The sequence below is a fragment of the Streptomyces odontomachi genome, assembly GCF_024435355.1.
GTDB classification, from domain to species: Bacteria; Actinomycetota; Actinomycetes; order Streptomycetales; family Streptomycetaceae; genus Streptomyces; species Streptomyces odontomachi.
Map to the genome: position 1 here is coordinate 168,652 of NZ_JAMJWG010000002.1, position 229,122 is coordinate 397,773.

Genomic DNA, 229,122 nt, shown 5'->3' on the forward strand with positions numbered 1-229,122 from the left:
TCCTCATCCCGGTGGGGACCGCGATCTGGCTCAGCTTCTTCGGTGCCGACGAGCCCGGCCTCGGCTTCGGCCCGGAGCGCACCGTCTTCATCGGGCTGCGCTCCTACGCGGCAGTGCTGACCGACCCCACCTTCCTGAGCGGGCTCGGCAGCGTCGCCCTGTACTGCGTGCTGTACATCCCGCTGCTGGTGCTGTGCTCGCTGGCGCTGGCGCTGCTGCTGGACTCGGGCGTGATACGGCTGCGCGCGTGGGCGCAGCTCGGGCTCTTCCTGCCGCACGCGGTGCCCGGGATCATCGCCGCCATCATCTGGCTGTACCTGTACACGCCGGGGCTCAGCCCGGTGATCGACCTGCTGGCCGAGGGCGGCATCACGGTGGACTTCCTGGGCTTCCACGCCGTGGTGCCCTCGATCGTGAACATCGCCCTGTGGAGCAACCTCGGCTACAACATGGTGGTGTTCTACGCGGCGCTCCAGGCGGTGCCCCGTGAGGTGGTGGAGGCCTCGGTGGTCGACGGCGCAGGCCCGATGCGCTGCGCGGTGCAGATCAAGACACCGCTGATCCGGTCGTCCATCGTGATGGTGGCGATGTTCACGCTGATCTTCGCGTTGCAGCTGTTCACGGAGCCCATGCTGCTCAACCAGTCCACCCCTTCGGTCAGCGCCCGGTTCTCGCCGAGCATGTACATCTTCGACGCCGCGTTCACCCGGAACACCTACTCCATGGCGGCGGCCGCCTCCGTGGTCCTGCTGCTGTTCACGATCGTGCTGTCCTACGCCGTCACCCGCTGGACCAGCCGTGTCGACGCCCGTAAGGAGGCGGCCTGATGACCGCGACCCTGACCGCCCCGACGGCCGGTCCGTCCGGAACGCGCACCCGGGTGCTGGGCCGTGCCACCGCCAATGCGGTGGTGGGGTTGTCCGTGCTCTACACCCTGCTGCCGGTGTTGTGGCTGGTGCTGGCCACCACCAAGGACCGCGACGCGCTGTTCCGCAGCAGCCTGCTGTCCGGCGACTTCTCGCTGGTCGGCAACATCAAGGATGTCTTCGCCATGGACGACGGCATCTACGGGCGCTGGTACCTCAACAGCCTGCTGTACGCGGTGCTGGGCGCCGCGATCGGCGCGCTGGTGAGCGTGGCCTGCGGCTACGCGTTCGACAAGTACCGCTTCCGGCATAAGGAGAAGCTGTTCGGCCTGGTGCTGGCCGCGGTGATGGTGCCGCAGACCGTGCTGGCGCTGCCGCTGTACCTGATGGCGTCCGAGACCGGCCTGGTCAACACCTTCTGGGCGGTCTTCATCCCGGTGCTGTTCAACCCCTTCGGGGTCTACCTCGGGCGCATCTTCAGCCAGGGCTACGTGCCCGACGAGGTGCTGGAGGCGGCCCGGGTGGACGGTGCGGGCGAGCTGGCCACGTATGCGCGGGTGTCGCTGCGGATGCTGGCGCCGGGCCTGGTGACGGTCTTCCTCTTCCAGCTCACCGCCATCTGGAACAACTTCTTCCTGCCCATGGTGATGCTGTCCGACCAGCACCTGTACCCGGTCAGCCTGGGGCTGTTCAGCTGGAACAGCCAGGCCACCGTCACGCCCGACTACTACCCGGTGGTGATCGCCGGCTCGCTGCTCGCGGTACTGCCGCTGATCCTCGCCTTCGCCCTGTTGCAGCGCTTCTGGAAATCCGGCCTGACCGCGGGGGCGGTGAAGTAGAAAGGATCTCGTCGACGAGGCCGGGGCCCGTCGACGCCGACAAGGCCGGTCCGTCCCCACGAGTACGGTCGAGGCCGTACGTAAGGAGCAGTATGCCCCCCGCACCACCCCGTGATCGTCCGCTGCCGCGCGCCGCGCTGGCCATGAGCCGGGCCGCGGCGGCGGCCGTTCTCCCCCCGCCTCGCCTGGACGCGCTCCGTGCGGTGTGCGACCTGGTCGACGGGCCCGACGGACCGGTGCTCGACGACTTCGGCACCGCCGGGGCCCGCCGGGTACTCGCGGAGGTGGACCTGCTCGTCACCGGCTGGGAGTGCCCGCCGCTGGACGCGACCGTGCTGGACGCGGCGCCCCGGCTGCGCGCCGTCGTGCACACCGCGGGCACCGTGCGCGGCCACATCACCGAGGCCTGCTGGGAGCGCGGCATCGAGGTGTCGTCCGCGGCGGCCGCCAACGCGCTTCCGGTGGCGGAGTACACGGTCGCGATGATCCTGCTGGAGGGCAAGCGGGTGCTCCAGCGGGCGCAGGCCTACCGCACCACCAGGCGCCGCGACGACCCGCTGAAGGTACCGGGCGAGGTGGGCAACTACGGCCGTACCGTCGGCATCCTGTCGGCATCCCTGATCGGCCGTCGCGTCATCGAGCTGCTGCGCCCGTACGACCTGCACCTGCTGCTGCACGACCCGTACGTCGACGCGGCGCAGGCCGCCGCGCTGGGGGTGCGGCAGGTGGGCCTGGCCGAGCTGTTCGCGCAGAGCGACGTCGTCAGCGTCCACACCCCGCTGCTGCCCGCCACGCGCGGCCTGGTGAGCCGCGAGCTGCTCACCGCCATGCGCCCCGGCACGGTCCTCATCAACACCGCCCGCGGCGCGATCATCGACCAACCGGCGCTGGTCGACGTGCTCCGGCAGGACCGGATCCGTGCCGTGCTCGACGTCACGGATCCGGACCTGCTGCCCCTCGACGACCCGCTGTGGACCTGCGACAACGCGCTCATCACCCCCCATCTGGCGGGCTCGCAGGGCAACGAGTGGCAGCGCCTGGCCGACCTGGCGATCGGCGAGATCGAGCGCTGGACAGCGGGCGACGGCTTCGCCCATCCGATACGACGCGAAAGGCTGGCATTCCTGGCATGAGCTCACCCCTGGAACTCCCCGGCGACGACCGTGCACTGAGCCCGTACACGGGATACACCCGGGTGCACTGGGAGGCCGCGGCCGACAGCCTGTTGCGCGCCGCATGGCGCTGGGCGACACCGGGCAGCGCCCTGCTCGACCTGCCGGGCCGCCCTTCGCGGTCGGGGGTGCGCTCGGACGGCCTGGAAGGGTATGCAAGGACGTTCCTGGCCGCCGGGTTCCGGGTGGCGGGCGCCGGCGGCAAGGACCCGTACGGCTGGCTGGATCGGTATGCGGCCGGCCTCGACGCGGGCACCAGGACGCCCGGCCGGGACGACACCGAGTCCTGGCCGCTGATCCGCGACCACTGGGTGGCCGGCCAGCCCATGGTGGAGTCCGCTTCGGTCGCCCTGGGGCTTCGGCTGACCAGGCCCTGGCTATGGGACCGGCTCGAGCCCGCGGTGCAGGACCGGGCCGAGGAGTGGCTGCGCGGCGCGCTGCGCCACACCCCCGCACCGAACAACTGGTACCTGTTCCCCTACACGGTGGCCGGATTCCTGGAGTCGGTCGGCCGCGGCGACCGGCAGACCGCACGGGCCCGCGAACGCGCCCTGGAGCTGCTGGACTCCTGGTACCTCGGCGACGGCTGGTACACCGACGGCGAGGGACGGGCCTTCGACCACTACAACGGGTGGGCACTGCACCTGTACCCGATGCTCGACGCCCATCTCGGCGGCGATGACGAGCTGTCGGCGCGCTACGGGCCGCGGCTCGCCGCACACCTGGAGAACTTCGGGCTGTTCTTCGGCGGCGACGGTGCACCGATGCACTTCGGCCGGTCGCTGACGTACCGTTTCGCAGCCGGCGCTGCGGTGGCGCTCGGCGCCGTCACCGGACACAGCCCGCTGACGCCCGGCACGTCGCGACGCGTCATCAGCGGTGCGCTGCGCTACTTCCTGGACCGCGGGGCGAGCGGTCGGGACGGTCTGCTGAGCCTGGGCTGGCACGGCCCATACGAGCCGACCACGCAGGTGTACTCGGGTCCGTCCTCGCCGTACTGGGCGTCGAAGGCGTTCGTCGCGCTGCTGGCGCCCACCGACCACGCGCTGTGGAACGCGACGGAGGAGGCAGCGCCCAGCGAGGGCCCGGACCGGGTGGTGGCGCTGCCGGGTCCCGGCCTGCTGGTGCACAGCACCCAGGAGGACGGCATCGTACGGCTGCACAACCACGGCAGCGACCATGTGCGCCCGCACGAGGGCGAGGCGGGCATCTCCGACGACCCGCACTACGCCCGGCAGGCCTACTCGACCCGCACTGGACCCACTTCCGCCCAGAACCTCGCCGACAACCACGTGTCCGTGGACGTCGACGGGGTGTTCAGCACCCGGCGCCGGATCCGCCCGTTGGGCGCCGGGCAGGGCGACGGCTGGGGCTGGGCCGCCTCGTCGCACCGTCCGGTGTTCCCGAAGGGGGCGCCGTTGGTGCCGGGGCTGCGCGTGGAGAGCGTGACGGTGGTGCGCGGCCGGTACGAGCTGCGGGTGCACCGGGTGGTCGGCGCCCCCGACGGGGCGCGGCTGTGGCACACCGGCTGGGCCACCGGACCCGAGGAGCAGGTGACGTCCGCACTGCGTCCGCTGCACGGCTGGGACGCGGTGGACGAGGTACGGGCGCCCCAGGGCACCGCCTTCACCCGATGGGCCGTCATGCCCCGGTTGACCGCGCAGGACGCGGCCGGCACCCACGTCTACGCCTCGCTCGCCACGCTGACCGGACAGAGTGATCCGGCGCCGCTGGAGGAGGCGGTGTCGGAGGTGACGGCGACCGCGACCGGCTGCGAGGTGTGCTGGGCCGAGGACGGCAGCCGCACCCGGATCACGTTCGATCCGCTCGCGGTGGAACACGGGGAGGCATAGGCGAGGCACGGGCGAGCGGGCGGGGCGCCGGGCCGCTCGCGCCGGGCCCGGTGGCGGTGGGTCGCGCTGGGCCCGGTGGCGGTGGGTCGCGCCGGGCCCGGCGCGTACCGCGCTGAAGAGGGCAGACGCGTGGGACGCACGGGCAGGACGGCGCACGCCGCTCCTGTTCGAGCGTGTGCCGCACCCGTTCCGCCGGCCGGCGGGTCCGCCGTCGCCCTGGCCGCAACCCGCCCTGGCCACCTTGCCGTTACGACGCCACTCCCGTCACTGTGGTGCACCGGGGGACACCGTCGTCCCCCGATCCCCTGTCACCGACCCCCACAGAGGTGCCCCGATGACCCCTACGAGCCGACGACGTTTCCTGGGAGCGCTTGCCGCGGGAGCAGCCGCCGCGACCGCTCCCGCCTCCGCTCTCGCCGTCTCCCCCCGCGGCTCCGTCACTGACACCGCCCCCGACGCCACCCGCACGCTGTACCTCGGCGGCTACGGCTCGGGCGTCACCATCGCCGGCTACGACCCGGCAAGCGGCCAGATCACCGCGGGCAGCACCGTCCCCGGTGTCGTCAACCCGTCGTTCCTGGCGCTGCACCCCTCCGGGAACACCCTTTACACCGTCAACGAGCAGCAGGACGGCGCCGTGACGGCCGTCTCGCTCTCCTCAGGCACGCCCCAGGTGCTGGGCACCCAGAGCACCGGCGGCGCCGGCCCCTGCCATCTGTCCGTGCACCCGAGCGGGAAGTGGCTGCTGAGCGCCAACTACAACTCGGGCAGCGTCGCCGTGCACCCGATCGCGTCCGACGGCTCGCTCGGCGGATGCACCGATCTGGTCACGCACAGCAGCCCGCCGCCCGGACCGCAGGGCGGGCCGCACGCCCACCAGATCCTGACCAGCCCGGACGGTGCCCATGTGCTCGCCGTCGACCTGGGCACCGACGCCGTGTACAGCTACGTGCTCGACACGGCGGCGGGCCGGCTCACCCAGGTGTCGTACGCCTCCTTCCCGGCGGGCATGGGCCCCCGGCACCTGGCGTTCCACCCGAGCGGCACCTTCGCGTACGTCGCCTGCGAGCTGGGCAACGCGGTCGTCGTCTGCACGTACGACCCGGCCACCGGCACGCTGACACCGGGTCAGCCGCAGTCGAGCGGCGCCGACGACGACTCCAACGCCCCCGGCGAGATCGTGACCACCGCGGACGGCGCCTTCGTGTTCCTGTCCAACCGCGGGGCGAACACGGTCACCCGGTACGCCGTCGAGGCGCAGGGGACGCAGCTGCGGCTGCTGGACACCGTGCCGACGGGGGGTTCGTGGCCGCGGCACCTCGCGCTCTCCCCCGACGACGGGCTGCTCTTCGTCTCCAACCAGTACGCCGGTACGGTCACCGTGTTCCACGTCGACACGGCGACGGGCGCGCTGACCAGTGCCGGTGAACCGTTCCCGCAGCCGTCCGTGGCGTGCGCCCTGCCGCTCTGATGAACCGCTCGCGCGCCGGGTGGTCGGGGTCGGGTGAGCCGCCCGGCGCGCGCAGCGCAGGGAAACGGGTTTCCGGGCCCGGCTGAACGGGGCCCGCGCGCCGCGGAGGGACCCGTTCCGGGATCCGGAAAGGCGGCTTGCGGGTGCCTGCGGAAGGAGCTTCGGAGAGCGCTCTCCCCCTCGTGTACAGTGCGTTCATGAGCAGGAAGGCACAGGGCGTGGCGGCGGGGCCGCCCACGCTGGAGGACGTGGCGCGGGTGGCCGGGGTGTCCCGCGCCACCGTGTCCCGCGTCGTCAACGGCATCCGCAACGTCGACCCGGCGATCCAGGAGGCGGTCCGCGCGGCCGTGGCCCAGACGGGCTACACGCCCAACCGTGCGGCCCGCTCCCTGGTGACCCGGCGCGCCGAGACCATCGCACTGGTGGTGTCGGGGGCGGGCGACGACTCCGTCGAGGAGCAGGCGGCGTTCGCCTCGCGGGTGTTCTCCGATCCGTTCTTCGGCCGGGTGACCGGCGGTGTCATCGGATACCTACGGCCGCGTTCGATGCATCCGGTGCTGATGTTCGCCGAGACCGCCGAAGCACGCGATCAGGTGGTGGCCTACCTGCGCCAGGGCAGCGCCGACGGGGCGCTGGTGGTGTCCACGCACGCCGGGGACCCCCTGCCGGGCATGCTGGCCGCTGCCGCGCTGCCCGCGGTGCTGTTCGCCCGCCCGGTCGACCAGGTGCCGATCAGCTATGTGGACCTGGCCCACCGGGACGGCGCCCGGCTGGCCGCCGAGCATCTGCTGGCCCGCGGCTGCCGGCGCCTCGCCACCATCAGCGGACCGCTGGACGTGCCGGCCGGCCAGGACCGGCTGACCGGCTTCCGGGACGCGCTGGCCCGGCACGGCCACGGCTACGTACCCGTGGCGGAGGGCGGCTTCACCCGGGACAGCGGCGAGGAGGCGATGACCCGGCTGCTCGCCGAGCACCCCGGCCTGGACGGCGTGTTCGCCGCGAACGACCTGATGGCCCAGGGTGCCTGCCGGGTGCTGCGCGCGCACGGTCGGCGCATCCCCGAGGACGTCGCGGTCGTGGGCTTCGACGACAGCAGCGTGGCGGCGGTCTGCGACCCGCCGCTGACCACGGTGCGCCAGCCCGTGGAGGACATGGCGGCGGAGATGGCCCGGCTGCTCCAGGAGCGCATCGAGGGCCGCGGCGGCGATACCACCGGCGGCGACACCGGCGGTATCGGCAGCGCTGACCAGACCGACGGCACGGCCGGCACCGGGGACGACGCCGAGATCCGGGCGGTGATCTTCGAGCCCGAGCTGGTGGTGCGTGCCTCGGCGTGAGCGGGGCGCGCACGACGGTGCGCAGGGAGCGGCGTCCCGGCCCGCCTCGCTCGGGATCGCCACGGGCACGGCCCTGCCGCGTTCGGCCGGCGCAGGACTGCGCGCCTCGGGTCCTGCCACCCGGTGGCCCGTCGGACGGGCCTGACCGTCCCCGCACTCAGCGCGGCACCCGATTGCCGATCACCCCTTCCCAGTCGGGTGTCCCCTCGCCCTCGCCCGTCTCACGCGCCGGCTCCGCACGCCGGCCGCCGCGGGCGAAGAAGTCGGCGAGCGGAAGCGTGGCGGCACCGACCGTGACCGCGTCGGGTCCGAGCCTGCCCAGTTCGATGGTGACCCGGGCGGCGGGGTGCTTCAGGGAGTAGTCACGGGCGTAGGTGCGCACCTTCGGCAGCAGGTACGGACCGAGTTGGAGGCCCGCCCAGCCGCCGATGAGGACCCGCTCGGGTCCGAAGAGGTTGATCAGGTCGGAGATGCCGGCGCCCAGGTACTCGGCGGTCTCGTCCAGTACGGCGACGGCGACCGGGTCGGGCCGTGCGCCGTCCTGGGGTTGCGCGGCGGCCAGCAGCGCCGTCACGCCCGCCTCCTCGCTCGCGCCCTCCGGGAGCCGCCCACCGGCCTCCTGCCAGCGCTCCAGCAACGCTTCCGAACCCGCGTACGCCTCCAGGCAGCCCAGGGCGCCGCAGCGGCAGCGGCGGCCCCGCACGCTGACGGTGAGGTGCCCCCATTCACCGGGACTGTCGTGCGGCCGGCCCGGCAGGGCGGAGACGGCGCCTCCGGTGACGATGCAGGCGCCGACGCCGGATCCGAACAGCACGATCGCCGCGTCACGCGCGCCACGCCCGCCCCCGAACCACATCTCCGCCTGCCCGAGCGCCTTGGCGCCGTTGTCGATGTAGTAGGAGGTTCCCTCGGGCAGGTCCACCGCGCCGCGTAGCAGGTGCTCCAGCGGGACGGCGTCCCAGCCGATGGTCTGGCCGTGCACCACGGCGCCGCGCGGGGTGCCGCCCTCGACGATGCCGGGGACGCCGACGCCGACGCCGAGCAGGGTCTCCGGGTCGATCCCCGCCTCGTCCATCACCTCGGCGACCCCGTCCGCGATGTGCCGGACGATCAGGTCGACGTCGTAACCGTCGTGGCTCAGCAGCCGCTCGGTGCGGGCCAGTTCCTCCATCGCGAGGTCGAATGCCTCGACGCGCACCTTGGTCTCGCCGACGTCGACGCCGATGAGGCGGCCCGCGCCGGGCGCGACCCGGAGCAGGGTACGCGGGCGGCCGCCGTCGGACTCGACGATGCCGGCCTCCTGGAGCAGACCGTCCGCGGTGAGCTCCGCGACGACGTTGCTGACAGAACCCGAGCTCAGGCCGGTGGCGGGGCCGAGTGCCTGCCGGCTCATCGGGCCGTCGAAATACAACCGTTGCAATACGGCTGTGCGGTTGCCTCGTCGCAGGTCACGCACGGTCCGTCTGTTGTGCTCAGCCATGTGGCTCCTTCCCTTGTCGCAAGATACCTCTGCGGAACCCTTGACGCGACCTTCCCTCAGGATTTAACTCACAGCCTAAATTAAGCCCTGACTTCTTTGCTTGTCCCCTGCACGCTCACAGGAACCCCGGAAAGGGGCGAACCAGACATGCGCACCCTCAAGAGAGCGCTCCACGCGCGGACGGTCCTTGTCATCGCCACGGTCACCGCGCTGTCCGCGACCGCGACCGCGTGCGGTGGCGGCACCAACACCGGCGGAGGGAGCAACGACTCCCCCAAGACCCTCACCTACTGGGCCTCCAACCAGGGCCCCAGTCTCGAGGCCGACAAGAAGATCCTCACGCCCGAGCTGAAGAAGTTCGAGAAGAAGACCGGGATCAAGGTCAAGCTCGAAGTGGTGCCGTGGTCCGACCTGCTCAACCGGATCCTCGCCGCCACCACGTCGGGCCAGGGCCCGGACGTGCTGAACATCGGCAACACCTGGTCGTCCTCCCTCCAGGCGACCGGCGCGCTGATGCCGTGGGACGACAAGGCCTTCGCGAAGATCGGCGGCAAGGACCGCTTCCTGTCCTCCGCCGTCGGCTCGACGGGCACGGCCGGCCAGGACCCGGCCGCGGTGCCGCTGTACTCGCTCGCGTTCGCCCTCTACTACAACAAGCAGATGTTCGCGGACGCCGGGATCAAGCAGCCCCCGGCGACCTGGGACGAGCTGGTCGCCGACGGCAAGAAGCTCGCCAAGGACGGCAAGTGGGGCCTGGGCGCCGAGGGCTCGAACCCGGTGGAGAACATCCACCAGACCTATGTGCTGGCCAAGCAGCACGGTGGCGACTTCTTCGACGCCCAGGGCAAGCCCACCTTCACCTCGCCCGCCGCCGTCGCAGCCGTCAAGCAGTACGTGGACTTCATGTCCAAGGACAAGATCATCGCACCGGGCAACGCCGAGTACGCGCAGAACCAGTCCCTCCAGGACTTCGCCAAGGGCAAGACGGCGATGGTGCTCTGGCAGGCCGCCGCGACCACCTTCAAGGCGCACGGCATGAGCGACGACGACTGGGGCGTGGCACCGGTACCGGTGCCCTCCGGCAAGCCGGGCCCCGGCAAGCAGGTCAACTCGATGGTCGCCGGCATCAACATGGCCGTCTTCAAGAACAGCCACAACATGAACGGCGCCATGGACTTCGTGAAGTTCATGACCAGCACCGACGAGCAGAAGGTGCTCTGCAAGGCCTACGGGTCCATCCCGCCGGTGAAGGCCGCCCAGAGCGACCCGTACTTCGGCAGGCCCGAGACGACGGTCCTGAAGAACACCCTGCTCAACAGCGCCGTTCCGCTCCCCCAGGTGCCCAACGAGTCCCAGTACGAGACCTCGGTGGGCGACGCCATCAAGAGCCTGTTCGCCGAGGTGGCCGCGGGCCACAAGCTGACCACCGACATGGTCGTGGCGGCGCTCAACACGGCCCAGCAGCAGATGCCGAAGAAGTGAGCCGGAGATGACTGCCCCCACAGCCACGCAACAGCATGCGCCGCCGGGCGACACCGGACGGGCCGCCCCCGGGCGGACGGGACCCCACCGGTCCCGTCCGCCCGGGCGGCTGCGCCGCTTGACCCTGCCCTACGTGCTGCTGCTGCCCGCGCTCGCCCTGGAGCTGCTGGTCCACCTGGTGCCCATGGTCGTCGGCATCTGGATGAGCTTTCGCGAACTCGTCCAGCAGTACCTGCGGGACTGGAGCACCGCGCCCTTCACCGGCCTGGACAACTACCACCTAGCCGTCGACGTCAACGCTCCCGTGGGCGAGGCCCTGCTCCACTCGTTCTTCGTGACCTGCGCCTTCACGGTGCTGTCGGTCGGCCTGTGCTGGCTGGTCGGCACGGCGGCCGCGGTGTTCATGCAGGAGAGCTTCCGGGGCCGCGGCCTGCTGCGCGCCCTGTTCCTGATGCCGTACGCGCTGCCGGTCTACGCCGCCGTGATCACCTGGGCGTTCATGTTCCAGCGCGACCACGGGCTGGTCAACCATGTGCTCGGCGAGCAGCTGGGGCTGACCGACGGCCACACCTTCTGGCTGATCGGCGACAACAGCTTCATCGCCCTGCTGGTGGTCTCCGTGTGGAAGGGATGGCCCTTCGCCTTCCTGATCATCATGGCCGGGTTGCAGAACATCCCGCGGGAGCTGTACGAGGCCGCGGCCATCGACGGCGCCGGCATATGGCAGCAGATCCGCCGGATCACCCTGCCGTCGCTGCGCCCGGTCAACCAGGTGCTGGTCCTGGTGCTGTTCCTGTGGACGTTCAACGACTTCAACACGCCGTACGTGATGTTCGGCAAGGCGGCGCCGAAGGCCGCGGACCTCATCTCGATCCACATCTACCAGTCGTCGTTCGTCACCTGGGACTTCGGCACCGGCTCCGCCATGTCGGTGCTGCTGCTGCTCTTCCTGTTGCTGGTGACGGCCGCTTACCTGGCGCTGACCTCACGCGGAAGGAAGGCTTCCGATGTCTAGCAGCACCGGGGTCGCCCCGTCGTCGCCCCCTCGTTCGCCCACCGCGCCGCCGCGCTCCTTCGTCTGGTCCAGGCGCATCTTCCTGACCCTGCTCACCGGCTTCGTGCTGATCCCCGTCTACGTGATGCTCAGCAGCTCCCTGAAGCCGCTCGAGGACGTGTCCGGGCAGTTCCGCTGGCTGCCCAGCGGGCTGACCATCCGGCCGTACATCGACATCTGGTCCACCGTGCCGCTGGCCCGGTACTTCGTGAACTCGGCCATCGTCGCGGGTGCGGCGACCGCGTGCTCGGTGGTGATCGCGGTCTTCGCCGCCTACGCGGTCAGCCGCTACCGCTTCCCCGGCAAGCGGGTCTTCACCGTCACCGTGCTGTCCACCCAGATGTTCCCCGGCATCCTGTTCCTGCTGCCGCTGTTCCTGATCTACGTCAACATCGGCAACGCCACCGGGATCGCCCTGTTCGGCTCGCGCGGCGGGCTCATCCTGACCTATCTGACGTTCTCGTTGCCGTTCTCCATCTGGATGCTGATCGGATACTTCGACTCGGTGCCCAAGGAGCTGGACGAGGCGGCCCTGGTGGACGGCTCGGGACCGCTCGGGGCGCTGTTCCGCATCATCGTGCCGGCCGCCATCCCCGGCATCGTGGCGGTCGCCGTGTACGCCTTCATGACCGCCTGGAGCGAGGTGCTCTTCGCCTCGGTCATGACCAACGACACCACCCGCACGCTCGCCGTCGGGCTCCAGGGCTACGCCACCCAGAACGACGTGTACTGGAACCAGGTCATGGCGGCCTCCCTGGTGGTCAGCGTCCCGGTGGTCGCCGGGTTCCTGCTGCTCCAGCGCTACCTGGTCGCCGGTCTCACCGCCGGAGCCGTCAAGTGACCGACTCCTCCCCCGCTCCCGAAGGGATCTTCGTGCCCACCGAGTCCGCTCTGCCCCAACCCCCCGAGCTGTCCGCACTGCCCGACGACTTCGTCTGGGGCGTGGCCACCTCGGCGTACCAGATCGAGGGTGCCGTCACCGAGGACGGGCGCTCCCCCTCCATCTGGGACACGTTCTCGCACACCCCCGGCAAGACCTACGGCGGCGACCACGGCGACATCGCCTGCGACCACTACCACCGTTGGCCCGAGGACCTCGCGCTGATGCAGCAGCTGGGTGCCCAGGCGTACCGGTTCTCGATCGCCTGGCCGCGGATCCTGCCGGGCGGCGACGGGCCGGTGAACGAGGCGGGCCTGGCCTTCTACGACCGGCTCGTGGACGCGCTGCTGGAGGCGGGCATCGCCCCGAACGTCACCCTCTACCACTGGGACCTGCCGCAGGTGCTCCAGGACCGGGGCGGCTGGCCGACGCGCGAGACCGCCGAGCACTTCGCTGCGTACGCGTCGGTGGTGGCCGAGCGGCTCGGCGACCGGGTCACCCAGTGGTGCACCCTCAACGAACCGCTCTGCTCCGCCTGGATCGGCCACCTGGAGGGCCGGATGGCACCCGGCCTGACGGACATCAAGACCGCCGTCAACGCCTCGTTCAACCTGCTGCTGGGCCATGGCATGGCCGCCCAGGCGATCCGGGCCGCCGCCCCGAACGCCGCGGTCGGCATCGTCAACAACCTCTCGACGGTGGAGCCGGCCACCGGCACGGACGCCGACGCGGCTGCCGCGCGGCGCGCCGACGGGCACACCAACCGCTGGTGGCTCGACCCGGTGCACGGCCGCGGCTTCCCCGCCGACATGCTGGAGGTGTACGGCGTCGACCTGCCGGAACGCGCCGGGGACCTGGCCACCATCGCGCAGCCGCTCGACTGGCTGGGCCTGAACTACTACTTCCCGGCGGTGGTCACCGACGACCCCAACGGCCCGTACCCGTTCGCCCGCCAGATCTACCGGCCCGGCGTGCCGCGCACCGGCATGGACTGGGAGATCGACGCGAACGGCCTGGAGGCGCTGCTGATGCGGCTCACCGAGGAGTACGGGGCGCGCAACCTCTACGTCACGGAGAACGGCTCCTCGTTCCCCGACGTGGTGCGCGACGACGGCAGCGTGCACGACCCGGAGCGCATCGACTACCTGCGCGGGCACCTCGAGGCGTGTGCACGCGCGGTGGGCCGCGGCGCCCCGCTGCGCGGGTACTACGCCTGGTCCCTGCTGGACAACTTCGAGTGGGCGTACGGCTACGACAAGCGGTTCGGCCTGGTGCACGTCGACTACCCGACCCAGCGGCGCACGGTGAAGAGCAGCGGCCGGTACTACGCGGACGTCATACGCGGGCACGGCGAACGCACGCCACGGGCCGCCTAGTCGACCGACCGCCGGCGGCGCCACCGGCCCACGCAGCGCCGCCCGAGTTCCGGGCCCCGCTACCGCCTCCGCTGCGGTACCGGGGCCCGGTGCCATGCCGTGGTGCTGCGCGCGGCGCCGGGACCTGGCGTCGCGCGGCGGCCGAAGCGAGCCGGGCGCGCGGCACCGGGTCAGCTCAGCGCGGCCACGGTGTCCACGGCCGCCATCAGCGAGGGCATCAGCTCCCGGCGGGCCCAGCGCCGTTCGGCGGAGGTGGCGCCCCGCGGCACCTGCTCCACCAGCATGATCATGTAGAGGTAGCAGCGGTAGAGCGCGATCCGCAGCCGCGACGTCTCGTCGAAGACGACCGCGCCGCCGGCCTCCTGGCGGTAGCCCTCCAGGAACCACGGGTCCATCTCGATCTCGCCGAGCAGTGCTCCGGAGACGAAGTCGGCCAGCGGGTCCCCCCAGAACATCCGCTCGCCGTCGACGAGGCCACCGATGCGCGGCCCGTGGGGACCGCTCTCGATGAGGACGTTGCCGTCCCACAGGTCGAAGTGCACCAGTCGGGGCACCACGATCTCGTCGAGCACCGGGAACGCCCGTTGCAGGACCTGGGCTATGTCCTCCAAGGGCCGCGAGAGCTTCACGTTGAAGCGCCGGGCGTCGTCGAAGACGGCGACCACCATGCGGGTGAAGGCCTCACGCCAGGTGCTGGCCAGCGGTCCCAGCGCCCCGGAGGGGTAGCCGAACCCGTCACCGACGACCGTGTGGAGCCGGGCCACCAGATTGCCCAGGTCGTGCCGGAGCCCCTCCTGCTCGCCCTCCAGGAAGTGCTCGCGCGCCTCCGGCCACCGGGTGCCCGGCATGGCGGTCATCAGCAGGTAAGGGCCGACCTCGGAACCGCCGTCGGTGTAGACGGCCTCCACGCGCGGCACCGGTACGTCGCCCTCCGCCTCGTGGGCCGCCCGGCAGAACATCGCTTCCGCGCGCAGCAGATCGCGTTCGTACGCCAGGGTGGGCTGGTCCTGGTGGGGTGGCACCTTCAGCACCAGCTCCCGCCCGTCGGCGAGCGTGAGCAGGGTGACCGTGTTGTAGGTGCCGCCGGACAGTTCCCTGGTGTCCCGCACGCTCTCCGCGGGCACCCCGGCCGCAGCCAGGATCTGTGCCAGCTCCTTGGTCATCGTTCCAGTCATGTTCATGCGCTAATCCTCGCCTGTAGGCACTCACGGGAGAACGGCGAGGCCACCGTAGTCCAACCTTGGACCACTACGGCCCCGCTCGTTCAAATCCGGTTGCCCAACGGTGCCAGTAGGGACAACTCCGTTACACAGCACCGTAGTTGCATTTCGGGTGGTGGACGCCGCACTCGGGGGTGAGTCGCCGTCAGCCATGCGCCGGCTCGTGGCGTGCACCTGCACGTGACAGTCGACGGAGAAGGCGTCGGCCATCCGGGAAAGCGCTTCACCCTATCGTCGCGACAGTATGGACCGCGGCCGCGGTGTGCACCGGGGTGGGGTGGCCGTATGCGGCGCATCCACGATGTCCGAAAGCGATCAGGAACCCTTGCGGATCCGGAGGAAATCGGCACGAGGAGATCGGTGGCACGGGGCCTGGGGGGTGCGGGGCTGTGCGCGGGACGGCGTGCGAGGGGTGCCGACGACCCGGCGGTCCCCCCAGGATTCGCCCCGTGACATGCGTTGACGTGTCACGAGCCGGATGTCTAACTTGCCGGTGAACGATCGGTTTCCCGCGCGTGTGCGGTGGTTTCCCGGAGGGAGGGCCCATGGACGACGGGCACCGCAGCGCCAACGTGTCCGTGGTGGGCCGTGCCCTCAGCGTGCTGGAGGCGTTCTCCCCGGCCACGCCCGTACTGAGCCTGACGGACATCTCCCGACACACGGAACTGCCCCTGACCACCGCATACCGCCTGGTCAAGGAGCTGACCGCGCACGGTGCGCTGGAGCGCGAGCCGGACGGCGGGTACCGCATCGGGCTGCACCTGTGGGAGATCGCGGCGCTGGCGCCGCGCGGCCTCGGCCTGCGCGAGCTGGCCCTGCCGTACCTCTCCGACCTCGGCCATGTCACCCGCGAGAACGTCCAGCTCGCCGTGCGTGAGCATCTGTCGGTGCTGTATGTGGAGCGGCTCGCGGGGCGCAGCTCGGTACCCGTGCTGACCCGGGTCGGCGGGCGGTTCGCACTGACCCCGACCGGAGTGGGCCGGGTGCTCCTCGCGCATGCCCCGGCGCAGGTGCAGGAGCAGGTGCTGGCCCAGCCGGTGGCGCGCTACACCGAGCACACCCTGTGCGATCCGGTGCGCATCCGGCGTGCGCTCGCCGAGGTGCGGCACAGCGGGGTCGCGGTGTGCTGGCGGCAGGTGACCCCCGACAGCGTCTCGGTGGCGGCACCGGTGCACGGTGCCGGCGGCGACGTGGTGGCCGCGGTCTCCGTGGTGGCGCACGCCGACACCGCCGAGCCGCAGGCCCTGGCGCCGCTGGTGCAGGTGGCCGCCCGTGGGATCTCCCGGGCGCTGGGCGCCCCGCTGCCCGCGTCCCCGGGGGCCCGGCCCGGCGAGGTGGTGCGCGGGGTCACGGACCCGGCCACGGCGCGGCTGAACGGCGCCTGACCGGCACGGGGCCGGCGCCGGGTCCCGGTCGGACCGCGCGTGCCGCACGCCCCGACCGGGTCCGTCCGCGCGCCTGCGGTCAGTGCCCCCGCGCGATCCACTCGTCCAGGTGCGGGGCCTCGTCACCGATGGTGGTGGAGTCACCGTGACCGGTGCGCACCACGGTTTCGGGTGGGAGGGTCAGCAGCCGTTCCCTGATCGAGTCGATGATCGTCGGGAAGTCGCTGAACGAGCGTCCGGTGGCGCCGGGACCGCCGGCGAACAGGGTGTCCCCGGTGAAGACGGTGCCGAGCTCCGGTGCCGAGAGGCTGATCGCGCCGGGGCTGTGGCCCGGCGTGTGCAGCACCGTCAGCGGCACCCCGGCGACGACCAGCTCGCGGCCGTCCGCCAGCTCCTCGTCCGGCGCGCGGTCGGGGTGGGTCTGCCGCCACAGCGGGAGGTCGTCCGGGTGCAGCAGCACCGGTGCGCCGGTGCGCTCGGCGAGGGCGGGTGCCGCGTCGATGTGGTCGTCGTGCGCGTGGGTGCAGACGATGGCGGTCAGGCGCCGGCCGTCGAGCGCCCGGAAGATGGCGTCCGCGTCATGGGCGGCGTCGATGACGATCGCCTGGTCGTCGTCGCCGACGATCCAGACGTTGTTGTCGACGTCCCAGGTGCCGCCGTCCAGCGAGAAGGTGCCCGAGGTGACGACGTGGTCGATGCGCACCGCCGTCACAGGACCACCACCGAGCGCAGCACGTCACCCTGCTGCATCCGGTCGAACGCCTGCTCCACGCCGTCCAGCGCGATGGTCTCGGAGACGAAGGCGTCCAGGTCGAGCCGGCCCTGCCGGTACAGGTCGATGAGCATGGGGAAGTCGCGGGACGGCAGGCAGTCGCCGTACCAGGACGACTTCAGGGCACCGCCGCGACCGAAGACGTCGAGCAGCGGCAGGTCGATGCGCATCTCGGGGGTCGGCACACCGACCAGCACCACGGTGCCGGCCAGGTCGCGGGCGTAGAAGGCCTGCTCGTACGTCTCGGGGCGGCCGACCGCCTCGATGACGACATCGGCGCCGAAGCCGCCGGTGAGCTCCCGGATCGCTTCGACGGGGTCGCCCTGGCGTGAGTTGACGGTGTGGGTGGCGCCCAGGCCGGTGGCGGTGCGCAGCTTGCGGTCGTCGACGTCCACCGCGATGATCTTCGCGGCGCCGGCCAGCGCGGCGCCGGCGATGGCGGCGCCGCCGACCCCACCGCATCCGATGACGGCGACGGCGTCGCCGCGGCCGACGTTGCCCGTGTTGATGGCGGCGCCCAGGCCGGCCATCACTCCGCAGCCCAGCAGTCCCGCGGCGGCCGGGGAGGCCTCGGGGTCGACCTTGGTGCACTGGCCGGCGGCGACCAGGGTCTTCTCGGCGAAGGCGCCGATACCGAGGGCAGGGCTCAGCTCGGTCCCGTCGGCCAGGGTCATCTTCTGCTCGGCGTTGTGCGTGTCGAAGCAGTACCAGGGACGGCCGCGCAGGCAGGCACGGCACTGGCCGCACACGGCACGCCAGTTGAGGATGACGAAGTCGCCGGGGGCGACTCCGGTGACGCCGGCACCGACGGACTCGACGACGCCGGACGCCTCGTGGCCCAGCAGGAAGGGGAACTCGTCGTTGATGCCGCCCTCCCGGTAGTGCAGGTCGGTGTGGCAGACCCCGCACGCCTGCACCTTCACCACGGCCTCGCCCGGGCCGGGGTCCGGGACGGTGATGGTCTCGATCGCGACCGGTTCGCCCTTGCCCCGCGCGACCACACCCTGCACCTGCTGTGCCATGTTCGGCAGCCCTTTCTCTCGGCTCACTCGCTGTTGCTTCATGCTTGCTCGTCGTTCATGCCCGCTCGGCCCTGCGTCCCCGTCGCTCGCGCCGAGTCTCTCGCGTACCGGCGCGATCGGCGCGGATCGTGCGGGGGCGGGTTGCCCACGGGCCGGTCAGAGGTCCAGAACCAGCCGTTTTGACGCCGCCCGGGACACGCACACGAACATCACGTCGCCCTCGGCGCGCTCCGCCTCGGTGAGCAACGAGTCGTGGTGCTCCGGTATGCCGTCCAGGACGCCGGTCTCACAGGTGCCGCAGGTGCCCTCGCGACAGGACGAGAGCACCGGGAGCCCGGCGTCTTCGAGGACCTCCAGCACGGAGCGGTCCGGGGGCACGGTCAGGGTCTGCCCGGTGCTCGCGATCTCCACGTCGAACGCCTCCGCCGCACCGTCGCCGGCGGCTGGGCCGGCGGCGGGCTCCTGCGCCTTGGGGGTGAAGCGCTCGACGTGCAGAGCGCCTGCGGGCCAGCCGCCGGCGCAGCGCTGTTCCACCGCGTCGAGCAGGCCGGCGGGCCCGCAGCAGTACACCTGGGTGTCCCGCTGGGGGGTGCCGAGCAGCGCGTCGAGGTCGAGCAGTCCCGTCTCGTCCTCGGGGCGCAGCGCCACCCGCTGCGGATGGTCGCGGACGAGTTGGTCGGCGAAGGCCATGGAAGCGCGGGTACGGCCGCCGTAGACGAGGTGCCAGTCGGCGCCGCGCCGGGCGGCCTCGGCGATCATGGGCAGGATCGGGGTGATGCCGATGCCACCGGCGATGAAGAGGTAGCGCGGCGAGTCGACCAGCCGGAAGTGGTTGCGCGGGCCCCGCACGCGTACCGTGCCGCCCTCGGCGAGCACGTCGTGCACATGGGCCGAGCCGCCGCGGCCGTTCTTCTCCCGCAGGACTGCCACGTTCAGTTCGGACCTGTCGCCCGGGTCGCCGCACAGCGAGTACTGCCGGACGAGCGCGTCGCTGAGGAGCACGTCGAGGTGGGCGCCCGGTTCCCAGGAGGGCAGCGGTTCACTCCGCGGGTGCGTGAGGGTGAGCCGGACGACGCCGTCGGCGAGCGGTTCCTTGCGCGCGAGGGTCAGTTCGAGCTCGCGCTCGGGGCGCGGGGGCGTCGGGGTGGGCATGTCGGTTTCTCTTCCTCTTCCACGTGGGTGACGGTGCGACGCGCCTGCGGGGGCGCCCCGGGGAGGGGGTCGGGGGCGCCCCCGGAAAGGGCGGGGGACGATGCACACCGTCTGAAGGCCTGGCGGCACGGCAGGTCGCCATGGGCCCGCCGGCCGCCTCGGACCGGGTGTCAGACCGGGCACCGGGTGTCGGAACGGACCGGGTGTCAGACCCGGACCGGGTCCTGTGCCTGCGCCCGTGCGGGTGCCTCGGGGTGTTCCAGGAGCCAGTCCCACAGCTCGACCGGATCCTCGAACTCCCGCTCCGCGCCGCAGTAGCAGACCCCGAGCAACCGGTCGGTCCCCGGCACCCAGCGGACCCGCAGGACACCACCGGGCAGGGCGTCGAAGTCGTGCTCGCGCAGCACGGCGACGTGCTCCCGCATCACAGCGCCGGTTCGCCGGTCGCCGCGCCCTCTTCGGCCAACCGCTTGAGGATGCGACGGGCCGCCAGGCCACCGGTGTCGATGTTGATGCTGAGTTCCTGGTAGCCGTCCCGCTCCGCGGTGATGGCCTTCTCGAGCACGTCGAGCGCCACGACGTCCTGGAGGACGACGGTGCGGTTGTTGTCGTGCATGAACGCGGAGACCTTCTGGTCCTCGAGCGCGAAGTCGCGGGCGACCGCCCAGAAGTCGTGGGTGGTGCTCTCCGTCTCCGGGGTGATCGCGTACACCACCTCCACGTGGAAGGCGTCCGGGTCGCTGCCGTCCGCGTCCGGCGGCGGGGTGCCCACCGGGGCGATACGGCTGTGCAGCAGGTACAGGCAGGGTGCGTGGTACTCGATGTCCTGCCAGCGGGTGATCCGGCCCTTGATGCCGGTCGAGTCCGCGTAGAAGGACGGGCAGGCGGCGTCGTCCATGTGCCGGCTGACGCGTACCACGGCGGCGGCGTCGTCCGCCTCGGTCGTGATGGGGGTCTCGGCGACCTCCGGGGTGCCGATGTAGCCGCCGTGCAGATACGTCTCGTGGGACAGGTCGAGCAGGTTGTCGACCAGCAGGTCGTAGCGTGCCGCCAGCGGCTCCATGCCGGAGACCACCGCGAAGCCGGGATCGTCGAGCCAGGGCGCGCGCGGGATGAGCTTCTCGTCGGCGCGGTCCCGTTCCCCGATCCACACCCAGACGAACGAGTCCTGCTCCACGACCGGATACGACGTCAGGCGGGCGGTGCGCGGCACCCGTTTCTGGCCCGGCACGTTCACGCAGACGCCGTCGGCGCCGTAGGTGAAGCCGTGGTAGCCGCACACCACCTTGTCGCCGTCCAGGTGGCTGGGCTCCTGGGAGAGCGGGAAGCGGCGGTGCACGCAGCGGTCGGACATGGCCGTGACCGCGCCGGACTCGGTGCGCCACAGCAGGATCGGCTCGCCGCACACCGTGCGCGAGAACAGCTCGCGGCCCACCTCCCGGCCATAGGCGGCGACGTACCACTGATTGCGGACGAATGACGTCATCGGTCCTCCTGCGAAGGTGCCGTTGTGCTTCAAACCGTGCTCAGCGTCCTCCCGGGGCCCGACCGTGAACAGGGCGGCTTCCGCTCAGCGGAAGCGCTTCGGCCGATTGGCCGTCCCGTCCGCCTCCCCTGTCCGGCCGGCCCTGCGCACCTTCACCCTCCCCATGCACCTCGCTCATCACTCCCCCGCCTCCCGCGCCTTCTCTGCCGCCCCTGCCGCCCCTGCCATCCGTGCCCGTCCCTGCCGTCCTTGCCGTCCCTGCCGTCCCGGTCAGAACGGGTACACCGCCTCCTCGGCCCGTACGGTGATCCAGCGGGTCTCGGTGAAGGCCTCGATGTTGGCGGCGCCACCGAAGCGGGCTCCGGTGCCGGAGGCGCCGACGCCGCCGAACGGGACGTGTGCCTCGTCGTTGACCGTCTGGTCGTTGATGTGCACCAGGCCCGTGGGGACGCGTTCGGCCAGGTCCATGGCCTTCATGACGTCCCGGCTGAGGATGCCCAGCGACAGGCCGTACTCGCTCGCCGTGGCCAGCGCGATCGCCTCCTCGGAGGTGGCGAAGCTGCGCACCGGCGCCACCGGCCCGAAGACCTCCTCGGCGTAGGCGGGCGAGGCGTCGGTGACGTCGGTGAGCACCGTCGGCCGGTAGAACAGGTCCTCGTAGGTGCCGCCGGTGGCCAGCCGGGCGCCGCCCGCGACACTCTGCGTGACCAGCCCGTGGATCTTGTCGCGCTGGCCGGCGTCGATGACCGGCCCGAGGGCGACCTCCGCGCGTGCGGGGTCTCCGACGGCCAGCCGTCCGGCCCGCTCGGCGAGGCGTTCGGCGTACTCGTCCGCGACCGACTCGTGGACCAGGTGGCGTCCGGTGCTCATGCAGACCTGGCCCTGGTGGAAGAAGGAGCCCCAGGCGGCGGTGGAGGCGGCACGCTCCAGGTCGGCGTCGGGCAGCACGATCAGCGCCGAATTGCCGCCGAGCTCCAGATGGGCGCGCTTGAGGTGCTCGGCCGCCGCGGCGCCGACCCGGCGACCGGCCGCGGTGGAGCCGGTGAAGGAGATGATCCGGGTCTGCGGGGCCTCCACCAGGGCCGCGCCCGCCTCGGCGCCGCCCGGCACCAGGCTGAGCACGCCCTCGGGCAGCCCGGCCTCCTCGAAGACCCGCATGATGCTGACGCCGCCGCCGACCGCGGTCCGCTGGTCGGGCTTGAGGACGACCGCGTTGCCGAGCGCGAGGGCGGGGGCGACGGAGCGTATGGCGAGGACCAGCGGCACGTTGAACGGTGCGATCACGCCGACCACGCCTGCGGGCACCCGGCGCACCATGCTCAGCCGGGGTTCGGCCGACGGCAGCAGCTCGCCGAACGGTCGGGACACCAGGGCGGCCGCCTCGTAGCACTCCTGGGCCGCGGTCGTGGTCTCGAAGGCCGCCTTTCCGGGGATGCTGCCGGCCTCCCTGATGAGCCAGTCCTGGATCTCCTCGGCGTGCCGGGTGAAGAGGTCGCCGGCCCGGCGCAGCACCGCAGCGCGCGCGGTGTAGGGGGTGCGCGCCCAGGCGGTCTGGGAGCGTGCGGCGTGCTCGGCGGCGCGTGCCACGTCCTCGCCGCCGGCGTATCCGACGTGCTCCAGGATCTGCCCGGTGGCGGGCTCCACGACGGGCGTGGTGCCGCCCGCCGCGGCCGTCCAGCCACCGATGTGGACCTTGCCCGACCAGGTCTGCGGAGCGAGCAGCGACATCGCGGACTCCTTGGGGTTGTTCATGAGCGGGATACGAGATACGGGATATGGGATACCGAATACGACGTTAGGGGGCCTGGGGAGGAACGGCCCAACGGGGGCGTTGATCTTGGGACGGGGGCGTGGCCGGGCGAGCGGGTGCGGCGGTCAGGGTTCGAAGGTCCGATCGGCTTCCACGACCACGTCGAGCAGCAGGGGGGCGGTCCGGGTGGCGAGGGTGGGGGTGAGGGCGTCGAGGGTGTCGAGCAGCTGGGCATGGCCGGTGACACGGGTGGCGGGACAGCCGAGCGCGGTGGCCAGGCCGCTGATGCTGATGTCCTCGAAGGCGGGCCACGGCGCCTTGCCCCCCTGCTTCTCGGCGAGCCGGTCCATGATCGCGTAACGTCCGTTCGTGAGGACCACGAAGACGGCGCCGACGCCGTAGTGCGCCGCCGTCCACAGCGCCTGCACCTGGTAGAGCGACGAGCCGTCGCCGACGACGGCGACCACCGGCCGCCGGGGCTCGGCCATGCGCACCCCGATCGCCGCGGGCACCGCGAAGCCGAGGCCGCCCATGGCGGCGCTGAGGAAGCCCAGCGGTGCCCGGGCGGGCAGCAGGGCGTGCAGGTCGGGACGGTTGGAGGGGGTCTCCTCCACGACGACGGTGTCGACGGGCAGCCGCTCGGCGAGCGCGGCCAGCACATGGGCGGCGCGCAGCGACTCGCCTGCGGCCGGCGGCTCGGGGCGTGGCCGCTTCGGCGGCAGCACGGGGGTGGTGGCGCGGGCCGGCGTGCGGGCGGTGAGCTGCACGCAGAAGTCGGCCAGCGGCGCGAGGACGGCGAGCTCGACCGGGGCGCGGTGGGCCTCGGCAGGGTCGTCGGTGACCAGCGCGAGCCGGGTGCCGGCGGGCACCAGGGGACCCTCCTCGTAGGCGTACTGGCGCAGCACCGGGGCGCCGATGGCGAGCACCAGGTCGTAGGGGGCGAGGGTGGCGCGCAGGCGGGTGCGGTCGGCAGGCAGGTGGCCGGCGAACAGGGCGTGGTCCTGCGGGAACCCGGCGCGCGCCCCGAACGACTCCTGCCACACCGGGCAGCCCAGCCGCTCCGCGAGGCCGACCAGGGCGCTCCAGGTGTCGGCGTTGTCGGCACCAGCGCCCACCACCAGCGCGGGCGCGCCGGCGGCCGCGAGCAGGTCGGCGACCTCCTGCACGGCGCCCGGAGAAGCGGCGGTGGCGTGGCGCAGCGCGGCGGGGGCCGGCACCGGCAGGTCGTCGGCGGGCTCCAGCCAGTCGTTCATGGGCACGATGACCAGCGCGGGACCGCGTGCGGTACGGGCGGTGTGCGCGGCGCGGCCGATGGCGCCGGGGACGTCCTGGGCGCGCGACGGGGTCTCGACGCTCACCGGGTAGTCGCCCGCGAGTGAGTCCAGGCGTCCGGTGAGGAAGGGCTCCTGCGCGAGGTGGCGGCGATCCTGCTGGCCGACGAGGACGACGAGGGGGGCGCGGTTGACGCGTGCGGTGGCGAGGGCCCCGACGGCGTTGCCGAGGCCGGCGGTGGTGTGCAGGACCGCCAGGGCGGGTGCGTCGCGCACCACGGCCCAGCCGGTGGCCGCCCCGACGACGGAGCCCTCGTGGAGGGCGAGGACGAAGTCCAGGTCGTCGGGGAGGTCGGTGAGCAGCCCGACCTCGGTGGAGCCGGGGTTGCCGAACAGGGTGGTGATGCCGTGCCGACGCAGTTCGTCGAAGGCGGCTTCGCGGACGGTGCGCATGCGGTGCCGATCCTTGCTGGTGGGGGCGTGGTTCTGGCCCGGCCGGCGGGGCCGGCACCGATCCGGTCCGCGGTGCGGCGGCCCCGTGGCCGGGCGGGTCGGGGGTCAGGCCAGGTGGACCGCGCGCTTTCCGCGCACCTGCGACAGCACCAGGAACCCGGCGACGACAAGGCCCGCGTCCAGCCAGACGGCCGCGGTCCAGCTGCCGGTCGAGTCGCGCAGCACACCGCCGATGGCCGGGGAGAGCACCGCGCCCATCTCGCCGATCAGGTTCTGCATCCCGAAGGCGGAGCCGCGCAGGTCGGGCCGGGCCAGCTCGGCGGTCAGCGCGTGCCCGACGGGTTGCAGGGCGTTGAAGAACAGGCTGGCGGTGAAGAGCAGGACGCCCATGACCCACAGGGAGGGGTGGTCGGCGGCGCTGAGGTACCAGGCGAAGGCGACGGTGAGGACGGCCTGGAGGCCGGTGAAGGTCAGCATCATCTCCTTGCGGCCCCAGCCGCGCCGCAGGCCGTAGTCGGACATCCAGCCGCCCGCGGGGAACCCGATGATGCCGGCGCCGGCGTTGAAGCCCGCCGTCAACGCCGAACTGGCGAAGGAGGAGTGGGCGGCGCCCGCGACGATGGACACCGACCAGAAGCTGAAGAACCACAGGTTCCACAGGATCGCGATGTAGACGAGGTAGATGCAGAACAGGTCGCGGTGCTTCAGCACCGGCCCGAGCTCCTCGCCCTTGCGGGCCAGGACGAACAGGACGAGTCCCACCGCGAGCGCGACTTCGAGCACGGCGATCCACAGTTCGGACAGGCCCACGCCGTCGCCGATCAGGTACACGGCCATGATCAGGACGAGCGAGACCACCGCGTAGCCGCCCAGGTGCAGGGCCGCCCGGCCGACCACGGCCGGCTTGAGGTGGGAGCGGAAGTACCAGGTCAGGGTCAGGGCCACGACGAGGGTGGCGACGCCCAGCACCCAGAACGCCATCCGCCAGGCGTCGGTGTCGGACAGCATGCTCTTGCCGAAGTCGACGAAGTCCGGGGTGAAGATGGTGGCGATGGTGATGCCGATGGCGAGGCCGGTGATGACGACGCCCATGCCGAGGCTGCGGTCCCGCTGCGGGGTGCTCGCCGTGATCAGGGTGCGGTCGTTGGAGTAGAAGGCGCCCTCGCCGAGGCCGGTCACCACGCGCAGCACGATGAAGGCGACCAGGCCGCCCAGGAAGCCGGTGAGCACCGTGGTGACGCCGGCCCAGAGCAGGCTGACCACGATGATGGTGCGGTGTCCGTAGCGGTCGCCGAGGTAGCCGCCGGGGAACTGGGTGAGCATGTACCCCGCGAAGAACAGGCCGCCGATGAGCCCGCCCAGGGAGTGCGGATGTTCCGCGTGCGCCATGAATCCGACGCCGTTGTCGATCATCCAGGTGACCACCGGGCCGGTGACCGAACGGTCCGCCGCGCTGACCGTCCAGCCGAGCAGGAGCAGCAGCCACAGGGTGTGCCAGCGCCGCCAGCGCCCGGGGGCCGCGCCGGCCGCCGGGTCCGCCGCGGCGGCCGGGTCACCGGGCCCCGGGGCGCCGGGGGTGTCCGGCGCGGCTGGGGGGACGGTGTTGTCGCCCGGTACAGACGTCATCGGGAACTCCTTGTTCCGTTGCGCGGCCACAGACGGGGAGGGCGGGGCGGCCGGGGACGGTCATGTTCTGCTGGGCGGAATGCACCAGGCCAGGGCCAGATGCCCGGCTTCAGCGTGCGGACAACGTACGACCGCGGCTCATCTGGTGGAATAGGTGAAACTAGAATTTCTGCTATGTCGAATCTTCACCGGGATGCGCCCCGGCACAAGACCGCCTCCGCCGCGGCGTCCGCCGACGACGTCTACGGCGCGAGCTCGGTCGCCAACGCCCTGCGGGCGCTGGCCTACCTGGGCAGCAGGGACACCGTGCGGGTCACGGACGTCAGCGACCAGCTGGGGGTGGCCCGCTCCACCGCGCACCGGCTGCTGCACACGCTGCGCCTGCACGGGTTCGTGGAGCAGGTCCCCGGCGGCCGCCAGTACCGGCTCGGGCCCGTGCTGCTGGCGCTGGCGCAGGGCAGGGCCGCGGTGGAGTCGCGCAGCCGGATCGGTGTCGCGCAGTTGGTGCGGGTGGCCCGCCCCCACTTGAAGCGGTTGCGCGACGAGGCGGCGGAGACCAGCAACCTGGTGCAGCTGGACGGGCCCGACGCGCTGTTCCTGGACGGCGTGGACGGACCGCATCCGCTGCGGGTCGCCCCGCGCACCGGTGACCGGGTGCCCGCCTATGCGACCGCGGGCGGCAAGGCGCAGCTGGCACAGCTGCCCAAGGAGGCGGTGCGCCTGCTGTATCCGGCCGGGCTCGACCCGCTCACCTCGTGCACCGTCACCGGTCTCGACGAGCTGGACGAGGACCTGGCCAGGACGCGGGAGTGCGGTTGCGCCCTGAACATCGACGAGAGCGTCATGGACGTGCACGCCTTCGGTGTGCCGGTCCACGACGGGCACGGGGTGTGCATCGCGGCGGTGACGGTCTCCGCACCGAGCACCCGCGGCGGCCGGGCCCGTGCCGCGGAGTTGCTGCCGCTGCTGCACCGGGCCGCGCGCGGCATCACCGGGCAGTTGTGAGGGACGCCGGGCAGCGGTGGGACCGCGGGTCAGACCTCCGCGAAGGTCAGGGAGGTGAAGCGGGTGGTGAAGCCGGAGCCGATGGGTGAGGCGCACATCGGGCCGGCCTCGGCCTCCGCCTGCGGCGGGAAGTAGGCCAGCCGCAGCAGCGTGTCGGGTTCGGAGCCGTCGACGGCGTACCGCAGGGTGACCGCGTCGCCCTCCCGGTGCATTTCGACGGTGACGGCGGCCGGGGTGGGCGCGGGGCGGCTGATGAGGGCCAGCGGAACCACGTTCCAGTCGGAGACGTCGCGGGTGACGACGGCGCTGAGCTGGTACTCCCCGTCGACGTACTCGACACCGGTCTTGATCCAGTTCTTGTCGTCCGCCCGCAGCATCAGGCCCGCCTGGTCGTACTGGTCGCGGTAGTGCCCGGCGAACGAGCAGCGCAGCACGAAGGTCTGGGGCACCGGGCGCAGCAGGGCGTGGCCCGAGTCGCGTACGTAGCCGTAGTGGGTGTCGACCCAGAAGTCGCTGTCCGGAGCCGAGGTGATCTCCAAGGAGTCCTCAGCCGACTGCCAGGTCGCCGGTAGGTTGAGCCAGCTCCAGTCGGTGTATCCGAAGCAGGCCTGTCCCGCCTGGCCTTCCTGGCTCACGCTTCCACTCCCCACTCTCGGCTGTCCGACGGACGCGGCTCGACCGCCCTGCGCGGGTGGCCCTGACGGACGGTGTGCATTTCTGCTCGTTGTGCCCACTGTGCCAGATGAGATCGATTGCCGTTGCCGTCTTTCGTCGAACTCCTGCCCGATGGAGCCGGATCCGATCCGGGGTGCCCGAGGGCCGCGCCCCGGGCGGCGGCTGGGCGGCGTGGTGTGGCCGGCAGGACACTGCGTCTTCCCGCGGGCTGCGACATCAGCGGCTGCCGCCGCGGGCCCCCGGACCCCCAGCCGGAAGAGCAGGCCAGCCGGGACGACCGGCGCGGACATCACGCGGCGAACCCGAGTAATTGCCTTGTGGTCGTGGCCGGTCGGGCGGTGCAATGCGGCTATGACGGCGCTGGAGAGCACCCGCGAGGACGGCACGGGATCCGACCACCACACGGAGGTGAACCGGCGCTACTGGGACGAGCAGGCCGCGGCCTCGCACGGTCCGCTCGCGCATGCGCAGTGGGCCGCGGCGGAGCCGCGATGGGGGCTGTGGGCCACGCCGGAATCCTCGGTCGGGGTGCTTCCCGGGGACCTGGCGGGGATGCGCGCGATCGAGTTGGGCTGCGGCACCGCGTACGTCTCGGCCTGGCTGGCCAGGGCCGGTGCACGGCCCTTCGGGATCGATCTGTCCCGCCGGCAGCTCGACACGGCCCGTGCGATGCAGGCGGAGTTCGGCATCGACTTCCCCCTCGTGCTCGGCACGGCCGAGCGACTGCCGTGCCGGGACGGGGTGTTCGACCTCGCGATCAGCGAGTTCGGTGCCTCGCTCTGGTGCGACCCGCACCGCTGGATCCCCGAGGCCGCCCGTGTCCTTGCGCCCGGCGGCGGGCTGGTGTTCATGCGGTACTCGCCGCTGTTCGCGTTGTGCGTGCCGCCCGAGGGGCAGGCGTCCTCGGCGCTGCTGCGGGGGCAGTTCGGCACGGGCCGGCTGGATTGGGGGCGGCGCGTGGAGTTCGTGCTGCCGCATGGCCGGATGCTGCGGCTGCTGCGCACCCATGGTTTCGTCGTCGACGATCTGATCGAGATCCAGGCGCCCCGGCCGGCGCACCGGGAGTACGGCGAGGTCTCCGCCGCGTGGGCGCACCAGTGGCCCAGCGAGGAGATCTGGACGGCCCGGTTGGCGGGCTGACCCGACCGGGTCCCGGCGACGCGGCCGGGTCCCGGCGGGCCGGCTCAGTGGTCCCTGACGCCCGGGATGCGTCCGCTCTGCCGTGCCTCCGTGAGGCGGGCGGAGAACGCCGCACGGTCGTTGAGCCGGGGGTACGGCTCGTCCGGCACCGGCACGCCGAGGAAGTCGCAGAGCGGCTCCCAGCCCTGGCCGGCCTCGTAGACGAGCAGCCGGTCGGCCGGTACCTCGCGGCGCACCGCCGCATTGTGGTCGGCGAACACCTGAAGCGCGTGGTCCCGGTCGCCGAACCGGCCCTGGAACGTGCCCTCCCAGACGATCGCGTCGGTGAGGTCACCCATGCGTATGGTCATGGGGTTGTCGGACAGCGCGCCGTTCTTCCTCGCCAGCGTCGCCTGGTAGATGCTGTGGTAGGCGCTGTCGTACCAGCGCTCGGGGTCGCGCACGGTGAGGATCACCCGGGCGGCCGGGTAGTGGGCGACGAGCTCGCGCCAGAACCGGGCGCCCGGCCAGTCGACCGTGGCACCGAAGCCCCGGTAGACGTTCTCCCAGTCGATGTCCTGCCCTTGAGCGGCACGCTCCCAGTACGGCAGGGCCTCGGGTGCCGTGAAGACTTCCTGCATGTGGTGACATCGTCCGAACCCCAGCCGCTCCAGCGCGGTTTTCAGAGAGAGGGTTCCGGTTCGACCGAATCCGGCGCCTATGACGTCGAGCATGACTTCCCCTTGCCGTAGTGAATTACGTGTGACCGCCGTCGGCTCGGCGGCGCGGGGAGGCTATTGAGGTGGTCGTGCGGTGGATCCGTGCGGATGAGGGCCCGCATTGGGGGGGCGGGCCCGGGGCCTAGGCCAGGCGTTCGACCTCCAGCGAGGCCTCCCGCAGGCCGGCGCCCGTGATCTCCCGGTAGGCGCGGATGGCCTGGATCTTCTTTCCCTCTCTCACCAGCGCGGTGACCTTCTCCAGTTCAGGGGAGTCCGTCTGGACCCCCAGGTGTTCGGCGATCAGGTCGATCTTGCGCTCCAGCCGGGCGACACGGCGGTCTGCCCGTCGCACCTTGCTCTCTATGCCGCCGAAGCCCGCGAAAGCGAACACGAAGAAACACGCCACCAGAATAGGTATCTCCATGCCGCGATCTTAGAGCCCGGGCCCCGTCAGCCGATGCGACGCCTCGTCAACCACCGGCGTCTTTCAGGACACTGACGTGCACTCCGCTTTCGCCGTCGGGTCCCGCTGCGCCGTCCGGTCCCGATGCCTGGGCTGCCGTCCGGTGAGGGATGGGCCGCAGGTGCGCGGCAGCCGCGTGAGGGAGGTGTCCCGGGCCCTCACGCGGCTCACCGTGATCGCGCTCACGGGGGCTGTCCCGACGGCACGCCGGCCCCGTCGAGTCGATCAGGAAAGGCTCAGAAGCCGCTCCAGCGCTTGGCCCAGGACCGCTTCCGGATCCGGCACGGCGCCGGGTGCGCGCCAGGCCACGAAGCCGTCCGGGCGCACCAGGACGGCGCCGTCAGGTGCCGTGCCGTGCGCGCTCGCCCAGTCGGCACCGTCTTCGGTGCGCAGATCGGCGTCGGGGTCGGCGCCCACGCCGTAGACGTCGAGCGGTACGGACAGCCGGTCGGCGGCGCGCCGGGCAGCCGGGCGCCACGCGTCGTCGCGGGCGTCCGTGAGCAGCACCAGGGAGCGTTCGTACAGGTCCAGGGTGGAGATCCGGGTGCCCGAACCGGTCCGGGTCAGCCACAGGTGCGGTGCACGGGTACCGGGCTCGCCGGTGAGGCTCATCCGCTCCGGCAGTACGGGTTGTTCGGGGTCGGTGCCCAACACCGCGCCGTTCGGGTAGCGGTAGCCCAGCACCACGGGCAGCATGCCGCCCTGCGGCGGGCCGCCGGCACCCCGGGTGGGGGGCGGTGCGTACCCGGGGTGGCTGTGCTCGGCCGAGCGGACCGATGCCCGCCGGCCGGTCAGCTCGGCGATCGGCCGGCGTTCCTGCTCGTAGCTGTCGAGCAGGCCGGCGCCGGCCCAGCCGCCCAGCACGGCGGCGAGTTTCCACGCCAGGTTGTGCGCGTCCTGGATGCCGGTGTTGGAGCCGAACGCACCCGTCGGCGACATCTCGTGGACCGCGTCGCCGGCCAGCAGGACGCGGCCGGCCGCGTACCGGTCGGCCACCCGCTCCGCGGCGTGCCAGGGCGCCCTGCCGGTGACCTCGACGTCGAGGTCCGGATCGCCGGCCACGCGGCGGATGTGCTCGGCGCAGCGGTCGTCGGTGAAGTCCTCCAGGGTTTCGCCGTCATCGGGCCGCCACGGCATGTGGAACACCCACCGCTCCCGGTTGTCCACCGGCAGCAGCGCGCCGTCCGCGCCCGGTTCGGTGAGGTAGCACACGATGAAGCGGCGGTCGCCGACGACTTCCGCGAGCCGGCGCGAGCGGAACGTGACGCTCACGTTGTGGAACAGGTCGCCCGCCCCGCTCCGCCCGATCCCCAACTGCTCGCGCACCGGGCTGCGCGGCCCGTCCGCCGCGATCAGGTACTGGGCGCGCACGGTGCGGTGCTCGCCGGTGTCGCGGCTCTTCACGACCGCGCTGACCCCGTCCGGGTCCTGCGCGAAGGAGAGCAGTTCGGTGGAGAACCAGAGCTCGCCGCCGAGTTCGCGCGCCTGCTGCAACAGGACGGGCTCCAGGTCGTTCTGACTGCACATGCACCAGTTGCTCGGGCTGAACCGGGCCAGCCCGCCGCCCGGGTCGATCTCCTTGAACAGCCACCGCAGATCGTCACCGGCCAGCGAGGACCCTTGCAGGATCCCGTGGTTGTCCGCCAGCACCGAGGCCGCCTCGTGGATCGACCGTTCGACGCCGGCGGTGCGGAACACCTCCATGGTGCGCACGTTGTTCCCGCGGCCCCGCGGGTGCGTGGACGTGGCGGCGTGCTTCTCGACCAGCACGTGCTCGATGCCGAGCCGGCCGAGGAACAGCGAGGCGGACAGGCCCACCAGCGAGCCGCCCACGATCAGGACCGGCACATGGCGGTCGACGGTCTCGTCCATGAAATTCTCCGCTCTCAGCGTCTATGTACTAGAAAAGAGAATCATGGGTGATATGTTCTCAACGCTCAATTTCGTACAGCTTTGTGCACCCGTTCACCTGAACGGCGCGCATGCCTCGCGCCGCCTCCGGCGCCTGGCACGGATCAACCGCAGACAACTGCGGCACCCGAGAAACCGTCCGCGCGGCGCTCCGCTTCTCTCCACAGCGCCGCCGCGGACCCCTGACCTGAGCACGATCGGTGAGCCGAGTACGGCCGTACCGGCATGAGGGAGCGCAGAAGATGACGGTCTTGCCACCACGGGTTTCCCACTCGGCCTTCGACGGCGCACGCCTGCGCGTGCTGCTGCTGGTGGACCTTCAGGAAGGCACGCAGGAGGAGTTCCTGCACGCCTACGGGCAGATGAACGAGAAGGTCGCCGCCGTCCCCGGGCACATCAGCGATCAGCTGTGCCAGTCGATCGAGAATCCCTTGCAGTGGCTCATCACCAGCGAGTGGCAGGACGCACCCACGTTCCTCGCATGGGCCAACAGCGACGAGCACCTGGCCGTGGTGGAGCCGATGCAGAACTGCATCCGCACCACCCGGTCGTTGCGCTACAACGTGCTGCGGGAGACCCACGGCGCTTCGGACGCAGGCCGTCAGCCGGCGGCACCCGCTCCCCAGGTGGCGCCGCGACTCGGCGAGGGAGTGGTCCGGCACGCCCTCACCTTCACCGTCAAACCGGGCAGCGAGGACATCGTCGCGAAGATCCTCGCGGACTACGACTCCCCCGCGGCCCAGGTGGACGACAGCACCCGGCTGCGCCGCACCTCCCTGTTCCTGCACGGCAACCGCGTGGTGCGGGCCGTCGAGGTGGAGGGCGACCTGACGGCCGCGCTGCGGCACATCGCCCGGCAGCCCGAGATCCGTGCGGTCGAGGAGGCCGTGGACCCGCACCTGGAGCAGGAGCGGGATCTGAGCGATCCGCGTTCGGCGCGTGCCTTCTTCGCACGGGCCGCGCTGCCGATGGTCCATCACGAGTCCATGACCGGGCACGCGCCCGCCGACCTGCACCGGCACGCGCTGCTCTACGAGGCGGCGCCGGGCTGCGGCAGCCGTCTCGCCCGGCTGTTGGCCGCCGCCGACGAGGCGGTGGCCGACGATCCGTCGAACCCGGTCGCCGTCAGCACCCTGTTCCAGAGCGGGGATGTCGTGGTCCGCCTCGTCGACATGGCCGGCCCGCTGAACGCACGGCCCGAGGCGGTCCTGGGCATCGCACCGGGGCGGGTCGCCGAGTTCGCCCGCCTGCTGCGGCCGGGCCATGCGCCCGCCCCCGGACAGGACCTCGCCGGCTTCCTCGCCGACCGCGCCATGACCCCGATCACGGAGCGCTTCGCGCCGCAGCGCTGACAGCCGCACCCCTCGTCAACCCCGGAAGGACACCGTCACATGAACCAGCGGATGCTGGCGCCCCGCGTCGTGGACCTCAGCGACACACCGCACAACCGCAGACGCGGCGGCGATCTGCGCACCATGCTCACCCCCGCCACCGTGGGCGCGACCAGCGGCTTCATGGGGGTCGCCGTGATCGCGGCCGGCGAGCGGATCGGCGAGCACTACCACCCGTACTCCGAGGAGTTCGTCTATGTGACCAGCGGGCTGCTCGAGGTGGACCTGGACGGCGAGGCCCAACCGCTCGGGCCCGAGCAGGGTTTGTTCATCCCCCCGTACGTCCGCCACCGGTTCCGCAACGTGGGCGACGTCGAGGCCCGGATGGTCTTCCACCTCGGCCCGCTCGCGCCCCGCCCGGAGCTCGGGCACGTCGACACCGAGCAGACCGAGGACGCGGCGCAGCAGACCGCGCGGCACGAGGCCGCGGTGCCCGCCGCCCAGGCCGCCGACGCGTCGGGCGCCGCCTCATGAATCGGCGCGTGGCCGTCACCGGAATAGGCGTGGTCGCACCGGGTGGCGTGGGCGCGTCGGCGTTCTGGGAACTGCTGGTCAGCGGCCGTACCGCGACCCGCGGCATCACGCTGTTCGACCCCGCGGGCTTCCGCTCCCGGATCGCGGCGGAGTGCGACTTCGATCCGGCGGCGTACGGACTGGACGACGACGAGGTGGCCCGCAGCGACCGGTACGTGCAGTTCGCGCTGGTCGCCGCCGGGGAGGCCTGGCGGGATGCGGGCCTGGACGGCGCCGCCCTGGAACCGTGGCGGCTCGGGGTCTGCCTGGGCACCGCGGTCGGTGGCACCACCCGGCTCGAGCACGACTACGTCGCCGTCAGCCAGGCCGGTCGCCGCTGGGACGTGGACCACCGCCCGGCCGGGGCCCATCTGCACCGCGCCTTCTCGCCGAGCGCGCTCGGCGCCACGGTGGCCGAGAAGATGGGCGCACGGGGGCCGGTGCAGACCGTCTCGACCGGGTGCACCTCGGGCCTGGACGCGGTCGGGCAGGCTTGGCACGCCATCCGGGAAGGCCGCGCCGACGTGTGCGTCGCCGGCGCGTCGGACTCGCCGATCTCCCCCATCACGGTGGCCTGCTTCGACGCGATCAAGGCGACCTCGGCGAACAACGACGACCCGGCGCACGCCTGCCGCCCGTTCGACGCGGACCGGGACGGGTTCGTCCTCGGCGAGGGCGGCGCCGTGCTGATCCTGGAGGAGTGGGAGGCCGCGCGGGCCCGCGGCGCCCGCGTGTACTGCGAGTTGAACGGCTATGCCACGTTCGGCAACGCCTACCACATGACCGGCCTGACCGCCGAGGGCGTGGAGATGGCCCGCGCCATCACCACCGCCCTGGACCACTCCCGGCTGGACCGCACCCGGATCGACTACGTCAACGCGCACGGCTCGGGCACCCGGCAGAACGACCGGCACGAGACGGCCGCGGTGAAGCGGTCCCTGGGCGACCATGCCCGCACCATCCCGATGAGCTCCATCAAGTCCATGGTCGGGCACTCCCTGGGCGCCATCGGCGCCATCGAGGTGGCCGCCTGCGTGCTCGCCCTGGACCGCCAGGTGGTGCCGCCCACCGCGAACTACGCCACCCCGGACCCGGAGTGCGACCTGGACTACGTGCCGGGCACCGCACGGCCGGCGACGCTGCGCAGCGTGCTGTCGGTCGGCAGCGGGTTCGGTGGCTTCCAGTCGGCCGTGGTGCTCAGCCGGCCCGGAGGGAGTTCGTGATGGGCCACCGCCCCGGCCGTCGGGCCGTCATCACCGGTATCGGCGTCGTCGCCCCCAACGGCATGAGCACCGAGACGTTCTGGAAGAGCACGGTGGAGGGCATCAGCGTGCTGGACCGGATCTCACGCGAAGGCTGCGGGGAGTTGCCGCTCGCCGTCGCGGGCGAGGTGCGCGGCTTCGCCCCGGATGCGCTCATCGAGGAGCGCTTCCTCGTCCAGACCGACCGCTTCAGCCACTTCGCGATGGTCGCCGCGCAGGCCGCCCTGGACGACGCAGGGCTGAGCGGCGCCGGGCGGCGGGACCCGTTCGCGATGGGGGTGCTGACGGCGGCGGGCTCCGGCGGTGGCGAGTTCGGCCAGCGGGAGCTGCAACGGCTCTGGGGCACCGGCCCACGGTCCGTCGGCCCCTACCAGTCCATCGCCTGGTTCTACGCGGCCAGCACCGGCCAGATCTCCATCCGGGGCGGCTTCAAGGGGCCGTGCGGCGTGGTGGCCAGCGACGAGGCCGGCGGCCTGGACGCGCTGGGGCACGCCGCCGCCGCCATCGAGCGCCAGGACTGCGACGCCCTGGTGGTCGGCGCCACGGAGGCGCCGCTGGCGCCCTACTCCATGGTCTGCCAGCTGGGGTACCCGAGTCTGAGCCGGGGCACCGACCCGACCCGCGCCTACCGGCCGTTCACCCCGGCCGCCTGCGGGTTCGTGCCCGCGGAAGGCGGCGCCATGCTGGTCGTCGAGGACGCCCGCAGCGCGCGGGAACGCGGGGTGCGGCCCCGGGCCGAACTGGCCGGATACGCCGCCGCCTTCACCGCCGCCGACCGCTGGGAAGACGCAGCGGACGGCCTGGCCCACGCCGTGCGGGGCGCGTTGACGCAGGCCGGCTGCGCGCCCGAGGAGATCGACGTCGTCTTCGCGGACGCGCTCGGGGTCCCGGAGGCCGACCGTGCGGAGGCCCGGGGCCTCGCCGACGCCCTGGGCCCGCACAGCCTGCGGGTCCCGGTGGCGGCGCCCAAGACCGGCATCGGGCGCGCCTACTGCGGGGCACCGGTGCTGGACGTGGCCGCCGCGGTGCTGGCCATGGAGCACGGGCTCGTGCCGCCGGCGCCGAACGTCTTCGACATCTGCCACGACCTGGACGTGGTGACCTGCCGGGCCCGCCCCGCCACGCTGACGACCGCGCTCGTGGTCAGCCGCGGGCTGATGGGCTGCCACGCGGCGCTGGTGATCCGGCGCGCCGTCGACCCCCCGTGAGCGCGCGCCACCGCCCCGCGTCTCACGAGGTCTTACACCCCCTGCATCGACCCCTCTGTTAGGAAGGAGCGGCCCTTTCCATGACCGCCGAGCTGACCTATATCGAACTGGCCGCGCTCATGAAGAACGGCGCCGGGCTCACCGTGGACGCCAACGACCTCCGGACCCGGCCCGACGCCGCGTTCGCCGAGTTCGGTCTCGACTCCCTGGGCCTGCTGGGCATGGTGGGCCGGCTGGAAGACCAGTTCGCCCAGGCGCTGCCGGCCGAGGCCGACAAGTGCAACTCGCCCAGGGAATTCCTCCAACTCGTCAACGCGACGCTCACGACAGGAGCCTGACATGCCCGGACACACCGAGAACGAGATCGTCATCGCAGCCCCGCTGGAGCTCGTCTGGGACGTGACCAACGACCTGGAGGGGTGGCCGCAGCTGTTCAGCGAGTACGCGTCCGTGGAGATCCTGGACAAGCAGGGCGACACGACCACGTTCCGGCTGACCATGCACCCCGACGAGAGCGGCAAGGTCTGGAGCTGGGTCTCGGAGCGCACCCCGGACCGGTCGACCCACACCGTCCGGGCCCGCCGCGTCGAGACCGGCCCCTTCCAGCACATGGACATCCGCTGGCAGTACACCGAGGTCCCGCAGGGCACCCGGATGCGCTGGACGCAGGACTTCGCGATGAAGCCGGACGCCCCCGTCGACGACGCGTGGATGACCGACAACATCAACCGCAACTCCGCCGTCCAGATGCAGCTCATCCGCGACCGGATCGAACAGCTCGACCGCGCGGGCAGCGCCACCGAAGCCGCCCACCCCTGAGCGCGCCCGACCCGCGCCGCCCCGACCGACCCTCCGCCGCCACGCCGTGTGCGGCCAGAACAGGAACCCTCCGTGCACCACACCCTCATCGTGGCCCGTATGGCCCCCGGGGCCGCGCCTGACGTGGCCAAGCTCTTCGCGCAGTCCGACGCCGGTGAACTCCCGCACCGCGTCGGCGTCGTGCGCCGTACCCTCTTCCACTTCCACGACCTCTACATGCACCTCATCGAGTCCGAGGTGCCGCCGGGACCGGAGATCCAGAAGGCGACGCAGACGCCTGCCTTCCGCAGCATCACCGACGACCTGTCCGCCTACATCAGCGCCTACGACCCGGCCACCTGGCGCAGCCCCAAGGACGCCATGGCCCAGGAGTTCTACCGCTGGGAGCGCGACGGCAAGGCCTGACGGCCACGGTGACCCGGCCACGGCCGGCACCGGCACCCCCGTGCTCCGGCCCCGGCACGCCACCCCGTTGAGGAGGCGTGCCGGGGCCGTGTGCTGCCGGCCTGCGCGGAAGCCCATAACTTCCTAAATAATATGGGCCGGGGCGAGGCCGCGTGCGGTCCCGTCCCGGCCCAGGCCTGCCGTCGTGTCCCGCGCCGGCGCCCGGGTGACGCCCGTAGCCGCACGGCAGCCAAGGAGTGGACCCGCCCGATGAACCAGCCCCTGCCACGGCCCGCCGCCCGCTTCGTCGACCGCGTCGCCGTGGTCACCGGCGCGGCCTCCGGTATCGGCGCGGCCACGGCCGAGCGCCTCGCAGCGGAGGGCGCCGCCGTCGTGCTCGCCGATGTCGCCGCCGAGGCGGGCGAACGCGTCGCCGACGGCATCAGGTCGCACGGTGCGCGCGCCGTGTTCGTCCGGGCGGACGCCGCCGACCCCGGCGACTGGGAGCGTGTGATCACCGCAGCGCACGACTTCGGCCGGATCGGTGTGCTGGTGAGCAACGCCTTCACGGTGGAGGTGGTGCCGGCGCACGAGATGTCGCTGGCGTCCTGGGAGCGCCAGCTCTCCGTCAACCTCACCGGCGCCTTCCTCGGTTTCAAGGCGGCGCTGCCCGATCTGCGCGCGGAGTCGGGTGCGGTGGTCCTCACCTCTTCCGTGCACGCCCACCACGGGCTGCCGGGTCGGCCGGCGTACGCCGCGTCGAAGGGCGCGCTACTCTCACTGAGCGGTCAGCTCGCCGTCGAGTACGGGCCGCACATCCGGGTGAACGCGGTGCTGCCGGGCCCCGTCCTGACCGGCGCCTGGGAGGAGATCTCCGAGGCCGACCGGGTGGCGAGCGGCGCCGCGACCGCGGCCGGGCGGCTGGGGCGGCCCGAGGAAGTGGCCGCCGCGATCGCGTTCCTCGCCTCCCCCGAGGCCTCGTTCGTCACCGGGTCCAGCCTGCTCGTCGACGGCGGGTGGAGCGTCGTCAAGGATTCGTCCTGAGGCGCCGGCAGGGACGTGTCCCCCGCTGTCGTCCAGGAACCGCCAGAAAGGCAGGATGCGATGCCGCCCTACGCGCGCCGTGGCGTGCACGGCCAGACCGTGGAAACCCTCGCCCGCCGGGTGCTCAGCGGTGAGCTCCCGGAGGGGGCGACGCTCGACCTGGTGGCGTTGCAGCAGGAGCTGGACGTCAGCCTCACCGCGCTGCGGGAGTCGCTGAAGGTGCTGGCGGCCAAGGGCATGGTGGACGCCCGGCAGAAGCGCGGCACGTTCGTGCGGTCCCGCTCGGAGTGGAACCTGCTCGACGCCGACGTGCTGCGGTGGCAGTTCGCCGAGCGTGGCACCGCGCGAGCGGACGCGGTACTGCTGCGCAACCTCGGCGAGGTGCGCGTCATCATCGAACCGGCGGCGGCCCGGCTGGCCGCCGAGCGCCGCACCGACGCCGATCTGGCCGCACTCGACGGGGCGCTGGCGGCGATGGGCGAGCAGGGCGGCACGCCCACCCACGCGGTCGAGTCCGACCTCGCCTTCCACCGAGCCCTGCTCACCGCCTCCCACAACGAGTTGCTGGAACGCATGGAGATGGTGATCGAGTCCGCCCTCGCCCACCGCGACCGGCTGGTGCACGGCACCGGGCGCGCCGACGATCCGGTGCCCAGCCACCGCGCGGTGCTCGACGCGGTGCGCGCCCGGGACGCGGCCGGCGCGGAGCAGGCCATGCAGGCCCTGCTCGCCCAGGCGGTACGGGACGTGGATTTGGCCAGGACGGGCCCGGACGCCGACGCCGACGCCGGTGGATGAGTCCCGGCACGCCTTCACCTTGTGAAGGCGTGATGTTTCCGGACGGTTAACGGTGGGACGTTGGTGCATACCTATTGACGGGACATGTTCAACTCCCGAACCATGTTGGCCCGAGAGCCCGGCCGTGACCTTCCGGCCGGGACCGCATGTGCGGGCTGGTCCAGCACCCCTCTCGGCACGGGCGGGGGTGCTGTCGCCGTCCGTTCGCGTTTCAGGAAGGCATCCCCCCACGATGACGATCCGCAGACTCCGATCCTCCCCCCATTCCGGTGCCCGACGGCGCGGCGTGCTCTGGACCGCGGCACTGTCCGCGCTCGCCGCGACGGCCCTGCACCCCTCGCTGGCCGGCGCGGGCACCACCGCAGGTGCGACGGTCCAGGTGTATCTGACCACCACCGACGACGCCGGCGGCCGCCATGTCGTCAAGGGCCTCGAGCAGCAGGACCCGGTGGCCTTCACCCCGGGCACCGGACGGATCACGGTGGACGCAGGCCAGCGGTACCAGGCGTTCGCGGGCGGCGGCGCCTCGTTCACCGACACCGCCGCCTGGCTGATGAACAGCAGCGGAGCGCTGAGCCAGGCCACCCGTGACGACACCATGCGGAAGCTGTTCGATCCCCGGGAGGGGATCGGTCTCGACTTCATCCGCAACCCGATCGGCGCGTCCGACCTCGCCAGAAACGGGTACACCTTCGACGACATGCCCGCCGGGCAGACCGACGAGTCCCTGGCCCACTTCTCCATCGACCACGACCTGGCCGATGTGCTGCCGCTGACCAGACAGGCCCGGCAGCTCAACCCGGACACCAAGGTGATGGCCTCACCGTGGACCGCGCCGGCCTGGATGAAGGACAACGACAGCCTGGACCAGGGCTGGTTGCAGGCGAAGTACTACGCCGCCTACGCCCAGTACTTCGTCAGGTACCTCCAGGCGTACCGGGCGGGCGGCGTGCCGGTCGACTACGTCTCCGTGCAGAACGAGCCGACCTGCTGCTCGGGTTATCCGTCCATGCAGTGGAACGGCTCGGGTCTGGCGTACTTCACCAAGACCGATCTGCTGCCCGCGTTGCAGGAGGCCGGCCTGTCCACCAAGGTGCTCGCGCTGGACTGGAACTGGAACCGGTACGACGAGTACGCGGCCGACACGGTGGGCGACGCGGCGGTGCGCAGCCACCCCAACTTCGGCGGGATGGCCTGGCACGGCTACGAGGGCGACGTCGGCGAGCAGACCACCCTGCACGACCGCTACCCGGACATCGGTGTCTTCGACACCGAGCACTCCGGCGGCACCTGGGTCGGCAACCAGCAGCACGACGACATGCACAACCTGATCGACTACACCCGCAACTGGGGCAGCAGCTGGGTGAAGTGGTCGCTGGCGGTGGACCAGGACATGGGCCCGCACGACGGCGGCTGCGGCACCTGCACCGGCCTGATCACCGTGCACCACGGCGACGACCGCTCCGGGCAGGTCGACTACACCGTCGAGTACTACACGATGGGCCACCTCACCAAGTTCGTGAAGCCCGGTGCCCACCGCATCGCCTCCACGGCCGACTCCTCGGTGCTGAACGTCGCCTGGCAGAACCCCGACGGCTCGACGGCCCTGATCGCCTACAACGACACCGGCTCCCCGCAGACCGCCGACATCGGCGTCGCCGGTGAGCATTTCACCTATGACCTTCCGGCCGGCGCCTCGGCCACCTTCACCTGGGGCGGCACGGCAGGCGTGACAGACGGGGCCCGGGACGGCGCCCCCGCGAAGGCCGGCGCCGCGGCACCGGTCACCGCCGCATACCAGCGCAACGAGAGGCGAGCCTGATGAGCACCGCACGACACCGTCGCCCCCGCTCCATCACCCTCGCGGTGGCCGTCGCCGCCGCAACCGTCGGCACCACCATGGCCGCCTGGGGGGCCATGGCCGACGAGCCCGCCGTCCGGGCGGCCCCCGCCGCCGTGGCGCCCTACATCTACAACGGCTGGGGCAACCCTCCCGACCCGGCCGAGGTCATGGACGCCACCGGCGTCAGCTGGTTCACCATGGCCTTCGTCCTGGACGCCGGCGGCTGCGACCCGCAGTGGGACGGCGGCCGGCCGCTGACCGGCGGCGAGGACCAGCAGACCGTCGAAGCGGTACGCGCCAAGGGCGGCGACGTGGTCCCGTCGTTCGGCGGCGCCAGCGGCGCCAAGCTGGAGCAGTCCTGCGCCGACGCGGACGCCCTGGCGGGCGCGTATCAGAAGGTCATCGACGCCTACGGACTGAAAGCGATCGACATCGACATCGAGGGCGACGCGTACAACGACCCGAACGTGCAGCAGAAGACGGTCGACGCGTTGAAGCAGGTGAAGGCAGACAACTCCGGGCTGGTCACCTACGTCACCTTCCCCAGCGACCGCAGCGGCCCGGACGACAGCATGATCAACAGGGCCGCCGACTCGGGTCTGGAGGTGGACGGCTGGACGATCATGCCGTTCGACTTCGGCGCGGCCGGCGAGGACATGGCGCAGCTGACCATCCAGGCCACCGACGGTCTGAAGGACACCGTCAAGAACGCCTACGGGTACAGCGACGAGGAGGCCTACGCGCACAGCGGCCTGTCGTCGATGAACGGGATCACGGACGCCCAGGAGACGGTCACGACCGGCGACTTCCAGACCATCGTCGACTACGCCCAGCAGCACCACCTGGCGCGACTGGCGTTCTGGTCCGTCAACCGGGACCGGCCCTGCCCCGGGGCCTACCCGAACGACGACACCTGCTCCGGTGTCGCGCAGGACCCCTGGCAGTTCACCAAGATCTTCGCCGGGTACACCGGCTGAACGTCGATGTTCCCCCCTGCTTCTGCCACGCATGGAGAAACCTGATGAACATCGGACGTCGAAGGTTACTGACCACCGCCCTGGCCGCCGGCGCCGCCGGCGCCCTGACAAGCCGGCAGGCCGGCGCGGCACCGGCCGGCGGGGCGGCCGGGCCACCGGCCGGCCCCGTGGGCGATGTGGTCGGCAAGATCACCGTCGGCTACCAGGGCTGGTTCGCCTGCGCCGGCGACGGTGCCCCGATCAACGGCTGGTGGCACTGGAGCAAGGACATGAGCCGGCCGCCGTCCACGTCCAACGGCGGCATCACGTCCTGGCCCGACATGCGCGACTACCAGCACGTCTACCGGACGGACTACGCGAACCTGAACGACGGCCGACCCGCCACCGTGTTCTCCTCCTGGGACGACCAGACCGTCGACACCCACTTCCGCTGGATGCAGGAGCACGGCTGCGACACCGCCGCACTGCAACGCTTCAACCCCTACGGCGCCGAGGGCCCGACCCGGGACGCCATGGCGCAGAAGGTGCGCAGCGCGGCGGAGGCGCACGGCCGGAAGTTCTACATCATGTACGACGTCAGCGACTGGGCCGACATGCAGGCGCAGCTCAAGGAGGACTGGACGGCGAAGATGCAGGCGCACACCGCCTCCAGCGCCTACGCCCGGCAGAACGGCAAGCCGGTGGTGTGCATCTGGGGCTTCGGTTTCAACGACCCCCAGCGCCCGTTCGCCCCGGACGCCTGCCTCGACGTGGTCAACTGGTTCAAGAGCCAGGGTGTCTATCTCATCGGTGGTGTGCCGACCCACTGGCGCACCGGCACCGATGACTCCCGTCCGGGCTTCTCGGACGTCTACCACGGCTTCCACATGATCTCGCCGTGGATGGTGGGCCGGATCTCCGACACCGCGGGCGCCGACCGGTTCCTGCGGGACGTCAACACCCCGGACAAGGCCGACTGCGACGCACACGGCATCGACTACCAGCCCTGTGTGATCCCCGGCGACCTCCAGTCCCGGCACCGGGCGCACGGCGATCTGATGTGGCGGCAGTTCTACAACATGGTCGGGCTCGGGGTCGCCGGCATCTACGTCTCGATGTTCGACGAGTACAACGAGTCCAACCAGATCGCCAAGACCGCGGAGACCGCCGGGGACGTGCCGGCCGGGTCCGGCTTCTACGCGCTCGACGAGGACGGCACCAGTTGCTCGTCCGACTACTACCTGCGGTTGACCGACGACGGCGGCCGCATGCTGAAGGGCCAGCTCCCGCTCACCGCGACACGGCCCACCCAGCCGCGGGTGTGAACCGGCCGCATGCGCGTGGGCCCGGCCGAACTCGGCCGGTTCGGGTGCAGGGGAGCCGTACCGACCCTCCTGGGGAAGGGGCGGGCACCGGTCGCCGTCCGGTGCCCGCCCCGCCGGGGTCCGGTCCCGGTTCTCAGGCCACGGCGACCTGGGCCGGGACGGGTGCCGGGCGCTCGCAGGTGGTGCTGACGGGCCGCCGGGTGCCGTCGTGTGCCGCGTCCAGCAGGGTGAGCATCACATCGAGGACGTGGTGCGCGAGTTCGGCCGAGGCACGGTGCGCCCGGCCCGCGTCAAGGGCGCCGGCGAGGTCGGCGAGGCCGATGCCACGGCCCCCGTCGGGGTAGCCGGCCGAGACCGGCAGGGGCTGCCAGGCGCCCTCGGCGTACAGCTCGACCGGGCCGTCGAAGTTGTTCGGGTCGGGCACCGAGAGGCTGGCGGTGGTGCCGTGCACCTCGATGCGCGGCAGCCGGGCGGCGTGGATGTCGAAGCTCATGACGAGCGTGGACAGGGCACCGCCCGCGTGCTCCAGCACGCCCGTGACATGCGTGTCGACCTGCACGGGGAAGGTGTCGCCCGCGCGTGGACCGCTGCCGATCACCCGCTCGGCGCGCGGCCGGGCCGTGGCGCCGGTGACGCGGACCACGGGCCCGAGCAGGTGCACCAGCGCGGAGATGTAGTAAGGGCCCATGTCGAGCAGCGGGCCGCCACCGGGCCGGTAGTAGAACTCCGGGTCCGGGTGCCAGCGTTCGTGGCCGGCCGTCGTCATGAACGCGGTGGCGGCGACGGGGACACCGACGAGCCCGTCGTCGACCGCCTTGCGGGCCGTCTGGGTGCCGGTGCCGAGGACGGTGTCGGGCGCGCAGCCGACCCGCAGTCCGGCCGCGTCCGCAGCGGCCAGCACCGCGGCGGCTCCCGCGCGGTCCGCGGCGAGCGGCTTCTCGCCGTAGACGTGCTTGCCGGCGCGCAGCGCGTCGAGGGCGACATCGGCGTGGGCGGCGGGCACCGTGAGGTTGAGCACGGCGTCCACGTCGGCGCGTTCGACGAGTTCGGCGACGGACCCGGCCACGGCCGTCCCGTCGCCGGCCGCGCGTGCGGCCTGTGCGGCGCGGTCCGTGTCGAGGTCGGTGACGGCGGTCAGGCGGACGGTGTCGAGCCGGGCGAACGTCTTCAGATAGGCGCCGCTGATCCTTCCGGCCCCGACCATGCCGATCCTCAGCGGCTGGCCCACAGCAGTCCCCTCTCGGTCAGCGTCTGCACCTCGGGCACGTCGAAGTCATCGGGCTTGTGGCCGATGGTGGAGACGAAGACGCGTCCGGCACCGACGGTCCTGGTCCACACGGCCGGCATCACGGCCGCGTCCGGATGCACCTCGTCGGGCTCGAAGACGGTGGTGGCGAGCACGTCGACGAGCGGATCGGTGGCCACCCAGTACTGCTCGGTGTGGACGCGGAAGTCGCCGAGCCCGGCGACGACGGGGTGCGTGGCCCGCTCGGACACGATGCGCACCTCGTGGTCGAGGAAGCCGGCCGGGTGCATCAGGAACTGCCCGCCGGTCAGCAGCTGGTAGGGCAGGTCGGCGCGGAAGGCGTCGACGATGCCGCCGTGCCAGCCGGCCAGTCCGGTGCCCGCACGGACCGCCGCGGCCAGGCCGGCGCTCTGCTCGGGGGTGATCGTGCCCATGGTCCAGCACTGGACGATCAGATCGGTGGCGGTGAGCAGGTCGGCGTCCTCGTAGACGTCGAGCGTGTCGGAGAGCTCGACGGTGTAGCCGTGCTCCTTGAGGAACGGCACGAAGCGGTCGGTGATCGTCACGGGCTGGTGGCCCTCCCAGCCACCGCGTACGACAAGGGCCCGTCGGATGTTGGTCGTCACAGGCGTTCAACGCTCCCATCGATGTGCGCAGCAAAACGCGGCGGTCTCATCGTCGAGCCGCTCGGTCAGGGGGTGCCGGCAGGCGGTGCCGCTGAGGCGGTCGAGGCCGCGGCCGGGGGTCATGGGGCGTCACGATGCCGCCCACGGGGACGAGGGTGCTGGGGAAGTCGTCGTGGAAGGCGGGCAGTCATCGGATTGTCGTCCTCAATCCGAACGCACCCGGGCGACTTTTGTCAACGCACCGGAGGATAGAGATCGGACGTCTGAGGTCGGCAGTCTCGCCGCTCTCCGCCTGCCGGCCGCCGCGGGGCCGTCCGCGTGCGCCACCGGCGATACCGGCCTCTTGGTCCAGGCCAGGAGGGCCGATTAACCTTCTGGCCACCGAAAGTTCAACTGCCAGGCGGCTCACGGGCTATCGTAGGGCAGGACGTAGGACATCTCACGTCCTACGTCCTTCTCAGGAGCAGCCTCACTGGAGCAGCCCTCATGGCCCTGACCCCACCTCGACGCGGCGTCGTTCCGCCCCTCTGCACCCCGCTGGACGCCACCGGAGCCGTGGACACCGGCTCCCTCGGCCGGCTCGTCGAGCATCTGATCCGCGGTGGTGTGCACGGCGTCTTCGCCCTCGGCTCGTCCGGCGAGACCGCCTATCTCACCGACGAGCAGCGCTGCGTCGTGCTGGAGACGGTCGTCGCCGCGGTGCGCGGCCGGGTGCCGGTGCTCGCCGGCGTCATCGACACGACCACGCCGCGCGTGCTGAGCCATGCGCGCAGGGCGGCCCACCTCGGCGCGGACTCCCTGGTGGCCACGGCGCCGTTCTACACGCGCACCCACCCCAAGGAGATCACCCGGCACTTCCGCGCCCTGCGAGACGCCGTGGACCTGCCGCTGTTCGCCTACGACATCCCGGTCGCCGTGGGCACCAAGCTCCCGGCCCCCCTGGTGGCCGAACTCGCCGCGGACGGCACGCTGGCCGGTCTGAAGGACAGCAGCGGCGACGAGGGCGGCCTGCGGCGGCTGCTGGTCGCGCTGGGCGGCCGGCACGGCCGCGGCGACGGCCCCGCGCCGGACTTCACCGTCTTCACCGGCTCCGAACTCACCGTCGACGCCGCGCTGCTCGCCGGTGTCGACGGCGTCGTGCCGGGCCTCGGCAACGTCGATCCGGCGGGCTACGTACGGCTCTACGAGGCGGCGCTGGCCGGCGACTGGGCGCAGGCCGCCAAGGAGCAGGAGCGTCTGGTCACCCTCTTCGGCATGGTGGACGCGGGCCCCGAGGCCGAGATGGGGCGCAGTTCGTCGGCGCTCGGCGCGTTCAAGTCCGCGCTGCACCAGCTGGGCGTCATCGACTGCGGCGGCACCGCGATCCCCCAGATTCCGCTCGGGGAGGCGTCGGAGGCGGAGGTGGGCCGGCTGCTGCGGGGGGCGGGGCTGTCGCCGGTGCGGTGACGACGCCGCGCCGCCCCTCCCGTCGTCACGGGCGCGGTCGCCAGCCGCCCACCGGCCCCACACGCTGGAGGACGCGGTATCCCGCCGCCCCCAGCACCCCCGCGATGAGGAGTCCCCCGAGCACGAGCTGCGCCGTGCCCCAGGGGCCTTCGGATGCCCCGGCCGCGCCGGCCTGAACGCCGTGCCGCGGCGGGCCGGGACCGTCCGTGCCCCGATCGCCGCCCGCGCCGGGATCGCCTCCTTCCGGCCCGGCGAGTCCGGAGTCCGTGCCGTCGCCGGGAGTGGCGTCACCGCCTTGCCCCGGATCGGGTCGCGCACCCTGAGCAGTGCTCCCGTCCTCCGGGTCCCCGTCGAGCGCGGGATCGTCGGAGGATCCCGGGTCCTGGAACGAGGGGGTGAGGCCGTCCTGGCCGGTACCGGGGTCGTACTCGTCGGCGCCGCCGGAGTCCGGCACATCGGCGCCGCCGGAGTCCACGGACGCCCCGGGGTCCGGAGGCAGGGTGTCGGCGCCGGACGTGGTGTCCGCACCGGGTCCCGGGTCAGCCGCGGCACCGGTGCGGGGCACCGACCGGACCGAGGGTTCGGGCGCCTCGTCGGTGCCGGGCGCCTGCCGGGTGACCGTGCCGCCGTCGGGCGCGCCGGGGGTCGGCCGCGGCGCCGGGCGGGGCCGTGCCGGGCAACCGGACGGTGTGCTGGGTGCCGGGTGCGCTCCGGTGGGTCGGAAGCGGACGTGGGTCGCGGGCGACAGCGGTGCAGTACGGTCGCGGGTCGCCTCGGTCCCGGCGTGGCCGGTGGACGTCGTGCCGGGCTCCGTCCGCCGGCAGCCGCGGGCACTCGAATCCGCCGGCGGAACCTGTCGTCCGGCGGCCGGCCCCGCGTCCGCGTACCGCGGGCCGCCCTGCGCCGCGGCGGCCGGCGCGACCGCGGCGGCCAGCACCACGGCGCTCACCGCGGCGGCCCGGGCACACACTCTGGACCGCATGGCATCGCTCCCTCGCTCCCGTCTGAAGAGCACTCCGCGCAGCACGTGCAAGGTCGGCAGGACATGCGGAAGGCCCCTGTCATCCGGCCACGCTAGGAGCGTCGTGGAGCGCCCGCCCGTGGAGCGGGTCCGTCCGACGTACCCGCACCGCCCCGCACGGGCTACGTGCTCGCGACGGGGGCCCCGGGCCCGTCCTCGGGCGTCACGTACCGCTGCACGGCGGGCGCGTACCGCTCGGTGACGTCGTCGATGGCCGTCGTGTGCAGTGCCCTGCCGCCGACGATGCCGTACATGACGCCCAGGCCGAGCAGCATGCCGACGGCCAGCTCGGCGCGCAGGCCCGCGTCGGGTCCGGGCAGCCGGGCCGCGAGGCGGTCACCGACCTGGGCGCGGAAATTGGCGCGCAGGACGTCGCCGTGCTCGCGGTGCAGGGGTGCGAAGACGATGCGCAGCAGCGGGTCGGCACCCTGCTCGGCCTGGCTGAGCAGGACGTGGCGCACCATGTGTGCGCCGAGCCGGTCCAGCGGCGCGTCCAGCAGGGCGGCCGCGTCCGTCTCGAACGACATCACGTGCGCGAAGAGCGCGTCCTTGTTGCCGAAGTACTTCAGGATCAACGGCGGGCTGACGCCGGCGCGTTCGGCGACCGCTTTCAGCGTGATGTCGGCGTGCGCCCGCCGGGCCAGCAGGTACCGGGCCGCGCGGAGGATGGCGGCCTTGGTCTCCTCGGCGTCACGGCGGACCGGGTACGGGGCGGCCCTCGACGGGCCGGCGGCCGGATCGGCCCTGTGCTCCTGCACCATGCGCTCGCGCTCCTTTCCCGCTCCGCGCCGTCCCGCCCTTCACCGGATCTTCCTCCCCGTCACACGGGCCATCCCGGTCGTCCCGTCCGCCCCACCGGCCTCGGCCACGGCGGCCACACCGCCCGCCTCGATGCCGCCAGGCGCCGCGACCGCTGCGCCCTGCGGGGCCGCGGCCGCCCCGGCGCCGTCCTCGAGCGCACCGCCACCGCGGCGGCCGGGCAAGTCCGGATCCGCGGGTATCGCGAACGCCGCGGCGCAGGCGGCCAGGGCGACGATGCCGGCCATCACGAACGCCAGCTGGTAGCCGTGCAGGGTGGGCACCGGCTGCCCGCCGACCGGCATCGTGTGCCGCACCAGCACCGCGGCCACGGCGGCGCTGCACACGGCCTGGCCGATGGTGCGCAGCAGGACGTTCACGCCGTTGGCCGAGGCCGTCTGGTGGCCGGGCACCGCCCGGAGGATGAGCGTCGGCAGTGCCGAGTAGCACAGCGTGGTGCCCGAGGAGACGACCGCGGCGCCCACCATGACCGCCCACAGGGCCCGGCTGTCGGCGATCCGCACGACATAGCCGAGCGCGATCACCACCGCCCCGAGCGCCAGGGTGACCCGGGCGCCGCGCGCTGCGGAGATCCGGGCGGAGACCGGGGACAGCAGCAGCATGATCACGCCGTTCGGCAGCAGCACGAGTCCGCTGCCCACGATCGACAGGCCGAGCCCGTATCCGGTCGCCCGCGGTGCCTGCACCAGTTGGGCGGTGACCAGCGTGTTCGCGTAGAAGGCGAATCCGGCGAGCAGTGCGGTCAGATGCGGCAGCGCCACCCGCGGCCGGGTGGCGAGCCGCAGGTCGACGAGCGGGTCGGCGGTGCCCAGCTGCTGGTACCACCACAGGGCCAGTATCACCGCGCAGCCGCCGAACAGGCCCAGGATCCGCGGGCTGCCCCACCCCCACTGGCCACCCTGCGACACGGCGAGCAGCAGGCAGACGAGGCCGGCGGCGAGCCCGAACGCGCCGAGCGTGTCGAACCGCCCCGGCGACCTGACCGGGGACTCCCGCACCGCCCACCAGGCCAGCGCGAGCCCCAGTACGCCGAGCCCGCTGGTGGCCCAGAACATCACGTGCCAGTTCGCGTACTGCGCGATGAGTGCGGCCAGCGGCAGCCCGAGTGCGGCGCCGATGCCGACCGTGGAACTCATCAGCGCCACCGCCGCATTGGTGCGGGCCGGCGGCAGCACGTCACGCAGCAGGCTGATCGACAGCGGCACCACGGCGGCCGCCGCGCCCTGCAAGGCGCGGGCCGCGATGAGCACCCGGATGTCGGAGGTCAGCGCGCACAGCACCGAGCCGGTGGTCATCAGCGCCAGGGCGAGCAGCAGCACCCGGCGCCGCCCGTACATGTCGCCCGCCCGGCCGAGCACCGGAGTCAGCACGGCGCCGCTCAGCAGGGTGGCGGTGACCATCCAGGAGACGGCCGCTGCGGAGGATCCGGTCAGCCGCGGCAGGTCCGGGAGCAGCGGCACGACGACGGTCTGCATGACGGCCATCAGGATGCCGCCGAAGGCGAGCACCGGCACCGTCATGCGTGCGCGTAAACCCGAGGTGCCGGGGGTGGTCTCCGCCGACGGGACAGCCTCCATGAACGCTCCAGCGCAGGGGTGGGCCGGCGCATGGCAACGGAGGCCGCACGCCGGAAGGTGAATCGGAATTCACCAGTGTAGGTGAATTCCGATTCACCTCATTGCCGACCGTGGGGGCGCGGGAGTATAGGGCGCGCTGGTGGCCGCAGCCGGCCCACCGTCCGCCGGTCCGCCGGTCCGCCGGTCACCAGGGCGTTCCCCGGGTGACCGGCCGAGTCGGGAGATCCGGAACCGGTCAGGCCCCGGCCGCCTCGCCTCCGGCGATGACGTGGTCGATCCTGGCCAGTTCCGCGGGGCTGAACTCCAGGCCGCGCACGGCGGCCACGCTGTCGTCCAGCTGGGCGGTGCTGCTGGCCCCGATGACCGCCGAGGTCACGTTCCGCAGGACCCAGGCCAGGGCCAGCTGCGCCAGGGTCTGGCCGCGGTCCTGGGCGATCTCGTTGAGCGTCCGCAGCCGCCCGACGAGTTCGCCGGTCAGTTTCTCCTCGGTCAGGAAGGGGCTGTCTCCGGCGGCCCGGGAGCCTGCCGGGACGCCGTTCAGGTAGCGGCTGCTGAGCAGGCCCTGCTCCAACGGCGAGTAGGCGATGGAGCCCACGCCGAGCTCGTCGAGCGCGTCCAGCAGGCCGTCCTCCACCCAGCGGTCCAGCATCGAGTAGCGCGGCTGGTGGATGAGGAGCGGGGTGCCGAGGTCGGCCAGGATGCGCGCGGCCTCACGGGTCTGCTCGGCCGAGTAGTTGGACACGCCCACGTACAGCGCCTTGCCCTGCCGCACCGCCGTGTGCAGGGCCCCCATGGTCTCTTCCAGCGGGGTGTCGGGGTCGAAGCGGTGCGAGTAGAAGATGTCGACGTAGTCCAGGCCCATCCGGTCCAGGCTCTGGTCGAGCGAGGACAGCAGGTACTTGCGCGAGCCCCACTCGCCGTACGGGCCCGGCCACATCAGGTAGCCCGCCTTGGTGGAGATGACCAGCTCGTCGCGGTGGCGCGCGAGGTCGCGGCGCAGCGCCTCCCCCAGGAACTCCTCGGCGGCTCCGGGCGGCGGGCCGTAGTTGTTGGCCAGGTCGAAGTGGGTGATCCCGAGGTCGAAGGCGTGGCGGAGGATGTCCCGCTGGGTCTCGGCCGGCCGGTCGGGCCCGAAGTTGTGCCAGAGGCCCAGCGACAGTGCCGGCAGCCGAAGGCCGCTGCGGCCGGTGCGCCGGTAGGGCATGGCCGCGTATCGGTCGGGATGTGCGGTGTACAACGGGCGCTCCTGCGAAGGGTGCGGGGGGTCGCCTGGACCCCTCCGGTACATGACGGGCGGGCTGCGCCGGGCCGGCCCGATCGGCGGTCCCGGTGCGGACGCGGCCCCCAGCCTTCCGCCGAACCCGGGCAGCAGTCCAACAGGAGAATGCGATCGTATTGTGCGGATACGCTGCTGAATCATGGAACTGCGTCATCTCCAGCACTTCGTGGCCGTCGCCGAGGACCGGCATTTCACCCGGGCGGCGGAACGGCTGATGGTGTCCCAGTCGGGGCTGTCGGCCTCCATCAGGTCCCTGGAGCGCGAGCTACAGGCCCCGCTGTTCGTGCGCACCACCCGTCACGTCACCCTCACCGAAGCCGGCCGTGCGCTCCTCGCGGAGGCCGAACGCGTCCTGGCCGGGGTCCGGGCCGCCCAGGAGGCGGTGGCCGCGGTCCAGGGGGTGCTGCGCGGTCGGCTCGCGCTGGGGACCGAGCAGTGCGTCGCCGGCGTGCGGGTGCCGGCGTTGCTGGCGGCGTTCCGGGAGCGGCACCCGGAGGTCGAGATCCGGCTGCGGCAGGCCGGGTCGGCGCTGCTCGTCGAGGAGGTCGCCGCCGGGCGTCTCGACCTGGCGTTCGCGGTCACCGTCGGCGAGCTGCCGAGCACGGTGCGCAGCGTGCCACTCGCGCGCGAACCCATGGTCGTGCTCTGCCATCCGGCGCACCGCCTGGCCGCGCGCGCCGCAGAGCCCTCGGACGGCACCGGGTCCCCGGACGGCGCGGCCATCACCGACCTGGGCGGCCTCGGGAGTGAGGCGTTCGTGGACTTCCATCCGGACTGGGGCCCGCGCCGGACCACCGACGCCGCGTTCGCCGCGGCCCGGGTCAGCCGCACCGTGACGCTGGAGGTGGGCGACGTGCACAGCCTGCTGGAGCTGGTCCAGGAGGGTCTGGGCATCGCGGTGGTGCCCCGGCACTTCGCCCGCAAACCCCAGGCGGCGGAGCTGTGCGCCATCCCGGTGAGCGGGCCGGCCCGGATCGCCTACGAGACGGTGGCGGTGCTGCCCCGGCGCCCGGCCACCAGCCCGGCGGCGCGGGAGCTGATGGGCCTGCTGTAGCGGCGGGCGACGGGACGCGGGCACCCCCCGCCTGGCTCCGCACGACTCCGCAATGCCCTCGGTACGGGACGGGCTCGGATCGCCCTGACAGACCTATGCTGGTCTTGCGGCTAATGACAGCTATACGGACGTCAGGAGGCCGTCATGGTCGGGAGTCTTGTCGCCGCACTGGTGGCAGTGATCTGTGTGGGCCTGGTCGGCCTGCTGTCATCGGCACGGGTGGTCAAACAGTACGAGCGTGGGGTGATCTTCCGGCTCGGCCGGCTGCACGGATCGGCCCGCCATCCGGGACTCGCCCTGATCCTTCCGGGCGTGGACCGGCTGCACAAGGTCAACCTGCAGATCGTCACCCTGCCGGTGCCCGCGCAGGAGGGCATCACCAGGGACAACGTCACGGTACGGGTGGACGCGGTCGTCTACTTCAAGGTGGTCGACGCGGTCAACGCACTGGTGCAGGTGGAGGACTACCGTTTCGCCGTCTCGCAGATGGCCCAGACGTCGTTGCGCTCCATCATCGGCAAGAGCGATCTCGACGATCTGCTCTCCAACCGAGAGAAGCTCAACCAGGGCCTGGAGCTGATGATCGACAGCCCCGCGGTCGGCTGGGGAGTGCAGATCGACCGGGTGGAGATCAAGGACGTGTCGCTGCCGGAGACGATGAAGCGCTCCATGGCGCGGCAGGCCGAGGCGGACCGGGAGCGGCGGGCCCGCATCATCAACGCGGACGCCGAGTACCAGGCCTCCAAGAAGCTGGCCGCCGCCGCCCAGGCGATGTCGAAGCAGCCGGCCGCGCTGCAACTGCGGTTGTTGCAGACCATGGTGGCGGTCGCGGCGGAGAAGAACTCCACCCTCGTCCTGCCCTTCCCCGTCGAGCTGCTGCGCTTCCTGGAACGGGCGCAGGGCGGCACGGCACCCGCCGCGACGTCGACGGACGGGGCGGAGCCGTCTCCCCAGACCGAGGACGAGGCGGACGGCGAAGCCACCGACGCGGAGAAGGCCGACGAGGCCGACGAAGCCGGCGCGCCGGCGCTGGATGCCGGTGACGCGCTGGCGGAGCCGGGGCGTGACGGGGCGCTGTGGAACCCGACCGAGGTACCGGGCACGGCACACCCGACCCCGGCGGCGACCCCACCCCCGACGACCCCGGCGGCGGCGCCGGAGTCTCCGCCGAACGGTACGGAGCCGCGTGCCTGACGGGTGCGGCATCCTCCCCCACCCGTGCTCGCCGGAGCGCGCAGCTCTCCCGTCAGGGGCGCACGGAGGTGCGCGTGCAACCCTGCGGCACCCCATCGGCGCCCCTGACGGGCCCCCGGACCGGCGCGGCCCGATGGCGCCACGCGGCCGCAGGAGGGGCCCTCAGGAGGGGCCCTGGGGGTAAACCCCCAGACGAAGACGGAGGTCAGCCTCGTTATCCCGGCGTCGCTCGCTGCCTAGCGTGAACTCCCGTGAAGGCGCACGACCGTGCCTCACGCACCGGACCGCGCCACAGGGGAGCAGCGATGATCGACGTCAGGGATCTCACGAAACGGTACGGGCCCACCGTCGCCGTGGCGGATCTGAGTTTCACGGTACGACCGGGCAGCGTGACCGGCTTCCTCGGGCCGAACGGCTCGGGCAAGTCGACCACCATGCGCATGATCATGGGTCTTGACGCGCCGGACACCGGCGAGGTGCGCATCGCCGGGCGCGCCTACCGCGACCTGCCCTGGCCGCTGCGCGAGGTGGGGGCGCTGCTGGAGGCACGCACCTTCCACCCCGGTCGCAGCGCGTACCACCATCTGGCGGCGCTGGCCGCGGGCGGCGGCGTCCCGGCCCGTCGGGTGGACGAGGTCCTTCAGACCGTCGGGCTGAGCGGGGCGGCACGGCGGCGCGCCGGTACGTTCTCGCTCGGCATGGCGCAACGGCTCGGCATCGCGGCGGCCCTGCTCGGCGACCCGGCCGTACTGCTCTTCGACGAGCCGGTCAACGGCCTCGATCCGGAGGGCGTGCGCTGGATCAGGAACCTGATGAGATCGCTGGCCGCCGAGGGCCGCACCGTGCTGCTCTCCAGCCATCTGATCAGCGAGATGGCCCTGACCGCCGACCATCTCGTGGTGATCGGCCAGGGCCGGCTGCTCGCCGACACCTCGGTGCGCGAGCTGACCGCCTCGGGCGGCTCCCTGGAGGAGGCCTTCTTCCGGCTCACCGGCGAGAGCGCCGAATACCGGGGCCTGGCCCCGCAGCCGACGGGCGCCGCGGCCGTCGACACTCCGGGCCGGCACCCGGGCCCAGACCCTCAGGACCTGCCCCGCCAGGGCACCGCACACCGCCAGGAGCGCCCGTGATGACCTCCCCGTCCAGCCGTACCGCACCCGCCCGCACCACAGGGCCGGACATCGGCCGGCACGGTCTGCGGCAGGCCGTCCGGATGGAGTGGATCAAGCTGCGCAGTCTGCGGTCGACGTGGTGGGCGCTGCTGCTGGTGGTCGTCGCCATGCTGGCCGTGGGAGTGATCACCATGGCCAACACCAAGGCGCCGGGGCCCGGCCGGGCCGCCGCCTTCGACCCGACCAACAACGTGCTCGCCGGAGTGGCGTTCGGGCAGCTGGTGATCGGCGTGATCGGGGTCCTGCTGATCACCGGCGAGTACGCGTCCGGGTCCATCAGGTCGACGCTCGCCGCGATCCCGCGGCGCCCGCTGCTGCTTCCGGCGAAGGCGGCCGTGCTCGGTGTTCCGACGCTGGTGGCGGGCGAGGCGGTCTCCCTCGGCACCTTCTTCGCGGGTCGTGCGGCGCTGCATCCGGCCGTGCCCCACCCGTCGTTCGACCAGCCGGGCGTGCTGCGGGCGGTGCTGCTGTCCGGGGTCTACCTGGCGCTGGTCGGCCTCATGGGCCTGGGCATCGGCGCCCTGACGCGGCACACGGCGAGCGCCATCGGCGGCGTCGTCGTCCTGCTCTTCGTGCTTCCTGCGCTCCTCGCCGGGCTCACCGGCGTCCGCATCGCCAAGTACTTCCCGACCATGATCGCCGGGAACTCCCTCGCGGCGGCCAAGGTGACGGACGGCATGCTCTCGCCCTGGGCCGGGCTGGGGATGCTGGGCCTGTACGTGGTGCTGCTGCTCGGCGCCGGCGGCTGGCTGCTGACCCGGCGGGACGCGTGACCGGAGCGCCGGAGGCGAGGCCCGGACGAAGTGCCGCGGCCGGGACGGGAAGCGCGGGCAAGGCGGGAGGCCCCGGGCAAGGGACCACGGTGAAGGAGACTTGAGCCATGCAGGACAGCCGCAAGGCGCCCCCTCCGTCGCCGCCCGACCCACCACCGCCCCATCCGCCCTCCGCCGATCACCAGCCGGCCGGGCCGCCGTCCGCGCCGCACCTGCGACCGGCCGGCCCGCCGGCGGCGGCAGGCACGGCGCGCCCCGGCGCTCCGGGGGCGGACCGTGCCGCCCTGCCCGGCCCGGTCCGCGCGGTCCGTGGCATCGGCACGGTGCTGCGCACGCCGCTGACCGCGCGTGCCTGGTTGGAGGCGGCGTACTGCCTGGCCGCTTTCCCGCTGGCGGTGGCCGGTTCCGTACTGGTCATCGTGTTGCTGGCGCTGGGTTCGGGGCTGCTGGTGTCGTTGGTCGGCGGGATCCTGGGGGCGTTGATCCTGGTGGCCGCGTTGCGCCTGGCCCGGGTGCAGGGCGCAGCGCACCGCGCGCTCGCCCGCGGGCTGCTCGGCGAGCGCATCCCCGCACCGGTGCCGCCCGCGCCGGCCCACGGCCTGTTCGGGCGGCTGGACGCCGGGCTGCGCAACCCCGTCGACTGGCGCTGCGTCGGGTATGTGCTGGTGAAGCTGCCGGTGTCGGCCTTCGGGATGTACGCGGTGGGGTGGTGGGTGACGGGTCTGGTCAACCTCTCCACGCCGCTCAGGTGGAGCGTCCTCGGCCAGTACCCGCGGCACGGCGGCCCGCACGGCGCGCCGGTCCTCACCCCGCTGCCGTTCGGCGGCGCGCCCCGGTTCCACACCTTCTGGGGCACGTTGCTCGCGGCGGCCATCGGGGTTCTCACCCTGCTGGTCGCGCCGTGGCTGACCCGCGCGGTGGTGGCCGTCGACCGTCGGCTCCTGCGGGAGCTGCTGGGGCCCGGGGCGCTGGCCGAACGGGTCAGGGACCTGGAGGAGACCCGGGCGCTGGCCGTGGACGACGCCGCTGCGCTGCTGCGCCGGGTGGAGCGCGACCTGCACGACGGGGCGCAGGTGCGCCTGGTGGCGCTGGCGATGAGCCTCGACATGATCAGGGAAGGGATCGGCGACGACGGCGCGGGACCGGACCGCACCCGGCTGCGCCGCCTGGTGGAGACCGCGCACCACAACGCCACCGAGGCCATCGCCGAACTGCGCGATCTGGCCCGCGGCATCCATCCACCGGTCCTGGACGACGGTCTGCCCGACGCGCTGGCCACCCTGGCGGCGCGCAGCACCGTGCCCGTGGACCTGTCCGTGCGGGTGCCGGTGCGGCCGTCGGCGGCGATCGAGACCATCGCCTACTTCTGTGCCGCTGAGCTGCTGACCAACGTCATCAAACACAGCGGGGCCCGTCGGGCGACCGTCACCGTGGCCGAGCAGGACGGCGTCCTGCGGCTGGTCGTGGCCGACGACGGGCACGGCGGCGCCGAACCCGGACCGGGCAGCGGCCTCACCGGACTCCAGCAGCGGGTGCGCCCGGTGGACGGCAGGCTGAGCATCGACAGCCCGGCGGGCGGCGGGACGGTCGCCACCGTCGAGCTGCCGCTGCACGCGTGAGAGCATGCGGCCATGCGCGTGGTGATCGCCGAGGACGCTGCCGTGCTGCGGGAGCTGATGGCCCAGATGCTGAGCGAGCGCGGGCACGAGGTGTGTGCGGCCGTGGGCGACGCCGAAGCCTTGCGCGCGGCGGTCGCGAGGCACCTTCCCGAGGTGACCGTGGTCGACATCCGCATGCCTCCCACGCACACCGACGAGGGGCTGCGCGCGGCCATCGACATCCGCCGCGATCACCCCGCCACGGGCGTGCTGCTCTTCTCCCAGCACGTCGAGACGCGCTACGCGACCCGGCTGCTGGCGGCGGGGTCGGCGGGCGTGGGCTATCTGCTCAAGGACCGGGTCGCCAATGTCTCCGAGTTCGTCGACGCACTGGCGCGGGTCGGTGCCGGCGGCACGGCGCTCGACCCCGAGGTCGTCACCCAGCTCGCCGGTGCCAGCCGGCACGTCGACGACCTCGACCGGCTCACCCAGCGGGAACGTGAGGTGCTCTCCCTGATGGCCGAGGGCCGCTCCAACGCCGCGATCGCCGCGGCCCTGGTGGTCTCCGCCGGCACGGTGGAGAAACATGTCGCCGCGATCTTCGGCAAGCTGGGACTGCCGTCGTCGGAGGACCACAACCGCCGGGTGCTGGCGGTCCTCCGCCATCTTCATCCCTGACCGCCGCGGACGGCCTCGGGTTGCGGCCGGCTGCCCACGCCGGCCGTCCGTGCCGGCTGTTACGGTTCCGGGTCGTGACCGAGCTGCTGCCCGACTTCCCCTACCACCCCGACCCCGTGAGCACCTCCGTGGTGATCCCTTCGGATGCGGTCTGCATGTGCTGTGGACGGGGACGCGGGTACATCTACACGGGACCGGTGTACGCGGTCGACGACCTCGCCGACCGGCTGTGCCCGTGGTGCATCGCGAACGGCGACGTCGCCGAGCGGTTCGACGCGCATTTCACGGGCGGCACGGGTCTGGGCGACGACGTGCCGATCGAGGTCTTCTCCGCGGTCGACAGACGCACTCCGGGCTTCCCCGCCTGGCAGGAGCCCCGGTGGTTCTTCCACTGCGGCGACGGCGCCGCTTTCCTGGGCCGTGTCGGGGCGGCCGAACTCGCGGACCACCCCGACGCGCTGGCGGCGCTGCGCCGAGAGGTGAGCGGTCGGGGCCGGCCGCCGGGCCAGGTCGAGCGCTTCCTCGGGGCGCTGGACAGGGACGACCAGCCGACGGCCTACCTCTTCCGGTGCCGGGTCTGCGCGACGCACCTCGCCTATGCCGACGCCACCTGAACCACGGCGCGGTGCGCCGCCGTCGCCGGTTCCTGTGGCGGTCTGCCGGGCTCCCCGGGTCCGGGCTTACCGTGGAGGGGTGCGGATCGTTTCCCTCCTCCCCTCGGCCACGGAGATCCTCTTCGCGGTCGGCGCCGGTGACGACGTCGTCGGTGTCACGTTCGAGTGCGACCACCCACCGGAGGCCCGCAGCCGGCGCATCGTCTCCACCAGTGCGCTGCCCGAGGGGGGCCGGGCGTCGCCTGCGGAGATCGACCGGCTGGTCACCGAGCGGATGGCCGCCGGGGAGGACCTGTACCACCTGGACCGCAGCGCGCTGGCCGGGCTCGACGCCGATCTGGTCGTCACCCAGGACCTGTGCGCGGTCTGCGCGGTCGACGTCGGCACGGTCCACGACGCGCTGGAGTACCTCGCCTGCCGCGCGGACGTGCTGACCGTCGATCCGGAGACGCTGCCCGAGGTGCTCGACTCGATCATCACCATCGGTACCGCCGCCGGCGGCCACTGCCGTGCCCGGGCCGAGCAGTTGGTCGCAGGGCTGTCGGCGCGGCTCGACGCGGTACGGGCCGAGGTCAGCCGTGATCCGGGTACGGCGCCGGTGCCGGCGTTGGTCCTGGAGTGGACCGACCCGCCCTTCGCACCGGGCCACTGGGTGCCGGACATGGTCGAGGCGGCCGGTGGGAGCTGTGTCGTGGGCCGCTCCGGGGAACGCTCGTTCCGCACCGGTTGGGAGGAGCTCGTCGCCGGCCCGGCCGCCACGGCGGACGTGGTGGTCTGCGCACCGTGCGGCTTCGGCCTCGACGAGTCGGCCCGGCTGGCCGCCGAGATCGCCGACCGGCTACCTGCGGGAGTGCCGTTGTGGGCGGTGGACGCCAACGCGTCGTTCGCCCGCCCCGGACCCCGCCTGGTCGACGGTGTCGAGGCGCTGGCCGGCATCCTCCACCCCGGCGTCGTCGGTGCACCGGATCCGTCGCTGGCCCGCCGCATCCGCTGACCCCGGCGGGATCCGGAGGGCCGGACCAGACGCCCGCCTCGGGCGCCCGCCCGCCACGAAGGTGCTCGCCGCCCGGGGGCTCCGTGGTCAGCGGCCGGCGCCCGGTGACGGTGCCGCACCTGTGCCGGGTGGCGGGGAGGGTCCGGGCGCGGGGGTCAGCGCGGCGGCGAGGGTGCCCAGGGCGGTGCAGCCGACGACCGCGAGCAGCCCGGGCCCGTAGCCGCCGCAGGCGTCGAAGAGCAGCCCGGTGAGGGCCGGGCCGACTGCGGCTGCCGGGAGCACGGCAGCGTTCTGCCAGGCCGTGATGGTGCCGTAGTGGAGGCGTCCGAACTGGTCGGCGAGGGCGGTGGCGCGCAGCGGGTTGAGGCTGCCGTAGCCGAATCCGTACAGCACCGCGTAGGTGACGAACAGCCATGTCGCGTTCGCCAGGAACAGCACGATCGTCGCCAGGGTCATCGCACCGGTCGCCAGGCACAGCAGCCGGCGACTCGCCACCCGTTCCGTCCAGGTGTTGAGGACGAGCCGGGCCGGGACGCTGGCCAGGCCGGTCAGGCCGGACACCGTCGACGCCAGTACCGGAGACATGCCCCGGGAGATCATGTAGGGGATCTGGTGGACCTGGAGGGCGTTGGCGGCCAGCATCGCGGTGCTGCCCGCCGCGGTCAGGCACCAGAACGCGGCGCCGCGTACGGCTCGCCGCGGGGTCTGGCCGGCCGGGGGCACCGCGGATGCACCGGATCCCGCAGAGGGGTCGCCGTCCGGGCGCAGGCCGAGGTCTTCGGGTCGGTGGCGCACGAAGACGACGGCGAGCGGGGCCATGGCGAGCTGGATCACGGCGAGGACGACGAGGGCGGTGCGCCAGGACCATGTGGAGATCAGCCAACCGGACAGCGGGATGCACAGGGGCGAGGACAGGCCGCCGAGGGTGGTCAGCAGCGCCATGGCCCGGCCGCGGCGGCGATCGAACCAGTTGGTGACGACGACGAAGGTGACCGGGTAGAGGGTGAGCGCCATCGTCGTGCCGATGCCGAGCGCCCAGACCAGGAAGAAGGCGCTCAGGCCGGGGCCGGCGGCGAGCGCGGCCAGCGACACCGCCCCCGTGAGGCACCCGCAGGCCAGCACGGCGCGGGCGCCACGCCGATCGACGACCCGGCCGACGGGGATGCCGAGGGCGGCGGAGACGAGCAGGGAGACGGAGTAGGCCGACGAGATGTCGGCGCGGGAGCCTCCGAGGGTCGCGGTGACGGGGGTGACGAGGACACCGAAGAGGTACTGGGTGGTTCCGTAGGCGACGATCGTGTGGATACCGAGGGCGGTGACCAGACGCCAGCCGTAGTAGCGGCCTCCCGAGCGGGAACGGTTCGGGGCGTCGGTCTTGGAAATCGCGGGTGCCCTCCTCTGGCGCTCGTGCCCCCTCGCGGACCGCTTTGCGGGGCTGACTCCTTCGGCGAGCTGGCTCCTTGCGCGACTGCTGCTCCCGGCTCAGCCCTCGCCTGACCGTATGTTCTTGCTCATGGTCTCCCTCGGGGTGATGTGTGGTGCACGGTCCGTGGCCGGACGGGACCGAGTCACCCGACCCGGTGTCAGACCGGCGCGGTGCACGGCCCGTTCGACGCACGATCACCCGCGAGCCCGCGGCACGGCGCCGTGGCCCAGCGCTGTCCGGCCCGCACCGGGGCGGCGCACGGCGCTCTCCCCCGGCGCCGTGCCGCCCGGGGAGAGCGCGAGCCCCCTCGGGCACTCTGCCGCTTCCGGCGGCGACGCCCGGCTCAGCTGCGCCCGGCGCGCTCGTAGGCGCTCAGGAACTCCTCGAACGACACCGTGCCGTCGCCGTCGGCGTCCTGCCGGCCCAGCAGGGTCCTTGCCTGCGTCGCGGTGAGGTCCGCGACCCCGAGTTCCGACATGACCTGACGGAACTCGTCGGGCGTCAGGAACCCGTCCTTGTTGACGTCGAAGGTGTCGAACACCGTGCGTGCCGTGTCGTTGCCGGTCACTGCCACCACTCCTTGCTACGTGATCAATGGCGGCACAGCTTAGTGGCCGTCGTGGCGCCTGGTGCCGGCCGTGCCGGTCGCACACGACTCCCCCGCACTCACTCCCCCTGGACCGGAGCCGGCGGCGGCACCGGCGCCCCTGCCGGCGGGGGCACCTTGGCGTACCCGCCGCCGATCGTGGCGGCCTCAGCGCGCGGTGCGGGCACCGTCGTGCCGCCGGCGCCCTCGGAGGGCAGCACCGCGTCACGCGCCGTGCCCGGGTCCCAGCCGGTGAGCACGACGCGCTTTTGGACCACGATCGCTGCGCCCAGCACCACCGCGCCGACCAGCAGCATCAGTACGGCTCCGGCAACGTCGCCGGCCTTGGCGGCGTTGCCGACGACGGCGCCGAACCAGCCGAAGTCGGCGTCGCCGAAGGTGGTGTTGGCCTTGCCGAAGTCGCCGAGGACCTTCAGCAGCAGGGCGGGCAGGAAGGTGATCAGCACGCCGTTGACGAAGGAGCCCACGGCGGCGCCGCGCCGGCCACCGGTCGCGTTCCCGTACACGCCCGCGGCGCCACCGGTGAAGAAGTGCGGCACGAGACCGGGCAGCACCAGGGCGAGTCCGAACGCCGGGTGGAAGATCCAACCGAGCAGCCCCAGGCTGACCAGACCGCCGGCGAAGCTGCACAGGAAGCCGATGAGGACGGCGTTCTGCGCGTAGGGGAAGACGATCGGTGCGTCCAGGGCGGGCACCGCGCCCGGCACCAGTCGCTCCGCGATGCCCCGGAAGGCCGGCACCAGCTCCGCGAGGATGGTGCGCACACCGAAGAGGATCACGGCGACCGCGATGCCGAACTGCAACCCCTGCATCAGCGACTGCATCACGTAGTTCCCGACGCCGGTCGCCGCGCCGCTGCCGTTGCTCGCGAACGCCTTGAACGCCTCGGCCCTGCCGACCTTGCCGAGGTAGACCAGCGCCATGATCACGTACAGCAGCACCATGGACAGCGCCGTGGCGACCATGGAGTCCCGCAGGAAGCGCAGGCCCTCGGGCAGCTTCATGTCCTCGGTGCTCCGGCTGCGCCTGCCCACCAGCCGGCCGGTGGCACCCGCCGCGATGTAGCCGGCGCTGCCGAAGTGGCCGATGGCGATGGTGTCGTTGCCGGTGACCCGCTTGGTCCAGGGGTGCGCGAAGGCAGGCATCGCCACCAGCATGATGCCGAGCAGCGCGCCCCCGACGACCACCACGAGCCAGGACGGCTGCCCCGCGCTGGCCAGCACCATCGTCAGCAGGGTCGCCATGAACAGCATGTGGTGCCCGGTGAGGAAGACGTAGCGCAGCGGCGTGAAGCGCGCCAACGCCAGGCTGACGGCGAAGCCTAGGATCATCAACCACGCCACCCGGGCCCCGTACTGCTGCTGCGCGATGCCGACGATGGCCTCGTTGGTCGGGATCACGCCGTGCGCGCCGGTGGCGCCCTGGATCATCACGCCGAGCGGCGCCAGGGAGCCGGTGACGAGCGTCGCCCCGGCGTTGATCAGCAGGAACCCGAGCGTCGCCTTGATCCCGCCGCCGACCACCTGCCCCGCGGACCGGCGCAGCGCCAGCAGTCCGGCCGCCGTGATCAGTCCCACCAGGTAGGGCGGCTGGCTGAGGATGTCGTTGACGAGGAACTTGGCGAGGGCGACGAGCCAGTCCATGAGTGTGATAGCCCCTCAGACGTCGTAGGTGTCCCGCAGGACGCGGTCTGCCTCGGTGGTGCTGGTGAAGTCCGTCACCACCTTGACGGGCACGCCGACGTCCCCCAGCGTTCTGGCGATCTCCCCGGAGGTCATGATGGCGACGGCCTCGGACGCCTTGCCGCGGGCCGAGACGGTGTCGGTGGCCTCCACGGTGACGTACCGGGACCAGCCCCAACGCTCGAGCACCTGCTCCAGCGTGTTCTTCAGGAACAGGCTGGTGCCCAGGCCGTTGCCGCACACCGTGATGATCTTGTGCGGCTCGGACCCGGCACCACCGGCGGACCGCCGCCCCGCCCCCGTGTCCCTGCTCGCCGGGGGCACGCTCTCCCCGGCGCCGCCCTCCCGGGCCGCGCCACGCGCCGCCCCCTCCGGCGCGGCGGTGCCGGACGTGCTGCCGGTCGCCGCGCCGAGTACGGCGCGCAGTGCCGCGGGGGTGGACGCGTCCCGCAGCGCCTGCGCCATGCCGGGGTCGGCGAGCAGTCTCGCCAGGGAAGCCATGGCTGCGGTGTGCTCGCTCGCGTCCCGCGCGGCGAGGGCCACCACCAGGTCCACCGGGTCGTTGGTCTCGTGACCGAACTCCACGGGTGCCGCGAGGCGCACCCAGGACATGCCGGTGCGCAGCACCGCGGGAGACGGCCGGGCGTGCGCGAAGGCGAAGCCGGGCGCCAGGACGATGTACGGCCCGTTCTCCGTCACGTTGCCGATCATCTCCGCCGTGTACGCGTCCGTACAGGTCCCGGCGGCGACCATCAGCTCGCCGGCAACGGTGATCGCCTGCCGCCAGTCGTCCACCGCCGCGTCGAGGCGCACGGCGTCGGCCGGAAGCAGCTCAGTCAGCTCTGCCATGCGGGGGATCTTTCCACGGACCGGCCGCCCGGCCCACCCCCTGTGCGCCTCCCACCTGCGGGATCGTCCGGTACAAAGCGCCACACGCGGCACGCTTCGCCGAGCGGGGCGCGGCAGGGTCACCAGGCGACCGGCAGCTCCCGCGGGCCGCGGATGAAGCCCTTGCTCTGGAACGTGATCTCCTCGGCCGGCACGGCGAGCCTGAGCCGCGGGAACCGCTCGAGCAGTGCGGCGAGCATCACCTCCGACTCCATGCGGGCCATCATCGCGCCCATGCAGTGGTGCGGGCCGTGCCCGAACGACAGATGGGCGACGCCCGCACGGTCGAAGTCGAGCGCGTCCGGGTCGGCGAAGACCTCGGGGTCGCGGTTGGCGGCGAGATAGGACGCGTAGACCGCCTCGCCGGCGCGGATGCGCACGCCGCCCACCTCGACGTCCTCGGTGGCGATGCGGGGCAGGCCCACGCCGTTCCGGTGCGGGATGTGCCGCAGCAGCTCGTCGACGGCGGCCGGCAGCAGGGCCGGTTCCGTGCGCAGCCGGTCCAGCTGCTCGGGGTGCGTGAGCAGCATGTAGACCATGTTGGCGCTGTTGTAGCGCACCGCGTGCGCCCCGCTGACGAGGATGGCGGTGGCCAACGAGACCGCCTCCGCCTCGTTGATGTCGCCGGCCTGCCAGGCCTGCGCCAGCACCGCTGCCAGGTCGTCAGCCTCGCTGTCGAACCTGCTGCGCAGCAGGTCGGTGATGTAGGCGGTGACCTCCCCCTTGGCGGCGTTGCTCGCCGCCGCGCCACGCCCGGTCGAGAGGATCACGTCGGGCCAGGCGCTCACCCGCACGCGCTCCCGCTCGTCGATGCCGAGCAGGTCGCAGACCACGGACAGCGGCAGCGGGCCGTGCAGGTGCGTCATGAGGTCGGCCGGCGAGCCCTGTTCGGCCATGGTGTCGAGCAGCTCGCCGACGGTCTGCTGCGCCATCGGGCGCAGCCGCTTCATGTGCTGCCCGGTGAAGGCCTTGTTCACGATCTTGCGCAGCTTGGTGTGGTAGGGCGGGTCGGCGTAGTTGAGCCCGGCCGGCGAGGCGACACGATGGCCGGACATGGCCGTCACGGTCGCGTCGACGAGGGCGGTGCGGCTGAACCGGGGGTCGGAGGTGACGAACTTGACGTCCTGGTAGCGGGTGACCACCCACGCGTCGTGGTCCGTGGAGAAGGGCAGCCTGATGCGCGCCACGGGCTCGTCGCGCAGCAGTTCGTGCAGGAGCGGGTCGAACTGGAGCGCGGGCAGGTCGTCGACGGCCCAGGCCCGTGCGGAGTCCCGGCCGCCGGCGGCCGGGGCGGCCGGTGACGTGGCGGGGGCTGCGGGCGCGGTGGAGTCGGGCGGGGTGCCGGCGGGCGACGCGGCGGAGGCCGGCCCCGGCCGGGCGGGCTGGGTCGGCTGGGTGGTCATGGGATACGCCTCCCGGTGCTGCTCCCGCGGCCACGGTGCCGGCCGCCGTCGTGAAGGGCACGGCCGACGGACCGCACCCCGTGTCCGGTATGCCTTCCCTGACCACGCACGCGCCGAGCGCCAGGGCGCCCCCTGCCGCCCGAACGGAGCACCCCGGACCACGCCCACCCGGCGCCGCGCACCGGCCAGGCATGATGGTGGCCCGGCGCGCGTGGCTGGCCCGGCGGTACCGTGCGCTGGCGGGCGGTGCCCGCCGTGACGGCCCGGGGCGTACGCCGGGCGCGAGGTGTGCCAGGCGACCGAGCAGGAGAGGCGTGCAGGTGAGTGACCTACTGGGAGTGGCCGTCCTCGGGGCGGGCCACATGGGTGCCGACCACATCCGGCGCATCGACCAGAGCATCAGCGGAGCCCGGATCGTGGCGGCGGCCGACCCGGACGCCGGGCGGGTCGAGGCCGCGGCGGCCGGGATCAGGGGAGCGTCGCTGCACACCGATCCGCTGGCGGCACTGGACGTACCCGGCGTCGAGGCGGTCCTGATCGCCTCCCCCGGTCCGTCCCACGAGGAGGCGCTCCTCGCGGCCTTCGAACGCGGGCTGCCGGTGCTGTGCGAGAAGCCGATGACCCCGGACACCGCGGGTGCGCTGCGGGTGATGGCGGCCGAAGCCAAGGTGGGCCGGCGCCTGGTGCAGGTCGGGTTCATGCGCCGCTACGACGCCGAGTACCTGCGTCTGAAGGCACTGCTGGACGCCGGGCGGCTGGGCCGGGTGCTGATGCTGCACTGCACGCACCGCAACGTGTCCTCGCCGGCCGGGTTCACCTCGGCGATGATGATCGACAGTTCCGTCTCGCACGAGATCGACGCGAGCCGTTGGTTGCTCGGCCAGGAGATCACCGCGGTCTCGGTCCTGCGGCCGCAGCCCTCTTCGGGTGCTCCCGAGGGACTGCTCGATCCACAGCTGGTGCTCTTCGAGACGTCCGGGGGTGCCGTGGTGGACGTGGAGATCTTCGTCAACTGCGGCTTCGGCTACCAGGTGCGGTGCGAGGCGGTCGGCGAGACGGGCAGTGCCCGCATCGGTGATGCGCGCACCATGGTGGTGGAGACCGAGGGCAGCACGCGGGAGGAGATCCCGCAGGACTATCTGGTGCGGTTCGTGGACGCCTACGACCGCGAGGTTCAGGCCTGGGTGGACGCCGCCCGCAAGGGGATCGTGACGGGCCCCAGCGCGTGGGACGGATATGCCACGGCCGCGGTGGCGCAGGCCGGTGTACGCGCCCAGCGAGACGGCGCCCGGGTCGCCGTCCACCTGGAGGAACGGCCCGCCCTGTATTGCTGACGGCGGCCTGGGCACGCCACTATCCGGGACTCTGGCATATGCCGAATGCACCTCGGAAGTGGATTGTGCCAAAGCCCTTACGCGGCGTCCGGGGCTGTGCCAGAGTCATCCTCAGCCCTTCTCGCCGTACTCGTGGTGCCGGACGCAGTTCATGGCCGGACGGCCGGCATCCCAGCGGTGTCCCGGAGGGGTCGAGTCCCTGTTCGGCGCTGGCGAGAGCACGGCTTCGTGAGAGCGGGGCCGAGTGACGTCGGTGATCTGCGCGCCGGCCGCCGCGTGCGAGCGAGACCCGTGACTCGCTCAGCGTCGGTGGTGCGCGCAGGACCGTGCGCGGGCTCGCGGTCGAGCCGCAGGAAGCCGTGCCATCTCTGTGACTGGTTTCCCGCGGCTCCCGCGCATGCCCCCGAGCCCGCCCCGTCGCTCCTGGGCGAGTGGGGCGAGGATGACGCGGTGGTGGCCGCTTGCCGCGCGGTCAGGCCCGGGCGGTGTCCCGGGGCTTGTCCACGGTGACCCGTGCCGATGGCTTCGGCAGGGCGTGCTCGATCTCCTCCCGCAGGTCGTCGATCTTCGAGTAGCCGGCGTACCGCCCGGTCAGGCGGTACATCTCACGCAGCCGGTCCCAGGTGCGCGACGAGGAGTTGGAACCCATCGACACCAGGGCGAGCCGCGCGTAGGCGTCCGCCTGCTCGGGGTCGTCGGCGATGAAGCAGGACGAGGCGAGGGTGAGGTAGTCGAAGATCTGCGAACGCTGCCGTCCCTTGCTCCGCAGGTCCAGGGCCAGTTGGGCGTGGTGCTGCGCGGTGCCGGCTGCCGCCGGCTCGTGCTCGGCGAGGGTGCGGTAGGCGAGGGCCTGCATGCCGTGCAGGTCCGCCTCGTCGAACATCTGCATCCAACTCGGCGGCGGCCCCTCGCCCTTGTCGGAGACGAAGAGCTGCTCCGCCACGCCGAGGGTGCGCCGCATGGCCTGGCCGTGTCCCATCGAGGCCTGGGCCCAGGCCTCGATGGTGCAGAGCATGGCCTTGGTGCGCGGCAGGGTCTCCTCGCCGGAGCCGGAGGTGGCGAGCTTCATCAGGTCCAGGGCGTCGTCGGGCTGGCCGAGGTGCACCATCTGGCGGGCGGCCCGGGACAGCGCCTCGCCCGCCCTGGGCCGGTCGCCCCCCTCGCGGGCGGCGTGTGCGGCGATGATGAAGTACTTCTGGGCCGTGGGTTCGAGACCGACGTCGTGCGACATCCAGCCGGCGAGCACGGCGAGGTTGGCGGCGACGCCCCAGAGCCGCCGCTGGAGGTGGTCGGGGTGGCGGTAGGCGAGCATGCCGCCGACCTCGTTGAGCTGGCCGACCACCGCCTTGCGTTGCAGTCCGCCGCCGCGAGCCGCGTCCCAGGCGCGGAACACCTCGACGGAGCGTTCCAGTTCCTCGATTTCCTGGGACCCGATCGGGGCGGCCTCGTAGCGGTCGAGGCCGGCGGGGTCGGCGTGTAGGGGATCGGTGTGGAGAGGGGAGTCGGATTGCGGGGAGCGGGGGGCATCGGCCGCGAGGGCCGGGTCGGTGTGCAGCCAGTCATGCATCGCGCTGCTGAGTACTGATCCTGCGGTGAGCGCGGCACCCGCGCCCACCAAGCCGCGTCGGTTGAGCATGAGGTCCATTCCCGTGAATTCGGTGAGGACCGCAGCTGTCCGCTCGGGCGGCCACGGCAGTGGGTCGGGATGCTCTTCACCCCCGTCGTCACGCCGTTTCGAGGCGCGCCCGTGTCGGACCAGACCGAGGTCCTCGATGGTCACGACACGGCCGAGTTGCTCGGTGAACAGGATCGCCAACACCCGCGGTACCGGATCGCGCGGGATCTCTCCCATGTCGATCCAACGCCGCACCCGCGAGGTGTCGGTGGCCAGCTGAGGGTGGCCCATGGCGGCCGCCTGCCGGTTCACCAGTCTCGCGAGTTCACCCTTCGACCAACCGGCGAGACCGAACAGGTCCGCCAGGCGGGTGTTGGGTTGTCCGCTCACGTCAAGCCCCCAGGTTCTCGGCTGCCTCGACAGTAGCCCGCTGGCAGTTGCTGAGCGACTATTCGCCAGGGTTCGCCAGGCCCCGCCACATGGTGTGCCAGTGGGCACGGGGTGTCAGGTAGGAGAGCGCCGCCTGGGCCCGGTGGCCGGGCCGCACTCCCCAGGGTGCCGCCGACGCCGCCGGGGCCGGGTGACGCGAGGGAATTCGCAGGCACACGAAGGGATCTGTTTCGCCCATGTACGCAGCATCGTCCTCCGTGTCCGCCCCACCCCGGCCGCCGCACCTGCTCCCCCGGCCGCCCCGGACCCGGGAGAACCCCGCGCCGGCGGGCGGCGGTGTCGCTTCCGTCGACCGTCCCGGCCGGCTGCTCCCCGCCCAGTCGCGCCGGCCCGTCAGGACCGGCCCTTCCCCGCTGAGCGGACGCCTGGACCTGTCGGGGCCGCAGGGCGCCCAACTACGCACCTCCATTGCCGCGGTGCAGCGGATCTGCCCCGAGTTCAGCCCCGTCCAGTTGCTGCGCCGCAGCTCGCGCTCGGTGCTGCTGATCGGCAGCGTCGGCCGGGTCACCGCCGTCGCCAAGTGCTTACTCGACCAGTCCCCCGCCTGGAAGGAGCGCTACGAGCACGAAATAGCTGTCTACCGTTCCTTCGTGCGCAACCGCCCGCCCGTGCGGGTGCCCCGGCTGATCGCCGCCGACCCCGCGGGCGGCACGCTGGTGATCGAGCGCGTGCCGGGACGCACCGCCGCCCTGCAACGGCATCCGGCACCCGTGCCGGCCCGCAGCGAGCTACGGGCCGCCTTGAGCGCCGTGCACCGGCTGGGCCAGTGGCAGCCTCCGGAGGGCGTCTTCGGCTGCCCCCTGGACTACGGCACGCGGATCTCCCGCTATCACGAACTCGGCCTGCTCACCGACCGTGACCTCGGCGATCTTCAGAAGCTGCTGCACGGCATCGCCCACACCACGGGCCGCCGCTCGGTGTTGCAGTTCAGCCACGGCGACGCGCTGCTGTCGAACGTGTTGCTGAGCCCGTCAGGACCGGTCCTGGTCGACTGGGAGCACGCCGGCTGGTACCTGCCCGGCTACGACCTGGCGACGCTGTGGACGGTGCTCGGCGACTCCCCCGAGGCACGCCGGCAGATCTCCCAGCTCGCCCAGCTGGCCGGCCCCGTCGCGCGCGATGCGTTCCTGGTGAACCTGATGCTGGTGCTGACCCGCGAGATCCGGACGTACGAGACGGCGGTGCAACGTTCGCTGCGCGAGGGCGCCACGCCGCCGCCGGGTCCGGCGGGCGCCTACGCCCCGGCACCGTCCTGCGAGGAGCAGCGCCTACTGCTGCGGCGACTGCACGACGACTGCATGCTGGCCCGGCGCGCGGTACGGGCGGCGGTCGGCACGCGCTGACGGGTACCCGGGGCGCAGGGCCCCGGTCCCGCATCCGAACCCACCCGCCCCCGCCAAACAGCCCTCTGAGCACACGCGTGGAGACACACACGCGAACATGCACGGGAACACGCACGCGAACACGCAATCGAAACAGCCCCTTGGGACGGTGCCCACCAACCGTCCCGTAGGGGCTGTTCCCGTCCCACCCCCTCCGTCGCACCCACGCCCCGGCGAGAGCTCTTCGACCCCGATGGAGGGCCAACCATTGGTCCACGCCACTGACGCGTCGCAGGCGGTGTCGCCGCCAGTGCGCGCCCCGTCCTTCAGTGCCCGCCCGCCCTCTCTGACGTGGGGATATCGCATGTCCTGAGGTCGCGCATCCCGTGTCCGGAGCGTGATTGACGGATGCTCGCCCAGCGGATACGACTGACGCACGTCCCGGCCCGAACGCCGCTGCGCACCTGATTCACGTCCCAGGAGGCTGCATTGCGAAGAACCGCCCCCGACCAGAAGTCGGCCGCGCACAGACACCTGCCCAAGAGCGGGCTGCTCGCCTCGGCCGCCCTGCTGCTGCCGCTGCTCGGTGCCGCCCCCTCCAGCGGAGCCGAAGTGCCCGGGTACGCCCGGTTGCAGGGCACCTTCGCGGCGGCGGCCGCCGAGTCCCACGTTCCGCAGAGCGTGCTGCTGGGCGTGGCGTACCTACAGTCGCGCTGGGACGCGCACCCGGGGACGCCGAGCGTGTCCGGCGGCTACGGCCCCATGCACCTGACCGACGCGCGCACCGCGCTCGCCACCGCGGGGCAGCACCACAGCCAGGGTGGCGAGGATCCGCGCGGCGACGCCGCCCGGGCCACGCTCACCCCGCATCCGGCCCCGGTGCCCAAGTCCACCGAGCTGCCGGCCCGGTTGACGACCCTGGAGCACGCGGCCCGGCTCACCGGGATCCCGGCCCGGCAGCTGCGCACCGACCCCGCGGCGAACGTACGCGGTGGCGCCGCCCTGCTGGCCGACGCGCAGCGGCGGCTCGGCAAGTCGCTCAGCGACGACCCCGCCGACTGGTACGGCGCCGTGGCGCGCTTCTCCGGCGCCGATGACTCCGCCACGGCCGCCGGCTATGCCGACGACGTCTTCGCAGTGATCCGGGACGGCGCGCACCGCACCACCGACACCGGCCAGCGGATCACCCTCACGGCCGACCCCGGGCTCGCACCCGATGCCCGGCAGGTGACGGCGATGGGGCTGCGCAAGGCGAAGACGGACGGCACCGAGTGCCCGAAGACGGTGGCGTGCGAATGGGTGCCCGCGCCCTACGCGGAGTTCGGCGACGGCGACTACGGCAACCACGACCTGGCCGACCGTCCGCACGACCAGCACGTCGACGCGATCGTCATCCACGACACCGAGGGCTCGTGGGACGTCTCGCTGAAACTGGTGCAGGACCCGACGTACCTGGGCTGGCACTACACGGTGCGCTCCACGGACGGGCACATCGCCGAGCACATGCAGACCAAGGACGTCGGCTGGCAGGCCGGCAACTGGTACGTCAACGCGCACTCCATCGGCATCGAGCACGAGGGCTTCCTCACCGACCCGGACGCCTGGTACACGGAGGAGATGTACCGGGCGTCGGCACGGCTCGTGGCGTACCTGGCGGACAAGTACGACCTGCCGCTGGACCGGCAGCACATCCTGGGGCACGACACGGTGCCGGCCACCACAGGTTCCGGCATCCCGGCCATGCACACCGACCCCGGCCCGTACTGGGACTGGGCGCACTACTTCGAGCTGCTGGGCAAGCCCCTGCGCGCGACGGCGCCCAACGGTTCCGGTGTGGTCACCATCCGCCCGGACTACGCCACCAACCAGCCGGCGTACACCGGCTGCACCACGGCCGGCGAGCCGTGCGCGGCGCACGGCTCCAGTGAGGTCCGGCTGCACACCGAGCCGAGCGACGACGCACCGCTGCTCAAGGACATCGGACTGCGCCCCGGTGGCGAGGACTCGACGATCGACGTGAACGACATGGGCTCGCGCGCGTCCACCGGTCAGAGTTACGCGGTGGCCGACCGGAAGGGCGACTGGACGGCGATCTGGTTCCTCGGCCAGAAGGCATGGTTCAAGAACCCGGCGAAGCACCCGGCCGCGGTGCCCACCACCGGCGTGCTGGTGACACCGAAGGCCGGCAAGAGCGAGGTGCCGGTGTACGGGCGGGCGTACCCGGAGGCGTCGGCCTATCCGGCGGACGTACCGGTGCAGGCGGTCTCCCCGATGCCGTACAAGCTGCTCGCCGGTCAGAAGTACGTGGTGGGCAACAAGGTGACCAGTGAGTACTACTACGCGGTGACCTTCGACACCGCCTCCCACAAGGTGGTGCGCGGCACGGACGTGTACTACGAGATCCAGTTCGCGCACCGCGTGGAGTACGTGCGGGCCGCCGACGTGGATGTGGTGCACGCCGGCCGGTGACACGGAGCGCGAAGGGGGCCCGGGTCGTGCGACCCGGGCCCCCTTCGCGTCTGCTGTCTCGTGTCTCCCGTGCCCCCGCAGCGATCGCGAGGCCCCGTCAGTCCCCGTCAGTCCCCGTCCTGGGCGCTGAAGACCCGGCGGGTGCCCGCCTCGGCCCGGTACGTGACCTCGCCACCGGGGACGAGGTCGCTGCGCACGGTGAGGTCCCGGGTCTGGCCGGCGGTCACCGCGATGCGGGTGGCACGACCGGCCGACCAGTCGATGTCCACCGTCGCGCCACCACGGGCCCGCAGCCCGCGCGCCGAGCCGTCGGACCAGGCGGCGGGCAGCGCGGGCAGTACCTCGATGGCGTCGAACTGGCTCTGCAACAGCATCTCCAGCACTCCGGAGGTGGCGCCGAAGTTGCCGTCGATCTGGAACGGCGGGTGGGTGTCGAAGAGGTTGGGCAGCGTCGAGGCCTTCAGCTGCTCGGAGAGCATCAGGTGCGCGTGGTCGCCGTCCCGCAGCCGTGCCCAGAAGTTGACCTTCCAGGCCTTGGACCAGCCGGTTCCGCCGTCGCCACGCGCGGTGAGTGACACCTTCGCCGCCTCGGCCCAGGTACTGCCGGGGACGATCTGCCGGCCCGGGTGCAGGGCGTACAGGTGGGAGACGTGCCGGTGGTCGTCGGTCGGGGAGTCCAGGTCGGCCTTCCACTCCTGGAGCTGGCCCCAGGAGCCGATCCGCAGGCCCGGATCGAGTGACTTCAGGGCCTGTTCGAGTTCGGCGCGGAAGGCGGGCGAGTCGCCCAGCGTCCGGGCGGCCTCCAGGGTGTTGGTGAACAGGTCATGGATGATCTGCTGGGACATCGAGGCACCGGCGCTGAAGTCGCCGTGTTCCGGCGAATAGCTGGGGGACGCGACCAGGGTGCCGTCGCGCGGGTCGGTGTGCAGGTTGTCCAGCCAGAACTCGGCGGCCTCCTTCATCACCGGGTACGCCGTGGTGCGCAGGAACCGGGTGGAGCCGCCGAAGCGGTAGTGCTCGTAGAGCTGTGCGGTGAGCCAGGCCGCGGCCTCCGGGAACCAGAACGCGGTGGGCCAGTCGTGCACGCCGGTGAAGCCGAACGGATTGGTCTCGTCGTGCACCACCCAGCCGCGGGAGCCGAACATCTCCCGCGCGGTGACCCGCCCCGGCTCCCGCATCGCGGCCACGTAGCGGTGGAAGGGCTCGGTGGTTTCGGGGAGCGCCGCCGCTTCGGCGGGCCAGTAGTTCATTTGCAGGTTGATGTTGACGTGGTAGTCGGCCGACCACGGCGGCTCGGTGCTGTCGTTCCACACGCCCTGGAGGTTGGCGGGGAGCGATCCGGGGCGTGAGGAGGCGATCAGCAGATAGCGCCCGTACTGGAAGTACAGCGCCTCCAGCGCCCGGTCGGCCGCGTCGTCGCCGGTGCCGGCCCCGTACTGGGCGAGCAGCCGGTCGGTGGGCAGGTCGGCGGGGGCGCGCTGCCCGATGTCGAGCGTGACGCGGCCGAACAGTGCCGCATGGTCGGCGACATGGCGTGCGCGCAGCTCCGGATGGGTGCGCCGGGCGGCTGCGTCGACGGTGCGGGTGACGGTGGCGTGCGGGTCGTCGCCGCGGTAGTGCGGGTAGGCGTCGGCGTAGTCCGTGCCGGCGGCGAGCACGAAGTGGGCCTCGTCCGCGCCGGTGAGCGTGAGCGCGCCGTCGGCCGCCGTCAGCGTGCCGCCCTGGTGTCGCAGGCGCAGCTGGGCCTCGAAGCGCATGCCGTTGTCGGCGAGCGTCCCGCGCACGGTGATCCGGTCGCCTTCGGCGGTGGCGGTGAAGTCGTCGCGCGGCGAGGAGTAGCGGAGCGTGCAGGAGACGGCGCCGGACCGGTCGGCGGCGAGCCGTCCGACGATCACCGCGTCGGGGCAGCTGGCGAAGAACTCCCGCTCGTGCCGCACGCCCTGGTCCTGGTCGGTGTAGGCGACCGTGGCGATGCCGGTGGCCAGGTGGAGGGAGCGGCGGTAGTCCGCCGGGGTGGTGGCCGGGGCCCCGGGGACGTCGAGGAGGAGGTCGCCGAAGGTCTGGTGGGCGCCGTAGCCGTGTCTGGCCTGGCCGAGCTGGGCGACGGTCTCCTCGGGGGTGAGGGTGGTGTGCTCGTCGAGCTGCTGCTGCACCGCGGCGACGGCGTCCGGGCGTGGCTCGCGCCAGTTTCCGAAGTCGTAGCCGTCCGCGGCGCCCGGGCCGCCGGTCCACAGCGTCTTCTCGTTGAACTGGAGGTGTTCCGTGGCGAGGGTGCCGAAGATCATCGCACCCAGCGCGCCGTTGCCCACCGGCAAGGCCTCGGTCTCCCAGTCGGCCGCGGGCGTCGCGTACCACAGGGTCAGGTCATCGGAGGTGTGAGGCGTGGGTGTGGCCGCCGACGCCTCGTTTTCGGCGCCGACCACACCCAAGGCGAGGGCGCCTGCACTGCCAACAGCGGACATCATGGTCGTTCTTCGCGTCAGGCCATGAGACATGTGTCCCGACGCTAGAGGTCCGATCTTAATTCGGCAAGAGACATGACAAAGGAACGCCGGGGAAGCACCGTGCGGCCCGCCGTACGGTGTCCGGGCGGGGCAGCCCTGGACCTGCTGGGAGAACTTCGGGCTCAGCCCTGCCGGAAGAGTTCGGCAGGAAGCGGCTTCAGCAGGGCGTAGAGGTCGTCCGTGATGGGCCGGTCCCAGGCGGCGATGGTGACCAGCACGGCGTCGCTGCGGTCGAACTGCACACAGGAGATACGGCTCTCCGAGAGCTTGATGCGCCGGACGACCAGGAGGTTGTCGCCCTGCATCACGGGGATGTCCTCGGAGCCGATGACGGTGACGTCCTCGTCGTTCTCCAGCGCGAGCAGGAGCTGTTCCACCTCGAAGGGGATCTCGCCGTTGTCGATCTCGATGTCGCGGGCCGGGGAGCCCTCCGGGAGATTGCCGATGATCATCGCGGGTCCGCGCCCGCCGAAGAGGTCGTAGCGCAGGAAGACGCCCTGGCAGCTGCCGTCGGGAGCGGGCAGCAGCCCCGCGCCGAGATTGCCCGGCCAGTCCCCGGGGTCCATGGCCAGGACGTCGAAGTCCGGGCCCGCGGGCGTGGCGGGGTTGCGGCGGCGGAGGAACGACATGCGGACATGGTACGTGGCCCGGGGTGCCTTTTGACGCGTCGGTGGCTCCTTGTGCTGGTGGCCGACCCGCTCGTGTCGGACGGCCGGGCCGCTTCTGCCACGTGACCGGTCTGTTCGGCTGGGTGACCGGCCGGTGGTCGGCTGGTGGTCGGTCGGTGGTCGGTCCGTTCGGCGGGTGGCCGGTCAGCACCTCCCGCGCCCGGGTCGGGAAGGGCGCCCGATTGGCGCATCGGCCGGTCCGGCGCGGTCCTACCGTTCGCCGGCCCGGCCCGTGGACCCGGTGGACCCGGTGGACCCGCCAGATGTGCCGTGCGCGGGCTCCGGTCGCTGGAAGGTCGCGTACAGCAGCCACAGCGACGGGATCAGCAGCGCGGCGCCCACGCTGAGCGAGATCAGGCTCGCCCGCAGCACCGAAGGCAACGATGCCGCATCCGCCACGGTGGTGCCGGGCACCAGCATGTCCGGGTACTGGGCGGCGCCCCAGGACCACAGGACGGCGGCCACCGCGAGCGCCGCGGCGGCGCGGGCGGCGAGGTAGCGGTGCAGTGCCAGCAGGCCGAGGTCCGCCGTGCCCGCGACGGCACCGATGATCACCAGTGGCAGGGCGCGGTGGGTGAGGCCGTGGAAGAGGGCCGGCGCGTCCGCGTGCAGGATGCCGATGCCCGCGAGGGCGACCAGGCCGCACAGCAGTCCGCTGATCACCGCTCGCCGTTCGAACGCGCGGGCCAGCGTCCCGTGCTCCGTCCGGGCGGCGTCGGCGCACAGATAGACGGCGGCGAGATGGGCGCAGGTCAGGACCGCGAGCACGCCGCCGAGTACGGAGGTGGGGTTGATCCAGCTGCCGACCACGTCGCCTCGGGCGAGGCCCGGTGGGACCCGGCCGGAGGCGACGCCCCCGGCGACGGTGCCGAGGAAGAACGGGGTGACCACCGAGGACACCGCGAAGCAGGCCCCGAACAGCCGCTGTTGCCAGAGTTCGGTGCTGGCCTTGCGGAACGCGAAGGCGGCGCCGCGCGCGATGATCCCGAGGGCGGTGAGCGTCAGGGGCACGTACAGCGTGGACAGCACCGCGGCGAACACCGGGGAGAACGCCGCCCACAGCAGGACCAGCACGAAGATCAGCCATACGTGGTTGGCCTCCCACACCGGGCCGATGCTGTGTTCGATCAGCCGGCGCTGTGGCAGGCCGCGACGGGTGCGTCCGGCGAGCAGGTCCCAGAATCCGGCGCCGAAGTCGGCCCCGCCGAACAGCGCGTAGCAGGTCAGGCCGATCCACATCACGGCCAGCGTCACATCGGCGAGCACGACCGGCTCCCGTTGGCAGGGCGCCCGGTTTCGGGCCCGGGCAGGCACCCGGGGGCGCGGCGCAGCGGCGGGCGGGGTGGACGGGGCCCGCCGGGCCCGGGCCCGGGGCGGGGACCGCGTGCTCCGCCGGATTCAGGTGACCGGATAGCGCTCGACATCGCTCTCCTGGGGTGCGATCGGCACGGGGGTGGCGCGGGCCAGTCGCCGCAGGACGTACACCGTGGCGGCGGTCATCGCCGTGTACACCAGCAGCACCAGCCACAGTCCCGTCATCAGGCCGGGCGCCGGGTTGACGGCGTCGCGCACCCGCAGCACGCCCCAGACGATCCACGGCTGCCGCCCCAGTTCGGTGACGGTCCAGCCGCACTCGAGGGCGACCACGGCGGCGGGCCCGCAGACGGCGGCGACCATCAGGAAGATGCGCCGGCCCTTGAGGCTCCCCAGGTCGCGGCCGGTGCGCCGGGCCTGCCACCAGCCGAACAGCAGCACCACGCCCATCGAGAACAGCAGCATTCCGATGCCGACCATCGCATCGAACGACAGATGGATGGCGGTCACCGGGGGCCACTGGTCGCGCGGCACCTCGTGCAGTCCGGTGACGACCGTTTCGGGCCGGTAGCCGACCAGGAGTGACAGGCCGTCCGGAATCTTCAGCCCGTACCGCAGCTCGTTGTTGCCGGGGGCGACGCCGAGGACGGTGAGCGGGACGTGCGAACCGGTGCGGAAGACGCCCTCGATGCCGGCGAGTTTGATCGGCTGGTACGTGGCGAGGAAGCGTGCCGCCCAGTCACCGGCGATGATCTGGAACGGGGTGACGACGGCGCCGAGCGAGAAGGGCAGCAGGAACCCCGTCCGGTGGTAGGTGTCGTCGCGGCCGCGCAGCAGCGCGACGGCGTACACGGACGCGGTCGTGAAGCAGGCCACCATGAGTGCGGCGAGGATCATGTGGACGCTCTCCGGCGGGCTGGCCGGATTGAGCATGGCCGCCCACGGTTCGACGCGGGCCAACGAGCCGTCGCGGCGCTGGGTGAAGCCGCGGGGCTGGTTCATCCACGCATTGGCGCAGACCACGAAGAAGACCGAGCAGAGCCCCGCGATCACGATGGGCACTCCGGTCAGCAGGTGGCGCTTGGGCGGCAGGCGGTCCCAGGCGTAGAGATAGATGCCCAGGAAGATCGCCTCAAGGAAGAAGGCGAAGCCCTCCAGGGCGAACGGCAGCCCGAGGACCTGCCCGAAGCGCCCCATCAGACCGGGCCACAACAGCCCCATTTCAAAGCTGAGGATCGTGCCGGACACCGCACCGACGGCGAACAGCACGCCCATGCCGCGCGCCCAGCGACGGGCCAGCAGGCGGCGGGCCGGATCACCCGTATGGATGCCGTACCACTCGGCCGCCAGGGTGAGCAGCGGCAGCCCCACGCCGAGGCAGGCCACCACGATGTGCCAGGCGAGGGAGAAACCCATCTGCGCCCGCGCCGCCGCCAGGTCCCCCTCGCGCACCACCGCGGCCCAGCCGGTCATCCAGCGCGCTCCACGCAGCGCACGGGCGCGCGGGTGCCCACACGACCGGACGGGTTCATGGCGGCTCCTGGGCCGGACATACAGGGGACGTTTCGGGGGCGGCGGTGCCGAACAGCAGGGGTACCACCGAACACCGCGCCCGAAACCGAACACCGGGCCCAGCACCCGGCCACGGTCAGGGGGCGGTCGTCACGCCGCCGGTTCGAGCGGTTGGGAGGGTGGCACGACCGCGATCGGCGCGGCTGCGTGCAGCAGCACGGCATGCGTGACGGACCCCAGGAGCCGGGTCGGATGCAGCAGACGCCTGCGGTGCCGGCCGACCACGACCAGCACGGCGTCCTTCGACGCGGCGACGAGATGGCCCGCGGCGTCACCTGGCAGCACCTTCGGCTGAATGGTGACGTCGGGGTAGGAGGCCCGGTAGGGGCCGAGGATCTCGTCCAGTTGGTCGGCGGTGGCCGCCTGGGCCGCCTCCTGGTCCTCCGGGGTTGGCACGAAGTCGCCGGGTCCCGCCCAGGCGTAGGCCGGCCAGGGGTAGGCGCAGACGACGTGGAGCCGGGCCACGTGCCGGGCGGCTTCGGCACAGGCGAACGACAGGGCGTCCGTGTCGGGTGTCTCGGCGGAGACTCCGACGACGATCCGCGGGCCGGGCTCAGTGGGTCCCGTGTCGGGCACCTCGCGCCCGGGCCGGGGCACGACCACGACGGGGCAGGGTGCGTCACGGGCGGCGGCCATGCCGCTCGAGCCGAGCAGCAGACTGGCGAACCCGCCACGGCCGCGCGAGCCGAGCACCAGCAGTTGGGCGCTCTGGCCCGCTTCCGTCAGGACCGCACCCGGGGCGCCCTCCAGGCTGCTGCTGTCCAGCTCCGGAAGGTGCGTGCGGCCCGTGAGGGAGCTCAGCACGCGGGCCAGCACCAGGTCGTCGGCCGGTTGCTGTGGACTGGTCGCCAGCGCTTCGGGCCTGGTCCACGCGGCGTACTGGCGCACATGGACCAGGCGCAGCGGCGCACCGCGTAGCTGTGCCTCCGCCAGGGCCCAGTCCAGGGCGCGCAGACTGCCGTCCGAACCATCGACGCCCACGACGATGGGCAGCGTGCTCATGGGTTCCTCGTCTTCGGCGCGCCACCGCGGCCGGGCCGACTACGAGCAGTCGGCCGCGCGACGGGCCAGGTCGGGCCCCCCGAATCCGGTCATATCAGGTCAGATCGAATTCTCCCTCGCGAGCACCCGACACAAACGCACCCCACTCGTCGGGGGTGAAGATCAGGGACGGGCTCTCGGGGCGGCCGCTGTTGCGCATCGCGATGAATCCCTCGACGAACGCGATCTGGACGTCGCCACGTCCGCCGCTGCTGGAGCGCCAGTTGGCGTTGCTCAGGTCGAGGTCCGGCTTGTCCCAGCCCGAGAACGGTGGACGCCGGGTGATGCCTTCGGCCACGTGCGTGCTCCTCCCGATTGCGTTCGGCGCGGCCAGCCTAGCGAGTGGGGTGAACGCGGCACAGGGGCGGACGGCACAGCGGCGGCGCCCCTGTGCGGCAGGTGTCTCTCCCCGGCGGGGGGCCTTGCCCTGGTGGGGGCGTTCCCCTTACGGGCCTCCCGCCGGGTGAGATCACCTCAAGGGCTCGTCCTCGTACGCCGGACGGGCTGGTGGGGTGCGCTCGGGCCTGCCTTCGGGCGCCGGGCTCCAGGCGCCGGGAGGACTACTCAGTCCTCCTTCCAGACCAGCGCCTTCAGCACGGCGGAGGAGACCGTGATCGGGCTGTCCTGGAAGCCCTTGACGCGGACGCGCATGCCGCGTCCCTTGCCGACGCGGCCGACCAGGGGGATCACCACGTAGGTGTTGCCCTCGGAGCCGATGACCTCGGTGATGGGGTGGTCGGTCTGGTAGTCGCCGTCGCTGTCGACCTCCGACTGGCGGGCCTGGACCTGGGCGCCGACCGGGACGCCCTCCAGGACGAGGGAGAGCTGACCGGTGAAGCGGGCCGGGCCGCGGACGAAGACCGAACCGTCACTGGCGTGGTCGCCGGTCTCGTCGGTCCACTCCTTGGTGAACTCGATCGCGTCCCAGTCCTGCCCAGGGCGGATGGTGTACGGCTTGTCGAGACCGAGATTCACGTACTTGGGCATGTCGTCCTCCGTCGATGATCCCGCGCCGGTGGCCCACTTCCTCAAGGCGGAACGGTCGGCGAACCTGGCGACGTTCGTGTCGATGGGCGTGCTGGTGTACTGGTGGAACAGCCAGTTGGCCTTGATGCCGGGCGCACCGGGATGGCCGTTGTAATCGGCGATCCACAGGGCGTCGCCGGCGTACGAGGTGGTGTCGCGGTTGAGCCAGAAGTCGCGGTTGCAGTACAGGCCCACGCGGTGCTGGGCGCCGCGCAGCTTCTTGACGGCGCGGATGAAGGCGTCCTTCTCGGCGCCCGAGGCCCGGGTGCCGGACGAGGTGTTCTCCCAGTCGACGAAGAGCAGGTCGCCTTCGGATGAGGCGCACTTCGCCACGAAGTACTCGGCCTGTGCCGCGATGTTGCCGGGCCACAGGAAGTGGTAGAAGCCGACCACGCATCCGGCGTCGCGGGCCCGCTTGGCCTGGGCGGCCTGCTTGGGGTTCACATAGGAGCGGCCTTCGGTGGCCTTGACGATGACGAAGCCCAGGCCGCTCGTCGAGAACCCGGTCCCCTGATAATCGCTGACGTCGATTCCTTTGATCACAGCGGCTCCCTTACGCGATGGGGCGGCACGGCTTCGCCGTCGTCCACCAGGTCACTGAAGTCGGCCCGGGACGGCCACACCCTCCCGTGCTCGCACCGGCCCGCGCTGTGCCGTGTGCCGACAGCGCGGCTGCCCCATCCGACGCTGCCGCGCAGGCCGCACTCCGGGCGCCCGCCGCCGATGCCGGTCCGGCCGATGCTGTGCATACCCCTATTGTCCGACATCACCGCGGTGTGCCACCAGGCCATATCGAGCTGGATGATGCGCAATTGACTGCCTGTGATGCGTGCGGACGCGGGTGTGCGTGGCGCTTGTGACGGCAGGGGCGAAAGGGGCGGTCGTTCCGGCCGACCGACCTCATGAGACGCCCCTGTCCCCCTGCCGTACCGTTCCGCCGCGGTTGCGTCCCGCGATGTGCGGGACGGGTTTGCGAGGTGTCGCACTGTCATCCATTCCGTCGCCTGCCGTCACCGGCCAGGACGCCCGCCCGCCTCCTCCGGTTCCGGATCCGCGTCGGCCCGCCGTCAGCGCCCCAGGACCGCCATGGCGGCGTTGTGACCACCGATGCCGCTCACCCCGCCCCCGCGAACCGCACCCGCCCCGCACAGCAGGACGTTGACGTGGCCGGTGGCCACGCCCCAGGGGTCCGCCCCGTCGGTCGCCCAGGGGAAGGAGAGGTCGCCGTGGAAGATATGACCGCCCGGCAGCCGCAGATCGCGTTCCAGATCGAGCGGGGATTTCGCCTCGATGCAGGGCCTGCCGTCGGCGTCCCGGGCCAGGCAGTCCTCGATCGGCTCGGCGAGGTGCGCGTTGAGCTGCGCGAGCGTGGCGCTCAGCAGCCGCTCGCGTACGCCGGTGTTGTCGTGTCTGAACAGCCGGGCAGGTGTGTGCAGCCCGAACAGGGTGAGGGTGTGGCAGCCGCGTTCGGCGAGTGCGGGGTCGAGGATGGTCGGATCGGTGAGCGAGTGGCAGTAGATCTCCGAGGGCGGGGCGGTGGGCAGGGTGCCGCTGTCGGCCTCGGCGTGGGCGCGTGCCAGGGCGTCGTACCCCTCGGCGATGTGGAAGGTGCCGGCGAACGCCTCGCGGGGGTCGACCGCGCTGTCCCGGAGCCGTGGCAGCCGCTCCAGGAGCATGTTGACCTTGAGCTGGGCGCCCTCGGCCGGGGCGGGCGGCTGCTCGCCGAGCAGCGTGGCGAGTTCCTGGGGTGAGGTCCCGGCCAGCACATGACGGGCGGCGACGGTGCCCTCGCCGTGCGCGGTCCGGTAGGTCACCTCGGCCGACCGGCCGTCGGTCTCGATGAGCATCGCGTCGTGTCCGGTGGCGATCTCGGCGCCCGCCGCGCGAGCGGCCTCGGCCAGCGCGTCGGTGAAGGCGCCCATGCCGCCCACCGGCACGTCCCAGTCGCCGGTGCCGCCGCCGATCACGTGGTAGAGGAAGCAGCGGTTCTGCAACAGCGACGGGTCGTGGGCGGAGGCGAACGTGCCGATCAGCGCGTCGGTGAGGACGACGCCACGGATCAGGTCGTCCTCGAAGTGCTCCTCGATCGCCGCCCCGATGGGCTCCTCGAAGAGCATCCGCCACGCGTCCTCGTCGTCGATGCGGCGACGCAGCTCGGCACGGGTGGGCAGGGGCTCCGTGAGCGTCGGGAAGACCCGTTGGGCGACGCGCTGGGTGCGGGCGTAGAAGGCGAGCCACGCCTCGTGCGCCCGGTCGCCGCCGGTCAACCGCGCGAAGGAGGCCCGGGTGCGCTCCGCCATGTCGGAACCCGCGCCGACCAGCAGCCCCGTCGGGCCTCCGGCGCGCTCGACCGGGGTGTAGGAGGAGACGCTTCGCTTACGCAGCGCCAGGCGGAGCCCCAGGTCGTCGACGATGGTCCGGGGCAGCAGGCTGATCAGGTAGGAGTACCGGGACAGACGGGCGTCGACGCCGGGGAAGGGGCGGGTGGACACGGCAGCGCCGCCCGGTCCTTCGAGCCGCTCCAGCACGACCACCGACCGTCCGGCCTGGGCCAGGTAGGCGGCGGCCACCAGACCGTTGTGTCCCCCGCCGACGATCACGGCGTCATAGGCATCGCGAGCAGGCATGGTTCTTGGTAGCACGCGAAGATCGTTCGGGGCCAGGGGGACGGGGGCCCCGGGGTGGCGCGCCGTCCCGGTGGACGCCCGGGTGCCGCCGCTCGGCGGTGGGGAACGCCGGCGGGCTGGTGCCCGGTCAGCTGCCGCCGGACGCGTGCTGCTTGCGCAACGCCGCGACCCGGCGGTACAGCTCGACGGCCTCCGGGCTGCGGCCCAGTTGCTCCAGGCAGTGCGCTTCGTCGTTGAGCGCGGCGAGGGTGTCCGGGTGGCCGGGGCCGAGCGAGCGGGCGCGTGCCGCGGCCACCGCGCGGTATTCGGGCAGGGCGTCGGGCCAGCGGCCGAGCCAGCCCAGCGCGACGGCGACCTCGCGACGGCTGACCAGGGTGTCGGGGTGGTCGGCGCCGAGCACCCGGGCACGGACCCCGGCCACCTCGCGTGCCTCGGCGACGGCCTCCTCCCAGCGGCCGAGGCGCCCCAGGTTGACGCCGAGGCCGTGCCGGGCGCGCAGCGTCTCGGCATCGTCGGCGCCGTGCGCCCGGGTGCGGTCGTCTATCAGGCCGCGGTACAGCTCCAGGGCCTCGGCACTGCGGCCGAGCCGGCCCAGGCTGATGCCGATCTCGTAACGGGCGGCGAGCGTGTCGGGGTGGTCGGGTCCCAGTACCCGGCCGCGTGCCGAGGCCACCGTGCGGTAGATCTCCAGCGCCTCGGCCCAGCGGCCGATGAGACCGAGGACGTAGGCGACCTCGTACTGCGTCACCAAGGTGTCGGGGTGCTGCGCGCCCAGCACCCGGGCGCGGGCCGCGGCGACCTCGTACGCCATGCGGCAGGACTCCTCCAGGCGGCCGAGGCGGCTCAGGTTGAACGCGAGGTTGTGCCGGCAGCGCAGCGTGTCGGGGTCGTCGATGCCCGTGATGCGCTCGCGTGCGGCGAGCACCGCCGTGTACACCTCGTGGGCCTCCGCGTGCCGGCCGACCTGGCCGAGTTCGAACGCGGTCTCCTGGAGTGCGGCGAGCGTGTCGGGATGGTCGGGTCCCAGCACCCGGGCGCGGCCCGCGGCCACCCGGCCGTACTCGGCGAGCGCGGCGCCGGGCCGGCCGGTGCGGCTGAGGCTGAACGCGGCCTCATAACGGCTGGCGAGGGTGTCGGGGTGGTCGGGTCCGAGCAGCCGGGAACGCTCGGCTGCGACGGCACGGTGCACCTCGCCCGCCTCGGCCCAGCGGCCCAGTCGGCTCAGGCTCATGCCCGCCTCGTGCCGGGAGGCGAGCACGGCGACCAGGTCGGTGGCGGCCGGCAGGTGGCCGGTGCCGCGGACCGGCTGCCGGCCCGTGCTGCCCGTGGGTCCGTGGGGGTGGCCGGATCCGGTGCGGGCCGGGGGTGGAACGCCGTCGGTGCCGGGTGGGGCGGGGTGCGCGGCGCCCGGCCCGGTCGGGCGGCCGACGGCGGTGTGCGACGGCGTCGGGTGCGGCGCTGACGGTGTGCCGGGGCGGTCCGGTACCGCAGGGCGCACCCCCGTGGGGGACGTCCACGAGGTGGTGAGGCCGGACGTCGGTTCGGGGGGTGTGGTGCGCAGCAGGCCGGCGCCGGTCGCCTTGGGTCCCGTGGTCATGCCCTGGGTCCAGGACGGCAGGCCCGGGGCCTGGTACAGGGGTGGCTGGCCGAACTCGGTGCCCGGTCCGACAGGGCCGCGCTGCTCGGCGGGCGCGCGGCGCGTGACGACGGGCGGGCCGGTCAGGGCGGCGGTGGTGGCGCGGCCCGCACGGATGCGTTGGGTCAGCTCGCGTGCGTCCCCGGGGCGGGCCTCGGGGTCCTTGGCGAGCAGATCGAGGATGATCTTTTCCAGGTATCCGGGGAGTTCGGCGCGCTTGCTGCTCGGTGGCGCCGGCGGGGTGTCACGGTGCCCGACGAGCACCGCCCAGGCGTCCTCCAGGTCGAACGGCGGCGCCCCGGTGGCGATCTCGTAGAGCACGCAGCCCAGCGAGTACAGGTCGCTGCGGTGGTCGACCTCGGTTCCGCCGATCTGCTCGGGCGACATGTAGTGCGGGGTGCCCATCGCGATGCCGGAGCCGGTGAGCTTCTGGGTGAAGCCGACGTCGTGGCCGAGCCGGGCGATGCCGAAGTCGCAGAGCTTCACCGTGCCGTCGGCCAGCCGCATGATGTTGGCAGGCTTCAGGTCGCGGTGCACGATGCCTTGTTCGTGGGTGTAGGCGAGGGCGGCGGCGACCTGGTCGGCGATCTCCTCGACCTCGGCGACCTGGAGCGCGCGCCGGGGGTCTTCCTGGCGGGCCATCAACTGGCTGAGATTGTCCCCCTCCAGCAGTTCCATGACGAGGTACAGCACGCCCTCGTGCTCCCCGAAGTCGTGCACGACGGTGACCCCGCGGTGCTGGAGCGACGCGGCCACTCGTGCCTCACGGCGGAACCGCTCCCGCATCACCTGGGTCAACGACTGGTCCTGCTGCGGCGTCAGCGGCTTGAGGCACTTGACGGCCACCCTGCGGCCCAGCGCCTCGTCCCGTGCCCGCCACACCTCGCCCATGCCGCCGCGCCCGATCACTTCGAGCAGCTGATAGCGGCCCTGAATCAGTGCGGCCTCCGCCATCTGCCGTCGTCACCCCCCGTCGTCACCTCGCAGTGCCCTCCCCCGGCCCGTCCAGTATGGCGACCCCTGTCCGGAGTTTGTACGGCGTGGGGCGACTGTCGGGTCCAAGGCGCGCCATCGCACGCAGGATGTGCTTGGGCGGCAGCTGCCACCTCAACCGGCCGGGGATCCGGCGCAGCAGGGCCCCGGTGACGCGCAGCCGCCGGGTCACCCGGGCGGGTGGCGGCGCCGGCATGCCGTAGATCCGGTGGGCGTACGGGGGCAGGGCGGCGTAGGCGAGGTGGGCCAGCGGGCGCCAGAGCAGGGCGCGTACGGGTGCCAGCGGCAGGGGTACCGGGGGGCGCCGCAGGAAGGCGGCGACGTCCCGTGCCTCGGGGCCGGCGGCGAGGGCGGGCCGCATCCGCTCGAAGTACCGGGCGAGCTGTGCGGCGTCGGCGGGCACCTCGCGCGGGTCGAGCCCGACCAGCGGCGCGGCGGCGGTGGCCTGCTCGGCGATGTAGCGGTCGGCCTGCTCGTCGGTGAGCGGGAAACCGGAGCGGCGCACCACGTGCAGGTAGGAGTCGATCTCGGCGCAGTGCACCCACAGCAGCAGCTCGGGCTCGTCGACGCCGTAGCGCTCTCCGGTGTCCGGGTCGGTGGCGGTCAGCCGGGCGTGCACCTTGCGGACCCGGGCGCCGGCCTCCTGGGCGGCCTCGCTCGGGCCGTACGTCGTGGTCGATATGAACCGCGCGGTGCGGATGAGCCGGCCCCAGGCGTCGCGGCGGAAGTCGGAGTTCTGCGTGACGCCGCGCACCGCCCGCGGGTGCAGGGCCTGGAGGTACAGGGCACGGATCCCGGCCACCCACATCACCGGATCGGCGTGCATCTGCCAGGTCACCGAGGAGGGCCCGTAGAGCCCCGGGTCGCCGTCCGCCATCAGAGCCGCACCCTCCCCGCACCTCTCGCTGCCGTGGTCACCGCCGTCACCGTCCCGCACCCGCACGTCGGGCGCCCCGCCCGACGGATCGACGGTTCCGGCCCGGATCGCCCGTCCCGTCCACGGCTGTCCCGGTAGGGACGGTCGCCGGTCCACTCTAGGCATGCCCCGTCGCGAGAACGCCCAGGTGGTGTCCGTACGTTCCCGCTGCGGGGGCGAAGGGTTCGGAGCTTACGTCCCGAACCGGGCGGATCACAGCCGACAGGCGCGGCACCGAGCGGGACCGGCCACCTGGGGCACGTCCCGGGAGTGCACGGACCCCTTCTGCGCCACACGGGCGCTCTCCTGCACCTCGTCGGAGTGCCGCTGCCGCGGGTCGGGGCTCGACGGGGCGGTCAGCGGCCCCCGTTGCAACAGCTCAGGCGCCAGGGCCTTTTCCGAGGGCGCGGGGAAAGGGCGCGCACATCCGCGCGCGCCCGGTGGTTCGGATACGACGGTGACCGCCCCGGCCCGCCGCGCACCCCGCGAAGGCCACGGCGCGCGGCGGGCCGTCCGGCCCCGGTGACCGTCAGCCCAGGATCGCCAGGAAGTCCGAGCAGGCACGCGCGCAGGTGCGGCATGCCGCCGCGCACTCCCGCGCGCCCTCGTGCCGGTCGCACACATGCGCACACTCCAGGCACATCGCCCGGCACCACTCGACCTGAATCCGCATGCCGTACTCGTCCTGATGGGCCTGCTCGGACAGCATCGCGCAGGTCGCGTCGCAGACCTCCGTGCACAGCACGGCCTGCCGTCGCAGCTCGTGCCCCACACCGCCTTCTCCGGGGCCGGCGAAGCTCACTCGGCCGGCACAGATCCGGGCGCAGTCGGCACAAGCCTGTGCGCAGGCGAAACCCTCTTCCAGAAACGCGACGAGGTCCTGCCGGTCCTCCGCGTGCCACGCCGTGGACGTCACCGTTCGGCTCCTCTCCGAGCTCGTGAGCTCGCTCTCCTACCGCCTCCGGCCGCTCGCCTGCCGCACCACCGGCCATGGTGCGGGTAGCCGCGCCCCGCGGGTACCAAACCCCGGCCGCCGAGAGCTTTCCGGCCCGCGCGCATGGGCCGGGGGGCGCGGCGGCGCGTGTCGGGTCGGTGCACATTGCCTCGCGTAGCCCGCTGCCGTCCCTGCCGCCCCGCGGAGTAGGGTGGGCCGGCGCCCGCACCCGTGACCTGCGTGCTTGCGCGCGACAGGAGGCAGCGCGAAGGATCGCTGCGGCGGCCGAGCACAGGGGTGGGCTGGTAGATGAAGTGGTCACCCGGACTGTCCGGGCGCACGGCCCGGCGTGCCGCGCTGCGTGCGCTCGGCTCGCTGGCCATCGCCGCCGCGGTCACCCGCGCTCTCGTCACCACCCCCCAGACCGGCCGGGCACAACCGACCGGCGCGGCCGGACGCGCGGCAGCGGCGGCGGCCGTGACGTTGGGCGCCGCCCTGGAGGCGCCCCGTCTGGGACTGCTGCTCGGCCCCCTCACGACGACCGTGGCGGCCCTGCGCATCCGGGCCGGTGGGCGGCACCGGGGCGAGGTGGCGGCCGGCATAGCGATAGGAGCCGGTGCCGCGACGCTGACCTGCCGCTGGTGGCCGGTGAAGCCGGCGGCGGCAGCGGCGGCGGCCCCACCGCGCACCCCGGCGCCCGCACTGCGCGACGGGGCCGGGCTGCACCTCGTGATCAACCCGTCGTCCGGGGTGTCGTTCGGCACCCAGTCGACCGCTGACCAGCTGCGCGCGCTGCTGCCCGAGGCGGAGCTCACCGTGCCCGAGGCCGGCGACGACCTCACCGAGGTGCTGGACGCCGCGGCGCGGCGGGCCGCCGAGCAGACCGGCGCCCTGGGGATATGCGGCGGCGACGGCACCGTGAACGCGGCGACGGAGGTGTGCATCCGGCACGGTGTGCCGTTGGCCGTCTTCCCGGGCGGCACCTTCAACCACTTCGCCGCCGACCTGGGCAACCAGAGCCTCGCGGACGTGGCGCGGGCGGTCCGCGAGGGAGACGCGGTGACCGCGGACGTGGGTCGGGCCACGGCGGCCGGCGGCACCGAGCAGCTCTTCCTGAACACCTTCAGCCTTGGCGTCTACACGGATCTGGTGCGGGCCAGGGAACGTCTCGAGCGGCGCATCGGCAAGTGGCCGGCGCTCGCGGCGGGCCTCGCCACGGTGCTGGCCACCGGCAGCCCGGTGCGCATCGCGGTGAACGGTCGGTCGCGCCGGCTGTGGCTGCTCTTCGCCGGCAACGGGATCTACCACCCGGCGGGCTTCGCGCCCACCTACCGCACCCAGCTCGACGACGGGCTGCTCGACGTACGGGTGGTCGACGGCGGCACCGCGTTCGCCCGGACCCGGCTGCTGCTGGCCGTGCTCACCGGCACGCTGCCCAATTCCCGCGTGCTCACCACGGCCCAGGTGCGCCGGCTGCGCCTGGAGGTGCTGGAGGGCGATCCACGCTTCGCCTACGACGGCGAGGTCACCAGCGCCTCGGACACCCGGCTGGTCCTCGACAAGCTGCCGCGCGCGGTCACCCTCTACCGGCCGGCCGACCAGGCTCCCTGGCTGCGCTGACGGAGCCGCAGCCGGCGCCGGCGCAAGGCGCGCCTGTGCCGGGGGGACCGCGCGTCGGGACGCGCCCCACCACGACAGAAGCCTGCATTATGCATGTTTCTCTCCGGAAGGGGCGAACAAGAGCAATATGGATGTATGACCGGAAGGGGAGCCGACCCGCCGCGCGGGGAGACGGCATCCACGGACGAGGTCCCGATCTTGGAGCTGAACCGGCTGGGTAGCTTCGAGTGGGACCTCGACCGGCGCCGGCTGAGCATGGACGACACCGCGCTGGCCGTGTTCGACCTGCGCAACGACGAGTACGACGACCGCCCCACCTCCCTCGGCCGGCGGATCCCGATGGTCGAGCGGCGCCGCATCGCCCATGTGGTCACCAAGGCCATCCGCAGCGGCGCCGACAGCTACGGGACCTACTTCCAGATGCAGCGGCGCGACGGTGAGTTCCAGTGGGCGCACGCCCAGGGCTACCTCCAGCGGGACCGGGAGGGGCGCGTGCGGAAGGTCTACGGGATCGTCCGGGACGCCACGGACGAACTCGAGGAGTCGGCGCCGCAGCGCGGCGAACCGCAGGGCGGCGCGCGCCAGCTCGGCGTGGTCGTGCAGAGCACCATCTCGGCGCTGGCCCGCGCACACACCGTGCACGACGTGATCAACGTCCTGGAGGACAGCCACGACGTCGAGCGGCTGGGCACGGCAAGCCTGTTGCTGGGGCTGGTGCGAGGCGGGCACGTGCAGATCGTCGCGGCCACCCCGATGGACCGCCTGCAACCGGGCGCGGAGCTGACCCGCGTCGAGGAACCGTTCCCGACGAACGAGGCGGTGCGCACGCTCAGGCCGCTGTTCTACGCGTCGCCGGAGGAGCTCATCCGGCAGTACCCGGCGCTGGGGTTCGCCGTCCGCGCCTACGGCGTGTCGTCCGCCGCCTACCTGCCGCTCATCGCCCAAGCGCACTGCATCGGCGTCATCGGCCTGCACTACCACGACGAGCACGCGTTCACCGACGAGGAGCGCAATCTGCTGCTCGCGCTGGCCAGCAGCATCGCGCAGAGCCTGCAACGGGCGATGTTCTACGACGAGGCCAAGGACCTCGCCCAGAGCCTGCAACAGGCCATGCTGCCGCACAGCATCCCCGCCGTGCCGGGCGCCGACGTCGCGGTCCGCTACCGCTCCGCCTCGATGGCCCGGGAGATCGGCGGCGACTGGTACGACGTGATCCCGCTGCCGCAGGGCCGCTTCGCCGCGGTCATCGGCGACGTCCAGGGCCATGACACGCATGCGGCCGCCGTGATGGGCCAGCTGCGTATCGTGCTGCGCGCCTACGCGACCGAGGGGCACACCCCGGCGACCGTGATGGCCCGGGCCTCGGCCTTCCTCCATGAACTCGACACGGAGCGGTTCGCCACCTGCGTGTACGCGGAGGCCGACCTGACCACCGGCATCCTCCAACTGGTGCGGGCCGGGCACCTGGCGCCGCTGGTGCGGCTGGCGGACGGCGGCTGCCGATGGCTGGAGGTGAGCGGTGGGCTGCCGCTCGGGCACTCCCACGAGTTCGGCCGGCCCGAGTACGACACGACGGCGGTGGAGCTGGCCCCCGGTCAGACTCTCGTGCTGTTCACCGACGGCCTCGTGGAGCATCCCGACATCGACCTGGGCGAGGGCATGGCCGCCCTCGCCGCGAAGGTCAGCAGCGGCCCGGAGGACCTGGACGAGCTCGCCGACCGGCTCTGCGTGGTCGTCGACGAGCGGATAGGCGAGGACGACGTGGCACTGCTCCTGCTGCGCCGTCGGAGGGAGGGCGGCGACCGGACCTGCCGGCAGCTGCGTCGCGACGTCGCGCCGAACGACCCCGACGCGCTCCGCAGCGCCCGGAACATGATCCGCACCGCCGGCCGCACCCTGGGCGCGGCCGAGCGCACCGACGAGATCGAGCTGGTCGCCGACGAACTGATCACGAACGTCCTGCTGCACACCGACGGGCCGGCGACGGTGACCATGCGGCAGCTCCAGGGGCCGGACCAGAGGCTGCGGGTGGAGGTGGAGGACGCGGCGAGCGCCCTGCCCCGTCGCCGCGAGGCGGGCGAGTCCGGTGTGTCGGGGCGCGGGCTGATCCTGGTGGACCAGCTCTCCGACCTGTGGGGCGTGGAGCCGCGCGGCCGGGGCAAGTGCGTGTGGTCGGAGTTCCTGGTGCCGGAGCGGAGGGCGGATCCGGGCGCCGCCGACGGTGTGCCACACGCTCCGGGGCCCCGACGATGACGTGTGACGGCGTTTTCTTGATACTGATGATATTGCTCGTGGCACACACCGGCGCCGGTCGGACGACGGCCTGCCGAGCCGCGCTCCGCCCTGCGTGGGCCCACCGCTGGAGGTACCGATGAAGATGCTGATCAACGTGGCGGAGACGGTCGTCGCCGACGCCCTGCGCGGCTTGGCCGCGGCCCATCCGGAGCTGACCGTCGACGTGGACAACCGCGTCGTGGTCCGCCGGGACGCGCCGGTCGCGGGCAAGGTGGCCCTGGTGTCCGGCGGTGGTTCGGGGCATGAGCCACTGCACGGTGGCTTCGTCGGTCCGGGCATGCTGTCGGCCGCCTGTCCCGGCGAGGTGTTCACCTCACCGGTGCCGGACCAGATGGTGCGGGCCGCCGCGGCCGTCGACAGCGGCGCGGGCGTGCTGTTCATCGTGAAGAACTACACCGGCGACGTGCTCAACTTCGACATGGCGGCGGAGCTCGCCGAGGACGAGGGCATCCAGGTCGCCAAGGTACTGGTCAACGATGACGTCGCCGTCAACGACAGCCTGTACACGGCCGGCCGGCGCGGCACCGGTGCGACCCTGTTCGTCGAGAAGATCGCCGGAGCCGCCGCCGAGGAGGGGCAGCCACTGGAGCAGGTGGAGTCGATCGCCCGTCAGGTGAACCAGAACGCCCGTTCCTTCGGTGTCGCGTTGAGCGCCTGTAGCACCCCGGCCAAGGGCAGCCCGACGTTCGACCTGCCGGCCGGCGAGCTGGAGCTCGGCATCGGGATCCACGGCGAGCCGGGCCGCGAGCGGCGCGCCATGATGACCTCGCGGGAGATCGCCGACTTCGCCGTCGATGCCGTTCTGGAAGACCTCAAGCCGTCCAGCCCGGTCCTGGTGCTGGTCAACGGCATGGGCGGCACTCCCCTGCTGGAGCTGTACGGCTTCAACGCGGAGGTGCAGCGGGTGTTGTCGGAACGTCATGTGTCGGTGGTCCGCACCCTGGTCGGCAACTACGTGACCTCGCTGGACATGGCCGGTGCGTCGGTGACGCTGTGCCAGGTGGACGAGGAACTGCTCCGGTTGTGGGACGCCCCGGTGCGTACCCCCGGGCTGCGCTGGGGAGCCTGACATCCCGTCCGTGCCCGAAGCGTGCGCCCGCCGGCCCTCCGGGGCGCCCGGGCGTGCGCGCGCCAGAACCGAACCCGCTAGGAGATCTCGTGCTCGATGCCGCATTCTTCCACCGCTGGATGACGGTGGCCGCCGCCTGGGTGGAGCGTGATGCGCAGCACCTCACCGCGCTCGACTCGCCGATCGGCGACGCCGACCACGGCTCCAACATGCTCCGCGGGTTCAAGGCGGTCGTGTCGGCGCTCCAGGAGGAGCACCCCGACACCCCCGGCGCGGTGCTGATGCTGGCGGGGCGCCGGCTGGTCTCCACGGTGGGCGGCGCGTCCGGCCCGCTGTACGGCACGCTGCTGCGGCGCGTCGGCAAGGCGCTCGGTGACGCGGCCACGGTGGACCGCGCCGCCCTCGCCGGTGCGCTGCACACCGGCGTGAACGCGGTGGCGAGCCTCGGCGGTGCCGCGCCCGGCGACAAGACCATGCTGGACGCGCTGCTACCGGCCGCCGACGGTCTCGACACGTCGTTCGAGGCGGCCCGTGCGGCAGCCGAGCAGGGCGCGCTGGCGACCACACCGCTCCAGGCCCGCAAGGGCCGGGCCAGCTACCTGGGGGAACGCAGCATCGGCCACCAGGATCCCGGCGCGACGTCCTCGGCGCTGCTGATCGCGGCGCTCGCCGAGGTCGCCGAGGAGGCGGACGGCACCGATGGCACCGGCGGTCAGGGGGCGTCCGGTGAGTGACGCATCCGGCGCCGCGGGCGGTGTGTCGGACGCCGCCCGCGGCCAGGTCGGCATCGTGCTCGTCTCGCACAGCGCAGCCGTGGCGGAGTCCATCGCCGAACTGGCGGCCAACCTGGCGGGCGGCGGCGCGACCGCACCGGTGGCACCCGCGGGCGGCACGACGGACGGCGGTCTGGGCACCAGCGCCGAGCTGATCTCCGCCGCGGCGGCTCGGGTCGACCGTGGTGCGGGCGTGGCGGTGCTGGCCGACCTGGGCAGCGCGGTCCTGACCGTGAAGGCGCTCCTCGTGGAGGGTGGCGAACTCCCCGAGAACACCCGTCTCGTGGATGCGCCCTTCGTGGAGGGCGCGGTGGCCGCCGTGGTGACCGCCTCCGCGGGTGCCCCCCTCGACGCGGTCGAGTCGGCGGCCACGGAGGCGTACGGCTACCGCAAGACGTGACCCGGGGGATCCGGCACGCGGGGCGCACGTGGGCCCCGGCCCGTGACCGGTGGCGCCCCGGTTCCCGAACCCGGCCGGGGCGCAACCCCGGTTACGCCAGGGGAGCGACCCGCTCACCCCCCTGGCCTCCGCCGGCATGCGGATGTCGCCCGATCCACGTTGGCTCGACACGAGGCAGCACGGATCTCCCGACCTTCGGCGGCGCCTGGGATGTACCGCCACCCGTGCCGCCGGAGGGCAAACCTATGCGCACTACTCAGATAGTCGTCCGTTCCGGCCTGACCGCGGCGGCCGTCGCGCTGCCGCTGTCCCTGGCGTACGGACCGACGGCAGTCGCGGCCGGAGTCAGCGTGTCCGCCACGGGCTCCACCGTACGGGTCTCCACATCGGCGTGCTCCAACGGCGGCAATGCCTCCCTGCTCTCCAGCGGGCAGGCCATCTTCGCCCAGGGCCGGCAGGCCACCCTGAGCACGACCGGATCCACCCAGAGCGCGTCGTGGTCGAGCGTCCCGTCCGGGGCGCACACCGTGATAGTGATGTGCAGCGACGGCACCACGGCCGGCACCGGCACGGTACACGTCAGCACCGGAAACGCCACGACACCGGTCACGACCTCCCCTTCCGCCACCGCCACGACGATGCCCACCACGACGCCCACGATGACCGCGTCGCCCACGGCCTCCCCGTCCCTGCCCGTCCAGGGCGGCGTGGGCGGCGGCAGCACCGACTACGGGCCCCTGACGGCCGCGATCGGCGGGACCCTGGTGGCCGCCGCGGTCGGAACGAGTGCCTGGTACCTGTACCGCCGGCGTGCCCACAAGCGCGTCTGACCCCTGCCGTCCCCGCTCCCCTCTCCTCCGGCTGTCGTCCGCCCGGCTCCTCGGGCGGACGACAGCCGTTTCGCCGTGCCCGCACCCGTGCGTACCCGCCCGGGGCCTGAGGTGCGCCTGGTGCGCGCGGGGCGTATGAGTGCGCGGGCGCGCAGGACGTGCAGGGCGCACTTGGGTATCCGTTGCGTCCCTAAAAGCCGGTCATGGCCTGAATCAACTCGTTGGCAGAGGCACAACAGCGCATTACCGTCCTCCGAGGACAGACAGGGAGGGCGTTCATGGCACGACCGCTCAGCGTGCAGCTGTACTCCGTACGGACAGAACTCGCCAAGGACCACGACGGCACGCTGGCCCGCGTGGCCGGCCTGGGTTACCGCGCTGTCGAACCGTTCGACGTGCTCACCGACCCGCAGGGCCTGCGCCGCCGGCTGGACGACCTGGGGCTGGCCGTCTCGGGTGTGCACGCCATCCAGCTGGTGCAGCCGGAGCACGACCCCGACCGTGTCCTGGACGCAGTGGCCGAGGTGGGCACCACCGAGGCCATCGTCCCGGCGGGCATCCCACCCGAGGACTTCACCCACGAGGCCGGCCTGGCCCGCGCCGCCGATCTGCTGAACGACCTGTCCGAGCGTGCCGCCCGGCGCGGTGTCCGGCTCGGCTACCACAACCACTGGTGGGAGATCGAACCCACCGTCGACCGGCGGCACGCCATCGAGCGGCTGGCCCAGCTCCTCGACCCGGCCGTCTTCCTGGAGATCGACACCTACTGGGCCCAGGTGGGCGGCGCCGACGTGCCGGCGCTGCTGCGCCGCCTCGGCGACCGCGTGACGGCGCTGCACATCAAGGACGGCCCCGGCACCAAGGGCGAGCCGAACGTGGCGGTGGGCGGCGGCGTCATGCCGGTGGCCGAGATCCTCGCGGCCGCCCCGGACGCCTGGCGCATCGTCGAGTTCGACGCCTGCGCAGGCGACCTGTTCGCGGAACTCGCCGCGAGCCACACTTACGTATCCGCCTTGGAGGCCGCATGAGCACGGGTCCCGTCGGTGTCGCCATCGTCGGTGCGGGCGTCATCAGCAAGCAGTACCTGAGTGCCCTGAGCTCCTTCCCTGACGTGCGGCTGCTGGCGGTCGCCGACCTCGACCCGTCGCGCGCGCTGGCGGCCGCCCGCGCCTACGACGTGCCCGTCTCGGGTGACCTGGCCACCGCGCTCGCGGTGCCCGAGGTCGAGCTGGTGGTGAACCTGACGGTGCCGGCGGCGCACGGCCAGGTCGCGACGGCGGCGCTGCGGGCGGGCAAGCACGTGTACGGGGAGAAACCGATCACGCTGACCCCGAACGAGGCGGAGAAGCTGCTCACGGAGGCCTCCGAGCGGGGACTGCTGGTCGGCAACGCCCCGGACACGTTCCTCGGTGCCGGGTTGCAGTCCGCGCTGCGGGCGGTCCAGGCGGGCCACATAGGCACCCCGGTCGCCGCGAGCACGGTGATGCAGAGCCTCGGCCCGGAGTCCTGGCACCCGGACCCCGCCTTCCTCTACCAGCAGGGCGCCGGCCCGCTCTTCGACATCGGCCCCTACTACCTGACGGCGCTGGTGGCCCTCTTCGGCGGCGTCACCCGGGTGGCCGCCACCGCCACCCGGGCCCGCCTGGAACGCGCCGTCGGCTCGGGCCCGAAGGCGGGGCAGACCTTCCCGGTCACGGTGCCCACGCACGTCTGCGCACTGCTGGAGTTCGCCTCGGGTGCGACCGCCAACACCACGTTCAGCTTCGACTCGTCGCTGCCCCGCATCCAGTTCGAGATCACCGGCACGGAGGGCACGCTCGCGGTACCCGATCCGAACACCTTCGGCGGGCCGCTGCGGGTGCGGCCCAACGGCTCGGCGGACTGGCGCGAGCTGCCGGTGACCGGGCGCACGGACGGCCGGGGGCTCGGCGTGCTGGACATGGCGCGGGCGATCCGCGGCACCGGGCCGCACCGGGCGTCGGGGACGCTGGCGCTGCACGTGCTCCAGACGATGACCGCGGTCGACGATTCCGCGGCACGCGGCGAGTTCGCCCCGGTGGCCGGTCGCATCGTGCCGCCGGCACCGCTACCGGCGGACTGGGACCCGACCGCGGCGACGCTGCCGCGGTCGGCGCGTACGTAGCGGCTGCCGTTTCCCGGATCGCGTTCGGATCGGGCGGGGCCACGGAAGGTGCGAGGTGGGCAGCGGCACCTGCCGCGTCTTAGGCTCGGGAGCATGACCGTGACGCCCCGCCGCTACACCGTGGCCCTCAAACCCCGGGTCGCCGATGCGCAGGGCCATACCGACCACGGCGACAGCCTGCGCACGGCGGTCGTCGAGGCGACCGGTGAGCTGGGCGCTTCGGGCTATCCGCGCTATGCGGGGCACGGCATGCGGGCGGACATCGATCCCGAGACCGGCGCCATCGAGGCCATCACGGTCGACGGCGACGAGTTGCCCTACGGCTGGGTGGCCGAGACCGTCGGCGAGGCGAACGGCCGGTAGTCGTAGCCGGCGTCCACGCAGCGGTGCCCCGCGCCGCGGTGCTGCGGCACGGATCCTGTCGACGGGCTTCCCAAGAATCAAGTTGTACTCTACAACTAGATAGTGGACGTGAGGGGACCCGGCGCGCACGCGCCGACGCGCCCACCCGCCGGCGAGAGGACATGCGGTCGTGATGTCAGGGCACCAGACGACCGGGCGGGCCACCGACGACGGCGAACGGCCGGCCACTTCGCGGTCGCACCCGGTGGGGCGTCGGGCCGCCCGGGACGCGGCCGTCGAGACCATCCACCGCGAGCTGACCGTGTTCGCCCGGCGCGCCAGGGCCACCGCCGGGCGGATGCACCCGCAGTTGTCCCTGGTCGCGTACACCCTGCTCAGCCATCTGGAGGAGCGGGGCGGCTGCCGGGCCACGGACCTGGCGGCGCACTACGCGCTGGACAAGTCGACGGTGAGCCGGCAGGTGGCAGCCCTGGAGCGGGACGGCCTGGTACACCGCCGGGTGGACCCCGAGGACCATCGCGGCCAGGTGCTGGACCTGACCCCGGAGGGCACCGGCATCCTCGCCGAGGTCACCGAGAGTCGCCGGGCCGCCTTCGAATCCCGCCTCGCCGGCTGGCCGCCGGCCGACCTCCTCCGGTTCGCCGACTTCCTGCGGCGCTACAACGAGGCCGCGTCCCGGCCCGACGACGACCCGACGGCGCCGGCCGCGCCGCCGGGGCCGCCGCCCGAAGCCGCCTGAGCCCGTCGCGCACCCCGCGCGCGTCCCTCGTCCCTACACCGCCTCGACCGCCCGCGCCTCCGGCAGGTGCTCCGGTACGCGGGCGGTGCGGAACATCGCCGGGCGGCGCTGGCGGAAGCCCAGGGACTCGTAGAGCGCCCTCGCGCCGGTGTTGCGCATGGCGACGTGCAGGAACGGGGTCTCGCCCCGGGCCCTGATACCCGCGGCGACCGCGCGCACGAGTCGGGTCGCCAGGCCCTGCCCGCGATACTCCTGGTCGGTGCAGACCGCGCTGATCTCTGTCCAGCCGGGCGGGTGCAGCCGCTCCCCCGCCATCGCGACCAGCCGGCCGTCGCGCCACACGCCGAGATAGTCGCCGAGCAGGATGCTGCGCGGCAGGAAGGGTCCGGGCTCGGTGCGCGCCACCAGGTCGAGCATCTGCGGTACGTCCGCGGGGGTGAGGGGCTTGGCCTCGCCGTCGAAGGCCGCGTCGACTCCGTCGTCGACGTACTGGGCGCCGGGCAGCTGCCCGGTGACCTCCCAGTCCGACGGCAGGGCCACCCGCACCCCGGGGAAGTGGATCGAGGCGCCGGGACCGGCGAGCGCCGCGACATCCGCCCAGTCGTCGGGACGCGGGTCGGTGGGCAGGGCGAGCCACGGCGAGACGTCGACCGGGTAGCGCAGCACCCGTCCGCAGCGTTCGGCCAGGTGGGCGTGCGGGCCCGTCAGGGCGCTGTAGGCGGGGTTGTCCAGCGGATGCGGGAGGGCCGGCGGATGCGGCATGGACGCTGCCCTCACGCCCCCACCTCGATGACGACCTTGCCGCGGGCGTGCCCTTCCTCCACCGCGCGGAGCGCCGGGCCGGCCTGCTCCAGCGGGAAGGTGCGGGTGACGTGCGGGGTGAGCCGTCCGTCCACCACCAGGGCGGCCACCTCGTCGAGTACGGCCGCGGTGCGGGCGCGCTCCACGCCGGCGCCGCCGAGCCGGGCGACGGTCGCCCGGTCCGCTGCGGTGATCAGTTTCGAACGGTCCTCGAGCAGACCTGCGGCGGCTTCCAGCGCGTCACCGCCCACCAGGTCGTACACCGCGTCGATGCCGTCCGGTGCCGCGGCCCGCACCCGCTCGGCGAGATCCGGCCCGGAGGGCACGTGGATCGCGCCGAGCGACTCGACGAAGTCCTTCTTGCCCTCGCTCGCCACCCCCACGACCCGCAGTCCGCGGACGCGGGCGATCTGGATGGCGGCCACGCCGACGCCGCCCCCCGCGCCGGTGATCAGCAGCACTGCGCCGGCCGGCAGGTCCAGTTGGCGCACGCCGTCGTAGGCGGTGGCGGCGGCGACGGGCAGGGCGGCCGCATCGGTGAAGGAGAGAGCGGCCGGCTTGCGTGCGGCGACCGTCACGGGGAGCAGGGTGTGCTCGACGTATCCGCCGGTGAGCGAGCTGCCGAAGACCGCGTCGCCGGGCGCGAACCCTTCGACGCCCGGCCCCACCCGTTCGACGATCCCGGCGACCTCGCTGCCGAAGGCGACCGGCAGTTGTGCAGGCGGGGCACCCGGCCGGCGAAAGCCGGTGCGCAGCTTCCAGTCCACCGGGTTGACCCCCGCGGCCCTGACGGCGACGAGCAGCTCGCCGGCGCCCGGCTCGGGTGCCGGGCGGTCGATGAAGGTCTCCACCTCCGGCCCGCCGAACGCGGTGTACACATACGCCTTGCCCATGTACTCCTCACTCTCCTCACGGCACCGCTCCACCGGTCTGCCCGGCGTCGCCGTGGTGCTTCTGCCATCCTTGCGGCCGGCCGCCAGGTGCAAGGACGGCGGGGTGCGGCACATTCCCGGTTTCGGGAATCCGTCATGCTGCCGTCACATCGCGTGCGCGCTTCGGTCCCTCGATCACACCCATCACCCCTCACCCCTCGCCCAACTGTGCGAAGCGCCAGGGGGCGCTGGCAGCACCCACCGCCTCCGCGGGTCAGCGGTCACCTGACGCATTCACCCCCGGCGCACGACCGGCCTCGTTAACAATATGCGCATGACTGATGACTGGAAGCGACAGATGGATCGGCTTCACGCGGCCCTGGTGCGCCGTGATGACCCCGCCGCCTGGGTGACCGAGGCCGATGCCGTGGACGCCTCCTACCGCTACCCCTATGTCGCCCTGCGTGGGCCCGTCTTCGGTCTTGCCGCACAGGACCCGCGTACGGGGTCGCACTGGAGTCTGGTGCGGCCGGTGACGAACGGCACCCCGCAGCAGGCCCGTGACGAGTTGAACTCGCTGCTGTGGTTCAGGGCCAAGGACGACACCGACGACCGCGCCGTGCGGCGCGCGTTACTGGCGGCGGTGGACGTGCTGGACCGCGAGCCGGTCAACGAGGTCGACGTCCTCGGGGTCCGCTACCGCGTGGTGCGCGGGGACGAGTTCGCCCGCAGCGACAAGGACGGCAACCTGGAGCCGCCTCGCCCGACCGACGTCGAGCCGGTCGACCTGACCTGGGACAAGGACGACAAGAGCCCGTCGCCGGACATCGACTTCGCCCTCGACGCGGACCGCGAGGACGGCGTGATGGCGGGTGCCATGAAGTTGGGGCTGCGGGACTTCACCTACGCCGGGCCGCGTTTTCCCACCGATGTGCGCAAGGACTCCGAACAGGCGGTCACGGCCTGCCCGGACATCGTCCTGCTGCCCGTCGGCTTCGGGGTCGCCGAGCGCAACGGCAAGGGCTGGCTGCCGCGTGGCTCCCTGATGTCCACGCCGCACGGCGCGCGGCAGCTCCTGTACGGACAGCTGACCGAGACCTGGCCCCTGGTCCGCGACTTCGACGCGGACCAGAAGGCGGTGTACGCGCAGGCCGCCGAGGAGTTCAGGGCCGCGGGCCGCGCCAATGAAGTGCGGGTGTCCGGCAGCCTGTTCAGGATCTCCCGCATCGAGCGCTTCGTACGCGTGGGCCCCGATGGACCGGAACAACCCAGGGCCTCGGACCAGGACGGCTACGGCCCGATGAAGATCCACCCGACCATGGACGAGGACGGCACCCTGCACTACGACGACTGAAGCGATGGCTGCGCCACGGCGCCGCATGGCCGGGAGCGCGGGAAGCCGCGGTCGACGGGTGGACCGCGTCGCTTCCGGCGCGGTGCTCGCCGCGGTGGACAGTCCCGCGGCGAGCACCGCCGGAACCGGTACGGCACCCTCCCGCGTGGCGCCGCCGGGACCGGTGCCGCTTCCTGCGACACGGCACCGGTCTGATGGTCACAACACCGAACGCGCCGACGGCAACCGCGGTGCCGACGGGGCCGGTTGCGGCTATGCCTGACGGCTGCCGCCGAGCCTGGTCCTGGTCTCCCTGCCCCGGCCGGCCGGTTCTATGCCGCACAGGCCGCATCCTCCCGGCGGCTCCTGCTCTCCCCAGGGCGGGCTGACGACGGTGCAGCTCGACGCAACGGCCACGGACATGCCTCCGAGGGCGACTCCCGACACCTCGATGCCTCACCCGGTCGGTGACCGGTTCACGATGTCGTCGCCGCGATCCTAGGCTCCGCCGCGGGCCCGGTCGAGCTGGATACGGCCGTACCGGTGCCCCCGCTCACCCCTCCCCCACACCGCGCACCCGCCGGCGGCCCGACCGCCCTCGGGCCCGCGGACGGGGCCCGGGCTGCTCCGGTCGCGTGAACCGCACGGCGTGCCGCGGGGGAGCTCAGCGATGTCCTGCGCGCCATATGACATTGAGGAGAAATGCGATCCGATAATCATATGAATACGCGCCGATGGCTCTTGCTGAGCGCGCTCGGAATCGGAGCGGCCGCGGCGACCGGCTCGGCCGTCGTGCTCACCAGGACCACGGACCACGCCAGTTCATCCGCTCACCGGCCGGCGCCGGGCCCTTCGGGAACGTCCGGTCACAAGAAGGCCGGCAAGGGCACGCCCAGCCCGTCCAAAGGACCCCACCGGCCCTCCGGAGGCTCCCGCCGCAAGTCGAGCGGGCCCCGTCCGGGCTCCGTGCCCGTCGAAGCGGGTCTGCGCCAGACCTACCGGCTGCGGCCGGTCGCCGGCGAGTACGCGATCGGGAGTACGGTCCTGCATCCGCAGATCCGCAAGCACGCCCAGCTGACCCTGCCGGGATCCGGTCGCTACATCGCCCTGACCTTCGACGACGGTCCCCACCCGGACTACACCCCGAAGGTGCTGTCCGTGCTGCGCACGTACCGCATCCAGGCCACGTTCTTCGTCATCGGCGAGAACGCCGCCGCCTTCCCCAAGCTGCTGCACGACATCGCGGCGGGCGGGCACGTGGTGGCCAACCACAGCTACACGCACCCGCTGTTGACCAGCCTCTCCACGGCCAAGGTCAGGCAGGAACTGGGCAGGACGAGCGACGTCATCGAGAAGGTGCTGGACGCGCCGCCGCGCTGGTGCCGTGCGCCGTACGGGGAGTGGGACGCGCGCTCCCTGAAGGTCTGCGCCCAGCTCGGCATGGAGCCCCTCGGCTGGTCGCTGGACACCAACGACTGGGCCCGGCCCGGCATCGCCAAGATCGAGAAGGCGGTCACCCACGGCGTCGAACCGGGCAGCGTCATCCTCCAGCACGACGGTGGCGGCAACCGGGCCCAGACGGTGCGCGCCATCACCGACTATCTGCCCCGACTGCTGGACAAGGGCTACGTGTTCGTGCGTCCGCACACCTGAGCCGGCACGCGCGGCGGCGCGTGGAGCTGTCCATGATGCGGTCAGCCCTTTGACCACGCCCCGCCGCCACGGCTACCTTGCGGCACATGCAGCGATCGGCACATCTCACGGTTCGGGGGCACGTCGACCTGAAGCGTGTGTGCTCCGCCGCGTGTCGGCAGCCCTGAGCGTACGGCGGCACCTTTCGCCCCGTACGGCTGTTCCGCACGCACCACGACCCTGAGGACCGGGACGGGCGCGGCCGGCGGCTTCCTCCCGCTGCCGGCGCCCCCCATCAGTCCACGGCGTCGGTCACGAGCATCCGGTGCGTCCCGGCCGTGGCGACCTCGCCCGGCCCCGCCGCGAGCCCGGTCCGCACCGGGCCCGCCGGTACGTCGCCGGGCCCTGCCCCCTGGCCGGGCCCTCCGGCGCAGCCATGCGCTGCCGCATCCCGGAAGGCATCCGTGAACGGATCACCGGCGCACCCGCGCCGCCGCACCGCACCGCGTCACCCCGACGCACCGCCCACCGCGCCACCCCGCCGTCCGCCGGCCACCCGGGCGGTGCTCGGCGCCATCCTCGACCACGGTCCCGTCGCCCGCAGCGCCGTTGCCCGGCTCACCGGCCTGTCGCCGGCCTCGGTCACCGGGCACTGCGGGCACCTGCTGGCGCGCGGGCTGATCCGGGAGGCCGCGGCGACCAGCGGGCCACGTGGCCTCGGACGGCCGCACATACCCCTGGAGATAGACACCGAACGCCATGTGGTGGCCGGTGCGCACATCGCCGTGCGACACACCACGTTGTCCCTGATGGACCTGCGTGGCCGGATCGTGGCGGAGGACCGTGAACCCCACCGCGGCACCGCCCCCGACCAGGTGCTGGACCGGCTCGCTGCACGGCTGCCCGCGCTGGTGTCCGGGCACGCCGCGGACCGTACGGTGCTGGCGCTCGGCGTGGCCACCGGACACCGGGTGGATCCACGCACCGGCGTGATCGTGGACCATCCGCAGCTCGGCTGGCGAAACGTGCCGGCACGGGACGTGCTGGCCACCGCGACCGGGCTGCCGGTGCACGTGGACGGGCACGCCCGGGCACTGGCCCGCGCCGAACAGCTCATCGGCGAGTCGTCGAGTCGCACCAGCGCCGTGCTGCTGTTCGTCGGCACGGTCGTGGACGCCGCCTTCGCCACCGGTGGCCTGGTCCATCTGGGACCGCATTCGGGTGCAGGCAGCGTCGCCCATCTTCCGGTCGGCGGGCGGGATCCGGCGCCCGGCGCGGAGCGGAACGAGGGCCCGACCCCCGCGGAGGGCTCACCGGAGCGATGCGCGTGCGGTGCCCCCGACTGCCTCCAGGCACAGGTGTCGGAACCCGCCCTGGTGCGGCGGGCCGCACGGCGCGGACTGTCCGTGCCCGACTTCCCGGCACTGCTCGAACGGGCCCTGCGGGGTGATCCCGTGGCGTGTGCGGTCTTCGTGGACCGGGCCCGACGGGTCGGCCGGGCCGCCGCTTTGCTGCTCGACATGTTCGATCCCGATGTGCTGGTGGTGGTCGAACCGGCGTCCGGACGGCTGCCGGAGTGCCTTGCCGCGCTGCGGGCGGAGGTGAAGCGGCGGTCCTGGGCGGGCGAGGCCGCGGCCACGGCGGTCGTGCCGAGCAGCTTCACCGGCTCCGTGTTGGCGGTGGCGGGCGCCGCGGTGGCGCTGGGGGCGCTGTATGCGGACCCCCTTGGCGCCGGGGCCGCGCCCCCGTCCCGGTTCACCACCGCGGATTCGACTTAATTCAACGATGTGCTTTCTTGACCGGCTCCCGTTCCGCCGAGGAAAATGGATTCATGAGCGACCCGCAGCGTCTTTTCCCGTATGCGCCCCTTTCGGCGCCGCACGAGGGCGTGGCCGCGTCGATGCCCATTCCGTCGGGCCGCTGCTGTTGTCGCCGCATGCGCCGCACATGACGCCAAGCCAGCGAAATTCTGACGTGTGATCTGACATCGAGGCGGCCTTCTCCGTTCAGCCGGTCCGTCCGCACCGTGCCACACGTGCACTTTCGCACGCTCACATTCCGCGGCTCGCTCGCACATGCTTCGCTTCTCGCCTGCGCCCGCGCGTCTCCCATCCGACCTTGCATGCCTGCCCTTCATGGGCCCGCCACGGCGCGCCCATCCGTCATTCCGCATGCGCGGGTCCGAGCGTCACGGGGCAACGCTGCCGCGCTGCCGCGCCGTTCCCTTTTCCTCTTCGGCCCCCGATTCCCCTCCCTTTTCCGTCCTCCCTTTTCCGCCGGCCCTTTCCGCCTTCCCTTACCCGTCTTTGTGCCTATCTCCATCCCGGGAGACTCCATGGCTCTTGCCCCCGCTCCGCGTTCCTCGCCGAACATCGCTCCTGACCGGTTCAGGCAGGTCTTCCGACGCCATCCCGCGGGGGTGGTGGTGATCACGCTGGACGCCGGGCAGGGTCCGGTCGGATTCACCGCCACCTCGCTCACGTCGCTCTCGCTGAACCCGCCGCTGGTGTCGTTCGCCATCGCGGCCGGCGCGTCGTCCTGGCCGCATGTGGCGCGGGCGGCGAGCGTGGTCGTGCACTTCCTCGGTGCCGAACAGGAGCCGCTGGCCCGGCGGTTCGCCAGCCGTGGCGTCGATCGGTTCGCGGCGCCGACCGCATGGCGGCGGCTGCCCACCGGTGAACCGGTACTCCACCACGTCGCCGGCTGGTTGCGCCTGGGTGTCGAGCAGATCGTCCCGGCCGGCGACCACCACATCGTCATCGCCCGTGCCCTGGAGGCCCGGCTCGACGCCGGCCGTGACCCGCTCCTCTTCCACGACGGCGTGTATCACTCGCTTTCACCCCGAACGGATATCGGCAATGCCCAGCCTCACATCGCCTGAACCGACCCACCGCAGAAAGTTCCTCGCCCTGGCCGCCGGCACGGCACTCGGGCTCGGCCTCACCGGCTGCGTCTCACGCACCGAAGCCGCCTCACAGCCGGCACCGACCGGCGCCCTGCCGACCGCAGCAGCACGCGGCACCAGGCTCTCCATAGCCGTCCACACCTCGCAATTGCAGCTCGCCGCATCGGGGCTCGGCAGAAAACTCGGATTCACGGTCTCCCAGTGGCCCAATCTGACGGCCGGACCCGACGTCATCCAGGGATTCAGAGCGCACTCCATCGATCTGGCGGCCAATGCCGGAATTCCCCCCATCCAGGCCGCCGCAATCGGAGTGCGGGCCAGGATCGTCGCGGTGCAGGAACGGCACGTCCCGCTCTACCGGTTTGCCACCGCACCCAGCTCGTCCATCGCCGACGCCGCCGATTTCCGCGGCCGGAAAATCGCGTTCTCGCAGGGCCAGGCGCAGGGCGTGGTGGTCCTGCGCGCCCTGAAGGAGGCCGGGATCAAGAACGACGACGTCACACTCGTCGCGCTGCCCAGCACGCAGTTCCTGACGGCTTTGCAATCCGGGCAGGTGGACGTGGCACCGCTCAACGAACCGGTGCTGACCAAGTACCTGAACCAGTACGCCAAGGACGGGGCCCGGTCCGTGCCCACCGACGTGGTGGACCTGCTGACCGTCCTGTGGGCCCCGGTCGAGGTGCTGGACGACCCGGCCAAGCTGGCGGCGGTGCGCGACTACGTGCCGCTGTGGGCCCAGGGCCTGGTGTGGGCGTGGCAGCACACGGACGCCTGGATCGACACCTACTACGTCAAGGACCAGGGCGTGACCAGGGTGGACGGCAAGCGCATCGTCGCCTCGCTGGGCCCGCCCCGCTTCCCGGACAGCTGGGACAGGGCCATCGCGTGGGAGCAGGAGACCGCGGATCTGCTGGCGGACGGCGGCTTCGTCAAGAAGCTCGACGTCACCGAGCTGTTCGACCGCCGTTTCGAGGACCTCGCGGCGCAGGCCGTGCCGGGCCGGTACCGGGAGGCGGCCTCATGAGCGGCACGCTCTCGCACGTACGCCCTCCCGAGACGCCCCCCGCCGAGGCGCCGGTGCCGGGCCGGTCCACGCGTCCCGATCCGGACGGGGCAGCGCCGTCCCGTGCCGTCCGCTCCCCCGGACGGAACCGTCGCAGGCTCGGTCCCGGGCGCCCGGTGCGCTTCGGGCGGCTGCTCGGGCCCGTCCTGCTGGTCACCCTCTGGTGGACGGCGTCGGCGCTCGGAGTGCTCGACCCGCGGGTGCTGTCCGGGCCGGGGGAAGTCGTGTCCACCGCGGGCGAGCTGGTCGCGGACGGCCGGCTCGCCGACCATGCGCTGATCTCGCTGCAACGGGCCGGGCTCGGGCTGCTCTTCGGGGTCGTTGCCGGCGTGCTGCTGGCCGTGGTCGCCGGTCTGAGCCGGCTCGGCGAGTACCTCGTCGACGGTCCGTTGCAGATCAAGCGGGCCATCCCGGCGCTCGCGATGCTGCCGCTGCTGATCCTGTGGTTGGGCATCGGTGAGCAGATGAAGGTCACCGTCATCGCGCTCGGCGTCGCGGTCAACCTGTACATCAACACGTACGCGGCGCTGACCGGCATTGACCAGCGCCACGTCGAGCTGGCCGAGTCGCTGCGGCTCGGCAGGTGGGAGTTCCTGCACAAGGTCGTCGTACCGGGTTCGTTGCCGGGGTTCTTCGTCGGGCTGCGGCTCGCGGTTACCTCGTCGTGGCTCGGGCTGATCGTGGTCGAGCAGATCAACGCCACGTCGGGCATCGGCTACATGATGTTCCAGGCCCAGCAGTACGCCCAGACCGATGTGATCGTCGTCGGTCTCGTGGTCTACGGGGTCTTCGGCTTCCTCTCCGATGCCCTGGTCCGCGTCGTCGAGAGGAGGGCCCTGTCATGGCGGCGCACGCTGACGAGCTGAACCGGGACGGGACGGCAGCCGGCTCCGACGCCCCCGTCGCGCTCCGCGCCGCCCGACTGGTGCGCCGGTTCGGCGGCCGGCTGGTGCTGGACGGCCTCGACCTGACCGTGGCCGCGGGCGAGTTCGTCGCGCTGCTCGGCCGCAGTGGCTCCGGCAAGTCGACCCTGTTGCGGGCCGTCGCCGGGCTCGACGACCGGGTCGACGGCTCGGGTGAGCTGCTGGTGCCGGAGCGGGTCTCGCTGTCGTTCCAGGACTCCCGGCTCCTGCCGTGGCTACGGCTGCTGGACAACGTGGTCCTCGGTCTGCGCGACCGCGCGGGCGCCGCCCGGGCCCACCCGAAGCGGGGGGACGCCCGCCGGCGCGGCAGTGCGGCGCTGGCCGAGGTCGGCCTCGCGGGCCGGGAGCGCGCCTGGCCCGGTGAGCTGTCCGGGGGCGAGCAGCAGCGTGCCGCACTCGCCCGGGCGCTGGTGCGCGAGCCGGAACTGCTGCTGGCCGACGAGCCGTTCGGCGCGCTCGACGCGCTCACCCGGATCCGGACGCACGGCCTGCTGCGTGAGCTGTACGAGCGGCACCGTCCCGCCGTGCTGCTGGTCACCCACGACGTGGACGAGGCGATCGAACTCGCCGACCGCGTGGTGGTGCTCCAGGACGGCCGCATCGGCCTCGACCTGCCCATCGAGCTGCCGGCGCCGCGCAGCCCGGGCGAACCGCGCTTCCAGGAGCACCGCGCGACGCTGCTCGCCGCCCTCGGCGTGACGGCCGCTCCCGACAGGCCCCCGGCACCGGCTGCCCACGCCGGCGCCGTGCCACCCCACTTGGAGGAAACCCCGCATGTCCCGCACGACTGATCGTCCGCCGCTGCACCTCAACGCGTTCCTGATGTCCGTCGGGCACCACGAGGCGGCCTGGCGGCTGCCCGGGAGCAGTGCGCAGCCGACACCCGACATCGAGCACTACCTCCACCTGGCGCGCGTTGCGGAGCGCGGCAAGCTGGACTCGCTGTTCCTCGCGGACAGTCCCGTGTTGCAGGGCGACCCTGGGCGGCGGCCCGCCAGCAGGCTGGAGCCGACGCTGCTGCTGACCGCGCTGGCCGGTGCGACCCGGCACATCGGGCTGATCGCCACCGCCTCCACCAGTTACAACGAGCCGTACAACCTGGCACGCCGGTTCGCCTCGCTGGACCATGTCTCCGGGGGCCGGGCGGGCTGGAACATCGTCACCACCGCGGGCGCGGACGCGGCACGCAACTTCGGCCTGGACGACAGCCCGCCGCACCACGACCGCTACCGGCGGGCCGCCGAGTTCGTCGAGGTCTCCACCAAGCTGTGGGACAGCTGGGCCGACGACGCCGTGGTGGCCGACAAGGAACGCGGGGTGCACGCACGGCCGGACCGGGTCCGCCGGATCGGCCACGCGGGGGAGTTCTTCCGCGTCGACGGGCCGCTCAACGTGCAGCGCTCGCCCCAGGGCTATCCGCTGCTGGTGCAGGCCGGGTCGAGCGAGGACGGCAAGGACTTCGCGGCGCGCTACGCGGAGGCCGTGTTCACCGCGCAGCAGACCCTCCAGGAGGGCATCGCGTTCTACAAGGACGTCAAGCACCGTGCCGAGCTCCTCGGCCGCGACCCCGACGGGATCAGGATCCTGCCCGGCATCGTGCCGGTGATCGGGGACACCGAGGCGCAGGCGCGGGAGCTGGACGCCGAGCTCGACCGGTTGATCGTGCCCGAGTACGCCAAGCAGCAGCTGGCCAGGACGCTCCGGCTCGACCCGGCTGAGCTGGCCCTCGACGAGGAGCTGCCCGAAGGACTGCCCACCGAGGACGAGATCGAGGGCGCGAAGAGCCGCTACACCCTGGTCGTGGAACTGGCCAGGCGCGAGCGGCTGACGGTGCGGCAGCTGATCGGCCGGCTCGGCGGCGGACGCGGCCATCGCACCTTCGCGGGCACCGCGGTCCAGGTCGCCGACACGATCGAGCACTGGTACGACAGGGGCGCGGCGGACGGTTTCAACATCATGCCGGCGGTGCTGCCGTCCGGGCTGGAGCGGTTCGTGGACGACGTCGTGCCGATCCTCCAGGAGCGTGGCCTGTTCCGCACCGCGTACACGGGCCGCACCCTCCGCGACCACTACGACCTGCCGCGCCCTGCCAACCGGATCTTCGAGACGGTGGAGCGGCGGCCGGGACGCATCGGCATCGGCCTTGCCGAGGCCGGGTGAGTCCCGAGGGCGGGTGACCGCCGGCGGGGTCGGTGATGCGGCGCGGCGGCCCGTGTCACCGGCCGCCGCGGCGGGTGGCCACGATCATGCCGCAGCGCGGGCTGCCGTCGGCGCGGGAACCGAGCGCGGGCAGCGCGTGCAGCGTCACGTCGAAGCCGGCGGCGGTCAGCTCGCCGCGCACCCGGTCGGGGCGGAAGGTGCGGTAGTACATGACGAACGGCGGGCGCCACACGGCGTTGCGCACCCGCATCACCACGTCGAACGCCAGCAGCATCCAGGCGGCCGGGGAGCTGGGCGCGGGGAGCTCAGCGATCGGGAAGACAAACCGTCCACCGGGCCGCAGCACCTGCCTGACCTGGTCGAACAGTCGGGGCCGCTCGCGTGGCAGAAAGTGCCCGAAGGCTCCGAAGCTGACCACGAGGTCGAACACGGCACCGAACGGCAGGGCGCGCGCATCCCCGCGCACCCACTCCGTGTGCGCGGGCGCGGGCGCGAGCGGCCCCGCGCCGGTCGCCGGGGCAGCCGGGCGGCCGGTGGACTGCCGGCTCGCGCGCGCCTGGGTGAGCATGCCCATGCTGAAGTCGACGCCGGTGATCCGGCCGCGGCACACCTGTGCCAGGACGTCCATGCCCGCGCCGGTACCGCAGCACAGGTCGAGCCCGTCCTGGAAGGGACCGAGCGGCCGGATCGCTTCGGTCACGGCGTCCAGCACGGCGTCCGGCGTCCGGAACGGCGTCACGTCGAACTTCGGCGCGAGCAGGTCGTAGCCGCGCTCGACGGAGGACAGGGCCTGCACGGCGAGCTCGCGGACGGTGGGGCCCTCGGGTGCGAACATCACTGCTCAGCATAGGCAACGACGCCGGGCGCGTGCGGCGGTGCCAGGTCCGGGCCCGGCCGGGTGGCAGCGCGCTCACACCGCACTGCACCCTCCGTCCACCGGTACCGCCGCCCCCGTCACGAAGGAGGCGCGGTCACTGCACAGCCAGGCCACCGCCTGGGCGATCTCGACCGGATCGGCCAGGCGCCGCTGGATGGCACGGGCCACGGAGAGCTCCTCCAGCTGCGGCACCTCGCGCATCGCCTGCTCCAGCAGTTCGGTGCGGGTGCTGCCCACCATCAGGACGTTGACCCGGATGTTGCGGTCTCCGTACTCCGCCGCCGCGGCCTTGGTCAGGCCCGCCACCGCGTGCTTGGCGGCCACGTAGGGGGCGGCGGCGCCGGTCGCGAAGAGGCCTGCCGTGCTGCCGGTGTTGACGATCGATCCGCCGGAGGGCTGCCGGAGCATCACGGGTATCTGCTGGCGCAGGCAGTTCCAGACACCGCGGACGTTGACGTCCATGATCCGGTGGTAGTCCGCGTCGTCCATCTCGTGCAGCCGGGCGCCCACGGAGCCCCACCCCGCGTTGTTGAACGCGGCGTCCAGCGATCCGTAGGTCTCCACCGCTCTCGACACGGCCCGCTCGACGTCCGGCGGCGAGGTGACGTCGCCCGGTGCGGCCAGTGCGCGTCCGCCCTCCGCCGCGATGCTCTCGACGATCTCGTGGAGCCGCTCGGCCCGCCGCGCCATCAGCACCACCGCCGCGCCCTCGGCCGCCAGCAACCGGGCGGCTGCGGCGCCGATCCCGCTGGACGCACCGGTGATCATGACCGTCTTGCCGTGCAGCATGTGTCCCGCCTCCGCCAAGGCGAACAACCGTCCGCCATCCGCCGTGTGCGAGCACACCGTACGTCCCGGCCCCACCTGCACGGATGCCGGCCCCTGGTCCGGGCCGGCGCTCCGCCTCCACGCCCGGGTCCCGAAGCGCCGTGGTCACCGGGCCCGGCCGCGTTCCTCCCCGAACTCGAGGCGCTTGGCGACGCTCGGCACGGCGAGTGCGGGCAGCAGGCAGTGCCACATCTCGACGATCCGGTCGGGCAGGTCCTTGCGCCCGGATTCCATGCTCGCGTGCATCTGCGCGCCGGTACAGAAGTTGACGACCAGCCGGGCCATCGCCTCCACGTCCACGCCGGCCCTCAGCTCCCGCTTGCGCTGTGCCGCCCGGAAGCTGTGCACCACCACTTCGGCCCACTGCTTGTGGGAGTTCTCGTCGGGCTCGATGAACTGGTCCTGGTCCATCACCAGGCGGGCGCCCGCCAGCAGGACGGGGTTGTCGAGCAGTTGGTAGCCCCAGGCAAGGGTGATGTCCACGATCTGCTGGAGGCCCTGGGCCTCGATCGGCGGCACCACCAGGTCGGGCTGGCTGCGGACGATCTCCCGGGCCAGTTCACCCTTGCGCGGGAAGTGGTGGTACATGGTTCCAAGGGTGACCCCCGCGCGTTTCGCGATCCGTGCGACGCTGGCGCCGGCGTATCCGCACTCGGCGAACTCCTCGGCCGCCGCGCGCACCAGCGCCGCTCGGGTCCGTACGCCTCGTGCCTGCTTCGCCGCCCGTCCCGGCATGCCCACCTATCCGATCTTGCTCGACAAGGAAAACGACACTCCCTATTTTTGTAGCCGTTGTCACCGCGTGACCCTGCCGGCCCGGAGCGCCGGCTCGAGGATCACCGCTCGTTGCGTGAGGTTCGGGGAGGGAGCCGATTGGTCACCGGTGCCGCCGATGTTCCCCCGACAGACTATGAAGCCGCTGTGCCCGCACTTCCCGAGTATGTACGCAAGATCGACGCTGCCGAAATCCTCGTCCGCGGATGGCGATCGGACACGCCACGGTCCCATGTGGTGACGGTGCGGTGGCCGCGCGCGCACGCCTTCTACACGCTGCACGGGAAGGCGATCAGCCCGCTGCTGTTCACGGAGAGCATCCGTCAGGCCCTCGCCGTCCTGTCCCACACGGTGCACCGGATACCGCTGGACCACCGGCTCGGGTGGGAGTACGTCCGTTCCAGCGTGGTCACGCCGGTGTTCACCAGCGGTCCCGTCCCGACCACCGTGGACATGCGGATCGTCCACACCGCCGTGCAGCGCCGCCGGCTCGGCTCCGTCCGGGTCGCCGCACGGATCGACGCGACCTGCGGCGAGACGTATGTGGGCTGCGCCGAGATCGGTTACATCACGCATCCGCCGGCCATCTACCGCCGGCTGCGCGGCCGTTACGCCGATGCGAAGGCGGCCTTCGAACGGGCCCTGCCGCCGGCTCCGGCCGCCCGGCCGCGCCACGTCGGGCGGGTCCGGGTGCGGGACGTGGTGCTCTCCCCCACCGTGCAGCCCGGCAGTTGGCGGCTGCGCGTCGACACCACGAACCAGGTCCTCTTCGACCATCCGCACGATCATGTGCCCGGCATGGTGATGTTGGAGGCCGCCGCCCAGGCCGCGCAGGCCGAGGCGCTGCCCCGGCGGGTGCTGCCGGTCTCCTTCGATGCCGTGTTCAGCCGCTACGTGGAGCTGGACCAGCCGTGCTGGATCGCCATCGCGCCCGCCGCCGATGATCTGCTGGGCCGTCCCCGCCTCAGGGCCGACACGATCCAGGACGACCAGGTGGTCGCGTCCGTCCTGGTGGCCACCGAACCGTTGGAAGGCGGCCGGGCCACCGGCTGAGTCCGCTTGCCGGACCACGGCTCGAGCCCCGCGCCGAGCCGTCGGTCAGGCCTCGCGTCTTGACAAGGACACGCAATCCGCAGAGTCTTTGAGAGCGCTCTCTCGCCCCGCCGGCCGGGTTCCGGTTGGGGCTGCCCCCCACGATTCACGCAGGTGGGACCAGGCACCGCCGCCCGTCGGCGGCCGCGCAGCCTGGCTCTGCCGCGCCCTTTTTCACGCCCCCCACAGCCAGGGAGGAACGATGTCCCCCACCGCAACCCCTCCGCTCCGCCGCCGCCGATCCACCTATCTGGTCGGCGCCATCGCCCTGTTGCTCGCCGCCTCGGGCGCCGTCGTGAACAACGCGGCGTACGGCGCCGGGACGGCCGCCCCGGCCCTCGCCGCCGGTGAGGCCCCGCCGGACTCCTGGTGGGGCGACACGGGCAGCATTCCGGCCGCGCAGAACGTCCTCACGGTCAAGGTGCTCAACAAGACCAACGGCCAGTACCCGGACGACCAGGTGTACTGGACGTTCAACAACGAGACCCACTCGATCGCCGAGCAGCCCTACATCGACATGCCCGCCAACTCGGCCGGACGGATGTACTTCCACCTCGGCTCGCCGGACAGCAAGTACGCGGACTTCATCGAGTTCACCGTCGGCCCCGACGTCTTCAACGGCAACACCACCCGGGTGGACGCCTTCGCGCTCAAGCTCGCGATGCGGCTGCACGCGCACGACGGCTACGACGTGCAGGTGGGCGAGGACTACGAGACGTTCCAGGAGTCCCGGGACGCCACCTGGCAGAAGTTCGCCGATGCGATGCCCACCGAGTTCAAGTCGCTCACCGAGGTCGAGAAGCCCTACCGCATCCTGGCGCCCGGCAGCGTGCCGGACTTCCGCCCGGGCGGCCAGTACGAGAACTACATGAGCAGCTACGCGAGCCAGCACGGCATCAACGCCACGACGCAGGAGATCTTCGGCTGCTCGGGGCCGCTGGCCGCCGACCCGGGCCACTGCGCCGCCGCCAACCGGCACGTGGCCGAGCTGCCGGAGGACCAGTGGTCGACGCCGGCGAACTACTACAAGAGCGCCCCGGCCAACTACTACGCCAAGTTCTGGCACGACCACTCCATCAACAACCTGGCCTACGGCTTCCCGTACGACGACTACGCGGGCCAGTCCTCGTTCGTCTCGCACGGTGACCCGCAGTGGCTGGAGGTCGCCGTCGGCTGGTGACACCCGGCGGGCGGGCGCACCCCGGTCGCCCGCCCGCGTCGCCCGCCGCCGTCAGCCGGGGACCATCAGCTCGACGGACTCCCCCGGCTCGACGACCAGGGAGCGGTCGGGCAGTTCGATGTCGATGGGCAGCTGCGTCGACGGGTCCGAGTCCGGTACGGCCAGGTTCAGCCACCCGGGCCGCACGCTCACCCGCACCCCGCCGTGGCCCTGGTAGTACACCGAGAAGCTGTACTCGGCCAGCTCGGGCATCGGTACCGGGTCGAGGCAGAGCGCGCCGCGGCGGGTGGCCAGTCCGGTGAGGCCACGCTGCACCAGGTCCAGGGTGCCCGCCATGGCGCCCAGGTGGATGCCTTCGCCGGTGGTGCCGCCCTGGAGGTCGGCGATGTCGCCCTCGACGGCCTCCTGGAAGAACGTCCACGCCTCGGCGCGCCGTACCCGGGCCAGCACCCAGGCGTGCACCAGGCCGCTGAGCGTGGAGCCGTGGCTGGTGCGCCGCAGGTAGTAGTCGACGGTGCGCTGCCACAGGGCGTCGTCGAGGCGGTAGCCGAGCCGGTCGAAGACGCCCGCCAGCTCGGCCGGCGAGAAGAGGTAGCCGAGCATCAGCACATCGGCCTGTTTGCACGCCTGGTAGCGGTTGACCGTGTCCCCTTCGGCCTCCAGGATCCGGTCCAGCCGGCGGATGTTCCCGTACGCCTTGGCGTAGCCGTCCCAGTCGAGTTCCTTCAGCTCGCCGTATCCCTCGAACTGGCTGATGACGCCGGCGTGGAAGGGCACGTTCAGGGTGCGCGAGAGCTCGTCCCAGTGCGCCAGTTCGGTGTCGTCGAACCCGGTGCGCTCGGCGAGTTCGCGCCGTTTGGGCTCCGAGAGCGCGCCGAGCAGGTCCAGGGTGCGGGCGAGCACCCAGGAGGCCATGACGTTCGTGTACGCGTTGTCGTCCAGGCCGGGTTCCGCAGCGCCGGGGTACCCGTCGTGGTACTCGTCGGGACCGACGACGCCACGGATCCGGTACCGGCCAAGGCCCTTGTCGTAACCGGCCGAGCCGGCCCAGAACCGTGCGATGTGCACCAGCATCTCGGCGCCCTTGGTGTGCAGGAACCCGACGTCGCCGCTGGCCTCGCCGTACTGCCAGACGTTGTAGGCGATCGCCGAGCCGACGTGCCGCTGACGGCGCGAATGGTCCGGCAGCCAGCGTCCGGAGCGCGGATTGAGGTGCAGCTCCTGCGTCTCCTCGCGGCCGTCGCTGCCGCTCTGCCACGGATACATGGCACCCGTCAGGCCGGTGTCCCGGGCCGTGTTGCGGGCCCGCTCCAGGCGCCGGTGGCGGTAGCCGAGCAGCGCTCTGGAGACCTCGGGGAAGTGCAGGTTCAGATACGGCAGGACGAACAGCTCGTCCCAGAAGATGTGCCCGCGGTACGCCTCGCCGTGCAGCCCGCGGGCCGGTACCCCCACGTCGAGGTCGGCGGTGTGCGGGGAGAGCGTCTGGAGCAGGTGGAACTGGTGCAGTCGCAGGATGCGGCCCGCCTCGCCCGACACGTTCAGCTCGGCGCGGCGCCACAGTTGCTCCCAGGCCGTGTGCTGGGTGTGCAGCAGCTCGTCGAGGTCGGGAGCGCGGGCGGCGCGGTCCACGGCCGCGTCCAGCGGGTCGCTGATCGCCGGGTCGTTCGAGGTGTGCAGCGCCACCACCTTGTCGACGGTGACCGTGCGGCCCTCCTCGATGTCCAGCCACCACACCTGCACCGCACGGGCCGCCTCGTGCGGCGTGTCCGGTTCGGCGGCCGTTCCCCCGCGGACCGTGGTGCGTGCCGCCATCCCGATGCGCAGTGCGGACGTGGTGGTGCGGCAGCTCAGCCAGATCCGTTCCGGGGTGCTGGTGCCCGCGCGGACCGTGGTCAGGTGGCTGCCGTTCAGATCGCGGTAGCGCGGCACGCCGGCGTTGGTGACGGTGCCGTCCAGGGCCGACTCGATCTCGATGCGGCCGGCGAAGTTCTCCGGCTCCACCTCGGTGCGCAGCGCCGCGAGGTACGGGTCGGCCATGTGCACCAGCCGGGTCTGCCGTACCGTCAGCCGCCGGCCGCGCTCGTCCTCGTAGCGCACCCGGCGCTCCAGGACACCGAGGTCGAGACGGAGCCGCTGGCTGTGGTCGCGCAGTGCGGGGGTGTCCGGGGTGAGCCAGGGCGCGGGGGCGCGGCGGCGCGGGCCGCTGGTGTCGGGTCCCTCGTGGCTGTCGACGATGCGCAGCCGCAGCGGGAGCCAGTTGGGCAGGTTCACCATGTCCTCGTTCTCGACCTGGTGTCCGTCGACCGTCGACGTCAGCCGGTTGTACCCGCCGGCCGCGTACGTGCCGGGGTAGTGCACGTCGTCGGCGACGCACTCGGGGGCGGCGCCGCGGGTGGCGAAGTGGCCGTTGCCGAGGGTGCACAGCGACTCCCGCAGCCGCTCGTCCGCGGGTTCGTAGCCCTCGTACTCCCAGGTCCAGGCCGTCACGCGGGGGCTCCTTCGGTGAGCAGCTCGGCGAGGTCGTCCACCACCGTGTCGGCGCCGTGTTCCCGCAGCCGCTCACCGGCGTCCGGGGTGGCCGTGCGGTTCACCCCGATGACGGGTGCGAAGCCGCCGCTGCGCCCCGCGGCCACCCCCGCGAGGGCGTCCTCGACGACGGCGGTGCTCCGCGGTGGGTGACCGAGCCGGTCGGCGGCGGTCAGGAACAGGGCCGGGTCAGGCTTGCCGGGCAGCCCGAGCCGGGCCGCTTCGGCGCCGTCCACCAGCACGTCGAACAGCGGCTCGACCGCGGCGCCGACCAGCAGCTCGCGGGCGTGCCGGGACGCGGAGACGGCGGCGAGCGCGACCTCGTCGGCACGCAGCGCGTGCAGCAGCCGCACCGTGCCCGGATAGGCGACGATGCCGCCCTCGTGCAGCCGGGCCACGAAGATCTCGTCCTTGTCCGCCGCGACGGCCTGCACGGTCGCCGGGGACAGCCGAAGGCCCCGCGACACGAGGAAGGCCTCGGCGCCGTCGAGCCGGGACCTGCCGTCCACGTACCGCAGGTAGTCGTCCTGCTCGTCGAAGGGCCTGCGCTGGCGCGGGTCGCCGGGCGGATGGGCGTCGAGGAAGGCGTCGAAGGCCCGCTTCCAGGCGGCGGCGTGCACGCGCGCCGAGTCGAGGATCACCCCGTCGGTGTCGAAGACGACGGCGGGGACGCCGGTGAGGGGTGCGCGGATCGCCGTCATGCGTCGCTCTCCTCCCTCCCGCAGTCACGGTGCCGGGCCCGCGGTGTCCGGGCGCGCGACCCGAGGCGGGTACCCCTCATCCGCGATGCGGCACCACCGCCACCGGGCAGTCGGCGTAGTGCAGCATCGTGTGCGCCACCCGGCCGATCTGCGCGCCGAGGTGCCGGCGGTGCCGCCGTGCGCCGGTCACCAGCAGGTCCGCCCGCTGCGAGCGGGCCAGCAGCACCTCGTGGGCGGGGCCCTCGACGACGGCGCGCACCACGTCGGTCTGCGGGAAGGCGCGTTCCGCGGGGCGCAGGACGTCGTCGAGCAGCTGGGCGGCGCGTTGCTCGTGGCGCCTGACGCGGTCCTCCGGCCAGCGCAACCGGCCGGCCGTCTGGGAGGCCGGGCACCGCCAGGCGCGCAGCGCGAGCAGTTCGCTGTGGCGCATGGTGGCCTCCCGGAAGGCGAACAGCACGGCGCCCGCACCGCTGGCGGCCTCACCGGCCGCGAGCAGCACCCGCCGGTGGACGTCGCCACGGTTGCGGGCGCTACCGCGCACCACGATCACCGGGCAGGGCGCGCGCACCGCCATGGCCAGCGCGACGCTGCCGAGCAGCAGGCCGGGCACGGCGCCGCAGCCGCGCTCACCGACGACCAGCGCGGTGGCGTTGCGTGCCTCCCTGAGCAGGGCGTCCTCGGTCTCCTCGCAGACCACCTCGGTGAGGACCTTGACGTCCGGGTTGCGTAGGGCGGCCCGCTCCGCGGCGCATTCCACGATGTCCTGCGCGCGGGGGCACGCCTCGGGGCGGGTGGCGGCTTGGGGCCGCCCCGGGGCGCCGGACACCTCCGGCTGGCCGAACTCCGCGCCGGCGGCGCCCGTCTCCCAGGTCTCGGGTACGGCCGCCTCCCCGATCTGCCGTCCCCCGGTGTCCCCTCCGCTCGCCTGCCAAGCCTCGGACTCGGCCGGAGACCGTGCGGGTGATGTGGGGATGTTGCCTGATGAGGGGGTGTTGCCCGGCTGCTCGTAACGCTGCCACAGGGAGGCGTGCACCAGGCGCAACGGGAGTCCGTAGCGGGCCGCCTCCTCCGTGGCCCAGTCGACGGCCCGGAGGCCGAACTCCGATCCGTCGACGCCCACGACCAGCGGCAATTCCATGATCGGCACTCCTCTCCGGGCCTGCGGAGGGTCCGTCATCCGCCATCCATCGTCGCATCCCCGCTGGTCACCGCCAGCAGGGCCCATCCGCCCCGGTCCCGGGACGTTCGGCCCAGCGACCGGGCAGGACGGCGGGGGCAGGCTCGTAGCGAACCCCACTCGTGCCGGGGCCGGCCGGACACGAGGGGACGGCTCGGGCCGGAGTAGCCGCGCCCCGGCAGAGCACACCTGCCGGGGGCGTGCGACCCGGGAGGGTGGAGGTGCCGGGCGCGACGCGGCAGCCGATGCTTCCGGGTCGTGCCCGGCGGCGGCCGACCGGCCGGCCGGGTGCAAGGAAGGCAGGGCGCGCCATGACCGTCGCGACAACCATCACCATCCACGCCCTGGGCATGGAGCATCGCGCACGTCTCATGCAGCTGGCGCGTGACGTGTCGTTCGCCGAAGGGGTGCGGATCTTCGAGGAGGGCCAGCACGCGGACCGTTTCTGGGTGGTGCGCACCGGCACCGTCTCGCTGGACATCCCGGTGCCGGGGCGCCGCTCCGCGGTCGTCGAGACGATCGGGCACAACGAGCTGATCGGCTGGTCCTGGCTGTTCGAGCCGTTCCTGTGGCAGCTGGGCGCCGAAGCCATGTCGCCGGTACGGGCGCACGAGTTCGACGCGGCGGCCGTCCGTGACCTGTGCCGTTCCGATCCCGCGCTGGACGCGGCCGTCTCGCACTGGGTCGGGCGGGTGCTCGCGCACCGGTTGCAGGCGGCCCGTAACCGGCTGCTGGACCTCTACGCCCCGTACGGCAGCGGGACGTGGGCGTGACGTGAACGGGGCGTGAGTGCCGGAGGGGGCGCTTGCGCGGCTTTGCCTCGCCGCTTGCCTTGCGGGGGTCGGTTCGGCGTGCGGGGGGGGCGACGTCAACCCATCCGGTGCCCCCAGCGGGGTTCCACGGCCTCCCACTCCTTGTCCCAGCGCGCCGCGCGATGCCGGTCGATGCCGAGCCGGACGCCGCGGCCGGTGACGTAGGTCAGGCCGGAGAAGACCACCGTGGCCGAGCCGCCCAGCAGGACCGACTGGAGCGTCACCTGCGCTTGGCTGGGCGGCGCGGCGGTCAGCCGCCCGTGCTGGTCCGTCCAGACCTTGACCTGGTAGCCCGCGTGGTGGCCGGGCTCGACGAAGGTGCGGCCCGTGTGGCGGTCGCCGTCCGGTCCCGTCCACTCGACGGTGGCCCGCACCCGCTGCCCGTCCTGGCCGGCCAGGGCCGCGTTCCACGGCGCGTCCTCGGTGAGCACGGCCGTCGCATGGTGCCGCTCGGTGCGCTGCCGGGACAGGGTGTCCTCGGTGGCCCCGGCCGCGAGGGCGCCGGCGAACACACCGCCGACGGCGACCACGATCCAGACGATCAGGATGACCCAGGCCTCGATGATGTCCTCGCGCCGCCGCAACGGGTTGCGGCGCCAACGCCACAACCCCGGGTGCGCCGGCTGCTCCGGTCGCCGACCGCCGTGGTTCGGTCCCGGTGGTGGACCGGGGCCTGGGGGCCTGCCCGTGCGCATGAGGACGAACACCTCCTTACGTCCACCTTCTGAACATGCCATCCGGGCGCGGGGTACGGGCAGGGGCCGACCAGGTGCGTCGGTGGGGCCCGGCGGGCTCTCGTCCAGGGCCGGCCGGCCCATGCGGAACCCGGCCACGCGGCGCACCCTGAAGCCGTGAGGCATGGCCCACGCGTCACCCACCGCTTCGGCACCCTTTCGAAAGAGGCATCCTCATGAAAGCTCTCGTCTTCCAGGGCCCCGGCGCATGCGCCTGGGAGGACGTTGCGGACCCCGACGTCCAGGACGCTTCTGACGCGGTCGTACGGATCGATGCCGTGACGATCTGCGGGACCGACCTGCACATCCTCAAGGGCGATGTGCCGGAGGTGCAGCCCGGCACGGTGCTCGGACACGAGGCGGTCGGCGAGGTGGTCGAGGTCGGCGCGGAGGTCCGTGCGTTCCGGCCCGGCGATCGGGTCCTGGTCTCCTGCATCTCCTCGTGCGGCCGCTGCCGCTACTGTCGCACCGGCCTGTACGGGCAGTGCCGTGGGGGCGGCGGATGGATGCTGGGCCATCTGATCGACGGCACCCAGGCCGAGTACGTACGGGTGCCGTTCGCCGACCTGTCGCTGCACCCGGTGCCCGGCGCCGTGGACAGCGAGCAGGCCGTCCTGCTGGCCGACATCTTCCCCACCGCCTACGAGGTCGGCGTGGAGAACGGCCGGGTGCGGCCGTCGGACACGGTCGTCGTCGTGGGGGCGGGGCCGGTGGGGCTCGCCGCCGTGGCCACCGCCCAGCTGTACTCACCCGAACGGATCATCGCCGTCGATCGTGCGCCGGCCCGGCTCGACGCGGCCAAGCGGCTCGGCGCCGACGCCGTGGTCGCCGCGGACGAGGGTCCCGAACAGCTGGTGGCCGACCTCACCGACGGTCTCGGCGCGGATGTGGTGATCGAGGCGGTGGGGCTGCCGGAGACCTTCGAGATGTGCCTGCGGATGGTGCGGCCCGGCGGGCACGTGGCCAACGTCGGCGTGCACGGCGCGCCCGCCATGCTGCACCTGGAGGACCTCTGGAGCAGGAACGTGACGGTCAGCACCGGCCTCGTCGACACCCACTCCACTCCCACACTGCTGCGGATGCTGGCCGCTGGCCGGCTGCCCGCGGCGTCGTCGCTGGTCACCCACACCTTCCCGCTGGACGCCATGGAGGAGGCCTACGACGTCTTCGCGCGGCCGGCGATCACCGGGGCGCTGAAGGTGGTACTCGGCGGCGAGCACCACGACGCCCTGGTGCCGGCGCCCTGACCGCCCGGTGCGGTGCCGCCCGGCACGGTGCCGGTCGGTGCGGTGCCGGTCGGTGCGGTGCCGGTCGGTGCGGACCGGGACCCCCAGGGCCGTTCCCCGCGGACGACGGGTCCGATGGGCCCTTGGCGGGTGCGCCCGCCGGGCGGAGCGTGGACGGCGTGGACGCCGCACCCGCGCGCCGCACCGGTGCCCTAAGGATGAGTTCTTCGATGTACGCCAGCGACGGCTTTCGTGAACTGGGCCGGCAGGAATCCCTGCGACTGCTGACCAAGGCGGTCGTCGGCCGGGTCGTACACACCCGGCACGCCCTGCCCGCCGTCCTGCCGGTGCCCTTCTGCCTCGACCCCGACTCGGCGGTGGTGCTGCGCACCTCGCCCCGCTCGGACCTGGTGCGTGCGCTCGACGGAGTCGTGGTGGCCTTCGAGGTCGACGAGATGGACGCAGGCGCCCGGCGCGGCTGGAGCGTCGTGGTCACCGGCCGGGCCGCGGTGGTGACGAGCCCCGCCGAACACGCCCGGCTGGCCCGCACCGGCCCCCTGTCGTGGACCGGCCCCCCGGGTGACGCGGACGACGTCTTCGTACGCATCGAGGCGGAGCTGGTCACCGGCCAGGAACTGATGTCCGGGCAGGAGGCGGGCGTACCGTCCTGAGCCGCTGGAAGGGCGTCCACGCCGGAAGACATCTCACGAAAACGGGCATCTCGGGTGAGATGCGTCGGGTCACGGGTACGCGGCAGGCGGTGCACCCCGTGCCGTCGGCATGCCCGGAGAGGAGCCGGAACGAAGGGGTGCGTCCGATCGCAGACGAGCGCGACAGGAGCACCCCATGGCGGAAGGCGAACGGCCCCGCCCCGGCCGCCCGATCACCGTCTTCGTACTGGACGACCACGAGGTGGTACGGCGTGGCGTGCACGACCTGCTGACCGGTGAGCCGGACATCACCGTGGTCGGCGAGGCGGCCACCGCCTCCCAGGCCCTGGTGCGGGTGCCCGCGCTGCGTCCGCAGGTGGCGGTGCTCGACGTGCGCCTGCCGGACGGCGACGGTGTCGGCGTCTGCCGTGAGCTGCGCTCCCGGATGCCGGAGCTCGCCTGCCTGATGCTGACGTCGTTCGACGACGAAGAGGCCCTGTTCGACTCGATCATGGCCGGCGCTTCCGGGTTCGTACTCAAGCAGATCCGCGGCTCGGACCTGGTCGCCGCGGTGCGCACGGTGGCCGCCGGGCAGTCGCTGCTGGACCCCAGCGCGACCGGGCGGCTGATGGCGCGGCTGCGGGGCGAGCAGGCGCACGAGGCGGAGCCGGACGCGCTGCCCGGGCTGACCGAACGCGAGCGGGAGATCCTGGTCCTGATCGGCGAGGGCCTCACCAACCGGCAGATCGGGCGACGGCTCTACCTGGCCGAGAAGACCGTGAAGAACCACATATCACGCCTTCTGGCGAAGCTCGGCGTGGAGCGCCGCATCCAGGCCGCCGTCCTCGCCACCCAGGAACGGGACCGGCTGACCCACGACGCGCACCCGCCCGCGCATCGGGACCACGGACACGACCACGGACACGACCACGGGGTCGACCCCGACCTCGATCGTGACGCCACACACGGCGGCAGGGACGACGACGGGCGGGTCTGACGCGCCCCGCCCCCTCACTCCCCGCCGGATGCCGGCATGTCGTCAACGAGGATTCGGCGGCCGGTGAGCCGCACCGGCGTGACCGCCACCCAGAGGTTCCTCTCGTCACCCGCCCAGGGGGTCGTGTAGGCCTCGTCCTGGAGCCTGCGGATGGCCGCGGCGTCGGTGACGGCCCGCGCCGGACCGACGGCCAGCACGCTCCAGCCCTGGCTGAGCGCATCGTCGATGTGGTCGATCTCGAAGGCGACGTCATGGCCGGCCGCCTGGGCCGGCTGCGCTTCAGGGGAGGTCCGGAAGGCCAGGTCACCGTCGACCACGACATAGTTGACCGGCAGGATCGCGGGCCCGCTCGCGGTGGTCACGGCGACCCGTCCGACTCCGTGGGTGCCCAGCAGGCTCCGGCACTCCTCGGGGCTGAGGTCCACCAGGCGGGCGCGGCGGGCGGCCTGGCCGAGACCCGGTGGCAGGTCGACGTTGCTGCCGGTCAGCTCGTCGACGGTGGTCTCCAGCGCATCCGCAAGGCGCAACAGGAAGCCCATGCCGGGGGAGGCCGCGTGCTCCTCCACGTATTGCAGGTATCCGGGCGCCGAGCCGGACCGCGCGGCGACGTCCTCACGACTGAGACCGAGCTGCTCACGGCGCGTGGCGACACGTCGCCCCATGTCGCCCCGTATGTGTCCGGTCCCGGCGGCGACGGTTTCCGTCGACCGTTCTTCCGGCATGGCACTCCCGTCCTTCACTGACGACGTCGCGGTGGGCATTGCACCCCCCGTGCGCCACCCCCAAGCCCATGCTCGCACCCTCTCTTCTATTTACCCCCTCTTATCCGGTTTGTTCCCCGGTTGCCCCGGATCTCTTCCATGGAGGCGAGCCGGCACCGCACGCACAGCGTGTGCCCGAAAAAGCACAGGATGTCACAGGGCGCGCGCCACGGAAGCCGAGGCGGCGCGCCGAGAACGGTTCGGCGGCGCTGCTCAGCCCGCCCGACACCGCTGGGGCATCGGGGCTAGGTCATCTCGTCGACGCGCTCGGGCAGGGTCGGGTCGAACCACGTGGGTGCGTCGGCCAGGGCCTGCTTGATCCTGGTCAGGCCCGTCTCGTGGAGCTGGGGCATGGCGTCCAACGGGAACCAGCCGACCTCGACCGACTCGTCGTCGTTGACACGGGCCTCGCCTCCCACGGCGCGGCAGCGGATCGTGATGTCCATGAACTGGCACACGTCGCCGTTGTCGTACGTGACGGGTTCCAGCGCCTGGACCAGGACCAGGCGCTCGGGGACGCAGTGCACCCCGGTCTCCTCGTACACCTCGCGCACCGCGCACGCCGCCGGCTGCTCCCCGGGGTCCGGGATGCCACCGATCACCGACCACTTGCGGTTGTCGCTGCGGCGGCCGAGCAGCACCCGACCGGCGTCGTCGAAGACGATGGCGGTGACGCCGGGCAGCCACAGCAGCTGGTGGCCCGCGGTGGCGCGGACGGCGCGGATGAAGTCAGGAGTTGCCATGGACCGACCCTAATGGTCGCTCCGCGTTCCCCCAGGCCCAACGGGGCCGCGCGCCGTTGCGGCAGCTACTGTCCGCCGCCCGCGCTCGCGGGCGCGTCTTCCGCATCCCCCGTGGCCGTCCGCGGTTCCCGCTCGGCGTCCTCGGCCGCTCCGGTGGCGCGCCGGGTGCGCAGTGCACCCGTCGCCGCCCAGCCGAGTCCGCCCGCGGCGACCAGCAGCAGGGCGATCTCCGGCCAGATGCCCAGGCGGGTGGCGGGGGTCTGGGAGGAACGCAGCGGCACCTTCTCGACGAGCGAGGCGGGGGTGAACATCCCGGTCCTGCTGACGATCCGGCCATCCGGCTCGATCACCGCGCTCACGCCACTGGTCACCGGGACGGTGACGGTGCGGCTGTGCTCGACCGCCCGGATCCGGCTCATCGCGAGCTGCTGGTAGGTCATCTCGCTGCGGTCGAACGTGGCGTTGTTGCTCGGCACGGAGATCAGCTGCGCACCGGCCTGGACCGTGCTGCGCACCGTCCAGTCGAAGGCGGCCTCGTAGCAGGTGACGAGCCCGACCCGGGCGCCCGCCATGGTGAAGACACCGGGTTCGGTACCGCGCGAGAAGTCCTGCGGCACCATGCTGACGTAGCCCTCGCCGAAGGCTCCGATGACGTTGCGCAGCGGGATGTACTCGCCGAACGGCTGGATCTGCCGCTTGTCGTAGGTGCTGGTCGGGCCCTTGCGCGGGTCCCAGAGGACCTGCTCGTTGTAGAGCCGGCCGTCCGGCTTCTGGACCACCGCGCCCACCGACAGCGGGGCGCCGATCGCCTTGACCGCCTCGTCGATCTCGGTCCGGGCGTCCGGGTTGGTGAACGGGTCGATGTCGGAGGAGTTCTCCGGCCAGAGCACCAGGTCGGGCCGCGCCACCCGGCCGGCCTTGACCTCGGCGGCCAGGCGCAGCGTCTCGCGCAGGTGGTAGTCGAGCACGGCACGGCGCTGGGCGTTGAAGCCGAGGCCGGCCCGGGGCACGTTGCCCTGGATCACCGCGACCGTCGCGGTGCCGTCCTCGGGCGCGTCGCTGACGAGCGGCCGGGCCGCGCCGGCAGCGGCCAGCGGCACGGCGACGGCGAGCAGCGCGACCACCGCCGCGGGGCGGCGCAGCACCCGCCGCCGGCGGACGGCGACGGCCTGCCGGACGATCTCGCAGAGCCCGAACCCGCACAGCACCACCGCGAACCCGAGCACCGGGGTGCCACCGAGCGCGGCCAGCGGCAGGAACACGCCGTCCGCCTGCCCGAAGGCGACCTTGCCCCAGGGGAAGCCGCCGAACGGCGCGCGCGCACGTGCCGCCTCCCCCGCGATCCACAACGCCGCCGCCCACAGCGGCCAGGCGGGCAGCCGGGAGGTGACCGCGACACCCGCACCCACCAGCGCCGGGAAGCACGCCTCGGCGGCGACCAGCGTGAGCCAGGGCCCTGGACCGACCTCGACGCCCGTCCACACCAGCAGCGGCAGCAGGAATCCCAGGCCGAAGAGGTAGCCGAGGCCGGCCCCGGCCTTCCAGCCACGCCCGTGCAGGATCCAACCGAAGACGGCGAAGGCCGGCAGCGCCAGCCACCACAGGGTGCGTGGCGGAAAACTGACGTACAGCAGCACTCCGGAGCCCGCGGCGACGACTGCCGGGGCCAGGCCCCTGACCAGGCGGGCACGCCGTGAAGGCGGCGCGGCGGGCGCGGGGGGCTGCTCCGTGCGGTCCAGGGAGGCTGCTGTGGCGGTCACCTGGGGAGTGTACGGTGCGCCCGCCACCGATCCGTGCGGTGGTGAGGCGCCGTACGACCGGGCACCCTCGGATCGGCCCTTCGATCGGCGCTCGGCCGCCCGGATCCGCCCCCGAGGTATCAGCCCATCCATCACCCGACGGGCCCTATACCTCCATTCCCCGTCGTTTTTGCATAGTTCCCTACCTTCTTCTGCACAAACGGAGGGTTGGGCGACTACGGTGTGTCCACGTTCCCGACGCGGGGCGCCGTGCTCGGCGCGCGCTCGGGGCCCGTCAGATTCGGGGGGCGACGGGTGGCATCTTCCAGAAGTGTGCCGGTGTCCGCCGGCTCGGCAGCGGACCGCGGCGGCAGCGCGGCGGACGCCGTGGGTGTGATCGTGCTCGGCGCCTGTGCGGCCTGGTCGCTGGTGACCGCTGCGGTGACCGGTGGGCGTCCGGAAGGAAGCCTGCTCGCGGTGCTCGCGGTGGCCGCGGGGTACGCGGGCGGACGCGTCTCGGGGGCGCTGCTGCCCGTCGCCGCGCCCGCTCTCGGTGCGCTGGCGGGGACCGCCCTGGCGGTGGCCGCACCGTATCCCGCGCCGCTGGCGGACGGCTCGCCGTTGCCCGATGACACCGCGGGTTCGGCGGCCGTGCTCGCGCTGTCCGCCGGAGCGGCCTGCTGTGCGGCACGGGCGGCCGAGCGGCCGGCGACCCGCTCGGTGCTGTGGCTGCTGGCCGGGGCGGTCGTGGTGACGGCGGCGCTGCTCGGTTCGCCCGCGGGTGCCGCGGCGGCTCTCGTGGTGGTGGTGTGCGCGCCCGTTGCGGGCCGCCTCGGCAGGGCGCGCGGGCTCGTGGGCCTGGGTGCCGCCGCCGCCCTCACCGCGGTCGGCACCTGGGCACTGGCCGTGCGAGCCGTGCCGGGCGGACCGGGCAGCGCCATGGGCGACACTCTCGTCACGCACCGCGTCCGCCTGTGGCACGACGCGCTCGGCCTCGCCGTGGACCACTGGGTACTGGGTGCCGGCCCCGGTCGCTTCGGCGAGCTCAGTCCGACCCTCGCCGGGGCACTGATGGGGGACGGCAGCGCACGTTCGGCGCTGTTTCAGCAGGCTGCCGAGCAGGGCGTCGTCGGGGTGGCGCTGCTGGGCGCCGGATACTGCTGGCTGCTGCACGCCCTGTGGCGCTCCCCGCGGCCCACTGCGGTGGTCCTGACCGCGGGCGCCGCGCTGACGGTCCTGGCGGCGCTCGCCATCACCGGCGACGCCCTGAGCCACACGACGGTGACCGCCGGCGCCGGCCTGCTCGCGGGCCTCGCCACGGCGCACCCGCTCGCGGACGAAGCGGCGCCGGAGAACGAGTGACGTCCGCCGCCCCTCAGAGCGACCCGCGTGCGGTGGCCGGCCGCAGCCTGGCCCGGATGACCCGCACCGCCGCCTCCGCGTTGTCGACCGTGACGGTGAAGCGGTGCCCGTCGCCGAGTACCAGCACCATGCCCTCGCCGCGCCGCACCACCACCGCGGTGCCCTTGCCGGGCCGCCACCGGTACCCCCAGCCGCCCCACTGCCGGGGCGTGACGCGGGGCGCGAAGACGGCGTCGACGACCTGGCTGAGGAGGATGCGCCGGCGCGGCACGCCGATGTGCCCGCAGCGCACCTCGAGGCAGTCCTGGTCGACCTTGACCGCGACGTGCACGAACGCGAGCGTGCCGTAGAGCATCAGCAGCCCGGCGGCGATACAGCCGACGACCGACATGACCAGGGCGGGCAGGACCGACGTCCAGTTGGCGTCCACCGCGAGCTTGATGCCGAGCGCCAGGCAGGCAGCGCCGGCGGTCGCCAGCAGCCACTGGACACGGTTCGTCGCCCGTCCCGTCCAGACCGCGGGCAGGACGTCGCCGGAGCCACGGTGCCCGCGGTGGTGATGCCTCATGTCCCTGAGACTACCCGCGTTCGCCGCAGGGGCCAGTGGATCGGACACGGGCCCGGAACGGGGCGGGCCACGGGGGTGCGGTCAGCGCACCGGGCTGACCGCGGCGGCCAGCTGCCTGCCCTCCGAGTACGCCAGCGCCTCGGCGGGCAGGGCCGCCTCACGGCCGTTGAGCAGCACGGTGAGGCCGCCCACCGCGGGAGTGGCCGGCGTGGCGCCGCCCACCGCTTCCGAGCGGCCGGGCTGCGCTGCGATCCGGCGCAGCGCCTGGGCGGCCACGGCTCCCGCGGAGGCGTGCAGCACGAGCGGCGGGCGACCGTCGGGGCGCACGGCGGCACGGATGCGCTCCGCCACCAGTTCGTAGTGGGTGCAGCCGAGCACCACGGCCCGGACGCCCGCCGGGGTGCGCGCGGCGGCCGCGGCCACGGCCGCGTCGATGGCGGCCTCGTCGGCGTGCTCCACCGCGTCGGCGAGCCCCGGGCAGGGCACCTCGGTGACATCGGCACCGGCCGCGAAGTCGGCGATGAGGCCGCGCTGGTAGGCACTGCCCGTGGTGGCCGGGGTGGCCCAGATCGCCACGGGCCCCCCGCCCGCAGCGGCCGGCTTGATCGCCGGCACCGTGCCGACCACGGGCAACCGCGGCTCGTAGGCGGCACGCAGGGCGGGCAGGGCGTGCACGGAGGCGGTGTTGCAGGCCACGATCAGGGCATCGGGGTCGTGGGCCGCGGCGGCCCGCGCGGCGGCCATCGCCCGGTCCGTCAGGTCCTGGGGGGTGCGCGGCCCCCACGGCATGCCCAGCGGATCGCAGGAGAGCACGAGATCGGCGTCCGGCCGCAGTCGGCGCACCGCGGCCGCGGCGGCGAGCAGCCCGACTCCGGAGTCAACAAGCGCGATCTTCATCCGGCCACTTTAGACGATACGCAGCTCAGGCCCCGGCTCGGCCCGGCCCGCAGGCGGCCACGGCGCACCGCGCGGCACCCCCGCACCGGCACCGTCGCGGGGCACCGCGCCACCTCGGCGGGCCGGGCTCCCGTGCGCCCCTTCCGTGGGGCAGACTGCCGCGCGTGACCGCCATGACAGCGACCTCCCTCGTCTCCCTCGCCGCCTGGCTGTGGCTGCTCCTGGGCCAGGGGTTCTTCTGGCGCACCGACGTGCGCCTGCCGCCGCACGGTGACGCCCCGGACGACTGGCCGCCGGTGTGCGTCGTGGTGCCGGCCCGGGACGAGGCGGAGGTGCTGTCGCTGAGCCTGCCGTCCCTGCTGGCACAGGACTATCCGGGGCGTGCCGAGGTGTTCCTCGTCGACGACGGCAGTTCGGACGGCACCGGGGAGCTGGCGACGTCACTGGCCGCGCTGCACGGCGGGCTGCCGCTCACGGTGTCCTCGCCGGGTGAGCCGCCGGACGGCTGGACCGGCAAGCTCTGGGCGGTGCGGCACGGCATCGCCCTGGCCCGCGCGCGTGCCCCGCGGTACCTGCTGCTCACCGACGCGGACATCGCCCACCGTCCGGACAGCCTGCGCGAGCTGGTGGCCGCCGCCGAGGCGGGCGGCCTCGACCTGGTGTCGCTGATGGCGCGGCTGCGCGTGGACACCCGGTGGGAGCGGCTGGTCGTGCCCGCGTTCGTCTACTTCTTCGCGCAGCTGTATCCGTTCCGTTGGATCGGCCGAGTGCCGCGTCCCTCCGGACGGTCTCTCAGGTCGCGCACCGCGGCGGCGGCCGGCGGGTGCGTGCTGCTGAGCGCCGCGGCCGCCGAACGCGCCCGGGTGCCGGATGCGATCCGGCAGGCCGTGATCGACGACGTGTCCCTCGCGAAAGCCGTCAAGCGCACCGGCGGCCGCATCTGGCTGGGCCTGGCGGACGGAGTCGACAGCGTGCGCCCCTATCCGCGGCTGCACGACCTCTGGCGCATGGTGTCGCGCAGCGCCTACGCGCAACTGCGGCACAACGCGCTGCTGCTGGCCGGCACCGTGGCGGGCCTCGCGCTGGTCTATCTGGTCCCGCCCGTGGGGTTGTTCGCGGGCCTCTTCCTGGGCGACACGGGAACGGTGACGGCGGCGGGCCTGGCGTGGCTGGTGATGGTGGGGACGTATCTGCCGATGGTGCGCTACTACCGCCAGCCCCTGCCGCTCACGCTCCTGCTGCCGTTCACCGCCCTGCTCTACCTGCTGATGACGGTGGACTCGGCGGTACAGCACTACCGGGGCCGCGGGGCCGCCTGGAAGGGCCGCACCTACGCCCGGCCGCAGCGGGTGCAGACGCAGGAACCGCCGGACTCCGCCCCGGGGACGGCTCCCGATACCCGGTGACGGCCTGCCGGTGCGCTTGCCCGCACGCCCGCGATGCCGCTTCGGACCGGCGAAATCCGGCCGCGGCGGCATGGGTGAACCGGCGGCGTTCCGGAGCCCGGTGGGCCGAGGCCACGGCGCCCGCCGGCCTCTCCTCATCGGCGTCACGGCCCGCCCTGGCCCGGCTCGTTTCCACACCCCGTACCGCCCCAGACCTGCCGTGACGGCCGTGAACGCGGACATCCGACGTCGGAACGGATCTTTCGCCTACGGTCGACGGGAGGGCCCGGACGGCACCTCCCCGGACTCCGAGACCCGAACACGGATCCAATTCGAGACCCGTGACAGGTAACGCGACCGACGCATTCGAGCCGTTAGTCTTTGGCATGTCCGCAGCCGTGGTACAGGGGCCGGCGTCGATCGTTTCGGAAGCGCTTCCACTTTCCCGGTGAGCCCAATCAATTATCTCTGCTTCACCCCGCGGCGCGGCGCTCGAGCGCCGCCAGGGAGCGTCCGCCCGACCGACGGGTAACCCTGCGTAAGCTTGGTCTTTACCACTTCCACACGAGGCCCTGCGACCGTTTTTCCCACGTTCGCTCGCATTGGGGATCCGCAGTTTGCACGAAGATGAAAAAACATCTCTCTTATCGGTCTCCCCAACCGGCACATCGTGGGCTTAACTTATGACGCATGACCTCCCCCCGCTCCACATATGGCGGCGGTTACTACTCCGCGCCGTCCTTCCCGGACACCCCGATCTACGACTCTCTGGTCGCCGAGCGGGGCACGCCGCAGATCGCCCCGATCCGCGTGCCGTCGCCGTATGAGAGCAGCAGCCACCTGCCCGCGTACGAGAGCAGCAGTCACCTGCCGGCTCTTCCGCCGGCCCTGCCCGCCCTGCCCTCCGGGCCCTCGGCAGCTGCTCCCCACCCTGGTCACTACGGCTACCCGGCGCCGCAGCCCGCGCAGTTGCAGCCGGCACCGGCGCCGTACCCCCAGCCGCAGGCGGCGCCGCCGCGCGGCTACCCGAACGGCAACGGCTACGGCTACCCCCAGCCACAGCGCCCCGCCCCCGCCCCTGCCCCCACCGGCACGGGCTACGAGGCGATGCGTCCGGCCGCGCCCGTGCGCCCGGCTCCGCCGCGCCCCATGACGCCGCGCCCGGCTCCCGCACCGGCCCCGACCGGCTACGAGGACCCGTACAACAACAGGCAGTACCGCGGTTACTGACCGGCGGCGGACGCGGACCGCACGCGGGGTCGACTGGCGGGACGGCTCTGAGCGCCGTCCCGCGTTTGTCATGCGGTAGGGCGGCGACGCTCTCGTCCGCCTGCTTCCGCCTGCTTCCGCCTGCCCGAGCCCGCCCGGACGCACGGCTCCCGCGAGGCGGTCGGGAGCCATGAGGCCGCACGGAGGCCGGCCTCGGATGTGGATCGACGCTGCCGGACGGACGCTGCCGTGCGCCGTGTGCCGCACGCCTCCGTCCCGGGCAGCGTGACCACCCGTCAGCGCGCCCCGGAGTAGGCCGGGGAAGCTGCGCGCGCCTCAACGCGCCGTCGCCGGTTCGGGGATCGGCCGGACTTCAGGCAGAATCTGGTAATGGGACCACCGGCATCCTGCGGGTGTCGGGGCTCCCTCATGGTCCTGAACAGCCCGGCGTCGGCCTTGACCAGCCACGCCGGAGCGCCGCATGGGTGCGGCGTGGGTGGGAACCCGCCCGGCGGGCACGGCCGTTTCCATGCGTGCGGCAGCCGGGAGATCCGACTGACGGCCGGAAAAGAGAAGTGACGTCGCTTACTCTTCGCGCCCTGCGCGCGTGGGCCGTGCTGATCAAGGCTATGACGGACACGGAAGGGGGTGCAGGGCTGTGCGAGCGATCGCCGGACTCTGGCGCTGGCGGCACAACCCGCTGCGCCGGAAGACCGATCTTCTCGAAGCCTGGGTGTCGTTGGCGACCGCTGTGCTGATCGCCGTCGCGGCACCGGTAGCGGGCGTGCTGACGGGGACGCTGAGTGAGAACGCTCTGCTCAGGACGGTTCACCAGCAACAACAGGAGCGTCACGAGGTCACGGCCACGGTCATGCGCACCATACGGCAGTCGCCACCCGACCCCGACCCGGAGACGGTTCCCGCGCGGGACGCCCGCAGCCAGGTGATCGCCGGCTGGCGGGCCCCGGACGGCACCCGGCACCACGGCACGGTCACCACCGTCCTGCAGACCCCGCACCGCGGCGAGAAGTTCACCATCTGGACCGATGTGCACGGCACCGTCGTCGCCCGCCCGCTCGACCGGATCTCCGCCATGACGCACGCGATCCTGGCGGGGATCGGTGCCTCGGCGGTGCTGGCGGTGTCCCTCGACGGCGTTCGGCGGCTGGTCATGTGGCGTATCGTGCGCCGCAGGTACGCACGCTGGGACCGGGCGTGGGAGAAGACCGGTCCCGACTGGGGCAGGACCGGCGCCGACAGCTGAAAGCCCACGCCATCGGTCAACTCCCCCACCCGGCACGCGCTACGGTGGACCGGCCGGTTCACCGGCACACTTCCGGCACACCTCGCAGGCCGCCGATCACTTCAGGTGGGGGTCGAAACACCGCATGGCACAGGGCACGGTCCAGGTGACGCACACCGGCGCATCCCGGTGGCGGCGCCGCACGGGCGAGTACGCCTCCCTCTCCGCCGCTCTCGAGGCCGCGGTCGACGGTGATGTGCTCACCGTCGCTCCGGGCACCTACCGAGAGAACCTCCTGGTGGAGCGGGCCGTCACGGTGCGCGGTCCCGAGGGCGCCCCCGGCTCGGTGCGCATCGCGCCCGCCGACGGCGTGCCGTTGACCGTGCGCGCCTCCGCCACGGTGCAGTACATCCAAGTGGAGGGCCAGGACGCGGCCGCCCCCGCGCTGCTCGTCGAAGAGGGCACCCCCGACCTGACCGCCGTACGGGTCGTGACGCGCTCCGCCAGCGGTATCGAGGTACGCGGCGGCGCCCGGCCCACCGTGCGCCGGTGCACGGTGGACAACCCGGCCGGGATCGGCATCGCGGTGGTCGACGAGGCCGGCGGGCTCTTCGAGGAGTGCGAGGTCGTCGCCGCCGGCCAGGCGGGCGTGGCGGCCCGTTCGGGCGCCCACCCCCGGCTGGAGCGCTGCCGGGTGCACCATGCCTCCGGGGCCGGCCTGTCGGCGACCGGCGAGCACACCGGCCTGGAGGCGGTGGGCTGCGAGGTGTACGAGATCAAGGGCAGCGGCGTGCAGGTGACCGAGCGGGCCGGCATGCACCTCACCGACTGCGACGTGCACCGCACCACGGCGGACGGCGTCACCCTCGACACCGACGCGGTGCTCACCCTCGCCGACTGCCGCATCCACGACGTTCCCGAGAACGCGGTCGACCTGCGCTCCCGCTCGGTGCTCACGCTGACCCGCTCCACGGTGCGCCGCTTCGGCCGCAACGGCCTGTCGGTCTGGGACCCGGGCACCCGCGTGGACGCCAACCAGTGCGAGATCCACGACAGCACGGGCGACTACCCGGCGGTGTGGGTCAGCGACGGCGCCACGGCGGTACTGGACGCCTGCCGGGTGCACGACGTACCGGACGCACTGTTCGTACTCGACCGCGGTTCCCGTGTCGACGTCGTCGACAGCGACCTCACGCAGGTCCGCAACACCGCGGTCTCGGTGAGCGACGGCGCCACGGCACAGCTCGACGACTGCCGTATCCGCGACGCGGCCACCGGTGCCTGGTTCCGCGACCACGGCAGCGGCGGCACCCTGTCCGGCTGCACCATCGACGGCGCCCAGACCGGTGTGATCGTGACCAAGGGCGCCGATCCCACCATCGAGCGCTGCACCGTCACGGCGCCCGCCGAGGCCGGCTGCTACGTCTCCGCGGGCGGCCGCGGCAGCTTCCTCAACTGCCGGGTCACGGGCAGCGGCGGATACGGCTTCCACGTCATCGACGGTTGCCGCACCACCCTGCGCAGATGCCGCACCGAACGGTGCGCGCGCGGCGGCTACGAGTTCGCCGACGCGGGCACCGGTGCGGCGACGCAGGACGGCACGCGCGGACCGCTGGTGGAGAACTGCACCAGCGACGAGAGCGCCGGCGACAGCACCGCGATATCCGAGACGGCGGCGCAGCCGGTGGCGCCGCTCGCCGGGCTGCTCGCCGACCTGCCCACCCAGCGCATCGCCCAGCAGCAGACGCCGGCATCCGCTCCCGCCGGCACCCCGCCCACCATCCCGCCCGCGCCCGCGGAGCGCCCCACCCGCAGCCCCAAGGAAGTGCTCGGCGAACTCGACACGCTGGTCGGCCTGGACAGCGTGAAGCGGGAGGTGCGCGCCCTCACCGACATGATCGAGGTGGGGCGGCGCCGGCAACGCGCGGGCCTGAAGGCGGCCTCGGTCCGCCGCCATCTGGTCTTCACCGGCTCCCCCGGCACCGGCAAGACCACCGTCGCCCGGCTCTACGGCGAGATCCTCGCCTCCCTCGGCGTGCTGGAGATGGGACACCTGGTGGAGGTGTCCCGGGTCGACCTGGTCGGCGAGCACATCGGCTCCACGGCGATCCGCACGCAGGAGGCCTTCGAACGGGCCCGCGGCGGGGTGCTGTTCATCGACGAGGCGTACGCGCTCTCCCCGGAGGACTCCGGGCGGGACTTCGGCCGCGAGGCGATCGACACGCTGGTGAAGCTGATGGAGGACCACCGCGAGGCGGTCGTGGTGATCGTCGCCGGCTACACGGCCGAGATGCAGCGCTTCTTGTCGGTGAACCCGGGCGTGGCCTCCCGGTTCTCCCGGACCATCACCTTCGGTGACTACACGCCCGAGGAGCTGCTGCGGATCGTCGAGCAGCAGGCCGACGAGCAGGAGTACCGGCTGGCGTCCGGTACCGGTGAGACGCTGCTGAAGTACTTCACGGAGCTCCCCAAGGGGCCCGGCTTCGGCAACGGCCGCACCGCCCGGCAGACGTTCGAGGCCATGGTGGAGCGGCATGCCGGCCGGGTCGCGCAGCTGGCCGAGCCGAGCACGGACGACCTGACCCTGCTCTATCCGGAGGACCTGCCGGAACTGCCCTGAGCGGCTTCGGTCGGACCGTTCAGCCGCCGTCCTGCGACGGGCCGCCCGACGGCTCGGCGACCGCGACACCGCCGACGTCGGCGACAGGGCCGTCGTCCCCCGCGTGGGCGTCGGGGCGCTGTGCCGGGAGCGCGGGCCGCAGCCGGTCCAGCAACTGCCCGCGTTCCACCACGAAGGCGGGGTCGGCCTGGTACTCCGAGTGCCCCAGGATCGGCGCGGGCAGCGGGTGCAGTCCGGTGCGACCGTAGCCGAGCGGGTCTTTGAAGGGGGGCGCGTCGACCTCGGGCCGGGGCGGTCCGGGCAGCAGTACCGGGCCGCCGATGGGGTCGGTGGCACGGTGCAGATTGCGCCAGCAGACCACCTCGCGGTGCAGGCTGCTGAGCGCGTCGGGGCCGAAGTGGGCCGGGAACCAGCGCCCGTAGAGCCGCTCCAAGGGCGATCCGTAGGTCAGCAGTGCCACCCGGCCGCGCAGGGCGGGCCGCAGCTGCCAGGCAGCCGAGGCGGCGAGCACGCTGCCCTGGGAGTGTCCGGAGATCACCAGCCGTCCGCCGGTGTCCTGCGTCCACGTGGCGATCCGCCAGGTGAGGTCGGGCACCGCGCGCTCGGCGTAGCAGGGCGGCGCGAAGGGATGTGCCGCGCGCGGCCAGAAGGTGCCGACGTCCCACAGGATGCCGATGGTGCGCCGGGCGGAGACGTCCTTGTAGGCGCGCCGGCCCCAGGTGACGAACAGTATGAAACCGAAGCCGATCAGCCAGGAGCCGAGCGCCTGCGACACCTGTGCTGCCCCGTCCACCAGCGGGTGCATGGTCCTGGCCGCCTCGGACGGCACCTTGCCGGTGGCCCACGCGCCGGCCAGTGCGCCGGCACCCAGCAGCAGGGTCACCGCGGAGACGATGCCCACGGCGAGTGGTGCGCGGTCGGTGAGGGTGGCTCGTGCGCGGGTGGCTGCGATGCGGTGGGTGCGGGCCGGGTCCTCCGGCTCGTCGGCGTAGTCGGCGCGCACCCGTGCCAGGCCCCTGCGGGTGTCGAGCATGCTGCGCAACGCCAGCCAGCCGGCCAGTCCTGCGACCACCACGAGCAGCGGTGGCAGTACCGACGCCTGCCAGGTGAGCAGCACCGGAGGCCCCCAGATGGTGCCGCCGGCACCCGGCGTCCCGGCGCCGTCGACCCAGTCGGCGACGCGCTGGGCCACGCCACCGGTCATGACACCGCCGAGCGCGCAGGCCAACATCGCCACGGCGGGGCCGCCCAGACCGCGCAGCACGGCATGGGTGCCGGGTGGCGAGCCGCGGTGCATGGCATGGGCGACCACGGCGAGCGCGACGACCAGCAGGCCCTGCACCAGGGCGATACCGCCGAACGTGGCGTCGCCCGGCAGCCGCCCCGAGGAGTGCCAGTCGGGGCGTGACCACCCGGCGTACACCAGGGTCAGCACGAGCAGGCCGAGCGCGGCCAGTGGCAGCCCGCGCACCAGCGTCCGGTCGAGCGTGTGGTCGAGGCGGCGCTCGCTGCGGCCCCGGCGGCCGACGACCCAGACCACGAGCAGGGCGCCCGCGACGAGCAGCCCGTCCAGGACGCGGCCGAGGACGTCGAGCGTGCCGGGGCCGCCCGGGGCACGGTCGTACCGGGCGGCCGAGGTGCCGACCGCGGCGGCGACGGTGAGCAGCCCCGCGGCCGTGTGCGCGGCGCGCAACCGGGCCACGAGCCGGCGGCCGTACCAGAAACCGGGGCTGCCCAGCACGGTGGGCACATGTTCCTCGGTCTCCGACCGCTGCGGCAGCGGCGGGGCGGATTCGTAGGTGCTCCAGGTGCGGTGGGAGAGGTACCACAGCAGCGCGATGAGGGCGGCCGGCACGACCGCTGCGAGCGCGAGGCGGCGGCCCGGCTGGGTCCACCAGCCTCCGTGGAAGATGCCCGGCGAGAGGAAGTGCAGCCAGGTGTGGTCCTGTGCGCAGGCGCGGGTGCCGGCGCACTGCCAGGCCGCGAGGTCCAGGGCGACCTCGCAGGCGGCGGCGACCAGCACCACGGTGAGGGTGAGCCCGGTGAACCGCACCAGCAGTCCATAGGCCTGCACCGTCCGGCCGCGGCGGCGGACGCTGGGGCGCATCCAGTGGGCCAGGTTGATCACCATGAACGGCAGTAAAAGCAGCCACAGCGCCCGGGAACCGTTGCCCGAGGTGAGGTTGGACCAGACGTACGCTTCCGGGATCGGCGTGTCGCGGTCGCCGCCGGAGTCGCCGGGGCGCCGCTCGGCGTCGACGTCGTCCTCGCGGCGGAAGACCGCGGCGGTCTCGTCGCCGGTGACGCGGACGGTGCGCGGATCGCCCAGCATCTCCTCCGGCGTGGTTCCGCCGACGCCGTGCACCAGCAGTTCGAGGGCGGGTTCGGCCGCGCGCACGGACGGCTCGGCCGCGGGCCGCTCGGTGGCAGGTTCCACAGTGTGCGTTCCCCCCGTGTGCCGCGTGTGCGTGATGTGGGATCACCAGCATCGCGGACGGCGGTGCGCGGGCACACGTGTCCTCACGGAATCTCCTCCGGCTGGAGGACGGTACCCGGCCGTGCGGCGGGCACGCGGTGGGGTGGGGTGCGGGCGGGGTGCGTGGTGCGGGTCGGTGGACGGCGCGCGCCGAGGCTGCGGTGCGGCCACGATGGGCCGCGGTGGGCCGCGGTGGGCCGCGCAGGGCTGGGTATCACGGCTGTCGGTGCCGCGTGCGAGGATGGTCGAATCGTCGAACGCCGCCGACCACGGCGGGCGTACGGTGATCGACCATGGCCGAGGACGGTCGGCCAGAGGGTGGACGTACCCGCACACGGCCCACACCGGTGAGAGGATCCAGGCGGCGTGACTGAGAACCAGAACCTCCTCGCGGAGCAGCGCCGCACCCTGATCCTCGACGAGGTGCGCCGCCGCGGCGGCGTCCGCGTCAACGAGCTCACCCGCCGGCTCGGCGTCTCCGACATGACGGTCCGCCGCGACCTCGACGCGCTGGCCCGCCAGGGCGTCCTGGAGAAGGTGCACGGCGGAGCGGTCCCGGTCCTGGAGGCGAGCACCCACGAGCCGGGCTTCGAGGCCAAGTCCGGCCTGGAGCTGACCGCCAAGGAGGACATCGCCCGGGCCGCGGCCGCCCTGGTCACCCCCGGCACCGCCATCGCCCTCTCCGGAGGTACCACCACCTACTCGCTCGCCCAGCACCTGCTGGACGTGCCGGACCTGACGGTGGTGACCAACTCGGTGCGGGTGGCCGATGTCTTCCACACCGCCCAGCGCACCGCCGGCCAGCGTCCGGGCGCGGCGACGGTGGTGCTCACCGGCGGCGTGCGCACCCCGTCCGACTCCCTGGTCGGCCCGGTCGCCGACCGCGCCATCGCCGCGCTCCACTTCGACATGCTCTTCCTCGGCGTGCACGGCATAGCGGCGGAGGCGGGCCTGTCGACGCCCAATCTCGCGGAGGCGGAGACCAACAGGCGCCTGGTGCACTCCGCACGCCGGGTGGTCGTCGTCGCCGACCACACCAAGTGGGGCACCATCGGCCTGAGTTCGTTCGCCGCCCTGTCCGAGGTCGACACCCTGGTCACCGACCACGGCCTGTCCCCCGAGGCCCGGGCGGAGGTCTCCGAGCACCTGCCGAACCTGGTCGTGGCGGGCGAGCCGCGCCCCGCGGCCGAGGGCCAGCTGCCGGGCGAGCCGGCGGGCGCCGGAGCCATCCCGGACCTCGACGGAACGGCCGGATAGCGGTCCCTTCCGTGCGCACCCGTACCATCGGTGCGCCCGTGGGCCTCCGGCGCCTCACCCGCCCGCTGCCCCCGGCCACTTCCCCGTGGTCAGCAGGGACTCGATGGTGGCGGTGTACGGGGCGATGTCCAGGCCCTGCTCGGCCAGCCAGGCGTCGGAGTAGTACTTGTCGAGATAGCGGTCGCCCGGGTCGCACAGCAGGGTGACGACGCTGCCGGGCTGGCCGGCGGCCAGCATTTCGGCGACGATCTTCAGCGCGCTCCACAGCCCGGTGCCGGTCGACCCGCCCGCCTTGCGGCCGATGACCCGCTCCAGGGCGCGCACCGCGGCGATGCTGGCCGCGTCCGGCACCTTCATCATGCGGTCCACCGCGCCCGGCACGAAGCTCGGTTCCATCCTCGGCCGGCCGATGCCCTCGATCCGCGAGCCGCTCGCGCAGGTCACGCCGGTGTCGCCGGCCGTCCAGCCCTCGAAGAAGCAGGAGTTCTCCGGGTCGGCGACGCAGATGCGGGTGGCGTACTGCATGTAGTGGACGTAGCGGGCGAGCGTCGCCGAGGTGCCGCCGGTGCCCGCGGTGGCGACGATCCAGGCGGGCAGCGGGTGTCGCTCCAGCGCCAGCTGACGGTAGGTCGACTCGGCGATGTTGTTGTTGCCCCGCCAGTCGGTGGCGCGTTCGGCGTAGGTGAACTGGTCCATGTAGTGGCCGCCGGACCGGGCGGCCAGGGCCGCTGACTCCTCGTAGACGGTGCGCGGGTCGTCGACGAAATGGCACCGGCCGCCCTGGAACTCGATGAGGCGGATCTTCTCGGCACTGGTGGTGCGCGGCATCACCGCGATGAAGGGCACCCCGATGAGCTGCGCGAAGTACGCCTCGGAGACGGCGGTCGAGCCGCTGGATGCCTCGATGACGGGCCGACCCGGGCGGATCCAGCCGTTGCACAGCCCGTACAGGAACAGCGAGCGGGCCAGACGGTGCTTGAGGCTTCCGGTGGGATGGGTGGACTCGTCCTTGAGGTAGAGGTCGACGCCCCAGGCCGCGGGGAGCGGAAAGCGCAGCAGGTGGGTGTCGGCGGAGCGGTTCGCATCGGCCTGGACCTGGCGCACGGCCTCCGCCAGCCAGGCGCGGTACTCGGGGTCGCTGCGGTCCACGTCCAGTGTGCCTGCGGGCTCCCGGGCCGACGGGGGTGTGGCCATCACCACGGCTGCTCCTTCGTCTCACCGCCGGCGCCGGTACGGCCCCTGCCGTCCCGGCGGTGGCCCGGCAGCCCCGATGATAGGTCCCCTCGAACGCTTCCCACCTGCGTGAACTTCCCGGCGACCGGGTCGCACCACGGGCGCGTCCGCGTCGCAGCCGTCACTCCGGGCCGTGCCCGTCGCAACGGCGCCTTCCCGCTGCGAAACCGGCAGCCGAGGGCGCACTGGCGCCCCCGGTCAAGCACGGGCACACTGCAAAAGGGCGGGAACATTCCCGGCACCAACAGCGCTTCAACGGGAGTGGGGACGCCGTCCCGTACGTGAGGGGGCATCATGGCAGAGTCGGAATTCACCGCCAGCCGGGTTCGGATCGACAAGTGGCTGCAATCGGTCACCCGGGCGGGTCAGGTCCGCATCAATGACGGCAGGGTGGAGCTGCTGACCAGTTACGGCAGCGAGATCGACAGCGCCCCCGTCCAGGCGGTGCGCGCCGGCAGATCCTGGTTCTCCGGCGACGACAGCGCCTCCGCCGAGGTCAACGGCACGCGCTACCGGCTCACCATGAACGACGACGACTCCGACAAGCCGGCACCCACCGCCAGCCGGTTCATCGAAGCCGTGCGCAGAGCCAGCGGGCGCCGCTCCTGACGGACGCCGCCACCGCACCGAACGGATGCGGACAAGTTGCACTCCCCCGCCTGCTGGGCCACCTTGGAAGTAGATCACTCACGGTGTACCGGCGGTCACGCTTGTGACCAGCCCGCCGGTCCTCCAGCAGGCGGCCGCTCGGCATGGCCGCGCTGCTGATCCAGTTCTCCGTCGTCCTCCGGACCCAGCTTTCGGGGAGTCGCAGCCGTGATCAGCCAGCCACACAGGCAGTGCACGGTGGAGCTCCAGGCCCTGCCGTCGCGGATCGGGCAAGTCCGCAGAATCGTCCTGGCGCAGCTGCGCCACTGGCGCCTTGACGCCCTCACCGACCAGGCAGCGCTCGGTGTCACCGAGTTGTTGACGAACGTGCACCGGCATGCGCTCCCGGACAAGACCTGCACCGTCGACATCGAGTTGCTGCTCCACCGGCTCACCGTTTCGGTGCACGACCATGATCCCAGACTGCCGCGGATGGGCACCGCGGAGTCGTTCGCGACCTGCGGCCGCGGTCTCGCCATGATCGCGGCGATGTGCGACAGCTGGGGTGCGCGTGCCGAGGGCGAGGTGGGCAAGGTCGTCTGGTTCACCCTGCCGGCGCCGGCCACCACCACGCTGCCACCCTGCCTGTCGGTCTACGGGGCGGCCACCACGGGCCCGTTCGCGGATCCGGTGGGGTGGGCGGGGCCGGGTGAGCTGGTCGGCCCGCTGGATCCGCTGTCCGGCCGGCCGGGGCCGCTCTACGGGCCGGCCGCCACGCGCTCCGCCCTGATCGGTTGAGCGAGCGGCGGCCCGCGCCTCGTTGCCGTGGTGGGCCCGTCGTTGCCGTGGTGGGCCCGAGTGCCGGTCATCCGGCAGACGGGCCGGTCACGGGGCGGAGATGGCGCCCAGCACGTTCAGCCGGGCCGCACGGCCCGCCGGGCGCAGCCCCGCGAGGACTCCCGCGGCCACCCCCACGAGCGCCACCACCAGCAGCCGCAACGGAGGCACGGCGAAGACGAACCCGCTGCCGGACACCCCACCGGAAGCCCGGACCAGCACCCAGCCCAGGAATCCGCCCAGCACCAGTCCGCCCACCGTGCCGAAGGCCGCGACCAGCACCGACTCCCAGCGGACCATGGCGCGCACCTGGGCCCTGGTCTGCCCGACGGCCCGCAGCAGCCCGAGTTCGCGGGTGCGTTCGTGGACGGCGAGGGTGAGGGTGTTGGCGATGCCGAGCAGGGCGATCAACACGGCGAGGGCGAGCAGCGCGTAGACGAGGGTGAGCATCATGTCGATGCCGCTCGCGGACGCCGCGGCGTACTCGTCACGGGTCTGCACCTGGGGGTGGCCGTACGCGGCGGCCACCGAGCGCACCGCGGCCTTGCCCGCGGCCGGGTCTACACCGTCCTTGAAGGAGACGGCGATCAGCCGGTCGGCGTCCTGGGTGCGGTGCGGCGCCCACGCCTGGCGGGTGATCACGTAGTCGCCCGCGAGGTCCGGGCGGTCGTAGACGGCACGCACCGTGAACGGCTGCCGGCTGCCGTCGGTGAAGGTGAGCCGCACCGTGTCACCGGTCGTCAGATGCCGCGCTCCGGCCTCCTGCGCGCTCAGCGCGATGCCGTCGGCGCCCAGCCGGGCGAGCGAGCCGTGCACGGGACCGAGGTCGAAGGCGCCGGCCAGGGCGGCCGGGTCGGTGACCGTCAGGGCCCGGCCCTGCCCGTCGACCCGGGCCACGCCCTTGCCGAGCCCGACCGCGGTGGCCACCTCGGGCCGCCTCGCGAGCGCCGGCGCGAGCCGTGGGCTGAGACCGCTGCCGCCCGCGCCGAACGAGGGGCTGCTCACCGCGACGTCGCCGGCGAAGGACCGGTCGACGGTCTGGTCCCTGGTGGCCTTCAGCGAGGCGCCGAAGACGGTGAAGAGGCAGACGACGGCGACGCCGATCATCAGGGCGCTCGCGGTGGCGGCGGTCCGCTTGGGGTTGCGCAGCGCGTTGCGCCGGGCCAGCCGGCCGGTGACCCCGCGCAGCCGGCCGAGCGGGCGCCCCAGCACGCGTACCGACGTGCCGGCGGCGACCGGGCCGAGCACCACGAAGCCGGCCAGCGCCAGCACGCCGGCCGTGCCCGCGAGCCAGACCGACTCGGTGGCCAGCACCCCGGTGAGGGCCGCGGCAACCGCGGCCGCGAGCAGCACGGCCCCCGTGCCGGCGCGCGCCCTGGAGGCGCCCGCATGGTCGACGGCCGTCTCCCGTAGCGCCGCCAGCGGCGCGGTGCGCCCGGCGCGCACGGCCGGCACCAGCGCCGAGCCGAGGCAGACCACGATGCCGACCGCGAGCGGCAGCAGCAGCGAGGTCGCGCCGATGGCCAGGTCGCCGTCCGGGAAGGGGAAGCCGATGGCCGGGAAGAGCGCCTGGAGCCCGGCGGCGATGCCGATGCCGCCGGCGAGACCGGCCACCGATGCCGTGAGGGCCACGATGCCCGCCTCGACGAGGGTGATGACGGTGACCTGGCGGCGGGCGGCGCCCAGGGCACGCAGCAGGGCGTTGTCGCGGGTGCGCTGGGCGAGCACGATCGCGAAGGTGTTGTGGATCGAGAAGGTCGCCACCAGCAGGGCGATGCCCGAGAAGACGAGCAGGAAGGTGGTGAACAGCGTCAGGAACTGACCGGAGATCATGTCGGTGTTCTCCTGCGCCGACTGCTGTCCCGTGATCGCCTCGACGCCCCGGGGCAGGACGGGTGCCAGGGCGTCGACGAGCTGCTGCTGGCTGGTGCCGGGCTCCGCCCGCACCTGGATGCTGGCTGCCTTGCCCGGTTCGGCAGTCAGGTAACGCTCCGCGTCGGCCCTGGTCATACCGGTGAAGGTGGTCTTCGCCATGCCTCCGGTGCCGCCGAAGGTGGCCAGCCCGACGATCTTCACGTGGACCGGGTCGGGGGTGCGCAGCGTCGTGGTGTCACCGATGGTCAGGTGGCCGGTGTCGGCCGCACCGCGGTTGATGACGACCTCGCCGTGGTGGGCGGGCGGATGGCCGGCGGCGAGCCGGTACGGGTTGAGCCGGGGGTCGGTGATCCAGTTGCCGGCGAGGGTGGGCGGGCCCTGGCCGCCGATCGGGGTGCCGTCGGCGCCGACGAGCTGGCCGGCGCCCTGGATGTCGGGTTCGGCCGCGGCCACTTCCGGCACCGCGTCCAGGGCAGTGACGAGCGCGGTGTCGACGGGTTGCCGCACGCCCTGGGCCTCGCCGGGCGTGGTGATGGCGTCGGCGCTGCGGACCACGGCGTCGGTGCCGCCGGTGGCCCGGCCGAAGAGGGAGTCGAAGCTGGCGCGCAGGGTGTCGCCCATGATGAGGGTGCCGGCCAGGAAGGCCACCCCGAGCAGCACCGCGAGGAACGTGCCGGCGAAGCGGCGCCGATGGGCGCCCAGCGAGGCGAGGCTGATGCGTACCGTCGCGGGCCCGCCGCTCATGACCGTGCCTCCAGCGTCCCGCCGGCCGCCTGCACGGCGCCGGTTCCCGGGGCGTCGAGGTGCTTCATGCGGTCCAGCACCCGTTCCGCACTCGGCGCGGGCATCCGGTCGACCAGCCGCCCGTCGGCGAGGAAGACCACCTCGTCGGCGTGGGCGGCGGCGACCGGATCGTGGGTGACCATGACGACGGTGCGGCCCAGGGTGTGCACGGCGTGCCCGAGCAGCCCCAGTACCTCCTGGCCGGAGCGCGAGTCGAGGTTGCCGGTGGGCTCGTCGGCGAAGACGACGTCGGGCTGGCCGGCCAGCGCGCGGGCCACGGCCACCCTCTGCTGCTGCCCGCCGGAGAGTTCCGACGGGCGGTGCGCGAGCCGGTCGCGCAGGCCGACCACGTCGATGAGCGTCTCGATCCACGCCGGCTCGCCGCGTGCGCCCGCCAGGTCGAGGGGCAGCGTGATGTTCTCCGCGACGGTGAGCGTCGGCACCAGGTTGAACGCCTGGAAGACGAAGCCGATGCGGTCACGCCGCAGCCGGGTCAGCCGGCGGTCGTCGAGCCCGCCGAGTTCGGTGTCGCCGATGTAGGCGGCGCCGGACGTGAGCGTGTCGAGTCCGGCGGCACAGTGCATCAAGGTCGACTTGCCGGAGCCGGAGGGCCCCATGATCGCGGTGAACCGACCGGCGGCGAACGAGACGTCCACCCCGTCCAGGGCCCGCACGGCGGTGTCGCCGGTGCCGTACACCTTCACGGCACCGGCGACGCGGGCGGCCACCGTGGGCATGGCCTGGGTCGTCATGCCGCGCCGCCCTTCGTGCCGGTGTCACGACCCTGCTGCCCCGGCCCGTACCGCTCGTCCAGGACCGCACGCCGCCGCCGGTACTCGTCCTCGTCGATCTCGCCGGTGGCGTAGCGGCGGCCGAGCACGGCCATCGGGGCGTTCTCGTGCCCCGGGTGGCACGGTCCGCGACGACCACGCCAGACCGTGCGGCGCAGCACGAAGAAGATCGCGACGAGTACGGCCGCCCAGATCAGCGGGAAGAACAGGATCCACGGGCCGGGCCCGTCGTGTGCGTAGGCCAGAATGTTCATCTCGGACCATCTCCTCGTGGTGGTGCTCGTCGTGGTGCTGCTCGATGGTTCGAGACTCGCGCCGCGAGGGGGCCTGCGTCGTCGTACGGCCAGCGGCTGTGCGGGTACCACCGGGGGAGTACGCGGGCGGCGCGCGGCTGCTGCACGGGTGGGTCGTGCGGGACGGCGCCACCCGCCGGTGGCCGGCAGGGGCGCCGGCACGGGGACGTCGCAGGCGAGGGGACCAGGGGTGACGGTGGATTATCCGCCCACGCGGGTGGCGGGACGCGGGCGTGGCTGGTACCGGGGCGACTGCCATGTGCACTCGGTGCACTCGCACGGAGGCGAGCTGACCCCGGAGCAGTTGGCGGCCGCCGCCCGTGCGGCAGGGCTGGACTTCCTCGCGACCACCGAGCATGCGCCGGCCGACACGCATGGCGCCTGGGGCCGGCACGTCGGTGACGATCTGCTGGTGATACTCGGCGAAGAGGTCACCACCCGCACGGGGCACTGGCTCGCGCTGGGCATCCGTCCGGGGCAGCTGATCGACTGGCGGTACGGCGTACGGGACGACGTGATCGACCGGCATCTGGACCTGGTCAAGGAGGTGGGTGGGCTGTGCGTCGCCGCCCACCCCTACGCGCCGTACCTCTCGGGCACGTTCATGTACCCGTATCAGGGCTTCGACGTGGTCGAGGTGTGGAACGGACCGTGGGCGTCGGACGCGCCGTGGCACGCCGACAACGAGTCCGCCCTGGCCGAGTGGGGTCGCGGCCTGGCCGCAGCGGTCCACCGGGGGCGCTGGCGGCCCGCGATGGGCAACAGCGACACCCATCTGGCGGGCCAGCTCGGCATCCCGCACACCGTCGTGCTGGCCGACGAGCTGAGCACGGAGGCGATCCTGGCCGGTGTCCGGGCCGGCCGGAGCTGGCTGGCCGAGTCGGCCGCCGTGGACCTGACGTTCACGGCCTGCGCCGGTGAGCGCACCGCCGGGACGGGTGAGCGGTTGGAGAGCGGTGGTACGCCCGTCGTGGTACGCGCGGACGTCACCGGTGTGCCGTCGGGCGTGGTCACCTTCCACACCGAGCGGGGAACGGTGCACCGTGCGGAGTTGCCCGACACGGGCTCGGGCACGGTGCAATGGCGTACCAGCCAGGAGGAGTCGGCCTTCGTGCGCACCGAAGTACGCCATCCCGACGGGCCCATGGCAGCCCTGAGCAACCCGATCGTCCTGAGCTGAACGCACCCCGCGGGCGGGCCCGTGGAGGACCGGCGGCACAGCCCCCGGTCCGCTACGCCAGTGCCGCCAGCGGATCGTCCAGGACCGGCTGCCAGGCCAGTTCGGCCGCGCCCACCAGGCTGTTGTGGGCCAGCGTGCACGGCCGGATCGGCACGCCGCCGGTGCTGCGACCCCACAGGCTGCGCTCGGCGACCACCGCGCCCAGCCGGTCCGGGGCGGCCTGCAACAGATGGCCGTGGAGCCCGCCGAGGATGATGCGGTCGGGATTGAGGATGTTGACCAGGCCGGCGAGACCGAGGCCGAGCCGGTCGATCAGGGCCTCGATGGCGGCGCGCACACGGGACTCGTCCGGCTCCTCGACGATCAGCCGCCGGGCCTGGTCGAGGAGCGACACCTCGGGGCCCGGGGTGCGGCCCGCGGCCGTCAGGAAGGCCAGCGGGTCGGTCTCCACGTCCAGGCAGCCGCGACCGCCGCAGTGGCAGGGCCTGCCCTCGGGGTGCACGGTGAGATGGCCGACCTCCAGGGCCAGCCCGGAGCTGCCGATGTGCAACCGCCCGTCGAGGACCAGGGCCCCGCCGACGCCGCGGTGCCCGGTGGCGACGCAGAGCAGGTCCCGGGCCCCGCGTCCGGCGCCGTGCCGATGCTCGGCGAGCGCGGCCAGGTTGACGTCGTTGCCCGCGAAGGCCGGTCCGGTCAGGCCCGCCTCACGCACCTGCGCGGCGAAGATCTCCCGCACCGGGGCGCCGGCGGGCCAGGCCAGGTGCAGCGGGTTGAGCGCGGTGCCTTCGGGCTCGGCGACCGCGGACGGTACGGCGAGGCCCGCGCCGATGCACCGGCGACCGGTCTCCCGCAGCAGTTCGGCACCGGACTGCACGACGGAGCCCAGCACCCGCGCCGGATCGGCGTCCACGGTCTCGCAGGCCGGCGCGGTGGCCACGATACGGCCGCCGAGGCCGACCAGCGCAGCCCGGAACCCGTCGGCGTGCACCTGGGCGGCGAGTGCCACGGGACCGTGTTCGGCGATGGCGAGCCGGTGCGAGGGCCGGCCGTGCGCTCCGGCCTCGGCGGTCGGCCGGACGTCGACCCGGATCAGGCCCAGCGCCGCCAGCTCGGCCGCCACCGCGCCCGCCGTGGCGCGCGTGACGCCCAGTTGGGCGGTGAGCACGGCGCGGGTCGGGGCACGGCCGGTGTGCACCAGTTGCAGGGCGGGACCGAGCGCGCCGCGCCCCCGCTCCAGCCGGGTGCGCGCGGTCCCGTCCCCCGTCACCCCTGGCGCCGCATTGCCGTTCATGTCGGCGAGTCTCCCATGATCCAGCCGGCCCATCACCGCCGCTGCCGCGTCACCGGTGCGCAGCGCTGCCGCACGGTGCTCACCGGCCACCCGTGGTGCTCCGCGGGCTGCCGGCGGTGCTCGAGACACCGTAGGAGTTCAGGACAGTCCGCTGACCCGCAGGGTGATGTTGAGCCGGCCGCGCAGCCCCAACTCAGGCGGCGCGGTGCCCGGCATGACGCGTGGCACGCCGTGGTACGCCAGCCGTGCCGGGCCGCCGAAGACGAACAGGTCGCCGCTGTGCAGGGTGACGTCGACGTACGGCCTCGCGCGGGTTTCCGTGTTGCCGAACCGGAAGACGCACGCGTCGCCGAGGCTGAGCGAGACCACGGGGGCGTCGGACTTCTCGTCGCGGTCCTGGTGCATCCCCATACGGGCGTCGGCCTCATAGAAGTTGATCAGCGCGATGTCGTACTCGATCTCCGCGGGGAGGCTTCCCCCGGCGGCGGCGACCGCCCTGCGCCCCAGCTGTGCCAACCGGGTCGGCATCGGCTTCACCGGGGCGCCGTCACCGTCGACGGCCGTGCGGGCGTAGCCGTAGGGGAACCAGTGCCAGCCCAGTCCGCACTGCCGGGCCGTCATCCGCCCACCACCGGGAGTGCGCACCACCCGGAGCCCCGCGGGCGGCTTCGCCCAGGCACGGCAGGATGCGACCAGGGCCCGCTGCTCTTCGAGGTCGAGCCAGTCCGGCACGTGCACGGCACCCGGCGCGACGGCCGACCGTTCACGGGAAAACAACTGGCTCATGCCCACCCGACTTCCTCGACTCCGGGCCAGCATGACACGAACCGGTCCCACGCCCGGCTGCGCACGTGGCGGCGAACGTCCCCGTCATTCCGGTGTGGTGATCAGCAACGAGTTCGACACGTACGGGACCGGCGACGGCATCCGGACGTAGTCGGTTGCGGGGTCGGTGCTCTTCTTCACCGTGCGGTAGGTGGCGTCGTCCAGCAGGACGACGGACAGCGTCCGCTCGGACCCGGGTGGCGTCGTGCTGAGGACGGAGTCGTAGTCGCGCTGCCCGGAGGCCGGTTGGCCGAGGTCGTAGCGCAGGGTGTAGTGGACGCGAGGGTGGGCCGGATCACCCGTCTCCTTGCGCACCAGCCAGTACAGGTGGTCGCCCGGCCCGACTTCGCACGACAGCGTCGCGGTCGCGTGTGCCGCGGCACGGGTCGGCTTGCCCCTCAGGCGCAGCGTGACGTCGTGGTTCCCCGGGGCGCACCGCGGCAGGGCTCCGGTGTGCCCGGAAGTGCTCGACCGCGGCGCACCGGAGGCACCCGACGGGGGTCTGGCGGAGTCGTCTCCGCCGCCGCTGAAGAGGTTCTGCCACAGTCCTAAGGCCAGGCCTGACACGACCACGGCGGCGGTGACCGCCCAGCTGATGCCGACGATCTTCCTCCCCCAGGTGCCGTTGCCTCGGGTGCCGGCCGGTCCGGTGGGGCGGGGCTCCCGCTGACCGTTCATGGTTTGGTTCCTCTCCGATGTCCTGGTATTCCTCCGGGACGACCATCTTCGAGCACGGGCCGTGGGGCGGGTCGCACGGACCGCACCGGGGCCGAAGGAGAGACCACGTTGAGCAGCACGCCCTCACCCGCATCCGGGCTGCCGGACGAACTCCAGCGGCGGCTGGGGGTGCCCGACGCCGTGCTGATCGGGCTGGGATCGATGATCGGCGCCGGGATCTTCGCCTCCCTCGCCCCGGCCGCCCGCGCGGCCGGCTCCGGCCTCCTGCTCGGTCTCGCGCTCTCCGCCGTCGTCGCCTACTGCAACGCCACGTCCTCCGCCCGGCTCGCCGCCCGCTATCCGGCCTCCGGCGGCTCTTACGTCTACGGGCGGGAGCGGCTGGGCGAGTTCTGGGGCTACCTGGCCGGCTGGGCGTTCGTCGTGGGCAAGACCGCCTCCTGCGCGGCCATGGCCCTGACCGTCGGCTCCTACGTTCGGCCCGACCAGGCTCATGCGATCGCCGTCGCGGCAGTGGTGGCCCTGACCGCGGTGAACTACGCAGGCGTCCAGAAGTCCGCGCTGCTCACCCGCATCATCGTGGCGATCGTCCTCGCGGTGCTCGCCGCCGTCGTGGTCGCCGCCGTCACCTCCAGCGCCGTGCACGCGAGCCGCCTGGACATCGGCTCCGATGCGACTGCCGGGGGTGTCCTCCAGGCGGCGGGCCTGCTGTTCTTCGCGTTCGCCGGGTACGCCCGCATCGCCACCCTCGGCGAAGAGGTCCGCGACCCGGCACGCACCATTCCGCGCGCCATCCCGCTCGCGCTCGGCATCACCCTCGTCGTCTACGCCGCCGTCGCCGTCGCCGTCCTGCTGGTCCTCGGCGCGGGTGGCCTCGCCGCAGCCGGGGCGCCGCTGACGGAGGCCGTGCGGGTGGCCGGCGTCAGCGGGCTCGTCCCCGTCGCCCGCATCGGCGCCACCGTGGCGGCCCTCGGCTCCCTGCTCGCCCTCATCCTCGGCGTCTCGCGCACCACCCTGGCCATGGCACGCGACCATCACCTGCCCCACGCGCTGGCCGCCGTGCACCCGAGGTTCAAGGTCCCGCACCGGGCGGAACTGCTCGTCGGCGCCGTCGTCGCCGCGGTGGCCGCGACCGTGGACGTGCGCGGAGCGATCGGCTTCTCCTCGTTCGGCGTCCTGGCCTACTACGCCGTCGCCAACGCCTCCGCGTGGACCCTGCGCCCCGCCGAAGGCCGCCCGGCCCGGGTCATCCCTGCGGTCGGCCTGGCCGGCTGCCTCGTTCTGGCCTTCGCCCTCCCGCTGCCTTCCGTGCTCAGGGGTGCCGCGGTACTCGTGGTCGGCGCGGCCGCGTACGGCATCCGCCGGGCGAGGGCCCGCCGGGGGTAGCCGCGCTCCGGCCACCCGGGCCGCGGGGGGGTCGGGTCAGGACCCTCATTTGACAGGCAGCCTGTTGGCTGCCTTTACTGGACATGCAGCCAACAGGCTGCATGTCCGAGGTGGCGAACGGGGTGGGCGATGGACGAGGTGTTCAAGGCGTTGGCCGATGCCAGCCGGCGCCGGCTGCTGGACAACCTCAAGGCCCGCAACGGCCAGAGCCTGAGTGAGCTGTGCGCAGGGCTCGACATGGCCCGCCAGTCCGTGAGCAAGCACCTGGCGGTGCTGGAGGCCGCGGGCCTGGTGGCCACGGCCCGGAGCGGCCGGCAGAAGCTGCACTACCTCAACGCCGCACCGATCAACGCCGTGGCGGACCGCTGGATCAGCCAGTACGACCGCGAGCGCGTACGCGCGCTCGCCGACCTCAAGACCGCATTGGAGCAGACCCCGATGGCCGACGACCACGCCTTCCGCTACGTCACCTACATCCGCACCACACCCGAGCGGCTCTGGCAGGCGCTCACCGACCCGGCGTTCACCCGGCGCTACTGGGGACCGGCCTTCGAGACGACCTGGGAGACGGGCGCCCCCATGGTCTGGAACGACGCCGGGAGCAGGATCGCCGACCCCGAGCAGGTCGTGCTCGACGCCGAGCCGGGTCGCCGCCTGTCGTACACGTGGCACACCTTCACGCCCGAATGGGCCACCGCGTCAGGCCTGCCGCAGGACGTGATCGACCGGATCCGCACGGAGCGCCGCTCGAAGGTGACGTTCGAGATCGAACCCGCCGGCGAGATGGTCAAGCTGACGGTCGTGCACGACGACCTGGAGCCGGGCGGCACGGTACGGGAGCTGATCAAGGACGGCTGGCCCGCGCTGCTGTCGAGCCTGAAGTCGCTCCTGGAGACCGGCCAGCAGCTGCCGGCGCCGACGGGCTGAGCGCACGTCACGTCTTGCGGGGGTGCCGCACGTCGTACCGCACGTCAGAGGGAGCGGTGCATGATGTGCAGCCCGACGTAGCCGTGCGTCGGATGCCGAAACCCTTCCGGGAGCGTCCCCAGCACCTCGAACCCGATGGATCGGTAGAGGTGCACGGCGGCTGCGTTCGTCTCCACGACGGCGTTGAACTGCATCGCCCGGTAACCGGCTGCACGCGCCCAGTCCACGGTGTACGCGCACAGCGCCCGGCCCACGCCCCGTCCGGAGTGCGCCGGGTCGACCATGTAGCTGGCGCTCGCGATGTGCGAGCCGTTCCCCATGTGGTTCCTGTTCATCTTCGCCGTGCCGAGCACCGTGCCGGCTTCGGTGACGGCGACGACCGTACGGTCCGGTGCCGGCAGGAGCCACCAGTCGCGGCCCTGCTCCTCGCTGAGATCGACCGGATAGGTGAACGTCTCGCCCGCGGCGACGATCTCCTGGAAGAAGGGCCAGATGGCGGACCAGTCCGCGGTGGTGGCTTCCCTGATCAGCATGCGGACAGGATGCGGGGACCGCGCGCAGGACGGCCAACGCTTTTTGCGCCCGGGGCTTCGCGGACCGGCGTGGCGGCCGCTGCCGTGATCAACGCCGGGCTGCAACGAGGCTCCACCGGACTCCCTCCTCCGACACCGGCCACCGTGCGGGACACGCTCACCGGCCGGCGCACGTGCTCGGTCCCTCCCACTCCACCAGCACGGCTCCAGCGCCGCCATCCGACCCGCCGAAGCCGTGGCGGAGAGTCGGAAACCGCACCCCGTGCACGTCAAGCGGTGGCGCTGCGGAGCACCCCGATCAGCTGCGTCACCGTCTCGGCCATCGACGTACGGGCGACGGCCAGGTAGCGGCGGCAGTCCACGACGTCCGGGTGGGCGGGCAGGAACTCCCGCAGCGCCCCCGTCATCGCCAGATTCAGCGCCGTGCCGATGTTGACCTTGGCGATGCCGCCCGTGACGGCGGCGGTGAGCTCGCCGTCCGGCACGCCCGACGAGCCGTGCAGCACCAGCGGGACACCGGCCGCGGGGCCCAGCCGCCGCAGGAGGTCATGGTCGAGGACCGCGGTGCGGCTCGTCATCGCATGGCTGCTGCCGATCGCGACGGCGAGCGCGTCGACGCCGGAGACGGCCACGAACGCCCGCGCCTCTGCGGGGTCGGTACGGGCGCCCGGCTCATGGGCGCCACGCGGCGGCGGGACGTCCGCGGCCCGGCCGGCACCGTCCCCGGTCGCCGTCCGCCCATCCGTCCCGGCCGGTTTCTTCCCGCCCACCTCACCCAGTTCCGCCTCGATCCACAGTCCCCTGGCGTGGGCCCAGTCGGCCGCCGCCCGGGTCGCGGCGAGGTTCTCCTCGTACGGCAGCCGTGCCGCGTCGTACATGACCGAGCTGAAGCCGGCGTCGGCGGCCTGCCGCAGCAACGCGTCGCTCTGCACATGGTCGAGGTGGAGTCCGACGGGGACCGCCGCCTGCTCGGCGGCTGCTGCCGCCGCCCGGGCCAGCGGCAGCAGCCGCCCGCCACGGAACGCGACCGCGTTCTCGCTGATCTGGAGGATCACCGGGGCCCGCGCGGCCTCGGCGCCCCTGACGACGGCTTCGACGTGCTCCAGCGTGATGACGTTGAACGCGGCGACGGCGGTGCGGGCGGCGGCGGCTTCGGCGACCAGCGCACCGGATGCGGCGAGGGGCACGGTTCTCCTTCCCTTCCCATCGAATGTCCGGGCGGTCCGGCTGGCTCACCGGCCGCACGGCTCACCGGCGATCCAGCAGGGGGTGTCAGGAGCCGGACGGTGTGAGGATCACCGAGCGGGTGAGGTGGCGGGGGCTGTCGGGATCCAGGCCGCGCGCGGTGGCGACGGCGACCGCGAGCCGCTGGGCCCGCACCAGGTCGGCCAGCGGATCGCGGCGACCGCTCTCGACCCACCGGCCGCCCGTGCCGCGCACCTGGTCAGCCAGGCCCTCGGGAGCCTCGCCGAACATCCAGGTGGCGGTGCCGTCCGTGGTGATGCTGATGGGTCCGTGGCGGTACTCCATAGCCGGGTAGGCCTCCGTCCACGCCTGGGCCGCCTCCCGCATCTTCAGCGCCGCCTCGTGGGCCAGGCCCACCGTCCAGCCGTGTCCCAGGAAGGTGAACTGCGTGCAGTCCGCCAGCCCTTCGGGCAGCGGCTCGTCGAGCGCGCTGCGGGCGTCGGCGACCACGGCCTCGGTGTGCAGGCCCAGATGGGCGCGGAGCAGGGTCAGCGCGGTGGTGGCGAACCTGGTCTGCACGACCGAGCGCTCATCGGCGAAGTCGAGCACGACCAGGCGGTCGGCCACGTTCATCACGGGCGTGTCCGGGTCGGCGGTGACCGCTGTGGTGCGGATGTGGCCCCGTAGCGTGGCCAGCAGGTGGAGCACCTCGGACGTGGTGCCGGAACGGGTGAGCGCCACCACCCGGTCGTAGGACCGCCCGAGCGGGAACTGCGAGGCCGCGAACGCGTCCGTCTCGCCCTGACCCGCCGTCTCGCGCAGCGACGCGACCGCCTGGGCCATGAAGTACGAGGTGCCGCAGCCGACGATCGCGACCCGCTCACCCGCGGCGGGCAACGCCGAGGCGTTCTCGCCCGCGAGCTCGGCGGCGCGGGACCAGCACTCCGGCTGGCTCGTCAGCTCGTTCTCGACATGGGTCATGCCGCGCCTCCCCTGGTTGATTGTTTCTGCAAGATATCCCGCAGTTGCGAGCATCATCAAACATAGGGAGCAGGTGATCTGCGCTAAAGTCACCGCACCCGCCGCCCGTGGGCCGTACGGAAGGAGACGCGGATGTCGCGGGACACCCGCTGGACCACGCTGCTGGAACTGCTGGCGGCGCGCGGCCGGCTCGACGTGGCGGAGGCGGCGGCCGAACTGGAGGTGTCCGAGGCGACCATCCGGCGCGACTTCGACCAGCTCGCCGAGCAGCAGATGCTGGTGCGCACCCGGGGTGGCGCCGTGGCGCACGGCGTCTCGTACGAGCTGCCGCTGCGCTACAAGACCGCCCGGCGCGCCCCGGAGAAGCAGCGCATCGCCGCCGCCGTCGCCGACCGGATCGCACCGGGCGAGGCGGTCGGGCTGACCGGCGGCACCACCACCACCGAAGTGGCGCGCGCCCTCGCCGTCCGCCCCGGCCTCGCCTCCGGCACCCCCGCCCTGACCATCGTGACCAACGCCCTCAACATCGCCACGGAACTCGCCGTGCGCCCCCAGTTCAAGATCGTGGTGACCGGCGGGGTGGCGCGCGCCCAGTCCTACGAACTGATCGGTCCCCTGGCGGACGGGGTGCTCGGACAGATCACGCTCGACGTGGCGGTGCTGGGCGTGGTCGGCTTCGATCCGGAGCACGGGGCCACGGCACACGACGAGGCGGAGGCGGCGATCAACCGGCAGCTGTGCGAGCACGCCCGGCGGGTGGTGGTGGCCGCGGACTCCAGCAAGCTCGGCCGCCGCGCCTTCGCCCGGATCTGCGGCACGGGCCAGGTGCACACCCTCATCACGGACCGCGCGGCGGCCCCGGAGGAGCTGGCACGGTTCGAGGACGCCGGCGTCCGCACCATCGTGGCCGGGTGAGGCAGCCCCTGCCCCCGGCATCTGCATCTTCACAGCCACCCGTTCACAGCCACCCGCCACGTGTCACCCGCCCCCCGTCACGTGTCACGTGTCACTTCCCCGGTGGCTGCGACTCCGTGGCCCATGCCCCCTCGGGTCCGCCTGTCCCCGGTCTCCGCCTCCCGCCCCCTGTCGCCGCATTCCGCCTCCCGCGGCCCGATCGTTCCTGCAATTCCCTTGTCCCAAGGGGGCCGGATACCTAATCTGACTTTGTGCCGATTGTGAACAAATTCGCGCCGGCCTCGACGGCGCACGATCCGGAGACCCGTTCCCTCGTGCGGTTGCGCGCTGCCGTGACGGTGTTCTTCGCGCTCGACGGATTCGTCTTCGCCGGCTGGGTCGTGCGCATTCCCGCCGTCAAGGACCAGACGCATGCCTCGGCGAGCGCGCTGGGGCTGGCCCTGCTGGGCGTCTCGGCGGGCGCGGTGATCACCATGATGGTCACCGGGCGGCTCTGCCGGCGCTTCGGCACCCATGCGATGACGGCGGTCTGCGGCGTTCTGGTGCCCCTGAGCGTGGCCCTGCCGCCGCTCACCCACTCGGCGGCGGCGCTGGGCGGCGTCCTGCTCGTGTTCGGCGCGGCCTACGGCGGTCTCAACGTCGCCATGAACAGCGCCGCGGTGAACGTCGTCGCCGCGCTCCAGCGGCCCGTCATGCCGAGTTTCCACGCCGCGTACAGCCTCGGCGGCATGATCGGATCAGGCGCCGGCAGCCTGGTCGCCGGGCATCTCAGCCCGACCCGCCACCTGTGCGCACTCGCCGCCGCCGGACTGCTGATCGCCGTGCTGTCCGGGCGCGTCGTGCTGCGCGAGCCCGTACCGGTTCCCGGCGTGCCACGGGAGTCGGTCCGCCGGGCGGCGCCCGCATCCGAAGCCCGGGCGGCTGCCGCCCCGTCGCGCTCCGAAGCGAAGCCCGTCGTGGGGAAGGGTGCCGGGCTGGACGCCGGGCCGGACGTGCCGGCGACGGCCGACGGTGCCGCCGAGCCGGGTGGTGCACTCGCGCCCGCCACGACCACCCGACCGTCCGGTGCCGGCGCGCCGACGGCCGGCGGCCACGTGCCCGGTCACGGACCGGGCCCGCGCCCCGACCACGCCGAGGACCCGGCCGGTCCCGCGGGTTCCGGCGCGCCGCACCCCCCACGGCTCGACGCCGGCACCCGCGGCCTGGTGATCGTGTTCGGTCTGATCGCCCTGTGCACGGCCTACGGAGAGGGTGCCCTCGCCGACTGGGGCGCCCTGCACCTGCACCAGGACCTGGCCGCCGACCCCGGCATCGCGGCCACCGGATACGGCGCGTTCGCCCTGGCCATGACGGTCGGGCGGATCACCGGCACGGCGCTGCTGGAGCGGCTCGGACGGACCCGCACCCTGGTGGCGGGCGGCGGGACGGCCGCCCTCGGGATGCTGCTCGGGTCGCTGGCGCCGACGTGGTGGGCGGCGCTGCTCGGCTTCGCCGTCACGGGCCTCGGCCTCGCCAACATCTTCCCCGTCGCGATGGACCGCGCGGGTGCGCTCGCCGGGCCGAGCGGTGTCGCGATCGCCTCCACGCTCGGATACGCCGGGATGCTGATCGGGCCGCCCGCGATCGGGTTCATGACCGACTGGTTCTCGCTGCCGTCCGCCCTGACGAGCGTGGCCGTGCTGGCCGCACTCGCCGCGGTCGTCGGGTACGCGACCCGAAACGCCGGGCAGACCTGACGGCCACACGGCGGTCGTCGGCCGCCGGCCACCGGTCGCCGGTCTTCGCGTTGCCCGCTCGGCCCGCCCGCCGTCAGCCCAGCCAGCCGGGCCGCACCAGGCCGGATTCGTAGGCGAGGACCACCAGCTGGGCGCGGTCGCGTGCGCCCAGTTTCACCATCGTGCGGCTGACGTGCGTCTTCGCGGTGAGCGGGCTGACGACCAGACGGCGGGCGATCTCCTCGTTCGACAGGCCGATCCCCACCAGGGCCATCACCTCGCGTTCCCGCTCGGTGAGTCCGGCGAGCGACTCCGCCGCCGCGGGCTCCTTGGAGCGCGCGGCGAACTCCGCGATGAGACGCCGGGTCACGCCCGGTGAGAGCAGCGCGGCCCCGTCGACCACCGCCCGGACCGCACGCACCAGTTCATCGGGCTCGGTGTCCTTGACGAGGAAGCCGGACGCCCCTGACCTGATCGCCTCGAAGACGTACTCGTCGAGTTCGAAGGTGGTCAGCATGACGACCTTGACGTCCCGCAGTTCGGGATCGGCGGTGATCCGTCGGGTCGCGGCCAGCCCGTCGCTCACCGGCATGCGGATGTCCATCAGGACCACGTCCGGCCGCAGCTCACGCACCGTGCGCAGCGCCTCTTCGCCATCGGCCGCCTCACCCGCCACCTCGATGTCGGGCTGGGCGTCCAGCAGCGCCTTGAAACCGGCTCTGACCAGGAGCTGGTCGTCGGCGAGCAGTACCCGGATCAACGGTCCTCCCCGTGCTTGTCGCGTGGCAGTACGGCGGACACCCGGAAACCACCGTCGGGGCGCGGGCCCGCCTCGATCGTGCCACCAAGAGCGGCGGCCCTCTCCCGCATCCCCGCAAGACCCTTGCCGCTGCCGCCCGCGTCGGTGCCGGTCGCCGGGCCGTCGTCGTCGATGCGCAGCCGCACCGCCCGCTCGTCGTACCGCACCTGCACGCGTGCCTCGCGCGATCCCGAGTGCCGCACCACGTTGGTGAGCGCCTCCTGAATGATGCGGAAGCAGGCCAGGTCGAGTCCCGGTGGCAGGGCGGGAGGTGTGGCGGTGTCCCCGCGGCCGGTGGGTGCGCTGCTGTCCGGTGTGGCGGGTGTGCCGGCGGTGCCCTGTGTCCTGCTGGCATCACGCGCACCGCCGGTGCGCCCGGTGCCACCGGGGCCGCCGGTGCCACCAGTGCCGCCGCACCGTGCGCCCGTCGCCTTCCGGCCGGTCCCGGTGCGCTCGGCGGCTCCCTTCGTGGTGGCGGCGGAGGGCTCGGCGCCCGGCGCGTGCACGGTGTCGACGGTGACCGTCAGGCCGGCGCTCGCGGCCTGGTCGACGAGTTCGGGCAGCCGGGCGAGGCCCGGGGCCGGGGCACGCGGTGCGGCGCCCGGTGCGCGCAGGGTGTCGAGCACGTGGCGCACCTCCCCCAGCGCCTCCTTGCTCGCGGTCTTGATGGTGGTCAGCGCCGTGCGTGCCTGTTCCGGGTCGGAGTCCAGGAGCGCAAGGCCCACACCCGCCTGGACGTTGATCACCGAAATGCTGTGGGCGAGCACGTCGTGCAGTTCGCGCGCGATCCGCAACCGCTCCTCGTCGGCCCGGCGCCGGGCCGCCTGCGCCCGCTCGGCGCGCTCCTTCGCCCGCTGCTCACGCCTAACGCGGACGAGTTCGGAGACCGCGACCACGGCCAACGCCCAGGCCGCGATGCCGATTTCGCTCGGCCAGGGCGTGGCACCGTCCCCGGGCGGCGGCAGATAGGCGTACAACCAGTGGGACACCAGCAGGTGCCCGACCCACAGCAGCCCGATCGCCATCCAGGCGACTCTGCGATGTCCGGCCACCACGGCGCTGAAGCAGCCGAGGGCGACGGTGAGCAGGACCGGCCCGTACGGGTATCCGGCCGTCAGGTAGCACAGTGTCGCGGCCGCCGTTCCGAACGCCACCGGCACCGGGTTGCGCCACCGCCACAGCAGCAGCAACGCGCTCGCCACCAGCAGCGCCACGCCGAGCCCGTCCAACTGCTCGCGTCCGGGTTGGCCGCGTCCGGCGAAGCGGGTTCCGACGACGACGAAGACGGTCACCACCAGCGTGGAGCGCCATGGCCACTGCGGCCGGCCGGGCCGGTCGGCCCCGTCCTCCTCCAGCCGGCCGGCCCAGGGCGGGCCGTACCGCCACCGGCGCCACGGTGGCTCGGACCGGCCCGGGTCCCGGCCGCCGGGCGGGCGGGTGCGCTCTTCTGCCATGCCGCCACGCTAGACGGCGCACACGGCTCGTGGCGTCCGCCCGCCGTGGTGATCAGGCGTACTCCGCCGGGAGTAGCCGTGAAGGCCGGGCGGACGGGCGGCGGGCTCTCCCTCAGGGCGCCGGGACGGTACCGCCGCTGCCCTTGGCCGACGGGCCCGGGAGGCCCACGTCCCGGGCCAGCCGGCCCACGGCGTGCACGAAGAACGCCTCGCGGTCCTCGACGACCCGGTGGAACTGTCCGAACACCTCGAACCCGATCAGGCCGAACAGCTGCGCCCAGGCCGCCACCAGCGCCGCCACCACCCCGGGCGGCAGATCGGACGCCAGGTCCGCCGCCATCCGTGCCGCCTCGCCCTTGACCTGCGCGGTGAGCGGCGGCACCTCGACCCCACGGTCGCGTACGGCGTCCCGGACGACGTCGATGAGCAACCGCCCCACCCTCGCGGCCGGCGGCACGGTCGTCTCGGGAGCCTGGTAGCCGGGCACCGGAGAGCCGTAGATCAACGCGTACTCGTGCGGGTGCGCAAGCGCCCAGCCGCGCGCCGCCGTGCAGACCGCGATCCAGCGTCCGTGCGGGTCGGCGCCCCGCTCGGCGGCCGTGGCGTGGGCGCCCTCCGCCGCGGCGCCGAGGCTGTCGTAGGCGTCGATGATCAGGGCGGTCAGCAGGTCGTCGCGGCTGGGGAAGTAGCGGTACAGCGCGGAGGAGACCATGCCGAGCTCGCGCGCCACAGCCCGCAGCGACAGCCGGGCGGCGCCCTCGTCGGCGAGTTGTCTGCGGGCCTCGTCCTTGATCGCCGCCGTCACCTCGATACGGGCCCGGGCCCGGGCTCCTCGCGTGGCACTCATGGCAGGAGTCTGACACAGGTGCGTGAGCACCGCACACAAACGTGAGCACTGCTTACACGGCAGCGTGGCGCCGCGATCAAGAGCGGCGCACTATTTCGAGAGCAGTGCTCTTGCAAGATGCGCCCAAGCGAGGCAGACTTCTCAGCACACGAAGTCGAGAGCACCGCTCTCGAAATAGAGCAGCGCACCCAGTAGCGCACCCAGCTATGCGCTCCACCCAGGAGGAAGCCATGACAGCGACGCACTACGAGCAGCCCCAGCGGCTCGACCGGAAACTGAGCGCGACCGTCGGCTGGCTGGCCCGGCACGGCCTCAGCCTGGCCGGCTCGGCGGAACTCTCGGTGCGCGGCCGCTCCAGCGGCGAGTGGCGTCGCGTGCCCGTCAACCCGCTGTCACACGAGGACGGTTGGTACCTCGTCTCGGCACGCGGCGATTCCCAGTGGGTGCGCAACATGCGGGCGGCGGGCGGCGGGCAGCTCCAGGTCGGGCGCCGGACCCAACAGTTCACCGCGGTCGAGCTGCCCGACGCGGAGAAGCCCGCGGTCCTGCGGGCGTACCTGGACAAGTGGGGTTGGCAGGTGAGCCGCTTCTTCGGCCCGGTCACCGCCGGCTCCACCGACCCCGAGCTACTGGCCGCCGCCCACCGTCACCCGGTCTTCCGGCTCACCGTCACGCAGTGAGCGGGCATCCCGTGTCACGCGGTGAGCCGGGCTCCCGCACACCGCCCGACCCACCGACGAACCGACCCCGTCAGCGGTCCATCGCGTTCAGCACGCGTCCCGCGACCGGATGGGTGCGGACGATCTCGGCCAGTGTGGTCGAGCCACGGGTGATGCGGGTGAACGCCTTCCACGCGGGACGGAATCCGGTGAGCGCGGCGTGGAACATGCCGGGGCGGCGCTCGAAGACGGTGAGCATGCGCTTGCCGACGCTCATCTCCACGCCGAGCCCGGCCTTCACGGCGAAGGCGTAGTTGAGCGCCTGACGGCGGGCGTCCACGGCGTCCTGGGCCTCGGCGATACGCACCGCCCACTCCCCCGCGAGCCGCCCGGACCTGAGCGCGAAGGAGATGCCCTCGCGCGTCCAGGGCTCCAGCAGTCCCGCGGCGTCCCCACAGACCAGCACCCGCCCGCGGGACAGCGGCGAGTCCTCGCTGCGGCACCGGGTCAGATGGCCCGAGGAGATGCTCGGCTCGAAGCCGGCGAGGCCGAGCCGGGCGATGAAGTCCTCCAAGTACCGCTTGGTGGCGGCGCCTTCGCCGCGCGCCGAGATCACGCCGACGGTCAACGTGTCCCCCTTCGGGAAGACCCAGCCGTAGCTGCCCGGCATCGGCCCCCAGTCGATCAGCACCCGGCCCGCCCAGTCCTCGGCGACCGAGTCCGGTACCGGGATCTCCGCCTCCAGGCCGAGGTCGACCTGGTCGACCTTCACGCCCACATGGGCTCCTATGCGGCTCGCACTGCCGTCCGCCCCGACGACGGCGCGGGCCAGCAGGGTCTCGCCGCCCTGGAGCACGATCGCGACGGTGCGCCGGTCCGGCACGGCGGGCCCGTGCTGCTCCACGCGGGAGACGGTGACGCCGGTGCGCAGTTCGGCGCCCGCCTTCTGGGCGTGCTCGACGAGTTGCTGGTCGAACTCGGGGCGGTTGATGAGGCCGAACAGCATGTGCGAGGAGCGCCGGGTGCGGCTGTACTTGCCGTCCAACGAGAAGGTGACCGCCTGCACCCGGTCACGGAGCGGCAGTTCGAAACCGGGCGGCAGCGAGTCGCGTGACGGGCCGATGATGCCGCCGCCGCAGGTCTTGTAACGGGGCAGTTCGGCCTTTTCCAGAAGCAGCACACGACGCCCGGCGACGGCGGCCGCATACGCGGCACTGGCTCCCGCGGGTCCCGCCCCCACCACGACGACGTCCCACGCCTGCCGAGCGTCATCCGAAGAGTTGTCGCTGCTCACGATGGTCTACCGCTCCCGATCCGCCGTCTGGGACACCTTAGGGGGGCATCCTACGGCGGCCCTCGCCGCCCCCGACCTCGGGAGGATCATGAAAGATGCCCCCGGAGCGGACGAGTGGCAGCACGAGCCACGGGCATACCGGGTGATACCTCCGCACACCCGGCTGGAATGCTTGCAACGGCGCGCTGCGTGCCGGCCTGGCCGGCACCGGCCGGGCCGGGACAACGGATCCGCCCATCCGGCATACGATCGCAGGCGAAGCACGGGACGCTCCGCCGATGCGTGACCCGCTGCACCACCCGAACACCGCGTCCACCAGGAGCATGCTCATGCCGCCGAATTCGATCGCCGAGACCGTAGCGTCCCTCATGCCGAGGGCCAAGGAGGAGCTGACGGAGCTGGTGGCCTTCCGGTCGGTGGCGGAGTTCACGACGTTCCCCCGCAGCGAGAGCGAGGCCGCCGCCACCTGGGTGGCCACCACCCTGCGCAACGAGGGCTTCAGAGACATCGCCGTGCTGGACACCCCGGACGGTACGCAGTCGGTCTACGGTTTCCTGCCCGGCCCGCAGGACGCACCGACCGTCCTGCTCTACGCGCACTACGATGTGCAGCCCCCGCTCGACGAGGCGGCCTGGACCACGCCCCCGTTCGAGCTGACCGAGCGCGACGGCCGCTGGTACGGGCGCGGCACGGCGGACTGCAAGGGCGGCTTCATCATGCACCTGCTGGCGCTGCGCGCGCTGCGCGCGGCGGGCGGCGTACCGGTGAACGTGAAGATGATCGTCGAGGGTTCCGAGGAGCAGGGCACGGGCGGCCTGGAGCGGTACGCCGAGCAGCACCCGGAGCTGCTGCGGGCCGACACCATGGTCATCGGCGACGCGGGCAACTTCCGCGCCGGCCTGCCGACGGTGACCGTCTCGCTGCGCGGCATGACGCTGCTGCGGGTGCGCGTCGACACCCTGGAGGGCAACCTGCACTCGGGGCAGTTCGGCGGCGCCGCACCCGACGCGCTGGCCGCGCTGGTACGGATCCTGGACTCGCTGCGCGCGGACGACGGTTCCACGACGGTCGACGGCCTGGTCGACGGGGTGGCCTGGGAGGGCCTTCAGTACCCGGAGGAGGACTTCCGCAGGGACGCCAAGGTGCTGGACGGCGTGGCGCTGATCGGCTCCGGCACGGTCGCCGAGCGCATCTGGTCGCGTCCCGCGGTCACCGTGATCGGTATCGACTGCCCGCCGGTGGTCGGGGCCACCCCGTCGGTGCAGGCGAGTGCGCGCGCCCTGGTCAGCCTGCGGGTGCCGCCGGGCCTCGACTCGACCGAGGCGACCAAGCTGTTGGCCGCCCACTGCGAGGCGCACGCCCCGTGGGGTGCCCGGGTGCACTTCGAGCAGACCGGCCAGGGCCAGCCGTTCGGCGCGCACACCACGAGCCCGGCCTACGCGGCGATGGCCCGTGCGATGAGCGAGGCGTACCCCGGTCAGGAGATGCAGTACGCGGGCCAGGGCGGCTCGATCCCGCTCTGCAACACCCTGGCCCAGCTGTATCCGGAGACGGACATCCTGCTGATCGGCCTGAGCGAGCCGGAGGCCCGCATCCACGCGGTCGACGAGAGCGTGTCGCCCCAGGAGCTCGAGTCGATGGCGGTCACCGTGGCGCTGTTCCTCCAGCACTACGCGCAGGGCTGAACCACCCGCGGGGTCTGCGGCGGGCTTCCGGCGTCGTGGCCGGCGGGCCCGTCCCGCAGACCCCCGCGCTCGCCCGCCTCACACCGGTACCCCCGCCTCCAGGTACACCGCCGCGCCGCGCTCGCGGGCGCGCAGGGCCCAGCGCAGCCGCTCGTAGCGTATGGGCGGCAGCATGGTCGCGGCCTCCTGCTCGGTGACGAAGCGCCAGTCGCGTAGTTCCGGGCCGGGCAGCAGCACGCTGCGGGCCGTACCGCGGTTCAGCCGTCCGCCGTCGAAGAGCAACCGCAGTCCCCCGTAGCCGGGGGGCACGGGTGACTCCCAGTCCACGACGAGCAGGCGGGGCACGTCGGCGAGCCTTATGCCGGTCTCTTCGGCGACCTCGCGCATCCCGGCCCGGGCGGGTGCCTCGCCGGGCTCGACGACCCCGCCGGGGAACTCCCAGCCCGGCTTGTAGGTGGGGTCGACCAGCAGCACCCGGTCCTGGTCGTCGAAGAGCAGCACTCCGGAGGCGAGCGTCTCCGCGGTGGGCTCCGGGGTCTGCACGATGTCGCAGACGGGCGCGGCACCGGTGCGTACCGCCGTCGCGATCCGCAGGGCGGTCTCGCGCGGGGTCAGGTCGGTGTTGTCGACGAGGTAGGCGTCGCCGGCGAGCCAGCCGGCGAGCGCGTGACGGTAGGGCTCGATGTGGTCGTAGCACCACTCGCGCCGCGCCCGCTGCTCGTCCTCGGACAGGTCGGCCGGAGCCGGCCGGTTGGCGATACGGGTACGCAGGATCGTTTCGGCCGGGGTGAGGAGCAGATGCCGCACCGTGATCCGGCGGGCCGCGAGCGAGCCGAAGATCTCGTCGCGGTACTCCTGACGCAGCAGGGTCATGGGCACCACGAGGACGCCGCCCACCTCGGCGAGCAGTGCGGCAGCGGTGTCCACCACCAGCCGCCGCCAGATGGGCAGGTCCTGGAAGTCGCTCACCTCGGCGAGGCGTTTGGCGGGCAGCAGGGTTCTCAGTTGCTCGCCGAGGACCTCGGGGTCGAAGAAGACGCTGTTCGGGATCACGTCGATCAGTTCCCGTGCGACGGTGGTCTTCCCCGCACCGAACGCACCGTTGATCCAGACGATCACGGTTCCCCCTCTTCTGTCGCCCCCTGTGGCTTGCCCGCAACACCGGGCAGCGGAAACCAGCCCCGATCAGATCCGCACGGCCCATCCGCCCGCCACCCGCGCCAGACCACCGGCCGAACCGGCGTCCGCCCCTCGGCGACCCGTTCCTGAGCAGGCGAGACGTCCTGCGCCCCGCCTCGCTCACCGCGTCCGACTCCCCACGAACTCCCCACGCGGACGCCCGCACCGTGCCGCCCGGCAGTTTTCGCTCCCCACTGCCGCCGGAACGCCGATGAAGCCCGCCGGACCAGCCGTCACCCCTTCGTGGACCCCAGCGTGAGTCCCGCGATGAAGTGCCGTTGCAGGAGCAGGAACACCACGATCGTCGGCAGCGCGACCAGCACGGATCCGGCGGCCAGCAGGTTGTAGTCGGTGAAGAACTGGCCCCGCAGGCTGTTCAGGGAAGAGGTGATGGGCAGCTTGTCCGGGTCGGAGATGAAGATCAGGGCCCAGAGGAAGTCGTTGTAGACCCAGGTGAATTCCAGGGTGGCGAGCGCGGCCAGGGCGGGCCGGCAGAGCGGCAGCGCGATCCGCCAGAACTGCGTCCATACGCCCGCACCGTCGACGATGGCCGCTTCGGTGATCTCCTGCGGCAGGGTGCGCATGAAACTGGCCAGCACGAAGACGCAGAATCCCAGCTGGAATCCGATGTTGACGAGGATCACGGCCCAGTACGAGTCGTAGAGGGTCATCGAGTCGGACATCCACCAGGGCAGCGGAATCCTGTTGAAGATCACGTACAACGGGGTGACGAGGACCTGCTGCGGAAGCAGGTTCCCCGCGGTGAAGAACATGAGCAGGGGAATGCTGCCGCGAATCCGCAACCGGGCGACGGCGTAGGCGACGAACGCCGCGAGGAAAAGCGTCACGATGACCGCCGGAACCGCGATGATCAGCGTGTTGGTGAAGTACTTCCCCATGCCGGACTCGGTGAAGGCCCGCCGGTAATACGTGAACGACAGATGCCTCGGCAGCGAGAAGTAACCGTATTTCGAGGTCTCCTCGTAGGGGCGCAGCGACGCGTACACGGCGAGCAGCAGCGGGGCGAGGAAGGCGAGCGAGACCGCGAGCAGAAAGGCATGGACGCCGAATCGGCCACGCCGCGCCGGGCGTCCTGGCCTGCTGTCCGTGGTGAGCGGAGCGGGGGCGGGAGTGGTGTGCAGGCCGGCCGTCATCCTTCTTTGGCTCCTCTCAGCTCTTGGACCAGGAATGTCACGACGAAACCGAGGGAGACGGCGAGCAGTACGACCGCGATGGCCGAGCCGAATCCGATACGGCTCGCCTCGCCGATGATGTTGTCGGTGATGAGCACGGAGAGCAGTTCGAGGCCGTTGCGCCCCTTGTTGACCGCATAAACGATGTCGAAGGCCCGCAACGCCTCGATCACGGTGATGACGCCGACGATGACGTTGACCGGGCGCAGCGCCGGAAAGGTGACGTGGAAGAAGGTCTGCCGTGTGCTGGCGCCGTCGATCGCGGCGGCTTCCGCGAGCGCCGGATCGACCGCTTTCAGGCCCGCCAGATAGAGGATCATGACATAGCCGACATGCCGCCAGCCGGCCGCAAGCATGATCATCCAGAGGTTGATGTGCGCGTCGCCGAGCCAGTCGATCGGATGCTCGGGATTGCCGAGAATGGTGTTCAGCACGCCCTGGTCGGTACCGAGGATCAACTGGGCGATGAAGCCGACGACGGCGAGCGAGAGCACCACCGGCATGTAGATCACGGACTGGTAGAAACGGCTGAAGCGCACACCCCGGTCGATGAGCACGGCGAGCAACAGGCCGAAGGGTGTGGCGATCAGGCCCAGAAAGGCCAGCCACAGCAGGTTGTGCCGGACGGCGGGCCAGAACGACGGATAGTTGTGGACGAGGTTGTCGTAGTTCTGCCCGCCCACCCCGTGAATGGTGCCGATACCGTCCCAGGCGGTGAACGACAGCCCGACGGAGGCCACGGTCGGCCCCCAGACGATGCCGATGTCCAGCAGCACGGGTATGCCGAGGAGCACGCCGAGCACCGCGAGATCGCGGCGGGTGAACCGCCGCGATCTGCGAGTGGCACGCCGCGCGTGGGTCAGCCGCACGTCGTGTAATCCTCCTGTTCGTGCTGTGAAGTCAGTTGGTGGTGCGCTCTCGGGAGTTCGTACAGCGCCGTCGAGCAGGACTCGATGGAGCCTCGATCAGCCGACCGGCTGAGAGAAGATGGTCTTCTTCTGCCGCTCGATGCCGTTCACGAGCCCGTCCACGTCCTTCGGGTTGCCGATGAAGTCCTGGATCGCCTTGATCATCACGGTGCTCGCGAAGTCGGGGCGGGTGTCACGGTCCATGAACTGCGAGATCTGCTTGGCGTTCGAGACCAGGTCCACGGACTTCTTCTGCAGGGCGCTGTACTTGGCGGTGTCGGCTCCGTCGTTCACGGCGATGTTGTTCGGGTCGCCGGCCAGATAGAGATCCTCGGCCTTGGGCGTGCCGAGGAAGCGCAGCAGGTCCTTGGCCGCGTCCACGTTCCGGGACTTCTTGGCGATCAGGAATCCGTCGATCGGCGCTTCCACGGCGTCCTGGCCGTAGGCCGGGTCGATTTCGGGGAAGGCGAAGAAGTCGATGTCCTCCTGCTCGTTCTTGGGGAACTGCTGGCCCGGGTGGGGCATACCGAAGACGGCCATACCGGCGGTGCGCTTCTGCAACCCCTGCGCGGCCTCCTCCCACGTGCGGCCGAGCGCCCCCGGCTGGCAGTACTGGAGCAGTTCACGCCAGAGGTCGAAGACCTTCTTCACCTTGGGGCCGTTCCAGGCCTCCTCACCGGCCATCAGCGACTTGTGGAAGTCATAGCCGTTGGCCCGCAGATTGATGTAGTCGAAGGTGCCCATGGCGGGCCAGCCGTCCTTGTCGGCGAAGGCGACCGGCGTCTTGTCCTTGCTCATCTGCTTGGCCAGGGCGATGAAGTCGTCCCAGTTCTCGGGCGCCTCATAGCCGCGCTGGGAGAAGAGGCTCTTCCGGTGGAAGACCGCCCACGGGTAGTAGTAGAACGGCACGAAGTACTGCTTGCCGCCGTGCGAGGACTGCTGCTTGATGGCCGCGCTGAAGCCCTTGAGGTCCTTCCACACATCGCTGATCTCGATCAGCAGGCCTTTCTCGGCGAAGTACTGCATGCGGTATCCGGCGAACCACATGAAGACGTCGTCCGGCCTGCCCTGGAGATAGCGGTTGATGTTCTCCTGGAAGTCCTCGTGGTTCTGGGTGTTGACCTTGACCTTCTTGCCCGACTTCTTCTCGTAGGCCTGGAAGGCGTTCCCGTACGCCTTCTTCGGCACCGCATCCGATGCATTCGACCCGATGCTCACCGTGTTGCCGTCACCGGGACCCTTGCCACAGGCAGCCAGCAGGGCGGGTAGCGTGACGGCGCCCGCAGCTGCCGCCGTCGTTCGTAGCAGACCACGCCGAGACATCGGATGTATTCGGGTTTCGCCAGCTGTCTGGCGGGTCCCAGGGTTGCCGAACGATGACTGCGCCATGTCCCCTCCTCGGGGTCACCCCTCATCTCGCCCATCACGAGGTTTGGATCACACGCCACACCATCAGCCCATGTCAAGAGGTTTGGCACGGTCCACAGGAAACGCTGCGATACCGTGCCTTACGCCTCCTGACCAGCCGGCGGCGCGAGCCGCCGCGACGTCCGGGACGGTGTGCACGGTGGCCGCAGCTGCTCCGACGAGTCCGGCATCCGTACCCATCAGCGCAGGCGTCACCGTCAGGTGCTGCACGAAGGAGAGCGTGGCGTAGTCACGCAGGGCGCGGCGCAGCGGAACGAACAGCACATCGCCGGCCTTTGCCACCCCACCGCCGATCACCACGATGTCGATCTCCACGAGGGTGGCGGTGGCGGCGATGCCGGCGGCCAGCGCCTGGGCGGCACGCTCGAACGACGCCACGGCCGGCGGATCCCCCGCGCGCGCCGCCTCGGCGACCGCGGCGGCCGTGGTGTCGCCGCTCGGGCCGGGCCGCCAACCGAGGTCGAGCGCCCGTCGCGCGATGTTCGGGCCGCTCGCGATCCGCTCCACGCAGCCCCGCGACCCGCACGGGCAGAGGTCACCGTCCAGATCGACGCTGATGTGCCCGATGTGCCCGGCGTTGCCGGTGGGCCCCGGATGCACTCTGCCGCCCAGCACCAGACCGCCGCCGACACCCGTGGAGACCACCATGCACAGGGCGTTGTCATGGCCGCGGGCCGCGCCCTGCCAGTGTTCGGCCGCGGCGATCGCGACACCGTCCCCGATCAGCTCGACGGGCAGCTCACCGGTCACCTCCCGAACCCGCGCCACCAGCGGATAGTCACGCCAACCAGGCACGTTCACCGGGCTCACCGTGCCGTGGGAGGCGTCCACGGGTCCCGCGCTGCCGATCCCGACGGCCCGGGCGCGCGCCCACAGGGGCGAGCCGGTCAGCTCGCCGAGCACCTCCGCCACGGCACCCATGACGGTGTCACCGTCCTCCCGCGCGGGCGTCGGACGCTGGGCGCGCAGTAGAATCCCGCCGCCGCCGTCCACCAGCGCTCCGGCGATCTTGGTGCCGCCGATGTCCAGCGCGGCGACGAGGTCGGTGTGCATCAGTGTGAGATCTCCAGGTGAAAGGGCAGGCCGGAGAGTGGCCAGAGAACACGGGCGCCCTAGTCTCCCCCCGGGCTGACAACGTTGTCCAGGCCGTATGCTCGTGACCCCGTCCGCGCGGGGAATCATCCGTTCATGACGACAGGACTGGACACCGTGGCCGAGACCACCCGCAAAGCCGACAACCGCTACGGCAATCGTCCGACGATGAAGGACGTCGCGGCACGGGCCGGGGTGGGCCTGAAGACGGTCTCCCGAGTGGTCAACGGCGAGCCGGGCGTGACCGCCGACACCGAACGGCGCGTCCAGGAGGCCATCGACGCGCTGAACTTCCGCCGCAACGACTCGGCACGTGTCCTGCGCAAGGGCCGCACCGCCAGCATCGGTCTGGTCCTGGAGGATCTCGCCGACCCGTTCTACGGCCCGCTCAGCAGGGCCGTGGAGGAGGTGGCACGGGCCCACGGCGCGCTGCTGATCAACGGTTCGAGCGCCGAGGACCCGGGACGTGAGCAGGAACTGGCGCTCGCCCTGTGCGCCCGCCGGGTGGACGGTCTCGTGGTCATCCCGGCCGGTGACGACCACCGTTACCTGGAGCCGGAGATCAAGGCCGGCGTGGCCACCGTCTTCGTGGACCGGCCCGCCGGGCGGATCAACGCGGACGTGGTCCTCTCCGACAGCTTCGGCGGCGCACGTGACGGTGTCGCGCATCTCCTCGCGCACGGTCACCGCCGGATCGGCTTCATAGGCGACCAACCGCGCATCCACACCGCCGCGGAGCGGCTGCGCGGCTACCGGGCCGCCATGGAGGAGGCGGGCATCACCATCGAGGATTCCTGGATGTCCCTGGGTGCGACGGATCCGCACCGGGTCCGGCGGGCCGCCGAGGAGATGCTGGCCGGCCCCGACGCGGTCACGGCCGTCTTCGCGGGCAACAACCGCGTGACCGTCACGGTGGTTCGGGTGCTCGCCGAGCACGGCCACCGGGTCGCCCTGGTGGGCTTCGACGACTTCGAACTCGCCGATCTGCTGCGCCCGGGCGTCACCGTCGTCGCCCAGGACGCCGCCCAACTCGGCCGCACCGCCGCGGAGCGCCTCTTCAGCCGCCTCGACGGTGCGCCGCTCGCCCCGCAGCGCATCGAGCTCCCGACCCGGCTGATCACCCGGGGGTCCGGGGAGGTTCCCCCCGCCGGCTGAGCGGGCCACCGCCGAGCTTCGGGGGTGCGCCCCCCCTCAAGCCCTCACGCCCTCAAGCCCTCACGCCCACCGCGGGGAGCCCGAGGGGACCCGGGGCAGGACCCCTCGGAGACCCCTCGGAGGGCCGGCGTCCCCGCCCCCTCTAGATTCACGGCGTGACTGAACCCGCCTACCTCGCCGCGGTCCGGGAGTCGTACGACACCGTCGCCGCGGACTACGCCGCCCAGGTCAAGGCCCCGGCCGAGCTGGATCCCCTGTCACGCGCGATGCTCGCCGCGTTCGCCGAGGTGGTGAAGACGGCCGGGCGCGGACCGGTCGCCGACCTGGGGTGCGGCCCCGGCAAGGTGACCGCGTACCTGGCCCGGCTGGGGGTGCCGGCCTTCGGTGTCGACCTGTCGCCGAAGATGGTCGAACTGGCCCGAGCGGCCTATCCGGAGCTCCGGTTCACCGTCGGCTCCATGACCGCGCTGGAGTTCGACGACGAGGAACTGGGCGGCATCCTGGCCTACTACTCCACTCATCACACACCGCCGGAGCTGCTCCCGCTCGTGTTCGCCGAGTTCCACCGCACCCTGGCCCCCGGGGGCCATCTGATGGTGGTGGGCCATGTGGGCGACGGCGAACGGCGGCGTCCCGTCACGGCCTACGGCGGCCATCCCGTGTCGTACGAGTCCCATCTGCTGCCGCCGGCCCGGATCGCCGGGTTGCTGGGCCGGTCCGGACTGGCCGTCAGCGCGGAGCTGGTGGTGGCGCCCGCCGCGGGGATGACACGGACGTTCGCCACCTTCATGGCCCGCAAACCGGAGTCGTCCTCGGAAACCCGGCCCCGTTGATCCCGGTCGCATCACCCGGGCCGGATCAGGCCGGCGTGGGCCGCCCCGCGGCGAACGATTCCAGTTCGGCCCGGGTGAGCCCGGTGCGCAGGGTGACCTCGTCGCCGTCCAGGGCGCCGCAGTCCAGGCCGCGCAGCAGATGGCCGCTGAGCGACCGGGCCGTGGCGGGTTCGTCGAGCACACCGCCGCCCCGTCGCTCGGCGTAGGCCGCCAGCCGGTCGGCGGCCTCGGCGAACCCTTCGCGGTAGAACGCGAACACCGCGGCGTAGCGGGTGGGGAGGTGACCCGGGTGCATGTCCCAGCCCTGGTAGTAGGCACGGGCCAGGGCGCGGCGGACGAGGCGGTGGTGCAGCCGCCAGGCGTCGTGCACGCGTGCGGTGCCGCCGACCGGGAGCACATTGCTCGAGCCGTCGCACACCCGCACGCCGGTGCCGGCAGCGGCGACCTGCATCACGGCCTTGGCGTGGTCGGCCACCGGGTGGTCGCTCGCCTGGTGGGCGGCGCTCACGCCGAGCGCGGCACTGTAGTCGAAAGTGCCGTAGTGCAGGCCCGTGGCCCGGCCCTGGGACGCCTGGATCATGCGGGCGACGGTGGCGGTGCCGTCCGCGCCCAGGATGGCCGGCGCGGTCTCGACCTGGATCTCGAAGCCGATCCGTCCGTGCGGCAGCCCGTGCGTCGCCTCGAACACGTCCAGCACCCGGGCCAGGGCCAGCACCTGCTCGGTGTGGCTGACCTTCGGGAGGGTGAGCACCAGCCCCTCGGGCAGCGGGCCGGCCGCCAGCAGGCCGGTGAGGAAGATGTCGAGGGTGCGCAGCCCGCGGTCGCGCACCGCGGGCTCCATCCCCTTCATCCGGATGCCCGTGTACGGCGCCCAGGTGCCCTGGGCGCTGCCCTGCGCCACCAGCCGGGCGGCCTGGGCAGCCGCCGCGTCCTCCTCGGGGTCGGGACGGATGCCGTAGCCGTCCTCGAAGTCCACCCGAAGGTCTTCCACCGGTTCCCGGTCGAGCTTGGCCCGGACCCGCTCGTGGACGGGCTTGGCGAGGTCATCGGCGAGGCCCAGGACGGCGGCGAACGCGGCGGCGTCCGGGGCGTGCGCGTCCAGGATGTCGAGGGCCTGTTCGCCCCAGGTGCGTGGGGTCGTGGGAGTGAGGGCGTCGGCGGGAACGTAGACGGTGTGCACGGGCCGACGGGTGCCGGGATCGCCCGGGTACCGGTGGGCGAGGTCGGCGTCGACGGGGGCGAGCAGCGCGCCGATCTCCTCGGAGAGGCCGCTCGGAAGAGAGGTCGTCACGTTCTCGTGCGGATTCACGCGTCTGCCACCTGCCTCCGTATGCCGCCGGGCACCGGACGACCCCGACCCGGAGGAATCAACAATCTGTTGAACGAAAGTATGCGGCGGACCGCCCCGCGTCAACGGCGCCGGCACCGATGCGAAGCGGCCGGTTGCCCCCGTGCACGACGGCCCCGTGCACGACGACGGGCCGGGGTCGCACGATATTCGCCACCGTGCGACCCCGGCCCGTGCGGAGGACTCCCCTGGGGGGAGGTCGTGCTCAGCCCTTGCGGGCGGTGACCTCGTCCGTCAGCTGCGGGACGACGTTGAAGAGGTCGCCGACGATGCCGTAGTCGACCAGGTCGAAGATCGGGGCCTCGGCGTCCTTGTTGATCGCCACGATCGTCTTGGAGGTCTGCATACCGGCCCGGTGCTGGATCGCACCGGAGATGCCCGACGCGATGTACAGCTGCGGCGAGACCGTCTTGCCGGTCTGCCCCACCTGGTGCGAGTGCGGGTACCAGCCCGCGTCCACCGCGGCACGCGAAGCGCCCACCGCCGCGCCCAGCGCATCGGCCAGCGCCTCGATGACCGCGAAGTTCTCCGCGCCGTTCACCCCGCGCCCGCCGGAGACCACGATCGCGGCCTCGGTCAGCTCGGGACGGCCCGTCGACTCACGCGGCGTGCGCGAGACCACCTTCGTGCCCGTGGCCTGCGCGCTGAAGGAGACGGCGAGCGGCTCCACCGTCCCCGCGGCGGGCGCCGGCTCCACCGCGGCCGAGTTCGGCTTGACCGTGATCACGGGCGTGCCGTGGGTGATGCGCGAGGTGGTCGTGAACGACGCGGCGAACACCGACTGCGTGGCCACCGGGCCCTCGTCGCCGGCCTGGAGGTCGATGGCGTCGGTGATGATGCCCGAGCCGATGCGCACCGCCAGCCGGGCGGCGATCTCCTTGCCCTCGGCGGAGGACGGCACCAGCACGGCGGCCGGCGAGACGGCGTCGTAGGCGGCCTGCAACGCATCGACCTTGGGCACCACGAGGTAGTCGGCGAACTCGGGTGCGTCAGCGGTCAGCACGCGTACCGCACCGTGTTCACCGAGGGTTCCGGCGGTGGCTTCGGCGCCGGAACCGAGCGCGAGGGCCACGGGCTCGCCCAGCCGGCGGGCCAGCGTGAGCAGTTCGAGGGTGGGCTTGCGGACGGCACCGTCCACGTGGTCGACGTAGACCAGAACTTCTGCCATGGGATTGCTCTCCTGCACGTACGAAAAAGGGCTCGGGCAACGGGGGACGGGACCTGGGGCCTGGCCGCGCGAGAAGGTCGCACGCGCAGCCGGGCCGGTGGCCGGTGGCTAGATGAACTTCTGCTCCGCCAGGTAGCCGGCCAGCTGCTTGCCGCCCTCGCCCTCGTCCTTGACGATCGTGCCGGCCGTGCGAGCCGGACGCTCGGTAGCCGCGTCCACCGCGGTCCACGCACCCGCCAGGCCGACCTCGTCCGCGTCGATCTCCAGATCCTCCAGATCCAAAGACGTCACCGGCTTCTTCTTCGCGGCCATGATCCCCTTGAACGACGGGTACCGCGCCTCACCCGACTGGTCCGTCACCGACACGAGCGCCGGCAGCGACGCCTCGAGCTGCTCGGAGGCCGCGTCACCGTCACGACGACCCGTGACGACACCGTCCGCCACGGACACCTCCGACAGCAGCGTCACCTGCGGCACGCCCAAGCGCTCCGCGAGGACGGCCGGCAGCACGCCCATCGTGCCGTCGGTGGAGGCCATCCCGCAGACCACCAGGTCGTACCCGGTCTTCTCGATCGCCTTCGCCAACACCAGCGAGGTACCCATCACATCGGTGCCGTGCAGGTCGTCGTCCTCCACGTGCACGGCCTTGTCAGCGCCCATCGACAGCGCCTTGCGCAGCGCGTCCTTGGCGTCCTCCGGACCCACCGTGACCACGGTGATCTCCGCGTCGTCGGCCGCGTCGGCGATCTGCAACGCCTGCTCGACCGCGTACTCGTCCAGCTCCGACAGCAGGCCGTCGACATCCTCCCGGTCGACGGTCAGGTCCTCGGCGAAGTGCCGGTCGCCTGTGGCGTCGGGCACGTACTTCACACAGACAACGATCCTCAAGCTCACGCCGGCTCTCCTACTGCCTCGTCATTGCTTCGGCTGCCTTCGCAGGCAGCATATGCGCCTGGAGCGGGCATATCCGGTCGGGGCGGTCCCCCTGCCGCCCCTCAATATTACTCGCCAGTACAGCCAAGAGCCTGCCCGCTGAGCAAGCGCTTTGAACTGTGATGTTCGCAACGCTCTGTAACCACGGGGTGCGCAAGCATCGGCGGTGGCGCGTCCTACTGGTCGCGCAGGACCCGGAAGCCGCCCTCGTGGTAGAGCAGCGGCCGTCCCACGCCCGTGGCGTCGCCGTCGACGGGCTCGGCCAGGACGATGCGGTGATCGCCGGCGGGCACCCGGGCCACGACGCGGCAGACCAGCCACGCGGGCACGTCCCCCAGAATCGGGACGCCGCCGGTGCCGGGACGCCAGCGGGTGGGTGGGCCGAACCGGTCGGCGCCGCTGCGCGCGAAGGTCGCGGCGACCTCGTGCTGGTGCTCGCCGAGTATGTGCACCCCGACATGCGTGGCCCGGGATACCGCCGGCCAGCTGGACGCGGTCAGGCCGATGCCGAAGGACAGCAGCGGCGGATCGAGGGAGACCGAGGTGAGCGAGGTGGCGGTGAAGCCGACCGGCACCTCGCCACCTGCGGTGATGACGGCTACGCCGGCCGCGTGGCGACGGAAGACGGCGCGCAGCAGCTCGGGGGTGTCAAGGGAACCGGAGGTGGGGAACGGGGCGGAGCCAAGGTCGGGCGAGGCCGTCATGGAGTCATCCTTCTGCGGGAGAGGAGGGTGGCCGGGTCCTTCGCTGCTCAGCTCTCCGGACAACACGCGCTCGCGGTATGAGCGAGGTTCCTGTGCACTCGCGCGATGAAGTGACGTTGTCCGGGCATGACATCAGGCTGACGACACAGCGGGGTGCGGTCAAGAAGATCACGGGATTCTGGGACACGCGTCACCGTGGGCAGCCGGCCGGTCGTGGTCACACGGCCTCCCCCAGGGCCGCAACGACGTCCACCTTGCGCGGCTGGCCCGTCGCACGGCGCACGATGTGCCCGCCGGCGTCGAGCACCAGCACGGTGGGCGTCTTCACGATGCCCAAGGACCGCACCAGGTCGAGATGATGCTCGGCATCGACCTCGACATGGGCGACCCCGGGCACCATGGCCGCGACATCGGCGAGAATCCGCCGGGTGGCTCGGCAGGGCTGGCAGAACGCGGTGGAGAACTGGAGGAGGGTGGCGCGCTCCCCGAGCGGCCGGCCCAGCTGCACGGCCCCGATGCGCTCGCCGTCGTCGCCCTGACGCACCCGCGCCCTCCGTCCCTCATGTCCTCGTCCGGGCCGGCGTGCTGTCGTGCGGTCGGCCCCGTGCCGGCACCCGCGTGCCCGTGGCTGTAGCGCTCGCCGGGCGGCAAAGATTCCCGGAGCGACTCCCGGGTGGACGTTTTCGGACGCGACGCGCAGCGGCTCCGTGCCAGGGCGTCGGGCCGGGTGCCGGCATGGCGCGGGTCAGCGCGCCATCTCCTCCTTCACTGCGGCCACGAAGGAGTCGATGTCGTCCTCGGTGGTGTCGAAGGCGCACATCCAGCGCACATCGCCGGCCGACTCGTCCCAGAAGTAGAAGCGGTAGCGCTTCTGGAGGCGTTCGCTGACGTCGTGCGGCAGCCGGGCGAAGACGGCATTGGCCTGCACGGGGTAAAGGATGTCCACGCCGGGCACCGAGCGCACTCCCTCGGCGAGCCGCTGGGCCATCTCGTTGGCGTGCCGGGCGTTGCGCAGCCAGAGGTCCTTGGCGAGCAGCGCCTCCAGTTGCACGGACACGAAGCGCATCTTGGAGGCGAGTTGCATGGACAGTTTGCGCAGGTGCTTCATGTGGCGGACGGCGCCGGGGTTGAGCACGACGACGGCCTCGCCGAAGAGGGCGCCGTTCTTGGTGCCGCCGAAGGACAGCACGTCGACGCCCACGGCGTTGGTGAAGGCACGCATCGGCACGTCCAGCGAGGCCGCCGCGTTGGCGATGCGCGCGCCGTCCATGTGCACCGTCATGCCGAGTTGGTGGGCGTGCTCGCAGATGGCGCGCACCTCGGCGGGCGTGTAGACGGTGCCCAGCTCGGTGTTCTGGGTGATCGAGACGACCTGGGGCATCGCCCGGTGCTCGTCGTCGAAGCCGAACGCCTGCCGGTCGATCAGCTCGGGGGTCAGCTTGCCGTCGGGCGTGGGGACGGTGAGCAGCTTCAGGCCGCCGACCCGCTCGGGCGCGCCGCACTCGTCGACATGGACGTGCGCGGTGTCCGCGCAGACGACGGCGCCCCAGCGGTCGGTGAGCGCCTGGAGCGCGACGACGTTGGCGCCGGTGCCGTTGAAGACCGGGAAGGCTTCGGCGGTGCCGCCGAAGTGGCTGCGGATGACCTGCTGGAGATGCGCGGTGTAGTCGTCCTCGCCGTAGGCGATCTGGTGGCCTCCGTTGGCGACGGCGAGCGCGGCGAGGACCTCCGGGTGGGCGCCCGCGTAGTTGTCGCTGGCGAAGCCACGTATGCCCGGGTCGTGATGACGGCGGGCGTCGGTCCGCGGCGGGTTGAGGGGGGTCACGGCTTCTCGGTCAGCCACAGGCGGTTTCCGTTCACTTCCCGGGCGGGCCTCTCCCAGATTCCGGCGATGGCGTCAGCCAGTTCTCCGACGTCCGTGAAGCCCGCGAACTTGGCGTTCGGCCGCTCGGCCCGCATCGCGTCGTGCACGAGCGCCTTGACCACCAGGATCGCAGCCGCGGCCTGCGGACCTGCGTCGCCCCCTGCCTTGCGGAAGTCGTCGGCCATGGCGAGCGTCCAGGCCTCGGCTGCCGCCTTCGCCGCGGCGTAGGCGGCGTTGCCGGCCGTGGGGCGGCTCGCGCCGGCCGCGCTGACCAGCACGAACCGGCCGCGCTCGCTCCGGCCGATGGCGCCGTGGAAGGCCAGGGAGGTCTGCTGCACGGTGCGGATCAACAGCTTCTCCAGCAGATCCCAGTCCGCGGGGTCGGTGGCTGCGAAGCCCTTGCTGCCGCGCCAGCCGCCGACCAGGTGGACCAGGCCGTCGACGTGCCCGTACGCCTTCTCGGTGCGCTCCGCCCACTCCCGGGTGGCCGCCCGATCGAGCAGGTCGACCCGCTCGCCGACGACCGTGGCACCCGGGTGCGCCGTGCGGGCCGCGTCGACCGCCTCCGCGAGCCGGTCTTCGTCCGCGTCGGCGCCGACCACCGTGGCGCCCGCCCCGGCCAGCCGCAGCAGGGCCGCCCGGCCCGCGGGGCCGCCGGCGCCCGCGACCGCCACCACCGCCCCGGACAGCGCGCTGTTGCCCGTCATCCTCGTCACCTCCGGCCTCGGGTGGCTCATGCCGCCGCCTTCGGCGCCTGAGCCGTGATTCCCTTGGTCGAGGCGATCACCTTCCGGAGCTTCTTGGCAAGCGCCTCGTAGAACATGCTGAGCGGAAACTCGTCCTCCAGCACGTCGTCGACGAGCTTGCGCGGCGGCAGGCTCAGGTCGAGCGCCTCGGGGCCCTTGGCCCAGCGGGAGCCGGGGTGCGGGGAGAGGTAGCGGGAGACCAGCTCGTAGCCGGCGAACCAGTGCACCAGTTTCGGACGGTCGATGCCGCTGCGGTACAGCGCCTCGATCTCGGCGCACAGGTCCTTGGTGACCTGCGGGGCGCGCTCCCAGTCGATGCTCAGGGTGTTGTCGGTCCAGCGGACCACGTCGTGCTGGTGCAGGTAGGCGAAGAGGAGCTGGCCGCCGAGCCCGTCGTAGTTGCGCACCCGCTGCCCGGTGACGGGGAAGCGGAAGATCCGGTCGAAGAGCACCGCGTGCTGGACGTCACGGCCCTGCGGCATGCCCTCGGCGGCCAGCTCGGTGGCCTCCCGGAAGGTCGTCAGGTCGCAGCGCAGCTCCTCCAGACCGTACATCCAGAACGGCTGGCGCTGCTTGATCATGAACGGGTCGAAGGGCAGGTCGCCATGGCTGTGGGTGCGGTCGTGGATCAGGTCCCACAGGACGAACGCCTGCTGGCAGCGGTCCTGGTCCTCGATCATCTCGCTGATGTCGTCGGGCAGTTCGAGCCCGAGCACGTCGACCGCCGCGCCGACGACGCGGCGGAAGCGGGCGGCCTCGCGGTCACAGAAGATCGCGCCCCAGCTGAAGCGGGCCGGCGCCTCGCGCACCGCGATGGTCTCCGGGAAGAGCACGGCGGAGTTGGTGTCGTACCCGGCGGTGAAGTCCTCGAAGGTGATGCCGCAGAAGAGGGGGTTGTCGTAGCGGGTGCGCTCCAGTGCGGCGAGCCACTCGGGCCACACCATGCGCATCACCAGCGCTTCGAAGTTGCGGTCGGGGTTGCCGTTCTGCGTGTACATCGGGAAGACCACGAGGTGCTCCAGGCCGTCCTCGCGGTGCGCGGCGGGCTGGAAGGCCAGCAGCGAGTCGAGGAAGTCGGGGACCTGGAATCCCTCGTCGGCCCAGCGCCGCAGATCGGTGACGAGGGCCTGGTGGTACGCGGCGTCGTGCGGCAGCAGCGGGGCGAGCCGCTCAATGGCCGAGATGACGCGGGCGACCGCCTCCCCTGCGGCGTCGTGCGACGGGGCGCCCTCGGCGTCGAAGTCGATGGAGCCATCCGCCGACTGCCACGGCCTGATCGCTTCGACCGTCTCCTTCAGGAGCTGCCAGGCAGGATGCTGTACCACGCGCGAGACAGGATAAACATCCTTCTCCGTACGTTTGCGCGTGAGCATTTCCGTCATGACCCCTCCTCCGCAGGATAACTTCTCGTACGACCCACGGTATGCGGACATGGCCACCTCTCACAAGTCGGCGTTGGATAAATCATCCTGCGATCGGACGCCCAGACAGATGTTTTTTCGGCCTCACCCGGGTTCCACGGGCGCGTCGTACGGAAAATCCGCGGTTGCGCCGGCTGAATCTCAGGCGCCGGGGCCGCGTTCGGTCACGTCATCGCGGACACGCCCACGCACGGGTGAGGCGGGACACCCGAGACGAGCGGGCCAAACACCCCACGGGGCATCCACACCGGTCTTCGGCCAGTCGCGTCGGAGCGGTTCCCTCAGCCAGGAGGGCCGTTAGGCTGCGTGCCCTGGCCGCGTGGACCGCCCGCCCCCTCCCCGCGTCGTTTCCGGGACGGGATACCCGTGCCGCGCGGGAGCCGAGCCGCCGTCGACGGAAGCGAGTGAACCTTGAACTTCCTCACCATCGGTCATCGTGGCGTCATGGGTGTCGCGCCAGAGAACACCCTGCGTTCGTTCCTTGCGGCGCAGCGCGCCGGACTGGACGTGATCGAACTCGATCTGCATCTGAGCAAGGACGGCGCCCTCGTCGTCATGCACGACGCCGACGTGGACCGCACGACCGACGGCACCGGGCCGATCGCCGAGCAGACCCTGGACGAGCTGCGCGCCCTGGACGCCGGGGGCGGCGAGCGCATCCCGGTCTTCGAGGAGGTGCTGGACGCCGTCACCGCGCCGCTACAGGCCGAGATCAAGGACGTCGCCGCGGCCAAGGCGCTGGCCGAGGTGATGAACGCCCGGGATCTCGTCGCCCGGGTCGACGTGCTGTCCTTCCACGACGCGGCGCTCGCCGAGGTCGCCCGGCTGGTGCCGGGAGTGCGCACCATGCTGGTCGCGAGCGAGTACGGCACGGGCGTGGTGGAGCGGGCCGTCGCGATCGGGGCGACGGGACTGGCGCTGGACATCCAGAAGATCAGCCTGGAGGTCGTCGAGCACGCCAGGAAGGCGGACCTGAGAATCACCGGCTGGGTCGTCAACACCCAGGACCACCTGCGTCTGGTCCGCGCCCTGGAGCTGGACGGCGCCACCACCGACTATCCGGAGATCAAACGGACCGCCCGATTCACCGCCTGAACCCCGGCTCCCGGGGGCCCGTCAGGAGAGCGGCTTGACCAGCAGTTCGAACTCCAGGCCCGGCCGCTGCGGGATACCGAAGCGCTCGTCGCCGTACGGGAAGGGGCTGGTCCTGCCCGTACGGCGGTAGCCGCGCCGCTCGTACCAGGCCATCAGGTCCGCACGCACCGAGAGGACGGTCATCTGCATCTCGCGTGCGCCCCACTCCTGGCGTGCGTACCGCTCCGCCTCGGCGATCACGGACTTGCCCAGACCGGCGCCCTGGAGCGCGGGGCGGACGGCGAACATCCCGAAGTAGGCGCTGTCGCCGCGGCGCTCCAGCTGGAAGCAGCCGACGATCAGCCCGTCCCGTTCCACCACGAACAGCCGGCCGTCCGTGCCGTCGATGACCTCCAGGACGCCCTGCGGGTCGGTGCGCTGCCCCTTGAGGAACTCCGCCTCGGTCGTCCAGCCGGCCCCGGGGCGGCCGGACTCACCACGGTAGGCCGAGTCGATGAGCGCGACTAGCTCCTCGGCCTCGCTGTGCAGCGCGTCCCGGAAGAGGAGCGCACCGGTGGCGGGGGGCGGGGCGGTGTCCATGGCACGGTCTCCGGTCTGTGCTGGGGTGCGGGTGAGCGTGGCGGGCCCGGGGTGGTGCCACACGGTCGGTACAGCCCGGATGAGCCTAACCCGAGGGGCGTGCAGCCCGTAGGGTCGGTCCATATGGTGCATGTACTCAGCAGCAGAACGCTTCTCCGGCCGACGGATCCCGAGCGCTCGCGCGCCTTCTACGGCACTCAGCTGGGCCTCGAGGTCTCCCGCGAGTTCGGCACGGGCCCCGAACGCGGCACGGTCTATTTCCTCGGTGGCGGCTTCCTGGAGGTGTCAGGCCGCTCAACCGAGCCGCCGGCGCCCGGCCTCCGGCTGTGGCTCCAGGTGGCGGACGCGGCCGCCGCCCACGAGGAGCTGGCGGCACGCGGCGTGCACGTGCTGCGCCCGCCGCAGCGCGAGCCCTGGGGACTGATCGAGATGTGGATCGCCGATCCGGACGGGGTCGAGATCTGTGTCGTACAGGTGCCCGACGACCATCCGCTGCGGTACCGGCCGGGGATCTGACGCAACGGGGCCCGGGGCCCCGGGACGGGCGTGCCCGGCGGGGCGAGGAGGGCAGCGGCCGGCAGGGTGAGCAGGGCGGCGCCCGGCAGGTGCAGGCCGGGCAAGGCCCCAGGGCGGGGCTCAGAGCCGGGGACCGCCGAGGCTGCCCTCCAGGCGGGTCAGCAGTTCCCCGAGCCGTTTCCCGAGCTCCTCGCGACCCGCGGGATCGAGACCGGCAAGGACGCCCTCCTCGTACGACAGCTGCGCCGGCAGCAGCGCGTCGACCAGATCCCGGCCGTCGTCGGTGAGGGTCACCAGCGCGACGCGCCGGTCACGCGAGTCGCCGCGCCGGCCGACCAGCCCACGCTCGGTGAGCAGCTTCAGCCGCTTGGTGACGCCTGCCCCGGAGGCGAACGTCTCCCGGGCCAGCTCACCGGGGGTGAGTTCGTGGCCGGTCCGGCGCAGGGCGTTCAGCAGGTCGAATTCGGCGCGGGTGAGTCCCGCCCGGCGCAGCGGGGCGTCCTCGGCCTGCTGGAGCAGGGCGGCGCAGCGGTTGATCCTGCCGATGATCTCCATCGGGGCGGTGTCGAGATCCGGAAGCACCTCGTGCCATTGGCGCACCACCGCGGCCACGGTGTCGTCGGTGGCCGCCGAGCCGTTCCCTGCCGTCATGCCGGTGCATCCTCCAAGGCGTACGGTGCGTCGTCCTGCCAGGCGTGCAGTCCCTGCCGTTGCACGGTCTGGGCGAGCGTACGGTGTCCGGCGCGGCCGGCGACGGCCACCCGCACCGGTTCGTGCGAGGTACGCGGCCACCATTCTCCGGCGGCGGTGTGGGCCACGGCGTGCAGGTCCGCCAGGGCCGCGGTGAGCCGGCGGCGGGCCTTCTCCAGAGCGGCGGGGTCCGGCACCGGTGCGTCGAGCGCGAGGCGTGCGTCGTCGACGGCGGCCTCGCAGCCGGTCAGGGCGCGCGGTACGCACGCCGGCACGCCGGTCGGCCACGGCGAGCGCTGCGGCGAAACCGAGCACGGCACCGATGAGCGTGTCCATGATCCGGCCGGTCATCAGCTCCGTCACCGGCGCGGGCCGCGCGAACTCCGTGACCAGCAGCGCCATCGGTGTCACGCAGATGGTCCCCAGCCAGTAGGCGCGGCTGATCAACGCCTCGGCGCCGAAGGCGAAGACCAGGCAGCACCCGATCAGCCCGGCCGGCCCCAGGTGGGCGAGCGGGGCGACGGCCGCGAAGATCAGCACACCGGCGAGGTTGCCGACCACCCGCTGCACGGTGCGGGACCAGGTGAGGCTGGTGTTGGCCTGGTAAAGGGCGGCGGCGGTGACCAGCGCCCAGTAGGGGCGGTCGACGCCGAGCGCGAGGGCTCCCCCGCCGGCCAGGGCACAGCCGACGAAGGTGCGCAGGGCGAGCGGCAGTGCCGGCGAACCGGGCGCGAAGGCGCGCCAGGGCGAACGCCGGGCCGCGCCGGTGCCGGCGTCGAGGCCGTGGATGTGCGGTGCGGGAATGCCGGCGATCTCCGCCGGGCGCGGCACGGGCCCGCCCCGGCGCAGTTGCCGGGCCCGGGCGCGCAGCCAGCGGGGTTCGGACGCATCGGGGGCGGCGAGGGCGACCTCGGCGCGCACCACGAGCAGTTCGAGGGCGCGCCGCTCCGGGTTGCGCGTTCCGCATGCGGCCAGCGACTCCCAGGCCCGGTGGACGGCGGCCACAGCGGCGCCGCGAGCGGCCTCGTGGCCCGCCCGGGTACCGCGGGTGGTGGCGTAGCCGCCGGCGGCGTCGAGTGCGGCGGCCACGGCGCGCCGCTCCGGTCCGTGCGGGCGCACCAGCGCGGGGGCCATGCCGACGCACCAGGCGATCAGGCCGGCGACGGCCGTGAGCGCCAGATGCCCGGGCACCTGGTCGAGCCGCTGGGGGAAGAACAGTGCGGCCGAGCTGATGAAGACGTAGATGACATGCGCGGGCGGACCGATGCGGGCGGCGTCACACAGCGTCTTCTGCACGGCGGCCAGCAGCGCGCCCACGGTCACGAGGATCATCGCCTGCCGGGTCAGCGAGGCCGTGACCAGGCAGATCCCCAAAGAGGCCACCATGCCGACGACGACCCAGGCGAGGGTACGGGCGCGGGTCGCATAGGGGCGGTCGTGGGCGTACAGGGCGCAGAACGAGCCGGCCATCGTGTACGCGATCAGGTCGGTGCGGCCGAGCGTCAGCAGCACGACATCGGGGATGGCGGTGGCGATGACCACGCTCCACGCGTGCTTGAACCAGATCTCGGAAGGGCGGTGTGGGCGCAGCACGCTCAGGAGCGGGAAACGGCGGGTGGATGCGGACCGGACGGGAGTAGGTGTACTGCGCATGCGATTAATGTTAACAAGTATTTCACCAGAAAAATAATTGGAAAGGATCTCCTCGCCCTACCTCACCCTGCCCCCATGCATCCACCCCCTCTGGCGCACCCAAGGGGGTCGCACAGCGCCACGGCGCGCTCCCCCATATCGCCCCCTTACGCCCATTCGTGCCCGCGTGGACACACAGCGTGACGGGCAGGTCGTGAGGGATGTCGCCGGTCCGTCGGGCGGGCCGACCGGGAGGGGACCGGTCGGAGGCGGTCGGCGAGGGAGGGATGCACCGTGCTGACATCGGCCCCGGCCGCCTGGTTGCTCGTGGCGCTCTGCGCGGTGGCGGGGGCCTACTGCGTGCTGCGGACGCGGAGCGCGCTCGAGGAGCAGCGCCGTTCCGCGGGAGCCGACGCCACCATGGGGTTCGGCATGGCGGCGATGGCCGTACCGGCCGCTGCCGCCCGGCCGCCGGGGTCCTGGCAGGTCTGCGCGGCCGTCTTCGGCGCCATGGCGCTGCATGCGGCCTGGTCGGCCCGGCCCGGCCGGCACGGCTGGCATGGCCGGCACCATCTGCACCATCTGGTCGGCGCGTCGGCCATGGTGTACATGGCGGCCGTGATGGCCGGAGGCGGCGGCCACGGCCACATGGGGCACATGGCGCAGGGTGGCATGGGCATACCCGAGCTGACCGGCCTTCTGCTGGTGTACTTCACGGCGCATGTGCTGTGGGCCGGAGCACGGCTGGCACCCTCGGGTCCGCCCGCCCCCGGCGCGCGGGACGGCAAGGGCGGCCTTGGATGGGCCGACCGGCCGGAGTTGGCGCGGGCGTGCCAGCTGGCGATGAGCATCGGCATGCTGGCGATGCTGCTGGCGATGTGAGGTGCCGCGTACGTCGCGCCAGGCTCCGCCGAACCGTGGCGTGCGTCACTTGAGTTGGCACACCGTATCGCCGGGCTGCCTGCCGCCATAGGCTCTTGGCCCATGATGGTCGCCGTGGCGTTGTTGCTGCTGGGTGCGCTGATCGCCGTCGCGGGCCCCCGGCTGCTCGGCCACGCGAGATGGACCGACCGGGAACCCGTCGTCGCACTGTGGGCCTGGCAGTGCGTGGTGGCGGCCGTGCTGCTGTGCTGCGTGCTCGCGATGGCGCTGAGCGCATCGGCGGCTTGGCGGGTGGTGCGCGGCCAGGTGTTCGCTCCCGCACCGGACCGGGTCGTCGAGGCGTACGCCCTCGAGGCACCGCGGCTCTGGGCCGCGACGATCGCGGTACTGCTGGCCTGCGGCGGGCTGTGGACCGGGGCGATGCTGCTGCGCGAGGTGGCCGGGGCCCGGGCACGCCGTCGGCGTCGGAGGGTCGAACTCCTCGCGCAGGCCCCGTTGTTGCCGGGCGAGCAGCAGCGCGGCGACCGGCTGGTGATCCTGGAGGGCGACCGGCCCGACGCCTGGTGGCTGCCCGGCACCCCACCCCAGCTGGTCGTCACGACCGCCGCTCTGCGACGCCTGGAAGGCCGCGCCCTCGATGCCGTCCTCGCCCACGAGCAGGGCCATGCCCGGGCCCGACACGACTGGCTGCTGTACTGCTCGGGGGCGTTGGCGGAGGGCTTCCCTCAAGTGCCGGTGTTCGCCGCGTTCCGCACGGAAATGCACCGGCTGGTGGAGCTGGCGGCCGACGACATGGCGTCCCGGCGGTTCGGGCGGCTCGCCATCGCGCTGGCGCTGGTCGAGCTGAACGAGGACCGGGGCGTGTTCGGGCCCGCCGCCACCCCGCAGGCGCAGGTGCCACAGCGGGTGCACCGGCTACTCGCCGCGCCCCGCAGGCTGCGTCCTGTACACCGGCTGCGGCTCACCGCTGCCGCGGCGCTGATCCCGGCCGTACCGCTGCTGGTGACGTTCGTACCCGGGTTGCGGGCGCTGGGCTGAGGGACCGCGTCGGGGTTGCGGACCCCGGCCGGACGGTTCACGCCCGGATCGGGCCGTGGCCCCGACCTGGTGCCCGGTACCGATCGCACGGCCTCCAGGCCGGTGGTCGCGGACGGGGGATCCGGGTTCGTGGGCCCGTCCGTGCGTGGCAGGGGACGGCGCGCCGTAACTGGCCATGGGCTTCGGCCGTCCGCCAGGATCACCGCATGCACCCGGCCGCACCGTCAGGCGCCCGATCCGACCCGCGCACCACCCGCCGCACCGCCGTGCGCGTCGCGCTTCTCCTCGCGCTGCCCTGCGCGCTGCTCGTCGCGCTCGTGGCGGCGCGCTGGACACCGCTGATGGACCTGGACACCGACTGGGCACGCGCCACGCACCGGCAGGCCTTGGCGGATCCGGGTCTGACCCATGCCAATCGGGTGCTCACCGACAGGGTGTGGGACCCGTGGACGATGCGCGCCCTGGCTGTTCTGGCCGCCCTGTGGTGGGGGGTCCGCGGCGCATGGCGGCCCGCCGTGTGGCTGCTGGTCACGGTGGTGTGCGGGGCGCTCGTCCAACAGGGCGTCAAGGCCGCGGTGGCCCGTCCCAGACCGGTGTGGCGGCACCCGGTGGACACGGCGCACTACGCGGCCTTCCCGTCAGGGCATGCGATGACCGCGACCGTGGTCTGCGGTGCCCTGTTGTGGCTGCTGTACATGCGTCACGGTCGCGGCCCCCTGTGGTGGACGGCCTCGGGCCTGGCGGTGGTCAGTGTCGCGGGGGTGGGCCTGACCCGGGTGTGGTTGGGGGTGCACTGGCCGTCGGACGTGCTGGGTGGCTGGCTGTTGGGGGCGCTGACGGTGGCCGTGGCGGTGGCCCTCGCACCGGGCGCGGCGGACCACGGCCGGGAGCGTCCCCCCGGACGCCCTTGACCTCGTGGCGGGGGGCGCGAAGGATCCTGGCATGATCACAGGCGTTCTGTTCGATTTCTCCGGGACCCTCTTCCGTATCGAGTCGGTCGAGTCCTGGCTGCGGGCGGTGCTGCGCACCTCGGATGTGTCCATGCCCGAGGACGAGATCCGGCGGGCGGCGGCCGGCCTGGAGGCGGCGGGCGCGCTGCCCGGTGGCTCCACCCCGCAGCGGATGCCGGACGAGCTGGCCCGTGCCTGGGAGGTCCGCGACCGGGACGCCTCGCTGCACCGGGCGGTGTACACGCGCCTGTCCCGGCAGGTCGACCTGCCGGAGCCGGATCTGCACGACACCCTGTACGACCGCCACAAGACCCCGGCGGCCTGGAATCCCTACCCGGACGCGGAACCGGTGCTCGCCGGGTTGCGGTCCCGCGGTGTCGCCGTCGGCGTGGTGAGCAACATCGGCTGGGATCTGCGTCCCGTCTTCCGCTCGCACGGCCTCGACCGGTACGTCGACACGTACGTCCTGTCCTACGAGCACGGCATCCAGAAGCCCGACAGCCGGATCTTCGCGCTGGCCTGCGAGAAGCTGGGGCTCGCGCCGGGTGAGGTGCTGATGGTCGGGGACGAGCGCAGGGCGGACGGCGGTGCGGCGCGGATCGGCTGCCGGGTGCACTTCGTGGATCATCTGCCGGTCGGCGAGCGGCCGGACGGCCTGCTGCCGGTCCTGGACCTCACCGGCCCCGACGGCCTCGCCGGGCCCGATGCCGGTGGTCCCGGCCTCACCGGGGACGGTCGTGCACCACGCCGGTGACCTGGTCAGGTCGGGAGCGGGTACGCACAGGCAAGTACCGCACACACGCGCCTGAGGCATACGCCTCTCACCCATGTCGTGAAAATATGTCGCCGGCATATGTGGAAGCGCAATAATGCCGCCCGCATGGACGATCCCCCGCGTCGCCCATGCGGACGGCAAGTCTCGTACGGATCCCCTTGCGGGCACCCGTACGCGACGCACTGAGTATATTGGCTGTGAGCCAGTCAACGCAGGAGTTACAGGATGTCCCCTCGAAGCGCATCGGTCAATGAAGAGTTGCGCCGGCGCTCACGGGAGCGTCTCTTGCAGGCAGCCCTGGAGTTGGTGAGCGAGCGGGGGTACGACTCCACCACGCTCGCGGGAATCGCCGACCGCGCCGGTTCGGCCCGTGGCCTGGTGTCGTACTACTTCCCCGGCAAGCGCCAGCTGGTGCAGTCCGCGGTGCACCGCCTGATGCACCGCACCCTGGAGCAGGCGCTGGAGCGCGAGCCGCACACCGACGACGGTCGGGAGCGCATGGCGCGGGCCATCGACGCGATCCTGGGCCTGGCGCAGGACCGGCCGATGCTGATGCGTACGCACATGGCGGGCATCCTGCAAGCCGAGGGCTTCGTCCAGTGCTACGAGCAGCAACGGCTCGCGGAACTGCTGGAGGACACCGTCCGGCACTACGGCTCGGGCGCCGTCGAGCGCGACTACCCGATGCTCAGGGCGCTTCTCATGGGCGCCGTGTTCGCCACACTGGTGCCCGGCGTTCCGATGCCGATGGAGACGCTGCGCGGCGAGCTGTTCCGGCGCTACAAGCTCGACTGGGAGCAGGGCACACCGCCGGGCTCTGCACCCGCGAACGGGCACGCGGTGGAACCGTCGGACTTCTCGGAGTTCTTCGACGTACGGCCCATGGACCCGAAGTAGCGGGCCGAGAGCCCCACCTACGGCAAGGTGACGAGGCTCAGAGCATGCCGGCGGCGCCGGTTCAGGTCCGGCTCAGGCCCGCCCCCGGCGTGCGGTCCGGCCTCGGGAGGCGGCCAGCACGCTGTCGAGCAGGCCGGGGAAGAGCGCGTCCAGGTCGCTGCGGCGCAGGCCGTTCATCTTCGCGGTGCCCCGGTAGACCTGCCGGATGATCCCGCTCTCGCGCAGCACCCGGAAGTGGTGCGTGGTCGTGGACTTGGTGACGGGAAGGTCGAAGTGGGAGCAGGGCAGTTCATCACCGGTTTCGGCCAGCTCGCACACGACGCTCAGCCGCACGGGGTCCGACAGTGCGTGCAGCACCGCCTCCAGGCGGATCAGCTCGCGCGGCGGGTGGGCCAGCGCACGGCCGGCGGGGGCAGCGGCGGTCACGGCGGCAGGCTCCTCCTTCTGCTCCTTGGGGCTCCCTCACACGAGGTTGTTTGTACGGGAACCACCGTAGTTTGACAAGTCTCGTAGTACGTTGCGTACCGTACTCGGCGTCCCGGTGGACCGGATCGACTCCGGGCCCGCCCCCTGTTCCGCCGCGCCCCGCCCGTGACGAGAGGAGCCCGCCGTGAGCGCCCTGTTCGAGCCCTTCACGCTGCGTTCGCTGACCGTGCCGAACCGCATCTGGATGGCGCCGATGTGCCAGTACAGCGCCGTCGCCGAAGGGCCTGACGAGGGTGCTCCCACGGACTGGCACTTCCAGCACCTTGCCGCTCGCGCCGTGGGCGGTACGGGCCTGATCCTCACCGAGGCGACCGCCATCAGCCCCGAAGGCCGTATCAGCCCGCATGACCTGGGGTTGTGGAACGACACGCAGACCGAGGCGTTCCGGCGGATCACCGCCTTCCTGAAGAGCCAGGGCAGCGTGCCCGGAATCCAGCTCGCCCATGCCGGCCGCAAGGCGTCCACCGACGCGCCGTGGCGGGGCGGCACCCCGCTCGGCACCGACGAGGGCGGTTGGCGGCCGGCCGGGCCGAGCCCGCTGCCCTTCGACGACCGGCACCAGGTGCCCGCGGAGCTGACCGCGGACGGCATACGACGGGTCACGGCCGAGTTCGCGAGGGCCGCCGAGCGTGCGCTGGCCGCCGGGTTCGAGGTCGCGGAAGTGCACGGGGCGCACGGGTACCTGATCGGTGAGTTCCTCTCACCGCACTCGAACCACCGCACCGACGGCTACGGCGGCACCTTCGAGAACCGCACCCGATTCGCGCTGGAGGTCGTCGACGCGATCCGCGCGGTGTGGCCCGACGATCGACCGCTGTTCTTCCGGATATCCGCCACCGACTGGCTGGAGACGAACGGCTGGACGCCCGACGACACCGTGCGCCTCGCCGCGCTCCTGCGGGAACACGGCGTGGACCTGCTGGACGTCTCCTCCGGCGGCAACGCCTCCGGCGTCCGCATCCCTCTCGGCCCCGGCTACCAGGTGCCCTTCGCGGCCCGCGTCCGAAGGGAGACCGGGCTGCCGGTCGGCGCCGTCGGACTCATCACCGAGCCCGACCAGGCCGAGAAGATCGTCGCCAACGGTGAGGCGGACGCCGTCCTGCTCGGCCGTGAGCTGCTGCGCGACCCGACCTGGGCGCAGCGCGCCGCGCGGGCGCTGGGCGGCGACGTTCACGTGCCGGATCAGTACCTGCGGGCGATCTGAGCCCACCGGCGTTCCGCACGGGCACCGGGTCCCCGCGGTGCGCGTGCGGGCCTCGGCGGGGACGCAGCCGGGCCGCCGCTCAACTAGCGTCGGGAGCGTGGACGGCACAGGCACTTTCCTTGCAGCGCTCACCCGCGGGCCGCTCGTGCTGGACGGCGGCTTGTCGAACCAGTTGGAGGCGGCGGGCCACGACCTGAGTGACGAGCTGTGGTCCGCACGGCTGCTCGCCGACCGTCCGGCGGCCCTCACGGACGCCCACCGCGCCTACTACGAGGCGGGCGCGGACGTGGTGATCACGGCAAGCTACCAGGCCACGTTCGAGGGGTTCGCGCGCCGGGGTGTCGGCACCGTGCGCGCCGCCGAGTTGCTGCGCTCGAGCGTGCTGCTGGCCCGCCGGGCGGCCACCGGGGACGACGCGGGCCCGGCCACGGAAGTCGGCGCCGGGTCGGGCGGTGGCACGTTCGCCGGGTCCGGCGACGGCACGGCGCGGCCGCTGTGGGTGGCCGCGTCGGTGGGTCCGTACGGGGCGATGCTCGCGGACGGATCCGAGTACCGCGGCCGGTACGGGCTGAGCGTGGCGGAGCTGGAGCGCTTCCACCGCCCGCGCCTCGACGTCCTGGCGAACGCGGCACCGGACGTGCTCGCCCTGGAGACCGTCCCGGACGTCGACGAGGCGCGTGCGCTGCTGCGTGCGGTCCGCGGGCTCGGCGTGCCCGCGTGGCTGTCGTACAGCATCAGCGGCGGGCGGACGCGGGCCGGGCAGCCGTTGGACGAGGCGTTCGCGCTCGCCGCGGATGCGGACGAGGTGATCGCGGTCGGGGTGAACTGCTGCACGCCGGACGACGCCGACGCGGCGGTGCCCCTCGCGGCCCGGGTCACCGGGAAACCCGTCGTGGTCTACCCGAACAGCGGCGAGGGATGGGACGCGCGGACCCGCTCGTGGCGTGGCTCGGCGTCCTTCGCGGCCGGCCGGGTGGGCCGCTGGCGGGCCGCGGGTGCCCGGCTGATCGGCGGATGCTGCCGGGTGGGACCGGAGACCATTGCACGGGTGGCAGCAGAACTGACCGGAACCCGTCCCCCCACACCCGGCGGTCCGACCCGCGAGCAGTCCCACTGAGCCACAGCGGGCCGGGCGGGCAGGCGTTCGACCTGCACAGGGGTGCCGTGCGCCGCTTGGTGTCGTGCCGCGTCCGAGGGCGTTGTCAGTGGCAGGGTGCAGACTGACCGATGGCTGAAAGAGCGGGGTCCCGGACGGGCCGGGGCTGCGACACACCGGAGGTGGCCGGCATGGCCGAGGTACTGCTCACCGTAGGCACCCGAAAAGGACTCTTCATCGGGCGCAAGGGCCCCGGTGGCTGGGAGTTCGACGACAGCCCGTACTTCAACGCGCAGGCGGTCTACTCGGTCGCGATCGACACCCGTGGCACCACCCCGCGCCTACTCGCCGGTGGTGACTCCGGGCACTGGGGCCCCTCCGTCTTCCACTCGGACGACCTGGGCAAGACCTGGACCGAGCCGGCGAAGCCCGCAGTCAAGTTCCCGGTGGACACCGGCGCGTCGCTGGAGCGGGTCTGGCAGCTGCACCCGGCCGCCGCCGAGGAGGACGTGATCTACGCGGGCACCGAGCCGGCCGCGCTGTACCGCTCGGAAGACCGCGGGGAGACGTTCGAGCTGGTGCGCCCGCTGTGGGAGCACCCGACCCGTGGCCAGTGGGTGCCCGGCGGCGGCGGCGAGGGCCTGCACACCATCGTCACCGACCCGCGCGACCCGCAGGCGGTCACCGTCGCCGTCTCCACGGCAGGTGTCTTCCGCACCCGGGACGGCGGGGCGAGCTGGGCCCCGTCGAACAAGGGAGTGGCCGCCGTCTTCCTGCCCGATCCGAACCCGGAGTTCGGCCAGTGCGTGCACAAGATCGCGCAGGACGCCGTCGACCCGGACCGGCTCTACTTGCAGAACCACTGGGGCGTGTACCGCAGCGACGACGCCGGGGCGCACTGGACCGACATCGGCGCGGGCCTGCCGTCCACCTTCGGCTTCGCCGTGGCCGCCCACCCGCACCGCGGCGACACGGCCTACCTCTTCCCGATCAACGCCGACTCGGACCGCGTGCCCGCCGGCCGCCGCTGCCGCGTGCACCGCACCGACGACGCCGGCCGGACCTGGCATGCGCTCACCGCAGGCCTGCCGGAGGAGGACCACTACGGCACCGTGCTCCGCGACGCCCTGTGCACGGACGACGCCGACCCGGCGGCCGGCATCTACTTCGGCAATCGCAACGGCGAGGTCTTCGCGTCCGCCGACGACGGCGACAGCTGGCAGCAGTTGACCGCCCACCTCCCGGACGTGCTGTGCGTACGTGCGGCGGTACTGGCCTGACGCCCCCTGCCGCGCCGGCGCACGCCCACGCGCCCAACAGCCCGCCGGCCGTGCGGCGGTGTCCCGGACAACCTCGCGCGCGCCGCCGAGTTGATCGTGTGTCGGTGCACGGCAGTAGAGTGACGCTCCGTGGCACCACGACCTTTGCATGACATCGTCGAAGCAGGCTGGGCGAAGGCCCTCGAACCGGTGGCGGACCGGATCACCGCGATGGGCGAGTTCCTGCGCACGGAGATCGGCGCAGGACGTACCTACCTGCCCGCCGGGCAGCATGTGCTGCGCGCCTTCCAGCAGCCCTTCGACGACGTACGCGTCCTCATCGTCGGTCAGGACCCCTACCCCACCCCCGGTCACGCCGTCGGGTTGTCCTTCTCGGTCGCTCCGGACGTCAGACCCCTGCCCGGCAGTCTCATCAACATCTTCCGGGAGCTGACCACCGACCTCGGGCTGCCGCAGCCCACCAGCGGCGACCTCACGCCCTGGACCCGGCAAGGCGTGCTGCTGCTCAACAGATCCCTGACGACCGCGCCCCGCCGCCCGGGCGCGCACCGCGGCAAGGGCTGGGAAGAGGTCACCGAACAGGCCATCCGGGCGCTGGCCGCGCGCGGCAAGCCGCTGGTGTCGATCCTGTGGGGCCGCGACGCGCGTAACGCCCGGCCGCTGCTGGGCGCGCTCCCCGCGGTCGAATCGGCCCACCCCTCCCCCATGTCGGCGGACCGCGGCTTCTTCGGCTCCAAGCCCTTCAGCCGCGCCAACGACCTCTTGCTGCAACAGGGCGCGGGGCCCGTCGACTGGCGCCTGCCATGACCGCGGCGGCAGCCACCACCGGCTCGGGTGCCGAAGCGACCGGGTGCGTGCTGGGCGTCGACTCGGGCGGCTCGGGCCTGCGCGTCCAGCTCGCGTCGCCCGGCGGCGCCACCACGGCACCGGTGGCGGCCGGGACACCGGTGCGTACCGGCCCGGGCGGCATCGACCCCGCGCATCTCATGGAGTTGCTGGTGCCGATGGCGGAGCAACTCCTCGCCCAGGCTGGTGCCGACGCGCTGCGCGCCGTCGCCATCGGTGCGGCCGGGATGGCAACCCTCGGCGACGCGCTGCGCGCCGAACTGCCCGCCATGATCGAGAAGCACCTGGGAGTACGCCGGCTGGCGCTCGCCGCGGACGCCGTGACCGCGTACGTGGGCGCCCTGGGCCAGCGGCCGGGCGCCGTCGTCGCCGCGGGCACCGGCCTGATCGCGCTCGGCACGGACCTCGGCGCCTGGCGCAGAGCCGACGGCTGGGGACATCTGCTCGGCGACTGCGGATCGGGCGCCTGGATCGGCCGGGCCGGCTTGGAGGCGGCGCTGCGTGCCCACGACGGGCGGCCGGGCGGTTCGGCGGCGCTGCTGGCCCGTGCGGAGGCCGTGTTCGGTCCGGCGCCCGGGCTGCCGGGCGCGCTGTACCCGCGCACCGACCGGGCCGGCGTGCTCGCCTCCTTCGCGCCCGAAGTGGCCGCGGCCGCCATCGATCCCCTGCCGGCCGCGCATCCCGACGGCCCCGGCGCCCCCGCCGCTTCCTCGGTCCGGGGTGTCCCCGGCCTTCCTGGCGCGTCCGAAGTCCCGGGCGGGTCCGCCGATCCGGTGTCCGCAGACCGCGCCGGGGCCGTGGACGCGCTGGCGACCGGGGACCCCGTCGCGGCCGGAATCCTGCGGGCCGCAGCACGCCACATCGCGGAGGCCGCCGCGGCCGTCTGCCCCGCCGGCGGGCCGTACGAGGTGGCCTTGACCGGGGGCCTGCTGCACATCGGGGAGCCGCTGCTCGGACCGCTCCGTCGGGAGCTGGCCGCACAACTGCCGCAGGCACGGCAGGTCCCTGCGGCGGGCGGTCCCCTCGACGGCGCCGTCCGCATCGCCCTCGACCTGGCGGACGACCGTCTGAGCCTGCCGGTGGACGGCCGCATGCTGTACGTGCGCCCGGAGCCTCCCGCCGCGTCCACGCCCGCCGCGGCGGAGCCCAGCGGTTAGCCGTCGGCACCGCGAGCCCGGTCTTCGGCAACCCGAGCCGCGCGGCCGTGCCCCGAACGCGCTTCCCGGCGCCGTCGAAGGGCGCCACGCGGGCGCGCCCGGGCGTGCGGCCGTCGACGCATTTGCGTCAATGCTGCGGGGTGCCGTGGGCGTTCCGCCGGGAGGATCCGTTCGTACCGTTCTGCGGCGATGTACCCCCTCGGCATCCCATCCGACAAATAGGGACAATCATCACTCAGTCGCCCCTCAGCGAACGAAGCCGTGGGGGAAACCAGTAGCATGCGGCGCCATGAGCTCCCCCAATGGGCCCGCTTCTGGCCTGCCCGTACGAATGCCGCCGCCCCGACGGTCGGGGCGACACCGCCGTCCGGAGCCTGTCGTGGCTCCCGACGGTTCACCCGCGCTCGTTCTCGCCGTGCCCGGCACCCCCGGCGCCGACGTCCGCAGCCTTGCCGAGGAAATCGTCAGCATCGCGCGCTCCGAGCTGCCCGGCCTGGACGGCAGGATCGGGTACCTCGACGGGGACGACGACGAGTTTCCCGGTCTCACCACGGTGCTGAACCAGGCCCTGGAACAGCGCACCGCCCGCTACGAGCAGGCGAAGGCGGCCGGAGTCGAGGTGGCCGAGCCCGAGGGCCCGGTGGCCGTGGTGGTGCCGCTGCTGGCGGGCCCGCACCCGACGCTGCTGGAGCGTATCCGCGAGGCGGTGGCGGCCAGCGAGGCCCAGGTCGAGCTGACCGATGTGCTCGGCCCGCACCCGTTGCTCGCCGAGGCCCTGCACGTCCGCCTGTCGGAGGCCGGGCTGTCACGCGCCGACCGGGCCCGGCTGTTCACCGTGGCCACCGCGGCGGACGGCATCATCCTCACCTCCGTCGGCGGCGCGGACGCCGTGCAGGCCGCGGGCATCACGGGCATGCTGCTGGCCGCGCGGCTCGCGGTGCCGGTGATGGCCGCCGCACTGGACCAGGAGGGCGCCGTCGCGGCCACCGCCGACGAGCTGCGCGCGGCCGGTTCCGCGCAACTGGCGCTGGCTCCCTACCTCGTCGGACCCGAGGTCGACCGGGCGCTGCTGGAGTCCGCGGCGAAGGACGCCGGTTGTGCGGCGGCGGAGCCCCTGGGCGCCTACCCCGCGATCGGCAAGCTGGCGCTTTCGCAGTACGCCTCGGTGCTGGGCATCAAGCTCCCCCAGCAGGGCGCACCGGTTCGCTGACCGGGGCACGACCGCGCGGGTGACGGGCGCGCGCCCCGGCCGGACGCAGCTGGGGGACGTCCTGCTCGGCGAGGAGCCGCCTGCCCCGGCCGAGGGGGCGAGATCCGCACGTCACACCAGGTCACGAAAGGGCCCGCCGGGCAAGAGCGGGCCCTTCGTTGTTTCTGTGGTGATGCCTGGTGGCGGGGTGGCGCTGAGGGCGGGTGGGTGCCGCCCGTCAGACGGACCCGGGTCGGGAGAGCCGTCCGGGGGGGGTGCCTCAGCCGAAGACCACGCAGGACGCCGCGGGCGCCGGAACGGAGCCGCCACGGCGCGGCACCCCCGTTTCCGGGTCGAGGGTGAACCAGGTGACGTTCCCGGAGTGCTCGTTCGCCGCGTAGAGGTGCCGCCCCGCCGGGTCGAGCGCCAGGTCACGCGGCCAGGTGCCGCCGCACGGGACGGTGTCGACGAGGGTGAGCCGGTCACCGTCCGCGTCGAGGGCCAGTACGGAGATGACGTCGGCACCGCGGGTGGCCGTCCACACGAACCTGCCGTCGGCGGACACGACGATCCCGGACGGGAAGGCGTCGCCGTCCGGCGGACCGGGCACCACGGACGTCTCGGGGCCCGCCTGGAGCACGCCGTCCGCGGCGTTCCAGCGGCAGACGGTGACCGTGGGTGCAAGCTCGTTGAGGAGGTAGGCGCGGTGGCCGCGCGGGTGGAAGGCGAGGTGGCGGGGTCCGGAGCCGGGCCGCAGCGCCGTCTCGTGGTGGATCTTGAGGTCTCCCGCCGGGTCCAGCGAGCACACCCGCACCGAGTCGGTGCCGAGGTCGACGCTGACCGCCCACCGGCCGCTGGGGTCGGACTGCACCTGGTGGGCATGGGGGCCCTGCTGGCGCTGCGGGTGCGGGCCCGAGCCCTCGTGCAGCAGCACGGAAGCCCGTGATCCGAGGCTTCCGTCCGGCCCCACCCGCACCGCGCTCACGCTGCCCGAGCCGTAGTTCGCGGTCAGCACATGGCCGTCGTAAAGGCTCAGATGGGTGGGCCCGGCCGCCGACACGGACACCGCTGGCCCGGCCGGGCGCAGGCCGTCGGGGTCCGTGCGGAATGCGGCGAGTGCCCCCTCGTTCGTCTCGCTCACCGCGTACAGCGTCCGCCCGGACGGGGAGAGCGCGAGGTAGGAGGGGTCGGCGATGGTGTCGAGCGCGCTCAGCACGGTCAGCGCACCGCTGTCGGGGTCCACGGCGGCGGTGAGCACGCCGCGGCCGCCGGCCGCCGTGAATGATCCGATGTACGCCCGGCTGCCGCTCCTGGCCACTGATGTCCCCTCTCGGCTCCGTCCTGGTGCGGCCGACGGTAGCAGTCGAGGAAACGCCGGACGGTGCGAAGGGACCGGCCGCGCGGGGGTGGCGGCGGCGCGCCCTGCCGTACGCGTTCGACCAGCGCGACCCGCCGGTCGGGATGGCCGCGCCCGGCCACCCCGGCCCGGCCACCCCGCGCGGTGTCACCCGCTCGGGCTCATCCCTCCCCGTCGGCCAGTCCGGTCAGGCTGACCACCCGGAGGAAGCCGCCCGGCTCGTGCGGGTGACGGCTGGTCATGTCGAACCGGAGCGAGGAGGTGGTGACCGCGTCGAACGTGATCCGCGTGGTCCCACCGGACTCGGTCGCCCAGGTGATGTGGGCATGGTCCACGGGCACGTACTGCGAGCCGTCCCACTGGCGCACCGTGATGGAATCCGGCAGGTCGTGGGCGCCGTCCACGGTGAAGACCGCCTCCGCGCCCGAGAGCCGCCGGCGGGCGGGCCAGGTCAGCGACACCCAGGCGGTGGGGTGCGCCTTGCTGATCGCGGGCAGCAGGGCGGTGGCGGCCATGGTGTACGCGTTCGACCACGCGGTGGCCGGGTCACCGTCGAGCATGGCCGCCGGGATCGTGTCGGCCGCGCCGGAGAAACCGGCGTCGGCCTCCGGGCCCGCGCCGGCGCCGTGGTCCCCTCCGGCATGGCCTGCGGGGCTCCCCTGCGGGGCCGCCGGGCCGGCGGCCGTCGCGGTGGCGTGCGAGGCGCCGGTGACCGGCACGGTCACGGAGTCCGTCTGGAGGCCGTGCGCCTGGGCGGTGACCGTGACCGAGCCGGCCTGCCCGGTCCGGACGATGGCGAGCGCCATGCCGTTGAAGGCCCTGCGGGTGGGTGAGGTGTAGTTCTCGGCGCTCTCCTGCCGGCCGTTGTCGGCGCCCAGCAGCCGGCCGCCCCGCACGCCGAACGTCAGCGCGTGGGCGGCGTCCGGTACGACCACGCCGCGTGCGTCGGTCACCTCGGCGGTGACGAAGACCAGCTCACCGGCGTCCGCCCGGGAACGGTCGGCGGTCAGCCGCAGCGCGGTGGGGGCGCCGGCGGTGCGCAGCACGTCGCGGGCCACCTCGGCACCGTCCCGGCGCGCCACGGCCTCCAGCTTGCCCGGGGCGAACGGCACGTGCCAGGTCAGGTGCAGATGCCCGGCGCTGCCGTTGGGGCTGGTGTAGCTGCCGGGGTAGGGCCCCGACGTGACGGTCTTGTCGTCGCCGGTGGCCTCGGTGGTCTCCAGGTACGGCGTGCCGGAGGCGGTCGTCTTCGTGTCGAAGCGGCGTACCCCGAGCGAGCGGCCGTTCAGGAAGAGCTCCACCTCCGGCACGTTGCTGTACGCCCACACGACCACCTCGTCCTTGGACCGGTGCGACGTCCAGTCCATGGGAAGCAGGTGCACCATCGGCTCCGCGTTCCACTGGCTGCGGAAGAGGAAGAACTGGTCCTTGGGGAAGCCGGTGGTGTCCACGGCGCCGAAGAAGGACGACTTCACCGGGAAGACGTCGTCGTACGGCGTGGGTTCGCCGATGTAGTCGATGCCCGTCCAGACGAACTGGCCGGCGAAGAAGGCACGGTCACGGTCCTTCTTCAGGACGTACTCGCCGCTCATCGTCCACGATTCGAGGTTGTTGTCGTACGACGAGGCGCTGCGCCGGCCCGGCGTGTAGTTCTCTCCGGTGTTGAGCTGGCCGGGGCTGTCGTACACACCGCGGGTCGAGGTGCAGGACGAGGACTCCGACTCGAAGAGGAAGACGTCCGGGTACTTCGCGTGCAGGGCGTCGACGGAGGCGGCCGTGTTGTAGTTCAGGCCGACGCCGTCGAGCATCCGCAGGATGAGGTCCTGGGGGGAGCCGTCCGCGGGCACGCTGCGGTACTTGTCCGAGCCGATCACCACCGGTCGGGTGCTGTCGGCGGCCCGGACGGCCTTGATGAGCCGTTCCGCCATGGGCACCCCGGCGGCCTTGGTGCTGTCCGGGACCTCGTTGCCGATGGACCACATCACCACCGCGGGCGAGTTGCGGGCCGCCTGCACCATCTCGGTGATGTCGTCGACGCCGTGCTCGTCGAAGAACCGGCCGTAGTCGTACGGGTTCTTGGGGGTCTGCCAGCAGTCGAACGCCTCGACCATCAGCAGGATGCCCAGCTCGTCGCAGAGCTCCACCAGCTGCGGCGCGGGAGGATTGTGGGAGGTGCGCAGCGCGTTGACGCCCATGTCCCGCATCAACGTCAGCTGGCGGCGCGCGGCGTCGGGGTGGCAGGCGGAGCCGAGCGCGCCCTGGTCATGGTGGAGGTTGACGCCCTGAAGCTTGAGGTGTGCACCGTTGAGCGAGAAGCCGTGGTCGGGGTCGAACGCGAAGTGCCGGATGCCGAACGAGGTGTCCGTCTCGTCGAGCGTCCGGTCGTCGGCCGTGATGCGGGTGCGCAGCGTGTAGCGGTAGGACGGCCCGGCCGCGGCGTCCTTCCTGCCGTTGCCTTGTGTGGCGTCCGGCGCGGCCGACCACAGGGTGGGGTCGTCGACGCGCAGGGTCAGCTGTGCGGTGCCGGGTGTGCCGTCCAGGGTCACCGGGGTGCTCGCGGTGGCCACGGCGGCCCCCTCGGCGTCCAGCACGGTCGCCGTGACCTGCGCCGAGACCGTGCGCTCCACGCTGACGACGGACGCGGCCACGTGCACGTTGGCGTAGCCGGACGCGAGGGTCTCGGCGAGCCGGGGCGTGGTCACGGTGACGCCGTGCCGGATGAGGTGCACCGGGTCGGTGATCACCAGGCGTACGTCGCGGTAGATGCCGCTGCCCGAGTACCAACGGCTGCTGGGGATCTGGTTGCGTACCCGCACGGCCAGCGTGTTCGACGTGTGGCCGTCCACGTGGGCGAGGTCGGTGAGGTTGACGGCGAAGCCCGTGTAGCCGTACGGATGCGCGGCGACCTGCTGCCCGTTGAAGTGGACGAGCGCGTCCATGTACACGCCGTCGAACTCCACGGACAGCCGCTTGCCGGACAGCGTGGCCGGCAGGGTGAAGTCCTTGGTGTACCAGCCGAGCCCGCCGGGGAGGTAGCCGCTGCCCGCCCTGGTGCTCTCGTCGGCCACGGGATCGAGCTCGATGCTCCAGTCGTGCGGCAGGTCCACGGAGCGCCATGCCGGGTCGTCCGGGCCCGGCTGGGGGGCGTCCTCGCCGGTGGTGTTGACCAGCGCGAAGCGCCAGCCGGGGCGGAGGTCCGCGGTGCGTGCGCCGGGGTGGACCGCGAGCGTGCCGGGTGCCGGCGACCCGGTCGCGGCCGCCGCGGTGCCGGCTGCGGCGAGCGGCAGGTCCATCGCGCCGCCGAGCGCGACCGCGCCCGCCCCGCTGAGAGCCGCTCTTCGTGAGATCGCCATCTTTCGCCTCCCAGGCCGTGGTCTGGCAGTGCCGGGTTCGCCGTATGCACGCCGCCGTACGGGCCGTACGGCGGCATCGGCGGCCGGGCCGACCGAACGAGGGGAGTCTGTCGTTCCCTGTTTGAATTAGTCAACAAACCAAACAAACTTTGGCAGGTGACATCACATCCGATCCACTTTCGAACCTGGTCATCCGTGATGGTTCCCCCGAATCACCACGCATGCCCTGCTGCCGCAGGCTTAGTATCGGAATGCTGCGCAGGCCCGTATCGAAACGCGTTTCGACGTCAGTTCCAGCCGGCTGCCGACGAGCCGGCGCGCCCGGCAGAGGAGATCGAGTGGATCAGTCGTCCGCCCCCGTCCGCCGTCTGTTCTTCGGACGTGACGACGCCGAGACCGATTTCACCCATGGACTGCTCCGGTGGGGATTCCAGCCCACCGCCGCCTACGATGCCGCTCTCACCGGACGCAAGACGCTGATCATCGGGCGTAAGGGGTCCGGCAAGAGCGCCATCTGCCATCGGCTGATGGCGGGGTACGAGGGAACCGCCCTCCTCATCACCCCGGATGACGCGGCCGGCGACGAGATCCGCCGCTTCGAGTTGCAAGGGGTCACCGCAGACACGGCGAAGTCCCTGATCTGGCGTTACACCTTCGCCATCCAGGCCGCACGGCATCTGTCGGCGCACGCCCGCCCGGCCCACGGCTGGCGCATCCCGCGCGCGGTCCGCGCGTTGCAGTCCTTCCTCCAGGCCAACGACGAGACCGGCGAGGACCGGCTGTACGAACGACTGCGACGTGGCGTGCGACGGTTGCAGGCAGCATCCCTCGCGCTGAAGGCCTTCGGCGTGGTGGAGGCGACGGCGGAGTTCAACGGCGGCACCGAAGGGGCCCGGGCCCTGCGCCAACTCGAGGTCCTGGAGTCCGGGGTGCTCGCCGCGTTCGAGGCACTGCGCTGTACACCGCAGCACGAGCCGCTGCTGATCCTCGTCGACCAGCTGGAGCAGGTCTGGAACATCGATCCCGACAGCCACGCCATGGTCACCGGCCTGCTGCTCGCGGCCAAGCATGTGACGCGATGCTACGGCGGGGCGGTGCGGTGCTGTCTGTTCCTGCGCTCCGACATCTACGACTCGTTGAACTTCAGCGACGGGGACAAGTTCCGCAGCGACGAGCTTCGTATCTCCTGGACGCAGCCCGCCCTGAGGGACATGGCACTCACCCGGGCCTCCCTCTCCCTCGAGCAGTCGCTGACACACGAGGAATTATGGGGTGGTGTCTTTCCCGCCACCGTCGAGGGCGAGGCGACGTCGGACTATCTGTTCCATCGCGTCCTGGCACGTCCGCGCGACGCCATCCAGTTCCTCACCGCGTGCAGGGACGTTGCGGACGGCCAGGCTCATCCCACGGTGCAGCCCGAGGACATCGTCACGGCGACCAAGCAGTTCTCCGACTGGAAACTCCAGGACCTGGCCCGCGAATACCTGGTCAATCACCCGTTTCTGAAATCGCTGTTCACCCTGTTCGAGAACCACGGCTACATCGTGATGCGGCCGGCACTGGACCGGCGTTTCCAGGCCGTGCAGGGCAGCTTCCAACGGGGCTACCCGGCCTACGCGGAGAGGCTCACGACCCAAGGCGTCATCGACATCCTCTATGCGGTCAGCTTCCTCGGGGTGAAGCGGGGCAGCGACGTCGTCTTCGCCGGCGACACGCAAGTGCCGGTCCAACGCCACGAGGACGAATTCCACATCCACCCCTGCTTCCGCCCCGCCCTGGGCAGCACCACCGCCATGGGACTGCCGCCCTACAGCCCCGACAACGACGTCGACTCCCCTCCCACCAAATCGAGTGCCCGCAGCGACGCGGCGGCCGGTCAGCAAATCAGTCGCGACTTCCACCTCCTCACCGAACTCACCCGCTCCTGTGGCCGCATCCTGAACATGGTGGACCGCTCCGACCTCCCCGAACCCGCCGGTAAGGAACTCTCCGGTCAGATAGAGAGGGTTCTGCACGCCGCTCGGCACAAGCTCGATCTCCAGTCGAGCGGGAAGTCCGTGGACTCGACCGCCCATGTGACGTCGGCGGCCAACTACTTCCGCGAACTGAGAACGCGGCTCACCGCCGGCGGAGTCCAGGACGAGAGGGTCCTGCGCCGGCTCGACGAGCAGGCGAACGCCCTCATGGCCACGGTCGGCGGCGCCGTCGGATCGGGAGGGGGCTCGGAGTCCTCACTCTGACGCCGCGGCCGGCACGGGACCGTGGTCGGCCCCCGGCATGGGCACCGCCCCGCGTGCCACCCGCGTCACCACCACCCGAAGACCCCGCACGCCAGCCCGGGACCGACGACCACGGAGACGAGCCCGCAGGTCAGCAGCTGTCGGAAGAGTCGCGCACGGTCTTCGGGCTGGGCGGCGCCGAGGATCAGGCCGCCCGTGATGCCCAGCGGGTTGATGTCGACGAGGATCGACGCCAACGCGACCGCGAGAACGGCTCCGACGGGCGAGGCGCCCTCGGCGACGACCGCGGGAACCAACGGCATCGTGGTCGCGAAGACGGCGATGGAGCTTGCCGCGAACGAGGTGACACCCGCGATGTAGCAGAGGACCAGCAGGCTCAGCATCGGTGATCCCGCCACCCGCAGCAGATCGCTGATCCGGGTGAAGGCGCCCAGGTCCTGCATCAGGCCGACGTAGGTGAGCAGTCCCCCGATGAGCAGCACGACGTTCCAGGGGATCCGGGAGATGATCTCGTTCGGGTCCAGCCGGAGGGCGAGCTGCTGGACGACCGCTGCGGTGAGTCCCAGGTAGCCGATGTTGACGTCGAAGCCGACCGAGTGCACCACCACGGCCAGCAGGCACACCAGGGTGAGGAGCCGGGCCGCCCCGGTCGACACGGGGCGCCCTGCGGTGGTTTCGGCGCCCGGGTCCACGCCGGAGCCGTCCGGTGCGGAAGCGGCGAGGAGGCCGGCCGGCGTGGTCGGCTCGAGGCGGCCACGTGGCATCACCCCGGTGCGGAGCCCGACGACGAGGCATCCGGCCGAGACGGCGAGGCCCGCCACCAGCCCGCCGAGGAAGAAGCTGATCGGGGCGGAGTCGGGCAGGCCGATCCCCAGCTTGTCGCCGAGCTGGCGCGCGCTGGTGCCGTAGATGGCCAGCGGCGAAAGGAGCCCGCTGATGATGCCGGTGATGCCGAGCACGGCCGCGATGAACGGGGGTATCCCGTAGCGCGCGGCGAGTCCGAGCGCGATGGGCGCGACGATGGCGGTGGCCGCGGCCGGCAGCGTGCCGATCGCCGTCAGCACGGCACCGATCAGGAACGGGACCAGGGCGACCAGCAGGGCCCTCCCGCCGACCAGGCGGAGCATGCCGTCGAGGAGCCAGTCGAGCGTGCCGTTGATCTGGGCGACGGCGAACAGCGCCGTGATCCCCACGATCAGCACGAAGAAGTCGCCGGGGAAGAACGCCGTCACGTCGTCCGCGGTGCGGTGCGCGGCGAGGCCGACGAGGAAGGCGGCGGGCAGGGCTGCGAGTCCGAGGTTGAACCTCGGGACGAGGGTCGCCACGAAGAGGGCGATGAGAACGACGATGGAGACGTCGGCCATGGACATCTGTGCCTCCCTGGTTCAGATGACGCCGCGGTCGGCGAGGTCGTCGATGGTGGTCGTGGCGAGGCCGAGGTCGCTCAGGACGGCGTGGGTGTGCTCACCGAGACGAGGGGCCCTGCGGTCGATCGTCTGCTCGAATCCCGAGAAGCGTCCGGCGGACCCCTGGACCAGGCGGGTACGTCCGTCCTGCTCGTCGGTCACCTCGACCACCGATCCACGGGCCCGCATATGGGGATCGGCGCAGATGTCGGCGGCCGTGTACACCGGTCCGCAGGCCACCCCCGCCTCGTCCAGCAGCCTGGTCAGCGGCTCGAGGTCATGGGCGGCCACGAAGGCGCCCACCCGGCCCTCGATCTCCGCGCGATGCTCGATCCGGGCGGTCATGGAGTCATGGGCCGCGAGATCCGGCGCCTGCATCGCACCGACCAGCCGGCGCCACATCTGCTCCGTCGACGCCGGCAGGGCCAGCCAGCGCCCGTCCCGGGTGCGGTAGAGGTTGTTGGGGCTGATGTGCGGGTTCTCGTTGCCCTGGCGCTCCCGGACCTCGCCGGTCGCGGCGTAGTCGACGATGAAGTCCTCCATCATCCGCAGCAGGGGCTCGTACAGGCCGATGTCGGCCAGTTGCGGCTCGCCGGTCAGGTCACGCTGGCGCAGGGCGAGCAGCGCGGCGAAGGCGGCGTAGATCCCGGTGACGCCGTCGGCGACCGGATACCCGGCGAACACCGGAGGACCGTCGGGGAACCCCGTCCGGTGCGTCAGTCCGGCGAAGGCCTCGGCGACCCGGGCGAAGCCGGGGCGGTCGGCGTACGGGCCGGTCCGCCCGAAGGCGCTCACGTGCACCATGACCAGGTCGGGTCGGTAGGCGACGAGGTCGTCGAAGTCGATGGAGAAGCGGCGCAGGGTGGCCGGCCGGAAGTTGGTGACCACGACGTCGGCCGTCGCGGCAAGCCGTCCGACGAGGGCTGCGGCCTCGGGGTGGTGCAGGTCGACGGTCACGCTGGACTTGTTGCGGCCGACGACCGCCCAGCCGGCGGACACCCCGTCCTCCAGCGGCGGATAACCGCGCGCGGGGTCCCCCGTCCCGGGCTGTTCGACCTTGATCACCTCCGCACCGAACTCGCCGAGCAGGGAAGCGGCGAGAGGCCCGGCGAGAACCGTCGAGATGTCGAGGACGCGCACACCGTTGAGGGGCCCAGACACGAATATTCCTTTCACGCGAACCGGAATGTTCCCGGCCAGATGCGACCGGCGCCACCATGTCGCGGCACCCTCTCCACGGGAAGACGTCGATCGCTGGATCCGGTGAAAGGCAATGGCTATAACATCAGCGGATGCGAGTCGAACGGGCCCGGTACTTCCTCGCCGCGGTACGCACCGGATCCCTTCGGTCGGCGGCAGCGGCCTGCGGCGTCAGCCAGCCCACGATCGGGCAGCAGCTCACCATGCTCGAAGAGGAGCTCGACGCCGTGCTGCTGACCCGGAGCCCAGGGGGTGTGCGGGCAACGCCGGCCGGCGAGGCGCTCGTCGGCCCGCTCACCCGTCTCGTGGCGGCCGAGGACGCCGTGCGCGAGGCGGCGCTGGCCTCCAACGGGACGTATCAGGGCCGGGTGTCCATCGGCGGCGGATCGGTGACCGTCGAGACCATCGTCGCGCCGGTGGTGGGGCGGCTGCTGACCGACCATCCCGGCCTGCGCTTCTCCGTACGCGAGGGCTCCTCGGGCGACATCGAACGCGCGGTGCTGGCCGGTGACCTGGACCTCGCCGTGGTCACGACCCCGGGCGAACCCGCGCCCGGCTCTCTCGCCCGGCGGCGGCTCCTCACGGCGCCGCTCGGTATCCACACCCGGCCGGACCACCCGCTCGCCCACCGCGCCGAGGTCACCTGGGACGACCTCGGCCGGTGGCCGATCGTCACCATGAGGCCGGGTACCGTGCTGCACCAGCGGCTGCGCGAGCACCTCCCGAACGCCGAGGCGATGGTCGAGGCGATGTCGGCCCGAACGGTTCAGACCATGGTCGCCCAGGGTGCCGGGGTCGGACTCCTCGCGCTCTTCGACACCCGGCCGCCCATGACCGACCTGACGTGGCTCCCCCTGGTGGACGCGGAGCCCGTCGAGGTGAGCCTGGTCCAGCGCGCCGACAGCCAGCCGTCACGCTCGTCCCGCGTCGTCCGCCGGCTGATCCTCGCCCGCGCGGAGGAGCTGGCGGGCGGCGAACTTACAGCGCTGTAAACGTGGGTGTCAACCGGTGTCACCAACCGTCTGGCACGGGCCCGTCGCGGCTGCCGGCCCCTCGATAAGGTCGCCGGCGGCAGATGACGGAGCACGGCACGGCGTCGACGACCGCCCGTGCTCACCTCAAGGAGGCGAAGTGGCCAACGTTCGACTGAGCGACGTGGCGAAGCATGCGGGAGTGTCACCGAAGACGGTCTCGAACGTGGTCCACGGCTACGCGCACGTACGGGAGAGCACCCGTGCCCGGGTCCAGCGCGCCATCGACGAACTGGGCTACCGGCCGAACATGCGCGGCCGCAACCTCGCCACCGGCCGCACCAAAATGCTCGCCCTCGCCTTCCCCGACCTGCGCATTCCCTACTTCGCCGAGCTCGCCCACGTCATCGCCGAGGCGGCCGGGCAGCAGGGCTACCGGCTGCTGCTCGAGGAGTCGGGCGGTACGCCCGAGGCCGAGCGGACCATCCTGTCCGCCGAGGAGGCGGGCATCGTCGACGGGGTGCTCTTCCAACCGGTCTGGCTGACCTCCACGGAAATCGCCCAGCGGCGCCGCGACGTCCCGCTCGTCCTGCTCGGCGAGAACACCGCCCCGCTCAGCGTCGACCACGTACGCATCGACAACATCGCGGCCGCCGCGCGGGTGGTGGAGCACCTGGCCGCGCTGGGCCGGCGGCGCATCGCGTTCCTGTGTGCCGAGCACCCCACCCCCAGCGAGACGTCGAAGATGCGTCTGATCGGCTACCAGCAGGGCCTGGAGACCTGCGGACTTCCCGTGGATCCGGCACTGATCGTCTCCGGGAGCGTGGCCGACGCGGACTCCGCCTGCACCTCGCTGACGGCCGCCCTCGATGCGGGCATGGCGCCCGACGCCCTGGTGTGCCGTGACGACCTGGTCGCGCTCGGCGCCCTGCGGGCCCTGTCCCAGCGGGGTCTGCGGGTGCCGGAGGAGGTCGCGGTGACCGGGTGGGACGACATCACGCTGGCCTCGGCGGTGCGCCCGAGCCTCACCTCGATCCGCGCGGACGGTGCGCAGTTGGCTCGGCGCGCGCTGGGCCTGCTGCTCGAACGCATCGAAGGGTACGAGGGCCTGGGACGCCACGAGATCGTCGGTCACTCCCTCGTGGTCCGGGAGAGCGCACCCGCCCGCGCGGTCTGACGTCGCCGGAGCGCCGGCGCCCGTGCCCGATCCTCGACCACCCATTTACAGCGCTGTACATGACTGCTGAGATGGAGTGCTGAGATGGTCCTGCGGCGGGTCCGTCCGATCCGTCCTTCTGCCCGTGGAGGCACGTTTCCCATGCCCGAACCGCACTCCGAGACCGCGATGGCACCCGAGACGTCGACCCTCCCCCGGCCGGAGTACCCGCGGCCCGGCTTCGCCCGCGAGGACTGGCTCAACCTCAACGGGACCTGGGAGTTCGCTCGTGACCCGGGTGACAGCGGCCTGGAGCGCGGCCTGGTCACCGCCGAGCTGCCGGAGCGCATCCTCGTCCCGTTCTGCCCGGAGTCGGAGCTGTCCGGGATCGGCGACACGGACTTCCACCAGGCGGTCTGGTACCGGCGCACGGTGCGCGTTCCCGAGGCGTGGGCGGGCCGCCGGGTCATCCTGCACTTCGGTGCCGTGGATCACGACGCCACCGTGTGGGTGAACGGGCACGAAGTCGCCCGGCACAGCGGCGGCTTCACGCCCTTCAGCGCCGACCTGGGTGACGTGGTCCAGCCGGGTCAGGCGGCGGTCGTCGTGGTGCGGGCCCGGGACAGTGCCCGTGGCCCGCAGGCCCGGGGCAAGCAGTCGACGGAGTACGCCAACCACAGCTGCGTGTACACGCGGACGACCGGGATCTGGCAGACCGTGTGGATGGAGCCGGTCGCCGCGACCCACCTCCAGCGCCCCCGGATCACCCCGAACCTGGCCGCGGGATCGTTCCACGTGACGATCCCGCTGTCGGGATCACGCGTCGGCCACCGGGTCCGCGCCGAGGTCCGTGACGTGCACGGCGTCGCCGTGTCCGCAGCCGTCTCGGCGGACTTCGATCTCGCCCCGCACCTCACCCTGACCCTGCCCGGGGACCGCCGCCGTCCGTGGTCCCCCGAGGACCCGCACCTGTACGAGCTGGCCCTGGAACTGGTCGACCCGGCCGGAGCCGTGGTCGACCGCACCGTGTCCACGGCGGGACTGCGCTCGGTGACGCTGGACGGAAAACGCGTCCTCATCAACGGAAAGCCCGTCTTCCAGCGCCTGGTACTCGATCAGGGCTGGTACCCCGACGGTCTGATGACCGCGCCTGACGATGCCGCGCTGGTCCGGGACATCGAACTGTCGCTCGCGGCGGGGTTCAACGGGGCGCGCCTGCACCAGAAGGTCTTCGAGGAACGGTTCCTCCACCACGCGGACCGCCTGGGGTACCTGGTGTGGGGGGAGTTCGGCGACTGGGGTGCGGCCACCGGGCCGGTCGGCCAGGACAACCAGCAGCCCACGGCCGGCTTCGTCGCCCAGTGGCTCGAGGCCCTGGAGCGCGACTACTCGCATCCGTCCATCGTCGGGTGGTGCCCGCTCAACGAGACCCGGCAGGAGCTCACGGACCGGCAGACCGTCCTCGACGACGTCACCCGTGCCATGTTCCTCGCCACCAAGGCGGCGGACGCCTCACGGCCCGTGCTCGACGCTTCGGGCTACTCGCACCGCGTGCCCGAGACCGATGTGTACGACGCGCACTGCTACGAGCAGGACCCGGAGGTGTTCCGCCGGTTGATGGCGGGCCTGGACCGGGACGCCCCCCTCGTCAACCCACAGGACCAGGCGCCCCACAGCACCTGGTCGGTGCCCTATCGCGGGCAGCCCTACTTCTGTAGCGAGTTCGGCGGCATCTGGTGGAACCCGGACGAGGCGCAGGCGCTCGGGGACGACCGCCTGGTGTCCTGGGGGTACGGCGAACGCCCGGACAGCGAGGAGGCGTTCCACCAGCGCTTCGCGGGGCTCACCGGCGTGCTGCTCGACGACCCCGACATGTTCGGGTACTGCTACACCCAGCTCACCGACGTCTTCCAGGAACAGAACGGCATCTACCGCTTCGACCGGACCAGCAAGCTGGACGTGACGCGGCTCCGGGCGGCCCAGCAGCGGCCGGCCGCCTTCGAGTCCACCGACCGACCGTGAACGCCGAAACCAGAGATTTCCCGGGGCGAAGAGAAACGGTGGCCTTGTCCGCGCCCCGGGTTTTCCGTGCCTCAGCGTGTCCGGATGCGCCCTTGTGCCCGCGGAATTCGTCAGCGACCTTGGAACGCACGAGGTAGTGGAGGCTACCGGAGGGATATCGGCACATGAGTGAAGCGGAATCACGGCTGTCACAGGGCCCCCGGCTGTTGCTTTCAGTCGAACCCATTCAGGTCTTCAGCACTCGGAAACGGACCGGGGACGGCGGCACCGACAGCAACGACAACCGCCCCGACAGTCCGAACCACGTCGCGCAGGCCCGGACGGTGGAACGGCCTCCGTATGCACCTCGGTGACCTGGTACATCCCACACCGGTCCGAGATTTCCTCCAGACCACGTTGGGAGTGGAGCCCGCCCTGTTCCACGGAGATCAGGACAGGTTCGGGACCCTGTTCTCCTGGGACATATTGAGTGACGTCATTTCACGGGTCAGTCCGGACAGTTCCCAGATCCGTCTGAACCAGGACGCGCGCAATATTGCCGAGTCCGAGTGGATCAGCACGCACATCTCCACCGACGGACGTGTTTTCCGTACCCTCAGGACTCCGCAGCTCCTGGAGTTGCTCCACAAGGGTGCGACACTCGTCGTGGACGCCGTGGACCGTACGCACCGCCCGCTGGGCAGCCTAGCCCGCACGCTCGAACGGGATCTGAGAACGCCTGTCCAGATCAACGCGTACAGCGCATGGGGCGAGAGCCCGGGGTTCGGCATGCACTGGGACGGTCACGACGTCCTCATCCTCCAGATCGCCGGGCAGAAGGAATGGACCCTCTTCGGCGGGCCCCGACGCCCCTGGCCGATGGAACAGGACATCGAGGAGAACCCGGCCCCGTCGAGCGAGGCAGAGCAGACCGTGATGGTGCTGGCTCCCGGCGACGTTCTCCATGTGCCGCGCGGCTGGTGGCACAGCGCTCGGGCCATGGACGGCCCCACCCTGCACCTCACCGTCGGCATACCGAGGCCGACCGGCGTCGACCTGCTCCAGTGGCTTGCCGGTCGGATGAGCGCCCATCCCGTCCTCCGCATGGACCTGCCGCGGTACCACCCGCCGGACGTTCAGGAACGACACCGGCAGGACATCGTGCGCACCGTCTCCTCCCTGCTGGAGGACCCGGCGCTGCTGGAGACCTTCCTAACGGAACAGGATGCCTGTGCCCCGGCACGCAGATACCAGAGCCTGGGTGTCATCAGGACGGGCGGCACGACGCTGGGCGGCGCGGAAACCGTTTCGTGGCTCGCTCCCCGTGCCGTGCTGCGTGAGGAGGACGACCGGGTCGTCGTCGAGGCGGACGGCCGTCGTTTCACCTTTGCGTCGGCGGCGTCGGCCATGGTGAAGCTGCTGATGGAGCAGATGGACTGCACGGTGAGCGAGGTGCTGGCCGTGGGGACCGGTGGTACGACCCCGCTCGGCGAGGACGACGTTCGTGCGTTCCTCACGGACGTGGTGGAGGCCGGTCTGGTGGCCGTTTCCGGCCTCGGCTGACCTCGCAGGTGACCGGCGGCGCCGCGAGCTCCGCCTCCCCGTCAGTCGGCGACGGGCGGACCGTCCGCGTCCCCGGGCCCGGCCTCCGCGAGGCGGGCTTCGATCCGGGCCCGTACCGCCGCGGCCCCGCGACTGTCGAACTCGGCGACCTGCCTGAGCGCGGTACGCCAGAGACGGCGGGCCTGCTCGACGTCGGTCGCGCGCACGACGGAGGCGAGCCGGTCGAGAGTCAGCGCCTCCTGCCATCGGTCGGAGTGGCTGTAGAAGACCGCCGCGGCCTGCCGGAGCAGGGACTCGGCCTCGGCGTCACGTCCGACCCGGTGGTACACGGCAGCGCTGTAGTACCAGGCCATCGCCTCGTAGAAGTGGTCGTCGACACCGCGGAAGATCTTCGCGGCACGCGCGTAGCAGGCCAGGGCGTCGTCGAAGAGGTCGAGATCCTCCTGAACCGCGGCGAGCGACAGCAGGCGCGTCGCCTCCGATCTGGGGTGCTTCAGGTGCACCGCGCACTCCACGCTCCGCTGCGCGGCGCGCAGGGCCGCACGCAGATCGCCGTTGCTGCGGTGGATGTTGCCGAGGACGCGCAGGGCCCGCCCCTCGCCCTGCCTGTCGCCCACGGCGAGGTGGGCCTCCAGCGCCCGCTCGGCGATCACAGCCGCCTCCGCTCCGTGACCCGCGTCCAGTTTGCAGTGCGCCAGGTCAACCATGGTCGAGGCGCCGAGCCGGGGCTCCCCTACCTCCTGGAACACCTCGCATGCCGCCTCCAGCCAGGAGGCAGCCGTGTCGTGTTCCTTCGCCCGGAAGTGGTCGAGGCCGATCGCGCCGAGGGACATGGCCTCTCCCAGACGGTCATGCAGTTCGCGGTGGAGGGCAAGCGCCTGCCGTTGGCAGGTCAGGCTCTCCGCGAAGCGGCGCTGGTTGGACAGCGCCCTGCCCATGCGGGTCAGCATGCGGGCCTCGCCGGCACGATCTCCGAGGCGACGGCTGGCTTCGAGGGAGGTGCCGGCCATGTCGATCAGTTCCGCGGAGGTGATGGGGAGAGCGTTGCTCCGCCACAGGACGAGCGGCAACTTCGAGGCGAACTCGTCCAGTCCCGCCTGCGCGGCGGCACGGACCGCGGCGTTGAGGTTGGCGTGCTCCCGGTGGAACCACGCGATGGCCTGGTCGCGGTCCGGGAGCGACAGGGGCTCGACGGCGTCCACGGGTGGCGGCGTCGGCAGGTCGGTGACCTGGGGCTCTATGCGGAGCAGGGCGGTGGTCGCCGCCTGGAAGTACCACGACAGCAGGCGTCGTGACGCCGCCTGCTGCTCGTCCGCCGGTTCGAGGGCGCGGAACTGGTCGGCGGCGTAGACGCGCAGCAGGTCGTGGAACTGGAAGCGGTCGGCCGCGATCTGTTCCAGCAGGTGCGCTGCCGTCAGCTTGTCCAGCAGGAGCCGCGCCCGGATCGTGCTGACGGAGGCGAGAGCGGCGGCGGCGTGCAGGCTGAACTCGATGCCGGGATGTGCCCCGAGGAGCCGGAAGAGCCGGGCCACCGGCGCCGGCAGGGCCTGGTACGACCAGTCGAAGACGGTGCGCACATCGTAAGAGCCCTCCTCGTCCGTGCTCAGCGCATGCCACCGCGAGGCGTGGTCACGCAGTTGCGCGATCAGGTCCGCCAGGCGGAGGTGGGGGTGGCTGACGATCCGTTCTCCCGCGATACGAAGGGCCAGGGGAAGTCGCGCGCACAGCCGCGCAAGCTCGGCCAGTTCGTCCGGATCGTCGTCCGTGCGGTGGCCCTCGATGACCGTACGCAGCAGGGCGACGGCCTCCGCTTCGGACAGCAGGTCCAGAACCATGCGGTGCGCCCCTTCGCGTACCGACAGGCCGGACAGTCGACTTCTGCTCGTGACGATGGTCAGCGAACCGGGACCGGCCGGAAGCAGGGGCCTGACCTGCGCGGCGTCGGCCGCGTTGTCCAGGAGCAGCAGAACCGTCCGGTTCGCGAGACAGGAGCGGAAGAGGGCGGCGGCGGCCTCCAGGTCCTCCGGAACGGCCTGCTTCATGATGCCGAGCGCGGTGAGGAAGCCGTGCAGCACCTCGATCGGTGGCAGCGGGGCGTCGTAGTCGTGTCCGCGCAGGTTGACGTAGAGCTGGCCGTCCGGGAAGCGTTCGGCGACCTGGTGGGCCCAGCGCAGCGCCAAGGACGTCTTCCCGACGCCGGGGGCTCCGGTGATCACCACGGTGGGGATCCGCGACGAGGTACCGTGCGCCGCGCTCAGGGCGGAGGCAAGGCCCCTGAATTCCGCGGATCGGTTCACGAAGTGCGCGATGCCCGCGGGGAGCTGGCGTGGCGGGGGTGCGGCGGACGGGACGGGCGCCGCGTCGGCGTGGTGGAAGTGCACGCCTCCGCTGATGTCCCGTGCCTGCACCACGTTCCGCGCGGAACCCGACATCCGGTTGTGCACGGAACCGGATGTCGGGTTGCCTGCCGGCGGTTCCTCCACCACGGCGATCCCCTCACTGGCCTGGCCGGTGAACTCGGGCGTGCGGCCCCGGACTTCTGCACGTCCATGGTGGCGTCCGTCGGGGTTCGGGTCGTCGGATTTCAGGAATGGCCGGCGCATGAGCCGCTGTCCGGGGCCTTCCCCCGCCCGAGTACCGCCGGTTACGGTGCGTTCGCTCCGGCGGAAACCTCGATCGCCGGGAGACCTCCGACCGAAGTGCCTCCGATTCCCTCGCCGGTCCGCGCCCCGAACCAGATTGCGGTGAACCCCAGCAATGACGCACGCCGCCTCTGGAGCCGACGACGGGAGGGGCGCCGCCGCGGTCCGCGCGGCGCCGCTGCCGCGCGCGGTGCGGATCGGCTACGGGCTCGGCTCGCTGGCCACCGGCACCTTCGGCACCGTCCCCGGACTGATCCTGCTCTACTACCTCACCGATGTGCTGGCCGTCCCGCCCGCGGTGGCCGGTGCCGCCGTCTTCCTGCCCAAGGCGTGGGACGTGCTGATCAACCCGGTGATCGGTGCCGTCGCCGACCGCAGCCGGGTGCAGGGCGGGTCCCGTCGGCCGTTCCTGCTGGTCGGCGCGGTGACCCTGCCGCCGCTTTTCGCGTTGATCTTCGCGGCTCCGCCGTGGCACGGGGCGGCCGCCGCCGGCTACGTGGCCCTGCTGTTCCTGCTCGCGGCGACGGCGTACGCCGTGTTCCAGGTGCCGTACGTGACCATGCCCGCCGAGATGACCGGGGATCCGGCGGAACGTGGCCGGGTGCTGGGCTGGCGGGTCGCGTTCCTCGGCGCCGCCATCCTGCTGTCGGGGGCGCTGGCGCCCGCCCTCGCCCACGCGGGCGGGGACGCTGCGGCCGGCTACCGCAGGATGGGTGTGGTGATCGGTCTGCTCCTGGCCGCCGGCATGCTCGGGGCCTGGCGGACCACCCGTGCGGCCCCGGTCGTCGCACGCAGCGAGGCGGAGGGTTCGTTGCGGGCCCAGTTCGCCGCCGGCCGGGACAACCGGGCCTTCGCTGCGCTGGCCGGGATGTGGGCGGTGCAGGCGCTCGCGGTGGGGGTGATGCTGGCCGGGACCCAGTACTTCGCCACGTACACGCTGCGTTCCGCGGGCGCCGTCACGTGGCTGTTCGTCTGCATGATCGGCCCGTTGCTGCTGGTGATGCCGCTGTGGAACCGGCTCGCCCGCGCCCGCGGCACCGGATACGCCCAGGGCTGCGCCTCGTTGCTCTTCACCGGCGCCTCGGCGGCGCTGTTCCCGACTCCGTACACGGCACCCGCCGTCGGCTACGCGGCCGTGGCGCTGGTCGGCGTGGCCTACGCGGGGCTCCAGCTGCTGCCCCTGACCTTGCTGGCGCACACCTTGGCGGCCGACGCGGCCCGGACCGGGCGGCGGCGCGCCGCGACCTTCACCGGGCTGTGGACCGCGGTCGAGACGCTCGCCCTGGCGCTGGGTCCTGCCCTGTTCGCGCTCGTACTGACGGTGACCGGGTTCCACTCGTCCGCGGCCGACCGGCGCGTGGCCCAGCCGCCGGCGGCCCTCACCGGCATCACCGTCGGCATGAGCCTGCTGCCGGCAGTCCTGTCCTCGGCCGCGCTCCTGCTGCTGCGCCGTTTCCGACGGGAGTCCGCCCGCCTCGGTCACGGCGACGAGGTCGATCCCGATACGGACTCCGGCGCCGGTGCGCCCTCCACCGCTGCCGATGCCCCTCGCACCCAGGAAGAGAGACACCGTGGTCCCTGAGCCGCCGCGCGCGAGCGCCCTCCCCGCCTCCGGCCGCCCCGCCGACGAGTTGCTGGCCCGGCTTCGCGACCTGCGCGCCGCTGACGCCCCGACCAGAGGCGGCCGTACCTTCGCCTACGTGTACGACCCCGGCCTGCCCGAGGTGGACGAGCTCGCTGCCGCGGCCTACGGCGCCTTCGCGACCGTCAACGGCCTGGATCCGACGGTCTTCCCGAGCGTGGCCCGGTTGGAGAACGACGTGGTGGGCGCGGTGAACGCGGTGCTCGGGGCGCCGGGCGCGCAGGGCACGTTCACCAGCGGCGGCACCGAGTCGATCCTGCTCGCGGTGAAGGCCGCCCGCGACCACGCCCGCGCCGTGCGGGGTGTGACGCGGCCGCAACTCGTCCTGCCGTCGACCGCGCACGCGGCGTTCCACAAGGCGGCCCATTACCTGGGTCTCGAGACGGTGGTGGTGCCGGTCGACCCGGTGACGTTCCGGGCCGTGGCGTCCGAGGTCGCCGGGGCGATCACCGACCGGACCGCGCTGGTCGTCGTGTCGGCGCCGTCGTACGCGCACGGGGTGCAGGATCCGGTGGAGCAGGTGGCGTCGGCGGCCGACGAGCGGGGTGTGCTGTGCCATGTCGACGCGTGCATCGGTGGCTGGTTCCTTCCCTTCCTCGCCCGCGCCGGCCGCCCGGTGGAGCCGTTCGGCCTCTCGGTGCGGGGCGTCACGTCGCTCTCGGTGGACCTGCACAAGTACGGGTACGCCGACAAGGGGGCCTCCGTCGTCCTCTACCGGGACGCGGAGCTGCGGCGCCACCAGTACTTCGCGCACGCGGGCTGGCCGGGCTACCCGGTGGTCAACCCCACCGTGCAGGGCACCAAGTCCGGAGGTCTGCTGGCCCAGGCGTGGGCGGTGCTGCACCATCTCGGCGAGGACGGGTACACGGCGCTGGCCGAGCGGGTGGCGCGGGCCGCCGACGCGCTGCTGCCCGGCCTGCGGGCCACGGACGGCGTCAGGGTGCTCGGCGAACCGGCGGGCAGCCTCGTCGCGTTCACCGTGACCGGGCCTGCCGCGGACCGGGCCGCGGCCCCCGACGCGGATGCCGGCTCGCCGGACCTGGGTCTCGTGCTGCATGTCGCGGACGAGATGCGGGAGCGCGGCTGGTACCTGCAACCGCAACTCTCCTACGACGGCCTGCCGCCCAACCTGCACCTGACGCTGACTCCGGCGACGGCCGACCGGGTGGGCGAACTGCTGGTGGACCTCGCCGAGTCGGTCGCCGCCGCACGCGCGCTGGAACCGGTGGTGGTGGATCCGGGTCTCGTCGAACTCGCCGCCGGCCTCGACCCGGACGCCCTCACGCCCGAGGAGGTGGCGGGCTTCCTGGCCTTCGCCGGCCTGGGCGGCGAGGGCAGCGGCCTGCCCACCCGGATGGCTCCCGTCCTGGCCCTGCTCGACGCCCTTCCGCCCCGGCTGAAGGAGCGGCTGCTGGCGGAGTTCGTCGGTTCGCTGTTCCGGGTGTGAGGCCCGGTCCGTCCCGACCGGGTGCCCGATGCCCGCCGCCGGCGCAGGTCAGAAGCGGAAGCCGATCACAGGGAAGAACTCATGTGACGAATCCAGGGGACGCCACTGACACTGCCGGGCGCGGTGGTTGACGAGCGTGCCTAGTCATCCACGCACTGGGGGTACTTCGAGCCGCGGTAGCAGTCGTGGTAGTCGCTCTTGCTGACGCGGAACTTCTTTACGTCGCCTCCCTTGGTGGGATCGACGACCAGGTAGTACCTCTTTCCGCTCTTCACCTTGTCGGTGACCTTCCCGGTGGGGCCCCGGTCGAAGTCCCGGCTGCACCCGGCGAGTGCGAGGGCGGTGACTGCGATGAGGACGAGGGCGACGCGCCGCATGTCGTGCTCCGATCAACTTGATGGCCGGAGCAGTCTAAGGACCTCGCCGGGGCGCCCCGCGGCGACACGCCTAACACCCTTTCCCGCGCGACGGGTTCGCGGCGAGACCCGCCGACCTCGGCCCGCCGGATCGAGGCGGAAGCCGGTGCGGACGGAGCGCTCGACACGCAACTCCACACCGGTTCGCCCAGCGACGTCCTGGGGCCTTCCTCGACGAGGCGGGCCGCCCGGAGGAACTCCCCGAGTGGGTGTCCGGCCTGTGGGCGAGCGGCAACGGGTGGAACACGCAGTCCCGCGTGATGGCCGAGCTGGACCGCCACCGCGACACGGACATCCCGGTGCGCGCCCTGGTCATCGAGGCATGGAGTGACGAGTCGACGTGCACCGCGTTCCGTGACGCCCGGTACGAGGTGCACGAGGACGGCGCACCGCACCGGCTCGCCGACGTCACCTTGTTCTCCTGCTTCGTGCCGATCATGCAGTACCACTCCGAGTACAGCCACCACCGCACGCCGCTGCGCGACCGTACGCCCTAAGACGTCGCGGACCGCTCCGGCGACCCGCGTGTCGCGGTGTGTCGCGCCGGGTTCGGTGACCGGGGCCACGAGCAGCGCGGAGCCGGGCCGGAACTGCTGCTGGTGGTCCCAGATGCGGGGGTCGTCGGGGGGCCGGACGGCGACCGGGTCGGCGTCCGGACGGGCGGTACGCCCACCGGCGACCACGGCGGTGGCGACCTGACGGCGTACGGCTGCGGGCGCGTCCTCCACCGTCCTTTCCAGGGCGGCATCGCTGATCGGCCGGTGCAGAGCGGCCCTCAGTGCCTGTCCGCGTACGACGGCGTCGGGGGATGCGAGCCGGTCCTCCAGGAAGCCGACGTCCCCGTCGATGGCCGCGGCGACAACGGCGAGCCGCCGGCCGTGCGCCCCCCGCGCGCACAACTCGTCGAGCAGCGGCCGCAGCCCGCTGTCCCCTTTCCGCCCCTCGTTCCGCGTCCACGCGGCCAGCGCACGCATCCGAGCGGGGTAGGAGAGCGGGTCGAGGACGCCCCAAAGGGCATCGACGGCTGCACGGGGGTCATGGGCTTCGCTGGACATGCGGGCCATTGTGGCGCTGCGGCGGCGCTGGTTCGTCAGGTTTTCCCCGAGGCGGTGGAGCCTGAACGGTTGGCGTCGCGGGCGGACCGGCGTCAGGGCTGCTGCGTACGCGTGCGGGCCAGGTAGTCGTCGATCAGGGGGAAGACGGCCTCAGGTCGTTCCAGGTGCGGGAGATGGCCCGCCTTGGGGATGACTTCGAGCCGGCCGTCGCCGAACGCGGCGGCGTACGCGGCCCCGTAGGCGGGCGTGACGATGCGGTCGCTCTCTCCCCACAGCAGCAGGGTGGGTTGCCGGACACGTGCGAGTCGGTGCAGCAGTTCGGGATCGTGCATGTAGGGATCGCCGGCGAGCGTGCGCATGGTGGCCAGGTTGGCCTGCACGGCGGCACGTCGGTCGGGTGGCAGGCCGGCTGGGTCCCGGTAGAAGCGGTCCGGGTCGTGCCAGGAGTGTTCCGCGACCCCACGGGCGTCGAGGGCGAAGAAGTCCGTGATCGGTTCGCCCTCGACGTGCACGCCGACGGCGTTGATCAGGACGAGTCCGGTGATGAGCCCCGCGGTGTCACGTACGGCCATCTCGGCCGCCGTCCAGCCGCCCAGGGACGAGCCGACGACCGCGACGTCCTTCAGACCGCGGTCGTGGAGATGGTGCAGGTAGGCCAGGGCGAGGTCGCCGATGCCGGTGAACCAGGCGGGGCGGAGGGTGCCGTCCCAGCCGGGATGGACGGGGGTGAGGGTGTGCGCGGTACGGGCCAGATGGCCGGCGAGGCCGGTGACCGTGGCGGGCCCTCCACCGCCGTGCAGGATCAGAACGGGGCGGCCGTCGCCGGCTTCGGAGAGCGTGAGGGGGAGGTCGTCGTAGACGGCCGTGGTGTGCGTAGGCATGCCAGGACAGTAACTCAACATCTTTATATAAGCTAGTTTAGTTGTGTCGTAGACTTACCCCATGCACGGTGACCTGCAAGCCCTCGGCAGGGCAGTGAAGCAAACCCAGTACCGACAGCACCGAGCCCTCGACACCGCGCTGTCCGCGGTGGGCACGACGCTCGCCCAGTGGGACGCCCTGCGCGCGATCAGCCGTTCTCCCGGGGCTTCGGCCCGCACCCTGGCCGCGGCGACCTTCCAGAGCGAGCAGGCGTTCGGCGCGCTGGCCGGCCGCCTCCTGGCCCACGGCCTGGTCGAACGCCGCCCGGGCCACGGCCGGCGGAACGCACACCACCTCACCCCCCGTGGCGAACAACTGCTCGCCGCAGGACACAAGGTGGCCGACGAGGTGCTCGCCGCCTGCTTCGCCCCGCTGTCCGACGCCGAGCGCACGACCCTGCTCGACCTGCTCCAGCGCCTGGCCGCGGAAGACGACGGCCGGCCCGACGCGTCAGGCTCCGGGACGCGGCCTTCGCACTGATCCGCCGCCGCTGCGACCGAGCGCGAGATCAGACGAAGGCCGCAGTCCCCCGCCGTTGGACGACAGTCGTGTGGGACTAGGAGAGCCCCGCCAGGGCCGGCTTGGTCGTACGCCGACGCCCGGGTGCGGGACCGGGTCCCGGACCGGGACCGGGTCCGGGTGCGGGCCCGGCTTCGGGACTCATGCTGCCGCTCACGGCACGTAGCTGTAGCAGGTCACCCACGTGGTCGCTATGGTGGCGTGCGCGCCCACGGCCGCGTACGCGCCCGACAGCGCGCTCTCGTTCTGTAGCACCCACTCCATCGGCTCGTCGCTGATCTGGTCGTTCGCGGTCAGCACGAGCTTGCCGTCCAGGTAGTACTTCACCTGGTCCGGCGTCCACTCGATCGACGTCGTGTGCGTGACGTTCAACCATGCTGCGCCGGTGTCCACGCTCTCCTCGCCCGGGTGCGTGAAGCCCTCCAGGGTGTCGTCCTGGAACGAGCCGCCCGCCTCGGGGAAGTCCATCTCGTAGGGGTCCTGGTAGAACAGGTGCGCCATCTTGAAGCCGGGGTCCGCCTTCGTCACCCGGAAGCGCTCGGAGTACTTCCCGTACGTCTGGTTCGTGCACTTCTTCGGGACGACCGCGCCCACGTAGTTGTCGCCGCTCGTCGGCCGGTACATGTCCACGACCAGGGTCCCGCCGCCGTCGTAACCGTTCGGGGTGACGGAGACGGTCTTGTCGGCGCGGTACTCCCCGCCGAACGTCCGGGTGTTGCCGTTGCTGTGGTTCTTCGGGTTGGCCGTGTCGTACCAGCCCGCGGGGTACGCCCAGAACTCCGCCTGGTAGTCCGACGGCAGCCCGCCGCAGTACGCCGACGGTGTGTCCACGTTGTGGTCGCAGTCGGAGAACGAGCCGAGCGCAACGGTGTCCCCGTTGAAGTTCTCCGCGAACACCTGCGTGAACGGGCCGCAGTTCCCCGAAGGCAGGTTGTTGTCCGAGACATGGCACGCGTCCTGCGAGGGGAACGTATCGGCGGCCGGCGAGGGCAGGGCGAAGCCCAACACGAACGCCAGAGCCACCGGTAACGTCGCGGCGGCCTTGCGGTAGGGGTGAGGAAAATTCATCTGCGAAGCGTAGGACGCGAAACGCCTGTCCGACGCTGCTTCCGGGCCGGGAATTCCACGGTCGCCGGATATGCGGTCGCCGGATGCGCGGTCGCCGTATCGGACGCCGGCCATCTGCAACTACGGGCGGGGAACCTGTCCGTGCTCTGGCCCCTCCTGCGGGCCGCAGAGGTCCGCTGCCTGGTCGTCTCGGGAGGCGCCGACCGCGAGGACACCATCCGCGCCCATGCCGCACTGCTTCCCGGAACGACGCTGCCCGTGTGCCGGCTGCACGCCGGACCCGCTGCCTTGACGGACCGGATCGAACGGCGAAGTGAGGGCGAAGGCCCGCAACTGCCGGGCGACGAGATCAAGGGCTTGACCGCCGGCGCGCTGCATCGTCTGGCCGCGCAGGCGGCCGACGAAGCCGAGACGCTGCACCGCGCAGGGGTCGGCGACGTGTGCGTGGACACCGACGGCCGGTCGGTGCAGGACGTCGTGGCACGCCTGTGCACCCTCATGGAATGCTGACGAGAAGCCGGCCGAGAAAGGGCCCCCAAGCGCCGTGCCACCCGGGGCGATCGACCGGGGTCCGGAAAGGGCGCGGAGCGGGCAGCCAGGGCACGTGAGGAACCCAGGGCACGTGAGGAACCCGCGGAAGTCGGCTCGCCGGCCGGCCGTCGCGGCCGCGTGCCGGGGCTTGACCAGCTGGTCCGTTCGGCTCCACACCGGTCGTCCGAACGGGTGGACCCCGCGCCGTCCAGCTTGCGTAGTCGCCTCACCGGTGCGGGATCGCGCTGGACTGGTGGTCGGGCGCGCCCCTTCCCGTCCGCCTGCCACCCGCGCCCATCGACCACCCGTTCTCGCGAAGGGTCACGCGCCGATGTCGCACGCCTCACGCCGTGGGTCCTCCTCGGGCGTGCCCAGGCTGGTCGAGCTGCCGATCCGCGTCGTGGCGGCAGCGGCACTGGCCGTCGACGCCTACGTGCACGCCGACCTCGCCCCCACCTACGACCTCAACTCCGCCAGCATCAGCCAGGGCGACCTCTTCCGCATCGAAGCCGCCCTGGCCGCGCTCGCCGCGCTCCTCGTGCTCTTCTTCAGAAACCGTCTCGTCCGCGCGTACGCGTTCCTCGTCGCGGCCGGCGGGCTCGCCGCGGTGCTGGTCTACCGCTATATCGACCTCGGGGCGTTCGGCCCGTTCCCCGACATGTACGAGCCCCTCTGGTTCGCGGAGAAGACCGCCAGCTTCGTCGCGGAGGCGGTGGCCACGGGGGCGACCGCGGTCCTCCTCGCGCTGCCGCGTCGCCGTTGACCGTCAGTCACCGGGGCCGCCTCACCATCCCACCGACAGGAACTTGGCGATCGGTGGCCCGAACCGATCGGTGTCGATGAGGAACGCGTCATGTCCCTGGGGGGACTCCAACGGCAGGAACTGCACATCGGTGCCGCCTGCGGTGAGCCCCTCGGCGATCTGTTGCTGCTGCTTCAGCGGGAACAGGATGTCCGTGCCCACGCCCATCACCAATGCCTTGTCCAGGCGCAGGCCCGACAGTGCGTCGCCCACCGGCACGCCGCAGCACTCGGCCAGGTCGAACTGGTCCATGGCATGGCTGAGGTAGAGGTAGCTGTTGGGGTCGAAGGCGTGCAGGAAACGGTGGGCGTGGAATTCCAGATAGCCCTCCATCTCGAATTCCATGCCGAACGGCACCTTCGCCGGGCGGCGCGGACCGCTCAGCCGTGCACGGCCGAACCGGCTCTCCCACTCCCCGGCCGAACGGTAGGTCACCATGCCCAGCTTGCGCGCGATCAGCATGCCACGCTGGGGATACCGCTGTGCGTGGTACCGGCCCTGGTCCCAGTGCGGGTCACTGCGGATCACCTCGCGTTGCAGCGACCTCAGGGCGATGGAGTACGGCAACGAGTGCACGGCGCCGGATATGTTGATGTGGCTCCGCGCTATTCCGGGATGCCGGGCGAGCAGCGCCAGCGCGCTCATTCCCCCCATGGAGGAGCCGATCACGCAGTCCAGCCGCTCGAAACCCAGCGCGCGCACCGTGTAGGCAGCGGCGTCGGCGATGTCCTCCATCGTGAGGTCGGGGAAATCGAGCCGATAGGGCTCACCCGTGCTCGGGTCGATCGAGGCGGGCCCCGTCGATCCCTTGCAACTCCCCAACGAGTTGACGCAGATCACATACCAGTGGTCCGTGTCGATGGGCTTTCCCGGCCCGAGCATGGCTTGCCACCATCCCGGGCTCGGGTCGTCCGGATGCGAGGCCGGGTGTGCATCGGCCGAGAGGCCGGTGAGGAGCAGGACGACACCACGCGCCGTGTCCGTTTTCCCGTGGGTCTCGTAGCCGATGCGCGCACCGTGCAGCGTGCCACCGCGCTTCATCGGAAATCCGTCGGGCAGGTCGACGAAGCGCGTGGCAGGGGGGATGAATTCCCTCATGCACCTCTCCCCCTTCAGGTTCAGGCGCCGCTGGGGCCCTCGTCGAGCGAGGTGAGCCATGCGTCGTCCGAGCCCTCGGCCAGTTCCTCGAACAGGTAGCTGGACAGATAGCGCTCGCCGGTGTCCGGCAGCATGACGAGCAGGACCGAGCCCTCCGGGGCGCTCTCCGCGACGCGCAGCGCCGTCGCCACGGCGGCTCCGGCCGACATGCCGGTGAGGATCCCCTCCTCGGCGGCGAGCCGGCGGGCGGTCTCGCGTGCCACGGTCTCGTTCACGGTGGTGAGCTCGTCTATCACGCTCTCGTCGAGCACCCCGGGCACGAAGTTGGGGGCCAAGCCCTGGATCTTGTGGTGGTGCCACTCCCGGCCGGCCAGCACGGCGGCGTTCTCCGGCTCGAAGGTCACGATCCGCACACCGGGCCGGGCGAGCTTCAACATCTGGCCGACGCCGGTGAGGGTGCCGCTGGTGCCGGAGCCCGTGATGAAGTAGTCCAGCCGCTTCCCGGCGAAGTCGCTGAGGATCTCCGCCCCCGTGGTCTCCCGGTGGTAGGCGGGGTTGGCCGGGTTCTCGAACTGCCGGGGCCGGAACCAGCCGTGCTTCTCCGCCAGCTCGTCGGCCCAGCGGTTTCCGCCGGCGCTGCCCGTCTCGGGCACGGGGAAGAGGAGGACCCTGCCGCCGTAGGCCCGGATGAGTTTGCGCCGCTCCACCGAGAAGGTGTCGCCCATGACCGCCACGAACTGGTAGCCGCGCGCCGCGGCCACCATCGCCAGCGCGATGCCCACATTGCCCGAGGTGCACTCCACGATCGTGTCGCCGGGCTTCAGTTCTCCCGACGCCTCGGCGTCGAGGATGACGGAGAGCGCGAGGCGGTCCTTCACCGACCCGCCGGGGTTGAACGCCTCCGCCTTCGCGTAGAGCGTGACGTGGTCGGGGGCGACGCGGTTCAGTCTGACGATGGGTGTGCGGCCGATGGTGTCGAGAATGCTGTCGTAAAGAGGCATGGCGGAGCTGTCCTTCGTAGGCGAATGCTGCGGGCCGGCCAGGTGGTGCCCGGTCGGAGGGGTCACTCGGCGCGTCAGCCGACCAGCGAGTCCTCGACGTCCTCGAGACTGCGCAGCTCTCGGGCGATCGCCATGAGGTCCTCAGCGCAGCCGGACAGGATCTCCGCGACGGCGGTTCTGTCGTGCATCGGAATGGTGGGGGCGAGGCGCTTGAAGTCCTCGGTGTTCAGCAACTGCCTGCGCAGTTGCTGAAGGACGAACCTGCCGTTCTCCCTGAGCCGGAGTGCGGGATCCTTGCGGAGCCGGTGCAGCAGCGTGATCCGCTGCTGCAGGTCGGGTCCTGAGCCCTCCCCCGGACGCTCGGACACCGCCGGCGGGATGCTCGGTCGGCTCTCCCCGCCGCCCTTGCGCTGGCTCTCCGGGACCGGTTCCTGACCGCTGGCCAGACGCCTTCGGACATCGCGTGCGGTACCCGTGGAGATCCCGGACTGCCGGGCGATCTCCCGCAGTGAGGCGTTCGGATTCCGCCTGATGACATCGGCGGCCGCGAGACGCCCCGCGGTCGCGCTCGACGGTCGGGCCCGCCCGTCACGGCCGATGCGCACCAGCGGCTGGGCGCCGTCCTCGCCGGACTGCCGCCGGATGGCGGCCACGTACTTGGCGCTCAGGCCGCTCAGCTTGGCGATGCTCCGGTCGGACCAGTCCGGGTGGTACCGGAGGATGCGCAGGACGGCCTGCCTGCGCTCCTCGCGGGAGAGCGGGAGGCCGTGGCGCGCATTGGCCTCGACCGCGGCCATGAAGGCCTCTTGCTCGTCGCCGTCGAACCACTGCACGGCGAGGGTGTGCTGGTTGCGCAGTATCGTCGCGTGCACCCGATGCATTCCGTCCACGACGCGCATCGTTTCCCGGTGCACCAGGATCGGCTGGAACTCCGCACCGCCCTCGGCGAGCCGCTGCACATGCTGGGGGTCGATGTCGAAACGTGGTGAGTCTGCCGGCCGCAGGGCAACTATGTCGATCTGGAAGCTTTCTTCCTGATCCTGGTCTAAGAGTTTCGGCATGGCGGGGATTTCCTCAGTACGAGCAAATATTGACTCTACAAACCCTCAACGCGAGGTTTTCTCACGCGGGAATGGCGGCGATTCACTGATCGGGGTCGTGCGGCCGGTGGGCCGACGCGCCCGGACGGCGGGCAGTGCGGGTTACGAGGTGCGGACCCGCCGTGCCCCCAGCCACACCAGGACGGCTAACGCCGAGGTGAGGGCCGCGGGAGTGAAGCGCAGGACCTGCTGCGGCAGTGCGACCGACCAGCCGAGGAGTAATGCGGAGAGCCCGGCCGAGCTCAGGATGGTGCCGCGCATCACGGCGTTCACCCGCCCCGTCATCGCCTCCGGTATCGCCCGGAACCGGTACTCGTTCGTGGTGACGTTCAGCGCCCCCTCGCCCGCCATCAGGCCGCAGAAGCCGAGGATCACCAGGGCGTACCAGGGCGTCAGCAGCCCTGCGCAGCTGACGGCGGACAGGGTCAGCCACAGGCCGATACGGCGCTCCGCGCGCGCCTTCGTCCAGACCCGGCTGCCGAGCCACGCACCCAGCGCCGTGGCCGCGGATCCGCTGGCGAGCACCAGGCCGCCCAGGCTGACGGACCAGTGCCAGGTGGTGCCGACGAGCACCAGCAGGACGGTGGGCACGGCACCGGCGCCGAGGTTGTAGAGCGCGAGCACGGCGGTGAGCCGGGGAATGCCGCGGATCGTGCGGAATATCCGGAAACCCTCGATCTGCATGCGCAGGAAGCCGCGTTCGACGGCCGGCTTCTCGCCCTGCGGCAGGGCGATCGCGACCAGGGCGGTCAGCAGGAAGGTGGCCGCGTCCATCCAGAGCGCCCAGTAGTCGCCGACGGCCGCCAGGACGACACCGGCGACGGCGGGTCCTGCGGTAAGGGCGAGTTGGGTGCAGGCCGAGTACCTGCTGTAGGCCTCCGCCACCCGATCGCCGGGAGCGAGCTTGGGCAGCAGGCTGAAGTCACTGGTCAGGTTGGAGGCCACGGTGCCGAAGCCGGCCACCAGGAGCACGAGCAGCACCAGGCCGATCTGGTCCACCATGAGCAGCAGCGGGGTCAGCGCGACCAGGCAGCCCTGCATGAGCTCGGCGACCATGAAGACCCTGCGCCGCTCGTAGCGGTCGATCAACGTGCCCACCAGGGGCGAGGCGACGAACGGCAGGTACTGCACCCCGAGGCTCAGGGAGGCCAGGAGCGGCGAGCCCGTGCTGCCCAGGATCGTCCAGGGCATGGCGAGGCGGAGGAAGGTGTTGCCCAGTTCGGAGATCGATGCCGCGGACGTCAGCAGCCAGAACCGGCGCCACGGCGCCTCTCCCGAACGCCCCGACTCCGCGCCGGGCTCCGGGGACAGAGCGAGGGCCGAACCGAAGTCCTGCGCTCCGGACGGTGGTCCGGGTTGGCCGGATCCGGAGTCGTCGGAGCCCGTGGTGTCCATCCGTTGTCTCCGTTTCTCCAGGGTGAGCACGATCTCTTCGGGACGGGCGCGCCGTGGGTCGCACGGGCCGCCCACCCTTCTGACCGGGGTTCCGCCGCTGTCCGGGGGTCCCTCAGCGCACGTGTTCGGCGATGATGCGGGCGCAGTCGAGGGCCTCGGTGTGGGTGGAGTCGACCTCCACGTCGTAGACGACGCCCTTGTGCGCCAGCTTGGCCTGCATGGCCGCCATGCCGAGCACCCGGTCGCCGCGGACCATCTCGCGGGCCGCCGCGACCTCGGCGTCGCAGTGCACGCCGACCCACAGCACCTCGAGGCCTTCGAAGTGCGCGCGGACCCGGTCCTGGGAGGCCTGGCCGCTCAGGAAGACGTCGTCGAGGATGATCCCGACGCCCTCCCGGGCCATGGCGGCGATGCCCGTCGTCCAGGCGCGCTCGGCCGTGCGGAAGTCGTCGCCGAGCGACACCTCACCGCCCTCGCCCAGCTTGACGCCGCCGTCGGAGTCCATCTGCTTGGCCGGCATCGCGGCGATGAGGTCGTCCACGCTGAAGCTCAGCCACAGCTCGGGAAGGATTGCCTTCAGGCAGCGGGCGATCCCGGTCTTGCCGGAACTGGATCCGCCGTTGATAACGATGATCTGTGTGCTCACTTGACCTGTACGCCTTCCCAGATGATGCGGTCTGTCCTGCGGTGGTGTGCGGTCGCTCGTCGGGGACCGCGTGGTGCCGAACCGGATTCGTCCCGGGGCGCCCCGTGCTGCATGTCGCTCACCCGGCTCCTCGCCCGATGTGCACGCCCGGCGCGCCGCCTGCCTTCACTCCTCTTTCGCCGGTGCGGCGGGCGCGGTGGTGAGCGCGTAGGTGTCGACGATCCGTGCCATGTCCTTCTCCACCTCGGTGGGGGACGGCCCGCCGACCAGGAAACCACCCGTGTTGGGCCATACGTCCCCGGTCCCCCGCAGCACGTCGCCGACGGCGGGGACCCTGCTGCCCAGCACCGAGTCGGGAAGGTCCTCGAGTCCGGTGATCCGGCTGACCACACGGGGCTCCGGCACGTTCAGGGGCAGGTACAGCCACCCGGAGGAGGCGGGATCCCGGTGGTCCAGCATGGTCCTGGGCGTGCTCACCTCCGAGGGCCTGCCCATGCAGGCGAGCACCGCCTCCCGGGCCAGGTCGACACCGAAGACGGTGCGCTGGTGCCAGGAGATGCCGGCGCCGCCGAAACGGTTGCCGATCTCCAGGAAGACCAGTTCGTCGCCGGGCGTGTGGAACAGCTCGAGATGGATCACGCTGTCCCGCAGCCCGAGGGTCCGAAGGACGGTCGTGGTGAAGGCGCGGATGCGCGCCACCAGGGCCGGGTCGTCCGGGGTGACGGCGGCCAGCGGCGCGTTCCCGTGCTGGAAGTCGAAACAGGTGTCCAGGTAGCGCGAGGCGCAGAACCAGCGCAGCGTGCCGTCCTGTACGACGCCGTCGATGTGGTAGATGGAGCCGTCGATGAACTCCTCGGCCTCGTAACCCGCTTCCAGGCCGCCCTCGGCGGCGAGCCCGAGGA

At 72.5% G+C, this 229,122-nt stretch carries 197 protein-coding genes and 4 pseudogenes (2 of these 201 cut by a window edge); 102 read left to right on the forward strand and 99 right to left on the reverse strand.

The genetic code is table 11. The features are described 5' to 3' along the window. The 6 genes from NQO67_RS05380 to NQO67_RS05405 all read left to right on the forward strand — a co-directional run. Positions 1-827, forward strand: partial view of a carbohydrate ABC transporter permease gene (locus NQO67_RS05380; protein ID WP_255947283.1) — the 3' portion only. It extends 154 nt beyond the left edge of the window; only the last 827 of its 981 coding nucleotides appear in the window; its start codon lies off the left edge, out of view; it ends in the stop codon at positions 825-827. Beyond that, complete coding sequence (locus NQO67_RS05385) at positions 827-1,705, forward strand: carbohydrate ABC transporter permease (protein WP_255947285.1); 879 nt, start codon at positions 827-829, stop codon at positions 1,703-1,705. Before NQO67_RS05380 ends, NQO67_RS05385 begins: the two co-directional genes overlap by 1 nt. Positions 1,706-1,797: 92 nt before the next feature. Then, the gene (locus NQO67_RS05390) at positions 1,798-2,838 is read left to right on the forward strand and encodes a hydroxyacid dehydrogenase (RefSeq protein WP_255947287.1); all 1,041 of its coding nucleotides are present in this window, start codon (positions 1,798-1,800) and stop codon (positions 2,836-2,838) included. Next, positions 2,835-4,730, forward strand: coding sequence for a DUF2264 domain-containing protein (locus NQO67_RS05395; RefSeq protein ID WP_255947289.1), 1,896 nt, complete (start codon positions 2,835-2,837; stop codon positions 4,728-4,730). The genes NQO67_RS05390 and NQO67_RS05395 overlap by 4 nt, the downstream gene beginning before the upstream one ends. Before the next feature lie 334 nt (positions 4,731-5,064). Continuing rightward, complete coding sequence (locus NQO67_RS05400; protein ID WP_255947291.1) at positions 5,065-6,201, forward strand: lactonase family protein; 1,137 nt, start codon at positions 5,065-5,067, stop codon at positions 6,199-6,201. A gap of 197 nt (positions 6,202-6,398) precedes the next feature. Continuing rightward, complete coding sequence (locus tag NQO67_RS05405) at positions 6,399-7,538, forward strand: LacI family DNA-binding transcriptional regulator (RefSeq protein ID WP_255947293.1); 1,140 nt, start codon at positions 6,399-6,401, stop codon at positions 7,536-7,538. 157 nt (positions 7,539-7,695) lie between these two features. Here the strand turns inward: NQO67_RS05405 and NQO67_RS05410 are convergent, their stop codons facing one another. Beyond that, positions 7,696-9,018, reverse strand: coding sequence for an ROK family transcriptional regulator (locus NQO67_RS05410; RefSeq protein WP_255947295.1), 1,323 nt, complete (start codon positions 9,016-9,018; stop codon positions 7,696-7,698). Between the two features lie 147 nt (positions 9,019-9,165). Between NQO67_RS05410 and NQO67_RS05415 the strand changes: the two genes are divergently transcribed. The 4 genes from NQO67_RS05415 to NQO67_RS05430 are packed head-to-tail and all read left to right on the forward strand — an operon-like array spanning position 9,166 to position 13,810. Further along, positions 9,166-10,500, forward strand: a complete 1,335-nt coding sequence (locus NQO67_RS05415) for an ABC transporter substrate-binding protein (protein ID WP_255947297.1) — start codon at positions 9,166-9,168, stop codon at positions 10,498-10,500. A 7-nt stretch (positions 10,501-10,507) separates the two neighbouring features. Next, entirely contained in the window at positions 10,508-11,515 is a 1,008-nt protein-coding gene (locus NQO67_RS05420) for a carbohydrate ABC transporter permease (protein WP_255947299.1), read from the forward strand. Next, positions 11,508-12,395 carry a carbohydrate ABC transporter permease gene (locus tag NQO67_RS05425; protein WP_255947301.1) on the forward strand — a complete coding sequence of 296 codons (888 nt, stop codon included), beginning with the start codon at positions 11,508-11,510 and terminating at the stop codon, positions 12,393-12,395. The genes NQO67_RS05420 and NQO67_RS05425 overlap by 8 nt, the downstream gene beginning before the upstream one ends. Positions 12,396-12,427: 32 nt before the next feature. Next, the gene (locus NQO67_RS05430) at positions 12,428-13,810 is read left to right on the forward strand and encodes a GH1 family beta-glucosidase (protein ID WP_374118930.1); all 1,383 of its coding nucleotides are present in this window, start codon (positions 12,428-12,430) and stop codon (positions 13,808-13,810) included. 170 nt (positions 13,811-13,980) lie between these two features. Here NQO67_RS05430 and NQO67_RS05435 read toward each other — a convergent pair whose 3' ends face one another. Further along, positions 13,981-14,991, reverse strand: a complete 1,011-nt coding sequence (locus tag NQO67_RS05435; RefSeq protein WP_255947303.1) for a phosphotransferase family protein — start codon at positions 14,989-14,991, stop codon at positions 13,981-13,983. 584 nt (positions 14,992-15,575) lie between these two features. On the opposite strand from NQO67_RS05435, the gene NQO67_RS05440 reads away from it, so the two are divergent. Then, complete coding sequence (locus NQO67_RS05440) at positions 15,576-16,415, forward strand: IclR family transcriptional regulator (protein ID WP_255947305.1); 840 nt, start codon at positions 15,576-15,578, stop codon at positions 16,413-16,415. Between the two features lie 79 nt (positions 16,416-16,494). Here NQO67_RS05440 and NQO67_RS05445 read toward each other — a convergent pair whose 3' ends face one another. The 8 genes from NQO67_RS05445 to NQO67_RS05480 form a co-directional block, all read right to left on the reverse strand. Next, positions 16,495-17,127: an MBL fold metallo-hydrolase gene (locus NQO67_RS05445; RefSeq protein WP_255947307.1), complete on the reverse strand. Its 633-nt coding sequence runs from the start codon at positions 17,125-17,127 to the stop codon at positions 16,495-16,497. Then, positions 17,124-18,209, reverse strand: a complete 1,086-nt coding sequence (locus tag NQO67_RS05450; protein ID WP_255947315.1) for an S-(hydroxymethyl)mycothiol dehydrogenase — start codon at positions 18,207-18,209, stop codon at positions 17,124-17,126. The genes NQO67_RS05445 and NQO67_RS05450 overlap by 4 nt, the downstream gene beginning before the upstream one ends. 156 nt (positions 18,210-18,365) lie before the next feature. Further along, a complete protein-coding gene (locus NQO67_RS05455) occupies positions 18,366-19,361 on the reverse strand; it encodes a PDR/VanB family oxidoreductase (protein ID WP_255947317.1) in 996 nt (331 codons plus the stop codon). A 206-nt stretch (positions 19,362-19,567) separates the two neighbouring features. Next, a complete protein-coding gene (locus NQO67_RS05460; RefSeq protein ID WP_255947319.1) occupies positions 19,568-19,786 on the reverse strand; it encodes a hypothetical protein in 219 nt (72 codons plus the stop codon). Next, positions 19,786-20,847 carry a Rieske 2Fe-2S domain-containing protein gene (locus tag NQO67_RS05465; RefSeq protein WP_255947321.1) on the reverse strand — a complete coding sequence of 354 codons (1,062 nt, stop codon included), beginning with the start codon at positions 20,845-20,847 and terminating at the stop codon, positions 19,786-19,788. The genes NQO67_RS05460 and NQO67_RS05465 overlap by 1 nt, the downstream gene beginning before the upstream one ends. Positions 20,848-21,117: 270 nt before the next feature. Then, positions 21,118-22,575 (reverse strand): benzaldehyde dehydrogenase, encoded by a 1,458-nt coding sequence (locus tag NQO67_RS05470; protein WP_255948445.1) that lies wholly within the window; start codon positions 22,573-22,575, stop codon positions 21,118-21,120. Positions 22,576-22,722: 147 nt separating this feature from the next. Then, the gene (locus NQO67_RS05475; protein ID WP_255947330.1) at positions 22,723-24,321 is read right to left on the reverse strand and encodes a thiamine pyrophosphate-dependent enzyme; all 1,599 of its coding nucleotides are present in this window, start codon (positions 24,319-24,321) and stop codon (positions 22,723-22,725) included. Between the two features lie 105 nt (positions 24,322-24,426). Next, complete coding sequence (locus tag NQO67_RS05480) at positions 24,427-25,947, reverse strand: MFS transporter (protein WP_255947332.1); 1,521 nt, start codon at positions 25,945-25,947, stop codon at positions 24,427-24,429. Positions 25,948-26,121: 174 nt separating this feature from the next. Here NQO67_RS05480 and NQO67_RS05485 point away from each other — a divergent pair, with 174 nt between their 5' ends. Then, positions 26,122-26,952: an IclR family transcriptional regulator gene (locus NQO67_RS05485; RefSeq protein WP_255947333.1), complete on the forward strand. Its 831-nt coding sequence runs from the start codon at positions 26,122-26,124 to the stop codon at positions 26,950-26,952. 29 nt (positions 26,953-26,981) lie between these two features. On the opposite strand, the gene NQO67_RS44170 is transcribed toward NQO67_RS05485, so the two are convergent. Beyond that, a complete protein-coding gene (locus NQO67_RS44170) occupies positions 26,982-27,587 on the reverse strand; it encodes a DUF1349 domain-containing protein (protein WP_255947334.1) in 606 nt (201 codons plus the stop codon). 391 nt (positions 27,588-27,978) lie between these two features. Here NQO67_RS44170 and NQO67_RS05495 point away from each other — a divergent pair, with 391 nt between their 5' ends. Then, positions 27,979-28,767, forward strand: coding sequence for a class I SAM-dependent methyltransferase (locus NQO67_RS05495; protein WP_255947335.1), 789 nt, complete (start codon positions 27,979-27,981; stop codon positions 28,765-28,767). Positions 28,768-28,811: 44 nt separating this feature from the next. Here the strand turns inward: NQO67_RS05495 and NQO67_RS05500 are convergent, their stop codons facing one another. The 3 genes from NQO67_RS05500 to NQO67_RS05510 form a co-directional block, all read right to left on the reverse strand. Beyond that, positions 28,812-29,480 (reverse strand): sulfotransferase family protein, encoded by a 669-nt coding sequence (locus tag NQO67_RS05500; RefSeq protein ID WP_255947336.1) that lies wholly within the window; start codon positions 29,478-29,480, stop codon positions 28,812-28,814. A 127-nt stretch (positions 29,481-29,607) separates the two neighbouring features. Continuing rightward, entirely contained in the window at positions 29,608-29,889 is a 282-nt protein-coding gene (locus NQO67_RS05505) for a hypothetical protein (protein WP_255947337.1), read from the reverse strand. Between the two features lie 264 nt (positions 29,890-30,153). Beyond that, positions 30,154-31,800 carry an FAD-dependent oxidoreductase gene (locus NQO67_RS05510; protein WP_255947338.1) on the reverse strand — a complete coding sequence of 549 codons (1,647 nt, stop codon included), beginning with the start codon at positions 31,798-31,800 and terminating at the stop codon, positions 30,154-30,156. Between the two features lie 281 nt (positions 31,801-32,081). Here NQO67_RS05510 and NQO67_RS05515 point away from each other — a divergent pair, with 281 nt between their 5' ends. The 12 genes from NQO67_RS05515 to NQO67_RS05570 all read left to right on the forward strand — a co-directional run bounded on the left by NQO67_RS05515 (position 32,082) and on the right by NQO67_RS05570 (position 43,382). After that, positions 32,082-33,191: a SchA/CurD-like domain-containing protein gene (locus NQO67_RS05515; RefSeq protein ID WP_255947339.1), complete on the forward strand. Its 1,110-nt coding sequence runs from the start codon at positions 32,082-32,084 to the stop codon at positions 33,189-33,191. A 39-nt stretch (positions 33,192-33,230) separates the two neighbouring features. Beyond that, positions 33,231-33,704 carry a cupin domain-containing protein gene (locus tag NQO67_RS05520; RefSeq protein ID WP_255947340.1) on the forward strand — a complete coding sequence of 158 codons (474 nt, stop codon included), beginning with the start codon at positions 33,231-33,233 and terminating at the stop codon, positions 33,702-33,704. Then, positions 33,701-34,966, forward strand: coding sequence for a beta-ketoacyl-[acyl-carrier-protein] synthase family protein (locus NQO67_RS05525; protein ID WP_255947345.1), 1,266 nt, complete (start codon positions 33,701-33,703; stop codon positions 34,964-34,966). The genes NQO67_RS05520 and NQO67_RS05525 overlap by 4 nt, the downstream gene beginning before the upstream one ends. Next, positions 34,966-36,213 carry a beta-ketoacyl synthase N-terminal-like domain-containing protein gene (locus NQO67_RS05530; RefSeq protein WP_255947347.1) on the forward strand — a complete coding sequence of 416 codons (1,248 nt, stop codon included), beginning with the start codon at positions 34,966-34,968 and terminating at the stop codon, positions 36,211-36,213. Before NQO67_RS05525 ends, NQO67_RS05530 begins: the two co-directional genes overlap by 1 nt. 80 nt (positions 36,214-36,293) lie before the next feature. Beyond that, positions 36,294-36,551, forward strand: a complete 258-nt coding sequence (locus tag NQO67_RS05535; protein WP_255947349.1) for an acyl carrier protein — start codon at positions 36,294-36,296, stop codon at positions 36,549-36,551. A 1-nt stretch (position 36,552) separates the two neighbouring features. After that, entirely contained in the window at positions 36,553-37,032 is a 480-nt protein-coding gene (locus tag NQO67_RS05540; protein WP_255947351.1) for an SRPBCC family protein, read from the forward strand. A gap of 72 nt (positions 37,033-37,104) precedes the next feature. Beyond that, positions 37,105-37,437 carry a TcmI family type II polyketide cyclase gene (locus NQO67_RS05545; protein ID WP_255947353.1) on the forward strand — a complete coding sequence of 111 codons (333 nt, stop codon included), beginning with the start codon at positions 37,105-37,107 and terminating at the stop codon, positions 37,435-37,437. A gap of 249 nt (positions 37,438-37,686) precedes the next feature. Continuing rightward, positions 37,687-38,460 (forward strand): SDR family NAD(P)-dependent oxidoreductase, encoded by a 774-nt coding sequence (locus tag NQO67_RS05550; protein WP_255947355.1) that lies wholly within the window; start codon positions 37,687-37,689, stop codon positions 38,458-38,460. A gap of 60 nt (positions 38,461-38,520) precedes the next feature. Next, positions 38,521-39,258, forward strand: a complete 738-nt coding sequence (locus NQO67_RS05555) for a FadR/GntR family transcriptional regulator (RefSeq protein WP_255947357.1) — start codon at positions 38,521-38,523, stop codon at positions 39,256-39,258. Positions 39,259-39,490: 232 nt separating this feature from the next. After that, positions 39,491-41,080 (forward strand): glycoside hydrolase family 30 protein, encoded by a 1,590-nt coding sequence (locus NQO67_RS05560; protein ID WP_255947359.1) that lies wholly within the window; start codon positions 39,491-39,493, stop codon positions 41,078-41,080. Beyond that, a complete protein-coding gene (locus NQO67_RS05565) occupies positions 41,080-42,078 on the forward strand; it encodes a chitinase (protein ID WP_374118907.1) in 999 nt (332 codons plus the stop codon). Before NQO67_RS05560 ends, NQO67_RS05565 begins: the two co-directional genes overlap by 1 nt. A 44-nt stretch (positions 42,079-42,122) precedes the next feature. Next, positions 42,123-43,382 carry a glycoside hydrolase family 99 protein gene (locus tag NQO67_RS05570; RefSeq protein ID WP_255947361.1) on the forward strand — a complete coding sequence of 420 codons (1,260 nt, stop codon included), beginning with the start codon at positions 42,123-42,125 and terminating at the stop codon, positions 43,380-43,382. A gap of 133 nt (positions 43,383-43,515) precedes the next feature. Here the strand turns inward: NQO67_RS05570 and NQO67_RS05575 are convergent, their stop codons facing one another. Next, positions 43,516-44,610 carry a Gfo/Idh/MocA family protein gene (locus NQO67_RS05575; RefSeq protein WP_255947363.1) on the reverse strand — a complete coding sequence of 365 codons (1,095 nt, stop codon included), beginning with the start codon at positions 44,608-44,610 and terminating at the stop codon, positions 43,516-43,518. Then, complete coding sequence (locus NQO67_RS05580) at positions 44,595-45,254, reverse strand: ThuA domain-containing protein (RefSeq protein ID WP_255947366.1); 660 nt, start codon at positions 45,252-45,254, stop codon at positions 44,595-44,597. The genes NQO67_RS05575 and NQO67_RS05580 overlap by 16 nt, the downstream gene beginning before the upstream one ends. A 486-nt stretch (positions 45,255-45,740) precedes the next feature. On the opposite strand from NQO67_RS05580, the gene NQO67_RS05585 reads away from it, so the two are divergent. Next, the gene (locus NQO67_RS05585) at positions 45,741-46,700 is read left to right on the forward strand and encodes a dihydrodipicolinate synthase family protein (RefSeq protein ID WP_255947368.1); all 960 of its coding nucleotides are present in this window, start codon (positions 45,741-45,743) and stop codon (positions 46,698-46,700) included. A gap of 25 nt (positions 46,701-46,725) precedes the next feature. On the opposite strand, the gene NQO67_RS05590 is transcribed toward NQO67_RS05585, so the two are convergent. From NQO67_RS05590 to mgrA, 4 genes are all read right to left on the reverse strand, one after another. Further along, entirely contained in the window at positions 46,726-47,682 is a 957-nt protein-coding gene (locus NQO67_RS05590; RefSeq protein ID WP_255947370.1) for a hypothetical protein, read from the reverse strand. Positions 47,683-47,843: 161 nt separating this feature from the next. Beyond that, a complete protein-coding gene (locus tag NQO67_RS05595) occupies positions 47,844-48,482 on the reverse strand; it encodes a TetR/AcrR family transcriptional regulator (RefSeq protein WP_255947372.1) in 639 nt (212 codons plus the stop codon). Positions 48,483-48,521: 39 nt separating this feature from the next. Beyond that, positions 48,522-50,117 (reverse strand): MFS transporter, encoded by a 1,596-nt coding sequence (locus NQO67_RS05600; RefSeq protein WP_255947374.1) that lies wholly within the window; start codon positions 50,115-50,117, stop codon positions 48,522-48,524. Positions 50,118-50,352: 235 nt separating this feature from the next. Continuing rightward, positions 50,353-51,354, reverse strand: coding sequence for an L-glyceraldehyde 3-phosphate reductase (mgrA, locus tag NQO67_RS05605; protein WP_255947376.1), 1,002 nt, complete (start codon positions 51,352-51,354; stop codon positions 50,353-50,355). Positions 51,355-51,535: 181 nt separating this feature from the next. Here mgrA and NQO67_RS05610 point away from each other — a divergent pair, with 181 nt between their 5' ends. From NQO67_RS05610 to NQO67_RS05645, 8 genes are all read left to right on the forward strand, one after another. Beyond that, entirely contained in the window at positions 51,536-52,450 is a 915-nt protein-coding gene (locus tag NQO67_RS05610; protein ID WP_255947378.1) for a LysR family transcriptional regulator, read from the forward strand. Between the two features lie 144 nt (positions 52,451-52,594). After that, complete coding sequence (locus NQO67_RS05615) at positions 52,595-53,644, forward strand: SPFH domain-containing protein (RefSeq protein ID WP_255947388.1); 1,050 nt, start codon at positions 52,595-52,597, stop codon at positions 53,642-53,644. Between the two features lie 305 nt (positions 53,645-53,949). After that, a complete protein-coding gene (locus NQO67_RS05620) occupies positions 53,950-54,774 on the forward strand; it encodes an ABC transporter ATP-binding protein (RefSeq protein ID WP_255947397.1) in 825 nt (274 codons plus the stop codon). After that, positions 54,774-55,589, forward strand: coding sequence for an ABC transporter permease (locus NQO67_RS05625; RefSeq protein WP_255947399.1), 816 nt, complete (start codon positions 54,774-54,776; stop codon positions 55,587-55,589). Before NQO67_RS05620 ends, NQO67_RS05625 begins: the two co-directional genes overlap by 1 nt. A 107-nt stretch (positions 55,590-55,696) precedes the next feature. Further along, a complete protein-coding gene (locus NQO67_RS05630; protein WP_305125438.1) occupies positions 55,697-57,208 on the forward strand; it encodes a sensor histidine kinase in 1,512 nt (503 codons plus the stop codon). 12 nt (positions 57,209-57,220) lie between these two features. Continuing rightward, the gene (locus NQO67_RS05635; protein WP_255947401.1) at positions 57,221-57,865 is read left to right on the forward strand and encodes a response regulator transcription factor; all 645 of its coding nucleotides are present in this window, start codon (positions 57,221-57,223) and stop codon (positions 57,863-57,865) included. A gap of 74 nt (positions 57,866-57,939) precedes the next feature. Then, positions 57,940-58,479, forward strand: coding sequence for a CbrC family protein (locus NQO67_RS05640; RefSeq protein WP_255947403.1), 540 nt, complete (start codon positions 57,940-57,942; stop codon positions 58,477-58,479). A gap of 79 nt (positions 58,480-58,558) precedes the next feature. Beyond that, the gene (locus tag NQO67_RS05645; RefSeq protein WP_255947411.1) at positions 58,559-59,473 is read left to right on the forward strand and encodes an ABC transporter substrate-binding protein; all 915 of its coding nucleotides are present in this window, start codon (positions 58,559-58,561) and stop codon (positions 59,471-59,473) included. 87 nt (positions 59,474-59,560) lie between these two features. Here the strand turns inward: NQO67_RS05645 and NQO67_RS05650 are convergent, their stop codons facing one another. The 5 genes from NQO67_RS05650 to NQO67_RS05670 all read right to left on the reverse strand — a co-directional run bounded on the left by NQO67_RS05650 (position 59,561) and on the right by NQO67_RS05670 (position 65,479). Next, a complete protein-coding gene (locus tag NQO67_RS05650; RefSeq protein ID WP_308295629.1) occupies positions 59,561-60,856 on the reverse strand; it encodes an MFS transporter in 1,296 nt (431 codons plus the stop codon). Between the two features lie 386 nt (positions 60,857-61,242). Beyond that, positions 61,243-61,467, reverse strand: a complete 225-nt coding sequence (locus NQO67_RS05655; protein ID WP_255947413.1) for an EF-hand domain-containing protein — start codon at positions 61,465-61,467, stop codon at positions 61,243-61,245. A 98-nt stretch (positions 61,468-61,565) separates the two neighbouring features. Further along, a complete protein-coding gene (gene ulaA / locus NQO67_RS05660) occupies positions 61,566-63,149 on the reverse strand; it encodes a PTS ascorbate transporter subunit IIC (protein WP_255947415.1) in 1,584 nt (527 codons plus the stop codon). A gap of 15 nt (positions 63,150-63,164) precedes the next feature. Beyond that, positions 63,165-64,037, reverse strand: a complete 873-nt coding sequence (locus NQO67_RS05665) for a PTS sugar transporter subunit IIAB (RefSeq protein WP_255947417.1) — start codon at positions 64,035-64,037, stop codon at positions 63,165-63,167. Between the two features lie 119 nt (positions 64,038-64,156). Next, positions 64,157-65,479 (reverse strand): cytochrome P450, encoded by a 1,323-nt coding sequence (locus tag NQO67_RS05670; protein WP_255947424.1) that lies wholly within the window; start codon positions 65,477-65,479, stop codon positions 64,157-64,159. Positions 65,480-65,799: 320 nt separating this feature from the next. Between NQO67_RS05670 and NQO67_RS05675 the strand changes: the two genes are divergently transcribed. Further along, positions 65,800-66,813, forward strand: a complete 1,014-nt coding sequence (locus NQO67_RS05675; protein WP_255947426.1) for a Gfo/Idh/MocA family protein — start codon at positions 65,800-65,802, stop codon at positions 66,811-66,813. A gap of 472 nt (positions 66,814-67,285) precedes the next feature. Here the strand turns inward: NQO67_RS05675 and NQO67_RS05680 are convergent, their stop codons facing one another. Continuing rightward, positions 67,286-68,818: a DNA-binding protein NsdB gene (locus NQO67_RS05680; protein ID WP_255947428.1), complete on the reverse strand. Its 1,533-nt coding sequence runs from the start codon at positions 68,816-68,818 to the stop codon at positions 67,286-67,288. 236 nt (positions 68,819-69,054) lie between these two features. Between NQO67_RS05680 and NQO67_RS05685 the strand changes: the two genes are divergently transcribed. Together NQO67_RS05685 and NQO67_RS05690 are read left to right on the forward strand one after the other, a co-directional pair. Then, on the forward strand, positions 69,055-70,221 hold the full coding sequence (locus NQO67_RS05685; protein ID WP_255947430.1) for an aminoglycoside phosphotransferase family protein: 1,167 nt from the start codon (positions 69,055-69,057) through the stop codon (positions 70,219-70,221). Positions 70,222-70,689: 468 nt separating this feature from the next. After that, a complete protein-coding gene (locus NQO67_RS05690) occupies positions 70,690-72,669 on the forward strand; it encodes an N-acetylmuramoyl-L-alanine amidase (protein ID WP_255947432.1) in 1,980 nt (659 codons plus the stop codon). A gap of 107 nt (positions 72,670-72,776) precedes the next feature. Here NQO67_RS05690 and NQO67_RS05695 read toward each other — a convergent pair whose 3' ends face one another. The 12 genes and pseudogenes from NQO67_RS05695 to NQO67_RS05750 form a co-directional block, all read right to left on the reverse strand. Further along, positions 72,777-75,134: a glycoside hydrolase family 95 protein gene (locus NQO67_RS05695; protein WP_255947434.1), complete on the reverse strand. Its 2,358-nt coding sequence runs from the start codon at positions 75,132-75,134 to the stop codon at positions 72,777-72,779. Between the two features lie 161 nt (positions 75,135-75,295). Continuing rightward, positions 75,296-75,802, reverse strand: a complete 507-nt coding sequence (locus tag NQO67_RS05700) for a hypothetical protein (protein ID WP_255947436.1) — start codon at positions 75,800-75,802, stop codon at positions 75,296-75,298. A 249-nt stretch (positions 75,803-76,051) separates the two neighbouring features. Beyond that, positions 76,052-77,107: a cytochrome d ubiquinol oxidase subunit II gene (locus tag NQO67_RS05705; RefSeq protein ID WP_255947437.1), complete on the reverse strand. Its 1,056-nt coding sequence runs from the start codon at positions 77,105-77,107 to the stop codon at positions 76,052-76,054. 132 nt (positions 77,108-77,239) lie between these two features. Continuing rightward, positions 77,240-78,628, reverse strand: coding sequence for a cytochrome ubiquinol oxidase subunit I (locus NQO67_RS05710; RefSeq protein ID WP_255947438.1), 1,389 nt, complete (start codon positions 78,626-78,628; stop codon positions 77,240-77,242). A gap of 189 nt (positions 78,629-78,817) precedes the next feature. Then, on the reverse strand, positions 78,818-79,729 hold the full coding sequence (locus NQO67_RS05715; RefSeq protein WP_255947439.1) for a universal stress protein: 912 nt from the start codon (positions 79,727-79,729) through the stop codon (positions 78,818-78,820). 94 nt (positions 79,730-79,823) lie between these two features. Then, a complete protein-coding gene (locus tag NQO67_RS05720) occupies positions 79,824-80,066 on the reverse strand; it encodes a DUF397 domain-containing protein (protein WP_255947440.1) in 243 nt (80 codons plus the stop codon). 719 nt (positions 80,067-80,785) lie between these two features. Then, positions 80,786-81,337: pseudogene (locus NQO67_RS05725) on the reverse strand (GH25 family lysozyme); the annotation flags it as partial. After that, the gene (locus tag NQO67_RS05730; protein ID WP_255947441.1) at positions 81,334-81,543 is read right to left on the reverse strand and encodes a hypothetical protein; all 210 of its coding nucleotides are present in this window, start codon (positions 81,541-81,543) and stop codon (positions 81,334-81,336) included. The gene NQO67_RS05730 and the pseudogene NQO67_RS05725, both read right to left, overlap by 4 nt. A 318-nt stretch (positions 81,544-81,861) precedes the next feature. Beyond that, the gene (locus tag NQO67_RS05735) at positions 81,862-83,421 is read right to left on the reverse strand and encodes a phytoene desaturase family protein (protein WP_255947442.1); all 1,560 of its coding nucleotides are present in this window, start codon (positions 83,419-83,421) and stop codon (positions 81,862-81,864) included. Between the two features lie 127 nt (positions 83,422-83,548). Next, entirely contained in the window at positions 83,549-86,011 is a 2,463-nt protein-coding gene (locus NQO67_RS05740) for a serine/threonine-protein kinase (RefSeq protein WP_255947443.1), read from the reverse strand. A 22-nt stretch (positions 86,012-86,033) separates the two neighbouring features. After that, the gene (locus NQO67_RS05745) at positions 86,034-86,927 is read right to left on the reverse strand and encodes an oxygenase MpaB family protein (RefSeq protein WP_255947444.1); all 894 of its coding nucleotides are present in this window, start codon (positions 86,925-86,927) and stop codon (positions 86,034-86,036) included. 568 nt (positions 86,928-87,495) lie between these two features. Beyond that, the gene (locus tag NQO67_RS05750) at positions 87,496-87,882 is read right to left on the reverse strand and encodes a four-helix bundle copper-binding protein (RefSeq protein ID WP_255947445.1); all 387 of its coding nucleotides are present in this window, start codon (positions 87,880-87,882) and stop codon (positions 87,496-87,498) included. A gap of 327 nt (positions 87,883-88,209) precedes the next feature. On the opposite strand from NQO67_RS05750, the gene NQO67_RS05755 reads away from it, so the two are divergent. The 10 genes from NQO67_RS05755 to NQO67_RS05800 all read left to right on the forward strand — a co-directional run bounded on the left by NQO67_RS05755 (position 88,210) and on the right by NQO67_RS05800 (position 98,132). After that, positions 88,210-89,520, forward strand: coding sequence for a diacylglycerol/lipid kinase family protein (locus NQO67_RS05755; RefSeq protein ID WP_255947447.1), 1,311 nt, complete (start codon positions 88,210-88,212; stop codon positions 89,518-89,520). Positions 89,521-89,655: 135 nt separating this feature from the next. Next, on the forward strand, positions 89,656-91,773 hold the full coding sequence (locus NQO67_RS05760) for a SpoIIE family protein phosphatase (protein ID WP_255947449.1): 2,118 nt from the start codon (positions 89,656-89,658) through the stop codon (positions 91,771-91,773). A gap of 118 nt (positions 91,774-91,891) precedes the next feature. Further along, positions 91,892-92,884: a dihydroxyacetone kinase subunit DhaK gene (dhaK, locus tag NQO67_RS05765; protein WP_255947451.1), complete on the forward strand. Its 993-nt coding sequence runs from the start codon at positions 91,892-91,894 to the stop codon at positions 92,882-92,884. Between the two features lie 89 nt (positions 92,885-92,973). Then, positions 92,974-93,618, forward strand: coding sequence for a dihydroxyacetone kinase subunit DhaL (gene dhaL, locus NQO67_RS05770; protein ID WP_255947453.1), 645 nt, complete (start codon positions 92,974-92,976; stop codon positions 93,616-93,618). Then, positions 93,611-94,057: a PTS-dependent dihydroxyacetone kinase phosphotransferase subunit DhaM gene (locus NQO67_RS05775; protein WP_255947455.1), complete on the forward strand. Its 447-nt coding sequence runs from the start codon at positions 93,611-93,613 to the stop codon at positions 94,055-94,057. Before dhaL ends, NQO67_RS05775 begins: the two co-directional genes overlap by 8 nt. Positions 94,058-94,302: 245 nt before the next feature. Continuing rightward, the gene (locus NQO67_RS05780) at positions 94,303-94,887 is read left to right on the forward strand and encodes a hypothetical protein (protein ID WP_255947456.1); all 585 of its coding nucleotides are present in this window, start codon (positions 94,303-94,305) and stop codon (positions 94,885-94,887) included. Between the two features lie 278 nt (positions 94,888-95,165). Then, complete coding sequence (locus tag NQO67_RS05785; RefSeq protein WP_255947457.1) at positions 95,166-95,915, forward strand: sugar phosphate isomerase/epimerase family protein; 750 nt, start codon at positions 95,166-95,168, stop codon at positions 95,913-95,915. After that, a complete protein-coding gene (locus NQO67_RS05790) occupies positions 95,912-97,030 on the forward strand; it encodes a Gfo/Idh/MocA family protein (protein WP_255947458.1) in 1,119 nt (372 codons plus the stop codon). The genes NQO67_RS05785 and NQO67_RS05790 overlap by 4 nt, the downstream gene beginning before the upstream one ends. A 93-nt stretch (positions 97,031-97,123) precedes the next feature. Further along, the gene (locus tag NQO67_RS05795; RefSeq protein WP_255947459.1) at positions 97,124-97,393 is read left to right on the forward strand and encodes a hypothetical protein; all 270 of its coding nucleotides are present in this window, start codon (positions 97,124-97,126) and stop codon (positions 97,391-97,393) included. 172 nt (positions 97,394-97,565) lie between these two features. Further along, a complete protein-coding gene (locus NQO67_RS05800; RefSeq protein ID WP_255947460.1) occupies positions 97,566-98,132 on the forward strand; it encodes a MarR family winged helix-turn-helix transcriptional regulator in 567 nt (188 codons plus the stop codon). Between the two features lie 33 nt (positions 98,133-98,165). On the opposite strand, the gene NQO67_RS05805 is transcribed toward NQO67_RS05800, so the two are convergent. Further along, the gene (locus tag NQO67_RS05805) at positions 98,166-98,894 is read right to left on the reverse strand and encodes a GNAT family N-acetyltransferase (RefSeq protein WP_255947461.1); all 729 of its coding nucleotides are present in this window, start codon (positions 98,892-98,894) and stop codon (positions 98,166-98,168) included. Positions 98,895-98,905: 11 nt separating this feature from the next. Continuing rightward, positions 98,906-99,826, reverse strand: a complete 921-nt coding sequence (locus NQO67_RS05810) for an NADP-dependent oxidoreductase (protein ID WP_255947462.1) — start codon at positions 99,824-99,826, stop codon at positions 98,906-98,908. A 313-nt stretch (positions 99,827-100,139) separates the two neighbouring features. Here NQO67_RS05810 and NQO67_RS05815 point away from each other — a divergent pair, with 313 nt between their 5' ends. From NQO67_RS05815 to NQO67_RS05850, 8 genes are all read left to right on the forward strand, one after another. After that, positions 100,140-101,159, forward strand: a complete 1,020-nt coding sequence (locus NQO67_RS05815; protein WP_255947463.1) for a DUF5954 family protein — start codon at positions 100,140-100,142, stop codon at positions 101,157-101,159. Positions 101,160-101,858: 699 nt separating this feature from the next. Beyond that, positions 101,859-102,791, forward strand: a complete 933-nt coding sequence (locus NQO67_RS05820) for a polysaccharide deacetylase family protein (RefSeq protein ID WP_255947464.1) — start codon at positions 101,859-101,861, stop codon at positions 102,789-102,791. A gap of 443 nt (positions 102,792-103,234) precedes the next feature. Next, entirely contained in the window at positions 103,235-104,548 is a 1,314-nt protein-coding gene (locus tag NQO67_RS05825) for an ROK family transcriptional regulator (RefSeq protein ID WP_255947466.1), read from the forward strand. Positions 104,549-105,105: 557 nt separating this feature from the next. Continuing rightward, positions 105,106-105,651, forward strand: coding sequence for a flavin reductase family protein (locus tag NQO67_RS05830; protein WP_255947468.1), 546 nt, complete (start codon positions 105,106-105,108; stop codon positions 105,649-105,651). Continuing rightward, on the forward strand, positions 105,629-106,699 hold the full coding sequence (locus NQO67_RS05835; RefSeq protein ID WP_255947478.1) for an ABC transporter substrate-binding protein: 1,071 nt from the start codon (positions 105,629-105,631) through the stop codon (positions 106,697-106,699). Before NQO67_RS05830 ends, NQO67_RS05835 begins: the two co-directional genes overlap by 23 nt. After that, the gene (locus NQO67_RS05840; RefSeq protein WP_255947480.1) at positions 106,696-107,604 is read left to right on the forward strand and encodes an ABC transporter permease; all 909 of its coding nucleotides are present in this window, start codon (positions 106,696-106,698) and stop codon (positions 107,602-107,604) included. Before NQO67_RS05835 ends, NQO67_RS05840 begins: the two co-directional genes overlap by 4 nt. Next, a complete protein-coding gene (locus tag NQO67_RS05845) occupies positions 107,580-108,452 on the forward strand; it encodes an ABC transporter ATP-binding protein (protein ID WP_255947482.1) in 873 nt (290 codons plus the stop codon). The genes NQO67_RS05840 and NQO67_RS05845 overlap by 25 nt, the downstream gene beginning before the upstream one ends. Beyond that, on the forward strand, positions 108,436-109,821 hold the full coding sequence (locus tag NQO67_RS05850) for an LLM class flavin-dependent oxidoreductase (RefSeq protein ID WP_255947484.1): 1,386 nt from the start codon (positions 108,436-108,438) through the stop codon (positions 109,819-109,821). The genes NQO67_RS05845 and NQO67_RS05850 overlap by 17 nt, the downstream gene beginning before the upstream one ends. Before the next feature lie 55 nt (positions 109,822-109,876). Here NQO67_RS05850 and NQO67_RS05855 read toward each other — a convergent pair whose 3' ends face one another. The 3 genes from NQO67_RS05855 to NQO67_RS05865 form a co-directional block, all read right to left on the reverse strand. Beyond that, a complete protein-coding gene (locus NQO67_RS05855) occupies positions 109,877-110,656 on the reverse strand; it encodes a class I SAM-dependent methyltransferase (RefSeq protein WP_255947486.1) in 780 nt (259 codons plus the stop codon). Positions 110,657-110,731: 75 nt separating this feature from the next. Further along, positions 110,732-111,487 carry an SDR family NAD(P)-dependent oxidoreductase gene (locus NQO67_RS05860; protein ID WP_308295630.1) on the reverse strand — a complete coding sequence of 252 codons (756 nt, stop codon included), beginning with the start codon at positions 111,485-111,487 and terminating at the stop codon, positions 110,732-110,734. Positions 111,488-111,631: 144 nt separating this feature from the next. Further along, positions 111,632-112,261, reverse strand: a complete 630-nt coding sequence (locus NQO67_RS05865) for a ScbR family autoregulator-binding transcription factor (RefSeq protein ID WP_255948451.1) — start codon at positions 112,259-112,261, stop codon at positions 111,632-111,634. Positions 112,262-112,447: 186 nt separating this feature from the next. Here NQO67_RS05865 and NQO67_RS05870 point away from each other — a divergent pair, with 186 nt between their 5' ends. Continuing rightward, positions 112,448-113,353 carry a ScbA/BarX family gamma-butyrolactone biosynthesis protein gene (locus NQO67_RS05870; protein WP_255947490.1) on the forward strand — a complete coding sequence of 302 codons (906 nt, stop codon included), beginning with the start codon at positions 112,448-112,450 and terminating at the stop codon, positions 113,351-113,353. A gap of 241 nt (positions 113,354-113,594) precedes the next feature. Further along, a complete protein-coding gene (locus NQO67_RS05875) occupies positions 113,595-114,572 on the forward strand; it encodes a glycoside hydrolase family 64 protein (RefSeq protein WP_255947492.1) in 978 nt (325 codons plus the stop codon). A gap of 51 nt (positions 114,573-114,623) precedes the next feature. Here the strand turns inward: NQO67_RS05875 and NQO67_RS05880 are convergent, their stop codons facing one another. The 3 genes from NQO67_RS05880 to NQO67_RS05890 all read right to left on the reverse strand — a co-directional run bounded on the left by NQO67_RS05880 (position 114,624) and on the right by NQO67_RS05890 (position 118,937). After that, positions 114,624-117,059 carry a glycoside hydrolase family 65 protein gene (locus tag NQO67_RS05880; RefSeq protein ID WP_255947493.1) on the reverse strand — a complete coding sequence of 812 codons (2,436 nt, stop codon included), beginning with the start codon at positions 117,057-117,059 and terminating at the stop codon, positions 114,624-114,626. Next, the gene (locus NQO67_RS05885) at positions 117,056-117,799 is read right to left on the reverse strand and encodes an HAD family hydrolase (RefSeq protein WP_255947495.1); all 744 of its coding nucleotides are present in this window, start codon (positions 117,797-117,799) and stop codon (positions 117,056-117,058) included. The genes NQO67_RS05880 and NQO67_RS05885 overlap by 4 nt, the downstream gene beginning before the upstream one ends. A gap of 76 nt (positions 117,800-117,875) precedes the next feature. Beyond that, positions 117,876-118,937, reverse strand: coding sequence for a universal stress protein (locus tag NQO67_RS05890; protein ID WP_255947497.1), 1,062 nt, complete (start codon positions 118,935-118,937; stop codon positions 117,876-117,878). 350 nt (positions 118,938-119,287) lie between these two features. Between NQO67_RS05890 and NQO67_RS05895 the strand changes: the two genes are divergently transcribed. Further along, the gene (locus tag NQO67_RS05895; protein WP_255947507.1) at positions 119,288-119,749 is read left to right on the forward strand and encodes a Crp/Fnr family transcriptional regulator; all 462 of its coding nucleotides are present in this window, start codon (positions 119,288-119,290) and stop codon (positions 119,747-119,749) included. 95 nt (positions 119,750-119,844) lie between these two features. Here the strand turns inward: NQO67_RS05895 and NQO67_RS05900 are convergent, their stop codons facing one another. Then, positions 119,845-120,483: an Rv1733c family protein gene (locus tag NQO67_RS05900; protein WP_255947509.1), complete on the reverse strand. Its 639-nt coding sequence runs from the start codon at positions 120,481-120,483 to the stop codon at positions 119,845-119,847. A gap of 215 nt (positions 120,484-120,698) precedes the next feature. On the opposite strand from NQO67_RS05900, the gene NQO67_RS05905 reads away from it, so the two are divergent. The 3 genes and pseudogenes from NQO67_RS05905 to NQO67_RS05915 form a co-directional block, all read left to right on the forward strand. Then, positions 120,699-121,769 (forward strand): alcohol dehydrogenase catalytic domain-containing protein, encoded by a 1,071-nt coding sequence (locus NQO67_RS05905; RefSeq protein ID WP_255947515.1) that lies wholly within the window; start codon positions 120,699-120,701, stop codon positions 121,767-121,769. A gap of 209 nt (positions 121,770-121,978) precedes the next feature. Further along, the gene (locus tag NQO67_RS05910) at positions 121,979-122,419 is read left to right on the forward strand and encodes a pyridoxamine 5'-phosphate oxidase family protein (protein WP_255947516.1); all 441 of its coding nucleotides are present in this window, start codon (positions 121,979-121,981) and stop codon (positions 122,417-122,419) included. A gap of 175 nt (positions 122,420-122,594) precedes the next feature. Then, a pseudogene (locus tag NQO67_RS05915) lies at positions 122,595-123,278 on the forward strand (response regulator); the annotation flags it as partial. Positions 123,279-123,409: 131 nt separating this feature from the next. Here NQO67_RS05915 and NQO67_RS05920 read toward each other — a convergent pair. The 3 genes from NQO67_RS05920 to lnt form a co-directional block, all read right to left on the reverse strand. After that, positions 123,410-124,117, reverse strand: coding sequence for a helix-turn-helix domain-containing protein (locus tag NQO67_RS05920; protein ID WP_255947518.1), 708 nt, complete (start codon positions 124,115-124,117; stop codon positions 123,410-123,412). Between the two features lie 284 nt (positions 124,118-124,401). Beyond that, positions 124,402-124,899 (reverse strand): NUDIX hydrolase, encoded by a 498-nt coding sequence (locus NQO67_RS05925; RefSeq protein ID WP_255947520.1) that lies wholly within the window; start codon positions 124,897-124,899, stop codon positions 124,402-124,404. Between the two features lie 65 nt (positions 124,900-124,964). Further along, on the reverse strand, positions 124,965-126,659 hold the full coding sequence (lnt, locus tag NQO67_RS05930; protein WP_255947524.1) for an apolipoprotein N-acyltransferase: 1,695 nt from the start codon (positions 126,657-126,659) through the stop codon (positions 124,965-124,967). A gap of 318 nt (positions 126,660-126,977) precedes the next feature. On the opposite strand from lnt, the gene NQO67_RS05935 reads away from it, so the two are divergent. Further along, entirely contained in the window at positions 126,978-128,000 is a 1,023-nt protein-coding gene (locus tag NQO67_RS05935; protein ID WP_255947526.1) for an O-antigen ligase family protein, read from the forward strand. Positions 128,001-128,013: 13 nt separating this feature from the next. Here the strand turns inward: NQO67_RS05935 and NQO67_RS05940 are convergent, their stop codons facing one another. Beyond that, complete coding sequence (locus NQO67_RS05940) at positions 128,014-128,568, reverse strand: hypothetical protein (RefSeq protein ID WP_255947528.1); 555 nt, start codon at positions 128,566-128,568, stop codon at positions 128,014-128,016. Between the two features lie 81 nt (positions 128,569-128,649). Then, the gene (locus tag NQO67_RS05945; protein WP_255947537.1) at positions 128,650-129,465 is read right to left on the reverse strand and encodes a glutamate racemase; all 816 of its coding nucleotides are present in this window, start codon (positions 129,463-129,465) and stop codon (positions 128,650-128,652) included. A gap of 173 nt (positions 129,466-129,638) precedes the next feature. On the opposite strand from NQO67_RS05945, the gene NQO67_RS05950 reads away from it, so the two are divergent. The 4 genes from NQO67_RS05950 to NQO67_RS05965 all read left to right on the forward strand — a co-directional run bounded on the left by NQO67_RS05950 (position 129,639) and on the right by NQO67_RS05965 (position 135,922). Continuing rightward, positions 129,639-130,871, forward strand: coding sequence for a glycosyltransferase (locus tag NQO67_RS05950; protein ID WP_305125490.1), 1,233 nt, complete (start codon positions 129,639-129,641; stop codon positions 130,869-130,871). 669 nt (positions 130,872-131,540) lie between these two features. Then, positions 131,541-132,080: a DUF6643 family protein gene (locus tag NQO67_RS05955; RefSeq protein ID WP_255947541.1), complete on the forward strand. Its 540-nt coding sequence runs from the start codon at positions 131,541-131,543 to the stop codon at positions 132,078-132,080. Between the two features lie 637 nt (positions 132,081-132,717). Beyond that, positions 132,718-133,323 carry an Rv1733c family protein gene (locus NQO67_RS05960; RefSeq protein WP_255947543.1) on the forward strand — a complete coding sequence of 202 codons (606 nt, stop codon included), beginning with the start codon at positions 132,718-132,720 and terminating at the stop codon, positions 133,321-133,323. 124 nt (positions 133,324-133,447) lie between these two features. Beyond that, entirely contained in the window at positions 133,448-135,922 is a 2,475-nt protein-coding gene (locus NQO67_RS05965; protein ID WP_255947545.1) for a right-handed parallel beta-helix repeat-containing protein, read from the forward strand. 19 nt (positions 135,923-135,941) lie between these two features. Here the strand turns inward: NQO67_RS05965 and NQO67_RS05970 are convergent, their stop codons facing one another. Then, positions 135,942-138,359, reverse strand: a complete 2,418-nt coding sequence (locus tag NQO67_RS05970; protein WP_255947547.1) for a hypothetical protein — start codon at positions 138,357-138,359, stop codon at positions 135,942-135,944. A gap of 405 nt (positions 138,360-138,764) precedes the next feature. Here NQO67_RS05970 and NQO67_RS05975 point away from each other — a divergent pair, with 405 nt between their 5' ends. Further along, positions 138,765-139,655 (forward strand): DeoR/GlpR family DNA-binding transcription regulator, encoded by an 891-nt coding sequence (locus NQO67_RS05975; protein WP_255947548.1) that lies wholly within the window; start codon positions 138,765-138,767, stop codon positions 139,653-139,655. Between the two features lie 54 nt (positions 139,656-139,709). Here the strand turns inward: NQO67_RS05975 and cds1 are convergent, their stop codons facing one another. After that, positions 139,710-140,849: an L-cysteine desulfhydrase Cds1 gene (cds1, locus tag NQO67_RS05980; RefSeq protein ID WP_255947549.1), complete on the reverse strand. Its 1,140-nt coding sequence runs from the start codon at positions 140,847-140,849 to the stop codon at positions 139,710-139,712. A gap of 333 nt (positions 140,850-141,182) precedes the next feature. Here cds1 and NQO67_RS05985 point away from each other — a divergent pair, with 333 nt between their 5' ends. Both NQO67_RS05985 and NQO67_RS05990 read left to right on the forward strand, forming a co-directional pair. Next, positions 141,183-141,497 (forward strand): hypothetical protein, encoded by a 315-nt coding sequence (locus NQO67_RS05985; RefSeq protein ID WP_255947550.1) that lies wholly within the window; start codon positions 141,183-141,185, stop codon positions 141,495-141,497. Positions 141,498-141,704: 207 nt separating this feature from the next. Then, positions 141,705-142,274 (forward strand): ATP-binding protein, encoded by a 570-nt coding sequence (locus tag NQO67_RS05990; RefSeq protein WP_255947551.1) that lies wholly within the window; start codon positions 141,705-141,707, stop codon positions 142,272-142,274. Between the two features lie 87 nt (positions 142,275-142,361). Here the strand turns inward: NQO67_RS05990 and NQO67_RS05995 are convergent, their stop codons facing one another. From NQO67_RS05995 to NQO67_RS06005, 3 genes are read right to left on the reverse strand one after another with little or no spacing between them, the layout of a single operon-like run. After that, positions 142,362-144,932, reverse strand: coding sequence for an ABC transporter permease (locus tag NQO67_RS05995; RefSeq protein ID WP_255947555.1), 2,571 nt, complete (start codon positions 144,930-144,932; stop codon positions 142,362-142,364). Beyond that, positions 144,929-145,723, reverse strand: a complete 795-nt coding sequence (locus tag NQO67_RS06000; protein WP_255947557.1) for an ABC transporter ATP-binding protein — start codon at positions 145,721-145,723, stop codon at positions 144,929-144,931. Before NQO67_RS06000 ends, NQO67_RS05995 begins: the two co-directional genes overlap by 4 nt. After that, positions 145,720-146,016 carry an SHOCT domain-containing protein gene (locus NQO67_RS06005; protein WP_255947559.1) on the reverse strand — a complete coding sequence of 99 codons (297 nt, stop codon included), beginning with the start codon at positions 146,014-146,016 and terminating at the stop codon, positions 145,720-145,722. The genes NQO67_RS06000 and NQO67_RS06005 overlap by 4 nt, the downstream gene beginning before the upstream one ends. A 229-nt stretch (positions 146,017-146,245) precedes the next feature. Between NQO67_RS06005 and NQO67_RS06010 the strand changes: the two genes are divergently transcribed. Next, positions 146,246-147,235: a CehA/McbA family metallohydrolase gene (locus NQO67_RS06010; RefSeq protein ID WP_255947571.1), complete on the forward strand. Its 990-nt coding sequence runs from the start codon at positions 146,246-146,248 to the stop codon at positions 147,233-147,235. 52 nt (positions 147,236-147,287) lie between these two features. Here NQO67_RS06010 and NQO67_RS06015 read toward each other — a convergent pair whose 3' ends face one another. From NQO67_RS06015 to NQO67_RS06025, 3 genes are all read right to left on the reverse strand, one after another. Beyond that, positions 147,288-148,526, reverse strand: a complete 1,239-nt coding sequence (locus tag NQO67_RS06015; RefSeq protein ID WP_255948453.1) for an ROK family protein — start codon at positions 148,524-148,526, stop codon at positions 147,288-147,290. A gap of 138 nt (positions 148,527-148,664) precedes the next feature. Beyond that, entirely contained in the window at positions 148,665-149,312 is a 648-nt protein-coding gene (locus tag NQO67_RS06020) for an alpha-ketoglutarate-dependent dioxygenase AlkB family protein (RefSeq protein ID WP_255947573.1), read from the reverse strand. 84 nt (positions 149,313-149,396) lie between these two features. Then, complete coding sequence (locus NQO67_RS06025) at positions 149,397-150,029, reverse strand: hypothetical protein (protein WP_255947575.1); 633 nt, start codon at positions 150,027-150,029, stop codon at positions 149,397-149,399. 108 nt (positions 150,030-150,137) lie between these two features. Here NQO67_RS06025 and NQO67_RS06030 point away from each other — a divergent pair, with 108 nt between their 5' ends. Continuing rightward, positions 150,138-151,412, forward strand: coding sequence for an APC family permease (locus NQO67_RS06030; RefSeq protein ID WP_255947577.1), 1,275 nt, complete (start codon positions 150,138-150,140; stop codon positions 151,410-151,412). A 129-nt stretch (positions 151,413-151,541) separates the two neighbouring features. Continuing rightward, positions 151,542-152,339, forward strand: coding sequence for an ArsR/SmtB family transcription factor (locus tag NQO67_RS06035; protein ID WP_255947587.1), 798 nt, complete (start codon positions 151,542-151,544; stop codon positions 152,337-152,339). A 44-nt stretch (positions 152,340-152,383) separates the two neighbouring features. Here NQO67_RS06035 and NQO67_RS06040 read toward each other — a convergent pair whose 3' ends face one another. The 3 genes from NQO67_RS06040 to NQO67_RS06050 all read right to left on the reverse strand — a co-directional run bounded on the left by NQO67_RS06040 (position 152,384) and on the right by NQO67_RS06050 (position 155,038). Beyond that, positions 152,384-152,872, reverse strand: a complete 489-nt coding sequence (locus NQO67_RS06040) for a GNAT family N-acetyltransferase (protein ID WP_255947590.1) — start codon at positions 152,870-152,872, stop codon at positions 152,384-152,386. A 269-nt stretch (positions 152,873-153,141) separates the two neighbouring features. Next, a complete protein-coding gene (locus NQO67_RS06045; protein WP_255947592.1) occupies positions 153,142-154,059 on the reverse strand; it encodes a class II fructose-bisphosphate aldolase in 918 nt (305 codons plus the stop codon). An 85-nt stretch (positions 154,060-154,144) separates the two neighbouring features. Next, the gene (locus NQO67_RS06050) at positions 154,145-155,038 is read right to left on the reverse strand and encodes an SIS domain-containing protein (RefSeq protein ID WP_255947594.1); all 894 of its coding nucleotides are present in this window, start codon (positions 155,036-155,038) and stop codon (positions 154,145-154,147) included. A 132-nt stretch (positions 155,039-155,170) separates the two neighbouring features. Here NQO67_RS06050 and NQO67_RS06055 point away from each other — a divergent pair, with 132 nt between their 5' ends. Together NQO67_RS06055 and NQO67_RS06060 are read left to right on the forward strand one after the other, a co-directional pair. Continuing rightward, positions 155,171-155,953, forward strand: coding sequence for a DeoR/GlpR family DNA-binding transcription regulator (locus tag NQO67_RS06055; protein ID WP_255947596.1), 783 nt, complete (start codon positions 155,171-155,173; stop codon positions 155,951-155,953). Positions 155,954-156,204: 251 nt separating this feature from the next. Continuing rightward, the gene (locus NQO67_RS06060; RefSeq protein WP_308295620.1) at positions 156,205-157,689 is read left to right on the forward strand and encodes an MFS transporter; all 1,485 of its coding nucleotides are present in this window, start codon (positions 156,205-156,207) and stop codon (positions 157,687-157,689) included. Between the two features lie 73 nt (positions 157,690-157,762). On the opposite strand, the gene NQO67_RS06065 is transcribed toward NQO67_RS06060, so the two are convergent. From NQO67_RS06065 to NQO67_RS06075, 3 genes are all read right to left on the reverse strand, one after another. Beyond that, on the reverse strand, positions 157,763-158,428 hold the full coding sequence (locus NQO67_RS06065) for a response regulator transcription factor (protein ID WP_255947598.1): 666 nt from the start codon (positions 158,426-158,428) through the stop codon (positions 157,763-157,765). Next, a complete protein-coding gene (locus NQO67_RS06070; protein WP_255947600.1) occupies positions 158,425-159,921 on the reverse strand; it encodes a sensor histidine kinase in 1,497 nt (498 codons plus the stop codon). Before NQO67_RS06070 ends, NQO67_RS06065 begins: the two co-directional genes overlap by 4 nt. 112 nt (positions 159,922-160,033) lie before the next feature. Beyond that, a complete protein-coding gene (locus NQO67_RS06075) occupies positions 160,034-160,768 on the reverse strand; it encodes a TetR/AcrR family transcriptional regulator (protein ID WP_255947602.1) in 735 nt (244 codons plus the stop codon). A gap of 230 nt (positions 160,769-160,998) precedes the next feature. Here NQO67_RS06075 and NQO67_RS06080 point away from each other — a divergent pair, with 230 nt between their 5' ends. Further along, entirely contained in the window at positions 160,999-161,448 is a 450-nt protein-coding gene (locus tag NQO67_RS06080; RefSeq protein WP_255947604.1) for a nitroreductase family deazaflavin-dependent oxidoreductase, read from the forward strand. 70 nt (positions 161,449-161,518) lie between these two features. Here the strand turns inward: NQO67_RS06080 and NQO67_RS06085 are convergent, their stop codons facing one another. Continuing rightward, a complete protein-coding gene (locus tag NQO67_RS06085; RefSeq protein ID WP_255947606.1) occupies positions 161,519-162,721 on the reverse strand; it encodes a geranylgeranyl reductase family protein in 1,203 nt (400 codons plus the stop codon). 329 nt (positions 162,722-163,050) lie between these two features. Here NQO67_RS06085 and NQO67_RS06090 point away from each other — a divergent pair, with 329 nt between their 5' ends. Then, a complete protein-coding gene (locus tag NQO67_RS06090) occupies positions 163,051-164,406 on the forward strand; it encodes a dipeptidase (RefSeq protein ID WP_255948457.1) in 1,356 nt (451 codons plus the stop codon). Positions 164,407-164,484: 78 nt separating this feature from the next. Here NQO67_RS06090 and NQO67_RS06095 read toward each other — a convergent pair whose 3' ends face one another. The 5 genes from NQO67_RS06095 to NQO67_RS06115 form a co-directional block, all read right to left on the reverse strand. Next, the gene (locus NQO67_RS06095; protein WP_255947608.1) at positions 164,485-165,525 is read right to left on the reverse strand and encodes an NUDIX hydrolase; all 1,041 of its coding nucleotides are present in this window, start codon (positions 165,523-165,525) and stop codon (positions 164,485-164,487) included. A 293-nt stretch (positions 165,526-165,818) separates the two neighbouring features. Further along, the gene (locus NQO67_RS06100) at positions 165,819-166,739 is read right to left on the reverse strand and encodes a carbohydrate ABC transporter permease (protein WP_255947610.1); all 921 of its coding nucleotides are present in this window, start codon (positions 166,737-166,739) and stop codon (positions 165,819-165,821) included. Further along, positions 166,736-167,647 carry a carbohydrate ABC transporter permease gene (locus tag NQO67_RS06105; RefSeq protein ID WP_255947612.1) on the reverse strand — a complete coding sequence of 304 codons (912 nt, stop codon included), beginning with the start codon at positions 167,645-167,647 and terminating at the stop codon, positions 166,736-166,738. The genes NQO67_RS06100 and NQO67_RS06105 overlap by 4 nt, the downstream gene beginning before the upstream one ends. 96 nt (positions 167,648-167,743) lie before the next feature. Continuing rightward, complete coding sequence (locus NQO67_RS06110) at positions 167,744-169,009, reverse strand: ABC transporter substrate-binding protein (RefSeq protein WP_255947614.1); 1,266 nt, start codon at positions 169,007-169,009, stop codon at positions 167,744-167,746. 129 nt (positions 169,010-169,138) lie between these two features. After that, entirely contained in the window at positions 169,139-170,167 is a 1,029-nt protein-coding gene (locus tag NQO67_RS06115) for an ROK family protein (protein ID WP_255947616.1), read from the reverse strand. 135 nt (positions 170,168-170,302) lie between these two features. Between NQO67_RS06115 and NQO67_RS06120 the strand changes: the two genes are divergently transcribed. Both NQO67_RS06120 and NQO67_RS06125 read left to right on the forward strand, forming a co-directional pair. Then, positions 170,303-171,361 (forward strand): LacI family DNA-binding transcriptional regulator, encoded by a 1,059-nt coding sequence (locus NQO67_RS06120; protein WP_255947618.1) that lies wholly within the window; start codon positions 170,303-170,305, stop codon positions 171,359-171,361. 155 nt (positions 171,362-171,516) lie between these two features. Continuing rightward, positions 171,517-172,194, forward strand: coding sequence for a class I SAM-dependent methyltransferase (locus tag NQO67_RS06125; RefSeq protein WP_255947620.1), 678 nt, complete (start codon positions 171,517-171,519; stop codon positions 172,192-172,194). Between the two features lie 25 nt (positions 172,195-172,219). On the opposite strand, the gene NQO67_RS06130 is transcribed toward NQO67_RS06125, so the two are convergent. The 8 genes from NQO67_RS06130 to NQO67_RS06165 all read right to left on the reverse strand — a co-directional run bounded on the left by NQO67_RS06130 (position 172,220) and on the right by NQO67_RS06165 (position 180,339). Continuing rightward, positions 172,220-173,503 carry a DUF6986 family protein gene (locus NQO67_RS06130; protein ID WP_255947630.1) on the reverse strand — a complete coding sequence of 428 codons (1,284 nt, stop codon included), beginning with the start codon at positions 173,501-173,503 and terminating at the stop codon, positions 172,220-172,222. A 244-nt stretch (positions 173,504-173,747) separates the two neighbouring features. After that, on the reverse strand, positions 173,748-174,710 hold the full coding sequence (locus tag NQO67_RS06135) for an electron transfer flavoprotein subunit alpha/FixB family protein (protein WP_255947632.1): 963 nt from the start codon (positions 174,708-174,710) through the stop codon (positions 173,748-173,750). A gap of 108 nt (positions 174,711-174,818) precedes the next feature. Beyond that, on the reverse strand, positions 174,819-175,604 hold the full coding sequence (locus NQO67_RS06140; RefSeq protein WP_255947634.1) for an electron transfer flavoprotein subunit beta/FixA family protein: 786 nt from the start codon (positions 175,602-175,604) through the stop codon (positions 174,819-174,821). Positions 175,605-175,819: 215 nt separating this feature from the next. After that, a complete protein-coding gene (locus tag NQO67_RS06145; protein WP_255947636.1) occupies positions 175,820-176,347 on the reverse strand; it encodes a flavin reductase family protein in 528 nt (175 codons plus the stop codon). Between the two features lie 217 nt (positions 176,348-176,564). Then, entirely contained in the window at positions 176,565-176,891 is a 327-nt protein-coding gene (locus NQO67_RS06150; RefSeq protein WP_255947638.1) for a thioredoxin family protein, read from the reverse strand. Between the two features lie 201 nt (positions 176,892-177,092). Then, positions 177,093-178,172 (reverse strand): threonine aldolase family protein, encoded by a 1,080-nt coding sequence (locus tag NQO67_RS06155; protein ID WP_255947640.1) that lies wholly within the window; start codon positions 178,170-178,172, stop codon positions 177,093-177,095. Next, positions 178,169-178,948 carry an SDR family NAD(P)-dependent oxidoreductase gene (locus NQO67_RS06160; protein ID WP_374118912.1) on the reverse strand — a complete coding sequence of 260 codons (780 nt, stop codon included), beginning with the start codon at positions 178,946-178,948 and terminating at the stop codon, positions 178,169-178,171. Before NQO67_RS06160 ends, NQO67_RS06155 begins: the two co-directional genes overlap by 4 nt. Next, positions 178,945-180,339 (reverse strand): DUF6421 family protein, encoded by a 1,395-nt coding sequence (locus tag NQO67_RS06165; RefSeq protein WP_255947659.1) that lies wholly within the window; start codon positions 180,337-180,339, stop codon positions 178,945-178,947. Before NQO67_RS06165 ends, NQO67_RS06160 begins: the two co-directional genes overlap by 4 nt. A 450-nt stretch (positions 180,340-180,789) precedes the next feature. Here NQO67_RS06165 and NQO67_RS06170 point away from each other — a divergent pair, with 450 nt between their 5' ends. Continuing rightward, positions 180,790-181,473, forward strand: coding sequence for a glycerophosphodiester phosphodiesterase (locus tag NQO67_RS06170; protein WP_255947660.1), 684 nt, complete (start codon positions 180,790-180,792; stop codon positions 181,471-181,473). A gap of 21 nt (positions 181,474-181,494) precedes the next feature. On the opposite strand, the gene NQO67_RS06175 is transcribed toward NQO67_RS06170, so the two are convergent. Then, positions 181,495-182,052, reverse strand: coding sequence for a GNAT family N-acetyltransferase (locus tag NQO67_RS06175; RefSeq protein WP_255947673.1), 558 nt, complete (start codon positions 182,050-182,052; stop codon positions 181,495-181,497). Positions 182,053-182,175: 123 nt separating this feature from the next. On the opposite strand from NQO67_RS06175, the gene NQO67_RS06180 reads away from it, so the two are divergent. Continuing rightward, positions 182,176-182,568: a VOC family protein gene (locus NQO67_RS06180; RefSeq protein ID WP_255947681.1), complete on the forward strand. Its 393-nt coding sequence runs from the start codon at positions 182,176-182,178 to the stop codon at positions 182,566-182,568. Between the two features lie 120 nt (positions 182,569-182,688). Here the strand turns inward: NQO67_RS06180 and NQO67_RS06185 are convergent, their stop codons facing one another. After that, on the reverse strand, positions 182,689-183,219 hold the full coding sequence (locus NQO67_RS06185) for a MarR family winged helix-turn-helix transcriptional regulator (RefSeq protein ID WP_255947687.1): 531 nt from the start codon (positions 183,217-183,219) through the stop codon (positions 182,689-182,691). Further along, a pseudogene (locus NQO67_RS06190) lies at positions 183,216-184,911 on the reverse strand (FUSC family protein). The gene NQO67_RS06185 and the pseudogene NQO67_RS06190 overlap by 4 nt, the downstream one beginning before the upstream one ends. Before the next feature lie 273 nt (positions 184,912-185,184). Here NQO67_RS06190 and NQO67_RS06195 point away from each other — a divergent pair. The 5 genes from NQO67_RS06195 to NQO67_RS06215 all read left to right on the forward strand — a co-directional run bounded on the left by NQO67_RS06195 (position 185,185) and on the right by NQO67_RS06215 (position 189,432). Beyond that, positions 185,185-185,772, forward strand: coding sequence for a DUF5134 domain-containing protein (locus tag NQO67_RS06195; RefSeq protein ID WP_255947689.1), 588 nt, complete (start codon positions 185,185-185,187; stop codon positions 185,770-185,772). Positions 185,773-185,874: 102 nt separating this feature from the next. Then, positions 185,875-186,810 (forward strand): M56 family metallopeptidase, encoded by a 936-nt coding sequence (locus NQO67_RS06200; RefSeq protein WP_255947691.1) that lies wholly within the window; start codon positions 185,875-185,877, stop codon positions 186,808-186,810. Positions 186,811-187,016: 206 nt separating this feature from the next. Continuing rightward, the gene (locus NQO67_RS06205; RefSeq protein ID WP_255947693.1) at positions 187,017-187,721 is read left to right on the forward strand and encodes a phosphatase PAP2 family protein; all 705 of its coding nucleotides are present in this window, start codon (positions 187,017-187,019) and stop codon (positions 187,719-187,721) included. A 34-nt stretch (positions 187,722-187,755) separates the two neighbouring features. Continuing rightward, entirely contained in the window at positions 187,756-188,514 is a 759-nt protein-coding gene (locus NQO67_RS06210) for an HAD family hydrolase (protein ID WP_255948459.1), read from the forward strand. A 246-nt stretch (positions 188,515-188,760) separates the two neighbouring features. Beyond that, positions 188,761-189,432 carry a TetR/AcrR family transcriptional regulator gene (locus NQO67_RS06215; protein ID WP_255947695.1) on the forward strand — a complete coding sequence of 224 codons (672 nt, stop codon included), beginning with the start codon at positions 188,761-188,763 and terminating at the stop codon, positions 189,430-189,432. A 72-nt stretch (positions 189,433-189,504) separates the two neighbouring features. Here the strand turns inward: NQO67_RS06215 and NQO67_RS06220 are convergent, their stop codons facing one another. Beyond that, positions 189,505-189,858 carry an ArsR/SmtB family transcription factor gene (locus NQO67_RS06220; RefSeq protein ID WP_255947697.1) on the reverse strand — a complete coding sequence of 118 codons (354 nt, stop codon included), beginning with the start codon at positions 189,856-189,858 and terminating at the stop codon, positions 189,505-189,507. 184 nt (positions 189,859-190,042) lie between these two features. Here NQO67_RS06220 and NQO67_RS06225 point away from each other — a divergent pair, with 184 nt between their 5' ends. The 6 genes from NQO67_RS06225 to NQO67_RS06250 all read left to right on the forward strand — a co-directional run bounded on the left by NQO67_RS06225 (position 190,043) and on the right by NQO67_RS06250 (position 196,711). Next, entirely contained in the window at positions 190,043-191,122 is a 1,080-nt protein-coding gene (locus tag NQO67_RS06225) for an NADH:flavin oxidoreductase/NADH oxidase (RefSeq protein ID WP_255947699.1), read from the forward strand. Positions 191,123-191,219: 97 nt separating this feature from the next. Further along, positions 191,220-192,239, forward strand: a complete 1,020-nt coding sequence (mmuM, locus tag NQO67_RS06230) for a homocysteine S-methyltransferase (protein WP_255947703.1) — start codon at positions 191,220-191,222, stop codon at positions 192,237-192,239. 170 nt (positions 192,240-192,409) lie between these two features. Continuing rightward, complete coding sequence (locus NQO67_RS06235) at positions 192,410-193,498, forward strand: WD40/YVTN/BNR-like repeat-containing protein (RefSeq protein ID WP_255947704.1); 1,089 nt, start codon at positions 192,410-192,412, stop codon at positions 193,496-193,498. Positions 193,499-193,627: 129 nt separating this feature from the next. Further along, positions 193,628-194,305, forward strand: coding sequence for a uracil-DNA glycosylase (locus NQO67_RS06240; RefSeq protein ID WP_255947706.1), 678 nt, complete (start codon positions 193,628-193,630; stop codon positions 194,303-194,305). Next, positions 194,302-195,501, forward strand: a complete 1,200-nt coding sequence (locus NQO67_RS06245; RefSeq protein ID WP_255947708.1) for an N-acetylglucosamine kinase — start codon at positions 194,302-194,304, stop codon at positions 195,499-195,501. Before NQO67_RS06240 ends, NQO67_RS06245 begins: the two co-directional genes overlap by 4 nt. Positions 195,502-195,790: 289 nt before the next feature. After that, positions 195,791-196,711, forward strand: coding sequence for a sirohydrochlorin chelatase (locus NQO67_RS06250; protein WP_255947710.1), 921 nt, complete (start codon positions 195,791-195,793; stop codon positions 196,709-196,711). A gap of 259 nt (positions 196,712-196,970) precedes the next feature. Here the strand turns inward: NQO67_RS06250 and NQO67_RS06255 are convergent, their stop codons facing one another. Together NQO67_RS06255 and NQO67_RS06260 are read right to left on the reverse strand one after the other, a co-directional pair. Then, positions 196,971-198,008 carry a lactonase family protein gene (locus tag NQO67_RS06255; RefSeq protein WP_255947712.1) on the reverse strand — a complete coding sequence of 346 codons (1,038 nt, stop codon included), beginning with the start codon at positions 198,006-198,008 and terminating at the stop codon, positions 196,971-196,973. 200 nt (positions 198,009-198,208) lie between these two features. After that, positions 198,209-201,400, reverse strand: coding sequence for a glycoside hydrolase family 2 TIM barrel-domain containing protein (locus tag NQO67_RS06260; RefSeq protein ID WP_255947714.1), 3,192 nt, complete (start codon positions 201,398-201,400; stop codon positions 198,209-198,211). Between the two features lie 338 nt (positions 201,401-201,738). Between NQO67_RS06260 and NQO67_RS06265 the strand changes: the two genes are divergently transcribed. Next, entirely contained in the window at positions 201,739-203,640 is a 1,902-nt protein-coding gene (locus NQO67_RS06265; protein ID WP_255947716.1) for a P-loop ATPase, Sll1717 family, read from the forward strand. A 65-nt stretch (positions 203,641-203,705) separates the two neighbouring features. Here the strand turns inward: NQO67_RS06265 and NQO67_RS06270 are convergent, their stop codons facing one another. Both NQO67_RS06270 and NQO67_RS06275 read right to left on the reverse strand, forming a co-directional pair. Beyond that, positions 203,706-205,010 carry an SLC13 family permease gene (locus NQO67_RS06270; RefSeq protein ID WP_255947718.1) on the reverse strand — a complete coding sequence of 435 codons (1,305 nt, stop codon included), beginning with the start codon at positions 205,008-205,010 and terminating at the stop codon, positions 203,706-203,708. 15 nt (positions 205,011-205,025) lie between these two features. After that, positions 205,026-206,207 (reverse strand): CaiB/BaiF CoA transferase family protein, encoded by a 1,182-nt coding sequence (locus tag NQO67_RS06275; protein WP_255947720.1) that lies wholly within the window; start codon positions 206,205-206,207, stop codon positions 205,026-205,028. A gap of 131 nt (positions 206,208-206,338) precedes the next feature. Here NQO67_RS06275 and NQO67_RS06280 point away from each other — a divergent pair, with 131 nt between their 5' ends. From NQO67_RS06280 to NQO67_RS06295, 4 genes are all read left to right on the forward strand, one after another. Continuing rightward, the gene (locus tag NQO67_RS06280) at positions 206,339-207,238 is read left to right on the forward strand and encodes a LysR family transcriptional regulator (protein ID WP_255947722.1); all 900 of its coding nucleotides are present in this window, start codon (positions 206,339-206,341) and stop codon (positions 207,236-207,238) included. Positions 207,239-207,377: 139 nt separating this feature from the next. After that, positions 207,378-208,394, forward strand: coding sequence for a LacI family DNA-binding transcriptional regulator (locus NQO67_RS06285; protein WP_255947724.1), 1,017 nt, complete (start codon positions 207,378-207,380; stop codon positions 208,392-208,394). A 141-nt stretch (positions 208,395-208,535) separates the two neighbouring features. Next, entirely contained in the window at positions 208,536-210,395 is a 1,860-nt protein-coding gene (locus NQO67_RS06290; RefSeq protein WP_255947726.1) for a glycoside hydrolase family 2 protein, read from the forward strand. A 339-nt stretch (positions 210,396-210,734) separates the two neighbouring features. Next, a complete protein-coding gene (locus NQO67_RS06295; protein ID WP_255947728.1) occupies positions 210,735-211,937 on the forward strand; it encodes a cupin domain-containing protein in 1,203 nt (400 codons plus the stop codon). Between the two features lie 41 nt (positions 211,938-211,978). Here NQO67_RS06295 and NQO67_RS06300 read toward each other — a convergent pair whose 3' ends face one another. Beyond that, positions 211,979-214,540 (reverse strand): ATP-binding protein, encoded by a 2,562-nt coding sequence (locus NQO67_RS06300; RefSeq protein ID WP_255947730.1) that lies wholly within the window; start codon positions 214,538-214,540, stop codon positions 211,979-211,981. A gap of 154 nt (positions 214,541-214,694) precedes the next feature. Here NQO67_RS06300 and NQO67_RS06305 point away from each other — a divergent pair, with 154 nt between their 5' ends. Together NQO67_RS06305 and NQO67_RS06310 are read left to right on the forward strand one after the other, a co-directional pair. Then, complete coding sequence (locus tag NQO67_RS06305) at positions 214,695-216,161, forward strand: MFS transporter (protein ID WP_255947732.1); 1,467 nt, start codon at positions 214,695-214,697, stop codon at positions 216,159-216,161. Next, positions 216,121-217,668, forward strand: coding sequence for a pyridoxal phosphate-dependent decarboxylase family protein (locus NQO67_RS06310; protein ID WP_255947734.1), 1,548 nt, complete (start codon positions 216,121-216,123; stop codon positions 217,666-217,668). Before NQO67_RS06305 ends, NQO67_RS06310 begins: the two co-directional genes overlap by 41 nt. 140 nt (positions 217,669-217,808) lie before the next feature. On the opposite strand, the gene NQO67_RS06315 is transcribed toward NQO67_RS06310, so the two are convergent. Next, positions 217,809-218,045, reverse strand: coding sequence for a DUF1372 family protein (locus NQO67_RS06315; RefSeq protein WP_255947737.1), 237 nt, complete (start codon positions 218,043-218,045; stop codon positions 217,809-217,811). A gap of 248 nt (positions 218,046-218,293) precedes the next feature. On the opposite strand from NQO67_RS06315, the gene NQO67_RS06320 reads away from it, so the two are divergent. Next, complete coding sequence (locus NQO67_RS06320; protein WP_255947739.1) at positions 218,294-218,581, forward strand: hypothetical protein; 288 nt, start codon at positions 218,294-218,296, stop codon at positions 218,579-218,581. A gap of 36 nt (positions 218,582-218,617) precedes the next feature. Here the strand turns inward: NQO67_RS06320 and NQO67_RS44535 are convergent. Next, positions 218,618-219,148, reverse strand: a pseudogene (locus NQO67_RS44535) (glycoside hydrolase family 31 family protein); the annotation flags it as partial. 83 nt (positions 219,149-219,231) lie between these two features. Further along, the gene (locus tag NQO67_RS06325; RefSeq protein WP_255947741.1) at positions 219,232-220,020 is read right to left on the reverse strand and encodes an alpha/beta fold hydrolase; all 789 of its coding nucleotides are present in this window, start codon (positions 220,018-220,020) and stop codon (positions 219,232-219,234) included. A gap of 61 nt (positions 220,021-220,081) precedes the next feature. On the opposite strand from NQO67_RS06325, the gene NQO67_RS06330 reads away from it, so the two are divergent. Beyond that, a complete protein-coding gene (locus tag NQO67_RS06330; protein ID WP_255947742.1) occupies positions 220,082-220,540 on the forward strand; it encodes a MarR family winged helix-turn-helix transcriptional regulator in 459 nt (152 codons plus the stop codon). A gap of 192 nt (positions 220,541-220,732) precedes the next feature. On the opposite strand, the gene NQO67_RS06335 is transcribed toward NQO67_RS06330, so the two are convergent. Then, positions 220,733-221,647, reverse strand: coding sequence for a glycoside hydrolase family 16 protein (locus tag NQO67_RS06335; RefSeq protein ID WP_255947744.1), 915 nt, complete (start codon positions 221,645-221,647; stop codon positions 220,733-220,735). Between the two features lie 141 nt (positions 221,648-221,788). Here NQO67_RS06335 and NQO67_RS06340 point away from each other — a divergent pair, with 141 nt between their 5' ends. Both NQO67_RS06340 and NQO67_RS06345 read left to right on the forward strand, forming a co-directional pair. After that, complete coding sequence (locus NQO67_RS06340) at positions 221,789-222,157, forward strand: hypothetical protein (protein WP_255947746.1); 369 nt, start codon at positions 221,789-221,791, stop codon at positions 222,155-222,157. Between the two features lie 352 nt (positions 222,158-222,509). Continuing rightward, entirely contained in the window at positions 222,510-222,941 is a 432-nt protein-coding gene (locus NQO67_RS06345) for a hypothetical protein (protein ID WP_255947748.1), read from the forward strand. Between the two features lie 21 nt (positions 222,942-222,962). On the opposite strand, the gene metX is transcribed toward NQO67_RS06345, so the two are convergent. The 6 genes from metX to NQO67_RS06375 form a co-directional block, all read right to left on the reverse strand. Next, positions 222,963-224,078, reverse strand: coding sequence for a homoserine O-acetyltransferase MetX (gene metX / locus NQO67_RS06350; protein WP_255947759.1), 1,116 nt, complete (start codon positions 224,076-224,078; stop codon positions 222,963-222,965). A 20-nt stretch (positions 224,079-224,098) separates the two neighbouring features. After that, positions 224,099-225,079, reverse strand: a complete 981-nt coding sequence (gene cysK / locus NQO67_RS06355; RefSeq protein ID WP_255947760.1) for a cysteine synthase A — start codon at positions 225,077-225,079, stop codon at positions 224,099-224,101. Between the two features lie 74 nt (positions 225,080-225,153). Continuing rightward, entirely contained in the window at positions 225,154-226,140 is a 987-nt protein-coding gene (locus tag NQO67_RS06360) for a ParB/RepB/Spo0J family partition protein (RefSeq protein WP_255947762.1), read from the reverse strand. Between the two features lie 141 nt (positions 226,141-226,281). Further along, positions 226,282-227,574, reverse strand: coding sequence for an MFS transporter (locus tag NQO67_RS06365; protein ID WP_255947764.1), 1,293 nt, complete (start codon positions 227,572-227,574; stop codon positions 226,282-226,284). Between the two features lie 112 nt (positions 227,575-227,686). Beyond that, the gene (gene cpt / locus NQO67_RS06370) at positions 227,687-228,220 is read right to left on the reverse strand and encodes a chloramphenicol phosphotransferase CPT (protein WP_255947766.1); all 534 of its coding nucleotides are present in this window, start codon (positions 228,218-228,220) and stop codon (positions 227,687-227,689) included. Between the two features lie 165 nt (positions 228,221-228,385). After that, positions 228,386-229,122, reverse strand: the 3' portion of a protein-coding gene (locus NQO67_RS06375) for an ATP-grasp domain-containing protein (RefSeq protein ID WP_255947768.1). The gene runs 601 nt beyond the window's last position; 737 of the gene's 1,338 nt are visible here — the last part of the coding sequence; its start codon lies off the right edge, out of view — the gene reads right to left on this strand; its stop codon occupies positions 228,386-228,388.

Bases quoted from the DNA above. Each gene is read 5' to 3' on its own strand.
- NQO67_RS05385 (WP_255947285.1), top strand. From the start codon at position 827: ATGACCGCGACCCTGACCGCCCCGACGGCCGGTCCGTCCGGAACGCGC.
- NQO67_RS05390 (WP_255947287.1), top strand. From the start codon at position 1,798: ATGCCCCCCGCACCACCCCGTGATCGTCCGCTGCCGCGCGCCGCGCTG.
- NQO67_RS05395 (WP_255947289.1), top strand. From the start codon at position 2,835: ATGAGCTCACCCCTGGAACTCCCCGGCGACGACCGTGCACTGAGCCCG.
- NQO67_RS05400 (WP_255947291.1), top strand. From the start codon at position 5,065: ATGACCCCTACGAGCCGACGACGTTTCCTGGGAGCGCTTGCCGCGGGA.
- NQO67_RS05405 (WP_255947293.1), top strand. From the start codon at position 6,399: ATGAGCAGGAAGGCACAGGGCGTGGCGGCGGGGCCGCCCACGCTGGAG.
- NQO67_RS05410 (WP_255947295.1), bottom strand. From the start codon at position 9,018: ATGGCTGAGCACAACAGACGGACCGTGCGTGACCTGCGACGAGGCAAC.
- NQO67_RS05415 (WP_255947297.1), top strand. From the start codon at position 9,166: ATGCGCACCCTCAAGAGAGCGCTCCACGCGCGGACGGTCCTTGTCATC.
- NQO67_RS05420 (WP_255947299.1), top strand. From the start codon at position 10,508: ATGACTGCCCCCACAGCCACGCAACAGCATGCGCCGCCGGGCGACACC.
- NQO67_RS05425 (WP_255947301.1), top strand. From the start codon at position 11,508: ATGTCTAGCAGCACCGGGGTCGCCCCGTCGTCGCCCCCTCGTTCGCCC.
- NQO67_RS05435 (WP_255947303.1), bottom strand. From the start codon at position 14,991: ATGAACATGACTGGAACGATGACCAAGGAGCTGGCACAGATCCTGGCT.
- NQO67_RS05440 (WP_255947305.1), top strand. From the start codon at position 15,576: ATGGACGACGGGCACCGCAGCGCCAACGTGTCCGTGGTGGGCCGTGCC.
- NQO67_RS05450 (WP_255947315.1), bottom strand. From the start codon at position 18,209: ATGGCACAGCAGGTGCAGGGTGTGGTCGCGCGGGGCAAGGGCGAACCG.
- NQO67_RS05455 (WP_255947317.1), bottom strand. From the start codon at position 19,361: ATGCCCACCCCGACGCCCCCGCGCCCCGAGCGCGAGCTCGAACTGACC.
- NQO67_RS05460 (WP_255947319.1), bottom strand. From the start codon at position 19,786: ATGCGGGAGCACGTCGCCGTGCTGCGCGAGCACGACTTCGACGCCCTG.
- NQO67_RS05465 (WP_255947321.1), bottom strand. From the start codon at position 20,847: ATGACGTCATTCGTCCGCAATCAGTGGTACGTCGCCGCCTATGGCCGG.
- NQO67_RS05470 (WP_255948445.1), bottom strand. From the start codon at position 22,575: ATGTCGCTGCTCGCTCCGCAGACCTGGTCGGGCAAGGTCCACATCGGT.
- NQO67_RS05475 (WP_255947330.1), bottom strand. From the start codon at position 24,321: ATGCGCACCGTCCGCGAAGCCGCCTTCGACGAACTGCGTCGGCACGGC.
- NQO67_RS05480 (WP_255947332.1), bottom strand. From the start codon at position 25,947: ATGACGTCTGTACCGGGCGACAACACCGTCCCCCCAGCCGCGCCGGAC.
- NQO67_RS05485 (WP_255947333.1), top strand. From the start codon at position 26,122: ATGTCGAATCTTCACCGGGATGCGCCCCGGCACAAGACCGCCTCCGCC.
- NQO67_RS05495 (WP_255947335.1), top strand. From the start codon at position 27,979: ATGACGGCGCTGGAGAGCACCCGCGAGGACGGCACGGGATCCGACCAC.
- NQO67_RS05500 (WP_255947336.1), bottom strand. From the start codon at position 29,480: ATGCTCGACGTCATAGGCGCCGGATTCGGTCGAACCGGAACCCTCTCT.
- NQO67_RS05505 (WP_255947337.1), bottom strand. From the start codon at position 29,889: ATGGAGATACCTATTCTGGTGGCGTGTTTCTTCGTGTTCGCTTTCGCG.
- NQO67_RS05510 (WP_255947338.1), bottom strand. From the start codon at position 31,800: ATGGACGAGACCGTCGACCGCCATGTGCCGGTCCTGATCGTGGGCGGC.
- NQO67_RS05515 (WP_255947339.1), top strand. From the start codon at position 32,082: ATGACGGTCTTGCCACCACGGGTTTCCCACTCGGCCTTCGACGGCGCA.
- NQO67_RS05520 (WP_255947340.1), top strand. From the start codon at position 33,231: ATGAACCAGCGGATGCTGGCGCCCCGCGTCGTGGACCTCAGCGACACA.
- NQO67_RS05525 (WP_255947345.1), top strand. From the start codon at position 33,701: ATGAATCGGCGCGTGGCCGTCACCGGAATAGGCGTGGTCGCACCGGGT.
- NQO67_RS05530 (WP_255947347.1), top strand. From the start codon at position 34,966: ATGGGCCACCGCCCCGGCCGTCGGGCCGTCATCACCGGTATCGGCGTC.
- NQO67_RS05535 (WP_255947349.1), top strand. From the start codon at position 36,294: ATGACCGCCGAGCTGACCTATATCGAACTGGCCGCGCTCATGAAGAAC.
- NQO67_RS05540 (WP_255947351.1), top strand. From the start codon at position 36,553: ATGCCCGGACACACCGAGAACGAGATCGTCATCGCAGCCCCGCTGGAG.
- NQO67_RS05550 (WP_255947355.1), top strand. From the start codon at position 37,687: ATGAACCAGCCCCTGCCACGGCCCGCCGCCCGCTTCGTCGACCGCGTC.
- NQO67_RS05555 (WP_255947357.1), top strand. From the start codon at position 38,521: ATGCCGCCCTACGCGCGCCGTGGCGTGCACGGCCAGACCGTGGAAACC.
- NQO67_RS05560 (WP_255947359.1), top strand. From the start codon at position 39,491: ATGACGATCCGCAGACTCCGATCCTCCCCCCATTCCGGTGCCCGACGG.
- NQO67_RS05565 (WP_374118907.1), top strand. From the start codon at position 41,080: ATGAGCACCGCACGACACCGTCGCCCCCGCTCCATCACCCTCGCGGTG.
- NQO67_RS05570 (WP_255947361.1), top strand. From the start codon at position 42,123: ATGAACATCGGACGTCGAAGGTTACTGACCACCGCCCTGGCCGCCGGC.
- NQO67_RS05585 (WP_255947368.1), top strand. From the start codon at position 45,741: ATGGCCCTGACCCCACCTCGACGCGGCGTCGTTCCGCCCCTCTGCACC.
- NQO67_RS05590 (WP_255947370.1), bottom strand. From the start codon at position 47,682: ATGCGGTCCAGAGTGTGTGCCCGGGCCGCCGCGGTGAGCGCCGTGGTG.
- NQO67_RS05595 (WP_255947372.1), bottom strand. From the start codon at position 48,482: ATGGTGCAGGAGCACAGGGCCGATCCGGCCGCCGGCCCGTCGAGGGCC.
- NQO67_RS05600 (WP_255947374.1), bottom strand. From the start codon at position 50,117: ATGGAGGCTGTCCCGTCGGCGGAGACCACCCCCGGCACCTCGGGTTTA.
- NQO67_RS05610 (WP_255947378.1), top strand. From the start codon at position 51,536: ATGGAACTGCGTCATCTCCAGCACTTCGTGGCCGTCGCCGAGGACCGG.
- NQO67_RS05615 (WP_255947388.1), top strand. From the start codon at position 52,595: ATGGTCGGGAGTCTTGTCGCCGCACTGGTGGCAGTGATCTGTGTGGGC.
- NQO67_RS05620 (WP_255947397.1), top strand. From the start codon at position 53,950: ATGATCGACGTCAGGGATCTCACGAAACGGTACGGGCCCACCGTCGCC.
- NQO67_RS05625 (WP_255947399.1), top strand. From the start codon at position 54,774: ATGACCTCCCCGTCCAGCCGTACCGCACCCGCCCGCACCACAGGGCCG.
- NQO67_RS05630 (WP_305125438.1), top strand. From the start codon at position 55,697: ATGCAGGACAGCCGCAAGGCGCCCCCTCCGTCGCCGCCCGACCCACCA.
- NQO67_RS05635 (WP_255947401.1), top strand. From the start codon at position 57,221: ATGCGCGTGGTGATCGCCGAGGACGCTGCCGTGCTGCGGGAGCTGATG.
- ulaA (WP_255947415.1), bottom strand. From the start codon at position 63,149: ATGGACTGGCTCGTCGCCCTCGCCAAGTTCCTCGTCAACGACATCCTC.
- NQO67_RS05665 (WP_255947417.1), bottom strand. From the start codon at position 64,037: ATGGCAGAGCTGACTGAGCTGCTTCCGGCCGACGCCGTGCGCCTCGAC.
- NQO67_RS05670 (WP_255947424.1), bottom strand. From the start codon at position 65,479: ATGACCACCCAGCCGACCCAGCCCGCCCGGCCGGGGCCGGCCTCCGCC.
- NQO67_RS05685 (WP_255947430.1), top strand. From the start codon at position 69,055: ATGTACGCAGCATCGTCCTCCGTGTCCGCCCCACCCCGGCCGCCGCAC.
- NQO67_RS05695 (WP_255947434.1), bottom strand. From the start codon at position 75,134: ATGATGTCCGCTGTTGGCAGTGCAGGCGCCCTCGCCTTGGGTGTGGTC.
- NQO67_RS05700 (WP_255947436.1), bottom strand. From the start codon at position 75,802: ATGTCGTTCCTCCGCCGCCGCAACCCCGCCACGCCCGCGGGCCCGGAC.
- NQO67_RS05710 (WP_255947438.1), bottom strand. From the start codon at position 78,628: ATGACCGGCTGGGCCGCGGTGGTGCGCGAGGGGGACCTGGCGGCGGCG.
- NQO67_RS05715 (WP_255947439.1), bottom strand. From the start codon at position 79,729: ATGAGCACGCTGCCCATCGTCGTGGGCGTCGATGGTTCGGACGGCAGT.
- NQO67_RS05730 (WP_255947441.1), bottom strand. From the start codon at position 81,543: ATGCACAGCATCGGCCGGACCGGCATCGGCGGCGGGCGCCCGGAGTGC.
- NQO67_RS05735 (WP_255947442.1), bottom strand. From the start codon at position 83,421: ATGCCTGCTCGCGATGCCTATGACGCCGTGATCGTCGGCGGGGGACAC.
- NQO67_RS05740 (WP_255947443.1), bottom strand. From the start codon at position 86,011: ATGGCGGAGGCCGCACTGATTCAGGGCCGCTATCAGCTGCTCGAAGTG.
- NQO67_RS05745 (WP_255947444.1), bottom strand. From the start codon at position 86,927: ATGGCGGACGGCGACCCGGGGCTCTACGGGCCCTCCTCGGTGACCTGG.
- NQO67_RS05755 (WP_255947447.1), top strand. From the start codon at position 88,210: ATGAAGTGGTCACCCGGACTGTCCGGGCGCACGGCCCGGCGTGCCGCG.
- NQO67_RS05760 (WP_255947449.1), top strand. From the start codon at position 89,656: ATGACCGGAAGGGGAGCCGACCCGCCGCGCGGGGAGACGGCATCCACG.
- dhaK (WP_255947451.1), top strand. From the start codon at position 91,892: ATGAAGATGCTGATCAACGTGGCGGAGACGGTCGTCGCCGACGCCCTG.
- NQO67_RS05780 (WP_255947456.1), top strand. From the start codon at position 94,303: ATGCGCACTACTCAGATAGTCGTCCGTTCCGGCCTGACCGCGGCGGCC.
- NQO67_RS05785 (WP_255947457.1), top strand. From the start codon at position 95,166: ATGGCACGACCGCTCAGCGTGCAGCTGTACTCCGTACGGACAGAACTC.
- NQO67_RS05790 (WP_255947458.1), top strand. From the start codon at position 95,912: ATGAGCACGGGTCCCGTCGGTGTCGCCATCGTCGGTGCGGGCGTCATC.
- NQO67_RS05795 (WP_255947459.1), top strand. From the start codon at position 97,124: ATGACCGTGACGCCCCGCCGCTACACCGTGGCCCTCAAACCCCGGGTC.
- NQO67_RS05800 (WP_255947460.1), top strand. From the start codon at position 97,566: ATGTCAGGGCACCAGACGACCGGGCGGGCCACCGACGACGGCGAACGG.
- NQO67_RS05805 (WP_255947461.1), bottom strand. From the start codon at position 98,894: ATGCCGCATCCGCCGGCCCTCCCGCATCCGCTGGACAACCCCGCCTAC.
- NQO67_RS05810 (WP_255947462.1), bottom strand. From the start codon at position 99,826: ATGGGCAAGGCGTATGTGTACACCGCGTTCGGCGGGCCGGAGGTGGAG.
- NQO67_RS05815 (WP_255947463.1), top strand. From the start codon at position 100,140: ATGACTGATGACTGGAAGCGACAGATGGATCGGCTTCACGCGGCCCTG.
- NQO67_RS05820 (WP_255947464.1), top strand. From the start codon at position 101,859: ATGAATACGCGCCGATGGCTCTTGCTGAGCGCGCTCGGAATCGGAGCG.
- NQO67_RS05830 (WP_255947468.1), top strand. From the start codon at position 105,106: ATGGCTCTTGCCCCCGCTCCGCGTTCCTCGCCGAACATCGCTCCTGAC.
- NQO67_RS05835 (WP_255947478.1), top strand. From the start codon at position 105,629: ATGCCCAGCCTCACATCGCCTGAACCGACCCACCGCAGAAAGTTCCTC.
- NQO67_RS05840 (WP_255947480.1), top strand. From the start codon at position 106,696: ATGAGCGGCACGCTCTCGCACGTACGCCCTCCCGAGACGCCCCCCGCC.
- NQO67_RS05845 (WP_255947482.1), top strand. From the start codon at position 107,580: ATGGCGGCGCACGCTGACGAGCTGAACCGGGACGGGACGGCAGCCGGC.
- NQO67_RS05850 (WP_255947484.1), top strand. From the start codon at position 108,436: ATGTCCCGCACGACTGATCGTCCGCCGCTGCACCTCAACGCGTTCCTG.
- NQO67_RS05855 (WP_255947486.1), bottom strand. From the start codon at position 110,656: ATGTTCGCACCCGAGGGCCCCACCGTCCGCGAGCTCGCCGTGCAGGCC.
- NQO67_RS05860 (WP_308295630.1), bottom strand. From the start codon at position 111,487: ATGCTGCACGGCAAGACGGTCATGATCACCGGTGCGTCCAGCGGGATC.
- NQO67_RS05865 (WP_255948451.1), bottom strand. From the start codon at position 112,261: ATGCCGGGACGGGCGGCGAAGCAGGCACGAGGCGTACGGACCCGAGCG.
- NQO67_RS05875 (WP_255947492.1), top strand. From the start codon at position 113,595: ATGTCCCCCACCGCAACCCCTCCGCTCCGCCGCCGCCGATCCACCTAT.
- NQO67_RS05885 (WP_255947495.1), bottom strand. From the start codon at position 117,799: ATGACGGCGATCCGCGCACCCCTCACCGGCGTCCCCGCCGTCGTCTTC.
- NQO67_RS05890 (WP_255947497.1), bottom strand. From the start codon at position 118,937: ATGGAATTGCCGCTGGTCGTGGGCGTCGACGGATCGGAGTTCGGCCTC.
- NQO67_RS05895 (WP_255947507.1), top strand. From the start codon at position 119,288: ATGACCGTCGCGACAACCATCACCATCCACGCCCTGGGCATGGAGCAT.
- NQO67_RS05900 (WP_255947509.1), bottom strand. From the start codon at position 120,483: ATGCGCACGGGCAGGCCCCCAGGCCCCGGTCCACCACCGGGACCGAAC.
- NQO67_RS05905 (WP_255947515.1), top strand. From the start codon at position 120,699: ATGAAAGCTCTCGTCTTCCAGGGCCCCGGCGCATGCGCCTGGGAGGAC.
- NQO67_RS05910 (WP_255947516.1), top strand. From the start codon at position 121,979: ATGTACGCCAGCGACGGCTTTCGTGAACTGGGCCGGCAGGAATCCCTG.
- NQO67_RS05920 (WP_255947518.1), bottom strand. From the start codon at position 124,117: ATGCCGGAAGAACGGTCGACGGAAACCGTCGCCGCCGGGACCGGACAC.
- NQO67_RS05925 (WP_255947520.1), bottom strand. From the start codon at position 124,899: ATGGCAACTCCTGACTTCATCCGCGCCGTCCGCGCCACCGCGGGCCAC.
- NQO67_RS05940 (WP_255947528.1), bottom strand. From the start codon at position 128,568: ATGAGGCATCACCACCGCGGGCACCGTGGCTCCGGCGACGTCCTGCCC.
- NQO67_RS05945 (WP_255947537.1), bottom strand. From the start codon at position 129,465: ATGAAGATCGCGCTTGTTGACTCCGGAGTCGGGCTGCTCGCCGCCGCG.
- NQO67_RS05950 (WP_305125490.1), top strand. From the start codon at position 129,639: ATGACAGCGACCTCCCTCGTCTCCCTCGCCGCCTGGCTGTGGCTGCTC.
- NQO67_RS05955 (WP_255947541.1), top strand. From the start codon at position 131,541: ATGACCTCCCCCCGCTCCACATATGGCGGCGGTTACTACTCCGCGCCG.
- NQO67_RS05965 (WP_255947545.1), top strand. From the start codon at position 133,448: ATGGCACAGGGCACGGTCCAGGTGACGCACACCGGCGCATCCCGGTGG.
- cds1 (WP_255947549.1), bottom strand. From the start codon at position 140,849: ATGGCCACACCCCCGTCGGCCCGGGAGCCCGCAGGCACACTGGACGTG.
- NQO67_RS05985 (WP_255947550.1), top strand. From the start codon at position 141,183: ATGGCAGAGTCGGAATTCACCGCCAGCCGGGTTCGGATCGACAAGTGG.
- NQO67_RS05995 (WP_255947555.1), bottom strand. From the start codon at position 144,932: ATGAGCGGCGGGCCCGCGACGGTACGCATCAGCCTCGCCTCGCTGGGC.
- NQO67_RS06000 (WP_255947557.1), bottom strand. From the start codon at position 145,723: ATGACGACCCAGGCCATGCCCACGGTGGCCGCCCGCGTCGCCGGTGCC.
- NQO67_RS06005 (WP_255947559.1), bottom strand. From the start codon at position 146,016: ATGAACATTCTGGCCTACGCACACGACGGGCCCGGCCCGTGGATCCTG.
- NQO67_RS06015 (WP_255948453.1), bottom strand. From the start codon at position 148,526: ATGAACGGCAATGCGGCGCCAGGGGTGACGGGGGACGGGACCGCGCGC.
- NQO67_RS06020 (WP_255947573.1), bottom strand. From the start codon at position 149,312: ATGAGCCAGTTGTTTTCCCGTGAACGGTCGGCCGTCGCGCCGGGTGCC.
- NQO67_RS06025 (WP_255947575.1), bottom strand. From the start codon at position 150,029: ATGAACGGTCAGCGGGAGCCCCGCCCCACCGGACCGGCCGGCACCCGA.
- NQO67_RS06035 (WP_255947587.1), top strand. From the start codon at position 151,542: ATGGACGAGGTGTTCAAGGCGTTGGCCGATGCCAGCCGGCGCCGGCTG.
- NQO67_RS06040 (WP_255947590.1), bottom strand. From the start codon at position 152,872: ATGCTGATCAGGGAAGCCACCACCGCGGACTGGTCCGCCATCTGGCCC.
- NQO67_RS06050 (WP_255947594.1), bottom strand. From the start codon at position 155,038: ATGACCCATGTCGAGAACGAGCTGACGAGCCAGCCGGAGTGCTGGTCC.
- NQO67_RS06055 (WP_255947596.1), top strand. From the start codon at position 155,171: ATGTCGCGGGACACCCGCTGGACCACGCTGCTGGAACTGCTGGCGGCG.
- NQO67_RS06070 (WP_255947600.1), bottom strand. From the start codon at position 159,921: ATGGCAGAAGAGCGCACCCGCCCGCCCGGCGGCCGGGACCCGGGCCGG.
- NQO67_RS06075 (WP_255947602.1), bottom strand. From the start codon at position 160,768: ATGAGTGCCACGCGAGGAGCCCGGGCCCGGGCCCGTATCGAGGTGACG.
- NQO67_RS06080 (WP_255947604.1), top strand. From the start codon at position 160,999: ATGACAGCGACGCACTACGAGCAGCCCCAGCGGCTCGACCGGAAACTG.
- NQO67_RS06090 (WP_255948457.1), top strand. From the start codon at position 163,051: ATGCCGCCGAATTCGATCGCCGAGACCGTAGCGTCCCTCATGCCGAGG.
- NQO67_RS06100 (WP_255947610.1), bottom strand. From the start codon at position 166,739: ATGACGGCCGGCCTGCACACCACTCCCGCCCCCGCTCCGCTCACCACG.
- NQO67_RS06110 (WP_255947614.1), bottom strand. From the start codon at position 169,009: ATGTCTCGGCGTGGTCTGCTACGAACGACGGCGGCAGCTGCGGGCGCC.
- NQO67_RS06115 (WP_255947616.1), bottom strand. From the start codon at position 170,167: ATGCACACCGACCTCGTCGCCGCGCTGGACATCGGCGGCACCAAGATC.
- NQO67_RS06120 (WP_255947618.1), top strand. From the start codon at position 170,303: ATGACGACAGGACTGGACACCGTGGCCGAGACCACCCGCAAAGCCGAC.
- NQO67_RS06135 (WP_255947632.1), bottom strand. From the start codon at position 174,710: ATGGCAGAAGTTCTGGTCTACGTCGACCACGTGGACGGTGCCGTCCGC.
- NQO67_RS06145 (WP_255947636.1), bottom strand. From the start codon at position 176,347: ATGACGGCCTCGCCCGACCTTGGCTCCGCCCCGTTCCCCACCTCCGGT.
- NQO67_RS06160 (WP_374118912.1), bottom strand. From the start codon at position 178,948: ATGAGCCACCCGAGGCCGGAGGTGACGAGGATGACGGGCAACAGCGCG.
- NQO67_RS06165 (WP_255947659.1), bottom strand. From the start codon at position 180,339: ATGACGGAAATGCTCACGCGCAAACGTACGGAGAAGGATGTTTATCCT.
- NQO67_RS06175 (WP_255947673.1), bottom strand. From the start codon at position 182,052: ATGGACACCGCCCCGCCCCCCGCCACCGGTGCGCTCCTCTTCCGGGAC.
- NQO67_RS06180 (WP_255947681.1), top strand. From the start codon at position 182,176: ATGGTGCATGTACTCAGCAGCAGAACGCTTCTCCGGCCGACGGATCCC.
- NQO67_RS06185 (WP_255947687.1), bottom strand. From the start codon at position 183,219: ATGACGGCAGGGAACGGCTCGGCGGCCACCGACGACACCGTGGCCGCG.
- NQO67_RS06200 (WP_255947691.1), top strand. From the start codon at position 185,875: ATGATGGTCGCCGTGGCGTTGTTGCTGCTGGGTGCGCTGATCGCCGTC.
- NQO67_RS06205 (WP_255947693.1), top strand. From the start codon at position 187,017: ATGCACCCGGCCGCACCGTCAGGCGCCCGATCCGACCCGCGCACCACC.
- NQO67_RS06215 (WP_255947695.1), top strand. From the start codon at position 188,761: ATGTCCCCTCGAAGCGCATCGGTCAATGAAGAGTTGCGCCGGCGCTCA.
- NQO67_RS06235 (WP_255947704.1), top strand. From the start codon at position 192,410: ATGGCCGAGGTACTGCTCACCGTAGGCACCCGAAAAGGACTCTTCATC.
- NQO67_RS06245 (WP_255947708.1), top strand. From the start codon at position 194,302: ATGACCGCGGCGGCAGCCACCACCGGCTCGGGTGCCGAAGCGACCGGG.
- NQO67_RS06250 (WP_255947710.1), top strand. From the start codon at position 195,791: ATGAGCTCCCCCAATGGGCCCGCTTCTGGCCTGCCCGTACGAATGCCG.
- NQO67_RS06260 (WP_255947714.1), bottom strand. From the start codon at position 201,400: ATGGCGATCTCACGAAGAGCGGCTCTCAGCGGGGCGGGCGCGGTCGCG.
- NQO67_RS06270 (WP_255947718.1), bottom strand. From the start codon at position 205,010: ATGTCCATGGCCGACGTCTCCATCGTCGTTCTCATCGCCCTCTTCGTG.
- NQO67_RS06280 (WP_255947722.1), top strand. From the start codon at position 206,339: ATGCGAGTCGAACGGGCCCGGTACTTCCTCGCCGCGGTACGCACCGGA.
- NQO67_RS06290 (WP_255947726.1), top strand. From the start codon at position 208,536: ATGCCCGAACCGCACTCCGAGACCGCGATGGCACCCGAGACGTCGACC.
- NQO67_RS06295 (WP_255947728.1), top strand. From the start codon at position 210,735: ATGCACCTCGGTGACCTGGTACATCCCACACCGGTCCGAGATTTCCTC.
- NQO67_RS06300 (WP_255947730.1), bottom strand. From the start codon at position 214,540: ATGCGCCGGCCATTCCTGAAATCCGACGACCCGAACCCCGACGGACGC.
- NQO67_RS06305 (WP_255947732.1), top strand. From the start codon at position 214,695: ATGACGCACGCCGCCTCTGGAGCCGACGACGGGAGGGGCGCCGCCGCG.
- NQO67_RS06310 (WP_255947734.1), top strand. From the start codon at position 216,121: ATGCCCCTCGCACCCAGGAAGAGAGACACCGTGGTCCCTGAGCCGCCG.
- NQO67_RS06315 (WP_255947737.1), bottom strand. From the start codon at position 218,045: ATGCGGCGCGTCGCCCTCGTCCTCATCGCAGTCACCGCCCTCGCACTC.
- NQO67_RS06325 (WP_255947741.1), bottom strand. From the start codon at position 220,020: ATGCCTACGCACACCACGGCCGTCTACGACGACCTCCCCCTCACGCTC.
- NQO67_RS06330 (WP_255947742.1), top strand. From the start codon at position 220,082: ATGCACGGTGACCTGCAAGCCCTCGGCAGGGCAGTGAAGCAAACCCAG.
- NQO67_RS06335 (WP_255947744.1), bottom strand. From the start codon at position 221,647: ATGAATTTTCCTCACCCCTACCGCAAGGCCGCCGCGACGTTACCGGTG.
- NQO67_RS06345 (WP_255947748.1), top strand. From the start codon at position 222,510: ATGTCGCACGCCTCACGCCGTGGGTCCTCCTCGGGCGTGCCCAGGCTG.
- metX (WP_255947759.1), bottom strand. From the start codon at position 224,078: ATGAGGGAATTCATCCCCCCTGCCACGCGCTTCGTCGACCTGCCCGAC.
- cysK (WP_255947760.1), bottom strand. From the start codon at position 225,079: ATGCCTCTTTACGACAGCATTCTCGACACCATCGGCCGCACACCCATC.
- NQO67_RS06360 (WP_255947762.1), bottom strand. From the start codon at position 226,140: ATGCCGAAACTCTTAGACCAGGATCAGGAAGAAAGCTTCCAGATCGAC.
- NQO67_RS06365 (WP_255947764.1), bottom strand. From the start codon at position 227,574: ATGGACACCACGGGCTCCGACGACTCCGGATCCGGCCAACCCGGACCA.